This window comes from Nocardioides sp. GCM10028917, from assembly GCF_042666175.1.
GTDB lineage: Bacteria > Actinomycetota > Actinomycetes > Propionibacteriales > Nocardioidaceae > Nocardioides.
The window spans coordinates 1-223,636 of the sequence record NZ_JBHTFL010000008.1; the positions used below are offsets into that span (position 1 = coordinate 1).

Genomic DNA, 223,636 nt, shown 5'->3' on the forward strand with positions numbered 1-223,636 from the left:
AGGAGATACTGTCCCAGACCACGAACACATCCGGTGTTGCGTGACTACCTAGATTCCGCCGCACGTGTGTGTTCCCGTGGTGCACCCGACCGGCCCGCGGCTGCGACATCGACCACGTCACCGAGTACGACCACGCCGCCGAAGCCGAAGGTCGACCACAACCGGGCCCCACGCGGACCGACAACCTCGCCGCCCTGTGCCGGTTCCACCACCGCCTCAAGACCCACACCGCCTGGCGCTACCGGATGACCGAGCCCGCGGTGTTTGAGTGGACCTCTCCGCACGGCCACTGCTACCGACGCGACCGCCACGGCACCACCACGATTGACCATACGGAGCGGCCCGACCCGCCCGACATACCGCACCCACGCCGACCATGACCCAGCCCCACACCCCGCCCGAGCACTGAAGGGCGGGGCTACCGGCACGTCGCTGATGCGCCGTGACGCCCTACGACAAGGCGTACGGCGGAATCGCGCCTACGACAAGGCGTACGGCGGGATGAGCAGCCCGGCGATGACGCAGGTCCAGCCGGCGAACAGCCACGCGTAGTGCCTCCCCGTCGAGGGGCGGGGACTGCGGATCTCCTTGAGCCGGCGCCAGTAGCCGATCGCCGCGAGAGCGCTGCCGAGCAGCCCGAGAGCGACGCCGATCCAGAAGACCGCAAGGTCGCTCGTCGCGGCGAAGCTCGCGTAGAGGCCGGCCACACCCACACCCGCGGCGATCAGCGGCACCGCGCTGCGGAGCAGCTGGCGGCTCTCGGCGCGCTTGACCGCCTGATCGATCGACCGCTCGGTCATGGCCGGTCTCCTGTGCGCACGCTTGACCCTATCGGCGGGTCTCCGCCGGTCAGGCGACCGCACCGGGGCGCCGTCATGGAGCCGCACCCACTAACGCGGGAGGCTCCCTCTCAAACACGACTGAGCGCTCTGACGCTGGGATCGAGCGCAGGCTCACGAGACCGTGGGCCGCGAGCACGGGCTTGAGCAGCAACCACTCGCCGACGGCATGGTCGCGACCGCGGACGAGACGAGCGGCGAGGTCGGGCCGCTGCCGCCGCAGGTACGCCCGCGCCTTGAGCCCGTGCGCCGGCTGGGAGATGACCTTGATGGTGTCCGCTGACTCGACCAGTGGCACCACGCTGGCGATGTTCTCCCAGGTCGACCTGCTGTCCTCCTCCGCCACGACCCGGCCGGTGTAGCCGAGCTCGCGGACGTATGACTCCATCACCCGTGCCTCCGGCACCTGTGATCCGACCGGCCCGCCGCTGAGGACCAAAACCGTCTCCTTCCCAATCTCCACCGACCGGAGGGCGGCACGCACGCGCCACCGGTTGACTGCGTTCGCGCGGGCACGACGGTTGCGGTAACCCAGGACCACGATCGCCTCGGAGTGCCCGGACGACTGACCCACCAGGGCCCGGGACCACCGGTGGTGCTGCCACTCGCCCCAGGCGACCGCGACGACACAGACCCACACGGCGTGCACCGCGATGCGTCCCCGAGGGACAACCCCGGAGTGGCCTAGAGCGCCGTCCGACACAGCGCGGCGTCAGCGCTCGACGTACGCCATCGAGCGCAGGCCGCGCTCGAGGTGCCAGGCGAGGTAGGCCGAGACGAGGTTGCTGGCCTCGCGCAGGTGGCGCGGCTCGGCGGCGTGGACGACGGGCCAGTCGCCGACGAGGAGGGCCCCGAGCAGGAGGACGGTCTCCCCGGCGGGGGTCGCCGAGCCCGGCAGCTTGTCGGAGGCGCACAGGACGCCGCCGGCCGACGGGTTGAAGAAGCGGTGGGGACCCTCGACCCCGCACTGCACGCAGTGGTCGAACGACGGCGCGTAGCCCGCGACAGCGAGCGAGCGGAGCAGGTAGGAGTCGAGGACCTGCTTGGCGGGGTGCTCGGCACCGGACATGGCCCGCAGGCCGCCGACGAGCAGCAGGAACTGCTGGACCGCGGGCTCCTTCTCCTCGGTGACGAGGCGCTCGGCGGTCTCGAGCATCACGGTGCCGGCGGTGTAGCGGTCGTAGTCGAGCCCCAGCCGCGCGTGGAACGGGTCGAGCGTCTCGGCCTGCGTGATCACGTCGAGGCTGCGCCCCTCGGCGAGCTGGAGGTCGACGTGGTTGAACGGCTCGAGGCGCGAGCCCCAGCGCGACGTCGTCCGCCGCACCCCCTTGGCGACCGCGCGCACGCGCCCGTGCTGACGCGTCAGCAGGGTGATGATGCGGTCGGCCTCGCCCAGCTTGTGGGTGCGGAGCACGACGGCCTCGTCGCGGTACAGGGGCACGAGGACATTCTCCCCCACCGAGGCCGCGCACCACCGTACGGGCGGGGTGCGGCGTCAGCGTTTCCGGGCCCGGGCCTTCGTCGCAGCCCTTGTCCTGGCTTGGGGGCCGGCCTTGGTCGTGGCGGGGTGCTCCTGCCAGCACTCCAGGGCGAAGTCGGCGGCGGCGGCCGTCAGCCGCTCCGGCCGGAACCGCCACTCGAGGATCGAGGTGGCCCGCTCGAGCCGGACGTTGGGCAGCTCCGCGGCCAGCATGTCGGCGTCGACGAAGGGGTGGATCGGGTCGATCGGGTGGCCGACGAGGAAGACCGGGGCCTGGATGCGGCGACGCTGGCTGCGCGAGGGGGCTAGACGCCCGAAGATCACCCCGTGCAGCACCGAGGCGATGGACTCGGCGCGGTGGTCGACGGTGTCGAGCGCGATGCCGGCCCAGAACGGGACGATCCCGCGAGGCACGGACCGCGAGAGGCGCTGCAGGGTGTTGGCCGTGACCGGCAGGTAGCGGGCGGCGAGCATGATCGGGACGAACGCGAGGATCCCGGCGACCAGCGCGTTGTTGAGCACCGGCATCTCCACGATCAGGCCCTTGACCCGCTCCGGCGCGATGACCGCCACCTCCAGGGCGACGTTGGCGCCCAGCGACGTGCCGCCGATGACGGCCTGCTCCGCCCCGAGGTGGTCGAGCAGCGCGACGACCTGCTCGCCGAACGACGTCATCGAGTAGACCAGCGGGTCGGCCGGCTGGTCCGAGCGACCGTGCCCCAGCAGGTCCAGGGTCACCACGTGCAGCCCCTGCGCGGCCATCGCGCGGGCGAGCGGCTGCTGCATGCGGCGTGGCATCAGCAGGCCGTGCAGCAGCACGACCCAGTCGTCGCCCGAGCCGTACTCGGTGTACTCGAGCCGGTCGCGCCCACCGTCGGACTCGACGAAGAACTGTCCGATCCGCTCGCTGACCAACATGGACCGAATGTAGCGGTGCCGGCGCTCAGCCGCGGTTGACCGCGCTGATGACCGCCTTCAGCGACGCGGTGACGATGTTGGCGTCGAGCCCCACGCCCCACAGCACCTTCTCGCCGACCGCACACTCGACGTACGCCGCCGCGATGGCGTCGCCACCGGACGACAGCGCGTGCTCGTGGTAGTCGAGGACCCGGACCTCTCCGCGCGCGGCGTAGGCCGGGTTGCCCGCCGCCTGCTCGGCGTCGACGAGCTCGTTGAGCGCGTTGGTGAAGGCGTTGATCGGGCCGTTGCCGGCGCCGGTCAGCTCGCGACGTACGCCGTCGACGTAGACACCGACGGTGAGCTGGTCCTTCTCCCCCGCCGCGCTCGAGGTGTGGACCGAGTTGAGCTTGAGCGGCGTCTCCCGGTCGAGGTACTCCGCGCGGAAGACCGACCAGATCTCCTCGGGCGTGATCTCGCCGCCCTCGGTGTCGGTGCGCTGCTGGACGACACGGCTGAACTCGATCTGCGCGCGACGCGGCAGGTCCAGCTTGTGCTCGGACTTGAGGACGTAGGCCACGCCGCCCTTGCCGGACTGGCTGTTGACCCGGATGACCGCCTCGTAGGTGCGGCCGACGTCCTTCGGGTCGATCGGCAGGTACGGCGCCTCCCAGGGCAGCTCGCCGACCGGGACGCCGAGGGCCGTGGCCTTCTTCTCGAGGTCCTCCAGGCCCTTCTTGATGGCGTCCTGGTGGGAGCCGGAGAAGGCGGTGTAGACGAGGTCGCCCGCGTAGGGGTGGCGCGGGTGGACCGGCAGGTTGGTGCAGTACTCGACCGTGCGACGCACCTCGTCGATGTCGCCGAGGTCGACCTGCGGGTCGATGCCCTGGCTGAAGAGGTTCATCGCCAGGGTCACCAGGTCGACGTTGCCGGTGCGCTCGCCGTGGCCGAACAGGCAGCCCTCCACGCGGTCGGCGCCGGCCATCAACCCCAGCTCGGTGGCGGCGACCGCGGTGCCGCGGTCGTTGTGCGGGTGCAGGCTGATCGCCGAGTGCTCGCGGCGGGTCAGGCCGCGCCCGAAGTACTCGATCTGGTCGGCGTAGGTGTTGGGCGTCGACATCTCGACCGTGGCGGGCAGGTTGAGGATGATCTCGCGGCCGGGCTCGGGCTGCCACACGTCGGAGACCGCCTCGCACACGCTCAGCGCGAAGTCGGTGTCGGACTGGGTGAAGATCTCCGGGCTGTACTGGTAGCCGAAGTCCTCGCTGCCGACGAGGCGGCCGAGCCTCTCCTCGGCGTACTTCATCACCATCTCGGTGCCGCGGACCGCGATGTTGCGGCACTCGTCGGGGGTGACGTTGAAGACGACGCGCTGGAACAGCGGGGCCGTGGCGTTGTAGAGGTGCACGGTGGCGCGCGGGGCGCCCACCAGCGAGTCGACGGTGCGCTCGATCAGGTCCTCACGGGCCTGCGTCAGCACCGAGATCTGTACGTCGTCGGGGATGCGGTCCTCGTCGATGAGCTTGCGCACGAAGTCGAAGTCGGTCTGGCTGGCGCTGGGGAAGCCGACCTCGATCTCCTTGTAGCCCATGGACACCAGCAGCTCGAACATCGTGAGCTTGCGGGCCGGTGTCATCGGGTCGATGAGCGCCTGGTTGCCGTCGCGCAGGTCGGTGGACAGCCAGCGCGGCGCCTTCTCGACCTTCCTGGTCGGCCAGGTGCGGTCGGGCACGTCGACGGGCACGAACGGCGTGTAGCGGGCGAACGGCATCGGGCTCGTGCCCTGCTGGTTGGCGGTGTTGCTCAGGTTGGTCATGAGTTCCTCGGTCTGCGGAAGGGGCGACCGGCACGCGCCACACTCCGCAACGAGGGGGCCGGGTCAGGCCTCGCTGCGGCGGCGAAGGAGGAGGCTGCGCATCATGACGGGCACCAGACTAGTCCCGGACCGCGCGCCCCGTCCCGCGCCTCCCGCGGACTGAGACACCTCACGCCCGTCCGCGGCCGGCGAAGGCCGTCCCGGTCCTCTCGAAGGGCCCCTGCCCGAGCCGGGCACGGAGCGCCTCCTCGAGGGAGCCACGGACGCCCGGGTCCAGGGCCGCGATGGTCTCTCCGATGGGACCGACGCCGTGCTGGAACGGCTCCCACCACTCCTTGAAGGTCGGGTGGACGACCGTGACGGCCATCTCCACGACCTCGATGTCGGACAGGCCCGCCGCGTCGAGCACTCCTTCGAGGCCACGCGCCGAGCCCACCGGGACCCCCTCGTCGGCGTCCTGCTCCGGCACCAGCTCGGAGAGGACCTCCCCGATGACGGACATCGGCGTGCGGTGGTCGACGAGGTCCCACACGGTCGCGCCCACCCACCCGCCGGCCCGGGTCACTCGCCTCATCTCGCCGACGCCGGCGACCGGGTCGGTCATGAAGTGCACGACGAGGCACGCCCCTGCGACGTCGAACTCGTCGTCGTCGAAGGGCAGCGCCTCCGCCACGCCCTGCCGGACATCCGCTCCGGGGAACCGCTGGCGGCACGCGTCGACGAACGGCGCCGACGGGTCGACGGCGTGCACACTGTCGGCGCCGAGGCGCTCGACGAGCACGCCTGTCAACGCGCCCGGGCCGCAGCCGACGTCGATCGCCCGCTGGCCGGACGACACCTCGATCCAGTCGGCGAAGCGGGCGGCCAGGGGACCCGAGTAGCGGCCCATGAACCGGTCGTACGCCTCACCCGCCACCTCGAAGCTCACGCGCCGACCGTACGCCGCTCGCAGGCCCGTGAGTAGCCTCGGCTCCGTGCCGCGCCTGCTCATCGTCCACCACTCGCCGACGCCGTCGGTGGCCACGCTGACCGAGGCGGTCGTCGCCGGCGCGTCGGACGACGCGATCACCGACGTGGACGTGGTCGTCCGGGCAGCCCTCGAGGCCGACGCGGACGACGTGCTGGCCGCGGACGGCTACGTGCTCGGGACGCCGGCGAACTTCGGCTACATGAGCGGGGCCCTCAAGCACTTCTTCGACTCGATCTTCCTCCAGGCGGGCGGCGCCCTCACCGACGACGGCTCGGCCGCGACGGTGGAGGGCGGCCGGAAGCCGTTCGGGCTCTACGTGCACGGGCGCTACGACACGACGGGGGCCGTGCGCTCGGTGCAGTCGATCGTGGGTGCGCTCGGCTGGCGGCAGAGCGCACCGGTCCTCGAGGTGCTCGGCGACGTGGGCGAGCCGGAGCGCGAGTCGGCGTACGAGCTGGGCGGGACGCTCGCCGCGCTGGTGATGGGATGAGGCGGCTCCTCGCGGCCCTCGCCGCGGCCGTCGTGCTGTCGGGCTGCACGTCGCCCACCGACGCCCCGGCCGACGACACGAAGCCGTCGCCCTCCGCGACCTCCACCCCGACCGAGGCCCCGGCACCGGACCCTGGACCGACGCCGGAGGTGGGTGAGTGCCACGCCCTGTCGATGCGCCAGGCGGTCGCCGTGGTGGGCCGCACAGCGCCGGTAGCGTGCCGTCGCCCGCACACGGCGCAGACCTACTTCGTCGGCCGGCTCGACCTCACCACCAAGTCCGGCTTCACCCGGCGCGTGGACTCGCAGGCCGCACAGCGGCAGATGAGCCGCGCCTGCACCACCCGGCTCCCCCGGCACCTCGGACGTACGCCGCGCGAGCTGAGGCTGAGCATGGTGCGGGCCGTCTGGTTCGGCCCGAGCCAGGCGCGCGCGGAGGCCGGGGCCGACTGGTTCCGCTGCGACATCGTGGCCGTGGCGTCGCCGGGCGCGCTGCTGCGGCTCCCGCGCCGGACGAAGGGATGGGACGGTCCGTTGATGTGCGCGACCGCCGCGCCCGGCACCCGCGGGTTCCGGCGGGTGGGGTGCGGCGCGAAGCACACGTGGCGTGCGGTGGCGACCGTCGACATCCCGGGCCGCAGGCTGCCCACCCGCGGCGCGGTGGCCGCCCGGATGGACCAGGTCTGCCGCGACGTCGCGGCGGACGCCACGGACGATCTGGACCTCATGTGGTCGCAGGAGAGCCCGACGCGCGAGCAGTGGGCCGCCGGCCAGCGCTACGGGATCTGCTGGGTGCCGGCCTGATCCGTCCGGACGTCTGGCTCGCCGCGGTGGCGCGGGCCTGACACAGTGGCTCCATGTCCAAGGTTGCGATCGTCGGTGCCGGCGCCGTGGGAACGGCCATCGCCTACGCCGCCCAGATCCGCGGCGTGTGCCGCCAGATCGCGCTGTTCGACCTGAACGCCCAGAAGGTGAGGGCCGAGACGCTCGACCTCAACCACGGGATGCAGTTCACGCCGATGGCCGAGATCACCGGCAGCGACGACCTCGCCGTCTGCACGGGCGCGGACGTCGTCGTCATCACGGCCGGTGCCAAGCAGCACCCCGGCCAGAGCCGGCTCGACCTGGCCGCCGCAAACGTCGCGATGTGCCGCGAGCTCGTGCCGGCGCTCGTCGCGCTGGCTCCAGATGCGCTGCTCGTCGTCGTGACCAACCCGGTCGACGTGGTGACGATGGCCGCCCTCGAGTTCTCCGAGCTGCCTGCTCACCGCGTGTTCGGGTCCGGCACGGTCCTGGACTCCTCACGGCTGCGGTTCCTCATCGCCGAGCACACCCGTGTGGCCGTGCAGAACGTCCACGCCTACATCGCGGGCGAGCACGGCGACTCCGAGGTGCCGCTGTGGTCCACCGCCACGATCGGCGGTGTGCCGGTGGAGGACTGGGAGTCCGAGGGCGTCGGCCGTCTCGATGCCGAGGCCCGCGCCCGGATCCACGAGCGGGTGGTCACCGCGGCGTACGAGATCATCGCGGGCAAGGGCGCCACCAGCCTGGCGATCGGGCTGTCGGTGTCCCGGGTGCTCCAAGCGGTCCTCCACGACGAGCACCGCGTCCTGCCGGTCACCTCGCGCCTCGACGGGATCCACGGGCTCTCAGGGGTGTGCCTCTCGATGCCCTCGGTCGTCGGGCGGTCCGGGGTCGAGCGCGTGCTCGCCACCCCCCTCGATGCGGACGAGCGAACCCGGCTTGCGGCGTCGGCGGACGCCGTTCGCTCGACCGCCCGGAGCCTGGGCCTCTAGCCTCAGAAGCCGAGCTTGCGCAGCTGACGCGGGTCGCGCTGCCAGTCCTTGGCGATCTTGACCTGGAGGTCGAGGTAGACCGGGGTGCCGAGCAGCGCCTCGATCTGCTGGCGCGCGGCCGTGCCGACCGAGCGCAGGCGCGAGCCCTTGTGGCCGATCATGATGCCCTTCTGGGAGTCGCGCTCGACGTAGAGGTTGGCCACGATGTCGAGCAGCGGCTTGTCGTCGGGACGCCCCTCGCGCAGGCCCATCTCCTCGACCACCACGGCGATCGAGTGTGGCAGCTCGTCACGCACGCCCTCCAGGGCGGCCTCGCGGATGAGGTCGGCGGCCAGCGCCTCCTCGGGTGCGTCGGTGAGGTCGCCGTCGGGGTAGAGCGGCGGACCCTCCGGCAGCTGACCGACGAGCAGGTCGGCCAGCAGCTGCACCTGGTCGCCGGACACCGCGGACACCGGGACGATCTCGGCCCACTCGGTCGAGGTCTCCTGCCCCAGCGCCTGGATGTCGAGCAGGTGCTGGCCCAGCTGCTCCGGGGTGACGAGGTCGGTCTTGGTCGCGACCGCGATGCGGGTCGTACGCCGCACCTTGGCGAGCTCGCCGACGAGATAGCGGTCGCCGGGCCCGATCTTCTCGTTGGCGGGGAAGCACACGGCGACCACGTCGACCTCCGCCCACGTGGTGCGCACCAGGTCGTTGAGCCGCTCGCCCAGCAGGGTGCGAGGGCGGTGCAGGCCGGGGGTGTCGACCAGGATCAGCTGCGCGTCGTCGCGGTGGACGATGCCGCGCACCACGTTGCGGGTGGTCTGCGGCTTGGACGACGTGATGACGATCTTCTGGCCCACGAGCGCGTTGGTCAGCGTCGACTTCCCCGCGTTGGGCCGGCCGACGAACGACGCGAAGCCGCTGCGGTAGCCCTCCGGCGCCTGGTAGAAGGCGCCCGCCGGCGCGACCCCGGACAGGTCGAAGTCGTCGTCCAGCTCGTCGTCGTCCTCGTCCTCGTCGTCCACCTCGTCGTCCACCTGGTCGTCCACCTGGTCGTCCACCTGGTCGTCCTGGTCGTCGAGCTGGTCCTCGACCTGCGCGAGGTCCTGGTCGTCGTCGTCAGCCATCGCTGGCCTCCCTCGCCTGCTCGGTCGGTGCCGCCTCGGTCTGGGCCGCGTCGTAGTCGGCCCAGATCTGCTCGTCAGTCTTGCCTGCCGCCTTGCCCGCGCGCCAGATCGGTCCCGGGTCCACCGCCCGCGGCTGCCGCGCGGCGGTCGCGCGCCAGTAGCCCATCACGTCGTAGTGGCTGGTCGGCAGGCCGACCTCGCGCATCAGGTGCTTGCGGATCGCGCGCATCTGCGCGGACTCGCCGGCCATCCAGAAGTAGCCCTCGCCCTCGGGCCACTCGATGCCCTCGACCACCTCGGCCAGCGCGCTCTGCCCGGGTGCGGGCGGGGCCAGCCAGGTGACGTCGACGCCGGCAGGCAGGTAGCCGGACAGGTCGTCGGGCACCTCCGCGATGACGTGTGTCGGCAGGTCGGGACGGGACTCGGCGATGCGGGCCATCGCCGGCATGGCCGTCAGGTCGCCGACGAGCAGCAGCCAGGACGCCCCGGGGGGCGGGTCGAAGGACGCCTTGGGCTCGGTGATCGTCACCGTGTCGCCGATGCAGTCCCGCATGGCCCACTCGGTGACCAGGCCGACGTCGTGGACCACCACGTCGAGGGTGAGCTCACCGTCCCGGAGCGACCGCACGGTGTAGTAGCGGCTCTGGAACTGCCCGGGCACGACGAGGCCGATCCACTCGTCGGCGATCCCGGTCGAGGTGAAGCCGTCGAGGTCGTCGAGGACGAGCCGGACGAGGTGGTCCGAGAGCGGTTCGCGGCGACGGACGGTCGCCTGGAACTGGGCTGCACGGGTGCTCACCCACTGAGGTTATCGGTGGCTCACCAGTCGGGACGCATCGGGAAGTCGGAGCGGCCGTCGTCGTGGTTGCGGGTCGCGAGCACCTGGTGCAGCTCGACCTCGTCGCGCTCGAAGCCGACGCGCGAGCCGGCGATGTAGAGGCCCCAGACGCGGGCCGTCCCCTCGCCGACCTCGGCCACGCACTCGTCCCAGTGCTCGACGAGGTTGCGGTTCCAGTCGCGCAGGGTGGCGGCGTAGTGCAGGCGCAGGTTCTCGCTGTGCTGGACCTCGAGGGCCTGGTCCTGCGCAGCGCTGATGATCGTGCCCGAGCCGATCAGCTCCCCGTCGGGGAAGACGTAGCGGTCGATGAAGTGGCCCGTCTCCGTCCGGCGGTTGTGCCGCCGCGTGATCGAGTGGTTGAGCAGCCGGCCGCCGGGCCTGAGGCGGTCGCGGAGGTGGCGGAAGTAGGCGGGGTAGTTGCGCACGCCGATGTGCTCGGTGAGCCCGATCGAGCTGACGGCGTCGAAGCCGGAGTCGACCACGTCGCGGTAGTCGAGGTGGCGCACCTCGGCGAGGTCGCCGAGGCCCTCGCGGTCGATGGCGTCCTTGGCCCACTGCGCCTGCTCCAGCGACAGCGTCACGCCCAGCGCGCGTACGCCGTGCTCGCGGGCGGCGTGGCGGACCATCGTCCCCCAGCCGCAGCCGACGTCGAGCAGGCGCTGGCCGGGCTGGAGGTCGAGCTTGCGGCAGACGAGCTCGAACTTCGCCGCCTGCGCCTCCTCGAGGGTCATGTCGGGCGTCTCGTAGAGCGCGCAGGTGTAGGCCATGGACGGCCCGAGCACCAGCTCGTAGAACCGGTTGGACACGTCGTAGTGGTGGGAGATGACCTCGGCGTCGCGGGTCATCGAGTGCCGCAGCCCCTCCACCGCGCGCCGCCACCGGGGCAGGTGCTCCTGGGGCGGCGGGGCGGGCGGCCGCAGGTGCCCCAGGCCGAGGCTGCGGGCGATGCGCACCGCCTCGGACGGCGTGGGCACACGGAACTTCGTGTGGTCCTTCAGGAGCACGAGCGCGTCGTAGGGGTCGCCGGGATGGACCCCCGCGAGCTCGAGGTCACCGCTGACGTAGGCCCGCACCAGGCCGAGGTCGCCCGGCGCCGTCATCAGGTACGCGAGCCCGCGCTCGTTGCGCAGCTGCATCCCGACGTCGGCGTCCGGCGGGCCGGCGCTGCTGCCGTCGTACGCCGTGAAGTGCAGCGGCAGCCCGCCCCTCACCAGCCGGTCCATCGCGTCGCCGATGCTCGGCCGTGCCGGTGGGGGTCGCGAGCCCGGGTCCGTGTGGAAGGTCATCGTCGTTGCACCACCTTGTCGTAGAGGGACGTGAGCCGGCCGTCTGGATCGTGGGCGGCCTTGACGCGGGCCAGGTGGTCGCCGCCGTAGAGGCGGTCGAACTCCGCCCGCGCGTAGAACGCCTCGGAGTAGAGGCTCTTGTGACCCCCGAGCTCGGAGACCTTCGCCTCGATCGCCCGGTTGCGCGGGGACGTGGGCGCGTCGGGTCCGACGTTGACGATGCCCCAGAACCCGACGTTGACGTACGTCGTCGCGGCGCTGAGCGGGTAGCCGGGCCAGGGCCGGTCGCCGGAGCCGTCCGCCCCGCGACGCAGCCGCAGCGGGCACAGCCACACCGGGCGCATGCCGATCTCCCGGTCGAACCACGTCAGGAACTCGGGAAGCCGCTCGACGGGGACCTCGACGTCCTGGACGACGCGCTCCCCCTGAGGACGACCGGCGCGCCGGTCGAGCCGGTCGGCCACGCTCAGGCGGCGGTCGAGCGCGACGAGCTTCCAGTAGACGTCGGAGCGCCGCAGTCGCCGCGGCCAGACCCGCCGCACGAGCGGGTGCTGGGCGCCGAAGGCACGCGAGCACCAGAACCAGTCGGTGTCCCAGCGCCAGAGGTAGTCGTGCATCGTGAGCCGGTCGGACATCCGTCGCTGGATCGAGCGGTAGTAGACCTGCTGGCCGGCGTAGTCGCTCGTCGGCCCCGGCTCGTCGGTCCACCGGGCGAGGGTGAGGTGGAGCATCCCGGGGGCGAAGGCGACACCGTCGAGTCCGTCGACCCGCTCGCCGTCCCACGCGCCCTCCTCGACGATGCGGGTCACGGCGTCGGCCAGGGCCCGCGCGTCGGCGAACGGGACGTGCCGCAGCGCGACGTACGCCGGCACCTCCTCGAGCTCGATGCGGAGCCGGGTGGCGTAGCCGAGCGAGCCGTAGGAGTTGGGGAAGGCGTCGAAGAGCTCGTCGCCCGGCTTCGTCGTGACGACCTCGCCGGCCCCGGTGAGCACGTCCATCTCGAGGACCGACTCGTGCGGCAGGCCGCTGCGGAAGCTGGTCGACTCGATGCCCAGGCCGCTGACCGCGCCGCCGAGCGTGATCGTCCTGAGCTGCGGCACGACCAACGGGATCCGGCCGTGCGCGAGGGTCACCTCGACGAGGTGCTCGTAGGTGCACATCCCCTGCACCTCGGCCACGTCGCCGTCGACCTCGACGACACCCGTCAGCCCGGAGACGTCGAGGCCGGCCCCTGACGCCGAGCGGCCACGGAACAGGTTGCTGGTGCGCTTGGCCAGTCGCACGGGCGCACCCGCCGGCAGGGCGGCGTAGGACTCCCTGAGCCTCGCCTCCCCGGCAGCATGCTGCTCGCGACCAACAGCCGTTCGCACGCCTCCACGCTAGCGATCCGGGACCGCTGGCGCGACCAGGTTGCCGTCCAGTGGTCCCTCAGGTGGCGAGCGAGCGGGCGATCGCGCCCCGTGCGTCGCCGAGGTGCACCGGCACGCCCGCGCCGGCGAAGTCGCGTACGGCGTCGAGGGCGGGCTCGCCGTCGGCCAGCACGACAGCGGCCTCGAGGCCGGCCGAGCCGGACGACACGGCCATGGCCACGCACACGTCGAGCGCCGCCAGGTCGAGGTGCGCGAGGCGCACGCTGGCGGCGGCGTAGGTGCGGCCGTCGAGGTCACGCACGGCGGCGCCCTCGTCGGCGCGCGACCGCGCCCGGGTCGCTCGGGCGAGGGTCACCAGCTTGGCGTCCTCGGCGCTGAGGTCGACGGCGTCGTTGCTCATGCGAGAACCCTAGTGAGCGGCCCGGTCGACGTCCGTCAGCGGCCGGCGGACGTGATCGAGGCGTCGGCGGCGGCGTCGTCCGACTCCGGCGCGAGCACCGTCACCAGCACGGTCTCGATCTTGTTGCGGCGACCGGTGGCGCGCTCGGCCTCCAGCCGCAGGCCGTGGCACTCCACGACCGAGCCGGGGAGCGGGACCTTGCCGAGGTGCTTGGCCATCAGCCCGCCGACGCTGTCGACGTCGTCGTCCTCCACGTCGAAGCCGACCAGCTCGTCGAGGTCGTCGACCGGGTAGCGCGAGGACACGCGAATGGCGCCGCCCTCGAGGTGCTCCACCTCGACCTCCTCGGCGTCGTACTCGTCGGTGATCTCGCCGACGATCTCCTCCAGCACGTCCTCGATCGTGATCAGCCCGGCGGTGCCGCCGTACTCGTCGACCACCACCGCGATGTGCTGGCGCCGGGCCTGCAGCTCGGTGAGAAGGGCGTCGACGGGCTTGGAGTCGGGGACGTAGTGCACCGGCCGCATCACCTCGTCGACGCGCTGGGTGAACTCCACGTCAGGGGCCTCGAAGTCGCGGCGGACGAGGTCCTTGAGGTAGGCCATGCCGACGATGTCGTCGAGGTTCTCGTCGATGACGGGGATGCGCGAGTAGCCGCTGCGCAGGAAGAGCGACAGCGTCTGGCGGATGTTCTTGTGGCGCTCGATGTAGACGACGTCGGGGCGCGGGACCATCACCTCGCGGGTGATGGTGTCGCCGAGCTCGAAGACGGAGTGGATCATCTTGCGCTCGCCGGACTCGATGATCGCGCCGGCCTCGGCCAGGTCGACGAGCTCGCGCAGCTCGGTCTCGGTCGAGAAGGGACCCTCGCTGAAGCCCTTGCCCGGCGTGATCGCGTTGCCCAGGAGGATCAGCAGCGCCGGGATCGGGCCGAGGATCGTCGTCACGAGGGAGAGCGGGCCCGCCGACGCCAGCGCCACGCGTACGTCGTGCTGGCGGCCGATGGTGCGGGGCGCGACGCCGATGACGACGAAGGACACGACCAGCATCACGCCGATCGTGGTGAGGAACGTCGGGACGGGCGAGCCCTCGTAGGCGTCGCGCGCCCACGTCGCGACCAGCACGATCGCGCTGATCTCGCACAGCAGGCGCATCAGCAGCGCGGTGTTGAGGTAGCGGGCGGGGTCGTCGAGCAGCTTGACCAGGCGCACCGCGCCGGGACGGCCCTCGGCCTTGAGCTCCTCCGCGCGGGCGCGCGAGAAGCCGCCGAGAGCGGCGTCGGCGGCCGAGAAGAGCCCGGCGAGCACGACCAGCAGTGCGGCCGAGCCGAGCTGCCAGATGTCAGCGGTCATGTCAGGCAGGCTCGGCCGACGCGCGCCACTTCTCCAGCAGCTCGCCCTGCAACCCGAACATCACGGCGTGCTCCTCGGGCTCGGCGTGGTCGTAGCCGAGGAGGTGGAGGATGCCGTGGACGGTCAGCAGGTCGATCTCGGCCTCGCGACCGTGTCCGGCCTCCGCGCCCTGCCGCTCGGCCACCGCCGGGGCCAGGACCAGGTCGCCGAGCACGCCCTCCTCGGGCTCCTCGTTGACCTTGCCGGGGCGCAGCTCGTCCATCGGGAAGGCCAGCACGTCGGTGGGGCCCTCCTTCTCCATCCACTGGCGGTTGAGCTCGGCGATGGTGTCCTCGTCGACCGCCTTGATGCACAGCTCGGCCTGCGGGTGCACGCGCATCTGGTCCATCACGAACCGCGCCAGCCGGGAGAGGCGGCGTACGTCGAAGTCGAGGCCCGACTCGTTGAGGACCTCGATGCTCACCGCGGGCTCCGCTCGGTCTTCTTCGGCCCCGGGCGCTCGTTGTCGGCGTCGAAGACCTCGTAGGCCTCCACGATGCGACCCACGAGGCGGTGGCGCACCACGTCGGTGCCCGTGAGGCGGCAGAAGGTGATGTCGTCGACACCGTCGAGGATCCCCTCGACGACCCGGAGGCCCGACTTCGTGCCGGACGGCAGGTCCACCTGGCTGGTGTCGCCGGTGACGACGATGCGGGAGCCGAAGCCGAGACGGGTGAGGAACATCTTCATCTGCTCGGGCGTGGTGTTCTGCGCCTCGTCGAGGATGATGAACGAGTCGTTGAGCGAGCGGCCGCGCAGGAACGCCAGCGGCGCCACCTCGATGGTGCCGGCGGCGAGCAGCTTGGGGATCGTCTCGGGGTCGACCATGTCGTGCAGCGCGTCGTAGAGCGGGCGCAGGTAGGGGTCGATCTTCTCGCTCAGCGTGCCGGGCAGGAAACCGAGCCGCTCCCCCGCCTCGACGGCCGGGCGGCTGAGGATGATCCGGTTGACCTCCTTGGCCTGCAGCGCCTGCACGGCCTTCGCCATCGCGAGATAGGTCTTGCCGGTGCCGGCCGGGCCGATGCCGAAGGTGATCGTGCTCTTGTCGATGGACTCGACGTAGCGCTTCTGGTTGACCGTCTTGGGCCGGATCGTGCGACCGCGGTTGGACAGGATGTTGAGGCTCAGCACCTCGGCCGGGCGCTCCTGCGTCTCGGTGCGCAGCATCTGGATGATCCGCTCGACCGTCTCGCCGGTGACGCCCTGGCCGGTGCGGACCAGCGTCACGATCTCGTCGAGGAGCCGCTCGGCGCTGGCCACCTCGGCCGACTCGCCGGTGAGCGTGATGCGGTTGCCACGGACGTGGACGCTGGCGTCGAAGGCCCGCTCGATCAGCCGGAGGTGCTCGTCTCCCGGGCCCAGGACCGACACCATGTCGATGCTGTTGGGGACGACCACGGTGTGGGTCGGTCGCTCCTGGGAGGAGCCTGGCTGGTTCGTCGCAGTCATGGATGCCCGTGCGGGCGGCCTTCCGGGTCGGTGGTAGAGCCCCACCATGCTACCGAGACACCGGCGAGCGGCCCACCTGACGAGTGGTGGGCGGTCACGTGGGGCTGTCAGGGGCGGGTGACCTGCAGCATCCCGAGGCACATCTCGTCGGTCGTGCCCTCGCCCCACACGACGTAGCGGTCGGGCTGGCCCTCGAAGGAGGGCAGCTTGTCGCGCAGCCACTGGACGTGTCGACAGGTCACCTCGACCTGCTGGAACGGCTCGAGCCGGATCGGGTCGATCGGGCGGCTGCCCTGGTCGTCGAAGTCCCAGACGGGGATGTCCAGGATCGTCCGCGCCTGCGGGGTGCCCGGGTTGACCTCGATCTTGAGGGAGCGGCCGAGCAGGTGCATGTGACCGGCCACCCCGTGGATGGTGATCGGCTCGCCGAGGGTGCGCACGCACGACTGCACCTCGCCGGCGCGCGGCTCGCCGCCGCACAGGAGGTGGAGGAGGTCGGCGGTGTTGCCCTCCGCACCGAAGCGTTCCTTGACGTCGGCGACGGACGCGTCGCGGTCGCACAGCTCTCCGTCGGAGTGCTTCGGCCGGCACGGCAGCTCCACGGGCGCGGGCAGCAGCATCGTGCTCAGCGCCTCGTAGTCGCGCGTGCCGGGCGCGAGGCGCAGCTGGGCTGCGGAGGTGTCGGGCTGCTGGCCGGCGAGCAGGTTGTAGTGGACCTGCATCACGATCCGGCTGCCCTTGCGCAGGCGTACGCCGTAGCCGGGCTTGGTGACCGACTCCTTGCCGCCCGGGGCCCACGCGCCGATCCACGAGGACCGGTCGACGTTCTGGAAGCGATCGAGCCCGGTGCCGCCGAAGCAGGTCCAGCCCTCGTCCTCCTCCGCGGCGTCCTTCGCCTCGGCGGCGGCGACCTGCTGCGGCGGGACCTGGAACAGGATCACGTGGTGCACGACGTCGGGGTTGCCGGGCAGCACCTGCGTGCCGGTGAGCCAGGTGTCCTCGTCGAGCTCGGGGTCGAGCAGGAAGCACCGGTAGTCGTCGGTGCCGGTGCCGTAGGGCGCCGACGGCGTGTAGGCGCCCGGCATGGCGATCGTCGTGCGGGTCTCCCCCGCGCGCAGCCGTCGCGACGTCGCCGGCTCGGCGTCGTGGCCGCTGTGGCCGTTCTGCCCGGTCTGTGCGGACTGCCCGGCCTCCTCGGCGTCCGCCGTTGGCGCGCTCGTCGGGGAGTCCGCAGGCAGGGTGGCGGTCTGGTCGGCGTCACTCGCGCCGTCGCCACCGCTGCAGGCGGACAGGGCAAGGAGCCCGGTGGTGAGAACCGCTGCGAGCACGCGACGGGTGCGGGACATGGCGGCTCAGACCAACGTCTCGGACATGCGCGACGAGCCGCCGAGCACGTGGAGGTGCGTGTGGAACACCGTCTGGCCGGCGCCCGCACCGGTGTTGAAGACGAGCCGGTAGTCGGCGTTGCCGGAGCCGCGGGCGACCTCGTCGGCCAGGGCGACCAGGTGGCCGACGCTGGCCGGGTCGGCGGCCGCGGAGGCGGCGGCGTTGTCGTGGTGGTCCACCGTGATGACCAGCGCGTGGAACGGCGCCTGCGGGTTGAGGTCCTTGATCGAGACGGCGTGGTCGTTGCGGCCGAGGACGTCGGCCGGGACCTCGCCGCCGACGATCTTGCAGAAGATGCAGTCGGGGGCCGTCTCGCTCATGGCGCCAGCCTAGGCTCTGGCGGCACGGCGTGGGACCGGAAGCGGCAGCCGCGCCTCGCACTACCGTGGCGCGCATGACCTTCCCCACCACCTCTCGACCGGTCCGCGCCCGCGCCGTACGACGCTGGGCGGGCGCCGCGGCCGTCGTGGTGGCGAGCAGCCTGGCCCTCGCCGGTTGCAGCGACGACCCGACGCCCGTCTCGGACGACACGGGCACGGCCACCGAGGACCCGCAGCCCTCGGAGCCCGGGTCCGGGTCCGGGCAGGAGTCCGACCCCGCGTCCCCGACCGAGTCGGCTGCGGCGTCCGAGTCCGCGTCGGAGACCCCGTCCGACCCTGCGGCGTCCGGCACCGCGGTCCCGGTCTACTTCGCCGGCGACGGCCCCGGCGGACGCACCGTCCTGTTCCGCGAGTTCCAGCGCGTCGAGGGCGATCCGCTGACCGACGCCGCCCGCCTCGTCGCCGGGGGTGGCCAGCCCGTCGACCCGGACTACCGCACCCTCTGGCCCGGCGTGGAGATCACCTCGGTGCAGGCCACCGACGGGGTCCTCCTGGTCGAGATCCCCTCCGACGGGTTCACCGAGCGCCCCGACGGCATGTCGAGGCGCGACGCCAGGCTCGCCGTCCAGCAGCTCGTGTACACGCTCCAGGGCGTGCAGCAGGAGCGCGTGCCGGTGCAGGTGCAGCGTGAGGGCGGCGCACCGCTCTTCGGGCTGCCGACCGGGACGCCGTTCGAGGCGGCCGGGGCGCTGCGCACCCTCAACCTCGTCAACATCACCTCTCCCGCCGAGGGCGACACCGTCAGCGGCGACACCCTCGAGATCACCGGTGTCGCCAACTCGTTCGAGGCGGCGGGACCGTGCGGGATCTTCCGCGGCGAGGAGGAGCTCGTCGGCGGTGGCTACCAGTCCGAGGCGTGGATGGGCAACCGGCTCTTCCCCTTCGAGGCCTCGCTCCCGCTCGACGGGATCACCGGCGAGGTGGTCGTGCGCTGCGAGACCGACGACCCCACGGGCGGCACCGAGGGCCCCGGCCCGGCCGTCGACACCAAGACGATCACGGTGCAGTAGCCACGCCGTCAGGCCCAGCGCGACGTGCGGGCCAGCACCGCGGCGACCGCGACGACACCGGCGGTGGACGTGCGCAGCACCTCCGCACCCAGGCGTACGACGTGGGCGCCGGCGTCGCCCAGCGCCGCCAGCTCGTCGGGGCTGATGCCGCCCTCCGGTCCCACCACGAGCACGATCCGGCCTGCTTCGGGGACCTCCAGCGCGCCGAGCGGCAGGGTGGCGTCCTCGTGCAGCACCAACGCGAGGTCGGCCTCGGCGACGAGGGCCGCGAGGTCTGCGGTCGAGGCCAGCGGGGCGACCGTCGGCAGCCACGAGCGGCGCGACTGCTTGGCGGCCTCGCGGGCGGTGGCCTGCCACTTCGCGTGGGACTTCGTCGCTCGCTCGCCCTTCCACACCGCCACCGAGCGCGACGCCGCCCACGGCACGATGCGGTCGACGCCGACCTCGGTGAGGACCTCGACCGCGAGCTCGCCGCGCTCCCCCTTGGGCAGGGCCTGCACGACGGTGATGGCCGGCTCCGGGCGGGGCTCCTGCGCAACGGACTCGACCGTGACCGAGAAGACCCGCTTGCCCGTCGACGTCACCGACCCCGTGGCCGAGGTGCCGCGGCCGTCGGTGAGGACGACCTGCTCGCCCTCGCGGAGGCGTCGTACCGCGACCGCGTGGTGCGCCTCGTCGCCCGTCACCTCGATTCGCGTGCCGGGCGCCGCTCCGTCCAGGGACTCGACGAGGTGGACCGGGAGCGACACCCCGGCTCAGCCCTGGAAGGCGTCGCGGAGCCGACCGAACATCGACTTGTGCGGCGCCTCGTTCTTGCCGTCGGGCTGCTCCTCGCCACGGATCGCCGCGAGCTCGCGCAGCAGCTCCTCCTGGCGAGGGTCGAGGCGGGTGGGGGTCTCCACGGCGATGCTGACGACGAGGTCGCCGCGACCGCCGCGCAGGCTCGGCACGCCGAAGCCGCGGACCACCTGCTCGCTGCCCGACTGCGTGCCGGGGCGGATGTCGAGGTCGTACGTCGTCACCGTCTCCGAGGACTCGTCGGACGACGCGGGCAGGTCGGCCTCGAGCAGCGGCAGCGTGAGCTGGGTGCCGAGGGCGGCCGCCGACATCGGCAGCGAGATGGTGGTGTGGAGGTCGTTGCCGTGGCGGGTGAAGGTGGGGTGCGGCTCGACGTGGATCTCGACGTAGAGGTCGCCGGCCGGGCCGCCGCCGGGGCCGACCTCGCCCTGCCCGGTGAGCTGGACGCGGGTGCCGTGGTCGACACCGGCGGGGATCTTGACCGTCAGGGTGCGGCGCGAGCGCACCCGGCCGTCGCCCGAGCACTCACGGCAGGGGTCCGGGATGATCGAGCCATAGCCCCGGCAGGCCGCGCACGGGCGCAGCGTGCGGATCTCGCCGAGGAACGACCGCTGGACCACGGCGACCTCGCCCTGGCCGTGGCAGGTCTCGCAGGTGGTCGGCGAGGTGCCGGGGGCGGTGCCCTGGCCCTCGCACGCCTCGCAGCGCAGCGCGGTGTCGACCTTGAGGTCGCGGGTGACGCCGAAGGCGGCCTCGGCGAGCTCGACGTCGAGCCGGATCAGCGCGTCCTGGCCGCGCCGGGCACGCGATCGCGGGCCACGGGTCTGCGCGCCGCCGGCGGCACCGCCACCGAAGAACGCGTCCATGATGTCGGTGAAGCTGAAGCCCTGCCCGGCACCGCCGAAGCCCTGGCTGAAGGCGTCGCCGCCACGGTCGTAGGCTGCACGCTTGCCCGGGTCGCTCAGCACCTCGTAGGCACGCGAGACGTCCTTGAACCGCTCCTGCGTCTCCGGGTCGGGGTTGACGTCGGGGTGCAGCTGCCGCGCGAGCTTGCGGTAGGCCTTCTTGATGTCGTCGGCGCTCGCGTCACGCGAGACGCCGAGGATGTCGTAGGGGTCCTGTGTCACTGGTTTCCTTCATCGAGGATCCGGGAGACGTAGCGCGCGACCGCGCGCACGGCTGCCATGGATCCGGGGTAGTCCATGCGGGTGGGGCCGACGACGCCCAGGGAGCCGAGGTGGAACTCCTGCGGGCCGTAGCCGGTGGCCACGACGCTGGTGGCCGCGAGCGCGGAGTAGGGGCCTTCGTGGCCGATGCGCACCGTCAGGGCATCGGTCCCCGACTCCCCCAGCAGCTTGAGCAGCACGACGTGCTCCTCCAGCGCCTCGAGGAGAGGTCGGACGGCGGTGTCGAAGTCGCCGTAGCGGGCGAGGTTGGCGGTGCCGCCCACCGCGACCCGCTCGTCGCTGCGGTGGTCGGACATCGCCTCGGTGAGCACGCCCACGATCGCGCGGGCGGAGTCGGCCTGCTCGGGGCGTACGCCGTCGGGCAGGTCGCCGAGCGCGGCGGCGGCCTCCGCGATCTGCACGCCGCCGCTGGCCTGGTTGACCGCGACGCGCAGCTCGGCGAGGTCGCTGTCGACCACGGGCGCGTCCAGCTCGACGAGGCGCTGCTCCACCCGACCGGTGCTGAGGATGAGGATCACCATCACCCGGGTCGGCGTGAGCGACACCAGCTCGATGTGGCGGACCGTCGAGCGCGAGAGCGTCGGGTACTGCACGATCGCGACCTGGCGGGTGAGCTGGCTGAGGAGGCGGACCGAGCGCTGCACGACGTCGTCGAGGTCGACCGCCCCGTCGAGCAGCGTCGCGATCGCCCGGCGCTCCGCGGCGCTCATCGGCTTGAGCGTGGCGAGCTTGTCGACGAAGAGCCGGTAGCCCTTGTCGGTGGGGACGCGCCCCGCGCTGGTGTGGGGCTGGTGGATGTAGCCCTCGTCCTCGAGCGCGGCCATGTCGTTGCGGACCGTCGCCGGTGAGACACCCAGGCCGTGCCGCTCGACGAGCGCCTTGGAGCCGACGGGCTCCTCCGTCGCGACGTAGTCCTCCACGATCGCGCGGAGCACGTCGAGCTTGCGGTCGTCGACCATCGAGCCACTCCTCTGCGCGTCGCGTTTCTGGCACTCGTTCGCCCGGAGTGCCAAGACTACTAGCAGTCCGTAGGCTCGCGGTCATGCCCGACGACACCCCTCGGTTCACCGAGGTCGCCCCGCGCGTGTGGGTCGCGCACTACGACTGGATGCACGTCAACATCACGCTGGTCGGCGGGTCCGACGGCCTGCTGATGGTCGACACGCACGGGTCGGCCGCCGAGGCGCGGATCGTCGCCGATGACGTACGCCGCCTCGGCGCGGGTCCGCTGACCGGCCTGGTCAACACGCACGAGCACTGGGACCACCACTTCGGGAACGCGACGATGGTCGAGCAGTTCGGCGACATGCCGATCCACGCGACGGACTGGGCGGCCGAGCACATGGAGGTGTCCTCGGCGCACACGTTCGAGAAGTACGAGCAGGACACCGCCCACCCGCGGCGCGACGAGATCCTCGCGACCACGCTCCGCCTCCCCACTCGCACCTTCTCGTCCGCCGTGCAGCTCGACCTGGGCGACCGGGCGGTCGAGCTGATCCACCCCGGGCGTGGGCACACGGCCGGCGACCTCGTCGTCCGCGTGCCGGACGCCGACGTGCTGCTGGGCGGCGACCTGGTCGAGGAGTCCGACCCCCCGTTCATCGGGGACGACTCCTGGCCGCTGGAGTGGCCGTTGACCCTCGACCTGGTCCTCGGCCTGATGACCGACACGACCGTCGTCGTGCCGGGGCACGGGAAGGTGATCGACAAGGAGTTCGTGCAGGACCAGCGCACGGAGCTCGGCGTGATCGCCGAGACCATCCGCGACCTCGCCTCGCGCGGGGTGCCGCAGTCCGAGGCCCTCGCCGCCGGCGAGTGGCCGTGGGAGCGCGAGCGGCTCGGGAGCGCCGTCCGCCTGGGCTACGAGCACCTCCCCCGGAGCCAGAAGCGGCTCCCCCTCATCTAGTCGCCCGTCCGGGCCCACACCCCACGGGGGCTGGTCTCGCGGTACCCGGCCCAGTAGGACTGGTGCATGACCGAGAACAGCGAGTCCCAGACCGACAACACGGAGTCGACCGACACGCCCAAGGCGGGCAGCGGCACCAGTCCTGCTGACTCCGACCACTCCGGCGGCACGACCTCGCCCGACGGCGCCTCCCTGAGCGGCATCTCCGACGACCAGCTGCCCGAGGACCTGCAGCCCGGCGAGGACAACCCGCTGGCCGAGCCCCTCGACCCCGATGACGAGAGCACCAAGAGCCGCGAGGAGCTCGAGATGGACGCCACCCAGGAGGGCCTGGGCAACGACGACGGCGCGAGCCAGGCGCCCGACCAGTCGGGCGGCTCCGACGAGGGCGCCGACGCCAACAGCGGCGACGGTGCCGAGGGAAGCGGCATCACCGGGGGCTGAGTCCCCGGCAGCCCCCAGCAGCCCGGCGGTTCGCGGGCACGTTCGTCGTGGGTGTGATCCGGGACGCACGGCGTGCCACCGGGCCGGCGGGCCGGTCGGCGCCTAACGTGGAGCGGTGCCCCAGGATCGCTACGGAACCGACGTCCTCTCCGGCGACTGGCGTGTGCCGAGGAACGGTCGCGCCACGGAGGTGCCGACCGAGATCGGGATGGTCGTCGAGGAGGTCACCACCGACTGGTGCGGCGAGGTCGTCGCCGTCGACCGCGACATCGACACGCTCACGCTGGAGGACCGGCGCGGCAAGCGGCGGACGTTCCCGCTCGGCCCCGGCTTCCTGCTCGAGGGCAGGCCGGTGATCCTCACCCGTCCCGTGCGGACCGGTGCACCCGCCGCCCCCACGCGTACGGCGTCCGGATCGGTCGCGGTGCCCAACGCACGCGCCCGCGTCGCCCGCGCCAGCCGCATCTTCGTCGAGGGCCGGCACGACGCCGAGCTCGTCGAGAAGGTCTGGGGCGACGACCTGCGGATCGAGGGCGTGGTCGTCGAGTACCTCGGCGGCGTCGACGACCTCGCCGAGCACCTTCGCGACTTCAAGCCCGGCCCGCAGCGCCGCGTCGGCGTCCTGGTCGACCACCTGGTCGCCGGGTCGAAGGAGGCGCGCATCGCGCAGGGCATCGCCCGATCGCCCATCGGCAAGCACGTCCTGGTGGTCGGCCACCCGTTCATCGACATCTGGCAGGCGGTCAAGCCCGACCGCCTCGGCATCCCGCGCTGGCCCCACGTCCCCAAGGGCATCGACTGGAAGACCGGCACCTGCCAGCAGCTCGGCTGGCCGCACCGCGACCAGGCCGACATCGCCCGCGCCTGGAAGCACATCCTCGGCAGGGTCTCCTCCTTCGCCGACCTCGAGCCCGCGCTCCTCGGCCGGGTCGAGGAGCTCATCGACTTCACGACTGGCTGAACGGCTCGCTGCGCTCGCGTGTCCGCGTCGCTGTGAGGCGACGCCTTCGTCGTCGTTGCTACGCCCTCCCCCGCTGCGCTCCTCCGGACGCAGCCCTCCTCCTGCAGGCGCCGCCGCGACGCGGACGACACCACCCATGGATGACCTGCGGGTCAAGGCGTGCACTGGTGCCGCTGATCGGGAGCCGGTGTTTCGTCGCGGCGCGCCCGGGAGTGCAGGAGGAGGGTCGCGGCCGGAGGAGCGAAGCGGGGGAGGTCGCGACAACGACGACGAACGAGCGGGTCACGAGCGCCGCGACACGCGCCGAAGCGAAGCGGAGGCGCAAGAGAACACAGCGCTAATCCACCAGGTCGCGCACGATCGCGTCGGCGAGGAGCCGGCCGCGCTGGGTGAGCACGAGGCGCTCGGTGGCGAGCTCGACGAGTCCGTCGGCGACGAGGCGGGCGACGTGGGAGCGGCCGGTGGCCTCAAGGGCGGTGACGGGGAGCCCCTCGACGAGCCGGATCTCCAGCAGGATCCGCTCGACCCGCTGATCGTGGTAGCCCAGGACCTCGCGCGCCAGGGCGGGTGAGACGCCGGTGGCGAGCCGCTGGGCGTACGCCGCCGGGTGCTTGACGTTCCACCAGCGCACCCCGCCGACGTGGGAGTGCGCGCCGGGGCCGACGCCCCACCAGTGGCCGCCGGTCCAGTAGAGGAGGTTGTGGCGGCACCAGTGGTCGGGCGACGTCGCCCAGTTGGACACCTCGTACCAGCTCATCCCGGCGGAGGAGAGCTTCTCGTCGACGAGGTGGTACTTGTCGGCGAGGTCGTCCTCGTCGGGCATCGGCAGCTCGCCGCGCTTGACCTGCCGGCCCATCGCGGTGCCGTCCTCGACGATGAGGGAGTAGGCCGAGACGTGGTCGGGCCGGCAGCCCAGGGCGACGTCGACCGAGGTCTCCCAGTCGGCGAGCGACTCCCCCGGCGTGCCGTAGATGAGGTCGAGGCTGACGTCGTCGAAGCCGGCCTGCCGGGCCCAGTCGACGACCGCGGGCACGCGCATCGGGTCGTGGGTGCGGTCGAGCGTGCGGAGCACGTGGTCGACGGCGGACTGCATGCCGAAGCTGATCCGGTTGAACCCGGCGGTGCGCAGCTCCTCGAGGTCCCAGGCGGCGACGCTGTCGGGATTGGCCTCGGTCGTGATCTCCACGTCGTGGACGAGCCCGAACTCCGCCGCTGCGCTGGCCACGATGGCTCCGAGGTCGGCGGCCTTGAGCAGCGTCGGCGTGCCACCGCCGAAGAAGATCGTCTCGATGGGGACGTCGCGGTGGCCGAGCACCTGGCGCGCGAAGCGGATCTCCCGGATCGCCGCCTCGGCGTACGACGACCGGCTGGCGCCGACCTCGTCTCCGAGCTCCTGGGCCGTGTAGGTGTTGAAGTCGCAGTAGCCGCACCGCACCGAGCAGAACGGCACGTGCACGTAGAGGCCGAAGGGCTTGCTGCCGAACTGGGCCCACGCCTCGTCGGGGAGCAGACCGTCCTCGGGGGCGACGTCACCGTCGGGCTGGGCGGGGGACACGCCGGTATCCAACCACGTGCCCGACGTGCGAACGGGTGCCAGTGGTCCCCCACCGGCACCCGTCCGTCGGCTCAGCCCTCGGCGTACATCTTCTCGATGAGCGCCTGGTTGTTCTCCTGCACCACGTTGCGCTTGACCTTCATCGACGGCGTCAGCTCTCCCGACTCGATCGTCAGGTCGTGGTCGAGGAGCTGCCACTTCTTGATGGTCTCCCAGCGGTTGAGGTGGCTGTTGAGCTCGTCGATGTAGCCGCCGACCATCTTCTGCACCTCGTCGGACTGCACGATCTCGGTGTAGGACCTGCCGCCCATGCCGTTCTCCTCGGCCCAGCCCGCCATCGCGTCGGGGTCGAGGGTGACCAGCGCGACGCAGTAGTTGCGCTGGTCGCCGAACACCATGAACTGGCTGGCGTAGGGGCACACGGCCTTGAACTTCGACTCGATCGCCGGCGGGGCGATGTACTTGCCGCCGGAGGTCTTGAAGAGCTCCTTGATGCGGCCGGTGATGACCAGGTGGCCGTCCTCGTCGACGGCGCCCTTGTCGCCGGTGTGCAACCAGCCGTCGGAGGTCAGCGTCTTGGCCGTCTCCTCGGGCAGGTTGTGGTAGCCGTCCATCACGCCGGGACCCTTGATCATGATCTCGTCGTTGTCGCCGAGCTTGACCTCGCTGCCGGGGAAGACCGGGCCCACCGTGCCGAACTTGTTGCGGTCGGGGTGGTTGACGAAGGAGCCCGCCGAGGTCTCGGTGAGGCCGTAGCCCTCGAGGATCTTGATGCCGGCGACGCCGAACCACTCCGCGATGTCGCGGTTGAGCGCCGCGGCACCGGAGATGAAGAAGCGGACGTTGCCACCGAAGCGGTCACGGATCTTGGAGAAGACGAGCTTGTCGAACAGCCCGTGCTGCACCTTGAGGCCGATCGGCACCGACTTGCCCTCGCGCTTGCGGCGCTCGACCTCGAGGCCGACGTCGAAGGCCTTCTTGAAGATCTTCTCCTTGGCGCCGCCCTCGGCGGCCTGCATGGTGACGATGCGGCCGTGGGCCTTCTCGAAGATGCGCGGAGCGGCACCCATGAACGTCGGCTTCACGACGCCCAGGTTGTCGACGATCTTCTCGACGCGGCCGTCGATCGCCGCGGCGAACCCGCAGGCCATCTGGGTCGACATCAGCACCTTGCCGAAGGAGTGGGCCATCGGCAGCCAGCGGAACTCGAGGTCGTCGGGGCCCAGGATGCCCTGGGCGCGGATCGCCTCGCCCTCGTAGACCCACGAGGAATGGCGGAGCCGCACGCCCTTCGGTCGGCCGGTGGTGCCGGAGGTGTAGATGAGGGTGGCCAGCTGGTCGGGACGGATCGCCTGCGACGTCGTACGCACCACGTCGGGCTGCTCGGCGAGCCGCTCCGCGCCCAGCGCGGCGAGGTCCTCCAGGGAGATCACCCAGTCGCCGTCGGACGCGCCCTCGAAGGTGATGACCTTCATCACGTGGGGCAGCTCGGAGCGGTGCGCGGTGAGCTTGGCGACCTGCTCGTCGTCCTCGGCGAAGACGACGCGGCTCTCGGAGTCGCCCAGGATGTAGACGGTGTCCTCGGCGTTGGTGGTCGGGTAGACCGTGGTGGTGGCACCGGCGGCGCACATGACCGCGAGGTCCGCGAGGATCCACTCATAGCGCGTGCCGGACGCGATGCCGACGCGCTGCTCGGGCTCGACGCCCAGCGCGATCAGACCCGCAGCGAGCGCCTCGACCTTGTCGCCGGCCTGCTTCCAGGTGACGGACTCCCACGCCTCGCCGCGGGGGAAGCGGAAGGCCTCGGCGTCAGGGGTCGCCGTGACGCGGTCGAAGAACTGGACGGCGACGTTGGGCGGCATCGTGTCGAGGAAGGCCGTGTCGATGGTGGTCGGCATCTGTTACCTACTCATTCGTGGAGCGTGGCGCGAGGGCACCACACAGCGGGGCGTGCTGCTGACTTGGGCTGTAACCTAGATCACGGGGTTTACCCAGCGGTAGTAAACGCGGCGAATGTCCATGAGACGGGCGATTTCCGACCTTGGTCAGTCCTGCACGGCCTTGGTGACGGCGATGCAGCGCGTGATCCAGTCCTGCTCCTCCGAGGTCAGACGACGACCGACGCGTTGCGCGTCCTGCACCGCCCAGCCCGCGTTGAGCACCATCCGCACGACCACCCAGTCGCGGGCGCGCCCCTCGTCGAGGCCGGCCGCGTCGACCAGGGCGTGGAAGCGCCGGCGCAGGCCGTCGCGCACCGACCCGACCGCGCCCGGACCGCTGAGCTCGTCCATCCGGTTCCAGAGCATCGGCGCCGGCTCGTAGTGCGGGTCGCCGGCCATCGGCTTGGGGTCGATGGCCCGCCACTCCCCCGCGTCGTCGGCCATCACGTTGGCGTAGTGGAGGTCGCCGTGCACCACGACGGTCGCTCCGTCGTCGGCGATCAGGTCGGGGCCGAGCGACAGGGCCTGCTCGACGTAGCGGCGCGGGACCGGGAGGTCGCGGCCCAGCTCGCCGAGCTCCCGCAGCCCCCGCTCGACGTACGACGAGACCCCGACCAGCTGCGGCATCGCCGGGATGTGGAGCCGCCCGTAGAGCCCGCCGACCACCTCGCAGGCCTCGACGTCCCAGGAGTCGCCGAGGTCCGGCCCGGGCAGCCAGTCCAGCAGCAGCGCGCGTCGACGCGGGTCGGCCCGCTGGAGCCGTACGGCGCCCCTGCCGCCCCAGTGCTGCAGCGCGAGGCCTTCGTGGAGCGACTCGTCGTCGCCGTCGAAGCCGACCTTCAGCGCACCGGCCGTGCCGTCGGCGTCGACGACCGGCAGCACCAGCGAGCAGAGGCCGTGCAGGGACGTGCCGGTCGGCCGGAGCCGCCAGTCGTCGAGCAGGTCGGAGGCGAGTCGCGGCAGCCGGTCGAGCCAGCGCCCCCAGTCCTCACCGAGCACCCGCTGGGCGAGCAGCCCCGCAGGGATGGTGACCGGCATGCCCGCGAGCCTAGGCTGGCCGGCACAAGGACAGCGCGACATGTGCCTCATGCGCGCACGGAGCGAAGCGAGCACGCGCATGAGCAACCGCCAGCAGCCGTGGTCGGAGGACGACGTCCGGCACGGCCGGATCCTGGTCCTCAGCGACAACCCGATCTCGCGGTCGATCGCCGCCATCGCGTCCACGGCCGGGCGCACCGTGGTCGTCGAGCCGGCGGACGACGGCGGGCCCGGCCTCGACCCGCTCCCCGGTGACGCCGTGGTCCTGTGCGACCACGACGCTCCCGACGCGCCCGCCGTGCTGCGGGCCGCTCTCGCCTCGGACGCCTCCTACGTCGCGATGATGGCCAGCCGGGGCCGCGCGGCCGGGCTCCTCGACGACCTCGCCGCGGAGGGGGTCGACGTGTCCACGCTGCACGTGCCGGCAGGGCACGACCTGGGCGGCAAGGCACCGGGCGAGATCGCCCTGTCGGTGGTGGCCGAGATCGTCGCCGAGTCCTACGGCCGCCACGGCGGCCCGATGCGCGGCTGAGCGATGGGTCTCGGCTGGGACGACCTGGCGGCCGCGTCGCTGGCCCGGCAGTTCCCCGACGACCCGGGCACGGTGGCGGAGCGGGTGCGCGCGATCGGCGACCTGCAGACGCAGACGGCCCGGTCGGCGTTCATCGGCCTCGGCGCGCGCTTCCCCGGAGTGACCCACGCCGAGATCACGGCGGCCTACGACGCGAGCGAGATCGTCCGCGGCAGCACGATCCGCGGCACCGTCCACACCGCGACGCCCGAGGCCTACACCGTGCTCGCCGTGGCCACCCGGGTCGGACAGCACCAGCGGTGGGCCCGGACGCTCGGCATCAGTGACGCGCAGATCGCCGACCTGTGGGCCTCGGTCGAGGCGTTCGCCCGCGAGTGGCGCACCCCCGACGAGCTCCGCGCCCACGTCGACGACTGGCTCTCCCGCCATGCTCCCGCCTCCCTCGACGCCGCCGCCGCCGGTCCGGGTCGCTACCTGGGCTTCGCCCACGGCGGCCTGGTCCGCAGACCGGCCTCGGGCGACCGCTGGGAGGGGCAGGGCAAGCCGGTCTACGGCACGTTCGACCGCACCGGGCCGGCCACGCTGGCTGACGTCGTACGGCTCCACCTGCGCGCCCACGGACCCTCGTCGCGGCAGGACGTCGCGTGGTGGGCAGGGGTGCCGCTGAAGGCCGTCGACGAGGGACTCGCCGGCCTGGACGTCGTCGAGCAGGACGGACCGGACGGCAGGGCGTACGTCGACCTGCCGGACGCTCCACCCCCGCGCGACCTCCCGGGGGTGCGCCTGCTGCCGGAGTTCGACGCCCTGCTGTGCGGCTACGACTCGAAGGCCCGCGACCGGTTCGCGACGTCGGAGCACCACCGGCGGCTGTGGAACGAGTCCAACGGGATGCTGCTGCCGCCGCTGCTCGTCGACGGGCGGATCACCGGGTTCTGGCGAGCCACCGGCTCTGCGAGGCGCCGACCGCTCGAGGTCATCTGGTTCGCGCGGACGAGGCGGCCGCGCAAGGCCGAGCTAGACGAGCCCGTCGCCGCCCTCGAGTCGGCGCTCGGCATCACGGTCACCGAGGTGACGCTCAGCCGCGAGGCGACCTGACCGGCTGGTCCTTGAGGTACTCCCCCGGCGTCATGCCGGTGACCGTGCGGAAGTCGTGGGTGAAGTGGGCCTGGTCGGCATAGCCCAGGTCGGCGGCCACCTCGGCGAGGGTGCCGCGGCCCGCCTTGAGCGCCTCGACCGCGTCGTGCAGCCGGCGTCGCTGCAGGAGCCACTTCGGGCTCAGCCCGATGCGCTGCTCGACCAGCCGCTGGAGGCTGCGCTCGGACAGCCCCGCCTCGCGCGCCAGCTCGTCGACCCGGGTGACCTCCGGGTGGTCGCCCAGCCACGCGACGAGCCGGTTGACCAGCAGCCCGGGCGCGTCGACGGGCAGGTGGGTCGCCAGCCACGACTCGACGTGGCCGATCGCCGCGAGGTGGGCGGCGGGGTCGTGAGGGTCGTCGTCCATCGCAGAGCGAACGCCGGCGACGACGGCCGGGTCGGCGACGAGGTCGCCCAGCTCGACCCAGGCGTCGGTGACCTCGGCGACCGACCGTCCGAGCACCAGGCGACCGGCGGCCGGGCTGAGCATCGTGCCGACTGCCCAGCCGTCGCCCTCCAGCGTGACGCTCGAGCGGCCGCGGGTGACGCCGTAGAACCGGGCGTAGGTGTCACTGACGACCACCAGGCAGACCGGGTGCTGGAGCGTCGACTGGGTGGACGGCTCGGCCAGCGACCACACGGGGATCCAGTAGCGCTCGACCAGGTCGACGAGGTGCTCGCTGGGGCCGTAGCGGTGGATCGGCGGGGAGGGTCGGCTCACGCCCGTCAGGTGGGCCCGGTCGATCGGGTCCACCCGGTGCGGGCCGCTTGCCCCGGTCCGGCTGGTCATGTGTCGGATTATCACAAGTACCGCCGACACCGCGCGGACGAGAGTGGTCGCATGACGCAGACGACGACCTCAGGCACCGACCGCCATCTCGCCCTCTTCCAGCAGCGCGCCGACCGGTTCACCCAGGTGGTGGACGCGGTCGGTCCCTCCGGCGGCGGCTGGGACGTGCCGTCGCCGTGCGAGGACTGGACCGCCCGCGACGTCGTCGGTCACGTGGTCCAGACCCAGCGTGACTTCCTCGCCCGGCAGGACCTCGACGCAGGTCCGCCGCCGGACCTCGCCGACCCGGCGGCCGCGTGGCGGGTCCAGCGCGCGCACGTCACGTCGGTGCTGGCGGCCGACGGGGTGGCCGCGCGGGAGTACGACGGCTTCTTCGGCCGTACGACGATCGCCGCCACGGTGGCTGACTTCTACGGCTGGGACCTCGTGGTGCACGGCTCCGACGTCGCCCGCGCGACCGGTCAGGAGTGGTCGGTCAGCGACGCCGAGGCCGCCGACCTGCACGCCACGGCCGACGGCTGGGGCCCGGCCCTGCACTCGGAGGGCGTCTGCGCGGACGCCGTCGAGGTCGGCCCGGACGCCTCGGTCACCGACCGGCTGCTGGCGCGGCTCGGCCGCGACCCGGGCTGGCGTCCGCCGGTCAGCTGACGCGTTCGAGGGTGACGACCGCGACCGTGCACCGGCCGCCCACCTCGCCGGGACCCAGCACGAGGCTGCCGGTCTCGAGACCGTCGCGCGCGCCGGAGACGACGTACGCCGCCTGGTCGACGCCCAGCGGGAAGGTCGAGGAGCGGCCCAGCTCGAGCACGGTGACGTAGGGCCGGACGACGCCCGGGTCGACGACGACGTTCAGCACGCGCACGGGCCCCTCCGGTACGGACGCCACGGTGATCGCGTCACCCGGGAAGGCGAACGGACGCTGCGGCTCGACGACGTGCGCGTCACCGTCCACCTGCAGGTCGAGCACCGGTCCCTCGACGAGGGTCAGCAGCCGCTGCCGGCCGGCGAACGTCGAGAACGGGCCGTCGCGGTCGACGTCGGCCAGGCTGACCCGCCACGCACCGTCGTCGGCGACCGCGAGCTCGCGGGTCGTGCCGCCCCCGTTGGCCCACGGCCGGGGCCGCACGTCGGCGGCACGGACGACAGTCACTTCTTGCCGGACTTCTCCGCCGGCTGCGTGGTGGCGAGCGCGGCGACGAAGGCCTCCGGCGGCACCTCGACGGAGCCGATGTTTTTCATCCGCTTCTTGCCGGCCTTCTGCTTCTCGAGCAGCTTGCGCTTGCGGCTGATGTCGCCGCCGTAGCACTTGGCCAGGACGTCCTTGCGGATGGCGCGGATCGTCTCGCGGGCGATGACGCGTGCGCCGATGGCGGCCTGGATCGGCACCTCGAACTGCTGGCGCGGGATGAGGTCCTTGAGCTTGCCGGCCATCATCACGCCGTAGGAGTAGGCCGCGTCGCGGTGCACGATCGCGCTGAACGCGTCGACCGGCTCGCCCTGGAGCAGGATGTCGACCTTGACGAGGTCGGCGGCCTGCTCGCCGGAGCGCTCGTAGTCGAGCGAGGCGTAGCCCTTGGTGCGCGACTTCAGCTGGTCGAAGAAGTCGAAGACGATCTCGCCCATAGGCAGCGTGTAGCGCATCTCGACGCGGTCCTCGGAGAGGTAGTCCATCCCCTGGAGGTTGCCGCGCTTGAGCTGGCACAGCTCCATGATCGTGCCGATGTAGTCGGACGGCGCGAGGATCGTCGCCTTCACGACGGGCTCGCGGACCTCGGCGACCTTGCCGTCGGGGTACTCGCTCGGGTTGGTCACCTCGACCTCGGTGCCGTCGTCGAGGAGGACCTCGTAGACGACGTTGGGTGCGGTCGAGATCAGGTCGAGGGTGAACTCGCGCTCGAGCCGGTCACGGGTGATCTCCATGTGGAGCAGGCCGAGGAAGCCGCAGCGGAAGCCGAAGCCGAGCGCGCCGGAGGTCTCCGGCTCGTAGGTCAGCGCCGCGTCGTTGAGCTGGAGCTTCTCGAGCGCGTCGCGCAGCGTCGGGTAGTCGTCGCCGTCGATCGGGTAGAGCCCGGCGTAGACCATGGGGTTGGGGTGCTTGTAGCCGCCGAGCGACTCCGTGGCGCCGTGGTGCTGGGAGGTGACCGTGTCACCGACCCGCGACTGGCGCACGTCCTTCACGCCGGTGATCAGGTAGCCGACCTCGCCGACGCCGATCTCGCCGGCCTTGACGGGCTCGGGGCTGATCACGCCGACCTCGAGCATCTCGTGCACGGCGTTGGTCGACATCATCTTGATGCGGTCACGGTGGCTGAGCTTGCCGTCGACGACGCGGACGTAGGTCACGACGCCGCGGTAGGTGTCGTAGACGGAGTCGAAGATCAGGGCGCGGGCCGGAGCGTCCGCGTCGCCCACCGGGGGCGGGGTCTGCTTCACGATCTCGTTGAGGAGCGCCTCGACGCCCACGCCGGTCTTGGCGCTGGTGAGGAGCACCTCCTCCGGCTCGCAGCCGACCAGGCCGGCGAGCTCGGCGGCGTACTTCTCGACGTTGGCGCTCGGGAGGTCGATCTTGTTGAGCACCGGGATGATGTGGAGGTCGGCGCCCATCGCGAGGTAGAGGTTGGCGAGGGTCTGCGCCTCGATGCCTTGGGCGGCGTCGACCAGCAGGACCGCCGCCTCGCACGCCTCGAGCGAGCGGGACACCTCGTAGGTGAAGTCGACGTGGCCCGGGGTGTCGATCATGTTGAGGACGTAGGTGCCGGGCTCGGCGTCCTCGGCGTTGCCGGCCGGGACGGTCCACGGCATCCGCACGGCCTGCGACTTGATCGTGATGCCGCGCTCGCGCTCGATGTCCATCCGGTCGAGGTACTGCGCGCGCGACGCCCGCTCGTCGACGACCCCGGTGAGCTGGAGCATCCGGTCGGCCAGCGTCGACTTCCCGTGGTCGATGTGCGCGATGATGCAGAAGTTGCGGATGATCGACGGGTCGGTCGAGCCTGGCTTCGGTGCGTTGGTGAGGCTCACGGACTGCTTTCAGGGGTACGACGGCGGGATCGGGTCATTCTTCCACGCGGGTCGTGCCGCACCGAACCGGCGCCGACGCCCCGTCGCAGCGCGCGCGGCACCGACCGCCTGACCGGTGCCGGTGCCTCCATGTCCGGACGCTAGCGTGCAGCGGTGACCTCGCGGAGCGGAACGAGCCTCCCGCTCGTGCCGGCGGCGGCCTTCGTGCTGATCTGGTCGTCCGGCTACATCTCCGGGCCGGCGGCGGTCCACGCGGCGGCGCCGTTCACGGTGCTCGGCTGGCGCTTCGTCCTGGCGGCCCTCCTCGCTGGCGGCCTGGCTCTTGCGGTGCGCCGGCCGACCAGGATGGACCGCGGCACGTTGGGCCGGGTCGCGGCCGTCGGCTTCGTGATGAACGCCGTCCAGTTCGGCCTGATGTACGTCGCGTTCGACCTGGGGCTCGGCGCGACGTTGGCCTCGCTCCTTCACGCGCTGAGCCCGGTGCTGACCGCGCTGCTGGCGGCCGTGCTCCTCGGGGAGCGGGTCTCGGCACTCCAGGTCGCCGGCTTCGCCGCCGGCGTCGTGGGGGTGCTGCTGGTCCTGGGCGCCGACCTCGGCCACGCCGGCGGCCCGGTCGCCGTGCTGGTCGGCTGCCTGAGCATGCTCACGCTCAGCCTCGGCACCCTCGGCCAGCGCTGGATCGGCGCGCAGCCCGACCTGCTGTGGTCGGCGGCGGCGCAGTTCGCCGTGTCCGCTCCCCCGCTGCTCGTGCTCGGCTGGACCACCGAGGGCGCCTGGCCGGTGACGGACACCTCGCAGGCAGTCGTGTCCGTGCTCTTCCTGGCGGTCGTCAACTCGATCGTCGGCCTGGTCCTGCTGGCCCTGCTCGTCCTGCGCGGCGGCTCGGGCGCGGCGGCCAGCCTGTTCTTCCTCAGCCCGCCGGTGACGGCCGTGCTCGCGTGGCTGGTGCTCGACGAGACCCTGACGCCCACCCAGCTCGTCGGCCTCGTCGTCGCGGTGGTCGGCGTCGGTGCGGCCACCCGCACCCGGCGTACGCCAGTGCCCGCCCAAGGGCCTCAGCAGGGGCCTCCGCGTGGGCCTCAGCAGGATCCTCAGGACGTGGTCGGCACCCAGTAGCGCCGCTTCACCCCGCGCACGTCCTCCAGCACGCCGCCGGCGGCCTCGATGACGCGGACCGAGCCGACGTTGTCGTCGTCGCAGGTGACCAGGGCCGGGTCGATCCCGAGGCCGAGCGCCCACGGCAGGGCGTGCCGCAGCATCGCGGTCGCGTGGCCCTCGCGCCTCCGGGTCGGGCGCACGTCGTACCCGATGTGCCCGCCCACGTCGAGGAGGAAGTCGTTGAGCTCGTGGCGGATGGCGATGCGGCCGAGGTAGTCCTCGCCGTCGACCCACCACAGCGTCGTGCACGGCACGTGCCACTGCGGCCGCGGCGTCTCGGCGAGCGCATCGGCCCTGACCGCCTCCACGAAGGCCGCGAAGGCGTCGGGATGCTTCCAGCCGGGCGCGTTGTGCTCGATCCACGCGGCCGTCTGGCTGTGCTCTGCGCCCTCGGCGACGAACTCGTCCATCGCCTCGAGGAACGACTCGCGGACGGTGGTGGTCGGCAGGACGAGCTCGGGCATGGCGCCAGTCTTCCGGGTCACCCGCTCCTGCCTCCACCCGATATCCGGTCGTGAGCACCGGCAGCGTGGTGGAGGATGCGCCCATGGCCCGTTCCACCTCGATCGCCCCCTACCCCGCTCCGCACGACCGGACCGCCCGCCGGCTCGAGTGGGCCTTCCTCCCGCCCCACCTGCGGGCGTGGATCGAGCGCAGGTGCGGCTCCCCCGTCGTGTCGGCGATCTCCCAGACGAGTGGCTTCACCCCCGGGTTCGCCTCCGTGCTGGTCTGCGAGGACGGGTCGCGCCACTTCGTGAAGGCGGCCTCGACCAAGGCGCAGCGGATGTTCGCCGACTCCTACCGCGAGGAGGCGCGCAAGCTCGCCGCCCTGCCGGAGGGCGTGCCGGCCCCGAGACTGCTGTGGCACCTCGACGACGACTGGGTGGTGCTCGGCATCGAGTACGTCGCCGCGCGGCCGCCGCGCCGGCCGTGGCAGGCCCAGGACCTCGATGCGCTGCTCGACTCGCTCGAGGTGGTGGCCGACGTGCTGACCCCGCCCCCGCCCGGGCTGCACCTCGACACCGCGGCCGACGACTTCGCCCCGCTCCTCGAGGGCTGGCCGGCGCTCCGCGAGCGGCGTACGGACCTCGACGCCGGGCAGCTGGCCGAGGCCGAGGCGCTGGCGCGGCGCTACGCCGAGGTGGTCGGCGGCGACACCCTGGTCCACACCGACATCCGCTCCGACAACGTGCTGCTCGATCCCGAGGGCCGGGCGCTGGTGTGCGACTGGAACTGGCCGGTGCGCGGCGCCGCGTGGTTCGACTCGTTCGCCGCGCTCATCGGCCCGCGCGGCGAGGGCATCGACGTCGACGCGGTCATCGCCGAGCGCCGGCTGCTGCGCGACATCGACCCGGAGGCGTTCGACATCAACCTCGCCCTCTACGTGGGCTACTTCTTCACCCAGTGCGAGCTGCCCGTGCCGCCGACGTCGCCGCACATCCGCGACCACCAGCGCTGGCAGGGCGAGGTGTGCTGGGACTGGCTGGCGGAACGGCGGCGCTGGGCGTGACCGCCCCGCGCGCGGTCGGCGTACGGCTCACCTACGACGCCGTCCCCGCCGCGGTCCGCTCCTGGGTCGAGGACCAGCTCGGCTCCCCGGTGGTCGGGACGGCCGAGCAGGTCGGCGGGATGTCGCCGGGATGCGCAACACGGCTGAGGTGCGCCGACGGCACCCGCGGCTTCGTCAAGGCCGTGGGGGCTGAGCTCAACCCCGACACCCCCCGGCTGTTCCGCCGCGAGATCGGCGTGCTGGACCACCTCGGCCATCACGAGCTCTGGGCTCGGCTGCTGGCGTCGTACGACGACGGGTCGTGGGTCGCGCTGCTCATCGAGGACGTCGAGGGGCGTCATCCCGACTTCACGCACCCCGACGAGCTCGCAGCCGTGCTGGCCGGCACGGATCGGCTCTCCACGGTCCTGCAGGAGCGTGAGGTCCCGGCATCGGTCGACCTGGTGGACGCGGCTTCCGTGTTCGACAAGTGGGCGGACTGCCTCCACACCCTGGCGGACGCACCCGCGCGGGCGCCCGTCCCCGGCTGGCTCCGCACCGATCCCCATGGCTGGGCCGACGTGCTGCGCGAGCACGCCAAGCGGCCCATGGCGCACGTCGCGCACTGGGACATCCGCGTCGACAACCTGCTGAGGCGTCCGGGAGGCGAGGTCGTGTTCGTCGACTGGGGCACGGCAGCGCGAGGGCCCGGGTGGGCGGACCCGCTCCTCGCCAGGCTCGAACGGGTCGACGAGGAGTGGTTCGACGACTCGATCGCCGCGTCTCCCGCGTTGTGCGAGGCCGGCGACGACGCGGTCACGGCCTTCCTCGCCGGGTTCGGAGCGCACCTCGCGGTGCGGTCGGTGGTCGCGGTCGATGTCAACCTGCCCACCCTCAACGATTTCCGTGTCCGGGAGTCGAGGAGGATGCTGGAGGCGGTGGCCCGACGCAGCGGGCGCTGAGCGCTGCTCGACGTACGTCGGACGACGCTCCGTCGGCGCTGCACGCGATTTGGGCGCCCACGAGGCGTGACGGTAGTGTTTCCCACTGCATGTCCGGCACCCGACCCTCCCCGTGCCGATCTTGGGAGGGGTTGCCAGGCAGCCGACAAGCACCAGACTTCCATTCCTGACCAGTTCTAGCTCCGAGGATCCACACGTGGCGAACATCAAGTCCCAGATCAAGCGCAACAAGCAGAACGAGAAGGCGCGCCAGCGCAACCAGGCCGTGAAGTCGCGCCTGAAGACCGCCGTGCGCAAGTTCCGCGAGCTGTCCGAGGCGGGCGACAAGGACGCCGCCGTCGCCGCCGGCCGCGACGCGATGAAGGCCCTCGACAAGGCCGCCTCGAAGGGCGTCATCCACGGCAACCAGGCCGCCAACCGCAAGTCCTCGATCGCCAAGAAGGCCGCCTCGCTCTGACGCGGACCCTTCCAACACCTGCAGACACCCGCCCTCGTGGCGGGTGTCGTGCATTTCGGGGCCGGCTCAGCGCCCGTCGCGCAGGCCGGCGACGGTGAGCACGAGTCGCTCGAGGGTGTAGGACGCGTCGTGCGCCTGGCCCTTGATGTCGGCGTCGGCGTGGGCCACCGCCCGCACCGCGGCGGCGATGCCCCCGGAGCTCCACGAGCGGGACTGGTCGCGGACGGTGCGCACCTTCCACGGGGGCACGCCGAGGTCGCGGGCGAGGTCGGCGTCGCGGGCACCGCGAGGCGACCCGAGGTAGCGGGCGAGGCTGCGCGCGGAGGCGGCCATCGCCGAGGTGACGAGCACCGGCGAGGTCCCGGAGTCGAGCGCCCAGCGCAGCTCCTCCAGGGCCGCGGCACGACGACCGGCGAACGCGGCGTCGGCGACGGTGAACGACTTCGCCTCCGCGCGGCCACCGAAGTAACGCTGGACCTTGTCGATCGTGAGCTGCTCACCGTGGAAGTCGTTGGTCAGCTGGTCGGCCGCAGCGGCCAGTGACCGCAGGTCGCTGCCGACGGCCTGCACCAGGAAGGCGGCCGCGTCGGAGTCGATCCGCGCGCCGTGCGAGGCGACCTCGGACGTCACGAAGCCGGTCATCTCGCTCGGCTTGACCTCCTCCGACTTCACCTCGGTCACCGGTGGGAGCTTGCGCAGCTTGGTGAGCACGCCACTCCCCTTCTGCCCGCCGGAGTGCACGAGCACGAGCGCGACGTCGTCGGCCGGAGCCCCGCAGTAGTCGAGCAGGCCGTCGACGGACTCGTCGGGCAGGTCCTCCAGCCCGCGCACCACGACGCACCGGATGGAGGAGAAGAGCGAGGGTGCCGACATCTCGCCGAGCGAGGCCAGGGTCAGGTCGGAGGCCGGCGACTCGGCCATCTCCGCCTCCGCGTCGTGGGCCCGGACGGCGTCGCGCACCGACGCGACGGTGCGGGCGGAGAGGTATTCCTCCTTGCCCGTCACGAGGACGACGTGGCCGAGGACCTGCGCGGCGGAGGGGGTGCGAGCCATGGTGCGACCCACCCTATCCGCGGGCGACGACACCGACCTCGCCGTCCCGGACGACCACGACCACGTCGCCGGAGAGGTCGGTGCGCCACACGCTCACGCCGGCGGCGGAGAGGGCCGCCAGGAGGTCGGGGGCTGGGTGCCCGTAGTCGTTGTCCTCCCCCACCGACACGAGTGCCAGTCGCGCGCCGAGCGAGGTGAGCCAGTCGAGGTCCTGGTGGCGGCTGCCGTGGTGCGGCACCTTGAGCACGTCCACCCGCAGCCCCGCCAGGTCGCGGGCCAGCGCCGCCTGCGCCGACGGCTCCACGTCCCCGGTCAGCAGGACCCGTACCCCGCCCACCTGGGCGACGAGGACGACGCTGGCGTTGTTGGGCGCGCTCTCCGCCGAGTCGCCCGGACGGGCACCGGGACGGGGCCACACCGTCTGCAGCGTCACCTCGCCGATCCGCCGCGTGAGGCCGTACGCCACCGTGGCCGGGTCGCGGCCCACGGCGCGCGCCGCAGCGCTTGCACCCTCCGGCGGGTCGAGGAGGACCGTGCCCTCGACCTCCCCCACCTCGCGACCGTCCAGCACACCCGCCACCCCGCCGACGTGGTCGACGTGGAAGTGCGTGAGGACGAGGAGCGGCACAGCGGTGACCTCGAGACGGTCGAGGCAGGCGTCGGTCGCCGCGGGCTCGGGTCCCGCGTCGACGACCACCGCCGCCCCCTGGCCGGCGCGCAGGACGAGCGCGTCACCCTGACCGACGTCGCACATCGCCAGCACCCAGCCGCGCGGTGGCCAGCCCGGGGTCGGGGGCCGGACCAGCATCACCACCAGGAGGAGGCCGGTGCAGGCGAGGGTCGTGGCCGGACGGCCGAGCAGGCGCGGGGCGAGAGGCACCGTCAGCAGGCACAGCACCGTGAGCAGCACGAGCGGCACCGGTCCGGTGCCCCAGTCCACCGCCGCCGTCGGGACGCCCGCGCCCCAGCGGGCGACCGCGATGATCCAGCCGGCCGACCAGGCCGCCGGAGCCGCGACCGCGACGCCGAGCGGGCTCCACAGCAGGCCCAGCAACCCGCCGGATAGCCCGAGCACGGTCGCCGGGGCGACGGCCGGTGCGGCCAGCAGGTTGGCACCCACCGCGACCAGGCTGACCTGTCCGGAGATCGCCGCCACCACGGGCGTGCAGGCCACCTGGGCCGCCAGCGGCACGGACACCGCCTCGGCGACCCATCGCGGCGTCCACCGCATCAGCGCGTCGCGCCAGACCGGCGCCAGCAGGAGGATCCCGGCGGTGGCGAGCGCGGACAGCGCGAAGCCCGCCGTCACGGCGAGCCGCGGCCAGACCAGCAGCAGGCCGAGCACCGCCACGCCCAGGCCGCGCACCCCGCGCGAGCGACCGTTGCGCCCCATCCCGACCAGCGCCACGGCACCCATGGCGGCCGCACGGACGACGCTCGGCTCGGCCCGCGCGGTCAGCACGAAGCCGCAGATGCCGAGCACACCCAGCGCGTGGAGCCAGGCGCCCCGCACCCCGGCCCACCGGCCGAGCACGAGCAGGGACCCCACCACCAGGGTCAGGTTGGTCCCGCTCACCGCCAGCAGGTGGGTAAGCCCGGTGGTCCGGAAGTCGTCGGCGAGGTCGGGGTCGAGCCCGCCGTCGTCCCCGACCACCAGCGCCGGGACCAGTTCACGGGCGTCGGCGTCACGCCCGGCGACCACGGCGCGCACCGACCGTCGTACGCCCGCCGCGGCGTCCCACCACACGTCGGGCCCGGCCACGACCTCCGGCTCGCCGGTCGGGCGGACCAGCGCAGCGACGTCACCGTCACCGGGGACGAGCCGCGCCGTCGTCTCCAGCCGGGTGCCCAGCGGCAGCCGTGGCCAGTCGGCACCGGCCATCAGCACGACAGGGGCGTCGAGCGTCCACGCGCTGCCCCTCCCCTGGAGGCGGGTCACCGTGGCCCGTACGACCTGGAGGTCGCCGTACTGCCCGCTCACCACCCGCACGTCCGACGTCAGCTCGAGCTCGAGCTCCACGACCGCGCCCTCGTCGGCCAGCGCGGCGAGTGGCGACGTCGTGAGGAGGACGTGCTGCAGGGCGGCGACGCCAGCGACCGCCACGAGGGCTCCGAGCGGACCGAGCCACCCGAGGGACCACCACCCACGCACCACACCGGTCCCGACGAGGGCCACCACCAGCGCGACCGCGGCGAGGGCCGGCCACCCCGGCGCGACGAGCACCAGCAGTGCGCCCGTCCAGGCGCCCACGCCGAGGGCGACCGCGCGCAGGTCGGGCACGGTCGGTCAGAGAGTGACCAGCGGCGCGAGGTCGGCGAGGGTGGCCTCGCCGATGCCGTCGACCTCCAGCAGCTCGTCGACGGACGTGAAGCCGCCGTTGCTGTCGCGCCACGCGAGGATCGCGTCGGCCGTCACCGGCCCGACGCCGGGCAGGGTGTCGAGGGCCGCCTCGTCGGCGGTGTTGAGGTTGACGAGCGCGTCACCGCCGGGCACCGGGGAGTCGAGCGTGCCGGCCACGCCCGCGGCCGGGGCGACGCCCACGAGGATCTGCTCGCCGTCGACGACGGGGCGGGCGAGGTTGAGCGCGGTGAGGTCGACCCCTCGCCGGGCGCCGCCCGCCGCCTCCAGGGCGTCCACGACGCGCGCCCCGGCGGGCAGCACCGCGATCCCGGGACGGCGTACCTTGCCGGCGACGTCGACCACCAGCTCCTCCGCGGCGTCGGTGGTTCCGGGCCCACCGCCCGCGCTGTCCGACGACGCGACCGGCGCGAGCGGCGTCTCCGCCCCGGCGGCGTCGGACGCAGCCGGTGCAACGGGCACGACGCGAGCCTGGTCGCGCACCGCCCACCATGCCGCGAGCCCCACGGCGAGCGCCGCGACCACGGCGACGACGGCGAGGTGCACCGGGCCGAGCTGCAACCCGCCGACCCGCAACCGTCGTGACGCGTGGCGGCCCGGCACCGAGGGCACGACGGGCGCGGGAGCAGGCGCGTGGAACGCGTCCGGACGCTCGCGCACCCGGGTGTGTGCGTGGGCCGGGTCGGCCGCGTCGTCCGGCTCACCGCGCACCGCGGCGAGCTCCGCGCTCAGCGTCGCCAGCCGCCGCGACACCGCCTCGGCGTGCTCGGAGGAGGACTGGGATCGACGCATGCCGTCCACGCTAGGAACGCGGGAGCCCCCTCGACAGGGGCGATCGGCAATCTGTGGACAGGCGGGCGTCAGGGACGCGGGGACACGCAGACCGCGACCATGCCGGGCCCGACGTGGGCGCCGAGCACGGCACCGAGCTCGCCGCACATCACCTCGCGCCCCTCCAGCCCGTCGGCGAGCCGCTCGGTCAGGGCCGCGGCGAGCTCCTCGGCGCGACCGGCGTTGGCCAGGTGGGACACGCAGACGTCGACCGGCTGGTCGCCGGCCGCCTCGACGGCGAGCTCGGCGAGCCGGGCCAATGCCCGTGAGGCCGTGCGCACGCGTTCGCGCGGCGCCACGCGGCCCTCGGCGATCTCGAGCAGGGGCTTGACCGACAGCGCGCTGCCGAGGATCGCGGCGGCGGCGCCGATGCGACCGCCGCGGCGGAGGTACTCCAGCGTGTCGACGTAGAACAAGGAGGTGGCCGCCTGCCCCCGGGCGAGCGCCGCGAGCGCCGCCTCCTCGCCCGTCCCGCCGGCGTCCAGCACGTCGGCCGCGGTGAGGGCGGCGTAGCCGGTGGCGATGCCGACCTGGCCCGAGTCCACGACGTGCACCGGGAGCTCGACCTCGAGCGCCGCCAGCTGGGCGGACTCGAAGGTGCCGCTCATCTCGCCCGACAGGTGCACCGACACGATCTCCTCGACCCCGTCGGCCTCGAGCGACCGGTAGAGCTCGGTGAACAGGGCCGGCGCCGGACGCGAGGTGCTGACCGGCACGAAGTCGCGCAGCGCCTCGGCGACCACGTCGGGCGTAGCGCCGTCTGGTCCCTCGTCGAGCACCCGGGCGCCGATCACCACCTGGAGCGGCACGACCCGGATGTCACGCGCCTGGGCCAGCTCGGCGGGCAGGCTCGCGGTCGAGTCGGTGACCACCACCACGCGAGGCATAGCGCGACCCTACTTGTCAGTCGTGTCGGGACAGGACGTCACACGACGATGTTGACCAGCTTGGGAGCGCGCACGATCACCTTGTGCACGGTCGCGCCGTCGATCGCCCGCTGGACCCCGGCATCGGCCATGGCGGCGGCTTCCAGGTCGGCCTCGGAGATGTCCGGGGACACCTCCAGGCGCGCCTTGACCTTGCCCTTGACCTGCACCACCGCGGTGACCGTGTCCTCGACCAGCAGCGCCTCGTCGACGGCCGGCCATCCGGCGTGGACGACCGTGACCGCGTGGTCCGGATTGTTGCCCAGCCGCTCCCACATCTCCTCAGCCGTGTAGGGCGCGACCAGGGACAGCAGGATCGCCACCGCCTCGGTCGCCTCGCGCACCGCGGGGTCGGCGGGGCCGCAGCCGGAGTCGATGGCCTTGCGGGTCGCGTTGACCAGCTCCATCACCCGGGCGACCATCACGTTGAAGCGGAAGCTCTCGACCAGCTCGGCGGCGTCGTGCACCGCCCGCGCCGTCGTACGCCGCAGCGCCAGGTCACCGCCCGACACGTCCACCCCGGGCTCCGAGGTGACGTCGCCGGACAGGCGCCAGGCACGCTGCAGGAACCGCAGCGACCCGTCCGGAGACATGTTGGCCCAGTCGATGTCGTCCTCGGGCGGGCCCGCGAAGACCAGCGTCAGGCGCACCGCGTCCACGCCGAAGGCACCAAGTTGGTCCCCCAGGTTGACGCCGTTGCCCAGGGACTTGCTCATCTTCTTGCCCTGGTTGATCACGAAGCCCTGGTTCAGCTGCGCCGACCACGGCTCGCGGAAGTCGACCAGGCCCATGTCGTTCAGGACCTTGGTGAAGAAGCGGCCGTACAGCAGGTGCAGCACCGCGTGCTCGACGCCGCCGACGTACAGGTCGGCCGGCATCCAGGCGTTGACCTTGTCGCTGTCGAACGGCCGGTCGGTCTCGTGGGGCGAGCAGTAGCGGAACATGTACCAGGACGAGTCCACGAACGTGTCCATCGTGTCGGTGTCGCGCCGGGCCGGACCACCACACGTCGGGCAGCTGACCTCGACCCACTCGGTCGCCCCTCCCAGCGGCGAGGTGCCCTTGGGCTTCAGGTCGGCGCCCTTCAGCATCGGCAGGGTCACCGGCAGCTGGTCGTCGGGGACCGGGACCTCACCGTCCACCGGGCAGTGGATGATCGGGATCGGCGGTCCCCAGTAGCGCTGGCGGCTGATCAGCCAGTCGCGCAGGCGGAAGTTGACCGCCCCGGAGCCGCGCCCGTCGGCCTCCAGCCGCTCGATGATCGTGCGGATGCCGGATGCCTTGTCGCCCAGCCCGTCCAGGTCGCCAGAGTTGACGTACGACCCGCCGCCGGACGTCGCGACGCCGGTCTCCTCGGGGTCGTCCTCCCCGGGCACGTCGATGACGCGGCGCACCGGCAGCCCCATCGCCCGCGCGAAGTCCAGGTCGCGCTGGTCGTGCGCGGGCACGGCCATGATCGCGCCGGTGCCGTAGTCGGCCAGCACGTAGTCGCTCGCCCAGACCGGGATCTCCTCGCCCGAGACCGGGTTGGTCGCGGTGATGCCCAGGTCGACGCCGGTCTTGGGCCGGTCGGTCGACAGCCGGTCGATGTCGGAGGCCTTGCGGACCTCGACCAGGTAGTCCTCCAGCGCCTGCGCACGCTCCGGGTGCACGATCTCGGCGGCCAGCGCGGCGTCGGCCGCCACCACCATGAACGTCGCGCCGTACAGCGTGTCGGGGCGGGTCGTGTAGACCTCGACGTCGCGCTCACCGCCGGCGGTGTGCAGCGCGAAGGTGACGTGCGCGCCCTCCGAGCGGCCGATCCAGTTGCGCTGCGCGGTGACGACGCGGTCGGGCCAGGTGTCCGCCAGCTCGTCCAGGCCGTCCAGCAGCTCCTGTGCGTAGTCGGTGATCTTGAAGTACCACTGGGTCAGGTTCTTCTTGGTCACCTCGGCGCCACAGCGGTCGCAGACGCCGCCGACGACCTGCTCGTTGGCCAGCACGGTCTGGTCGTTGGGGCACCAGTTGACCGGGCTGTTCTTGCGGTAGGCCAGGCCCCGCTTGAACAGCTCCAGGAACAGCCACTGCGTCCAGCGGTAGTACTCCGGGTCGCTGGTGTTGAACGTGCGCGACCAGTCGAAGGACGCGGCGTACTTGCGGCACGACTCGATCGACTTGGCGATGTTGGCCCGGGTGTAGGTGTCGGGGTGCTCGTCGTGGCGGATCGCGGCGTTCTCCGCCGGCAGGCCGAAGGAGTCGAAGCCCATCGGGTTCAGCACCTCGTAGCCGCGCTGCCACCAGTAGCGCGCCACCACGTCGTGCAGCGCGAACACCTCGGCGTGGCCCATGTGCAGGTCGCCGCTCGGGTAGGGGAACATCGTCAGCGCGTAGCGCTTCTCACGCGGGCTGTCGTCGTCGGCCCGGAAGGGGTCGAGCTCGCCCCAGACACGCTGCCACTTCGTCTCGGTGGCGGCGATGTCGTACGTCGCGCGCTCAGCGTCGTGGGCTGCGGTGTCGGCGGTGTCCGGGCTGCTCATGGCATGTCCTCTGCAGGTGCGGGTGGTGCTGGGGTCGGGCATGAAAAAACCCCTCGCATGGAGGGGTGGCCGCGTGGTCGGTCCGCTGGGTGTGGGACGCGATCAGCGCGGCTGTCGAAGGAGGAGCTGCTTCTGCATGGAGACAGCATACTCGCTCCCATGGCCGCTGACCTGAGCAGGTACGACGACTGCCTCCGCCTCCTCACCGCTCTCCCTGAGCGGGTGCCGACGCTGCAGGTGGTCGTGGTCAACGGGTCGGCGGTGACCGGCGGCTGGGACGAGCACTCCGACCTCGACGTCGAGGCCTGGTGCAGCGGCGACGCCGCGACGACGTACGACGCCGTGCTCGCGCTCGTGCGGCAGGAGCTCGCGGTCGACCACGTGTGGGAGCTGCCCGAGGCGACGTGGCCCACGGGGCGCCAGTGCTTCGTCCACCTGCAGCCCGACGCCGCGGACCTCGGCCGCCCGACCCGGCTGCTCGACGTGGTCGTGCAGACCACGCCCGACCGCCTCACGATGGACACCCGCCGGCACGGCGTACCGCTGGTGCTCCACGACCCGGACCGCCTGCTCGTGCTGGAGGACGACGACGAGGCCGAGATGGAGGCGCAGCGCCGGCAGGCGGTGGCGCAGACCTCCGCGCGCCGTCAGACCGCGGCGTGGCTGGTCGAGCGGGCGATCGCGCGCGGTGACCGGGCCGAGGCGACGGCCCTGCACCTGCGCTTCGCGGTCGAGCCGCTGGTGCGGCTGCTCCGCATCCAGCACTGCCCGGCGCGACACGACTTCGGGCTGCGCTACCTGCGCACGGACCTGCCTGCCGGCATGGCGGAGCGGGTGGAAGCAGTGCTGCCCGGGCCGGACCTGGTGGTCCGGACCCGGGCAGCGTTCGCGTGGCAGGACGAGGTCCTGCGCGAGCTCAGGTGAGCGTCACTTGACGAACTGCGGCGTCATCGGCGGGTTCCACCACTCGCCGTTGTAGGCCTTCACCGCGCCGATGACGTGCAGGATGCCGGCCACCACCAGCGGCACGAGGAAGACCGGCAGGAAGATGACGAAGCCGATGCCCAGGGTGACGATGCCCAGGACCACGTAGAGGACCGTGGCGACGACGAGCCAGATGAACATCGAGATCTGGACGTTGATCGAGTTCGCGGCGTGCGCGCGGACGAAGGGGCCGCGGTCCTTGTGGACGACGTAGACCGCGATGGAGGCCAGGAACCCGAGGAAGCCGGCCGAGCAGATCATCGCGACCACGGCGCCGGCGTGGCTGATCGCGCCCCAGGTGCGCTCCTGCTGCGCCGACATCGTGGCCGGCGTCGCGCTGTAGGTGGGCTCCGGCTGCTGGCCGTAGCCGCCCTGCTGGGGGCCGCCCTGGCCGGTCTGGTCGTACGGGCTGGGGTACTGGTCGGACATCTCACTCACTCCTCGGCGGGCCGGGTGCCCGCTCCTTGTCGATGACAAGCCAAGCACGCCGGCGAGCCGGAATCATCCCTTCCCGGGGTCCATTCAGGGTGGGCTCAGGGTCAGGACGGGGACGACCGCCCAAGAAGTGTTTGACAGTCATCCGCCCGGCCAGCAGACTGACTCCCCAAGAACTCTTGGAGGGTGGCATGGACGAGACCGACCACGACGCGGTGGCACGCCTGCGAGCGACGGCACACCCCGTCCGGCTGCGCATCCTCTCGCTGCTGACGGCCGAAGCGATGAGCGCGGCCGAGGTGGCCCGCACGCTGGAGATCACCCACGCCAACGCCTCCTACCACCTGCGCCAGCTGCAGGACGTCGGCGCGCTCGTGGTCGAGAGCGAGGAGAAGATCCGCGGCGGCGTCGCCAAGCGCTACCGGTACGACGCCTCGCGAGACGTCGCACCCGGCAAGCCCGGCCTCGACGAGCGCATCGCCTACGCGCGCGCCATGGCGGCCGAGACGGAGCGACGCCTCCTCGACGCGGCGCCGGGCACCGCCACCTCCAGCGACCTGGAGGCCTGGGTGGACGTCGAGACCTGGCACCGGGCGCTCGACCTGCTCCACGAGGCGTCCCACCTGCTGCACGCCGCCGCCCGCCCGGCGGGCACCCCGGACACCGTCCATGTCAGCGTCACGCACAGCGCGTTCACGATGTCCGGCGGCCTCGAGGGCGACGCGGTCCACTGGGTACCGGGGCAGGAGGACCACCGATGAAGTGGTCGGAGTCGTTCGCGCCCCTGCGCAACCGCAACTTCGCCTGGTACTTCGCCTCGCGCTTCGTCAACACCTTCGGCGGGATGATGGCCAACATCGCGCTCGCCTTCGCGGTGCTCGACATCGACGACTCTCCCGCGGCGCTGGGGCAGGTCCTCGCGGCGCACACGATCCCCATGGTCGTGCTGCTCCTGTGGGGCGGTGTCATCTCCGACCGCTTCCCCCGCACGCTGGTGCTGCAGGTGTCCAACGTCGCCTCGGCCGTCACGCAGGGGCTCATCGCCTTCCTGGTGATCACGGGCACCGCGGAGATCTGGATGGTCCTCGTCCTGGCCATGGTGCACGGAGCGGTCTCGGCCATCTCGTTCCCGGCGATGGCCAGCATGGTGCCCCAGCTGGTGCCGCGCGAGCAGCTGCAGCCAGCCAATGCGCTGCTCTCGCTCACCCGCAACGGGCTCACCGTGCTGGGTCCGACCGTCGGCGCGCTGCTCGTGGTCACCATTGGGTCCGGCTGGGCCCTGGCAGTGGACGCGGCCACCTGGCTCGTCGCTGCCCTGCTGCTCGCGCCGGTCCGGATCCCGCCGAAGGAGCGCAAGGCCTCCACGAGCACCATCGCCGAGCTCCGGGACGGCTGGACGTTCTTCCGGTCGACCACGTGGCTGTGGGTCATCGTGCTGGCCTTCGGTGCGCTCAACATGATCCACGTCGGCACCATGCAGACGCTCGGGCCCACAGTCGCCGAGGACACCGACGGCGTCGGCCGGCAGGGGTGGGGCCTCGTGCTGTCCGCGGAGGGACTCGGCCTCGTGGTCATGGCGTTCGTCCTGCTCAGGTTCCGGCTCGAGAGGCCCCTCTTCTGGGGCATGGCGGCCATCAGCCTCGCCTCGGTCCCGATGATCATGCTGGGAGCCCAGCCGGTGCTGGTCGCGCTGGTGGTGGCGGCCTTCGTCGCCGGCGCCGGGATCGAGGTCTTCTCGATGGGCTGGAACCTCGCGATGCAGGAGCAGGTCGACGACGACATGTTGTCGCGGGCCTACTCCTACGACGCCCTCGGCTCCTTCGTCGCGATGCCGATCGGCCAGCTGCTGTGGGGCCCGCTCGCCATCTGGCTCGGCTCGGACCGCGTGCTGGTGGCGTCCGGCGTCGCGTACGCCGTCATCTGCGCGCTCGTGCTCTGCTCCCGGTCCGTGCGCGAGCTGCCGCGGGCACCGGCGACCCCCGTGGCGGGGGTGACGAGCGGCACGTCCTAGGGTCAGCGAGCATGAGCGTCATGGATCTCTTCCGCCTCGACGGCAAGGTCGTCATCGTCACCGGCGCCTCGAGCGGGCTGGGCGTCGCGTTCGCCCACTGCTTCGCCGAGGCCGGGGCCGACGTGGTGCTGGGCGCCCGTCGCGCGGACAAGCTCGAGCGGGTCGCCGACTCCGTACGGTCGACCGGCCGCCGGGTGCACACCGTCACGACCGACGTGGCCGACCCGGAGCAGTGCCAGCGGCTCGTGGACGAGGCGATCGCGAAGTTCGGCCGGGTCGACGTGCTGGTCAACAACGCCGGTGTCGGCACCGCCGTCCCGGCCACCCGCGAGACGCCCGAGGAGTTCCGCTCGGTCATCGACGTGAACCTCAACGGCTGCTACTGGATGGCGCAGGCGTGCGGCCGGGTCATGGAACCCGGATCGAGCATCATCAACATCTCGTCGATCCTCGGCCTCACCACCGGCGGCCTGCCGCAGGCGGCGTACTCCGCCTCGAAGGCCGGGCTCGGCGGCCTCACCCGCGACCTCGCCCAGCAGTGGATGGGCCGCAAGGGCATCCGCGTCAATGCGCTCGCGCCCGGCTTCTTCTCCTCCGAGATGACCGCCACCTACCCCGACGGCTACCTCGACCAGGTGATGACGCGAGTGCCGGCCGGGCGCAAGGGTGACCCGCGCGAGCTGGCGGCGACCGCCGTCTGGCTGGCCTCCGACGCCGCCGGCTACGTCACCGGGCAGACGATCCCGGTCGACGGCGGACTGACGATCGCCTGACCGGGTCCCGGTGGGGTTCTGCGAGAATCCCGCCATGACTGCGCCAGCCGCCGACCGGTCGCACCGGCTGCGCCGCATGACGGGCCGCGACCCGAACGAGTCCCACCGCGCTGCCACGCCGCTCGAGCTGCTCTACGACCTCACGCTGGTCGTCGCCTTCAGCGTCGCCGGCGGGCAGTTCGCCCACGCGCTGGTCGAGGACCATGTCGTCGCCGGCCTGCTCGGCTTCGGAGTGGGGATGTTCGCCATCACGCTGGCGTGGATCAACTTCTCCTGGTTCTCCTCGGCGTACGACACCGACGATGGGTTCATGCGGCTCGCGACGCTCGTGCAGATGGTCGGCGTGCTCGTCATCGCGCTGGGGCTGCACGACGTCTTCGAGGGCTTCAACCACGGGGAGTTCGACAACGCGGTCCTGGTCGCGGGCTACGTGACCATGCGGGTCTCGATGGTCGCGCTCTGGTCGCGCGCCGCCCGGCACGATCGCGAGCGGCGCTCGACCTGCTTGGCGTACGCCCGCGGAATCGCCGCCGTGCAGGTCGGCTGGATCATCACCGCCCTCGACCTACTGCCGACAGGCGCCCAGATCGCGCTCGCGCTCGTCCTCTTCGCCGTCGAGGTCGGCGGCACGGTGTGGATCGAGACCCACTTCCCGTCGACGCCGTGGAACCCGCACCACATCGCCGAGCGCTACGCCCTCCTGGCGATCATCTCGTTCGGCGAGGTCATCCTCGGCACCACGACGGCGATCGAGGCCGTGGTTGCGGAGCAGGGCTGGAGCGCCGATGCCGCAGTCATTGCGCTCGCCGGCGTCTCGCTGGCCGTCGGCCTGTGGTGGTGCTACTTCATCGTCCCCTACGGCGAGGCCCTGCGCGGCAGCAACGCGAAGAGCATGATCTTCGGCTTCGGGCACGTGCTGTTGTACGCCGCGATCGCCGCGACGGGCGCCGGCCTGCACGCGGCGGCGTACCTCCTCGAGGACCACAGCGAGCTCGACCCCGCGCAGACGGTGCTGACGATGGCCGTCCCGGTCGGCCTCTTCGCAGTGGTGCTCGTCGTGCTGTTCCACGTCATGTTCCCCGGGCGCGACCCGCTGCACTACTGGCTGCTCGCCGGCACGCTGGTCGTGCTCGTCGCCGCGTGGGTGCTGGCCGCAGGAGGTGCATCGATGTCGGTGGCGCTGGCCGTCCTCATGCTGGCGCCGTGGGTCACCGTCGTGGGTTACGAGCTGCGGGGACACCGCCACCTGGCCGAGGTCGTCGGCGCCTGATCAGAGCCAGGGCTCGCCCGCGACGACCCCGTCCGTACGCCGTCCCGCCGCGGCGTCGGCCAGCCAGCGCTCAGCGTCGGACACGCCGCTGCTCGAGCACCCGTCGAGCGTGCGACGCACCACGCGGCCACCCTCGTGAACGACGTAGACCCCGCCGTCGAGGGCCAGGATGAACGCGCTGTCCACGGTCTCGAGCAGGTCGGCCGATCCGGTGTCGCAGGCGTCGCAGCCGCAGTCGGGCTGGCTCTCCAGCACGTGAGCGGGCTGCCCCACGCCCACCTGGACGAACGCCTCGTCGGCGCTCTGCGACGGCGCCCAGGCGACGCTGACGGGTTGGGTGCCGGCACGCCCGCGCAGCACGGTCACCCGGTCGAACCGGCCGTGGATGCTCCCCACCCACGCGACCTCGTCGGGGTCCATGACCTCGGCGGACGCCGTCCCCTGCTCGGTCAGCACCTCGATCCAAGCGTCGGCGCGCGCCCCGAGGAGCCGGTAGCGCTCCGGGTCGGTCACCCGGGAGTACTCCTCCTCCGCGGGCGGACGTCCGTCGGGGTGCGGATCCGGCCAGTCGGCGAGGTCGCTGCGCAGCCGCGCGAACGCCTCGTCCACCGCGGGGAGCAGCGCTGCACCGGGGAACCGGCGTCGGTCGGGTCGTGACGAGACCTCCACCTGGTCGAGCACGACGGTGAAGGCCTCCCCACCGGCCGTCGCGAGGACGATCGATGCCGGCTGCTCGACGGCGTCGGTCGTGAGCCTCACCCAGGTCGCCTCGTCGGGGTGCTCCGGCTCCCCGAGCGGCCGGAGCGTGATCGAGACCCCGTCCCGCTCGAAGAAGACGCGGCGCGGGAAGTGGTGGTCACCGGTGAAGCCCAGCGCCAGAAGCACCTCGGCGACCAGGTCGGGGTCGGACGGTTGGAGCGAGATCCACTCCACGACCGGGCCGTCTGCGGGGCCGGGGCCCATCGGCGTCGTCCACTCGATCAGGAAGGGCAGCGAGCCGTCGTACGGCCCGGGGCCGACGTCGCAGACGCGCCACTCGAGCAGCTCACCGTCGGGGGTGCGGCGCGACCCGGGGACGGGCGGGTCGGGCTCGAACCCGGCCGCCAGCAGCGCCGCACGGGCGCCGTCGAGGTCGTCGACCGCGATGGCCCACGAGATCGGGCCGCGTGCCGAGCGGATCCGGTCGAGCCACGGGTTGGACTCCTCCGAACCGGCCGCGATCAGCTCGACGTAGGCCGGTGCGGGTCCGCGGACGAGCACGTTCTCGGTGCCGACGGGGTGCGCTCCCCCGCGCTCGGCGGGGAGGCCGGCGGCACGCCACCGCGCCGCCGCCTCGTCCAGGTCCTCGACGGCGACGACGAGGTGGTCGAAGCGCGCTCCCATGCCTGACAGGCTAGAGCCCCGTCCGGCGGGTCTCGTGGCTCAGGCGCCGGTGAGGATCTCCGTGACCGCGGTGACGAGGCCGGCGATGTCCTCGTCGCTGGCGACCAGCGGCGGGGCGAAGCGGACGGTGGAGCCGTGGGTGTCCTTGGCGAGGATGCCGCGCGCCATCAGCGCCTCCGACATCTGGCGCCCCGACATGAGGGTCGGGTCGATGTCGATGCCGGCCCAGGCGCCGCGGACACGGACGTCGGAGAGGCCCTTGCCGATGAGCCGGCCGAAGCCGGCCTCGAGCTGGGCGCCGATCTCGGCCGAGCGCGCCTGGAAGGTGCCCTCCTCGAGCATCGCGACGACCTCGGTGCCGATGGCGGCGGCGAGGGGGTTTCCGCCGAAGGTGGAGCCGTGGGAGCCGGGCGTGATGACGTCCATGACCTCGCGGTCGGCCGCGATCGCGGAGACGGGGTAGATCCCGCCGCCGAGCGCCTTGCCCATGATGTAGACGTCGGGGACGACGTCCTCGTGGTCGCAGGCGAACGTCCTGCCGGAGCGCGCCAGGCCGGACTGGATCTCGTCGGCGACCATCAGCACGTTGCGCTCGGTGCAGAGAGCGCGGAGGTCGCGCAGGAAGCCCTCGGGCGGCATGACCACGCCGCCCTCCCCCTGGATCGGCTCGAACAGGACGGCCACGGTGGTCTCGTCGATGGCGGAGGCGATCGCCTCGATGTCGCCGTACTTCACGCCGCGGAAGCCGGTGGTGAACGGGGCGTAGCCCGAGGTGGCGACCTCGTCGTCGGAGAAGCTCACGATGGTCGTGGTGCGGCCGTGGAAGTTGCCCTCCATCGTGATGATGGTGGCCTGCCCGGCCGGGACGCCCTTGACCTCGTAGCCCCACTTGCGGCTGACCTTGATGGCGGTCTCGACGGCCTCGGCGCCGGAGTTCATCGGCAGGATCATGTCCTTGCCGGTCAGGCGGCACAGGGCCTCGGCGAAGCCGCTGAGCCTGTCGTTGAAGAACGCGCGGCTGGTCAACGTCAGCGTGCCGAGCTGCTCGCGCGCGACCGCGACGAGGCGCTCGTTGGAGTGGCCGAAGTTGAGCGCCGAGTAGCCCGCGAGGCAGTCGAGGTAGCGCTTGCCGTCGACGTCGATCACCCAGGCGCCGTCGCCCTCGGCGAGCACCACGGGCAGCGGGTGGTAGTTGTGTGCGGCGTAGCGCTCGGTGGCCTCGATGTGGGCTGCGGTGCGCTCGGAGATCGGGGCGGGGGTGGTGCCCGGGGAGACGTCGGTCGCGGTCATGAGCACATGGTGCCACCGAGCCGATCCGAACGCCGATTTCGCACCAGACGACAGAAGTCCGGCGCTCTCGCGCCGGACTTCTGAGTTGGTGGAGCTGAGGGGACTCGAACCCCTGACCCTCTGCATGCCATGCAGATGCGCTACCAGCTGCGCCACAGCCCCAACATCGTCCTTCCGTGGAGCCGGAAGGACAACGCGGAGAACATTAGCCGACACCTGACCGGCAGGTGAAATCGGGGTACGGGATCAGGTCAGCCAGCGCCAGAGGAGCCAGATCCCGAGCGCCGTGACGACCAGTCCGGCCAGCACCGGGACGACCATCAGCGCAACCGCGCCGACGACGTACGCCGTGCTCGGCGGCTCGCGGAGCGGCTGGCGCTCGATCTCGCGGAGGAGCAGGCGGAGGTTCTTGCGGTTGGCCCGGTGCGCGAGGTCGAGGAGGTCGCCGACCCCCGGGACCAGCCCCAGCACCGCGTCGACGATGAGGTTGAGCCCCATCCACGCCAGCACCGCCATCGGGACCCGTGCCCGGATGGCGTCGCGGACGATGACGCTGGACAGGGCGCTGCCGACGGCGTCGCCGATGCCCGGCACCAGACCGATCACCGCGTCGAGGCCGAGACCGATGCGGGTGCCGGGCAGGGTGACGGCGTCGTCCATCACCTTCGCGAGCTGGCGGCTGAGCGCCACGTCGACCGTGCGGGCGCGCTCGCTCACACGACCCGGTTCCAGGCCGCGAGCCGCCACCGCTCCACCCCTCCGGTCCAGGTGGACGCGGCGTGCTCGAGCACCACCCAGCCGCAGTTGGCCAGCACCCCGAGGGACTCGCTGACCTCTCCGGGCCACTCGAGGAAGGCGGGGACCGCCACACGCAGGGCGGCGCCGTGGGAGACGACGACGCCGGTCTCGCCGTCGGCGAGCGCGTCGGCGTACGACGTCAGCGCGGGCAGGAGGCGCGCCACCACGTCGTCCGGCGTCTCGCGCCCCGGGATGCCCGCGGCGTCACCGGCCACGAGCGCCGCGTGCTCCTCGGGGTGGGCAGCGGCGTACTGCTCGTCGGTCAGCCCGACGCGGTGCGGGCCGACGTCGAACTCGCGCAGGCGGGGGTCGAGGACCGGCTCCAGCCCGGCCTCTGCGGCGAGCACCGCGGCCGTGCCGGCGGCGCGGGCGAGGTCGGAGGACCACACCGCCACCGGTGACAGCGCGGCGAGGACGGGAGCGACCGCCTTGGCCTGGGCGTCACCGGTCGCGTCGAGGGGTACGTCCGCGTGGCCCTGCGCGCGCCCGGTGTCGTTCCACTCCGTGCGGCCGTGCCGGAGCAGGACGAGGCGCCTCACGCGAGGGTCAGTGGGATGAGCGGGCAGTCGCTCCAGAGGCGCTCGAGGGCGTAGAAGGACCGCTCCTCCTCGTGCTGCACGTGGATCACGATCTCGCCGTAGTCGAGGAGCACCCAGCGGCCCTCCTTGTGACCCTCGCGGCGGATCGGCTTGGCGCCCGCCTCGCGGAGCTTCTCCTCCACCTCGTCGACGATCGCGCCGACGGCGCGCTCGTTGTTGGCGCTGGCCAGCACGAAGGCGTCGGTGATGGCGAGCTGGTCGCTGACGTCGAAGGCCAGGACCTGGTCGGCCTTCTTGTCGTGCGCGGCCTGGGCCGCGACGGCGACGAGCTCGAGGGCGTGGTCGGTGGCAGTCATGCGGAGTCCTTGCTGGAGCTGGAGCTGGTGCTGGTGCGGTGGGTGGTGCTGGTCGGGTGCTCGGCGGTGGCGCCGGGGCCCGTGTAGAGGTCGTGCTTCGCGATGTACTGCACGACGCCGTCGGGCACGAGGTACCAGACGGGCTCGCCGCGGCGCTTGCGCTCGCGGCAGTCGGTCGAGGAGATCGCGAGGGCCGGGATCTCGACCATCGTCACGCGGTCGGCCGGGATCCTGGCCAGGGCCGCCGGGTCCATCTCGTAGCCCGGCCGGGTGCAGCCGACGAAGTTGGCGAGCTCGAACAGCTCCTCGACGTCGCGCCAGGTGAAGATGTCGGCGAGGGCGTCGGCGCCGGTGATGAAGAACAGCTCGGCGTCGGGCATCTCGGCCTTCAGGTCCCGCAGCGTGTCGATCGTGTACGTCTTGCCCTCGCGGTCGATGTCGACCCGGGAGACGTTGAAGCGCGGGTTGGCCGCGGTCGCGACCACGGTCATCAGGTAGCGGTGCTCGGCCGTGGTGACCTGCCGGTCGCTCTTCTGCCACGGGTCGCCGGTGGGCACGAAGACGACCTCGTCGAGGTCGAACCAGGCCTGCACCTCGGACGCGGCCACGAGGTGGCCGTGGTGGATGGGGTCGAAGGTGCCGCCCATCACCCCGACGCGGCGCTGCCCCATGGGACCGGTCACCGGCTCAGCTGTGCTCGCGACCGCCACCGAAGGAGACCACGGCCAGCAGCAGGACGAGCAGCAGTGCCAGCGCGATGGCGCCCACGACGTAGGGGTGGACGGCAGGCTCGCTCTCGGCCTCGGCGGCCAGCGTGATGACGGTGCTCAGCATGGCGCTCACCCTACCGGCACCGCCGCACGGTCACCTGACGTGGCCCTCGCCGACGACGACGTACTTGCTCGACGTCATCTCCGGCAGCCCCATCGGGCCGCGCGCGTGCAGCTTCTGGGTGGAGATGCCGATCTCGGCGCCGAAGCCGAACTCACCGCCGTCGGTGAAGCGGGTGGAGGCGTTGACCATCACCGCCGCGGAGTCCACCGCGGCGACGAAGCGCCGGATGGTGGCCTGGTCGCGGGCGAGGATCGCCTCCGTGTGGCCGGACGACCAGCGGCGGATGTGCGCGATCGCGCCCTCGACGTCGGCGACGACGGCGGCGGAGATCTCCAGGCCGAGGAACTCGGCGGCGTGGTCCTCGTCGGTCACCGGCACCACGTCGTCGTACTCCGCGAACGCGCTGTCGCCGTGGATGAGCACCCCGGACGCCTGCAGCGCCTCGACCACGGTAGGGAGGAACTCGTCGGCGACGTCCTCGTGCACGAGGAGCGACTCGGCGGCGTTGCAGACGCTGGTGCGGTGGGTCTTGGAGTTGAGCACGATCGCGAGCGCCTGCTCCAGGTCGGCCGAGGCGTCGACGTAGACGTGGCAGTTGCCGACGCCGGTCTCGATGACCGGCACGGTCGACTCCTCGACCACGCTGCGGATCAGCCCCGCTCCACCGCGCGGGATCAGCACGTCGACCAGGCCTCGGGCCCGCATCAGCGCCTTGACGCTGTCGTGGGTGTCTCCCGGGACGAGCTGTACGACGTCCTCCGGGAGGCCGCTGCGCGCCACCGCGCCGCGCATCGCCTCGACGATCGCGGCGTTGCTCGACCGGGCGCTGGAGGAGCCGCGCAGCAGGACGGCGTTGCCCGACTTCAGGCAGATCCCGGCGGCGTCCGCGGTGACGTTGGGGCGGGCCTCGTAGATCATCCCGACCACGCCGAACGGCACCCGCACCTGCCGCAGCTCCAGGCCGTTGGCCAACGTGCTGCCGCGCAGCACCTCCCCCACGGGGTCGGGCAGGCCGGCCACGTCGCGCAGGCCCTGCGCCATCGCCTCGAGGCGGGACTCGTCGAGCCGGAGGCGGTCGACGATGTTGGCGGGCGTGCCGGCGGTCTCCGCCCGGCTGACGTCCTCGGCGTTGGCCGCCAGGATCTCCCCCGACGAGGCGACCAGCGCGTCGGCCATGGCCCGCAGTGCGGCGTCCTTCGTGGCCCGCGTGGCCGTGGCCAGCTCGTGGCTGGCCCGCCGGGCGCGACCGGCGACCTCGCGCACTGCCTCCTCGCTGCTCATGCTGTCCAGCGTAGGGCGGGCGGGCCCGCGGTGACGTCGTGTCTCGCACCGCGGGGGGTGATCGTCGCTCCGGCGACGGCCCGGACGCACGAACGCCCCCGGCCGGTGGGCCGGGGGCGTTCGTCGTACGACGTGCGGGTCAGCCCTTGCGGGCGGTGATCTGCTCGGTGGCGGCAGGGAGCACGGAGTGCAGGTCGCCGACCACGCCGAAGTCGACGAGCTCGAAGATCGGGGCCTCGGGGTCCTTGTTGACCGCGACGATGGTCTTCGAGGTCTGCATGCCGGCGCGGTGCTGGATCGCGCCGGAGATGCCGTTGGCCACGTAGAGCTGCGGGGAGACCGTCTTGCCGGTCTGACCGACCTGGAAGGCGTGCGGCATCCAGCCCGAGTCGACCGCGGCACGCGAGGCACCCACTGCGGCGCCGAGCGAGTCGGCGAAGCCCTCGACGGGCTCGAAGTTGCCGCCGGTGCCACGACCACCGGAGACCACGATCGCGGCCTCGGTGAGCTCGGGGCGACCCGTGGACTGGCGCGGCTGGGTGGCCACGACCTGCGCGGTCTTCGCGACGTCGCTGATGGTCGCGGCGAACGCCTCCACCGCGCCGGCGCCGTCGGCCTCCTCGGGCGCGGCCGAGTTCGGCTTCACGGTGATGATCGGCGTGCCCTGGGTGACCTTCGCCTGGACGGTGTAGTTGCCGGCGAAGACCGACTGGGTCGTCGTGCCGCCCTCGGCGACGTCGACGGCGTCGGTGATGAGGCCCGAGCCCAGCTTGATCGCCAGGCGACCGGCGACCTCCTTGTTCTCGAACGTCGACGGCAGCAGGATCGCCGCGGGCGAGCTCTTCTCGGCCAGCTGCTGCAGCGCCTCGGCCTTCGGCGCGACGAGGAAGCCCTTGATCTGGGCGTCGTCGACGACGTAGACCTTCGCGGCGCCGTACTTCTTGACCTTCTCGGCCACGGCGTCGCCCTGGTCGGGCGAGCCGAAGAACACCGCGGACGGCTCGCCGAGGCGACGCGCGATCGTGAGCAGCTCGTAGGTGGGCTTCTTGACCTCGCCGTCGGCGTGGTCGACTACAACAAGAACCTCAGACATCTCTGGCTGCTCCTCAGATGAACTTCTTGGACGCGAGGAAGTCGACCAGCGCACCGGCGCCCGAGCCGTCCTCGTCGGTGACGATCTCGCCGGCGGTGCGCGGCGGGCGGGCGGTGGTGTCCTCGACCTGGGTGTAGGCCACCGACAGGCCGACCTGGCCCGCGTCGAGGCCCAGGTCGCTCAGCGACCACGTCTCGAGCGGCTTCTTCTTCGCCGCCATGATGCCCTTGAACGAGGGGTAGCGGGCCTCGCCCGACTGGTCGGTCACGCTCAGCACGATCGGCAGGGTCGCGCCGATGACCTCGGTCGAGCCCTCGTTGTCGCGCTTGATGCGGACCTGGTCGCCCTGCGACTCCACGACCGAGGCGAGGGTCACCTGCGGCATCCCGAGACGCTCGGCCAGCATCGCCGGGACGACCGAGCCGGCGGCGTCGGTGGACGCCATCCCGCAGATCACCAGGTCAGCGCCGGCGTCGGCCTTGATCTTCTCGATCGCCTTGGCGAGGACCAGGGAGGTGCCGAGGTAGTCGGAGCCCGCGATCGCGTCGTCGACGACGTGGACACCGGAGTCGGCGCCCATCTGCAGCGACTTGCGTACCGCGTCCACGGCCTTCTCCGGACCCACGGTCAGCGCGGTGACGGTGATCTCCTCACCCTCACGCTTCTCACGGAACTGGAGCGCCTGCTCCACGGCGTACTCGTCGAGCTCGGACAGCAGGCCGTCGACGCCAACGCGGTCGACGGTGTTGTCGTCCTCGAACTTGCGGTCGGCCGTCGCGTCCGGCACGTACTTCACACAGACAACAATGTTCATGGTGGTGTGGCCTCGCGGCCCCTCCTGTGCACTCGGATGTGGCTATGAGGTTACTGGTCGGTCAGTGCCGACCGGAATGGCGTTCCGGGTGCAGTCGCTCACAGTGACACTGTCACGGTCAGCGGGCGGTCCGTCCGCGGGTCACGGCTTGATGATGCGGTAGAAGACGCGACCGGCCACGAGCCAGGCGATGGCGGCGAGACCCCAGTTGAAGAGCGCATTCTTGACCTCGGCGCCCTCCCCGCGGAACTGCTTGATCCCGTCCTGGCGCGAGAAGACGTCGAGGTCCGCCCACGAGGCGGCCGTGAGCACGGCGTCGACGAGCTCGTTGGACCTGTTGGCGTCCAGCGCGATCAGCAGCGCCCCCGCTGCCAGCACCAGCGCCGCGAGCGCGCACGCCAGCCACACCAGCTGGGCGAGCGTCGCCCGGATCTTCGTTGCCACGTGGTGGTCTTCCTCTCGGTCCGGGGCCGCTCAGCGGCCCACGAAGGTTGCCTTGCCCGGTCCGTTCTCAACGAACGAGGTGATGCCGCGGGTACGGTCCTCGGTCGCGAAGACTCCAGCGAACTGCTGGCGCTCGATCTCCAGGCCGGTGTCGAGGTCGACCTCGCTCCCCCGGTCGATGCACTCCTTGGCCGCCCGGACGGCCAGCGCGGCGGCGCCGCTGAACTGGGCGGCGTACGCCACCGACTCCTCGAGCACCTTGTCCGCCGGGACGACCCGGTCGACCATGCCGATCCGCAACGCCTCGTCGGCCTTGACGAAGCGTCCGGTGAAGATGATGTCCTTCGCCCTCGACGTGCCGACCAGCCGGGCGAGCCGCTGCGTGCCGCCGGCCCCGGGGATGATGCCGAGCAGCACCTCGGGCTGGCCGAGGACGGCGTCCTCGGCGGCGAACCGCAGGTCGGCGGCGAGGGCGAGCTCGCAGCCGCCACCCAGGGCGTAGCCGTTGACCGCGGCGACGACCGGCTTGGGGATCCGCGCGATCGCGGTGGTGGCAGAGCTCACGGAGGCGGAGACCTTGACCATGTCGGAGTAGGTCAGGTCGGCCATCTCCTTCACGTCGTTGCCCGCGGCGAAGACGCGCTCGCCGCCCCAGATCACCACCGACCGCACGTCGTCGCGCTCGGTCAGCTCGGCTGCGGCCTCGCGGAGGTCGGCCTGGACCTGGACGCTGATCGCGTTCATCTTCGGGCGGTCCAGCCGCAGGACGGCGACCCCGTCGGTCACGTCGATCGAGACGAACTCCATGGTGGCTCCTTGTCACGTGGGACGGCATGGTGGCCGGGGGTGGGATGGCGCGGTGCGTGCCGCATTGTGCCGTGCCGGGACTGTGGCACCACAATGGCTCGCGTGACACCGCCCCCCGAGACGAGCACCGTCTGGAACCACGACGGCGAGACCATGACGGTCTGGCCGGGCCGCAACCACCCCCTGGGCGCGACGTGGTCCCGGGAGTCGGCCAACTTCGCGGTCTACGCCCCCGAGGCGCGAGCGATGTGGGTGTGCCTGTTCGACGAGGACGGCGTCGAGACGCGCCACCGGCTGACCGAGCTCTCGCTGGGCGTGTGGCACGGAGCGCTGCCGGGCGTGGCCCGGGGCGCGCGCTACGGCTACCGCGCCGACGGGCCGTGGGACCCCGAGGCCGGACTTCGGTTCAACCCCGCCAAGCTGCTGCTCGACCCGTACGGCCGGGCCGTGTCAGGGGACCTCGTCGTCGACAAGGCCATCTTCGGCTACGTGAAGGACGACCCCGAGACGCGCAGCGACCTGGACTCCGCGCCCTACGTCCCCCGCAGCGTCGTCGTCCACGACGACTTCCAGTGGGGACCGGACACCTCGCCGCACCGCCGCTGGCGCGACACCGTGATCTACGAGATGCACGTCAAGGGGATGACCGCGCTGCACGACCGGGTGCCCGACGAGCTTCGCGGGACGTACGCCGGACTGGCGGCGCCGGCCGTGACCGACTACCTCAAGGACCTCGGCGTGACGGCGGTCGAGCTGCTGCCCGTGCACCAGTTCTTCTCCGAGCCGGCCCTCGCCGAGCGGGGACTGGTCAACTACTGGGGCTACAACTCGCTGTGCTACTTCGCCCCGCACAACGCGTACTCCTCCGCCGGCGACCGCGGCCAGCAGGTCACCGAGTTCAAGCAGATGGTCAAGGACTTCCACCTCGCCGGGCTCGAGGTCATCCTCGACGTGGTCTACAACCACACCGCCGAGGCGGGCCCCCGCGGGCCCACGCTCAGCTTCCGCGGCCTCGACGACCGCGGCTACTACCAACGCGTGGTGCCGCCGCCGGCGAAGCCGGGCCGCGACCCGGAGCCCGTGCGCTACTGGGACGTCACCGGCTGCGGCAACACCGTCGACGCCACCCACACGCAGAGCCTCCGGCTGATCCTCGACTCCCTGCGCTACTGGGTCACCGAGATGCACGTGGACGGCTTCCGCTTCGACCTGATGAGCGCGCTGACCCGCACCGACCAGGTGGTCGACATGGGCTCGCACCTGCTCACCGCGATCGGGCAGGACCCCGTGCTCCGTCACGTGAAGCTGATCGCCGAGCCGTGGGACGCGTCGATGGACGGCTACCGCGTCGGGCAGTTCCCGCCGCCGTGGGTCGAGTGGAACGACCAGTTCCGCGACACGGTCCGCGACTTCTGGCGCGGCCACTCCGGCGTACGGACCGTGGCCACCCGGCTGGCCGGGTCGAGCGACCTCTACGCCGACGACGGCCGCTCCCCCTACGCCTCGGTCAACTTCGTCACCGCCCATGACGGCTTCACGCTGCGCGACCTCGTCTCCTACAACGAGAAGCACAACGACGCCAACGGCGAGGACAACCGCGACGGCACCGACAACAACCGGTCGTGGAACTGCGGCGTCGAGGGCAAGACCGACGACCCGGAGATCATCGCGCTGCGGCGTCGCCAGGCGGCCAACCTGATGGCGACGCTGTGCTTCTCCAGCGGCGTCCCGATGCTCACCGCCGGTGACGAGCGCGGACGCTCGCAGGGCGGCAACAACAATGCCTACGGCCAGGACAACGAGACCTCGTGGATCGACTGGCGCCCCGACGACGCGTGGCTCGACGTCTACGAGATCACCAAGACCGCGCTGCGGCTGCGTCGCGAGCACCCGGTGCTGCGGCAGCGGCACTGGTTCGCCGGCCGACCCACGATCAAGGGCGGCATCAAGGACCTCGTGTGGGTGCACCCGAGCGGCCACGAGATGACCGTCGCCGACTGGAACGACGACAGCATCCGGACCATCGGGATGTTCCTCAACGGCGCACCCCTGCGCTCCCCCGGCCCGCGCGGCGAGCAGGTGCGGGACCGATCGTTCATGATCTGGCTCAACTCCGGCGTCGACGACGTCGAGCTGGTGCTCCCGGCCAACCAGTGGGTCCACCACGGTGAGGTCGTCCTGTCGACCAACGCCGACGTCGCCGTCGGCACCCCCGTGGTCGCAGGCGGGACGATGGAGCTGCAGGCGCGCTCCGTGCTGGTGCTGCGCGAGACCTGAAGGCAGGTCTCACGAGGCCGGTTCGAACACCTCGACAAGGTTGCCGGCCGGGTCGGTGACGAGGAACTGGCGCCCGCCCGGTCCCGCGACGACCTCACCGAGTGGATGCACCCCCACCCCCCGCAGGCGCTCGAGCTCGGCGTCCAGGTCGTCCACCACCAGGTGGATCCGGTTGCGCCCGGGGCCGGCGAGCTCCTGCGGCGTCGCACGCGCCCCGGAGGTCTGCGGTCCCGAGAGCAGCAGGCGCAGGGGTCCCCGGACGACGTCGGCGAACGGCGGTGCCGGGCGGCTGAGCACCGTGAACCCGAGGACGTCGGTGTAGAACGCGACCGCGGCATCGACGTCATCGACGAGGTAGCGGACGCTGGCGTACTGGTCGTCCGGCATGGCGGACCTCCTTGCTGACCACGCTGACCACGCTGCCACCCACACTTGCCCCGGCTCCAGCGGAGGTCAAGGGGCGCGCGGGTCAGGCCGGGGCGCCCATCCACTCCATCGGGTCGCCGGCCTCGAGGTCGGTGATGCCGTGGTTCTCGAAGGCGCCCAGCACCACGAGGCGTCGTACGGCGGCGAAGGTCAGCACGTGCGCCACCATCCCGCCGTAGGTGAAGACCCGCGGCGTCTCGCAGGTGACGTCGACGAAGGTGTCGTCGAGGCGGCCCTCATCGATCGTCGTACGCACCTGCTCGAGGAAGGCGGGGCCCTCCTCGGCGAGCTCGCGCCGCAGCGTGCTGAGCGACTTGCCGCGCTCCTGGTCCCAGTCGTAGGACCGCTGGTCGACGGCGGCGTTCCACTGGGCCAGCTGCCCGACGAGCCGGCCGAGCACGGAACGGATGGTCATGTCGCAGTCGATGGTGCCGATGGGCACCTCGATCGGGGCGTCGAGCTGCTCGTCACTGAGTCGGCTCGCCCGGTCGATCAGCTCGCCGGTCAGCCAGACGTGGTGCTCGATCATGCGTGTCATCAGGTCCATCGGGGTCACCTTTCGGGAGGTCGGCAGCCGCAGGCTGCCGGGCGGGTGGAAGTGCACGCCGCTCGGACCCTCGATCTGGGTGCGGGTGGGGTGCTGACGCCAGCGGCTCGGCGCGGTGCCGTACTCCCGCGCGAACGCTCGGGTGAACGCCTCGTGCGAGCCGTAGCCGGCCTCGAACGCGACGTCGACCACCTGCTCGTCGCCCGTCAGCAGGCGGTACGCCGCGCGCTCCAGCAGCAGCCGCCGACGCATCCGCTCCGGGGGCTCACCGCCCGCTGCCGACACGACGCGCGCGAGGTGGAAGCGCGAGAGGTGGAGCCGGCGCGCCCGTTCGTCGCCGCCCAGGTCGAGGGTCTCGGCCAGGGTGGCGAGGAACTCGGCGAAGGTGTCGGCCGCTGTCGTCATGACCACCACCCTCGCCCGTGGCGGGGCCGCGCACTTGATCGCACGTGCGCAGTCTGCACCCGCTCAGGCGGGCTGCGCCTCCGTCGCCGCCTTCGCGGCCCCGATGACCTCGGTGAGGCGGTCGCGCAGGTCCACCAGCTCGTGGAGCTCCAGCCCGAGGCGCCGAAGGATCGTGCCGGGCACCTCGAGCGCCTCCCTGCGCAGGTCGCGGCCCCGGTCCGTCAGGGCCACCGCGAGGCTGCGCTCGTCCGCGGGGTTCCGGTCCCGCCGCACGAGGCCGGCCGCCTCGAGCCGCCGGAGCAGCCGTGAGAGCGTCGCCGGGTCGAGCTCGAGCCGACGGCTGAGCTCCGTCACGGACAACGGCTCCCCGCCCCACAACGCCAGCATCACGAGGTACTGCGGGTGGGTGAGCCCCATCGGCTCGAGCACCGGCCGGTAGACGGAGATGACCGTGCGGGACGCGACCGCGAGGGCGAAGCAGACCTGTCGCTCGAGAGCGAGGGGATCGTCGATGCCGTCGAGATCGTCGATTCGGCGGGGCGCGGACATTCCGTTAGCCTAGCAATCGTTGTCACAGCAAACGATTCGTGAGAGAGGCTCGCATGGCCGGCAGCGTTCCCGCTCGACGTACGGAGAAGGGTCGCGGCCACCTGCTCGACCTCGACGCCCCGCGCCGGATCGTCCAGGACCCCGAGAAGGACGCCCGCGACCTCGCCCGCGTGCAGCGCTGGGTGATGTCGACGCTCGCCGTCACCACGATCCTGCACCTCGTCGTCGGCCTCGTCGTCGCAGCCGTGATGCTGGACGACTCCCCCACGTCGTCCAAGATCGGGCTCAACGTCATCGCCGGCATCTTCGGCGCCTTCGCGGTCGCCGTCGGCCGCGCGATCCACGGCAAGCGCATCGTCTCCCCGTGGCTGCTGCTCGCCGTCGTGCCGACGGCCATCGGGATCTGGCTCACCTTCGGCTGACCGGTCCGGTCCGGCGCTACAGTCGCTGCATGGGAGCACCTGACAGCACGCGCTTCACGACCCTCCCCGCCGACGTGCGCGCGGAGGACATGGTCGCCGGGGTCGACACCGACCACGCGCCCGAGCCGGACGACGTGCGCAACGTCGACCAGCACGCCGCTCTCCGCGACGACTGACGGTCGGACGGACCGATCGGGCCGCGTCCCGCTCAGCACGCGCTGAGGCACGCCGCCGGACGGCCGTTAAGTCCGCCTGACGGGTCCTGGCTCCACCTCGTAGACACACGGACAGAACCTGCCCGTCGTCGTCCGACCCACGCTCGGACGACGGCTTCGCCCCGGCTTTGGTCCGCGCGTCTCCGGTCAGAGCCCGAGCACCTGCACGCACACGAGGTACGCCCCGCGCACGCCGCCCGGGTCGTGGAGGGCCCGGTCGTCCTCGGCCACCGCGGCAGCGCGGGCACGTACGGCCGCGCCCGGGTCGACGGTCGTGAGGTCCGCGGCGAGGGCAGCGACCACCTGGAGCAGGTCGTGCTCGTCGAGGTGGTCCAGAGCGAGGCTGTCGTGCAGCATGCTCGCCGCCTCCCCCATCAGCTCCCGCGCGGTCTCCGCGTCCACGTCGGGTCGCGACGAGGCGGCGACGTCAGCGGCCGCGAGGAAGGGCTCGAGGATGCCGGGCGGAACGGTCGAGGGCATGGGGCGATCGTCCTCGCGACCGCCGCGCCGGGCAACGCCTTTACCGACGCGACGGCGGCGACGTAGGTAATAACCCGGATGCGGAGTGGGCACGGGAAGGCGCACGCTGTGAGGACCACTCAGCACCGGAAGGAGGTGCACCATGTGGGACACCGTCCAGACGAACCGGTCCCGCCTCAGCCACGACCTGCCGTGTCCCGAGTGCGGCCACGCCGCACACTCCTACCTCCCCTGCAGCGACCTCTGTCGCTGCCGCCGGCACAACCCGCTGGCGACGAGCGCGGCGGACTGACACAGCCGCATCGGCGCGGCGGGCGGCCGGCCGCCGGTCAGGTCGCCGGTCAGGCCGGCTCGGCCACCAGCCCGAGCTCGGCGACGGAGGCCAGCGACTCGTTGCGCGGGACCACGCGGACCGTGTAGCCGAACGGGCCCGAGACCGCGAGCGGCACCGCGGCGTCGAAGCGGTGGCGGTTGCCGTCGTACGACTCCCCCACCAGCATCGGCGTCGCCGAGGTCGCGGTGAGGACGTCGTCGGAGCCGATCCGCCCGTGCACGACCTGCACCTCGACATCGTCGGCCGACAGCGAGCCGAGCGCCACCCAGGCGCGGACGGCGAGCGTCGCGCCCACGACGGCCTGGTCGCCCACGCCCTCGGAGTCGACGTGCTCGACGCGGACGCCCGGCCACGCGGCGCGGACGTCGTGCTTCCAGCCCGCCAGGGTGCGAGCGCCGACGTAGTCGGAGTTGAGCGTGCGCGCGGTGTGCGCGGCCGGCGCGTAGAGCTCGCGGACGTAGTCGCGGACCTGACGGGTGGCGAGCACCTTGGGGCCGAGCGACTTCAGCGTGTGGCGGACCATCTCCAGCCAGCGCGGGGGCACGCCCTCGTCGTTCGTCTCGTAGAAGCGCGGCACGACCTCGCCCTCGAGCAGGTCGTAGAGCGCGTTGGCCTCGAGGTCGTCACGCCGGTCGGGATCGTCGATGCCGTCGGCCGACGGGATCGCCCAGCCGTTGTTGCCGTCGTACCACTCGTCCCACCAGCCGTCGAGGATCGAGAGGTTCAGGCCGCCGTTGAGCGCCGCCTTCATGCCGGAGGTGCCGCACGCCTCGTAGGGGCGCAGCGGGTTGTTGAGCCACACGTCGCAGCCGGGGTAGAGCGGCTGCGCCATCGCGATGTCGTAGTTGGGCAGGAACGCGATGCGGTGCCGGACCTCCGGGTCGTCGGCGAAGCGCACCATCTCCTGGATGAGCCGCTTGCCGGTCTCGTCGGCCGGGTGCGCCTTGCCGGCGATGACGAGCTGGATGGGCCGCTCGGGGTCGAGCAGCAGCTTCTTGAGGCGGGCGGGGTCGCGCAGCATCAGCGTGAGCCGCTTGTACGTCGGCACGCGCCGGGCGAACCCGATGGTCAGGACGTTCGGGTCGAGCGCGCTGTCGATCCACGTGGTCTCGGCGGCTGCGTAGCCCCGCTTGACCGCCGAGCGGCGCATCCGGTCGCGGGCGTCCTCGACGAAGCGGGTGCGAAGCGTGCGCTTGAGGTCCCAGATCTCGCGGTCGCTGATCTGGTCGACGAGCGGCCAGAGGGCGTCGGTGTCGTCGCCGTCGATGTCGCCGCCGCGGCTCGCGGCGAGCTCGATGACCTCGCGCGCGATCCAGGTCGGGCCGTGGACGCCGTTGGTGATCGACGTGATCGGCACCTCGGCCTCGTCGAAGGCCGGCCACAGACCGTTGAACATGCCGCGCGACACGTGGCCGTGCAGCTCGGAGACGCCGTTGGCGCGCTGGGCGAGGCGGAAGCCCATCACCGCCATGTTGAAGACCCCGGCGTCGCCGCCTTCGTAGGTCTCGGCGCCGAGCGCGAGGATGCGGTCGACCGGGACGCCCGGCGTCGGCGAGCTGCCGGCGAAGTACTGGGAGACGAGCTCGCGCGGGAACCGGTCGATGCCGGCGGGCACCGGCGTGTGCGTGGTGAAGACCGTGCCGGCGCGGGAGACCTCGAGCGCGGTGTCGAAGTCGAGGTGCGGCCCGGCCTCGTCGACGGTGAGCTCGCGGATGCGCTCGACGCCGAGGAACCCGGCGTGCCCCTCGTTGGCGTGGAAGACCTCCGGCGCCGGGGCGCCGGTGATGCGCGACCACACCCGCAGGGCGCGTACGCCGCCCACGCCGAGGAGCAGCTCCTGGCGCAGCCGGTGCTCGGAGTTGCCGCCGTAGAGCCGGTCGGTCACGTCGCGGTAGTGGGCGCTGTTCTCCTCGACGTCGGTGTCGAGGAGCAGCAGCGGCACGCGACCGACGTGGGCGACGAGGATCCGGGCCACCAGGTCGGGGCCGTCGGGGAGGGCGATGGAGACCGTCGCCCGGCTGCCGTCAGCCTCGCGGAGCACGGTCAGCGGCAGCTCGTCGGGGTCGAGGACGGGGTAGCTCTCCTGCTGCCAGCCGTCGCGGTCGAGCGCCTGCTTGAAGTAGCCGTGGCGGTAGAACAGGCCGACGCCCACCAGCGGGATGCCGAGGTCGGAGGACGCCTTGAGGTGGTCACCGGCCAGGATGCCGAGGCCGCCGGAGTACTGCGGCAGCACCGAGGTGATGCCGAACTCGGACGAGAAGTACGCGATGGCGCGCGGGGCGTCGTCGCCGGCCTTGCGGGCGTACCACCGGTCCTCGGTGAGGTAGCGCTGCAGGTCGGCGTGCGCGGCGCCGAGGCGCGCGCGGAAGTCGCCGTCCTCGACCAGCTCGTCGAGCCGTTCACGCCCGACGGCACCGAGGAGGCGCACCGGGTCGCACTTGACCCGGCGCCACAGCTCGGGGTCGATCGAGGAGAACACGTCCTGGGTGGGCGGGTGCCACGACCAGCGCAGGTTGCCGGCCAGGGCGGCCAGCGCCCCCAGGGGCTCGGGCAGGACGGGACGGACGGTGAATCGTCTGAACGCTCGCACGGACCAGCACGCTAGGCCATTTCTTGGAACGATCCAAGAGCGGGCCCTCCTCGGCCACGTCGGCGCCGCCCGGCCGAGGTCCGACGTAGGCGCGCGGACCTGACGGCATCGACCGCGGCCGTGACGTCCCAAGGGGTGGCCTCGGCCGCGGTCGGCTTGCGTGCGGGGTTCGGGTTCGCAAGTGTGGGGCCATGGTTGGACGGATACCCGTGATGGATGTCTCTCCCGTGGTCGACCTGGGTCGCCAGTCGGCCAAGGCCACCGTCGGGGAGCCGATGCCCGTACGCGCTTCGGTCTTCCGCGAGGGCCACGACCAGCTCGCGGCGGAGGTGGTCGCGACCGATCCGAGCGGCCGGACCCGCGACCCGGTGCGGATGCGACCCGACGGCGAGGAGCCCAACCGCTACGTCGCCCACGTCACGCCCGACATCGAGGGCGAGTGGACCTTCGAGATCCACTCCTGGTCCGACCCGGTCGCGACGTGGGAGCACGACGCGGGCATCAAGATCCCCGCCGGGGTCGATGTCGAGCTCATGTTCACCGAGGCGCGGCTCCTGCTGGAGCGCGTGGCCGCAGGGACGGGCAAGGACGCGCTCGACAAGCGGTCGGCCGCCGTCGTCTCCGGCGCGATCGCGGCCGCGACCGACACCGAACGTCCGGTCGGCGCGCGCCTCGGCGCCCTCCAGGACCCCGAGCTCGAGGCCGTGCTCCTCGCTCACCCGCTGCGCGAGCTGCTCACCGTGACGGGTCCGTTCCGGTTCCGCGCCGACCGCTCCCGCGCGCTCTTCGGCAGCTGGTACGAGTTCTTCCCCCGCTCGGAGGGCGCGACGCGAGACGAGAAGACCGGCACGATCACGAGCGGGAGCTTCCGGACGGCGGCCAAGCGCCTCGACCGGGTGGCCGAGATGGGCTTCGACGTCGTCTACCTGCCGCCGATCCACCCCATCGGCGAGGTCAACCGCAAGGGCCCCAACAACACCCTGACGCCCGGCCCCGACGACACCGGCTCGCCCTGGGCGATCGGCAGCAAGGACGGCGGCCACGACGCGATCCACCCCGAGCTGGGGACGTTCGAGGACTTCGACGCCTTCGTCGCGCGTGCCCGTGAGCTCGACCTCGAGGTGGCCCTCGACCTCGCGCTCCAGGCGGCGCCCGACCACCCCTGGGTGACCACGCACCCGCAGTTCTTCACGACGCGCGCGGACGGGACGATCGCGTACGCCGAGAACCCGCCGAAGAAGTACCAGGACATCTACCCGATGAACTTCGACAACGACCCGGCCGGCATCTGCCGCGAGGTGCTGCGGGTCGTGAAGCTCTGGATGTCGCACGGGGTGCGGATCTTCCGCGTCGACAACCCGCACACCAAGCCCCTCGCCTTCTGGGAGTGGCTGCTGGCGGAGGTACGTCGTACGGACCCCGACGTGCTCTTCCTGTCCGAGGCCTTCACCAAGCCCGCGATGATGCACGGCCTCGGCGCGGTCGGCTACCACCAGAGCTACACCTACTTCACCTGGCGCACCGCCAAGCGCGAGATCGAGGAGTACCTCGTCGAGGTCTCGCACGAGTCCGACCACCTGATGCGGCCGAACTTCTTCGTCAACACCCCCGACATCCTCCACGCCTACCTGCAGTACGGCGGACCGGCGGCGTTCAAGGTGCGTGCAGCGCTCGCCGCCACCGGTTCGCCCAGCTGGGGGGTCTACGCCGGCTACGAGCTGTTCGAGCACGTCGCGGTGAAGCCCGGGTCGGAGGAGTACCTCGACTCGGAGAAGTACCAGATCCGCATCCGCGACTGGGAGAAGCGCGACGCCGAGGGCACCACGCTCGCGCCCTACCTCACGCGGCTCAACCAGATCCGCCGCCAGCACCCGGCGCTCCAGCTGCTGCGCAACGTGACGATCCACTCCAGCGACGACGACCACGTGCTGGTCTTCTCGAAGAAGCACGGCGACGACATCGTCATCAGCGTCATCAACCTCGACCCGCACGGCACGCGGGAGACGATGGTCCACCTCGACATGCCGGCGCTCGGCCTGGAGTGGCACGACTCCTTCGTCGCCCACGACGAGATCACCGGCGAGGACTGGAGCTGGACCGCGCACAACTACGTCCGGCTCGACCCCGGCCACGAACCTGCCCACGTGATCGTCGTCAGGAGGACCCGTTGACCGAACACCCGACCTCGTCCCAGATGCCGACGGACGCGACCCGCGCGACCGCCGTGCTCAACGCGGAGCCCGACTGGTTCCGCACGGCGGTCTTCTACGAGGTGCTGGTGCGGTCGTTCCGTGACTCCAACGGTGACGGGACCGGCGACTTCAAGGGCCTGATCGAGAAGCTCGACTACCTCGAGTGGCTGGGCGTGGACTGCCTGTGGGTCCCGCCGTTCTTCACCTCGCCCCTGCGCGACGGCGGCTACGACGTCGCCGACTACAACAACATCCTCCCCGAGTGCGGCACGGTCGAGGACTTCCACGAGTTCATCGACGCCTGCCACCAGCGCGGCATCCGCGTGATCATCGACTTCGTCATGAACCACACGAGTGACGCCCACCCGTGGTTCCAGGCCAGCCGCAGCGACCCCGAGGGGCCGTACGGCGACTTCTACGTGTGGTCCGACACCGACGAGCTCTACCAGGACGCCCGCGTCATCTTCGTCGACACCGAGCCGTCCAACTGGACGTGGGACCCGGTGCGCCAGCAGTACTTCTGGCACCGGTTCTTCCACCACCAGCCCGACCTCAACTTCGACAACCCCAAGGTCCACGACGCGATGCTGGAGGCGATGGCCTTCTGGCTCGACATGGGCCTCGACGGGTTCCGGCTCGACGCGGTGCCCTACCTCTACGAGCGTCCCGGCACCAACGGCGAGAACCTGCCCGAGACGCACGACTTCCTCAAGAAGTGCCGCCGCTTCGTCGACGAGAACTACCCCGGGCGCGTGCTGCTCTGCGAGGCCAACCAGTGGCCGGCCGACGTCGTGGAGTACTTCGGTCCCGAGCAGACCGAGGACGGCCGGTGGATCGGCACCGAGTGCCACATGGCCTTCCACTTCCCCGTCATGCCGCGCATCTTCATGGCGGTGCGCCGCGAGTCGCGATTCCCGATCTCGGAGATCCTCGAGCAGACCCCGTCGATCCCCGACGGCTGCCAGTGGGGCATCTTCCTGCGCAACCACGACGAGCTCACCCTCGAGATGGTGACCGACGAGGACCGCGACTACATGTGGTCGGAGTACGCCCACGACCCGCGGATGAAGGCCAACATCGGCATCCGCCGCCGGCTGGCGCCGCTGCTCGACAACGACGTCAACCGCATGGAGCTCTTCACCGCGCTCCTGCTGTCGCTGCCCGGATCACCCGTCCTGTACTACGGCGACGAGATCGGGATGGGCGACAACATCTGGCTCGGCGACCGCGACGGAGTGCGTACGCCGATGCAGTGGACGCCCGACCGCAACGCGGGGTTCTCCGCAGCCACGCCCGGCAAGCTCCACCTGCCGGCGATCCAGGACCCGGTCTACGGCTACCAGTCGGTCAACGTCGAGGCGCAGCTGGAGAACACCTCCTCGTTGCTCCACTGGACCCGTCGCCTGGTCCACGCCAGGCGCCGCCACCCGGCCTTCGGGCTCGGCGACTTCGTCGACCTCGGCGGCTCCAACCCGAGCGTCCTGTCGTACATCCGCGAGCACCGCGGAGCCGAGGACCGCGACGTGATCCTCTGCGTCAACAACCTCTCCCGCTTCCCCCAGCCGGTCGAGCTCGACCTGCGGCAGTGGGAGGGCATGGTGCCCATCGAGCTGCTCGGCGGCGTGCCGTTCCCAGCCGTCGGTGAGCTGCCCTACCTGCTCACCCTGGGTGGCTACGGCTTCCTCTGGCTGAGGCTGACCGAACCGACGACCGCGGGGGTGGAGGGATCGTGAACGACGACCTGACCAGCTGGATCAGCGAGGCCCGCTGGTTCGGCGGCAAGGGGCGCGACTGGACGCTGACGAGCGTGCGCCGCGTCGGCGAGCTCCCCGACGCCCCCGAAGGCCTGCGGGTCGCGATCCAGCTCGCCGAGGTGACGTACGACGACGGGTCCACCGACCTCTACCAGCTGCCGCTGGCGTTCTACGCCGAGCCGCAGGAGCGGATCTCCCACGCGCTCATCGGCGAGTGGGACGACGACGAGCTCGGGCACGCGCACGTCTACGACGCGCTGCACGACCGCCAGGCGATGGCCCTGTGGCTGGCGGCGTTCGCCCGGCACGGCGTCGCGCCGGCGCCGCCGTCCGACGTGCGCGGCGACCTGATGTTCCACCGGCTGCCGGGCCACGACCTCGACATCGAGGCCCACTCGACGCTCTTCTCCGGCGAGCAGTCGAACTCGTCGGTCGCCTTCGGCGAGGACGCGCTGATGAAGGTCTTCCGCAAGGTGACCCCGGGGGTCAACCCCGACATCGCGATCCACCAGGTCCTCACCGAGGCGGAGTCGACCCACGTCGCCGCGCTCTACGGGTGGCTCGACCTCGTCGACGACGACACCAACACCACCATCCAGCTCGCGATGCTCCAGCAGTTCCTCCGCACCGCGAGCGACGGCTGGGACCTGGCGCTGGCCAGCGTGCGGAACCTGTTCGCCGAGGCCGACCTGCACGCCGACGAGGTCGGCGGTGACTTCGCCGGCGAGGCCGCGCGACTCGGCATCGCGCTGGCCGAGGTGCATGCCGACCTGGCCGCGCACTTCCCGGTCGAGCGGCGCGAGGCCGACGCCCTGGGCGAGCTGGCCCAGGCGATGGAGGACCGGCTCGTGGCCGCCCTCGACGTCGTACCGGACCTGGCGGCCCACGAGACCCGGCTGCGCGAGACGTTCGCCCGGCTGCGCGAGCTCGACGCCGTCGAGGTGCAGCAGGTCCACGGTGACCTGCACCTCGGCCAGACCCTGCGCACCGTCAAGGGCTGGAAGATCGTGGACTTCGAGGGCGAGCCGGCCAAGCCGCTCGCCGAGCGACTCAGGCCCGACTCGGCCTGGCGGGACGTGGCAGGGATGGTCCGCTCCTTCGACTACGCACCGCGCGTGGTCGCGATGACCGGTGGCGCCGACGCCGGTGGCGAGGCCGAGCAGCGTGCCTACCGGGCGTCCGAGTGGTCCGCACGCAACCGCGCCGCGTTCCTGGCCGCCTACACCGAGAAGCGCGGGGAGGAGCTCGACGGCCCCAACGGGGTACTGCTCGACGCCTACCTCGCGGACAAGGTCGTCTACGAGGCGGTCTACGAAGCACGCAATCGTCCGGGATGGCTCTCCATCCCTCTCGCAGCGTTGGAGGAGTCGTCATGACCAAGCCCACGAGCAAGCACACGAGCAAGCCCACGAGCACCCCGGAGGCCGCCGCCCCGGTCCGGACCGCTCCGGAGAGCACGGTCGGTGGTGCACCCGCGGCCGGGTCGCGGGACCCCCACGCCCCCGGCGAGCTCGACCTTCACCTGATCGGTGAGGGTCGCCACGAGCTGCTCTGGACGGTGCTCGGCGCGCAGCAAGGCACCGACGGCACGTCCTTCCGCGTGTGGGCCCCCAACGCCATGGAGGTCCAGGTCGCCGGCGAGTGGGCCGGGTGGGACGGCTCGGCACACCCCATGACACGCCTCGACGGGTCCGGCGTCTGGCACGTCCACGTCGAGGAGGCCGGCGTCGGGTCGCAGTACAAGTACCGGATCCGGGGCGCCGACGGCCAGTGGGTCGACCGCGCCGACCCCCTGGCCCAGTACGCCGAGAAGCCGCCGAGCTCCGCCTCGAAGGTGTGGCGGTCGCAGCACCAGTGGGGCGACGAAGCGTGGCTCGAGAAGCGCCGCACGAGCCAACCCGTCGACGAGGCGATGTCGACCTACGAGGTGCACCTCGCCTCGTGGCGCAAGCACTACTCGGGCGAGCTCTACACGTGGGACGAGATCGCCGACGCGCTGGTCCCCTACGTCTCCGACCTCGGCTTCACCCACGTCGAGTTCATGCCGGTGATGCAGCACCCGTTCGGCGGCTCGTGGGGCTACCACGTCACCTCCTACTTCGCCCCCGACTCGCGCTTCGGCGACCCCGACGGGCTGAAGCGCCTCATCGACCGGCTCCACCAGGCCGGCGTCGGCGTCATCCTCGACTGGGTCCCCGGGCACTTCGCCACCGACGAGTGGGCGCTGGCCCGCTTCGACGGCACCCCGCTCTACGAGGACCCCAACCCGCAGCGCGGCTGGCACAAGGAGTGGGGCTCCCACATCTTCAACTTCGGCCGCAACGAGGTGCGCAACTTCCTCTACGCCAACGCGGTCTACTGGCTCGAGGAGTACCACGCCGACGGCCTGCGCGTGGACGGCGTCGCCTCGATGATCTACCTCGACTACGCCCGCGAGCACGGCGAGTGGTCGCCGAACAAGCACGGCGGCCGGGAGAACCTCGAGGCGGTGCAGTTCCTGCAGGAGATGAATGCCACCGTCTACAAGAGGGTGCCCGGCATCGTCACGATCGCCGAGGAGTCGACCGCCTGGCCCGGCGTCACCGGGCCCACGAGCGACGGCGGCCTCGGCTTCGGGTTCAAGTGGAACATGGGCTGGATGCACGACTCGCTCAACTACGTCTCCAAGGACCCGCTCTACCGCAGCCACCACCACGGCCAGATGACGTTCTCGCTCGTCTACGCCTTCGCGGAGAACTACGTCCTGCCGATCAGCCACGACGAGGTCGTGCACGGCAAGGGCTCCCTGTTGCGCAAGATGCCCGGCGACCGCTGGCAGCAGCTCGCCAACCTGCGCGCCTACCTCGCCTACATGTGGGCCCACCCCGGCAAGCAGCTGCTCTTCATGGGCTGCGAGTTCGGCCAGGAGTCCGAGTGGGCCGAGAGCCGCGAGCTCGACTGGTGGCTCCTGGAGCACCCCGAGCACGCAGGTGTCCACGCGATGGTGCGGGACATGAACCGCGCGTACGCCGAGAGCGGCGCGCTGTGGGGGCGCGACAACGAGCCGTCGGGCTTCCAGTGGATCGACGCCAACGACGCGGGCGCCAACACCTTCTCGTTCGTCCGCCGCTCCCCCGGCGAGCCCGACCTGGTGTGCGTGGCCAACTTCGCCGGCACCCCGCACGAGGGCTATCGCCTCGGCCTGCCGTCGGCGGGAAGGTGGGCGGAGGTCCTCAACACGGACGCCGAGTCCTACTACGGATCCGGCGTGGGCAACCTCGGCGCCGTCACCGCCACCGAGGGCGAGCACCACGGCCAGCCTGCGCACGCTGACATCGTGGTGCCGCCCCTGGCGACGGTGTGGTTCCGCAAGGAGGACGGAACGACCTGATCAGCTCAGGTTGATCATCCTCAGCATCCCCATCAGGGCGTGCTCCATGCCGCCCATCTTGGGGTCGGGGAAGAAGCACATGACGACGTACTGGCCTGCGGGCAGGTCGTAGTCGACCGTCATGCTGCGGCCGGGGCTCAGCGTCCCGGTTGTCATACCGGCCGGCAAGATCCACGAGGGCTCCGGCCCGTCCCCGCTCTGCAGGGCCTCCAGCACCTGGTCGGTGGTGGTGCCCTCGGCGACCTGCTGGAGGATCACGAAGTGCGGCTCGTCCGCCTTGTTCTTGAACGCGAACCGACCCTGGTGGGGCAGCTGCGAGGCGCCTCCCCAGGACGGACCGTTCTTCCCGATGATGGAGCCGTCGGTGCGGGGGGTCTTGGACGAGCGCTTGGGACCGTCGACGACGAGTGTCTTGCCGGTCACCACGCCACGCTGGCCGAGGGAGATCGGCGTGTAGGCGCCCGGGCGCGGGAAGACGATGGTGCCGGAGCCGCCGGCCTCGAGGCCACCGATGATGGTGGACTTGCTGACCACGCGCTTCAGCGCCTTGATGTCCCTCTTGGCGCCGAACTTGTTGAAGTCGGCAGTGAAGTCCGCGATGTCGTAGCCCTTGTCGAAGGTCACGAACTCGACCGGCCCGCCCTTGACGTCGAGGTGCACACGTCCTGCGCTCAGGTTGTCGGCCCCTTTCACGATGATCGTCTTCTTGGTCAGCAGCGCGGTGAGGTGCGGCATGGCCGCTCGGGCGCTGGTGGTGGCGGCGCCGGAGGCACCAGCTGTCGTGGGTACGAGGAGGACGGGCGAGCTCGCGAGCGCCGTGGCGCACACGACCGCCACCACCCTTCGCAGTTCGGTGGGCACGTGCATGGTGGTCCTACCCTTCTGGGAAAGTGCGGTGCCGTCGGCACCACCTTCCAGTAGTGGCACCGATCCCTGGGCCCGTCATCATCGATTTTCGTGACATCCGGGCGAGGTCCAGACCACCGATTTCTGGGGATGCCGGCACCCGGTCACTGATGCACACTCGGGACGATGACGGGGATCCTGCGTCGCCGGCCGACGGCCTGGCTGGTCGGCATCGTGACGTGCGCGGTCGCGCTCGTGGCCCTCGACCCGGCGTCCGGTCCGGAGGGGCGTACGGCCTCCGCCGAGCCGGTGCGGAACGCGACCATCCTCGTCGAGGAGGGCGGCACCCGCGCAGGGTTCGCCACCCCCGAGGTGACCGTCGGTGGCGGTGGCACCGTCACCGTCGTCAACCTCGACTCCATGGACCACACCGTCACGTCGGTCGCCCGCAACGCGGACGGGACGCCCCTGTTCGACGTACGCGTCCCCGCGGGCACGTCCGCGACGGTCACCGGTGTCGAGGCGCTGTCAGCCGGTGCGTGGGCCTTCTTCTGCAAGTTCCACCCCAACATGCGCGGCGTTATCAACGTCGAGGGCGTCGCGGGCGGCGCCGAGCCCGTGGACACGCGCTTCGAGCAGCCGCTCGTGGTCCCCAGCACGCGGCGCGGTGAGGACATCAGGCTGGTCATGCGCCGCGCGGAGGTGCGGACCCTCCCGCACGGACCGCGCACGTCGATGTGGACCTACGACGGCAGCTATCCCGGTCCCACCATCAGGCGGCGGGGCGGGCGCGGCACCGAGGTGACCGTCGTCAACCGGCTCCCCCGCGGTGCCGGGTCCATGTCGACACACCTGCACGGCGACCACCACGCCTCTGCGGACGACGGGCAGCCGACGACCCACCTGATCGCGCGTGGCGGCGAGCGGACGTACGACTACCCGCTCGTGGTCGACGGGCGCCCCGAGCCCGGCTCGTTCTTCTGGTACCACGACCACCGGATGGACCGCACCGCCCGCAACAACTGGCGCGGCCTGCAGGGCATGTTCATCGTCACCGACCCGCCCACGCGCACGTTGAGCCTGCCGACCGGCCGCCGCGACGTGCCGCTGATGGTCTCCGAGCGGTCCTTCACCAGCGGCAACCAGCTGACCGACCCGTTCGCCGCCGGCCCTGAGATGGTGGGGCACCACGGCGAGATGTCGTGGACGGGGGCCCACGCGCCGCCGGACGACGCGACGGTCGGCGACACGGTCCTGGTCAACGGCCGGTACGCGCCGTACCTCGACGTGTCGGCGACCCGCTACCGCCTGCGGCTGCTGAACTCGTCGCCGTTCTCGAGCTACAACTTCACGCTGTCCGACGGCCGGCCGTTCCTGCAGATCGGCACCGGCAGCGGCCTGCTCCCGAAGGCCGTCGTGCGGTCAAGCGTGCTGCTCGGGCCGGCCCAGCGCGCCGACGTGATCGTCGACTTCAGCGGCGCCACCGGCCAGCGCCTCGTGCTCGCGTCGGTCCCGGCCGCCAGCGGGACCTCCGGGGACGACGCGCGCGAGACCCCTGTCATGGAGTTCCGGGTGGGCGCCCCGGCCAGGGACGCCTCGCGGCTACCGTCGCGACTGCCTTCGCCGAAGCTGGTCTCCCCCGTCCCGGCCAAGGTCTCGCAGACGTGGACCTTCGGGCTCGAGGAGTCCTCGCACCACGGCAGCGCCTGGACGATCAACGGCCGCGCCTTCGACCCGCGCCGGGTCGACCACCGCGCCCGCCTCGACACCGTCGAGCGGTGGCGCTTCCGCAACACCAGCGACGTCACCCACTACGTCCACATCCACGCCGAGCAGTGGCGCACCCTCCTCCGCGACGGCCGGCGTCCGCCTCCGTGGGAGCGGGGCCTGGAGGACACCTGGCGGCTGGAGCCCGGCGAGGAGGTCGAGGTCGCTGCCCGCTTCACCGACTACACCGGCCCCTTCATGATCCACTGCCACATGCTCGACCACGAGGACCACGGGATGATGGCCCGATTCGACGTGGTCCGGTAGCCCCGCCGGCGAGACACACCATGCAGGCAGTTCGCCGGACATCCGCCCGGTGTGAGCGTGGCGGCAGCCCGGCACCGCCCCAACTGCCTTCATGGTGCTTGTGGTCTCGTCGCTAGGGTGGCCGGGTGCCTGACGAACAGCCGACGCTGACTGACGGGACCGTGACGCTGCGGGCATGGCGCGACGACGACGTCGCGGAGGCCGTGGCCGGTCACGACGACGAGATGGCCCTCTGGCTCGGCTGGGACCCGGCCGACGTCACCGAGCAGACCCACTCCGCGGCGATCGCGCGCTGGCGTCAGCGCTTCCGGGCGGGTGATCAGGCGTCCTTCGTCGTCGAACACGACGGACGTCTGGTGGGGAGCGTCGACCTGACCCGTGAAGGCAGCGCCGGGGCGAGCCTGCGGTGGGCCCTGTACGCCGGCCACCGAGGGCACGGCCACGCCGCCCGGGCCGTACGCATCCTGGTGGACTGGGCCTTCTCGGATCCCGACCAGGGTGGGTGGGGCCTGCAACGGGTCGAGGCGCGTATCGATCCACGCAACGACCGCAGCCGCCGGGTCGCGACCCGGGCAGGCATGCGCCTCGAGGGCGTGCAGCGCATCGCGCCCGGCATGGGCGACCGAGCAGACGCCACGTCCTACGCCGTCTTCGCGCGCCTCGCGACGGATCCTCCCCTGTCCGACCCCGAGAGCTTCCGGTCCCTCCTCAACTCCTTCCTCCCCCGCAAGCGGGCGATCTCGCAGATGCTCGTGCGCGACCCGGAGGGACGCGTGCTGCTGTGCCAGCTGACCTACAAGCGCGACTGGGACCTCCCCGGCGGCGTGGTCGAGGTCGGCGAGTCACCGCGGCTGGCGGTGAAGCGCGAGGTCGAGGAGGAGCTCGGCCTCGAGATCGAGCCGGGCGACCTGGTGCTCACCGACTGGCTGCCCGCGTGGGGCGGCTGGGACGACGCGGTGTGCCTGGTCTTCGACGGGGGCACCCACGGACCCGAGGTGCTCGCGGACGTGGTCATGCAGGAGCGCGAGATCCGCGACGTGCGGTTCTGCACGCTGGAGGAGGTCGACGACCTGGCCGCAGACTTCACCTCCCGGAGGGTGCGGGCCGCTGTCGGGGGCGATCAGCCGTATACGGAGTCCGGTCGCTGAGGCAGGATGCCTTTCATGACCTGGGTGTACGACTTCGCAGAGGGAAGCAAGGACAAGAAGGACCTCCTGGGCGGCAAGGGCGCCAACCTCGCCGAGATGACCAACCTCGGCCTGCCGGTCCCGCCGGGCTTCACGATCTCCACCGAGACGTGCCGTGCCTACCTCGCCGAGGGCGGCGAGCCCGAGGGGCTGGCCGAGGAGGTCACCGAGCACCTCGCGGCGCTCGAGGAGGCGATGGGCAAGAAGCTCGGCGACTCCGACGACCCGCTCCTGGTGTCCGTGCGCTCCGGCGCGAAGTTCTCGATGCCGGGGATGATGGAGACGGTCCTCAACGTGGGGCTCAACGACACCTCGGTCGGCGGTCTGGCGGCCCGCAGCGAGTCCGAGCGCTTCGCGCTGGACTCCTACCGCCGGCTGCTCCAGATGTTCGGCGGCACGGTGCTGCACGTCGACTCCGAGCTGTTCTCGGACGCGCTCGACGACGTGAAGAAGGCCAAGGGCACGGACAACGACCTGGACCTCGACGCCGACGACCTGCGCGCTCTGGTCGAGACCTTCAAGGGCATCATCAAGGCCGACACCGGCCGCGACTTCCCGCAGGACCCGCGCGAGCAGATGGACCTCGCGATCCGGGCCGTCTTCGACTCGTGGAACACCGACCGCGCGCGGCTCTACCGCCGCCAGGAGCGGATCCCCGAGGACCTCGGCACCGCGGTCAACGTGCAGGCCATGGTCTTCGGCAACTTCGGCATGGACTCCGGCTCCGGCGTCGCCTTCACCCGCGACCCGGCGAGCGGCGCGCAGGGCGAGTACGGCGACTACCTCCAGAACGCCCAGGGCGAGGACGTCGTGGCCGGCATCCGCAACACCGTGTCCCTGGCCGACATGGCCGAGATCGACCGGACGTCCCACGACGACCTGATGCAGATCATGACGCGGCTCGAGCGCCACTACCGCGACATGTGCGACATCGAGTTCACCGTCGAGCGCGGCAAGCTGTGGATGCTGCAGACGCGCGTCGGCAAGCGCACGCCGGAGGCGGCGTTCCGCATCGCCGTGCACATGGTCGACGAGGGCATGATCCAGCTGGACGAGGCCGTGCTGCGCGTAACCGGCGACCAGCTGGCCCAGCTGATGTTCCCGCGCTTCGACGAGTCCGCCGACCGCACGCTCCTCGCGAAGGGCATGAACGCCTCCCCCGGCGCCGCCGTCGGCAAGGCCGTCTTCGACTCCGACACCGCCGTGGAGTGGGCCGGTCGTGGCGAGGACGTGATCCTCGTCCGCAAGGAGACCAACCCCGACGACCTCCGCGGCATGGTGGCGGCCCGCGGCATCCTCACCAGCCGCGGCGGCAAGACCTCGCACGCGGCGGTCGTGGCCCGCGGCATGGGCCGTACGTGCGTGTGCGGCGCCGAGTCGCTCGACGTCGACACCAAGGCCAGGGAGTTCCGCGTCCGCGACGGCGAGACGATCCGCGAGGGCGACGTCATCTCCATCGACGGCACGACCGGCGAGGTCTTCGCCGGCGCCGTGCCGGTCGCCGACTCGGTGGTCGTGCGCCACTTCGAGGGCGAGAAGATCGACGACGACCTCGCCCAGGCGGTGGCGCGGATCATGGCCCACGCCGACGGCGCGCGCCGGCTGCGGGTCCGCACCAACGCCGACACCCCGGACGACGCCGCCCGGGCCCGCCGCTTCGGCGCCCAGGGCATCGGGCTGTGCCGCACCGAGCACATGTTCCTCGGCGAGCGTCGCGAGCTGGTGGAGAAGCTCATCGTCGCCGAGGACGAGGCCGGGGTGGAGGCCGCGCTCGACGAGCTCCTCCCGCTGCAGCGGCAGGACTTCACCGAGATCCTCGAGGCGATGGACGGCCTGCCCGTGACGATCCGGCTGCTCGACCCACCGCTGCACGAGTTCCTGCCCGACCTCACCGAGCTCAGCGTCGAGGTCGCACTCGCCGAGGAGCGCGGCGAGGTCGACGAGCACGCCGCGCGGCTGCTCACGCACGTCCGCCGGCTCCACGAGCAGAACCCGATGCTGGGCCTCCGCGGCGTGCGCCTCGGCATCCAGATCCCCGGCCTGTTCCGCATGCAGGCGCGCTCCATCGCCGAGGCGGCCGCCGACCGGATGGACGCCCACGGCACGCCACGGCCGGAGATCATGGTGCCGCTGGTGGCGAGCGTGCGCGAGCTCGAGATCGTCCGGGGCGAGATCGACCAGCAGATCGCCGAGGTCGAGGAGGAGCGCGGGGTCAAGCTCGACATCGCCATCGGCACGATGATCGAGCTGCCACGCGCCGCCTTCCTGGCCAACCGCATCGCCAAGTCCGCCGACTTCTTCTCCTTCGGCACCAACGACCTGACCCAGATGGCGTGGGGCTTCTCCCGCGACGACGTGGAGGCGTCGTTCTTCTCGCGCTACTTCGAGCACGGGATCTTCGACGTCTCGCCGTTCGAGTCGCTCGACCAGCTCGGCGTCGGCGGCATGGTCGAGATGGGGACCAAGAAGGGTCGCAAGACCAAGCCCGACCTCAAGGTCGGCGTGTGCGGCGAGCACGGCGGCGACCCGCTGTCCGTCCACTTCTTCGACGAGGTGGGCCTCAACTACGTCTCGTGCTCGCCCTTCCGCGTGCCGGTCGCCCGGCTCGAGGCCGGACGCTCGGTGCTCGGGAAGCGGGACTCAGAAGAGCGCTGAGGCCAGGTTGCGACGACCCGCCAGGACGCGGGGATCGTCGTTGCCGACCGCCGCGAAGAGGCCGAGGAGGTGGTCGCGCGCCTTCTCCCGGTCCTTGTCGGAGGTGCGGGCGACCAGGTTGACCAGGCGGGTGAAGGCGTCCTCGACGTGCCCCCCGACCATGTCGAGGTCGGCGACCAGGGTCTGCGCGTCGACGTCGTCGGGCTGGTCCGCCGCCGCGGCCCGGGCGGCGTTGAGGTCGACGCCCTGCGTGCGCTGCATGACCTTCGCGATCGCGAGACCGCCGGCGGCCTCCGCGTCGGCCGGGTTGGCGTCCAGCAGCTTCTGGTACTCCGCGACCGCGGCGTCGATGTCCCCGGCCGCGAGCGCGTCCTCGGCCGGCGCGTAGCGCGGGTCGACGACCTCCTCCTCCCCCTCGGCCGCCGGTGCGCCGCCGGACCGGGGCTGGTGCCGGCCCGTGATGCCCTGAGCGGTGAGCTGCTGACCCAGTTGGCTGAAGAGCGTGGAGATCTCCTCGGGCGACAGCGCCCCGGGGATCGGCTGGCTGACCGGGCGTCCGTCGAGGACCACCATCGTCAGCGGGACCTGCGGGATCTGCATGGCCTGGGCGATCTCGGGGTGGGCGTCGACGTCCACCAGCGCGGCCAGCAGCCGGCCCTCCAGCCGCTCGGCCTCGGCGGCCACGTCGGCGGCGTACTGGTCGCTGCCCGGCGCCTGGGCCGCGGAGTGGAACACGATGACGACGGGCGCCGTCATCGACTCCTGCAGGACCTGCTGGAAGTTGTCCTGGGTGATCGCGACGGAGTACGCCCCTCCGGGGGACCCGGCGCCGGCGCTCGGGGCCGCCTGCTGCGGCGCCGGCGGCCGGCCGAGCCCGGAGAGGTCGATGGCACCTGGGCGGCTGAACGGCTGCTGCGTCATGACCCAATCCTAGGGACGCGGGCCTCGAACGGACGCGGGGGTCGGCAACCTTCTCGTCCCGCCGGAGCCACGGGCGCCCACGTCGCTCGCGGCTAGGCTCGCTCCATGGGATCCCGGGGAGCTGCGCTGATGTCGCGGCACCGGCGCAACGTCGGCCTCCTCGTCCGGTTCGGCGTCGTGGGCGCCTCGGGCGTGCTGGTCAACCTGCTCACCCTGGTGGTGCTGCGCCGCTTCGGCCCGCACTTCGACGACGCCGTCCTGGCGCTCGGCTCGTCCGGGTTCAACCTGCGCTGGTACCACGTCTACTCGACGATCGCCTTCCTGGTCGCCAACCTGTCGAACTTCCAGCTCAACCGCACGTGGACGTTCAAGAGCAACCTGGCCGCGCCCTGGTGGCGCGAGTACTGGCCCTTCCTCGCCGTGGGCCTGATGTGCCAGGTCCTCGGTCTTGCGCTGCTGACGCTGCTCATGCACCCCGACTCCGCCATCAGCCTGCCGCGCGACGTCTTCGACGACTCCTCCGGGCTCCGCAACCGGCTCTATTGGTCGCAGCTCATCGTGATCACGGTGGTGACCCCCCTGTCGTTCGTGCTCAACAAGCTGTGGACGTTCGCCGCCGTCCGCAGCGCCCGTCTGGGCGTGCTCGAGGAGCGCCAGCACGACGACGTACGGGTCGAGTGAGCACCCTCCGCACCTGTCGGCCGACAGCTACTGCGTGGTAGAACATGCCGGGGTCTCGAGGGGAGGGCACGTCGCATGACGACAGCGGGGTCGTACGACTTCAACGGTTACCAGGTACTGGTGGTCGGCGGCACGAGGGGCGAGGGACACCGCATCGCCACGGCGTTCGCGGCCTCCGGTGCGTCGGTGACGGTCACGGGCACGATGATGCTGCGCTCGCTCTACGACAGCGACCTCTCGGCCTTCGACTACGAGTCGGTCAACCTTGCGCGGCAGGACTCGATCGATCACCTCGTCGGCACGATCGGCCACATCGACGTGCTCGTGCTGGCTGCGTCCTGCAACCTGCCCTACGGCCTGCCGCCCGACGAGCAGGCCTTCATCACCGAGGCAGCCCGCTCCGGACTGCTCGGCCCGACGTTCCTGACGACCCGGCTCCGCCTCAAGCTCGGCCAGAGCCCGGCCCTCGGGGGCGGCTGCGTCGTCAACACCGGCGCCGTGACCAGCTGGCTGCAGCTCGCCAGCACCCCGGAGGCGGCCCAGCGCGAGCTGGCCGAGTCGACCGAGCGCGCAGGTCGCAACTGGGCCGGCCTGGGCGTGCGGGTCAACTCCGTGCTCCGGGACGCACGCGCGGTGCTCCCGCGCCAGTTCACGCCGGGCGCCGAGCCGGCCGGGGGCAGTCGGGTCGCCGGCGGCACCTTGGTCCGCAGCCAGCCCCGGGTCGGTGACGCCGTCACCGACGCCGCGCTGTTCCTCGCGAGCAGCGCCGCCGCCCGCATCACCGGGCAGACCCTCCGCATCAGCTGACGGCGGACCTGCTCGGGCCCACGCGCTGGGGAAGATCGCCGAATCGCCTCGCGACGCCGTGTGCGCGGTTACATTTCACCCACACGGAAGCCACGCGGGACCCACAGGACCCGTCGCCGTCCCAGGTCGGCCGCTCCCTCGTTCACTCGGAAGGACGCCCCCTTGACCGCAGAACTGGTCACCCCGCACCCACTTGCGCGGGGCGGCTCGTGGATCGGACGTGCCTCCCGGCGGGGCCGGGAGCCGCTCCTGGAGCAGTCGCCGGGGCCGGGGTCGCCCGTCGGAGGACTGTGGGCCTCCCTCGTCGAGGTGCTCGCGGCCATCGACGGCCCGTCGTGTGCGCTGCTCGCGACGGCGGACGGCGACGCGCTCGCGGTCCACGGCCTGGCCCGGGCGGACGTCGCCAGGGTGGCGCGCCAGAGCAGGGCGGCCTTCGCGGCCCGCACCCCGGGCGGACCGGACCCGGAGCGCGCGGTCGACACGGTCGAGCTCACCTTGGGGCTGCTCCACACCGTGATCGCCTCGGTTCCCTCGCCCGAGGGCGAGCGCCACCTGCTCACCGTGACCGCCCAGGGCGTGAGCGTGCAGGTGCTCGAGGCGTGGACCCGCCGGCTCGCCGACGACATCCACCAGGCGCTGTCGGCGACGGCCTAGCCGAACGACCGTCCGTCGGCGAGCAGCTCGTCGGCCGCGGCGTAGGGGTCCACCTCACCCGTCGCCACACGCTCGGCGAGCTCGTCGAGGTCGAGCCCGGCGTCGGCACGTCCCCACCTCTCGCGCAGCGCAGCGAGGGCGATCGCCTCCACCTCGCGCCGCGCCCGGACCGTACGACGGTGGGCGAGCTCGCCCGACTCCTGCAGCCAGGCCGCGTGCCGGTCGACCTCGGCGAGCAGCTCGCCGATGCCCTGCCCCGTGCTGGCGACCGTCTGGAGCACCGGCGGCCGCCAGGCGCCGTCGCGACGATCGGCCATGGTGAGCATGGTGCGGAGCTCACGCCGCGCGCGGTCGGCGGCCTCGCGGTCGGCCTTGTTGACGGCGTACACGTCCCCGATCTCCAGGATCCCCGCCTTCGCGGCCTGGATGCCGTCGCCCATGCCCGGCGCCAGCAGCACGAGCGTGGTGTCGGCGAGGCCCGCCACCTCGACCTCGCTCTGGCCGACCCCCACGGTCTCCACGACCACCACGTCACATCCGGCGGCGTCGAGGACGCGGACCGCTTGCGGGGTCGACCACGCCAGGCCGCCGAGGTGGCCGCGCGCACCCATCGACCGGATGTAGACGTCGCGGTCGAGGGCATGGTCGCCCATGCGCACGCGGTCGCCGAGGAGCGCCCCACCCGAGAAGGGCGAGGAGGGGTCGATGGCCAGCACGCCGACGCGCTTGCCGGCGCGCCTCATCGCGGCGACGAGGGCGTTGGTGGAGGTCGATTTTCCGACTCCCGGGGCGCCGGTGATGCCCAGGACGTGTGCCCGGCCGGCGTCGGGGCCGAGGGCCGACATCACCTCCCGCAGGAGCGGCGAGGCGTCCTCGACGAGGGTGATGAGCCGCGCCACCGCGGCCGGGTCACCCTCGCGAGCGCGCGCGACGAGGTCGGGGACCGCGTGGGCTCCCCGCCTCGTCACGCCGGACGTCACGCGCTCGTCACGCAGAGGGCACGCGGACGATCAGGGCGTCGCCCTGGCCGCCGCCGCCGCAGAGCGCGGCGGCACCGACGCCGCCACCGCGGCGCTGGAGCTCCAGGGCGAGCGTGAGCACGACGCGCGTGCCGGACATCCCGACGGGGTGGCCGAGCGCGATCGCCCCGCCGTTGACGTTGACCTTGGCGTCCTCGATGCCGAGCTCGCGGGCTGAGGCGATGCCGACGGCGGCGAACGCCTCGTTGAACTCGACCAGGTCGAGGTCCGAGGGCGAGATGCCCTCCTTCTCGCAGGCCTTCGCGGTCGCGGCAGCAGGCTGGAGCTGGAGCGTGGAGTCGGGTCCGGCCACCTGGCCGTGCGCACCGATCTCGGCGAGCCAGGTCAGGCCGAGCTCCTCGGCCTTGGCCTTGCTCATCACGACCACCGCCGCGGCGCCGTCGGAGATCTGCGAGGCCGAGCCGGCGGTGACGGTGCCTTCCTTGCTGAAGGCGGGACGGAGCTTGCCGAGGGACTCCACCGTGGTGTCACCACGGACGCCCTCGTCCTCCGTGACCACGACCGGGTCGCCCTTGCGCTGCGGGATCTCCACGGGCACCACCTCGTCGGCGAAGACGCCGTTCTTCCAGGCGACCGCGGCCTTCTGGTGCGAGTACGCCGCGAAGGTGTCCTGCTCCTCGCGCGTCAGGTTGGCGCCGGCCGCGTTGCACTCCTCGGTGAGCAGGCCCATCGCCTGGGAGGTGAACTGGTCGAAGAGGGCGTCGTAGGCCATCGAGTCGACCAGGTTCACGTCGCCGAACTTCACGCCCTCGCGCGACTTCGGCAGGAAGTGCGGGGCCTGGGTCATCGACTCCATGCCGCCGGCGACGACGATCTCGCACTCGCCGGCCCGCACCAGCTGGTCGGCGAGCGCGATGGCGTTGAGCCCGGACAGGCACACCTTATTGATCGTGATCGAGGGCACAGACATGGGTACGCCGCCCTTCACCGCGGCCGTGCGGGCAGGGTTCTGGCCGGCGCCGGCCTGGATGACCTGGCCCATGATCACGTAGTCGACCTGGTCGCCGCTGACGCCGGCCTTCTCCAGGGCGCCCTTGATCGCGACGCCGCCGAGGTCGGCGGCCGACTGGTCCTTGAGCCCGCCGAGCAGGCGGCCGATCGGGGTGCGAGCCCCGGCAACGATGACGGATCCAGACATGACGGGTGCCTCCAGCAGTCGGTCGAAGTTCGGGGGTCGTGCTCCTTCGGACACTACCCACCGCGGCACCCCCGCGGGGAGGGTGCCCCCGCAGCCCGGAGTGAGGCGCTCGTCACAGCATCGACCGGCCGCTTCCCCCCTCGCGCTGGGCTTCGTCGGCGACATCGACGCCGCGGCCGTCATCGGCCACTACGACTCCGACGCGAGCCTCGCCCCGTAGCCGGTCCCGACGAGCCGGGTCCGGCCCGGGATGGGACCGGAGTGGCGACCGTCACACCCCCTCGCCCCCGGGCCCGGCGTCGTACAGCATGAGCCCATGACTCCCGAGCTGAGCGACGTCCGGCACCTCTTCACCGCCATCGACCACGTCGGCATCGCCGTGCCTGACCTCGACGAGGCGATGGCCTTCTACCGCGAGGCCTACGGCATGGAGGTCCTCCACGAGGAGGTCAACGAGGAGCAGGGCGTCCGCGAGGCGATGGTGGGGGTGGGCGACTCCGGCTCGTGCATCCAGCTGCTGGCGCCCCTCTCCCCTGAGTCGACCATCGCCAAGTTCCTCGAGCGCAACGGCCAGGGGATCCAGCAGCTCGCCTTCCGTGTCGATGACGTGGAGCACGTCGCCGACGTGCTGCGCGGGCGCGGCCTGCGCCTGCTGTACGACGCGCCGCGGCGCGGGACCTCGGACAGCCGCGTCAACTTCATCCACCCCAAGGACGCCGGCGGCGTGCTGGTCGAGCTGGTCGAGCCGGCCGCCCGCCCGCACTGACGCCTGCGCCTCAGCGACGTACGTCACACCTCCGACCGCTCGAGGTTACTCGCCGGTATCTTGACCGCCATTCGTGCCCCCGATGCCTCACCCGATGCCTCACCAGGAGACACCCGTGCAGAACATCCTCGACGCCATCCAGTCCGGCAGCGCCACCTCGGAGGACTTCGCGAGCCTCGAGCTCCCGGAGTCCTACCGCGCCGCCTTCGTGAAGAAGGAGGAGGTGGACATGTTCGAGGGCCTCACCGCCAAGGAGAAGGACCCGCGCAAGTCCCTCCACGTGGAGGAGGTGCCGCTGCCGGAGCTCGGTCCCGGTGAGGCGTTCGTGGCGGTGATGGCGAGCGCCATCAACTACAACACCGTGTGGACCTCGATCTTCGAGCCGGTCTCGACCTTCGGCTTCCTCGAGCGCTACGGCCGCAACAGCGAGCTGACCAAGCGCCACGACCTGCCGTACCACGTGGTCGGCTCAGACCTGGCCGGCGTCGTGCTCAAGACCGGGCCCGGCGTCACGAAGTGGAAGCCCGGCGACCGCGTCGTCGCGCACTGCCTCTCGGTCGAGCTCGAGGGCCCCGACGGCCACAACGACACGATGCTCGACACCGAGCAGCGGATCTGGGGCTTCGAGACCAACTTCGGCGGCCTCGCGGACGTCGCGATGGTCAAGGCCAACCAGCTCATGCCCAAGCCCGAGCACCTGACCTGGGAGGAGGCCGCCTCCCCCGGCCTCGTCAACTGCACCGCCTACCGCCAGCTCGTCAGCAAGAACGGCGGCGACATGAAGCAGGGCGACAACGTCCTCATCTGGGGCGCCTCCGGAGGGCTCGGCGGCTTCGCCACGCAGTACGCCCTCAACGGTGGCGCGACGCCCGTGTGCGTGGTCTCCAACGAGGAGAAGGCGAGGATCGCCCGCAGCATGGGAGCGGAGCTGATCATCAACCGCTCCGAGGAGGGCTACAAGTTCTGGAACGACGAGGGCACCGAGCAGGACCCGCGCGAGTGGAAGCGCTTCGGCGCCCGCATCCGCGAGCTCACCGGTGGCGAGGACATCGACATCGTCTTCGAGCACCCCGGCCGCGAGACCTTCGGCGCCTCCGTGTTCGTCACCCGCAAGGGCGGCACCATCACGACGTGCGCCTCGACCACGGGCTACATGCACGAGTACGACAACCGCTACCTGTGGATGAACCTCAAGCGCATCATCTCCAGCCACTTCGCCAACTACCGCGAGTCGTGGGAGGCCAACCGCCTCATCGCCAAGGGCAAGATCCACCCGACGCTGTCGCGGACCTACACCCTCGACGAGGTCGGCCAGGCCTCCCTCGACGTCCACCAGAACGCCCACCAGGGCAAGGTCGGCGTGCTCTGCCTCGCCCCTGAGGAGGGGCTGGGCGTGCTCGACGAGGAGATGCGGGCCGAGCACGAGACCGCGATCAACAGGTTCCGCGGCGTCTGATCCCGCCTGAGGTCTCGGACCTGAGACGTTCCACACCCCGGTTCGCGCGACTCGCACGAAGTCGCCCGCGAGCCGGGGTGTGTCTTTCCGACGGCATCGGAGAGACTGGCACCGACGCAGTCCGTACGACGTGAGAGAGGGTGCCTCACCATGGCTTCCGACCAGGGCCTGTCCATCTTCGACGAGCCGGAGTCCGCCGACGACAAGGCCGCTCCCGGCGGCTCGACCGCGCGTGGGACCGCCGGCGAGGAGACCCAGGTGCTGCCGGTCACCCCGAAGGACGAACCTCCGGCCGCGGCGCGGGAGACCTCTGCGAAGAAGGCCCCCGTCGCGAGCGCGACGCCCGAGCCGACCCCTGCGCCGCCTGCCCAGGCACCTGCCGCCCCGTCCACCCGACCCACGCCCCAGCCCCCCGCTCCCGCCGCCGAGGCGACCCGGCGCTCGCCGGTGGTCCCCCCGGCCGCGCCGCTCCCCGCGGTGCCCGCCCAGGCGGCCGCTCCCCTCCCCGTGGTGCGCCGCGGCGGCTACGACAAGGCTGCGGTCGACCAGCGCGTCCACCAGCTCCAGAGCGAGAAGTCCGGCCTGGCGACCAGCCTCGCCAGCAGCGAGGAGCGCGTCATCGAGCTCGAGTCCGAGCTCGAGCGGCTGCGCCAGGAGGTCTCGGAGAACACCAACCCGACCTACGCCGGGCTCGGCGGTCGCGCCACCTCCATGCTCAAGATGGCGGAGGACGAGGCGGCCGACGTGCGCACCGCAGCCCGCCGCGAGGCCGACGAGATCCGCGCCCAGGCCGAGCGCGACGCCTACAGCATCCGCGCCGACGCCGCCCGCGAGGCCGACGACATGCGCATGGTGCAGCTCAAGGAGCTCGACGAGATGCGCTCGCGGCTGACGGCCGACGCCGCGACCGAGCGCAGCCTCGCCCAGGCCGAGGCCGAGGACCTGCTCGCCTCCGCGCGCCGCGAGTCCGACCAGGTCCGGCTCGCCGCGCAGCAGGAGACCAACGAGATGCGCGTGACCGCCACCCGTGAGGCCGAGCAGGCGCGCGCCGCGGCGGACCGTGAGGTCCAGGAGGCCCGGCGCACGCTCGCCGTCGAGAAGGAGCGGCTCGCCCGCGAGGCGGCCGAGCACCACAGCAACGCCACCTCCGAGACCCAGCGCCTGGTGGCCGAGGCCGAGGCACGGGCCAACGCTGCCGAGCAGCGTGCGCGCGAGGCCACCGCCCAGGCCAACGCCCACCGCCAGCAGGCGCAGTCGGAGTCGGAGGGCCTGCTCACGCGGGCCCGGCGCGAGGCCGAGCAGATCGTCGCGTCGGCCCGCACCCAGGCCGACTCGATCGGAGCGACCCGGGTCGCCGAGGCCGAGCGCGAGCTGGCCAACATCCAGGCCGAGGTCGACCGCGCCGCGAAGCGCCGTGACGCCATCACCGCCCAGCTGGGTGCCCTGCGCGACGTGGTCGCGGGCTTCGGCGAGGACGAGTCCTGAGCAGCTGGTGGAGCAGGCTCCGCGGCGGTTCGACGTCCACGGCGCGGCCCGAGCAACCGACGGAGCCTCTCGGCGAGCGCCCGGAGGACCGCCCCAAGGAGAGCCCGGCCACGCCCGAGGAGTCCGCCCGGGTCGCCCGGGAGCCCGCGCAGGAGCCGGGCGAGAAGACGGTCGGCGGCGGCGAGGTCGACAACGCCACCGCCATGGTGGTCGATGACGGGGTCGGTGAGATCCCGCCTCCCGCCCCGCCCCGGCCCCACTCCCTGATGGCCCACACGCCGTTCCACATCGGGTTCTTCGGCGCGCTGGGCGCGCTCGTCGCCGTGTTCCTGTCCGAGCAGGTGCTGCGCCTCTCGGGCATCCTGGTGCTGCTGGTGCTGGCGATGTTCCTGGCCATCGGCCTCAACCCGGCCGTCGAGGCGATCATGCGGCGCGGCCTCAGGCGCGGATGGTCACTGCTGATCGTGCTCGTCGCGGTGATCGGCGTGCTGACGCTGTTCGTCGTGGCCCTGGCACCGGTGATCAGCGAGCAGATCGCGGCCATCACCCGCAACGCGCCGGAGTGGCTCGACAACCTGCAGTCCAACAAGCGGGTCCAGGAGCTCGACGACAAGTACGACGTCATCAGCAAGGCCCGGGACTACGTCACCGACTCCGACTTCTCCGCCAGCCTCTTCGGCGGGGCCCTGGGTGTGGGGCTGCAGGTGCTCTCCGCCCTGGCGAACACGTTCATCGTGCTGGTGCTGACGCTCTACTTCCTCGCCTCCCTGCCCGGCATCAAGGCGGCGGCCTACGGCATGGCGCCCGCCTCGCGCCGGCCGCGGGTCCGCGCACTGGGCGATCGGATCATCCGCTCCACCGGCGCCTACGTGGCCGGCGCCTTCGTCGTGGCGGTGTGCGCGGGCATCTCCACGCTGATCTTCTCGTTCGTGGTGGGTCTGGGCGACTACGCCTTCGCGCTGGCCTTCGTCGTCGGGCTCCTGTCGCTGATCCCGGTCGTGGGCGCCTTCGTCTCCGCGGCCATCATGACCCTGCTGGCCCTCACCGTCTCGCCCACGGTGGCGATCATCGCGCTGGTCTACTACGTCGCCTACCAGCAGCTGGAGTCCTACCTCATCTACCCGCGCATCATGAAGCGCTCGGTCGACATCCCGGGCGCCCTGACCGTCATCGCCGCGCTCGTCGGCGGCTCGCTGCTCGGCGTCATCGGCGCGCTGCTGGCGGTGCCCGTGGCGGCGGCGCTGCTGATGCTGCACCGCGAGGTGTTCCTCAGGCGGCAGGACGCCCGCTGAGGTCACGCACCTGCTGGGCCTCCGGCAGCGGATCGACCGTGAGCGGCGCGCGCGACTCACCCAGCTTGACCACGACGACGCCGGCCAGCACCAGCAGGCCGCCCGCCAGCTGGACGGGGCGGGGCAGCTCGCCGAGCAGCAGCCACGCCCAGATGACGGCGGCGAGGACCTCGCCGAGCGCGACGAAGGACGCCAACCGGCTGCCGAGCCGACGTCCGGCCGCGATCCCCGTGACGTAGGAGAAGGCCGCGGTCACCAGGCCGAGCGCGACCACCGGGATCCACCACGCGACGGCCCGCCCGTCGTAGACGGCGTCGGCGGTCGAGGCGTGGAACGGCAGCACGCCGCTGACGCCCGCGAGGAGCAGCACCGCACCGCCGACCAGGAGGCCGCCGGCGGCGAGCGTGATGCCCGGGAGGCCGTTGTCCTCGTCGGCGGAGATGACGAAGTAGGTCGCGGCACCGACCATGGCGCCGAGGGCCCACAGCACGCCGACGACGCTGAGCTCCGCACCCGAGACGACGTCGAGCACGAGCACCAGGCCACCGGCGGCGATGGCGGCGCCCAGCAGCGTGGTGCCCGAGGGACGGTGCCCGTGGCGCAGCCACAGCCACACGACCACGGCGACCGGGGCGGTGTACTCCAGCAGCAGTGCGACGCTGACCTGCATGTAGGTGACGGCGTAGAAGTAGCAGAGCTGGGCGCCGGCGACGGCTGCGATGCCGTAGACCGTGATGAGCCCGGCGTTGCTGCGCAGCAGGTACCAGCGCCCGCGCACCGCGAGGACCCCCGGGACGACCAGCACGGCCGCCGCGATCGCGATGCGCAGCGCCACCGTGGCTCCGGCGCTCCAGCCGGTGTCGAGCAGGCCGCGGGCCAGCACGCCGGAGAGTCCGAAGGACGCGGCCGACGCGACCGCCAAGGTCAGGCCGGTCGTGGTCCGCGACCGGGCGCTGTCATGAGTCAAAGCCGTCACGGTGATGACGTTAGGCGCGTCTCCTGTAATGTGTCAACATGCTTTTCACGGATGACACGGACGCGTCGCTGCAGGCAGCCGTCGCGCTGGTCAACTCCACCGACGACCCCGGGGAACCCCTCGGGTCGGTCGACGACCTGTCGGCGTTCCTCGCCTCGTGGCCCTACACGGGTCGGCACGACGCGACACCCGGAGAGCTGGAGTCCGTACGCCGCTTGCGTCCCGCCCTGAGGTCCCTGCTGCTGGCCGACCGCGACGAGGCGGCGGGCATCGTCAACGACATGCTCGCCCGTGCCAAGGCACTCCCCCAGCTGCAGCGCCACGACCACTGGGACTGGCACCTCCACGCGGTCGACCCCGACCGGCCGCTCGACGAGCGGGTGGTGGTGGAGACGGCGATGGCGATGGTCGACGTCATCCGCGCCGACGAGATGTCGCGCCTCGACACGTGCGCGGCCGACGACTGCGACGACGTCGTGCTCGACCTGTCGCGCAACCGCTCGCGTCGCTACTGCTCCACCACGTGCGGCAACCGGGAGGCCGTCGCGGCCTACCGGGCTCGCCAGCGGACCTGAGGACGACCGCTCCTCACGGCAGGAAGCGCTTGAGCACCTCGAGGAACACGTCCGGCTGCTCGGAGTGGACCCAGTGGCCGGCTCCCTTCACGAGCACGCGCCGGTTGCGCGGGAACCGGCGGTCCATCTCGACGGCGTGGTCGTCGGAGATGTAGTCGGAGCGGGCGCCGCCCACCCACAGCACCGGGCCGTCGTACGTCGCGTCACCGAGCCGCTCGCCGGGCCAGCCGACCAGCTCGGCCATCTCCTCGCCGAGCAGGTCGAGGTTGACCTGCCAGTGCCAGCCGTCGTCGGTGCGCCTGAGGTTCTGCAGCAGGAAGCTGCGCACCACGCGGTTGGGCACCGCCTCCTCCAGGGCTGCCTCCGCCTGGCCGCGGCTCTCCAGGGAGCCGAGGTCGAGAGCCCGCATCGTCTCGATGTAGCCGACGAACTCCCGCCCGCTCTCGTACACCACGGGGGCGATGTCGACCACCGCCAGCCGCTCGACCAGCTCCGGGTGCCGCAGGGCGAGGCACATCGCGATCTTGCCGCCCATGGAGTGCCCGACGAGCGCGACCGGCTCGTCGCCGATCTCGGCGGCGACCAGGTCGGCCAGCTCGAGGAAGTCGAAGGTGTCGGTCCAGGGCGAGCGGCCGTGGTTGGGCATGTCGAGGAGCAGCACCCGGTGGTCGGCGCTGAGGGCCTTGGCGGCCTGCGTCCAGTTCTTGCCCTGGCCGAAGAGTCCGTGGCAGAAGACGACGCGGGGACCGGAGTCGCCGAGCTCGGTGCGGTGCAGGCTCACGCGGCCATCCTCCCGCAGCGCGGTCAGGTGGCGGCCACCGACCCGTCCTCGGACCGGCTCAGAAGTCGAAGCCGTCGAACCCGTCGAACATGCCGCCAATGCCGTCGCCGATGCCGCCGAACATGTCGCCCATGCCCTCACCGATCGCCCCGATGCCCTCGCCGAGACCGTCGAAGCCGCCACCGAAGAGCATGCCCATGAACATCCAGTCCATCGGCGAGAAGGCACCGAAGTAGCCCTGCGCGTAGGGCTGGTAGGCCCGGCCACCCTGCCAGTAGGGCACGCGGCGCGAGCCGACCATCACCTTGCGGATGTCGGGCTCGGCGCCGGCACGCACGCGCTCGACGTCGAGCGCGCACGCCGGGACGTCGCGCTGCGCGCCGCCCGGCGGGACCCACGGGACGTCGGCCACGGACATGCCATGGCGCGGGTCGAAGAAGCAGGGCGGGCGCCGCTGCGGCAGCGGCTCCCCGGCCACCCGCGCGCGCACGCACGCCATCGCGTAGCGGCCGTCCTCGAGGATCTCGGTGACGTGCTTGACGTCCTCGGGCCTGGTGAGCGCCGCAGCGGCGACCTTGGCCGACTCGTAGGAGTCGAGGGCGCGCTGGTAGTCGGCGTTGGCGCCGGCGTCGAGCGGGTGTCCGGCCAGCTCGATGTCGAGGTCCTGCAGCTCCACGCCGAGGGCGGTGACGTCCTCCTCGGCGAGCCTCTTCACCGGGGCGACCTCGGACTCGGCGCGCGCCAGCTCACGCCTCTTGCCCGTCTTGCCGGCCGTGACGGCGACCGCGACGAGCCCGCCGATGACGACCAGCAGGAGCACGAGTTCCATGGCCCCAGAGTACGCATCGGCGGCAAGGCAGCACGGGCGCGGGACCTGCAAGAGCAGGCCGCCCATCGACCCCCGACGATGTGCGACCTGCTCCGACAAGCGGCCGGTGGGCAGCGGGGCCATCCCCTCGCGCGGCCTCGATGCCCTCGGCGTAAGAGAAGACTCCCGCGAACCCTGGTGTCCCGGCATCCGTAGTCCTACGTAACTCAGGTGCGTAGGAGCGATAGGTTCGTGTCGTGCTGTCCCCATGTCTCGGTCGTGAGGACGTGCAGCGCGCCCTGCACGAGGCGTTGGACGAGTCGCGGTGGGTCACGGTCGTGGGCCCTCCCGGCAGCGGCAAGACGCTGCTCGTGCGCCACGTCGCCGCAGCCTCGGTCGCGGTCGCCTCGTGGGTCGACGCCCGCAACCTGCGCACGATCGACGACGTGCTCGTCGCGGCCCTCGAGAGCCTGGAGTCGGAGACGGCGCCGGGCGACTCGCTGACGGGTGCTCTCGGCCGCGCGGTCGACGGGCGTGAGTGCCTGCTCGTCCTCGACGGCCTCGACCTCGACACGACGGAGGCCGGTCCGGTCCTCCAGTCGGTGCTCGAAGCCACCAGCGACGCCCGCGTGGTGGTGACGGCGCTGACGACCGCCGGCCAGCCGGCCGAGTCCGTCGTCCGTGTCGGCCCCCTGCCGGTGCCCGCCCAGCGCGCCCCGCTGGAAGGCCCTGCCGTCGAGCTGTTCCTCCGCCGCATCCGTGCCGCCGGCGGACAGCAGGTCGACCTGGCCGAGCAGGCGCACGAGGTACGTCGCCTGCTGCGCGCCACGGGTGGCCTGCCGCTGCTGATCGAGCAGGTCGCCGTGCAGTCCGCACTCGTCGGGCTCAGCAACGCGATGTCCGCGGTCAGCCTGGACCAGGCGGTGGACTCGGCGCACGACCTCCTCGACGAGGCCAGCGCCGCCGCCCTGCGCCGCATCGGGCTGCTCGACTTCCAGGTCGGCCTCGGCGTGCTGGCGCACGTGCTGGACGCGTCCGTCCCGGAGACCGCCGAGCTCGCCGGCAACCTGGTGCGCCGCAGCCTGCTCGAGGTCGACACGCGAGGCCACTTCGACATGCTGTCGCCCATCCGCGGTCGGGCGCGCGCCCTCGCCCGCCCCGACGACGTGGCCGCGGTCCGAGCCGGGCTGCTCGCGTGGGCCGAGACCCACGCGCCGGCCCACGACAACTACGGCGCGGCCGACGCCGAGTGGCTGGGTGACCTGCCTGCGATGCGCCACGCGGTCCTGATGGCCTGCGCGGAGCCCGAGACGCGCGCGGACGGCTACTCGGTGGCCAACCGCATCTTCTCCTCGCTCTACACCTCGATGCGCGCCCGCGAGGCCGTCGAGATCCTGGAGGGCGCCCTGGCCAGCGGGGACGGTCCCCCGGGGATCGGCGCGCAGGTCGCCCGCCGGGCCGGCATCGCCGCCTCGGAGATGCGCGGGACCTACGAGGGGCTCTGGCTGCTCGACCGCGCGGACCAGCACGCGTCGTCGGCTCCGCGCCCCGAGGAGCAGCTGGCCAAGACCGCCTCGATCCGCGCCGAGATGCACCTCGACGCCGGCGACCTGGCCAGCGCGGAGGCCGAGGCCACGCGTGCGCTCAGCCTCGACCCCGACGGGTCGATCCGCCGCCAGGCCACCCGCACCCTCGCCGACCTCTACACCTCGCAGGGCCGCTTCGACGAGGCCACCCGGGCCGCGACGGATGCCATGCCTGCGCGCACCACGCGCGACGAGCGCTGGATCGACCTGTCGCTGCGCACCCTCCTCGCCCGGATCGCCCTCGAGCAGGGCCGCATCGCCGAGGCCGTCGCCGGGACCCGGGCCGTCGTCGTCGAGGCCCGCGAGCTCGCGGAGGACCGGGTGGGGCTGCTCGCCGAGACGCTCCTGCGCAACCTCGACCCGACGTGGGTGCCCACCGACGTCGTCCGCGAGACGCTGCCGTGGGCGGTCCGCCTTCCCGTGCTCGCCCAGGACGGGCGCGACCTGCTGGCCAAGGGCGACGCCAAGCGGGCAGCCGGGCTCGCCGCCGACGTGGTGGCCCTGGCCGACTCCGCCCGTCTGGGCCGCGACGGGGTCGATGCCCGCCTGCTCCTCGGCCGCGCGCTGGTCGACCTCGGCGACCTCGACCAGGCCACCACCACCTACCTGACCGCCCTCGACCACTGCCACACCATGCGCCTGCCGCTGCGTGCCGCCGACGTGCTCGACGGCCTCGCCGGGGTGGCGCGGGCACGCGACCTCCCCGAGGCGCGGTCGCTCGCCGCGGCCGCCTTCGCGCTCCGCACGCCGCGCAAGGCGGCGCGCTGGGGCTACTCCGCCGACTACGACGTGGTGCCCGCCACGCGGGCACCCGCGGAGTGGCTCGACGGCGACGACCTGTCCGCCGACGCGGTCCCGCTCATCACGGCCGTCTTCAACCGAACCGCGTCCGCACGACCGTCGGTGCTCGACGCACTCACGGCGGCTGAGCGCCAGGTCGCCGAGCGGGTGGCGCACGGGCTGACGAGCCGCCAGATCGCCGAGGAGCTCTACGTCTCCCCGCGCACCGTCGACGCGCACCTCACCCACATCTACCGCAAGCTCGACATCAACACGCGCGCCCGCCTCGCGGCACTCGTCGTCGACAACCGCTGACCGGGCACTTCGTGCCCGTCCCGCGCGTCGAGCGGGCACTTCGTGCCGGTCAGCGGGGTGTCCGCTGTCGGTGGCGCGCGGCAGGATGACCGGCATGAGCCGGACCATCCAAGTGACCTTCGACGCCCACGACCCCGAGTCGCTGTCCCGCTTCTGGGCCGACGCCATGGGCTACGTCAACCCAGCACCGCCCGGGCGCGAGCTCGCGCCGGGCCAGGATCCCTTCGACGCCTGGCACGACTTCCTCGGCGAGATCGGCGTGCCCGAGTCGGAGTGGAACTCCCGGTCCGCCGCCGAGGATCCCGACGGCGGCGGGCCCCGGTTGTTCTTCCAGAGGGTGCCCGAGGGCAAGACGGCCAAGAACCGCGTCCACCTCGACCTCAGGTCCGCGCCCGGGCTCGACGGCGACGAGCGGATGGCGGCGCTGGAGGCCGAGAGCGATCGCCTCGTCGCACTCGGCGCGACACGCGTGGAGCGGCACGAGCCCGCCCCGCCGATGAGCGGCGGTCACATCGTCATGGAGGACCCGGAAGGCAACGTCTTCTGCCTTGACTGAACTGACGCCCTGCAGCGCCCTGGTGCCGCCCTAGCGGACTGTTAGGACACGACCGCCTGGTGCCCGCAGTCCTCGCAGGTCAGGGAGTACGGGTCCACACCGTCCCCGATGCGAGGCTGCACGGACTCGCGGCGGACGGACGTGCCACCGCACGCCTCGCAGGACTGGGGCTTGGGTCTGATCGGAGCGGCCATGCGGCGACCGTACCGGTCCCTACCGACACCGAGCAGCGAATGGTGTTGCGCCTTCAGGTCCTAGGAATTGCCCCACTAGACCACCGCAGCACCGACCGGCCCGTCGGCTTACCCTGTGGCAAAGAGGCGGTTGCCATGTTTCTGTTCTGGATCCTGGTCGGGTTGCTGGTCGCCCTGTTCGCGTGGGCGGCCTGGCGTCAGAAGCGGTACGCCGGGACGTCGTCCTACGACCGCCAAGGCTTCGCAGACCCGCAGGCGGGACTGGGAATGGGCGACGACAAGGGTGGACGCCCTAGGTAACTGGTTGGCGTCCGTCCCGAACCGTCGCTGAGTGGTCATTACGGGGTCGTGAGGTCCTGCGTGGTCCACACGATCCGCTCCTGCGGCGCTGGAGGCCGAGAGCGATCGCCTCGTCGGCCTCGGCGCGACACGCGTGGAGCGGAACGAGCCCGCCCCGCCGATGAGCGCGGGCCACATCGTCATGGCCGACCCGGAGGGCAACGAGTTCTTCCTCGACTGACCCCGCGGGCGTCAGCGCGCGCTGTAGTCGCGGAAGCCGCGACCGGTCTTGCGCCCGAGGTAGCCGGCCGTGACGAGGTGCTCGAGCAGGGGGGCAGGTGCGAAGCCGGGCTCGCGGAACTCGAGGTAGAGCTCACGCTGGATCGCCAGCGAGACGTCGTTGCCGACCACGTCGAGCAGCTCGAACGGTCCCATCGGGAGCGCGCAGCCCTGCTTCATGGCGGTGTCGATGTCGTCGGCGGTCGCGTAGTGCGCCTCGAGCATCTTCACCGCGTCGTTGAGGTAGGGGAAGAGCAGCGCGTTGACGATGAAGCCGGAGCGGTCGCCGCACCGCACGGCCACCTTGCCGACCTTCTCGCACAGAGCGAGGACGGTCTCGGTCACCGCCTCGTCGGTGGCGACGGTGGACACCACCTCGACGAGCTTCATGATCGCGGCGGGATTGAAGAAGTGCATGCCGATGACGTCCTGCGGACGCTTGGTCACCCTCGCCATCGAGATGATCGGCAGCGAGGAGGTGGTGGTCGCCAGGATGGCGCCGGGCTTGCAGATCTCGTCGAGGTTCTCGAAGAGCGTGGTCTTGATGGCCAGGTCCTCGGCGATCGCCTCGACGACGAGGTCGACGTCCTTGAGGTCGTCGAGCGACGTGGTGCCGCGCACCCGACCGAGCACGTCGGTCTTCTGCTCCTCGGTGGCACGGCCTCGCTGGATCTGCTTGTCGAAGTTCTTCGTGATGGCCGCGACGACGCCGTCGACCTTGTCCTGGCCGCGACCGGTGAAGAGCACGTCGTAGCCGGCCTTCGCGAAGACCTCGACGATGCCTGAGGCCATCGTTCCGGTGCCGACGACGCCGACGAGCCGGATGTCGTGGCGAAGCTGCGGCTTGTCGTCGGAGCTCGGGGTGTGAGCGTCCTCGACCACCACCGGACTGTCGGGCGCCTCGTAGGTGTAGAAGCCGCGCCCGGACTTGCGACCGAGCAGGCCCGCGGTGACGTACTGCTTGAGGATCGGCGCCGGCGCGTGCAGCCGGTCGCGTCCCTGCTTGTACATCGTGTCGAGGATCTCGTAGGCCGTGTCGAGGCCGATCAGGTCGAGCAGCGCCAGCGGACCCATGGGATAGCCGCAGCCGAAGCGCATGGCGGCGTCGATGTCCTCGCGCGAGGCGTACTTGCCCTCGTACATCGCGACCGCGTGGTTGAGGTAGCCGAAGAGGAGCGTGTTGGCGATGAAGCCGGCCTTGTCGCCGCAGACGACCGGGTTCTTGCCCAGGTCGCGGAGCAGCGCCACCACGTCGGCGAGGACGTCCGGCTCCGTGACGACCGTGCGGATGATCTCGACGAGGTTCTGCACGGGCGCAGGGTTGAAGAAGTGGACGCCCACGACCCGGCCGGGGCTCGAGTTCGCCGTGGAGATCTCGGTGACGCTGAGCGAGGACGTGTTGGTCGCCAGGACGGCCTCCGGACGGACGATGCCGTCCAGCCTGCGGAAGATCGACTTCTTGACCTCGAGCGACTCGACGACGGCCTCCACCACGAGGTCGGCGTCGGCGAGGTCCTGCATCTCGGTCGTCAGCGTGATGCGGCCGAGGAGCTCGTCGGCGGCCTCCTGCGTCATCTTCTCGCGCTTGACCGCCCGCCCCGTGGAGTGCTCGAGGTGCTCGCGCCCGCGCTGGACCGCCGCGTCGCTGACCTCGACCCCGACGACCGAGTAGCCGTTGCGCGCGAACACCTCGGCGATGCCGGCGCCCATGGTGCCGAGGCCGATGACGCCGACGGTGGTGAACTCGCGGGTAGCCGTGTCAGTCATGGACGCATGCTCCCATGCCGCCCGCGCATCGGAGATGTGGGAAGCGTCACTCCACCGGGGCGCCCGGAGCGAGGGCCGGTGGGCGTACGACGCGCACCTCGTCGCCCGGTCGGACCGGCCCGGGGCGCACCACCTTGGCGCACAGCCCGCGCAGCCGGCGCGACTTGCCCTCGGGCCCGTTGATGAAGGCCAGCGCGTCCTTGCCGAAGCGGGCGATGAACTTGCCGCACCCGGTGTGGGGCTGGTCGGTGACCACGATGACCGCGCCGTCGGGCCCACCGATGTGGAGCTCGCTCCAGGCGGGCAGGTTGTCGTGGGAGAGGTCGAGGTCGACGAACATCTGGTCGCCGGCCAGCTGCTCGCGGTCCGGGTCCTGGGCGAGGAACTCGACGACGCGGTGGTTCATCAGGTTGAGCTGCATGTCGGGGTGGGGCGACCCGTCCGGCATGCGACGACTCCCCCGCTCGACCCACGTGTCGCCGACGAGGCCCTCGGTGACGTCGAGGTGGCCGACGTCCAGCACCTCGCGCGCACCCAGCGCCGGGCGGCGTACGACGGCGCGCAGCGTGCCCACGTCGCGCGGGGCGGTGTCGAGCTCGGGCAGGAGCGAGGACAGCTCCGTCGTCGTGCGGTGGGTGCGCAGCACGCGACGCAACAGGACGTGCCCCGGCGCCGCGGGCATCCGGGCCAGGGGGCCGGGCAGCGGTTCGTCGGCAGGGATCTCGACGAAGCCGAGCGCGGTGTAGGTCGCGGCCTCGGTCCCGGCGTACGGACGGGCCGTGAGCTGCCCGTGGCCGCGCGCGGCGAGACGCTCGCACGCCGACTCCACGAGGGCGCGAGCCGTGCTGCCGTCGAGGTCCGCGCCGACGACGAGCGCCGCGAGGTGGGCGTGGCCGTCGAGGAGGTCGACGCGCACGTGCCCGACGGGCGGATCGCCTGCGACCATCACGAAGCCCGGGGTGGCGGGCCGCTCGTCGAGGTCGAGCTGCACGAGGTCGCGCTGCCGCGCGGGGCGCACTGCGTGGTCGGTCACGGGGTCACTGTAGATTCGCCGGTCGTGAGGATCGTCGTCGCACGCTGCCAGGTGGACTACGCCGGACGTCTCTCGGCCCACCTCCCGCTCGCCACCCGCGTCCTGATGCTCAAGTCGGACGGGTCGGTGCTGATCCACTCCGACGGCGGCTCCTACAAGCCGCTCAACTGGATGTCGCCCCCGTGCACGGTCCGCGAGGGCGTCTCCGAGGACGGGCAGGCTGAGTGGCTGGTGACCGCGACCAAGTCCGACGACACGCTGCGGATCCTCATCGAGGAGGTCCTGCACGACTCCTCGCACGACCTCGGCGTCGACCCGGGCCTGCAGAAGGACGGCGTGGAGAAGCACCTGCAGGAGCTGCTCGCCGAGCACCCCGCGACCCTTGCCGACGGCCTCACCCTGGTCCGCCGGGAGTTCATGACCGCCATCGGCCCGGTCGACCTCATGTGCCGCGACGCCGAGGGCCTGTCCGTCGCGGTCGAGATCAAGCGGCGGGGCGAGATCGACGGCGTCGAGCAGCTCACGCGCTACCTCGAGCTCCTCAACCGCGACCCGATGCTCACCAGCAGGGGCCCCGTGCGGGGCATCTACGCCGCCCAGGAGATCAAGCCCCAGGCTCGCGTGCTCGCCACCGACCGCGGCATCGCCTGCGCCCTCGTGGACTACGACGCGCTCCGCGGGATGGACGACGCCGAGCACCGGCTGTTCTAGCCAGTCGCAGCCGACTGAAGCCCCGCGGGTCAGTCACGTCGCTACCCTCGCACGGTGACACCGAGTCCGCCTGAGCGCATCTTCCACATCGCCACGGCCGCGGACTGGCGGCGCACGCTGGAGAGCGGGACCTACACCACCTCGACCATCGGGCGAAGCCTCGAGGAGGAGGGGTTCATCCACGCCAGCCGGCGTGACCAGGTGCAACGCGTGTTCGACCGCTACTACCGCGGCGCCGACGAGCACCTCGTGCTGCTCAGCATCGACCCGGCGCGGCTGAGGGACGCGGAGGTGCGGGTCGAGCCCGTCGGCGACGACACGTACCCCCACGTCTACGGGCCGATCGACCGTGGGGCGGTCGTCGAGGTGACGCCGCTCGACCGCCACGGGCGCAGCGAGACGCTCATGTCGCTGTGGATGAAGGGGATGGCTGTACGCATGGGGCTGGCGCTGGCCGCGATGATCGCCCTCGCCGTCCTGCTGTGGGCCGTCGGCGTCACGCGTTGACGACGTCGCCGACCCTCGGTCAGTCGAGCGGCCGGTCGGCCCAGCAGCGGGCAACCCAGCCGTCGGCATCGGCCTCGAGCGCGACCACCCCGCAGCTGGGCAGCGGCAGGTCGCGGGTGTGGTCGGGCGCGAGGTTGCGGGCCAGCAGGGGAAGCACCAGGCACATCACCCCGCCGTGGCTCACCACCAGCACCGACTCGCCCCGGTGCGCGTCGGCGACCTCCTCGAGGACGGCCTCGTAGCGGGCCACCACCTCCAGCCCGCTCTCGCCCCCGGGGATCCGGGCGGACAGGTCGCCGCCCAGCCAGGCGGCGAACGTCGACGCGAACGGGTCGGGGTCGCCCGTCGTCCCGGCGGCGTCGCCGACGCCGAACTCGCGCAGCCCGGTGCGGACGGTGACGTCGACGCCGACCCGGGCGGCGACGATCTCCCCGCTCTGCACGGCCCGCGAGAGGTCGCTGGTCCACACCCGGGCGATCCGCTCGCCCTCGAGCCGGTCGGCCAGCTCGCGCGACTGCCGGCGGCCGAGCGGGCTCAACCAGCCGCCCGCGTCGCTGAGGAGCTCGCTCTCGTAGTCGGCCGCACCGTGACGCGCGACGAAGATCCGCGCGGCGCACTGGAGGTCACCCATCGACCAGGCCCACGACGTCGTCGGCGCAGCCCCAGCTGACCGTGACCCCGCACCCGCCGTGGCCGTAGCAGTGCACCACGTCCCCGACGCGCTCGAGCCGGACCGTCGGGCGCGCCGGCCGCAGCCCCACCTTGTGCCGGATGACCCGGGCACCGGCGATCTCCGGGACCAGCACGGTCGCGCGCTCCAGGATGGACGCGGCGGTGGCCGGCTCCACGGTCCGGCTCCACTCCCCCGCCTCGTGGGTGCCGCCCACCACGACGTCGCGGCTGCGCGGGATCACGTACGTCGGCGCGTCGCTGTCGAGCACCCATCGCTCGAGCCCGACCTGCTCGACGAGCATCACCTGGCCGCGCACCGGTCCGACGGTCGGGTCCGCGGCGAGGTGCTTGGCCCCGATGCCGCTGGCGTTGACCACCAGCGCTCCGCTCTCGGTGGGCAGGCTGGAGAGGTTCATCCGGGTGACCGTCCCGCCCAGGCCCTCCACCCGCGCGACGAGCCAACGCAGGTAGACCGGCATCTCGATGACCGGGCACGTCATCGTCCAGCCCGCGGCGAAGCTGGCCGGCAGCCGGGTCTCCCGGTCCGGGCCGACGCCCGGTGGCAGCGCCTCGTGCCACCATGGCGGCGGCGACTCCTCGCGGAAGACCTCCGTACCCTCACGCAGCGCCACGCCCGTGCCGTCGTCGGCCGCCAGCTCTGCATAGACGTCGTACGCACGGCGCGACCAGCGCAGCACGTGCGCCTGCTCCGCGACGTACGGCGACCACAGCGCGGCTGCGACCACGGACGTCGTCTCGAGCGGGAGGTCGCGGGCGACGACGTCCACGCGATGCCCCGCCTCGAGCAGGCGCACCGCGCACGTGAGTCCGACGACCCCGGCCCCGACGACGATCACACGCCCCATGGCGGCAGTCTGTCAGCCCCCGGCGCCGGCCTGACGCGGGGCGGTCGGGTCCTCCCCCTCGTCACCGTGCTCGCGGGCGACGTACTCCTCGATGTCCTCGATGTCGTCACGGTTGCGGCTCGCGACCGCAAGCAGGTCGCTCATGGTCGCGACCTCCTCGACCTGCTCCTTGATGAACCACTGCATGAACTGCTCGGAGGCGAAGTCGCCCTCCTCGCGCGCGATGCGCAGCAGGCCGTTGATCTGGTCGGTGACCGTGCGCTCCTGGGCCAGGGCCAGCTCGACCGGGGCCACCAGGTCGGCGAAGGCGGAGGTCGGCGCGGCGACGGCCGGGATGACGACCTCGGCATCGGTGTCGACGAGGTACTGGACCATCATCATCGCGTGCCCGCGCTCCTCGAGCGCCTGCCCGTAGAAGAACGCCGCCATGCGCGGCATGGTGAGCGCGTCGTAGTAGATGGCGCAGGCGAGGTACTGGTTGTGGGCGGCGAGCTCGTTGCCGATCTGGGCGTTGAGCTGCGCGGCGAAGCGGGAGGCGGGCACGTGGGCTCCTCTGTGGGGGGACGGGTCAGGCGCGGGTCAGGCTGCCTTGGCGAGCTTCTTCTTGGTGACCTTCTTGCCGTCGAGCCGCACCAGCTTGCGCTTGTGGACGGTGTAGCCGACGGGCAGGGTGCCCTCCTTGAGCATGCGCAGGGGGCAGCGCTGGCAGCGCTTCTTCGACACGCAGCACTCGGTCTTGGGGAGCTTGCGCATCGTCAGCTGGGCCGAGGTCTCGACCTTGGCCCGCGCCTTCTTGTCCTTCTTGCTCTGCTTGACCTGCTTGCCCACGCCGGGAGGGTAGCAGAGGGTTAGGGGAGCCTTACCTATCGTCGTCCAGCCCGTGGGCCGCGCGGATCACGTCCACGAAGCCGCCCATGATCTCGGTCAGGCCGAAGTCCTTGGGGGTGTACACCGCGGCCACCCCGCGCTCGATCAGTGCCCGGGCGTCCGAGCCCGGGATGATGCCGCCCACGATCACCGGGAGGTCGCCGAGGCCGGCGGCTGCGAGCCCGTCGAGCACGTCCGGCACCAGCTCCATGTGCGAGCCGGAGAGGATCGAGAGCCCGACGAGGTGCACGTCCTCGGCCACGGCCGCCGCGACGATCTGGTCGGGGGTGAGCCGGATGCCCTGGTAGATCACCTCGAAGCCCGCGTCGCGCGCACGTACGGCGACCTGCTCCGCGCCGTTGGAGTGACCGTCGAGCCCCGGCTTGCCGACCAGCACCCGCAGCCGGCCGCCCAGCTCCTCGCCGGTCGCCCTCACCCGGTCGCGGACGGCGGACAGCTCGGCGCCGGCCGAGCCCACGTCGGACACCGCGCCGACAGCGCCGCTGACGCCGGTGGGGGCCCGGAACTCGCCGAAGACCTCGCGCAGCGTGCCCGCCCACTCCCCCGTGGTCGCGCCCGCCCGGGCCGCGACGAGGGTGGGCTCCATCAGGTTGGCGTCGGTCTTCGCGGCCTCGGCCAGCGCCGCCAGCGCCTCGGCGACCTCGGTCTCGTCTCGCTGCGCCTTCCAGGCTGCGACGGAGTCGAGGGCTGCCTGCTCGGCGGCGGGGTCGGCGGCCATGATGGCTCCGTCGAGGTCGGCCGTCAGCGGCGAGGGCTCGGTCGTCTCGAAGCGGTTGACGCCGACGACGACCTCCTCGCCCGACTCGATCCGCGACCGCCGGGCGGCATGGGCCGAGACGAGGTTCTGCTTCATGTAGCCGGACTCCACCGCGGCGATCGCCCCACCCATCGCCTGCACGCGGTCGATCTCGGCCCTGGCGCCCTCGACCAGCTCGGAGACCTTCGCCTCGATGACGTGGCTGCCGGCGAAGATGTCGTCGTACTCCAGCAGGTCGGACTCGAAGGCAAGCACCTGCTGGAAGCGCAGCGACCACTGCTGGTCCCACGGCCTCGGCAGGCCGAGCGCCTCGTTCCAGGCGGGCAGCTGCACGGCCCGGGCGCGCGCGTCCTTGGACAGCGTCACGCCGAGCATCTCCAGCACGATGCGCTGGACGTTGTTCTCCGGCTGGGCCTCGGTGAGGCCAAGCGAGTTGACCTGCACGCCGTACCGGAAGCGGCGCATCTTGGGGTCCTGCACGTCGTAGCGCTCGCGGGTGATCTCGTCCCACAGCTGCACGAACGCCCGCATCTTGCAGGTCTCCTCGATGAACCGGACGCCCGCGTTGACGAAGAACGAGATCCGGCCGACGACCTTCTCGAAGTCGTCGTCGGACACCTGGCCGGAGCCCTTCACCTGGTCGAGCACGGCGATCGCGGTGCACATGGCGTACGCGAGCTCCTGCACGGGCGTCGCGCCGGCCTCCTGCAGGTGGTAGCTGCAGATGTTGATCGGGTTCCACTTCGGGATCTCGTGGACCGTGTAGGCGATCATGTCGCCGATCAGGCGCAGGGAGGCCTCGGGTCCGAAGACGTACGTCCCGCGGGAGAGGTACTCCTTGATGATGTCGTTCTGGGTGGTGCCGGCGAGCTGGTGGGCCACCTCCTCGGGCGAGAGGTCGGGGTTCTGCTCCTCCGCCACGACCTGGTACATCGCGAGCAGCCACATGGCCGTCGCGTTGATGGTCATCGAGGTGTTCATCCCGGTCAGGGGGATGTCGTGGAAGAGCTTGCGCATCTCGCCCAGGTGCGGCACCGGTACGCCGACCTTGCCGACCTCGCCGCGACTGAGCGGGCTGTCGGGGTCGTAGCCGGTCTGCGTCGGCAGGTCGAAGGCGACGCTCAGGCCGGTCTGGCCCTTGGCCAGGTTGGTCCGGTAGAGCGCGTTGGACGCCTCGGCCGTGGAGTGGCCGGCGTACGTGCGCATCACCCAGGGCCGGTCCTTCCTGTGGACCGTGGGGGTGCCCGGAGATTCCGTCATGGCGACACAGTAGGACGGCGGTTACCCACGAGTCACCGGTCCGAGGTGTGACTGATGCCTCACCTGCCAGCCGGGTGCTGGCCGACCCCGAGGGGTGGAAGTGGGTCAAATCTTCGAGAACTCTCCGCCGTTGTCAGGGGTCGCCTGACGTGGCGTTCGTGGTGGCATGTCGGCTCGGTGAGGAGCAGGGGGCTCCTCAATGGGGGAATCTCGTGGGGACTTCGTCGTGTCGCTGATCAGCCGTGCCAATTCCGTCTTCTCGTCCCGGACCCGGCGCTCAGCGCTGACGGTGCTGCTCCTGGCAGCCCTGGTCCTCACCGGCCTCGGGCCCGTGGCCGCGGCAGGCCCAGGCAACCAGCCGCCGCGGATCAAGGCGATCTCGCCGACCACCGCAGTCGTCGGTCACCAGCTGGTGCTGCGGCCACGGGTGAGCGACCCCGACGGCCCGGAGCGCGCCCTGCGCTTCGGCCTGCGCGGCAAGCCGCGGTGGGTGGCGTTCAGCAGGAAGACCGGCGTGCTGCGCGGGAAGGCCCCGCAGGCGGCCGCCGGGAAGCGCTACCGGCTGGTGCTCTCGGTGACGGACGGCCGGGCGACGCGCAGCAAGCGGTTCACGCTGCGCGTCGTCGCCAACCGCGCTCCCTCGGTCCCAGCCGTCGCCGACGTCGCCGTCGACGCGGGTGAGGCCGTCCGCGTGCAGCCTTCCGCCAACGACCCCGACGGCGGGCCTCGCGACATCGCCTGGGTGACCACCTTCGTGCCCGCCAACGGCCGTACGCCGGCCGTCCCGCCGGCCTGGCTCACCACGTCCGCCACCACCGGCGCCGTCACGGGCACCGCCCCCGGCTCCGCGGTCGGCATGGCGTGGCAGGTGACGACCCAGGCGTCCGACGGCCTCGCGGCGACGTCGGCGTCCTACCGCCTGACCGTCCGCAACCAGGCACCCACGCTTGCGCCGCCCGGCGCGCGCACGGCGACGATCGGTTCGCCCTTCTCGGTGCAGCTCCTCGGCTCCGACCCGGACGCGGCCCCGCGGCCCGTGTCCTACATCGCCGACGCCGGCACGCTGCCCGACTGGCTCCGCCTCGACCGCGCGACCGGCACCGTCTCCGGCACCCCGCCGCCCGGGTCGGCCGGCACCTACGCGGCCCGCTTCCGGGCCGACGACGGCCTCGACACCTCCCCCTGGGAGGTCCTCGCCCTGGGCGTCGTGCGCGAGCCGGCGCCGGACAACCGCGCGCCGGTGGTCGACGACAGCATCCTCGAGGTGAAGGAGGGACCGGCCGGCACCAAGGTCGGTGCCGTCACCGGCAGTGACCCCGACGGGGACACCCTCACCTGGACCCTGGTCGGCGACGGCTTCACGATCGACCCGACCACCGGTGTCGTCACCGCCACCGCCGCGCTCGACCGTGAAAGCACCGCGACCCACACGCTCGAGGTCCGTGCCAGCGACGGCCGGCTCAGCGACGACGCGACCCTCACCGTGAAGGTCACCGACGTCGATGAGTCGCCGGTGGTCGAGGAGATCGACGACGTCACCACCACGGAGGACCAGGCGCTCACGCCGATCACCGTCGAGGCCACCGACCCGGAGGGCAAGAGCGTCACGATCACCGTGACCGGGCTGCCCAGCGGCCTGACGTACGACGCCGCGACCGGCAGGATCACCGGCACCCCGACGCGGGGCGGCTCCGCCACGGTCACGGTCTCGGCCGATGACGGGACGTCAGTGCCCAGCGCCCAGGTCTTCACCATCACCACGACCCCCGTCGACGACGCGCCCATCATGCGCGCGCAGGACCTCACGGTCCTCGAAGGCGCCCCTGTCGGCACGGTCGTCGGCAGGCTCGTCGCCACCGACGAGGAGACGCCGGCCGCAGACCTCACGTTCTCCGCTGACGACGCGAACTTCGACGTCTCCCCCGAGGGGATCGTGACGGTCGCCCGCCCCGAGGCCACCGCCACCGTGAGGACGCTGAACTTCACCGCGACCGTCGACGACGGCGCGAACGAGGCCGACGCCACCGTCACCGTCGACGTGGGCGACGTGGAGCACCCGCCCGTGATCCAGGACCAGGAGCTCGACATCGCCGAGACCGCCGTGGTCGGCGCCGAGGTCGGCACCGTCGTGGCCACCGACCGCGACGACGACACGATCTCCTTCGCCATCACCGCAGGCAACGGCGCGGGCCGGTTCGCCATCGACGCGGCGACCGGCGAGCTCACGCTGGCCGCCCCTGTCGACCACGAGGACGTCGACAGCTACACACTGACCGTGCGCGCCACGTCGGGCGACCTCACCGACGAGGCCACCGTCACCGTGAAGGTGACCGACGTCGACGAGGCGCCGGTGATCACGCCGATCGCCGACGTCACCACCGCCGAGGACAAGGCCATCACCGCGATCCAGGTCGAGGCCACCGACCCCGAGGGCAAGCCCGTCACGCTGTCGGCCACCGGCCTCCCGGCGGGCCTGAGGATCGACGGCACGACGATCGTGGGCACACCGACCCTGGCCGGCACGTCCACCGTCACGGTGTCCGCCTCCGACGGCACGATGGCCTCCGCCGAGGAGCTCACCGTCACCGTCACCGCGGTCAACGACGCCCCCGTGCTCGTCGCGGTCGACGACGCCACCGCCACGGAGGGCCAGGCGATGGCCGGGATCACCGTCGTGGCCACCGACGAGGAGGACGGCACGCCGAGCACCACCGCATCGGGCCTCCCCAGCGGTGTCTCGTACGACGCGGCGAACGGCACCATCGGCGGCACGCCGACCGTCGGCGGCACCTTCTCGGTGACCGTCACGGCCACGGACGCCGCGGGCGCCAAGGCGACCGACACCTTCGTCCTCACCGTCACCGAGGTCAACGACGCCCCGGTGGCCGGGGACCCGAGCCCTGCCACGGTCGAGGTGACCGAGGGCCAGGCCGTCGAGACCACTGTGCTCGTGCCCGCGACCGACGAGGAGGGTGACGAGCTCACCCGCACCGTCACCGGACTCCCGGCCGGGATGACGGGCACCGGCACGAGCACCGGCATCCAGCTCGGCGGCACGCCGACCGCGGACGGCACCTCGACCGCGACCGTCACGGTCTCCGACGGTGACGGCGGCTCCGACACCGTCACCTTCCAGGTCCTGGTCGCGCCCGCGCCGGCCACCCCGTGCCCGAAGCGCTCGACGCTGCCCTGCAGTGACATCGCGGTCGACCTGCCCGTCTCGCTCGACTTCACCGGCGACGAGGGCGGCCTGGACGACACCGGCTTCACGATGGTCGACCCGCCGTCGCTGCGCTCGGGCGTCGACCAGTCACCGGCACCGGCCACGCCGACGTACGCCGACGCGCCCGGCCTCGAGCCCGCGCTCGTGGCCCCCGGTGGCGGCCAGCTCACCATCACCGCGACCAAGGGCATCATGTACCGCGCCCCGGGTCAGACTGGCGTGAGCGCCCCCAACGCCCAGCTCAACGCCCTCGGCGTGGGCGTGCGCGGCTCGACCACCGGCTACGACCTGACGACCACCGTGCTCGCCCCGACCTTCCCAGGCACCACCAACGGCTCGCAGCAGGGCGGCCTCTGGTTCGGCCTCGACGAGGACACCTACGTCAAGGCCGTCGTGTCCCGCGTGTCGGCGACCCAGAACAAGGTCCAGCTGCTGCGCGAGGTCGGCGGCGTGGCGACGCCGGGCACGCAGTACGAGCTCAACAGCGCCGGCTTCAACGTCGGCCAGGACGTGAAGCTGGAGCTCGAGGTCGTCGACACCGCAGGCGCCGGAGGAACGGCTCAGCTCTTCTACACCGTCGGCGCCGGCCAGCGCACCCTGCTCGTCGACACGGCCAACACCGTCGACACCGACGCCGTCCCGGTGCCGGAGTCCGTCCTGACCGGGACCACGGTCGGCACCGAGGCGCCGCAGGGCTTCGCCGGCCTCTTCGCCACCAAGCGCAACGCGCCGGTCTCCGACGTCACCACCGTGACGTTCGGCGACTTCGCCGTCCAGGCGCACGAGGTCCCCAACACCGCACCCGTCGTCGCAGCCGTCGCCGACGTCGCGGCCGTCGAGGGCACACCCCTCTCCCCGGTCACGATCACCACGACTGACGCCGAGGGCGACGACGTGACCATCAGCTCCGACCTCGCCGTCGAGGGGCTCACCCTCACCGACAACGGCGACGGCACGGCCACGCTGGCCGGCACGCCCGCCGCAGGCACCGCAGCAGCGAGCCCGTACGACGTCGTCGTGACCGCGAGCGACGGCCGGGCGTCCGGCACGCGGACGGTCCGGATCGCCGTCTCCGAAGCCGGCGCGCCGTGCCTGCCGATCACGACGGAGCCCTGCTCCACGGTGCGGGTCGACACTCCCTACGTGCTCGACTTCGACGGTTCGCAGAGCGGGCTGGCCGGCACCGGCTTCACCATGGTGGACGACCCCTCGGCCCGCAGCAACGTCGACCAGGCTCCGGCGCCGGCGACGCCCAGCACGCCCGACGTGCCGGGCTTCGAGCCCGGACTGCTCGGCCAAGCGGCCGGCAACCTGAGGATCACCGCCACCAAGGGCATCGCCTACCGTCGTCCGGCCGACAGCGCCGGCACCAACTCCCAGCTCAACATGCTGGGCGTCGGCCTCGCGGGTGGCACCGACGGCTACGAGCTCCAGACGACGGTCGTCGACCCGAGCTTCCCCGGCACCACCAACGGCAGCCAGCAGGGCGGACTCTGGTTCGGCCTCGACGAGGACAACTACGTCAAGCTCGCCGTGGTCCGGGTCTCGGCCACGACCAACAAGGTCCAGCTGGTCAAGGAGGTCGGCGGGATCGCCCAGCCCGCGACGACGTACGAGCTCAACTCCGCCTCGTTCCCGAGCGGCCAGCGGGTCCGCCTGGTGCTCCAGGTCGACGCCTCCGGCGCCCAGCCGGTGGTCCGCGGGTCGTACGCCGTGGGCGACGGCCAGCTCGGTGCGCTGATAGACCCGGCCAACACGTGGGGATCCACGCAGCTCCCCGTGCCGGCGAGCTTCCTCGACGGCACCGCTCTCCCCTCCGGGTCGGGCGGACCGGTCACCTTCGGTGGCGTCTACGCCACCAAGCGCGGCGCCCCGGCCTCCGACAACGTCGTGGTGTCCTTCGCCGACTTCTCCGCCGAGCTCATCGGTGGCGTCGTCGAGCCCTACACCCCGCTCGACGTCAAGGTGGACTTCACCTCCGAGGCCGGCACACCGGCCCCGGGCTACCTCAAGGACTACGGGCAGCCCTACGGCCAGCGCACCGGCGCCTCGCAGGGTGGCGGCGAGCACGTCTACGGCTGGGTCAAGGAGAACAGCGAGGAGGAGCTGTCGCTCGTCGGCAACGGCCGCGTGCGCGGCCGGACCGGCGTGGACACCCGGCTCGACTCGATCATCCACATGCAGTTCGCGGACGTGCCCAACGCGGCGTGCCCGCCCAACGTGTGCCAGGACGGCGACTGGCAGCTCGCGGTCGCCAACGGCACCTACGACGTGACCGTGGCGGTCGGCGACCAGCCGGGTGCCACCAGCTACGACAGCCTCCACGCGGTCAACGTCGAGAACTCGGCACTCATCGAGGGGTTCACCGGCAGCGCGTCGGCGGAGTTCGACACCGCCACCACGCGGGTCGGGGTCGTCGACGGTGAGCTGACGATCAACGCCACGGGCGGCACCAACACCAAGCTGGCCTACGTCGAGATCAGGTCGGCGAGCGCCACCGTGGCCGACCCGCTGCCGTTCGTCGTGCAGACGCGTCCGGCCAACCGGTCGCTCGGTGCTCCGCTCGGCGAGGGCGTGGCGGCCGACGTCCACCTCGTCGGCACCAGCGCCGAGCCGGGACCGGTCGACCCGGCCACCGTCACCGACGCCACCGTGCGGCTCTTCGAGGTCGTCCCGGGCAGCGCACCCGACGTCGAGGTCGCGGGCAACCGCAACACGACCGGCGGTGGTGACTCGATCAACTTCCAGCAGAGCGGCAACCTCAAGGCCACCACCACCTACCGGTTCGTGGTCGACGGCGTGAAGGACACCACGGGTCGCACCTTCGTCCCCTTCCGCTCGCTGTTCACGACCGGCAGCGGTGACGTGGAGCCGCCCAACGGCACCTTCGACCCGGTCAACGGCGTCGACTTCCAGAAGGTCGACCTGGGCAAGAACGGCAAGTACTACGCCTCCCTCGTGGTCCACGACGGCCACCTGTGGGCCACGACCATCGGGCAGGGCATGTTCCGCTACCCGATCAACGCCGACGGCACGCTCGGTGCCGAGCAGCCCATCAACGCCTTCCTCGGCCGGGCCGCGGTCGGCTTCGTGTTCGACCGCACCGACCCCGACGTGGCGTGGGTGACCCACGCGACGGCCAACATCGGCAACGAGTCGCAGGCCTTCGGCTCCAAGCTGAGCCGGGTCGACTTCTCGGGCAGCGTGGCAAACCCGGTCGTCTCCGACGTGTTCATCAACCTGCCCCGCTCGCAGAAGGACCACCTGTCCAACTCGATCTCCTACGGCCCCGGCGGCAGGCTCTACTTCCTCCAGGGCTCCAACCAGGCCGCGGGCGACCCCGACGGCGCCTGGGGCGACCGGGGCGAGACGCTGCTCACCGCGGCGATGCTGACCTTCGACCCGGCCGCCACCTGGCAGCGCGTCCAGGCCTCCGGGCCGGTCGACGTCCAGACCGTCGACAAGGGCGGCTCCTACGACCCGTTCGCCGCGTCGGCCCCGCTGAAGATCTACGCCACCGGCATCCGCAACGCGTACGACCTCGTGCACGCCTCCAACGGCAGCCTCTACGTGCCGACCAACGGCACGGCCAGCGGCGGCAACAGCCCCGGCGTCACCGCCAGCGCCGGCACGCTGACCCGCACCGGCCAGGTCCCCGGGGGCAACGTGACCTCCGAGTGCGCCACCCGCCGCATCGACGGCACGCCCTACACGGCCCCGTCAGTGCCCGCGGTGACCAACCACAACACCCAGCGCGACTTCCTCTTCGACGTCGAGGCGGGCGGCTACTACGGCCACCCGAACCCCTCGCGCTGCGAGTGGGTCCTCAACAACGGCGGCAACCCCGAGGGCGCCGGCTCGGGCGGGTCGAAGTACCCCGCCTCGGTGGCACCCGACCGCAACTACCGCGGCTGGGCCTACGACTTCGAGTTCAACAAGTCGCCCAACGGCGTCATCGAGTACCGCTCCAACACCTTCGGCGGCAAGCTCAAGGGCCGCCTGATGGTCGTCCGGTTCTCCAACTTCGACGACGTCTTCACCCTCGAGGCCGCGGCCGACGGGCAGATCGAGGGCGGCCAGGCCGGGTCGACGATCGGTGGATTCTCCGGCTTCGACGACCCGCTGGACATCGTCGAGGACCTCGACACCGGCAACCTCTACGTCAACTCCTACGACCAGAGCAGCGGCCAGCCGCGGCTCTACCTGCTCCGGGTCCCGGACGGCCAGGGCGGCGCCGACGTGTCGGTCAGCACCCGTCGCCTCGTGGGCAACCAGGTCACCAGCGCCGGCTCGCGGACGCTCGGCACCGTGACGGTGACCAACGAGGGCAACGAGGCCACCACCGTGACCGGGGCGACCATCAGCGGGACGGGCGCGGCGGCGTACACCCGCACGCCCAGCACGCCGCTGCCGGCCACGCTCGCCCCCGGCGCGTCGATGACCGTCCAGGTCTCGTTCGACCCGAGCACCGAGGGCGTGGCTCCGGCCTCGCTCGGGATGGCCCTCAGCGCCGGGAGCGCGCCGACGGTCTCGCTGCGTGGGCTGGGGACGGACGGGCTCGGTGGCTCCGCGGAGCCGTCGCTCCAGTACGTCTTCGACGCCTGGGAGCTGGGCATCGACACCGGTGACGACAACGACGCCACCAACGAGATCCACTCCAGCTCGAGCGAGCGCGTCTCGCCGACCCTGGGCGACAGCATCGACGTGGAGTCGTTCACCCGCTTCGCGGACGGCCCGGTCACCGTCGAGCCGATCTCGGTGTTCGGGCCCACCGACAGCGCGCCGGTCACCGAGGTGTCGTGGTACGACGACGCCGCACCGGCGACCCGCAACGCCCTGTTCTCGGTGTCGAACTCGCCGGCCTCCAACGGGCAGACACTGACGCCGACGACCACCGGGGCGCTGCAGCTCGACCCGGGACAGTCGACGTTCGGGTTCGTCTCGCGGTGGCCGTTCTTCGCCAACCGGCTGGTCCACAGCCAGGACTCGCTCAACACCTTCGCCGGCGCGATCGGCAACCACGTCCGGGTCTACCCGCTCGTGGAGGGCGGGCAGCCGGTGCCGCACGCGTACGTCGTCGCGACCGAGGAGCACACGTCCGGGTTCGACTTCAACGACGTGGTCTTCATCGTCCGCAACGTCGAGCCCGCCGGCGGCACCCAGCCGCCGGGACAGACCATCCGGGTGAACTTCCAGAGCGAGACGGCGCCGGTGCCCGCGGGTCACCTGCGCGACTTCGGCCAGGCCTACGGTCCGCGCACCCTCGCCGACCAGGGCGGGCTGACCTACGGCTGGCGCAACGCCACGACGCTGGCCCCCGAGGCCCGCACCACGTCGGGCCGCGAGCGGAACCTCAACAGCGACCAGCGCCTCGACACGTTCATGCACATGCAGTACCAGCAGCAGAGCGCGCCCAACTGCACGGCCAACAATTGCAACACCGGCACGTGGGAGCTCGCGATCGGCGACGGCACCTACCAGGTCACGGCGGCCGTCGGCGACCCGGCGACGAACTCCGACCCCGAGGCCCACCAGGTCCGTGTCGAGGGCGTGCCGCTGCTCGCGGCCCCCCACGTCCCGAGCGGACCGGCGGGCAGCGCCGGCCACCACGCGACCGGCACCCAGGTCGTCACGGTGTCCGACGGCGAGCTCACCGTGGACGCCGTCGGCGGCACCAACGCCAAGATCGACTACATCGAGGTCACCCCGGTCACCGGCGGGGGCGGCGAGACGGTGGCGCAGGTGAGCTTCCAGCCCGCCGCGTCGCCGACGCCGACCGGCTGGTCGGCCGACAGCGGGCAGCTGTTCACCGAGGCACGCGGCTACGGCTGGGGGCGGACCGAGGGCGGCGCGACCAAGACCGCCGACACCCGGGCCCGCACGCAGGACCCCGACCCGCTGACGAGCACGCTGATGATCGTCGACGACACCGAGGTCGCCGGCGTGGTGGACGGGGAGTGGGAGCTCGCCGTCGCCGACGGCACCTACACCGTCTCGGTCTCGGTGGGCGACGCCGGCTTCGCGGACTCCTCGCACGGCCTCGCGGCCGAGGGCGTGCCGCTCGTGTCGGGCTTCGTCCCGACCGGCCCCGGCGACTACCGCGTGGCCACCGCGTCGGTCGACGTGACCGACGGGCGGCTCACGCTCGCCTCCACCGGCAGCAACACCAAGGTGCAGTGGGTCAGCGTCGCCTCGGGCTCCGACGTGGACGTCATCCCGCCGACCGTCGACCTGTCCGTCACCGGCGTCACCGGCCCCGGCGGCTACGTCAACAGGGCCACGGTCGTCGCCGACGTCGTCGACCGCGGCGGCTCGGGGACCGAGTTCGTCGACTGGACGCTCGACGGCGCGGACGTCCCGCGTCCGCCCGACGACCGGCTGGAGGTCACCGGCCTGGGCGCGCACACGGTGACCGTCACGGCCACCGACGCGGCCGGCAACGACACGACCGCGACCCGGACGTTCACCATCGTCGACGGCAGCGTGGCGGCCATCGCCATCGCGAACCAGGACGCCCAGCGCGTCGCCGGCGCCGTGGTCCCGGGCATGGCCGAGGACTTCCTCGTCATGCACCACCTCAACAACCGGACGACGAGCACGCCCACCCATGCGGCCGCGGTCACCCACGACACGGCCACCCTCAGGATCAGCAACACCGATCCCGACGACGCACTGGTCGTGAGCGGTCTCGCGCTCTCTGCCCCTGTGGACCCGACCCCGGGCGTGCGCGCCAGCACGACGAGCTTCACCACCCCGGGCACCACCCTCCCGCTCACCGTCGCACCGGGCGGGACCTACGACCTGCGCGTGCAGTTCGGCGGAGCGGGCAGTCGGGGCGCGTACGGCGCGACGATGACCATCACCTCCAACGCCGCCAACCGACCCGAGCTGCCGGTCCAGCTGCGCGGCTACTGGCAGCCGCAGCCCGAGGGGGGTGTGGAGCCCACCATGACCGACGTCGCGCGCGTCTTCGGCTACTCCACCACCATCGGCGAACCGCTCGAGGACGCCTACGACGGTCCGCTCCAGGGTGACGAGGTGCGGTCCCTGCTGTGGAAGCGGCTCGATCCCTCCCGGCCGGTCACCGCACGCCAGCTGACGGCCCTGCACGGGTGCTGCGGTGAGACGGGCGACAACATCTCGAGCCCGATCTCCGGCTCCCACGACGGCGCCTGGGGTCAGTCCTTCTACCCGCGGGTGGCGCAGAGCGGCACCGCGCCCGCCTCGGCGCCCTTCCAGCAGGGGCAGGCCAACCCGTCGGGGACGTTCCCGTTGACGATCGCGGGATACACCACCAACAAGGCCCCGACCGCGACCGACCCCGCCAACCTCGGCATCCGCGTCTGGCCGGTGGAGATCGGTGGGCGCACCGTCCCCGGCGCCTACCTCGTCGGGCAGGACTTCGTGCAGAACGGGTGCGGTGGTGGCAGTGCCAACTGCGACTACCAGGACAACGTGTTCCTGATGACCAACATCGCCCCCGTCGCGTCTGCCGACACGACCGGCCCCGCATCGGCGCCCACGGGTGTCTCGGCGTCGGTCGAGGGCAACGACGTCCGGATCGCGTGGAACGCTGTCACCGCGGCCGACCTCGGCGGGTACGTCGTCGAGCGGCAGGCAGCGGGCTCGACCACCTGGACACGGGTGAACGGGACGCCCGTCGCGGGGTTGTCACTCATCGACACCACGGCGCCGGGCGGCACCCAGGTCACCTACCGGGTGCTCGCCGTGGACACCTCGCAGAACGCCTCTGCGCCGTCCACGACCGCGAGCGTCACCACGCCGCCGCGGCCGCAGGCGGCGATCCGCGTCAACGCCGGCGGACCGGCGGTCACCACGGGGGGCGTCGCCTGGGGCGCACAGCAGTACGGCACCGGCGGCAAGACCTACACCAACGCCGTGGCCATCGCCGGGACCACCGACGACGTGCTCTACCAGTCGGAGTACTCGACCGCGACCGGGGCGATCGACTACGACATCCCGGTGCAGAACGGCGCGTACACGGTGCGCCTGCACTTCGCCGAGATCTACTTCGGCGCTTTCGGTGGTGGTCCGGGCGGGGCCGGGCGGCGCGTCTTCGACGTCGCGCTCGAGGGACAGCTGCGGCTCGACAACTACGACATCGTCGCCGACGTCGGGTCGGCGACGGCCGTGGTGAAGTCCTACACGGTGCAGGTCACCGACGGGAAGGTCGACGTCGACCTCGACTCCGTGGTCGACCAGGCCAAGATCTCGGCGATCGAGGTGCTGCCGGCGGGCTGAGTGGCCCTGGCCGGCCGGACGGTCGCCGCGACCAGCTCAGGCGGTCGCGGCGACCCGCTCGACCTCGATGGCATGGGCGAGCCGGGTCAGGTGGGTCATCCGACGCACGGCCGGGCACGGGTTGCGGACCGTCAGGTGGTGACCGGCGAGCCAGGCGTGGCGGGTGGCGACCGCGAGCAGGCGCAGGGCGGTCGCGTCGATCGTGGAGACGTCGGTCATGTCGACGACGACGTCCTCGTCGTGCACGTCGATGCACTCGTAGATGGCGTTGCGGACCTCCCACGTGCTGCGCACGTCGAAGTCCCCGTGCAGGACGAGCACGTGCGTGTCCGCGACGATGTCCGAGACGATGTCCATCCGGTGTGCTCCTCACCGGCGTCCCCCGACGCCCGACCGTGACCGATGTCACTGTTCCTGACGCAGTTGTACCCCGTTCGGTTGCGTCGATGCCTCACCTTTTCGGCGCGTCCTCGCCACTAGGCTCGAGCCATGGTCAACCTGACGCGCATCTACACCCGCACCGGCGATGCCGGGCGCACCCGGCTCGGCGACATGAGCGAGACCTCGAAGACCGACCTGCGCCTCGAGGCGTACGCCTGCGTCGACGAGGGCAACGCCCACATCGGCGTCGCCCTCGCCCACGGAGGTCTCGAGGACGACGTCGTCACGGTGCTCACCCGCGTGCAGAACGACCTGTTCGACGTCGGCGCCGACTTCTGCACCCCGGTCGTCGCGGACCCGGAGTACCCGCCGCTGCGGATCGAGCAGGCCTACGTCGACCGGCTCGAGGCCTGGTGCGACCACTACAACGAGGCCCTGCCGGCCCTGCGGTCGTTCATCCTCAACGGTGGGACGACCGCGGCCGCCCACCTCCACGTCGCGCGCACCGTCGTACGCCGTGCCGAGCGGGCCGGGTGGGCCGCGTGGGCCGAGCACGAGGACACCATGAACGTCCTGGCGATCACCTACCTCAACCGCCTCTCTGACCTGCTCTTCATCCTGGCCCGCCACGCCAACCGCGAGAACGGCGACGTCCTGTGGGTGCCCGGCGGGGAGCGCTGACCTTTCCCTCGCATCGCCTGCGCGGACACCCCGCTGCGGCGACAATGATCCGGACCCATCCGCCGACACGTTCGAGGACAGACGTGCCCACGCAGAGCCCCGTACTCTCGCCTCCCCCGGCGCTTGCCACGATGACCAGCTTCGAGGACGCCTCCCGGTTGGTCCTCGACTACCTGCAGGCCCAGGTGCCGATGGGGTTCTGGACCGTGTCACGCGTCATCGACGGCCGGCAGGTCTACCTCGCTGTCACACCCGACAACGGCTTCGGGCTGGACGTCGGCGACGGTCCGGCCTGGGAGGACTCCCTGTGCCGCGAGATGTGGGTCAACGGGGCTCCGGGCGTGGCCCCGGACATCTCCCGGGTCCCGGCCTACGCCTCCAAGGGCGCCGCGCGCACGCTGTCGGTCGCGAGCTACGTCGGCATCCCGGTCTACAACCAGGACGAGACGCTCTTCGGCACGATCTGCGGCATCGACGCCGAGGCCCGCCCCGACTCCTTCACCGAGCTCGCCCCGCAGCTGGAGCTGCTCGGCCACCTGCTCAGCGTGGTCCGCAACCTCGACGGCCGCGCGGTGTCCCTGGCGCGTCGCCTCGAGCTCACCCTCCAGGAGTCGGAGACCGATGCGCTCACCGGGCTGCGCAACCGGCGCTCGTGGCAGCGCGCCTGCGAGACCGAGCAGACGCGCCACCACCGCCTGGGCGACCACGCGAGCATCGTGGTGATCGACCTCGACGGCCTCAAGCAGGTCAACGACCGGGACGGTCACGCCGCCGGGGACGCCATGCTCCGCCGGGCTGCCGGGGTCGTGCGGGGGTCCTCCCGCCAGACCGACGTGGTGGCGCGGCTGGGCGGCGACGAGTTCGGGGTCCTGTGCCCCCAGACCACGGCGTCGCAGGTGGCCGTCTACGCCGACCGGATCCGCTCCGAGCTGGCCGCGGCCGGGCTGTCGGCCGGCATCGGCGCCGCCACGCTGGAGCGCGCGGGCAACATCGCCGAGACCGAGGCCACCGCGGACGCCGCGATGTACGCCGACAAGCGCCGACGCCAGGCCGGTCGGGTCTAGCCGACCGGCTGTCGGGACCGGGCCCCGCGCTGCTCGCGGGCCGCCGGCACGACCAGCGCCGCGGGCATCAGGAGGACGGCGACGACCAGCAGCGCGTTGAGCGTGCCGACCTCGTCACCGACGAAGCCGAGGAGGGGCGGGCCGGCGAGGAACGCCGCGTAGCCGATGGTGGATACCACGCTGACCCTCGACGCCGCCCGGACCGGGTCGTCGGCGGCGGCGCTCATGCCGACCGGGAAGCCGAGCGAGGCGCCCACTCCCCAGAGCACGATGCCGACCACGACGAGCGCCGGCTGCTCGGCGAGGACGATCAGCAGGACGCCAGCGCCGGCGAGCGCCATCGTGCCCCACAGCACGGCGACGCGGCCGAACCGGTCGATCAGGCCGGTCCCGGCGAAGCGGCCCGCGGTCATCGCCAGCACGAAGACGGCGAACCCGGCCACGCCCACGGCGTGCGAGACGTCGTGACCGTCGACCAGCGCGACGGCCAGCCAGTCGTTGGCCGTGCCCTCGGTCATGGCCAGCGCCAGCACCATGACGCCGATCAGGAGGGTCCGTGGCTCGAGCCAGGCCCGCGCGGCCGAGGAGGCGCTCACCTCGTGCCGCTCCGCGACGGGCAGGAACGACGGGGACGCGCGCCACACCAGCACGACGGCCAGCAGGGCGATCCCCACGAGGTGGGCCAGCGCCGGCACGCCGAGCTCGATCAGCAGCACGCCGAGCAGGGCACCGACCACCGTGCCCCCGCTGAAGCCGGCGTGGAAGCGCGGCATGATCGTGCGCGCCAGGCCGCGCTCGACCTCGGCGCCCTCGACGTTCATGGCCACGTCCCAGACGCCGATGCCGAGCCCGTAGACGAAGAGCCCGGCGACCGTCAGCGGCAGCACCTCGCCGAGACCGATCGCGGCGGCCACCATCCCGAGGGTCGCCGCGCCTGCACCCAGCCGCACGATCCGCACCGTGCCCATGGCGTTGATGGCGGCGCCGGTGGTCGGCAACGCCAGCACCGAGCCCAGCGCGATGGCGAGCAGCAGGAGGCCGAGCTGCCCGTTGGTGAGGTCGAAGCTCTCGCGCACCTCGGGGATGCGGGAGACCCAGCTGGCGAAGACCAGCCCGTTGAGGAAGAACGTCAGTCCCACGGCGTTGCGCGCGGCGGTCAGGGTGGGCACGGTGCTGCTCCTCGGGTACGCGGGCGAAACGTTTCGATCGAATCGTTTCGATGCTATCGTCCGGGACGTGTCCGGTCCAACCCGAACCCCCACCATGGCGGACGTCGCCGCTGCCGCGGGCGTGTCCCTCTCCACCGCCTCGCTCGCCTTCTCCGGCAACAAGCCGGTGTCCGCGGAGACGCGTGAGCGGGTGCTGGCCGCAGCCGGATCCCTCGGCTACGCCGGCCCCAACCCACTGGCCCGCAACCTGCGCCGCGGTCGCAGCGGCGTGGTGGGCGTCGCCGTCGGTCGGCTCAGCACCGCCTTCCGCGACCCGGCGGCGCTGCCGATGCTCGACGCCGTCTCCGAGGTCCTCGACGCGGCGGGTCTCGGCCTGCTGCTCATGCCGGACGGCGACGAGCACGCGGGACTCCCCCTCGACGCGGTCATCTACGACATCTGCGGGTGCGAGACCTGGGGCCCGTACGACGACCTGGTGGCCCGCGGCGTGCCCCTGGTCGTCGTGGAGGGCCCGGCGTGGACCGGGGCGACGTACGTCGACGTCGAGCACCGTCGCGGTGCCGCCGAGGTCGCCCGGCACCTTCACGACCTGGGACACCGCCGGGTCGCGACCCTCACCCTCGACACCTCGCACCCCCAACGCGAGCGCGAGGCCGGGCTGCGGGACGTCTACCCGGACGCCGAGGTCATCGGGCCGTGCGCGAGCGACCTCGACGCCGCGCAGCGCGCGGTCGGCGCGTGGTGGGACGGCGGCGGCGCGGCGAGTGCCGTGGTGTGCCAGAGCGACGTCCAGGCCGCGGGGGTGGTCCTCGAGGCGCGACGCCGCGGGATGGCGGTCCCCCGCGACGTCAGCGTCGCCGGTTTCGACGGGGTCGCGACGCCGTGGCTCGACCTCGAGCTGACGACCGTCGTGCAGCCGCTGGCCGAGAAGGGACGGGCGACCGCGCGGGCCGTGCTCTCGCGCATCGCCGGCGAGGTCGCGGACGACGTGCTGCTGCCGGTCCGGATGCGGGTGGGCGGCTCGACCGGACCGGCGCCCGGAACGGCGTGACTAGCGGCGGTTCCAGTCGGTGCCGGGCGGGCCGGCCTCCAACCACGACTGGAAACCGGTGAGCGAGGCCTCGCTCATCGCGATCTCCAGGGGCTCGCCGTCGTAGCGGCAGGCCGCCACGACGTGACCGTCGTAGAGCGACACCTCCTCCGCGCCCGCCGGCGACCGGCGACCGGCGTACTCCAGCAGGTCACGGGCCCACACCCGCTTGGGACGCGGCGACAGCGAGAAGATCCGGAACCACTCCAGCGACTGCCCGGAGTAGCGGCCGATGCCCAGCAGCCAGCCGCGCCCCGGGTGCTCGGCTCGCGCGCGGTAGCTGAGCTCGAACGTGCCGCCGTGCCGGGCGAGGAGGCGGCGCCGGACGATGAGGGCGATGCCGTAGAGCAGGGCGAGGAGCAGGCACAGCCCGACGATGTCGAGCGCCCATTCCCAGACCGGCATCCACACCCTCCGAAACGCAGTGAGCGCACGAACCCAGCGGTTCGTGCGCTCACCCTAGCGGTCGGGTTTCGGGCCTCGTCAGGAGGCCCGCTCGACGGCACGGATCCGTGCCTCGGCGCGACGTACGGCCTCCGTGGCCACGTCGTCGTTCTCGCCGGAGGCCTGTGCCCGCTCGAGGTCCTGGCGTGCCTTCTCCAGGTCGATCTCGTGCGACATCTCGGCCCGCTCGGCGAGGATCGAGACGCGGTTGTCGGCCACCGACAGGAAGCCGGCGTCGACGGCCGCGATCCAGGTCTCGCCCTCGGCGGTCTGCACGTCCACGACACCCTCGATGATCGAGGACAGCAGCGGCGCGTGGTTGGGCAGGATGCCCACGTCGCCCTCGGTGGTGCGGGCGATGACCATGGTGGCCTGGCCCGACCAGACGAGCCGGTCGGCGGCGACCAGCTCGACCTGGAGGACCTTGTCGGTGGACTCGGCCATCAGAGGCTCTTCTGGATCTCGGCCCACTTCTGCTCGACGTCGTCCAGACCGCCGCACATGAAGAAGGCCTGCTCGGCCACGTGGTCGTACTCGCCGTCGGCGATCTTGTTGAACGCCTCGATCGTGTCGGCGACCGGCACGGTCGAGCCCTCGATGCCGGTGAACTGCTTGGCGACGTAGGTGTTCTGCGACAGGAACCGCTGGATGCGGCGCGCCCGGGAGACGATGATCTTGTCCTCCTCGGAGAGCTCGTCGACACCGAGGATCGCGATGATGTCCTGGAGCTCCTTGTTGCGCTGCAGGATCTGCTTGACCCGCACCGCGCAGCGGTAGTGGTCCTCGCCGATGTACTGCGGGTCCAGGATGCGCGACGTCGACGTCAGCGGGTCCACGGCCGGGTAGATGCCGAGCGAGGCGATCTCGCGGGAGAGCTCGGTGGTCGCGTCGAGGTGTGCGAACGTCGTGGCCGGCGCCGGGTCGGTGTAGTCGTCGGCGGGGACGTAGATCGCCTGCAGCGAGGTGATCGAGTGACCACGCGTCGAGGTGATGCGCTCCTGCAGCTGACCCATCTCGTCGGCCAGGTTGGGCTGGTAGCCCACGGCGGACGGCATGCGACCGAGCAGCGTGGAGACCTCGGACCCGGCCTGGGTGAAGCGGAAGATGTTGTCGATGAAGAGCAGCACGTCCTGCTTCTGCACGTCGCGGAAGTACTCCGCCATCGTCAGGGCCGACAGGGCGACGCGCAGGCGCGTGCCCGGCGGCTCGTCCATCTGGCCGAAGACGAGGGCGGTCTGGCCGAGGACGCCGGCCTCCTCCATCTCGACGATGAGGTCGTTGCCCTCACGGGTGCGCTCGCCGACACCGGCGAACACCGACACACCACCGTGGTCCTTGGCGACTCGCGCGATCATCTCCTGGATGAGCACGGTCTTGCCGACGCCGGCACCACCGAACAGGCCGATCTTGCCGCCCTGCACGTAGGGGGTGAGCAGGTCGATGACCTTGATGCCGGTCTCGAACATCTGGGTCTTGGACTCGAGCTGGTCGAAGGCGGGCGCCTTGCGGTGGATGCCCCAACGCTCGGCGGGCTCGAAGGTCTCGCCCTCCTCGAGGTTGAGCACGTCGCCGGTCGTGTTGAACACCTTGCCGAGCGTCGCGTCGCCCACGGGGACCGTGATCGACTCGCCGGTGTCGGTGACCTGGCCGCCTCGCACGAGCCCGTCGGTGGGCTTCATGGAGATGGCGCGGACCATGCCGTCACCGATGTGCTGGGCGACCTCGAGGATGATCGACTTGGTCTCGCCGCTCAGCTCGAACTCGCAGGTCAGGGCGTTGTAGATGGGGGGCATCGAGTCGGTCGGGAACTCGATGTCCACGACGGGGCCGATGACCCGGGCAATGCGGCCGACGGCGCCGCCCTTGCTCTCGGTGGTCGTCTCTTCAACAGTGGCAGTCATGTTCACTCACTCCCGGCTTGTGCGTCGGCAAGGGCGTTGACGCCACCGACGATCTCGCTGATCTCTTGGGTAATGCCAGCCTGGCGGGCCTGGTTGGCGATGCGCTTGTACTTCTTGATGAGCTCGTCGGCGTTGTCCGTCGCGGCCTTCATCGCCTTCTGTCGGGCGGCCAGCTCGGAAGCAGCCGCCTGCAGCAGGGCGAAGAAGATCCGGCTCTGGACGTAGCGCGGCAGCAGGGAGTCGAGCACCTCCGAGGGGGACGGCTCGAACTCGTAGAGCGGCAGCAGGTCGGCCTTGTCGGGGGCCTCGGTGCCCTCGACGACCTCCAGCGGCAGCAGGCGTACGGCGGTCGGCTCCTGGCTGAGCATCGAGCGGAACCGCGTGTAGACCACGTGGACCTCGTCGACGTCACGGACGTCGGAGTCGCTGTCCTCGGCGTCGGCCAGGAAGGTCGCGATCAGCGTGGCGCCGATCTCGGCCGCGACGTCGTAGGTCGGCTGGTCGGAGAAGCCCGTCCAGGCCTGCACGACCTCGCGCTGGCGGAACTTGAAGTAGGCCTCGCCCTTGCGACCACTGGTGTAGAGGTCGACCTCCTTGCCCTCGCCCTTGAGCTTCTCGACGAGGCGCTCGGCCTCCTTGATCACGCTGGAGGAGTAGGCGCCGGCGAGTCCGCGGTCGGAGGTGACGATGAGGACCGCAGCCTTCTTCGGGTCCTCCGGCTCGACCGTCAGCGCGTGGTCGACGTTGGAGTACGTCGCCACGGCCGACACCGCACGGGTCAGCTCGCGGGCGTAGGGCGCTGCCGCCTGGGCCCGCTGCTGCGCCTTGATGATCCGGGACGCGGCGATGAGCTCCATGGCACGCGTGATCTTCTTCATCGACTCCGTCGACTTGATCCGCGCGCGGTACTCGCGTACGGAGAGAGCCATGGCGTCAGCCCCGCTTCTGCTTGACGATCTGCTCCTGCTCGACGTCCTCGTCCTCGAGAGCGACGTGCTCTTCCTTGCCGGCCTTGATGCTCTGGCCGTCGGAAGTCTCGAACTGGTCGAGGAAGGAGTCGTAGGCCGAGGCGAGCTGGTCCTCGGTGGAGTCCTCGAACTTCAGGCTCTCGCGGATGCCGGCGAGGATGCCCTCGTGGCTGCGACGCAGGTAGTCGAGGAACTCGTTCTCGAAGCGCAGCACGTCGTCGGTCGGGACCTTGTCGAGCCGACCCGAGGTGCCGGTCCACAGCGAGACCGTCATCTCCTCGACCGGGTACGGCGAGTACTGCGGCTGCTTGAGCAGCGCCATCAGGCGCTGGCCGCGGTCCAGCTGCTGGCGCGAGGCCGCGTCGAGGTCGGAGGCGAACATCGCGAACGCCTCCATGGCGCGGAACTGCGCCAGGTCGACCTTGAGCGAACCGGTGACGGCCTTCATGGCCTTCGTCATGGCCGAGCCACCCACGCGCGAGACCGAGACACCCACGTCGATCGCCGGGCGCTGGTTGGCCGCGAACAGGTCGGACTGCAGGAAGATCTGGCCGTCGGTGATGGAGATGACGTTGGTCGGGATGAACGCCGAGACGTCGTTGGCCTTGGTCTCGATGATCGGCAGACCGGTCATGGAGCCCTTGCCCATGTCGTCCGAGAGCTTGGCGCACCGCTCGAGGAGCCGGCTGTGCAGGTAGAAGACGTCACCCGGGTAGGCCTCGCGGCCCGGCGGGCGACGCAGCAGCAGCGACACGGCGCGGTAGGCCTCGGCCTGCTTGGTCAGGTCGTCGAACACGATCAGGACGTGCTTGCCCTCGTACATCCAGTGCTGGCCGATGGCCGATCCGGTGTAGGGGGCGAGGTACTTGAAGCCGGCGGAGTCGGACGCGGGCGAGGCCACGATGGTGGTGTACTCGAGGGCGCCGGCCTCCTCGAGGGCGCCACGCACAGCGGCGATGGTCGAGCCCTTCTGACCGATCGCGACGTAGATGCAGCGCACCTGCTTGTCCGGGTCACCGGACTCCCAGTTCGCCTTCTGGTTGATGATCGTGTCGATGGCGATCGTGGTCTTGCCGGTCGAGCGGTCACCGATGATCAGCTGGCGCTGGCCGCGGCCGATGGGCGTCAGGGCGTCGATCGCCTTGATGCCGGTCGCGAGGGGCTCGTGCACCGACTTGCGCACCATGACGCCCGGAGCCTGCAGCTCCAGCGCGCGACGGCCCTCGAGCGGGGTGATCTCGCCCAGGCCGTCGATCGCGGTGCCGAGCGGGTCGACCACGCGGCCGAGGTAGCCGTCACCGACGGGGACCGAGAGGATCTCGCCCGTGCGACGCACGACCTGGCCCTCCTCGATCTTGTCGAAGTCACCCAGGACCACGACACCGACCTCGCGGGTGTCGAGGTTCAGCGCGATGCCGAGCGTGCCGTCCTCGAACTCGAGCAGCTCGTTGGCCATCACCGACGGCAGGCCGCTGACACGGGCGATGCCGTCCGCGGCCTCGGCCACGGTGCCGACCTCTTCCTTGCTGGCCGACTCGGGCTTGTAGTCCGACACGAAGCGCTGAAGAGCGTCGCGGATCTCGTCCGGACGGATGGACAGCTCCGTCATTTCATCTCACCTGTTCTCTGGGTCTGCTCGAAAAGTTCTTGGATGTCGGTCACGGGTCAGCCGGCGAGCTTGCGCCCGGCCTCGTCGAGTCGGGTGGAGACGGTGCCGTCGATGACGTCGTCGCCGATCTCGACACGGATGCCACCGATGACGTCGGGGTCCACGATGACGTTGAGGTGCACCTCGCGACCATAGGTGCGTGCGAGCGCCGCGGCCAGTCGGTCGCGCTCGGACTGGGCGAGAGGCTGCGCGACGCGCACCGTCGCGACGCCCTGCCCACGAACCTCGGCGGCGACCTTCTGGTAGCTGGCGAGGGCCACCGTGACCGTGCGGTGGCTGCCCGAGAGCGACTGCTGCACGAGCGCGATGGTCGCGGGAAGGACCTTGTCGCCCAGCAGGCCGCTGATCAGGGTCGACTTGTCGTCGCGGCTGCGAGCGGGGTCGGAGAGCGCGTCACGCAGCTCCGGGTTGGCCTGCACGAGCCGGGCCACCGCGAAGATCTCGTCCTCGAGGCGGGCGACGTCGCTGCCGGTCGACCGCACCGCTGCCACGACGCCCAGCTCCTCCAGGGCGTCGGGCAGGTCGCGCCCGGCGCTCCAGCGCTGGGACACCGCCGTGCTCACCACGTCGAGGGCCTCGGTCGAGACCTTCCCGGTGAGCACGCCGCGGAGCAGCTGCGCCTTGGCCTCGCCGGGGACCGACGCGTCCGTGGCGACGCGCCGCAGGCCCGGCTCGGAGCGGACCAGGTCCGAGACTCCGAACAGGTCCTGAGCCACCCTGCCGAGGTCGCCGGAGCCCGGGAGGGCCTCGGCGGCTGCGGCGTAGGCGTCGGCTGACGCTCCTCGCATCATCAGTTGACGCTCCCCGAGGTGGTGCCGTTCTGCGCCTCGAGCTCGGCGAGGAACCGGTCGACCACGCGGCTCTGGCGAGCCTCGTCGTCGAGGCTCTCGCCGACGATGCGGCCGGCGAGGCCGGTCGCGAGGGCGCCGACCTCGGTCCGCAGCGAGGTGACCGCCTGCTGGCGCTCCGCCTCGATCTGGGTCTTGCCGTGCTCGACGATCCGGGTGGACTCGGCCTGGGCCTGCTCCCGCATCTCGGCGATGATCGCGGCGCCCTGCTCGCGCGCCTCCTCACGGATGCGGGCGGCCTCGTGCCGGGCGTCGGCGAGCTGCTTCTCGAGCTCGGCGAGCTTGGCGTCGGCCTCGGCCTGCTTGGACTCGGCCGCGCTGAGCCCACCCTCGATCGCCTGCGTGCGCTCCGCGAAGGTCTTCTCGAAGCTCGGCACGACGAACTTGCGCATGAGCAGGAAGAGGATCGCGAAGACGATGGTGGCGAGGATGACCTCTGACCAGACCGGCAGCACCGGACTGTGGGTCTCGCCCTCCGCCGCCGCCAGGACGATGTGGTCCATGAGTCGAACTCCTACGGTCTAGAGCTGGGTGCGGCGGTCGTCAGAGAGGCAGGACGAACGCGAGCGCGACGGTGATGATGAAGAGCGCCTCGGCGAGAACGAAGCCAAGGATGGCGATCGACTGCAGACGGCTCTGGGCCTCGGGCTGGCGGGCGACACCGGAGATGAACGCGGCGAAGATCAGACCGATACCGACACCGGGACCGATGGCGGACAGGCCGAGACCGACCAGGTTGATGGAGCCTTCCACGGCTTTTCCTTTCGTCGGCGACGCGTCTCTCGCGCCGCTGTTTGGCGAAACTTGTGGGGTGGTGCGGATCAGTGCTCGTCGGCGAGGGCCTCGCCGATGTACATCGAGCTCAGGAGGGTGAAGACGTAGGCCTGGAGGAACATGACCAGCATCTCGAGGAAGCTGACGCCGATGCCGAGCCCGAAGGACAGCACGCCGACGGCGCCGTAGAGCAGGTTGCCGCTGGCCAGCAGCGCTGCACCGCCGGTGGCGAACAGGATCAGGAGCAGGTGGCCCGCGAACATGTTGCCGAACAGACGCAGCGTGAGCGTGAACGGGCGGATGATGATGTTGGAGAAGAACTCCAGCGGCACGAGGAGCAGCAGGATCGGGCCCTTGACGCCGCTCGGCATCGTGGCGTGCTTGAGGTAGCCCAGCGCGCCGTGCTTCCAGATGCCGGCGCCGATGTAGAGCAACCAGCTCGTCAGCGCGAGCGGGACGATGAAGCCGATGCGGGAGAAGCTCGGGAACTGGATGAACGGGATCACGCCGTAGTAGTTGTTCACGAGGATGAAGGTGAACAGCGTGAAGAGGTAGGGCACGAACTTCATGTAGTGCTCGCTGCCGATGTTGTCGCGAGCCATGGTGTTGCGCACGAAGCCGTAGACCATCTCGCCGGCGAACTGCAGGCGGCCCGGCACCAGCGAGGCGTTGCGGGTGGCGGCGTAGAAGAACCCGAAGACCAGCACCGCCGACAGTGCGACCAGCAGCATCGGCTTGGTGACGTCGCCGAAGATCGGCGGCAGCTCGAAGCTCCCGGGGCCGGGGGCGTGGAATTCCGAACCGCCCTCTGCCGCGACAGGCTGGCTGTAGCTCACTCCGACTCCTCGTTGCTCGTCTTGTCGCTCGTCTTGTTGCTGGCGTGCGCCTGCTCCGCGGCCGTCTGGCGCTGGAGCTGCACGATCATCATGTACGTCCCCAGTCCGCCGCCGAGCAGGACCCCCGCCGCCACCAGGAAGCGGGTGCCCAGCCACTGGTCCAGGACCCAACCGACCGCTCCGTAGAACAGCACCCCGGCCACCAGGTAGCTGGGGGGACTGCTGCGCGGCGGCTGGGAGGACGTGGCACCGGACTCGGCCATGGCGCTGCGGACATTATCAGTCGCGGCGGTCATGACTCACCCCCGGGCGGGAGGTCGAAGTAGGGGGCACGCTCCCGGGCGGTCAGCACCAGGTGCGCAGCCGTCCACACGAGCGTGGCGAGCACCATCGACGCGGCCAGCCAGCCGCGCGCCTGGTCGCTCGAGAAGACGTCGCCGCGGGTGATGGCGAGGAAGACCAGCAGCACGATCGCCAGCTGGGTCAGGTAGGTGACCAGCGCGACGAGGAGGGACGCCGTCGGCATCGCGCTCGCGACGACGTGGAGGGACAGCGTGCCGAAGGACACCACGAGGAGGACCAGGCCGGCGCCGACGGCGGCGGCAGCAGCCGCCTCGCCTCCGTGCACCACGGCGGCGACAGCCACCAGGACGGCCCCTGCGAGCGCCGTCAGGGCGGCTGCTCGGGCCACGACCCGGACGCCCGGCACGAGGCTGCTGCGGCGGGTGCTCGCGCGGGTCTCGGTCGTCATGGCGGCGGCCTGTCTGGTCTCTACGGTCGGTGCGTCCCTGCTCGTGAAAACTATCACAAAGTCGCCGGGGCGCTGAAATCAGGGGCCGGTGACGGGCTCGTCCGTGCGCTCCTCGTCGCGCCCCTCGAGGCTGGCGTTCTCGGGCAGCCCGGTGTCGCCCAGGCCGGTCTTGCGCGGGCGGTGCAGCTTCGGCAGCACGAAGGTGAGGGCCACCGTCAGCACGGTCATCGAGGCGAGGCTCCACCACACCAGCGGGTCGTCGAACAGGCTCACCAGCACCGCGCCAGTGGCGATCGTGAAGGCCCACATCCACATGATCAGCACCGCGCGCCGCTGCGAGTGGCCGATCTCCAGGAGGCGGTGGTGCAGGTGCTGCTTGTCGGCGCTCATCGGCGAGCGGCCCGCACGCGTGCGTCGTACGACGGCCAGGACCAGGTCGACGATCGGCACCATCAGCAGCGAGATCGGGAGCAGCACCGGCAGCACGGTCACGAACAGGCTGTTGCCGGTCGTCTCCGGCATGCCGACGAACTGCCCGGTCAGCGTGAGCGCGCTCGCCGACAGCACGAGCCCGATCAGCATGGACCCCGAGTCGCCCATGAAGAGGCGTGCCGGATGGAAGTTGTGGGGCAGGAAGCCCGCGCACGCCCCCGCGAGAGCGGCGCTGAGCAGGGCGCCGGTGGTGGCCAGGGTGAGGTTGGCCTGCGCGGAGGCGAAGTAGCAGTAGAGGAAGAACGCCGAGGCCCCGATCCCCACCACGCCCGCCGCCAGCCCGTCGAGGCCGTCGACGAAGTTGACGGCGTTCATCGTGCCGATGACCACCAGGAGGGTGAGCACGGCGCCCTGCACGTCGTCGAGGGAGAACTGGGTGCCGTCGGCCCCCGGGAAGTAGTAGAACCGCACACCCTGCGTGATCAGCAGGCCCGCGGCGAGCACCTGCCCGCCGAGCTTGGTGAGCGCGTCGAGGTCGAAGATGTCGTCGATCACCCCGACCGCGCAGACGAGGGCTCCTGCCAGGAGCACGGCCCCGGCGTCGGGGAAGACGAACTCCTCGCTGGTGGACAGGAACGGCAGGTGGCGGGCGACGAGGTAGGCCGCGTAGAGCCCGCCGAGCATGGCCAGCCCGCCCAGGTAGGGGATCGGCTCGGCGTGGACGTCGCGGTCGCGGACCGCGGCGACGGCTCCCGTGCGCAGCGCGATCTCACGCGCGACGACCGTCAGCAGGTAGGTCACCGACAGGGCGACCAGGAAGACGAGGAGGTACTCCCGCATCCGGCCTAGCCCTGGTCTTCGAGCACGACCCCGTGCTCCTCGATGGCCGCGTTGAGCCGCTCCAGCGACAACGCGCCGAGGCGCAGCACCCGGCCCTCGGGCACGGTGACGTCGATGATCGTGGAGGCCTCGCCGCCCGGGGACGCGCCGGCGTCGACGATGACCGAGACGGCGTCGCCGAGCATCTCCTCGGCCTGGTCGGCGTCGGTGGCAGCGGGGCGGCCGGTGAGGTTGGCCGAGCTGACCGCCAGCGGACCGGTGCGCTCGAGGACGGCGAGGGCCACCTCGTCGTCGGGCATCCGCACCGCGACCGTGCCGCGGGTCTCCCCGAGGTCCCACATGAGCGAGCCCTGCTGGCGGCAGACGAGCGTGAGCGGGCCGGGCCAGAACTCCTCGACCAGGGTGCGCGCCCACGGCGGCACGGTCTCGGCGAGCGCGTCGAGGGTGGTCGCGGCGGACACGAGCACCGGCGGCGGCATCTCGCGGCCCCGGCCCTTGGCCTCCAGGAGCCGTCGTACGGCCTCGTGGGAGAACGCGTCGGCGGCGATGCCGTAGACGGTGTCGGTGGGGATGACCACCAGGTCGCCACGTCGTACGGCGCCGGCGGCGGCCGTCACCGCCGCCTCCCGCTCCTCCTCGGTCGAGGTCGCAAGCCTGTCCACGCCGCTCATCGTGCCAGTCGCGCGGTCACGTAGCGCGGTCGACCCGCGAGGTCGAGGTGGTCGCGCACGTCGATCCAGCGCCCGGTCGCCGCGAAGACGGCCGGCGCCGAGTCGCCCTGGACGTCGGCGTGCTCGGCCCCCACCACTCCCCCGGGCCGGAGGAGCGCGGCCGCCCGGCGCTCCAGGAGCCGCATCGCGTCGAGACCGTCCTGCCCCGAGAAGAGCGCGAGGTGGGGGTCGTGGTCGCGCGCCTCGACGGCGACGGACTCCCAGGCCTCCAGCGGGATGTAGGGCGGGTTGCACACCACGACGTCGACCGAGCCGGCGAGGTCGTCGAAGGCCTCGAACGCGTCGCCGAGGCGGAGGTCGACGCCGGCAAAGGGAGCGAGATTGGCCTGGGCGTACCTGAACGCGTCGGGGCTCATCTCGACCGCGTGCACGTCGGCGTGCGGCGCCTCGTCCCTGACGGCCGCGGCGATCGCACCCGACCCGGTGCACAGGTCGACCACCACCGGCGCGCCGTCGACGGACTGAGCCTGCTCGATCGCCCACCCCGCGAGCAGCTCAGTCTCGGGGCGCGGCACGAAGACCCCGGGCCCGACCGCCAGCTCGACGTGGCGGAACGCCGCGGTGCCGGTGAGGTGCTGCAGCGGCTCGCGGGCGGCCCGGCGCGCCAGCAGCGCGTCGTACCGCTCCTGCTCCCCCACCCCGAGGTCGTCGAGGAGCGGCAGCCGGCCGAGCGGCACGTCGAGCACGTGGGCGAGGAGGAGGTCGGCGTCGCGCTCGGGCGACGCGACGCCGGCGTCACGGAGCCGGGCGGCCGCCTGCCGCCGTGCCTGGCTTGGCCGCACCTCAGCCCTCCAGGGCGGCGAGCCGGGCGGCCATGTCCGTCTCCACGCACGAGTCGAGGACCGGCTGGAGGTCTCCGTCGAGCACCTGGTCGAGGTTGTAGGACTTGAAGCCGGTGCGGTGGTCGGAGATCCGGTTCTCGGGGAAGTTGTAGGTGCGGATCCGCTCGGAGCGGTCGACGGTGCGCACCTGCGACCTGCGGGCCTCGCTGGCCTCGGCGTCGGCGGCGTCCTGCGCGACCTGGAGGAGCCGGGCACGCAGGATCCGCATCGCCTGCTCCTTGTTCTGCAGCTGGCTCTTCTCGTTCTGGCAGCTCGCCACGATGCCCGTGGGCACGTGCGTGATCCGGACGGCGGAGTCGGTGGTGTTGACGCTCTGCCCGCCGGGGCCGCTGGAGCGGAACACGTCGATGCGCAGGTCGTTGTCGTTGATCTCGACGTCCACCTGCTCGGCCTCGGGCATCACGAGCACGCCCGCAGCAGAGGTGTGGACGCGTCCCTGCGACTCGGTGACGGGCACCCGCTGGACGCGGTGCACGCCGCCCTCGAACTTCAGCAGGGCGTACGGCGCCTGGCCGGGCTCGACGGTCCCCCGGGCCTTGACGGCCGCGGTGACGGACTTGTAGCCGCCGAGGTCGGACTCGGTGGCGTCGAGCACCTCGACGCTCCAGCCGCGGGTCTCGGCGTAGCGGGAGTACATCCGCAGGAGGTCGCCGGCGAAGAGGGCGGACTCCTCACCGCCCTCCCCCGACTTGATCTCGAGCAGGGCGTCCTTGCCGTCGGTGGCGTCGCGCGGCACCAGCAGGCGACGCAACCGCTCCCCGGCGGCGTCGCGCCGCTGGGTGAGGTCGTCGGCCTCCTGCGCGAAGGCGGGGTCGTCGGAGGCCAGCTCGCGCGCCGCCTCGATGTCGCCGCCCAGGCGGAGCCACTCCTGCCAGGTCGTCACGACGGCGGTCAGCTCGGCGTAGCGCTGGTTGAGCTGCTTGGCGAGGCGCTGGTCGGCGTGGGTCTCGGGGAGCGAGAGGAGTCGCTCGAGGTCGGCGTGCTCCTCGCGCATGCCCTCGACGGCTTCGAACAACGCTGCTCCCCTGCTTTCGCGGTCAGACCCACCCGGACAGACGACGAGGCGCCGGCCACCCGCGGTGAGCGGGAGACCGGCGCCTGACGTGGACTACTTGCTGTCGGCCTTCTCGGCCGGGGCCTTCTTGGCGTAGCGAGCCTCGAAGCGGGCGACGCGGCCGCCGGTGTCGAGGATCTTCTGCTTGCCGGTGTAGAACGGGTGGCACTGCGAGCAGACGTCGGCGTGGATCGAGCCGGAGGTCGCGGTGCTGCGGGTGGTGAACGACGCGCCGCAGGTGCAGGTCACCTGGGTCTCGACGTACTCGGGGTGGGTGTCCTTCTTCATGGTGTCCTCTCGAATTGCTCCGGGTCGCCCGCGTGGATGCGTAGTGACGTGAACCGGAGCCGGCGCACAAGTGTGCCACCGGTATGAACAACGGCGCCAATCCGTGGATTCCCGCTCGGGGACCGCGGATCAGCGGGCGCCGACGACCTTCGTCACGGCCTGCGGGGAGTCCGCGGCGGCGAGCTGCTTGCGCAGGTCGCCGACGACGGCACCCTCGGCCGGGGCGAGCAGCTTCTCCTCGTGCCGGGTGCCCGAGGCAGCAACGTCGACCGCCGGGACGATGCCCTTCGCGGCGCGCTCGGCGCTGAGCGCCAGCTCGAGGTTCGCAGCGCCTGCGAGCTCCTCCAGGAAGAACTCGTCGGTGGCCGAGCCCGTGCCGACGGCCACGGTCGCCAGGATCGTCAGCGATCCGCCGTCCTCGATCGCGCGAGCGGCACCGAAGAACTCCTTCGTCGGGTGGACGGCGGAGGCGTCGACGAGGCCGGCGAGCACGCGACCGTTGGCCGGCGCGGCGAGGTTGTAGGCCCGCCCGAGGCGGGTGAGCGAGTCCAGCAGGACGACCACGTCGTGGCCGAGCTCGACGAGCCGCTTCGCGCGCTCGATGGCCAGCTCCGCGACCAGGGTGTGGTCGGCCGGCTGCCGGTCGAAGGTCGAGGCGACGACCTCGCCCTTGACGGCCCGCTGGTAGTCGGTGACCTCCTCCGGGCGGGTGTCGACCAGCACCACCATGACGTGGCACTCGGGGTTGTTGGCCGTCACCGACTGGGCGATTGACTGCAGGAGCGTCGTGGCGCCGGTGCGCGGCGGAGCGAGGACCAGTCCCCGCTGACCCTTGCCCACCGGGGCGGCGACGTCGACGACGCGGCCGATCAGGTCGGCGTCCGAGGCCAGGCGGAGCCGCTGGTGCGGGTGGACCGGCACCGCGTCGGAGAACTGCGGGCGCTCCTTGGCGCCCTCGGCCTCGGTGCCGTTGACGCTGTCGATGCGGACCATCGGGTTGAACTTCTCCCGACGCTCGCCCTCGCGCGGCTGGCGCACCTGGCCGACCACGGCGTCACCTCGGCGGAGGTGGTACTTGCGGACCATCGACAGCGACAGGTAGACGTCCTCCGGCCCGGGCAGGTAGCCCGACGTGCGCACGAACGCGCAGTTGTCGAGCACGTCGAGGATGCCGGCGGCCGGCACCAGGACGTCGTCCTCGAGGATCGTGGTGTCGGGCTCGTTGCGGCTGCCGCTCTGGCGGGGCAGCGTCCGGTCGCGCCCGCGGCGGCGACGGTTGCGACGGCTGCCGCCCTCGCCGTCCTCGTCGTCGTCGGACTGGTGCTGGGCCTGCTGGTCCTGGCGGTTCTGGTCCTGCCGGCTTTGCGCCTGCTGGTCCTGGCGGCTCTGGTCCTGGCGACTCTGGTCCTGCCGGTTCTGGTCGCGGTCCTGCTTGCCCTGCTGGTTCTGCTGGTTCTGCTTGCCCTGCTTCTGCCCTTGGTCCTGCTTCTGGCCCTGGTCCTGCTTCTGGCCCTGGTCCTGCTTCTGGCCCTGCTGCTTGTCCGACTTCTTCTGGTCCTGCTTCTCGGACCGCTCGGACCTCTGCTCGGACCTCTCCTCGGACCTCTCCTCGGACTTCTGCTCGGACTTCTGCTCGGACTTCTGCTCGGGCTTCTGCTCGGACCGGTCCTTGGGCTGCGGCTCCGCCCGGTCGGCCTGCTGCTCGGCCTGGCGCTGCTTGCGGGTGCGGGTGCGCACCGTCGTCTGGGGCGCCGGTTCGGCGGCCGCAGCGGGCTCCGCGGACTGCTCCGGCTGCTTCGGCTGCTCGGGCTGCTCGACCGGCGGCTCGGACCGGGTCGGCTGCTCAGACCGGGTCGGCTGCTCGGACGGGGTCGACTGGGCCGGGGCGCCACCGGACTGGCTCGCCCGGATGGCGTCGACGAGCTGCGCCTTCTTCATCGACCCCGCTCCGGCGATGCCGAGGCCTGCGGCCATCGACTTGAGGTCGGCCAGGAGCATGGAGCTGAGCCCACCGGACTTCTTGGCAGGCTTGGTGGCAGCGTTCTCCGCAGGAGCAGAGGGGGTCTCGGTCACGTGGGTCCTTCGCACGTTGCGTCGCCTCCCGGACCGGTCGAACGGCCGGCGAGGCGGATGGTGGGTCCCGTCCACGCGGACCTCGAGACATCGCGAGGACGGGGACGGGAAGGTACGCCGATCGGCGCGCGGTCAGGTTAGCAGGCGCCCGGCGTGCCGAGAGCCGGTCGGTGCGGAAGAGCGCGCCAGCCGCTCCACCCCGCTCGAGCGGTCAGATGAGGCGGGCGCCGTCGACGTCGATCGAGAGCTGGTGCGGGGTCCAGCCGCTGGGGCAGCGTGACAGCAGGTCGGAGGTGTCGGCGGAGCCGAAGGCCAGCACGGTGGGGCCGGCGCCGGAGACGACGGCGGGCACGCCCTCGGCGCGCAAGCGTCGTACGAGCGCGAGCGTCTCGGGCATGGCGGGCTCGCGCTGGTCCTGGTGGAGCCAGTCGCGGGTCGCGGCGAGCAGGTGCTCGGGCTGCCCGTTGAGCGCGGCGACCAGCAGGGCGGCGCGGCCGGAGTTGGCGGCCGCGTCGGCGTGGGACACGACGTCGGGGAGCAGGCCGCGCGCGACCGTGGTCTCGACCCCGGTGGGCGGGACGAACACGACGGCGGTGACCCGGGGGTCGACGCCGGCGCGGACGGCGTACCAGTGCCCGTCCTCGCGACCGGAGATCACGAACCCGCCGTGGAACGCCGGGGCGACGTTGTCGGGGTGGCCCTCGAGGTCGGCGGCGAGGTCGAGGAGCGCCTCGTCGGAGGCGAGCAGCTGGCCGCCCGCGACGAGGGCCCGCGCCAGGACGACGCCCGCGACGATGGCGGCCGACGACGAGCCGAGGCCGCGGGCGTGCGGGACGACGTTGCGGCACGCCAGGCGCAGGCCGGGCGGCTGCTCCCCCATCAGCTCGAAGGCCGCGCGCATGGAACGGACCACCAGGTGCGACTCGTCGCGCGGCACGCTCTCGGCTCCGGCGCCCTCGACGTCGACCACCAGGCCCCCTGGCAGCACCTCCGCCTCGAGCTCGTCGCGCAGCGAGAGCGCGAGGCCGAGGCTGTCGAAGCCCGGGCCGAGGTTGGCCGAGGTCGCCGGGACGGAGACCCGCACCGGCCCGTCGACGAACTGGGTCATCAGGAGAGGCCGGCTGCGGCGGCGGCCGCGTCGACGTCGGCGTCGACGACCGTGTCGACGAGGTCGCCGCAGGACTCCAGCGCGGTGGCGGTGTCCTTGAGGCCGTGGCCGGTGACGGTGATCGCCACCGTGGCGCCGGAGAACACCTGCCCGGACTCCAGCGCTGCCAGCAGGCCGGCGATGCCCGCGGCCGAGGCGGGCTCGACGAAGACGCCGTCGTTGCGGGCGAGCTCGATCTGGGCGGCGAGGATCTGGGCGTCGGAGAGCGCCGCGAAGCCGCCGTCGGACTCCTTGGCCGCCTGCTCGGCGAGGTGCCACGACGCCGGGTTGCCGACCCGGATGGCGGTCGCCTTGGTCTCCGGGTCGGGGAACGGCTCACCGGTGACCAGCGGTGCCGCACCCTCGGCCTGGAAGCCGAGCATCCGCGGGCGCTTCGTGGCGCGCCCGAGGTCGGCGTACTGCTGGTAGCCGAGCCAGTAGGCGGAGATGTTGCCGGCGTTGCCGACCGGCAGCAGGTGGACGTCGGGGGCGTCGCCGAGGAAGTCGACGATCTCGAACGACGCGGTCTTCTGCCCCTGCAGGCGGACCGGGTTGACCGAGTTGACGAGCTCGACCGCATAGCCCTTCGAGAGGCCGATGGCCATCGACAGGCAGTCGTCGAAGTTGCCCCTGACCATGATCACCTGGGCGCCGTGCACGACCGCCTGGGCGAGCTTGCCGGCGGCGATCTTGCCGTCGGGGACGAGCACCAGCGGCTTGAGGCCCGCCTTCGCGGCGTACGCCGCCATCGAGGCCGACGTGTTGCCCGTGGAGGCGCACACGACCGCCTCGGCGCCGAGGTGCCGGGCGTGGGAGATCGCGGCCGTCATGCCGCGGTCCTTGAACGAGCCGGTCGGGTTGTCGCCCTCGACCTTGAGCCACACCTGTCCCCCGGTGAGCCCGGAGAGCCACTCGGAGTGGACGAGCGGTGTCCCGCCCTCACGGAGCGTCACGGCCGCCATCCCCTCGGGGAGGTCGAGCAGGTCGCGGTACTCCTCGATCACGCCGCGCCACTGATGGGTGCCGGCGCGGCCGCCCATGCCGCCGGCGCTCACTCCTCGCCTCCCTCGACGCGCATCACCGAGGTGACCTCGCGGACGATGTCCATGCTGCGGAGCTGGTCGACCGTCGCGCTGAGCGCGGCGTCGGGAGCGGCGTGCGAGACGACGACGAGCTGGGCGTCGGCGCCGCGACCCTCCTGGCGCACGGTCTGGATCGACACGTCGTGGTCGGCGAAGGCGTTGGCCACCGCCGCGAGCACACCGGCGCGGTCGTCGACGTCGATCGCCACGTGGTAGCGGGTCCGGGTCTCCCCCATCGGCAGGACCGCGCGGTCGGCGTAGGCCGACTCACCGGCACCCCGCGTCTCGGCGAGGCGGTTGCGCGCCACCGTGACGAGGTCGCCCAGCACGGCGCTCGCCGTGGGCGCGCCGCCGGCACCGGGGCCGTAGAACATGAGCTGCCCCGCGGCCTCCGACTCGACGAAGACCGCGTTGTACGCCTCGCGGACGCTCGCCAGCGGGTGCGAACGGGGGATCATCGCCGGGTGGACCCGCGCCGCGACCTGCTCCTGGCCGTCGGGGCCGGGGCGGAGCTCGCAGATCGCGAGCAGCTTGACCACGGATCCCATGTCGCGGGCGCTGGCGACGTCGGCGGCGGTGACCTCGGAGATCCCCTCGCGGTAGACGTCGGCGGCGGTCACCCGCGAGTGGAAGGCGAGGCTGGCGAGGATCGCCGCCTTGGCCGCGGCGTCGAAGCCCTCGACGTCGGCCGTCGGGTCGGCCTCGGCGTAGCCGAGCTCCTGGGCCTCCTCGAGCGCCTCGGAGAAACCGGCACCGGAGGTGTCCATCTTGTCGAGGATGAAGTTGGTGGTGCCGTTGACGATGCCCAGCACCCGGGTGACGCGGTCGCCGGCAAGCGACTCGCGCAGCGGCCGCAGGATGGGGATCGCACCGGCGACGGCCGCCTCGTAGTAGAGGTCGCGCTCGGCCTTGGCGGCCGCCTCGAACAGGGTCGGGCCGTCCTCGGCGAGCAGCGCCTTGTTCGCCGTGACCACGCTCGCGCCGTTGTCGAGCGCGGAGAGGATGAGCGACCGGGCGGGCTCGATGCCGCCGATCACCTCGACGACGAGGTCGACGTCGTCGCGGGCGACCAGGCCGTGCGCGTCGGTCGTCAGCAGGCCGTCGGGCACGTCGACGTCGCGGGCCGCGTCGAGGCGGCGTACGGCGACTCCCACCAGCTCGACGGGCGCGCCCACCCGCGCGGCCAGGTCGTCGTGCTGCTCGCTGAGCAGCCGCACCACCTGGGACCCGACCGCACCGCAGCCGAGCACCGCAACCTTCAAGGTGCGCTTGTCACCGAAACTCATCAGAGAACACCCACATCGGTCGCCAACAGGTCCGCCACAGTCTCTCGTCGCAGGACGGTGAAAGTCTTCCCGTCCCGAACTCCGATCACCGGAGGACGCAGCGCGTGGTTGTAGTTGGACGCCATGGATCTGCAGTAGGCGCCCGTCCCGGGCACGGCGACGAGGTCGCCGGGACGCACGTCGGCGGGCAGGAACTCGTCCTTGACGACGATGTCGCCGGCCTCGCAGTGCTTGCCCACGACGCGCGACAGCGTGGGCGGCCCGCCGGAGGGGCGGGACGCGATCGTGGCGGAGTAGTCGGCGTCGTAGAGGGCGGTGCGGATGTTGTCGCTCATCCCGCCGTCGACGGAGACGTAGGTGCGGCGGGCGCCGCCGTCGAGGGCGACCTCCTTCACCGTGCCGACCTCGTAGACCGTGCACATCGACGGGCCGACGATGGCGCGACCGGGCTCGATCGACAGGCGCGGGAGGGCGATGTCGAGGGCACGGCACTCGTGCTCGACGATCTTGGTGATCTCGGTGGCCAGCTGCGCGGGGTCGGACGGGTCGTCCTGGGTCGTGTAGGCGATGCCGAAGCCGCCACCGAGGTCCATCTCAGGCATCTCGACGCCCACCTCCTCGGTCACCCGGGCGTGGAGCGCGAGCACGCGCCGGGCGGCCACCTCGAAGCCCGAGGTGTCGAAGATCTGGCTGCCAATATGGGAGTGGAGCCCGAGCAGCCGCAGGCCCTGGGCCCCGTGCACGCGTCGTACGGCCTCGAGCGCGTCGCCGCTGGCGATCGAGAAGCCGAACTTCTGGTCCTCGTGGGCGGTGGCGATGTACTCGTGCGTGTGGGCCTCGACGCCGGCGGTCACCCGCACCATCACCCCCACCGTCCGCCCGAGCTCGGCGGCGACGTCGGCCAGGCGCCCGATCTCGTGGAAGGAGTCCACGATGACGCGGCCCACCCCCAGCTCGACGGCGCGCTCGAGCTCGCCGAGGCTCTTGTTGTTGCCGTGGAAGCCCACCCGTTCCATCGGGAACCCGGCCCGCTCCGCCACGGCGAGCTCGCCGCCCGAGCAGACGTCGAGCGAGAGCCCCTCCTCCGCGAGCCACCGGGCGACGGTGGTGCAGAGGAACGCCTTGCCCGCGTAGTAGACGTCGTAGTCGGCAAAGGCGTCACGGAAGGCGCCGGCGCGGCCGCGGAAGTCGGCCTCGTCGAGGACGTACGCCGGTGAGCCGTGCTCGCGCACCAGCTCGGGCAGCGGCACGCCGCCGACGCTCAGGACGCCCTCGGACTTCGTCGCCGTCCGCGACCAGAGGAGCGGGACGAGCGCGTCGGGGTCGCTCGGCTCACGCAGCCAGTGCGGCCCGCGCAGCGCGCCGTCCGCGTGGGCCCAGCCGGACGGGTGCGCGGTGGGCACGCCCGATCACATCCTCTCGGGGGCCGAGACGCCGAGCAGGTCGAGGCCGTTGGCGAGCACCACCCGGGTGGCGTCCACGAGCATGAGGCGCGCCCGGTGCAGGTCGGAGGTCTCCTCGTCGCCGCGCGGGAGCACCCGGCAGCTGTCGTAGAAGCGGTGGTAGGTGCCGGCCAGCTCCTCGAGGTAGCGCGCCACCCGGTGGGGTTCGCGCAGCTCGGCGGCCGCCTTGACCACGCGCGGGAACTCCGCCAGCGCTCGCAGGAGCTCGCCCTCCTTCTCGTGCGTGAGCAGCTCGGGGTGCGAGGCCGCCGTCACACCGAGGTCGGCCGCGTTGCGCATCAGGCTCGACACGCGGGCGTGGGCGTACTGGACGGTGAAGACCGGGTTGTCGTTGGTGGCGCGGGACCACAGGTCGAGGTCGATGTCGATCGGGCTGTTGCTGTGGTAGCGCGCCAGTGCGTAGCGACTGGCGTCGACACCGATCGCGTCGACGAGGTCGTCGATCGTGACGACCGTGCCCGCGCGCTTCGACATCCGCATCGGCTCGCCGTCGCGGAGCAGGTTGACCATCTGGCCGATGAGGATCTCGAGGTTCTTGCCCGGCTCGTCGCCGAAGGCGCTGCACATGGCGTTCATCCGACCGACGTAGCCGTGGTGGTCGGCGCCGAGCATGATGAAGCAGCGGTCGAAGCCGCGCTCGCGCTTGTCGAGGTAGTAGCCGAGGTCGCCGGAGATGTAGGCCGGGGTGCCGTTGGACCGGATGATCACGCGGTCCTTGTCGTCGCCGTACTTCTCGGTGCGCAGCCAGAGCGCGCCGTCGTCCTCGTAGGTGTTGCCCATCTCGGTGAGCCGCTCGATGGCCCGCTCGACCGCCCCGGAGTCGTGCAGGGACTTCTCGTGGAAGTAGACGTCGAAGTCGACGCCGAAGTCGTGCAGCGACTTCTTGATCTCCTCGAACATCATGTCCACGCCGACCTCGCGGAAGACCTCCTGGGCCTGCGCGTCGTCGAGCTCCTTGACGTCGGGGCGCCTGTCGACGACGGCCGCGGCGATGTCGTGGATGTACTGACCGCCGTAGCCGTCCTCGGGAGCGGGCTCGCCCTTCGCGCTGGCCAGGAGCGAGGAGCTGAAGCGGTCGATCTGGGCGCCGTGGTCGTTGAAGTAGTACTCGCGGGTGACGTCCGCGCCGGTCTTCTCGAAGATCCGGCCGAGCGCGTCGCCGACGGCCGCCCACCGCACGCCGCCGAGGTGGAGCGGCCCGGTCGGGTTGGCGGAGACGAACTCGAGGTTGATCTTCTCCCCCGCGAAGGCGTCGGAGGAGCCGTACGCCGTCCCGGCCGCCACGATGTCGGCGGCGACCTGACCCTGCGCCCCGGCCTCGACCGTCACGTTGAGGAAGCCCGGACCGGCGACCTCGACCTCGGCGACGCCGTCGGCGGCGCGGAGCCGCTCGGCGACGAGGTCGGCGAAGGCGCGGGGGTTGGTCCCGGCCTTCTTGGCCAGCTGGAGGGCCACGTTGGTGGCGTAGTCGCCGTGACCCTGCTGCCGGGGTCGCTCCACCGTGACCTGGGCCGGCACGCCGTCGGGCAGCGCGATCGCGCCGTCGGCCACGAGGGCCTCCAGCACGTCGACGATGGTCATGGAGAGCTGATCGGGGTTCACCGGGCAAGCCTATCGGCGGGTCCCGGTGCGGGCCGAACCGGTTTCACGCCCTGGCCCACCGACGCCCCGAGGGTCCTGCCCTAGGGTTCGGGGCGTGACGACGCACCCCACCTACGACCAGCTGATCGACCTCCCGGCCTACGTCGAGCAGCCCGTGCCGATGCCGTTCGAGGACATCAACGGCCACCTCAACGTCCGCCACTACATCGGCATCGCCAGCGAGGGGCTCGACGAGTCGCTCGTCGAGGTGGGCATCCCGCAGATGTGGCCGCTGAGCCACGGGCACGCGTGCTTCACCGCCGAGCACCACGTCACCTACCTCAACGAGCTGCGCACCGGCGACACCATGTCGGCCCGGGTCCGCCTCCTCGGCCGCTCCGAGCGCGCCGCCCACGTGCTGATCTACCTGCTCGACGAGACGCACCAGCAGGTGGCGTGCGTGGTCGAGGAGATCTTCCTGCACATCGACCTCGAGACCCGGCGCACCGCGCCCTGGCCCGACGACGTCGCCGCCAAGCTGGACGCCCGCGTCGCGGAGCACGCGAGCCTGCCCTTCCCGGCCGACACGTCCGGGTCGCTCGCCCTGCGCTGAGGCGGTTTCACCACGACGCCGGGCGACCGGTAGTCTTCAGCGCGCACCGGCCCCGGAGCGATCCGGGCGGTGCGGGCCTCCGTAGCTCAGGGGATAGAGCACTGGTTTCCGGTACCAGGTGCCGCAGGTTCGAATCCTGCCGGAGGCGCCCACTGCAAGGCCCGGACCCTCGAGGGTCCGGGCCTTCGCCGTTCCCCACCCGGCACGCCACTCGGCGCCCCTCCGGTGACGGGCGTCACCAATCCGGGTCCGCGTCGTTGAGGGGACGAGGGAACTGCTGGGCGGTCACACGGGGCGCGCCAGGGCTCCCGCGGACCCTGGGAGGGGACATGACAACAATCCAGCGACGGCTCGCGGCCGCCGTCAGCCTCGGCCTGAGCGCGGCGCTCGCCCTGTCCACCGGTGCCGCACCGGCGCAGGCCGGCGGCTCGGCGGCCGCCCGTGCAGCGACGTCGGACCAGCTCACCGGCTTCGGCTACCGCGGCGACGTGTACGGCGTGAAGCTGGTGACCGACAGCGTCGAGGCGCTCAACCTCAAGGACGCCCACGCGCAGCAGCTGTGCACCCGCTCCGCCGGAAAGGTCGTCGAGCAGCAGAGCGTCGTGTCCGTGCCGGACAACCCGCTGATCCGCGTCTCGGCCAGCACGAGCCGCACCGAGACGTACGCCGAGGGCGAGACGCACGGCGTCCGCGGCACCAACACGATCGGCGACATCAGCGTCGGCGGCACCGTCGGCCCGCTGACCACGCCGCGCCTGGTCATCAAGGGCCTGCAGACGACGGCGCACGCCTTCCACACCCCGCGAGGCTACGGTCACGACGAGGGCTTCACGTTCGCCAGCATCAGCATCGAGCTGCTCGACAACACCGTGGTGCAGCAGCTCCCGCCGGAGCTCCAGCAGCTGCTCGCCCCGCTCGACCAGGTCACCGACACGGTCTTCACCGGTACCCAACAGGTCGCCCAGCAGGTCTTCCAGGTGCTCAGCGACGTCACCAAGCCGATCGTCATCCCCGGTCTCGGCACCATCGCGCTCGGCTACGAGAACGGCCGGGCCAACAGCCACAACGCCCAGTCGCAAGCCTCCGCCCTGCGGATCGAGGTCACCGCCGGCGACCGTCGCCAGCTCGTCGAGCTCGGCACCGCCCGCGTCCGGATGGGCGGCCCGGCCCCCGTCGGCGTCTTCCGCTCGGGTGGCACGGCGATGGACTACCAGGCGCTCCGGGGTGCGCTGACGTTCGGCAACGTCGAGCACAAGGCCCTCCCCTGCCAGGGCACCCGCGGCCGGACGCAGACCTACCAGGTCCCCCACGCCACCCAGCTCGTCCCGGTGCCGGTGCTGCTCGAGGGCGTGACCTACCAGGTCAACGGCGACCAGTTCCGTGCCAAGGCCGGCGCCAAGCGGGGGAAGGTCGCCAAGGGCTGGTCGCGCACCGCGATCGGGTCGGTCTCCATCCCCACCGCCCAGCTGGTCATCACCGACGTCAGCTCGCGCGCGGCGATGCGCCAGAAGGCCGGCAAGCGGGTGGGATCCAAGGTCTCGACCGGCGTCGGGTCCATCACCGTCGCCGGGCAGCCGGTGCCGGTGCCCGCACCGGGTGAGGTCGTCGAGCTGCCGGGCGGCGCCGGTGAGATCCAGCGCCAGCTCGTCGACACCGGCTACCGGGGGTCGCAGGTGATCGGCCTGCGGATCAAGCTCTACTCCGACGCCGTCGTCATCGACCTGGCCCGCACCGCGGGACGGATCTACGGGTCGTGACCCTCAGCAGCCGCGCAGGGCGGCGTCCTGCCGGGCCTCGCGCCCCAGGCGCCGCGCCTGCGCGACGTCGGGGAAGACCACGCTGGCGGCACCGACGAAGCCGATCCGGCCGCGCACCACGCACGTCGTGATCCTCCGCGGGTCCACCTGCGCGACGGCCTGGGCGATCTCGAAGAGCTCGGCGGGCGAGGCGTTGGTGTCGGTGTGGGCCATCACCGTCATCACGCCGCGCTCGATGAACCCCGGCCGGTCGGCCTGCGAGCGGATCCGGGCGTGGATGCCGCGCAGGGTGCGCTGCTGGTTGGCCGAGCGGTCGAAGTCCCCTCCGACCAGGCCCTTGCGGATCCGGGAGAAGGCCATCGCGTTGTAGCCGTCGAGGTGGATGCGCCCCTGCTTGAACCCCTCCTTCTTCAGGTACGGGTCCTGGAAGCGGCGCGGGTTGGCGACGGTGATGCCGCCGATGTCGTCGACCATGTCCTCGAAGAAGGGGAACCGGGTGACCATGACGTAGTCGGGCTCGATGCCGATCAGGTTGCGCATGGCGCCGGCCATCCCCCGCGGACCGGCGAAGTAGAGAGCGGAGTTGATCTTCTCCCGGCCGTGACCGGGGATCTCGACCCAGGAGTCGCGCGGCACGCCGATGGCGGTGGCCGACCCCGTGCGGGTGTTGATGCCGACCATCTGCAGGGCGTCGCCCCGCGACCGCGTCATCACCTGTCCCGGCCGGGCGTCGGAGCCGACCGCCAGGATCCAGATGACGTCCTCGCCACCCACGGCGACGCCCTCGGCGTGGCGGATCTTCACCAGGCTGACGTCGGTCGGCTGCACCGCCGACGTCGGTACGACGAACGCGGTGACGGCCAGCACCGCCACGAGGGCGACGCTGCGCACGAGCTTCATGGTCCGCCCCATCACCGGGCTCCCTTCGCGACGTCGTACCCGAAGATGCGCCAGGCGCCCCGCTTGCGGGTGAGGAAGAGCCGCCCCCGCACGGTGGTGGTGCCGGTCTTCTGACCGGTGGTGTCGAGCTTCAGGACGAACTGCGCGGTCACGGCCCTCGCCTGTCGGTCGGTGGCGAGGATGTCGAGCGTGACCTTGCGCTGCCGCGCGGTCACCGAGTCGAGGCGCGGGCCGGCGGTCTGGTTGGTCAGCAGGGCCTTGTCGGCCCGGGCGCGCTCCTCGGCGGCTGCGGTGAAACCGGGGAACGCGGCGGGGAAGCTGCTGCGGGGGTAGGTGCCGCCGAGGTAGGCCGCCTCCCACCACCGGTCGACGACGGCACCGACCTGCCGGCGCACGACCTTGCGCCGGGCGACCGGGAGCCGGCCGTGGACCCGGTGGATCCCGACCTTCGTGGGCGAGGGGTTCGAGGCCAGCGTCGCCTGCGCGTCGGAGCGGCTGAGGCGCTCCGGAGCGGCCGACGGCTCGGCGGAGGACTGGCAGGCGGAGGTGAGCGGGACGAGCAGGACGAGCGCGAGTCCCACGAGGCGGCGGGCCCGGTGGGCGCGGCCTGGTGAGGGGCGGGGCATGACGACTCCAGCGGTGGGTGCGACGAGGGGGTGACGAGTCGAGTGACGAGTCGGTTCACGAGGGGTGGTCGGTGTGGGCCACACCATGCCCCAAAGGACGAGCCCGCCCCTGCATTTGCGTGCGTGTGGGACTAGCCTTGTCGGCGACTTGGTCCATACCTCGCGCGAACACATCTGGAAGAGGCGAAACAAGCGTGGCGCAGTCCCCGAACGGGCAGTCCGGCAACCAGTCCTCGGTTGCACCGTCATCTGACCTGGGAGCCAACGAGTGGCTCGTGGAGGAGATGAAGGAGCAGTACGACAAGGATCCCGGGAGCGTGGGTCCGGAGTGGGCGTCCTACTTCGGCAACGGCAGCGCCGCCCCGGCCCGGGCGGCCTCGTCCGCGCAGTCCGCCCCGTCCGCGCAGAGCAGCCAGACCCAGACCCAGACCAAGACGCAGTCCAAGGCGCCGGCGACGTCCCAGGCTCCGGCCAAGGCCCCGGCGAAGGCCCCGGCGAAGGCCGCCGAGAAGGCTCCCGCCCAGGCCGAGAAGGCTCCCGCCCAGGCTGAGAAGGCCCCGGCCAAGACCGCCACGGCGACGCCCCGGCCGAAGGCCGCCGCCGACGAGCCGGCGAAGGGCTCCAGCACCCCGGTCGCCAAGGACCCCAAGCCCGCCGCGCCCTCCCCCGCCGACGACGAGCCGACCTACACCGTGCTGCGTGGCGCCCCGGCGCGCACCGCCGCCAACATGGACGCGTCGCTGTCGGTCCCGACCGCCACGTCGGTGCGCTCCGTCCCCGTCAAGCTGCTGTGGGACAACCGCACGGTCATCAACAACCACCTCGCCCGCGCGCGCGGCGGCAAGGTGTCGTTCACCCACATCATCGGCTACGCCCTCGTCAAGGCGCTGCGCTCGATGCCGGAGATGAACGTCGGCTTCGAGGTCCGTGACGGCAAGCCCACCCTGATCACGCCGGCCCACATCAACCTCGGCCTCGCGATCGACATGCAGAAGCCCGACGGCACCCGCCAGCTCCTCGTGCCCAACATCAAGGGCGCCGAGGCGATGGACTTCGCCGCCTTCTGGACGGCCTACGAGGAGATGGTGCGCAAGGCCCGCGACGGCAAGCTGACCGTCGCCGACTTCCAGGGCACCACGATGTCGCTGACCAACCCCGGCGGCATCGGCACCGTCCACTCGGTGCCGCGGCTGATGGCCGGACAGGGCGCGATCATCGGCGTCGGCGCGATGGAGTACCCGCCGGAGTGGCAGGGCGCCTCCGAGGAGGCGATCAACCGCAACGCCATCAGCAAGGCGATGACGCTGACCTCGACCTACGACCACCGCGTCATCCAGGGTGCGCAGTCGGGTGAGTTCCTCAAGCGCGTGCACGGCCTGCTGCTCGGCGAGAACGACTTCTTCGACGAGATCTTCCGCTCCCTCCGCATCCCCTACGAGCCGATCCGCTGGGCCCGCGACGTGGTCGCCACCCACGACGACGACATCGTCAAGCAGGCGCGGATCCTCGAGCTGATCCACGCCTACCGCGTCCGCGGCCACCTCATGGCCGACACGGACCCGCTGGAGTACCGCCAGCGCAGCCACCCCGACCTCGAGGTGGAGTCGCACGGCCTCACCCTGTGGGACCTCGACCGCGAGTTCGCGACCGGGTCCTTCGGCGGCGAGGGCCGGCGCTTCATGAAGCTGCGCAACATCCTCGGCATCCTGCGTGACTCCTACTGCCGCACCACCGGCATCGAGTACATGCACATCATGGATCCCGACCAGCGCAAGTGGATCCAGGAGCGCGTCGAGCAGCCGCACGTGAAGCCGCCCCGCGAGGAGCAGCTGCGGATCCTGCTCAAGCTGAACCAGGCCGAGGCGTTCGAGACCTTCCTGCAGACCAAGTTCGTCGGGCAGAAGCGCTTCAGCCTCGAGGGCGGCGAGACCACCATCCCGCTGGTCGACGAGATCTGCGAGGCGGCCGCCGAGACCGGCCTCGACGAGGTCTGCATCGGCATGGCCCACCGCGGCCGGCTCAACATGCTCGCCAACATCGTGGGCAAGAAGTACAGCCAGATCTTCCGCGAGTTCGAGGGCAACATCGACCCGCGCACGGTCCAGGGCTCCGGTGACGTGAAGTACCACCTCGGCGCCGAGGGCGAGTTCGTCGCGGGATCGGGCGACAAGATCAAGGTGTCCGTCGCGGCGAACCCCTCGCACCTCGAGGCGGTCAACCCGGTCCTCGAGGGCATCGCCCGCGCCAAGCAGGACATCCTGGACCAGGGCGAGAAGTTCCCGGTCCTCCCCCTCCTGGTGCACGGCGACGCCGCGTTCGCCGGCCAGGGCGTCGTGGCCGAGACCCTCAACCTGTCCCAGCTGCGCGGCTACCGCACCGGCGGCACCGTGCACGTCGTGATCAACAACCAGGTCGGGTTCACCACCGCGCCGGGCTCGTCGCGCTCCTCCCTCTACGCCACCGACGTGGCGCGGATGGTCCAGGCACCGATCTTCCACGTCAACGGCGACGACCCGGAGGCGTGCATCCGCGTCGCCCGGCTCGCCTTCGACTACCGCCAGGCGTTCAACAAGGACGTCGTGATCGACCTGGTCTGCTACCGCCGTCGCGGCCACAACGAGGGCGACGACCCGTCCTACACCCAGCCGCTGATGTACGACCTCATCGAGCAGAAGCGGTCGGTGCGCAAGCTCTACACCGAGTCGCTCATCGGTCGCGGCGACATCACGATCGAGGAGGCCGAGCAGGTCCTCAAGGACTACCAGCAGCAGCTTGAGCGCGTCTTCACCGAGGTGCGCGAGGCCAGCTCCGAGGCTCCCACCGAGTGGACCACCGTCCCGGACTACCCGGACAAGCCGGCCGGCGACTTCTCCACGGCCGTCACGCCCGAGGTGCTCAAGCGGATCGCCGACAGCTACGTCACCCCGCCGGAGAACTTCACCGTCCACCCGAAGGTGATGCCGCAGCTGCAGCGTCGCTCGGCCGCGATCACCGACGGTCCCATCGACTGGGGCACCGGCGAGATCCTCGCCTTCGGCTCCCTGCTGATGGACGGTCGCCCGGTGCGGCTGGCCGGCCAGGACTCGCGCCGCGGCACGTTCGTCTCGCGGTTCGCCACGATCATCGACCGGGTCAACGCGGACGAGTGGACGCCGCTGACCAACCTCACCGAGGACCAGGCGAAGTTCCACGTCTACGACTCGCTCCTGTCGGAGTACGCCGCCCTCGGCTTCGAGTACGGCTACTCCGTGGCGCGACCCGAGGCGCTCGTGCTGTGGGAGGCGCAGTTCGGCGACTTCGTCAACGGCGCGCAGATCGTCATCGACGAGTTCATCTCCGCGGGCGAGACCAAGTGGCGCCAGCAGTCCGGCGTGGTCCTCCTGCTCCCCCACGGCTACGAGGGCCAGGGTCCCGACCACTCCTCGGCCCGCATCGAGCGCTTCCTGACGATGTCGGCCGAGGACGCGATGGTCGTCGCCCAGCCCTCGACGCCCGCGTCGTACTTCCACCTGCTCCGCCGGCACTCGCTCGGCGAGGAGCACCGCCCCCTGATCGTCTTCACCCCGAAGTCGATGCTCAAGCGCAAGGAGGCGGCCTCGCAGCCCGCCGACTTCACCGGCGACACCACGTTCCGTGCGTTCATCGGCGACGGGCAGGCCGACCCCGACAAGGTGGAGACGCTCATCCTGTGCTCGGGCCGGGTGACGTGGGACCTCATGGTCGAGCGCTCCAAGCGCGACAACGGTGACGCGTTCGCCATCGGTCGCGTGGAGCGCCTCTACCCGCACCCCGTCGAGGAGATCAAGGCCGAGGTGGCGAAGTACCCCAACCTCAAGGCCGTGCGGTGGGTGCAGGACGAGCCGCGCAACATGGGCCCGTGGCCGCACTACCACCTCAACGTGTGGCCGCAGCTCGACATGACCGTCGAGCCGGTCACCCGCCCGTCGTCCGCGGCCCCGTCGGTGGGCACCGTGAAGCGCCACGTCGAGGAGCAGAAGACGCTGCTCGACGCGGCCTTCGAGTCGCCCCGCCCGGCCGGCCACGACTACTGAGCCGGAGCCTGGGGAGCAGCGGTGTACTTCACCGATCGCGGGATCGAGGAGCTCGAGAGGCGCCGGGGTGACGAGGAGGTCACCCTGGCGTGGCTCGCCGAGCAGCTGCAGGCGTTCGTCGACGCGCACCCCGACTTCGAGGTGCCGATCGAGCGGCTGGCCACCTGGCTGGCGCGGCTCGACGACCCCGAGGACTAGGCAGCCGCGTGTCCTAGGCTCGCACCCATGACGTCCGAGGCCGACTCCGACCTGGCCACCGGCCTCGGCTACTCGCACGCCACGGGCAACCCTGTGCACCGGGCAGTGCGCTGGGGCGCCGGCACCCGTGCCGGCGGCTGGGTGTTCTCCCGCGTCCTCCGACACCTCGACGACGCCGTCGGTCGGCTCACGGGGGGACGAAACAGCGCACCGGCCCTGCTCGCCGGCCTCGAGGTCCTCGACGTGACGACGACCGGGCGCAGGTCGGGTCAGCGCCGCACCAGCCACCTCATCGCGACGCCGTACGACGGCACGCTGGCGCTCCTCGGCACCAACTTCGGTCAGGCCTCGACGCCGGCGTGGGCGCTGAACCTCGAGGCCGACCCGCGGGCGACGATCACCTACCGCGGCGTCTCGCGCGAGGTGGTCGCCCAGCCCGCGACGCCCGCCGAGGCGGACGAGGTCTTCGCGCTGGCCGCCCGCTTCTACCCGGGCTACGACCGCTACCGGCAGCGCGTCGGTGAGCGCCGGCGGATCCGCGTCTTCGTCCTGCAGCCGGCCTGACCGAGGCGGGTCGGGCGCGAGGTCGGGGGCAGGTCAGGTGCCGGGGCGCGGCACGACCGGACGCACCGTCACGTCGGGGATCGTGGCGTCGGCCGGCAGGTCGACGACGTGGAGGATCGTGTCGACGACGGTCTCGGGGCTGATCCAGCGCGAGGCGTCGTAGGTGCGCCCCTCCTGCTCGTGCACCTTCTCCTGCATGGGGGTGGCAGTGCGGCTCGGGTAGACGGTGCTGACCCGCACCCCGTGCTCGACCTCCTCGGCCCGCAGCGCGTCGGCGAAGGCGCGCAGGCCGAACTTCGAGGCGGCGTACGCCGACCACTCGGCGCTGGCCGCGAGCCCGGCGGAGGAGTTGACGAAGACGAACGTGCCGCGGGCGGCGCGCACGTGCGGCAGGAGCTCGCGGGTCAGGACCGCCGGAGCCGTGAGGTTGACGGCCAGCTGCTCCTCCCACTCGGCGAGCCGCAACCGCTCCACCGGCGCCAGCTCGACCACGCCGGCGACGTGCAGGACGGAGTCGACCGGGCCGTCGACCTGCCGCCCCAGGCCGTTGAGGGTGCCCGGGTCGGCCAGGTCGGCGACCAGGAGCTGGGCATGGGGGAACGTCCCGGCGAGCTCCGTCGCGCGGGCGTCGCTGCGGGCGACCAGGACGAGTCGGTCGCCCCGATCCGCAAGTCGGTGCGCCAGCGCGAGCCCGATGCCCGAGCCGGCCCCGGTGAGGACGTGCGTGCGGCTCATCGGGTGAAGACGATCTTGCCGAAGACGTCGCCCTCCGCCATCGCGGCGAAGCCGTCGCGGGCCTCCTCCATCGGGATGGCCCGGTCGACGACGGGGCGTGCGCCGGTGGCGTGGAGGAACTTCACCAGCAGGTCGAGCTCGCGGCGGGTGCCCATCGTCGAGCCGATGACGGAGAGCTGGGTGAAGAAGATCCGGGTGAGGCCGGCGTCGTCGACGTTCGGACCCGACGTGGTGCCGCTGATGACGATGCGGCCGCCGGGGCGCAACGAGCGGATCGAGTGGTTCCACGTGGCGCGGCCGACCGTCTCCATCACCGCGTCGACCTTCACCGGCAGGCGCTCACCGGACTCGAACACCTCGTGCGCGCCGAGCTCGCGGGCCCGCGCCCGCTTGGCCTCGTCGCGGCTGGTGGCGAGGATCGTCAGGCCGGCCGCCCGCCCCAGGGTGATGAGCGCGGTGGCGACGCCGCCGCCGGCGCCCTGGACGAGCACCGTCTCGCCGGGCTTGCAGCCGCCCTGGACGAAGAGCATCCGGTAGGCCGTGAGCCACGCGGTGGGCAGGCAGGCCGCCTCCTCGAAGGACAGCGAGTCGGGCTTGGGGACGAGGTTGCGGCGTGGCACGACGACCTGGTCGGCGAAGGTGCCCTGGTGGCGCTCGGAGAGCAGCGACCGGCCCGGGTCGTCGGCCTCGTCACCCGTCCAGCGGGGGTCACCGATGACGCCGTGCACGACGACCTCGTTGCCGTCCTCGTCGACGCCCGCGGCGTCGCACCCGAGGATCATCGGCAGCGATTCCTCGCGCAGGCCCACGCCGCGCAGCGACCACAGGTCGTGGTGGTTGAGGCTGGCAGCCTTCACCGACACCGTCGCCCATCCGTCGGGGGCCTCGGGAGCCGGTCGCTCCCCCACCACCAGACCGCTCAGCGGGTCGTCGGAGGAGAAGGACTCGGCGTAGACGGCGAACATGTTCCCGACCCTAGCGAGTGGCTGCCCTTATCCGGTTGCGGGTCCTCGCGCGGACCGGTTGGGTTGTCCGGTGAGCATCGACGTACGCCCCTCGGAGGACGCCGCGAAGTACCTGGCCACCGACCAGCTCGTCTGGTTCGGCGAGGTCACCGATGCCGACGCCGACCACCTGCGGCTCGGACTCCCCGAGGACCAGCGGTTCGTCGTCGACCTGCCCGACGGTCCCGACGACCTGCACAGCGGCATCTACGGCGTGCGCCCGATGGAGATGTCGCTGCCCGGCGGCAACGTCGTACCGATCGCGGGTCTCACCTGGGTCGGCGTCCACCCCGACGCACGCCGCCGCGGCGTGCTGGCGGCGATGATGACCGACCACCTCGCCCGCACGCACGACGCCGGCACGGCCGTCTCAGCCCTCCACGCGAGCGAGGCCGCGATCTACGGACGCTTCGGCTACGGCAACGCGGTGCTGACGCACCAGGTCGTGCTCGGCCGCGGGACGACGTTCACCGCCTCGCACCTCGAGGACGAGGTCGCCGGCATCACCACGCACCTCCTCGACATGGCGGCGCCCGGCGTCACCGAGCGGATGCGGGCGTGCCAGCTGACGGCCGCGCCGGACTTCCCCGGGACGATCGTCGGCTCCCCGGACTACTTCACCCTGATGGCCCACGAGCCGCCGGAGCAGCTGTGCGACAAGGAGCGCCGCCGCGTCCTCTTCGCCCGGCGCGAGGGCCACGACGTCGGGTTCACCGGCCTGCGTCGCGAGCACAAGTGGGAGAACGCCCGCCCGTCGGGCACGGTCGTCGTCGGGACCTTCACCGGCCGGCCCGCCGCCCGGCTCGCCCTCGCCCGCCGGGTGGTCGACCTCGACCTGATGGGCGCGACGAGGCTGGAGAACGTCGGCGTCGACGACCCCGTCCTCGGCTGGATCGGTGGCCCGCGCTCCACCGGCGACCTCAAGACGTGGGACAGCACCTGGGTGCGGCTCGTCGACCTCGGGGCGGCGTGGCCGCTGCGGTCCTACGAGTCCGACTGCGACGTCGTCGTGGAGGTGCTCGACCGCCACGCACCCTGGAACGCCGGGCGCTGGCGCCTCACCGCCACCTCGGGCACGGGTGCGGCCTCGCGCACCGACTCCGCCGCGGACGTCACCCTCGACGTGGCCGCCCTCGGTGCCGGCTACCTCGGCCACGGCATCGGAGGGATGCTCCGCGCCGGTCTCGTTCAGGAGCACCGCCCCGGCGCGTACGCGGAGCTGGCCCGGGCGATGCGCACCGCCGTCGCCCCCGAGCCGTCGATCGGCTTCTAGCCCCGGCTGCCCGTCTGGTCGCCGCCGGCCGGGCCCTTGGGTCCCGGCGACCCGCCCGCCGCCGGCCCCTCGCCCGGCCCGCCGCTGCTGGGTCCTGGTCGCTGGGTGCTGCCCGGCTCTCCGAGCAGGCCGCTCGCGCCGCGCGCGCGGCGTCGTCCCCACCAGTCCCGCACCCTCGCCACCAGTCGGTTCATCGTCGCTCCGATCCCTCGCGCCTGCCCACCCCGTACCCGGCGCGCGGCCTTTCGATGAGGAGGGCGCGCCTCCGGTCACAGCCGCACGACGATCCTGGCCGCCCGCGAAGGCGCGTCCGGGTCGTCCACGTCGGTGACGGCGAACAGGACGGCCTCCGTCTCGTCGCCGTCGAGCAGCATCAGGCCCTCGACCTTGAGGACCTTGCCGTCGAGACGAGGAAGCCGGACGACCTCGTCGACGTGGTCGCCGCGGATGCGCGCGAGCGCCGTCGCCGTCACCGGTCCGTCGTCGCGGGGGTTGGGGCTGTCCTCGGCCGCCGCGCACGCGAGCAGGTCGCCGCCCGGCAGGGCGACGACGTCCGTGATCGCCAGACCTACGCCGTCGACGGCCCCGAGGTCGTAGTGCCGGGGACGCGTCACCTGCAGGTCGGCTGCCTCCGCCTCGCCGACGGCCGCGGACCACGCCGAGTCGAGGTCGAGGTCGACGCTGCCCGACATGAGACCGGCCGAGGGCAGGCCTCGGTGGAACCACCGCAGGCTGCGCCCGACGACGCAGGCGCCCTCCAGGTTCAGCACGTCGGGATCGACGTCGAGCGCGGTGGCGACGCTCGCGTAGACGTGGGTCATGTCGGCCACCACGACGTCGGGTCGACCCTCCGCAAGCCGGAGCAGGCACCACCTCATGCGCCGCGGGGACGAGCCGGAGCCCATCACCAGGACCCCGGACGCCCCGTCTCGGGACACCTCGCACGCCGTCTCGAGGTCGGGCTTGAGGTCCTTGGTCCCCGACTCCTCGTCGAACACCTCGTGCCCGTCCACCGGTGGGAGGAGCCGTACGCGCGCCGGTTGCTCGCCGCGACGGAACCAGGCCGCGTGGGTGGCGTCGTCCGAGACGACGAGGTGGCCGTCGCCGAGAGGGACGACCGCGGAGGCCGCTCGCACGGGGCTCCCGTCAGCGAAGCGCAGCCGCTCGGCCCCGAACACCTCGACCTCCATGGCCCGATGCTGCCAGACGCGGGGCGACGACCGGCAGCGTGACGCCGGTGACCCACCGTTGACGGCAGGTCCGCCGCTGGTCAGGCTGACCCGCATGACCTGGACCAACTGGGTGGGCAACCAGTCCTTCTCGCCCGCCTCCACCGCCGCTCCCCGCGACGAGGACGAGGTCGCCGGACTCGTGCGCCAGGCCGCCGAGCGCGGCCAGGGTGTCCGCGTCGCGGGCGCCGGGCACTCCTTCACGCCGGTGGTCCGGACCGACGGCCTGCTGCTCGACCTCTCAGCGCTGCGAGGCGTCGTCGGCACCGACGCCGCGGCGAAGCGCGCGACCGCGCTGCCCGGCACGCTGATCCGCGACTTCTACGAACCGCTGTGGCAGGTCGGGCTGGCGCTGCGCAACCAGGGCGACATCGACACCCAGCAGATCGCCGGCGCCGTGGCGACCGGGACGCACGGCTCCGGCACCCGCTACACCAGCCTGTCCGGCGTCGTGCGCGGCGTACGCCTCGTGACGGCGACCGGTGACGTGCGCGAGATCGGCGGGGCGGACATCGACCTGCTGCATGCGGCCCAGGTGTCCGTCGGGATGCTCGGGGTCGTGACGCAGCTCGAGCTCGAGGTCACCGACGCCTACCGGTTGCGTGAGCACGTCAGCCTCCGCGCCTGGGACGACGTGATGGAGCACTGGGACGAGCTGGTCGACGGACACCGCCACTTCGGGATGTTCTGGCTGCCGACCGAGGAGTCGGGCGCGCTCTACAACCTCGACGGCCACGGCGAGCGCCTGGCCGACCAGTGCTACGTCAAGGTCTACGACGAGGTCGGCCCGGACGTGCCGGACGACGACACCGTGGGCCGCCGCGTCGACCGGTGCTACCGGATCTTCCCGATGGTCTACGACCCGAACTTCCACGAGCTGGAGTACTTCGTCGCCCTCGACCGCGCGACCGAGGCGCTCCACGCGATGCGCGAGCTGATGCAGCGCAGCCTCCCCGACTCGGTGTACCCGCTCGAGGTGCGCACGGTCGGGGCGGACGAGGCCTTCCTCTCCCCGCAGTTCCGGACGCCCACGGTCGTCATCTCCGTCTCCGGCACGCCGGGCACCGACTACTGGGGCTACCTGCGCTCGGTCGACGCACTCCTCGCCGGGTTCGACGCCCGCGTCCACTGGGGAAAGCTGCACTTCATGACGCCCGAGCGGCTCCACGAGCTCTACCCGCGGGCCGACGACTTCATCGCCCTCCGCCGCGAGCTCGACCCGCAGGGCATGTTCCTCAACGACCACCTGCGGCCGCTGTTCGCGTAGCACGCGCGACCCCGGCGCGTCGGACGACCAGAAGTCGGTCACGACGACGATCCACGCCTGCCGTCGGCGTACGAGTCGTGGTTGTGGTAGTCCGACACGCCGTGGCAGCGGCGGTCAGCCGGGTCGAGCGATGATCCGGACGCCTTCGTCGGTTCTCTCGGTCGTCGTCCTCGCCGGGGTCACCACGACGTACTCCTGGTCGACCGTCGTCGCGGAACCGCAGACGGCGTAGCCGGCGAAGACCAGGCCGGACGTCCCCTCGTTGTTGATCTGCACGCCCCACCCGTTGTCAGGGATCGTGTCGCTGTCGGCACCGCCGCCGAGCATGTTGTCGTCGAAGGGGAACGAGCTGTGCATGCTCACGACCGTCCCCGACCCCGACGCAGCCAGCCCGCCCCCGGTCGGGGACAGGCCGTCGGGACAGAAGAGGTAGAGCGTCGTCACCCCGGGATCCGCACCCAAGGGTCCGGTCCGGTCCGGACGTAGACGAGGTCGAGGTCGCCATCTGCACCTGCTGGACCCGCGGGCCCCGGGAGTCCGGCAGGGCCTTGTGGGCCGGCAGGGCCTTGTGGGCCGGTCGGTCCCTGCGGACCTGAAGACCCCTGGGGGCCGCTGGGCAGCTCTCCGGCGCCGAAGTCACGAGCCTTGAGGCTGCCGTCAGCGACCTTGCGGGAATCCACCGCGCTCGTGGCGAGGTCGGCCCTCTTCACTCCCCCGTCCTTGATGTCCTTGCTCGTGATGAGCTGTGCCGCGTACGCCGTGCCACCGCCCAGGGCGATGGCCAGGGCCACCGTCGAGGTGATGGCCGAGTAGTGGCTCGAGCTGAGCAGTCGTCCCATGAGCATCCTCCGTTCTCTCGTACGGCCGGTGGCCGCATCGGCACCGACCCGGATGGTCGTGTCCGTCCGGTCACTGTCCGTCGGATCGAGCGTCGGGAACAGGGACGCGCGTCCCGAACGGGTCGGGAATCGGAGGAAGGTCCACGAAGGACGACCGGCCCAGGACGCCGCGCCGGGGGTCAGGGCGCGGCACGGGCACCGGCAGTGCGTACGCCGGTCAGCGCCGCGCGACCCCGTCGCGCCGAGCAGCGTCGGCGACGGCCTCCCGCACCGCACCCGGGACCCGGGGGTCGAAGGGCGACGGGATGACCAGGTCCTCGCGCAGGTCGTCACCCACGAGCTCGGCGAGGGCGGTGGCCGCCGCGACCTTCATCCCCTCCGTGATCGCGGTGGCGTGCACGTCGAAGGCCCCGCGGAAGATGCCGGGGAACGCGAGGACGTTGTTGATCTGGTTGGGGAAGTCCGAGCGGCCGGTGGCGACGACCCGGGCGTACTTGTGGGCCAGGTCTGGGTGCACCTCGGGCGTCGGGTTGGCCAGGCCGAAGATGATCGCGTCGTCGGCCATCGAGGCCACGATCGCCTCGGGCACCTGACCGCCGGAGACGCCGATGTAGACGTCGGCGCCGGCCATCACGTCGGCCAGCGTGCCGCGACGGCCGAAGTGGTCGGCGGTGTCGCGGGCCAGCGCCGCCTTGACCTCGGTCAGGTCCGACCGCGTCGAGCTGAGCACGCCCTGCCGGTCGAGGACCGCGATGTCCTTGACGCCGGCCTCGAGAAGGATGCGCGCGACCGCGACGCCGGCGGCACCGGCGCCCTGCACCACCACGCGGACGGTCGCGGCGTCGCGACCGGTGAGCCGGAGCGCGTTGGTCAGCGCAGCGAGCGCGACGACGGCGGTGCCGTGCTGGTCGTCGTGGAAGACCGGTATGTCGAGACGTTCCTTGAGCCGCGCCTCGATCTCGAAGCAGCGCGGCGCGGAGATGTCTTCGAGGTTGATCCCGCCGAAGCTCGGCGCGAGCCGGACGACGGTCTCGATGATCTCCTCGACGTCGGTCGTGTCGAGGCAGATCGGGACGGCGTCGACGCCCCCGAACTGCTTGAAGAGCACCGCCTTGCCCTCCATCACCGGCATCGCGGCGGCCGGGCCGATGTCACCGAGGCCGAGGACAGCGGTGCCGTCGGTCACGACGGCAACCGTGTTCGGCACCCACGTGTAGTGCTGGGTCAGCGACGGGTCGGCGGCGATGGCCTCGCACACCCGCGCGACACCGGGGGTGTAGGCGAGGGACAGCTCGTCGGGACCGGCCAGCGCGACCGTCGAGAAGATCTCCATCTTGCCGCCGACGTGCAGGTCGAACACCGGGTCGCCGGCGTGCGGGTGCGAAACCATGCCGGCGATAATCGCACAGCTCAGCGGTCCCGGAGCCCGCGTCCCATGCGTGGGGAAGGCCACACCCGCAGGCGTACGACGGCCAGCACGTCGGGCTCGGGGACGGGTCCGCGGTGGCGGGAGTCGACCCCCTCGTCCGGGTTGTCGCTGAGCAACCACCAGCCGGCTGCGCCGGAGCGCGTACGACGTTCCTCGACCGCGCGCTTGACGGCCACCGTGCCGTCGGCGAAGCGGGCGACGACGAGGTCGCCCGGCCGGGGCGGGGCGCCGTACCGGACGAGCAGCAGGTCACCCTCGCGAAGCGTCGGGAGCATCGATCGACCGCGGACGACGGCCGTCCCGAACGGGGGTCCGGAGCGCCCACCCCCCGGGGCGGGACCCCGCTGCCGACGCCGCTTCACGCGGAGTAGTGTCGCAGCAGACGCACCATTTCCCGATCGAGAGGAACCCGATGCTTCGCCAGCTGCTCGCCCCCACCGTCGAGGTGTCCGCCCACTGCGACCTGCCGTGTGGCGTCTACGACCCCGCCCAGGCCCGCATCGAGGCCGAGTCGATCAAGGCGATCATCGCCAAGGTCGCGGACAACGACGACCCCGACTTCCGCACGCGCGCCATCCTGATCAAGGAGCAGCGCTCGGAGCTCGTCAAGCACCACCTGTGGGTGCTGTGGACCGACTACTTCAAGCCCCCGCACTTCGAGAAGTACCCCCAGCTCCACACGCTGGTCAACGAGGCCACCAAGCTGGCTGGTGGCGGTGGCGGCACCAAGGCCGTGCTCGACGCCGAGGTCGCCGACCAGCTGCTCGCGAAGATCGACGAGATCGCGGAGATCTTCTGGGAGACGAAGAAGGCCTGAACGAAGTGAAGGCCTTCGAGTCATGAAGCGCGACCGAGCCTGCGAGGTCGCGACCGCGAAGAAGGCATGAGCTGGACGATGCCGCACCGACCTCCGGGTCGGTGCGGCGTTCGTGTGTTCCGGCCCCTCGCGCTGGCTAGGCTCCGGGCCAGCGGACGGGAGGGCCGATGATCGAGCAGGTCACGCTGCGTGACGGCACGGACGCCTTCGCCGTGCCCCTGGAGCGCACCGACCGGGCGGCGCTCGTGGCGGAGTTCGAGACGCTCTCCCCCGAGTCCCAGCGGCGGCGGTTCCTCGCGCCGGTCAGGCACCTCAGCGACGCGATGCTCGACCACCTCGTGGACGACGTCGACGGCGTCCACCACATCGCCCTCGTGCTGTGCGTCGAGACGAGCCCCGACGTCTACGACCCCGTCGCGCTGGCCCGGATGGTGCAGTACGCCGACGTCACGGATGCCGCCGATCTCGCCGTCACCGTCAAGGACGCGTGGCAGGGGCGCGGGGTGGCCACCGTGCTGCTCGAGGTGCTCATGCACCGGCGACCGGCTGGCGTGGACCGCATCGTCACCGAGGTGCTGCAGGACAACCCCGCGTCGCTGCGGATGCTCCGCCGTCTCGGCGCGGTGTCCCTCGAGGACGAGGGCAACGGGGTGTACGGCGTCGTCGTCGAGCTCGAGCCGCTTGCTGCAGCCGGCGCGCCGGTCGCCACGCAGTCGCCGGTGCCCGAGGGGCGGGGCAAGGGCAGGCCGCCGCCCCTGCTGCACGATCCGCGCCACCGCCACGAGCTGCACACACGCGACCAGCTGTGTCCGTGGTTCCGCTGATCCAGACCGTTAGTGTGTGCGGAGCATCGGCCTCGAGGACGGGACATTGACGCAGATGGCAGACAACACCGGGGCATCTCGCGCCGACGTCGAGCTCCGGCTCCCTGCCGAGGGGGCCTACGCGACGATCGTCCGCACCACCGCCGCCGGGCTGGCCGCCCGGCTCGACTTCACGATCGACGACATCGAGGACCTCCGCATCGCCATCGGCGAGGCGAGCGCCCTGGTGATCCCCGAGGCCGACCCGGGCGTCGACCTCGTGGCGAGCTTCTGGTTCGGCCGGGGCTCGATGACCGTCGAGCTGCAGGCCGAGGCGATCGACGACCCCCCGCTCGACACCGAGAGCTTCGCCTGGCAGGTGCTCGACACGATGGCGCAGGACGCGTCGGCAGGATCCGAGGACGGGCGCTTCCGCGTCCGCTTCACGGTGACGTCGGAGGTCGCTGCGGGAATGACAGGTGCCGAGCTCTGACATGAGCACAGCCACGGGGGACACGGGGGACGACAGGGCAGCCGCGGCTGCCCTCGACCGCGGGATCGACGACGACGTCGTGCCCGGCGGTCTCGAGCACGTACGAGCGCGCAGTGCAGAGCTGTTCGGCGTGCTGCGCGACGACGGGGCGAGCGGCGCCGAGCGGTCGGTGGCGCGCGACGACCTGGTGCACCTCCACCTGTCGCTGGTGGAGCACTGCGCCCGCCGCTTCCGCAACCGCGGCGAGCCGTTCGAGGACCTCGTGCAGGTCGGCACGATCGGCCTGATCAAGGCGGTCGACCGGTTCGAGACCGACCGAGGCGTGGAGTTCTCCACCTACGCGACGCCGACGGTGATCGGCGAGATCAAGCGCCACTTCCGCGACAAGGGCTGGGCGATCCGGGTGCCGCGCCGCCTGCAGGAGCTGCGGATGCAGATCGGGAGCGCCACCGGCGAGCTCACGCAGCAGCTCGGCCGCTCCCCCACGCCGCGCGAGCTCGCCGAGACCATCGGCTGCACGGTGGAGGAGATCGTGGAGGGCATCGAGTCCTCCCACGCCTACGCGACACTCTCGCTCGACGCCTCCGACGACAACGACGACGGCCCGCCGGCCATGCTCGCCACCCTCGGCGTCGAGGACGCCAACATCGAGCACGTCGAGGTCCGCGAGTCCCTCAAGCCCCTGCTCGAGGGGCTCGGTGAGCGTGAGAAGCGGATCCTGCTGCTGCGGTTCTTCAAGAACATGACGCAGTCGCAGATCGCCGAGGAGATCGGCGTCTCCCAGATGCACGTCTCGCGCCTGCTGACGCGCACGCTCGGCCAGCTGCGTACGTCGCTCGAGGCCGACTAGGTCCAGGCTAGGCCGGGTCCCGCTCCAGCACCCGCGTGGTCGCCGGGTGGAGCAGTCCGGCGATGACGACCACGCCCGCGACCGCCAGGCCGATCGCCATCAGCGTGGTCGGGGCGTCGCGGAAGTTCCACGCCAGACCGAGCTGGATCAGCTGCGCCATCACGACCGGGCCGCGGGCCCAGCGACGGGTCCTCCACAACGACCAGGCGCACCACGCCAGCCCGGCGGCGGCAGCGAGGAAGAACGCCGTCGTCGTGACGCCCATGGTGAGCCGGATCGAGCGGAGGTTGGCCAGCTCGAGCACGGCGAGCACGACGAGCACCAACGCCTCGAGCGCCACGAGGGCGGCGGCCACCTGCAGCGGGGGTGGGGCGATAGGGTCGGGGCCAGGGGGATCAGCCTTCGGCGTAACGGGCACTGCACAACAGTAGTTGTGACGGACACGACCAGCGCTGGGGGTTGTGTGAACGTTCAAAGGTTGCAAGTCTGGTCGCTGCGCTTTCCGGCGCCCGGGCCCAGCTGAACGTCCGTCAACAGCAACCCGACGTGAATGTGAAAGAGGGAATCCCCCACCCATGGATTGGCGCAGCCGCTCCGCATGCCTCGACGAGGACCCTGAGCTGTTCTTCCCGATCGGCAACACCGGTCCCGCGATCCTCCAGATCGAGGAGGCCAAGCAGGTCTGCCGTCGCTGTGAGGTACGCGAGCAGTGTCTTGCCTGGGCCCTCGAGGCCGGGCAGGACCACGGAGTCTGGGGAGGCCTCAGCGAGGACGAGCGTCGCGCGCTGAAGCGCCGCAACGCCCGCGCGCGCATCCGCACCGCCTGACGTCAGTCGACCGGCAGGTCCGCCTGCACCCGCGTGCCACGGCTCCCGGGGCCGATCTCCAGCACGCCGCCCAGCTCGGACTCGACCAGCGTGCGCACGATCGACAGGCCCAGCTGGGTCGATGAGTCGAGGTCGAAGTCGTCGGGCAGGCCTCGACCGTCGTCCTCCACCACGACGTGCAGCCGCCCCACGATGCGGCGGGCGGTCACCACCACGCGGCCCGAGTGCTCCACCGTCGCGACCTCCTGGTCGGAGTACCCGTGCTCGACGGCGTTCTGCAGCAGCTCGGTCAGCACCATCGCGAGCGGGGTGGCCGCCTCCGAGGGCAGCTTGCCGAAGGAGCCCTCCCGCACGACGCGCACCGGCAGCTCCACCCCGCTGACGTCGACGACCATCGAGCCGAGCCGGTCGGCGATCTCGTCGAAGTCGACAGTCTCCTCCACGGCGTGGCTGAGCGTCTCGTGCACGATCGCGATCGAGCCCACCCGGCGCACGGCCTCCTCGAGGGCCGCCTTGGCGTCCTCGGCACCCGTACGACGCGCCTGCAGGCGCAGCAGCGCAGCGACGGTCTGCAGGTTGTTCTTCACCCGGTGGTGGATCTCGCGGATGGTGACGTCCTTGGTGACCAGCTCGCGGTCGCGGCTGCGCAGCTCGGTGACGTCGCGCACGAGCAGCAGCGCCCCGCTGCGCTCCCCCTGCGGACGCAGCGGGATGCTGCGCACGATGAGGGTGACCTCCTCGGTGCCGACCTCGGTCGCGCGCCCGTCGCGGCCGCCCAGCACGGCGCTCAGGGTCTCCTCGTCCGGGCGCCTGCGGGCCGGCACCAGCTCACGTGTCAGGTCGGTGAGCACCAGACCGGCCAGGTCGCCCTGCAACCCGAGCCTGCGGTAGGCCGACAGCCCGTTGGGACTGGCGTAGACGACCCGGCCGGCGGGGTCGAGCCGGACGAAGCCGTCCCCCACCCGTGGTGAGTCGGCGTGGTCGCTGCGCTGGTCGCTGAGCGGGAAGTGCCCCGCGGCGATCATCTGCGTCAGGTCGGCGGCGGTCTGGAGATAGCTGAGCTCGAGCCGGCTGGGCGTGCGTACGCCGAGCAGGTTGGTGTTGCGGCCGATCGTGGCGATCACCCGGCCGGCCCGGCGCACCGGGATGACCTCCACCCGCACCGGGACGTCATCGCGCCACTCCGGGTCGCCCTCGCGCACCAAGCGCCCGGTCGTGAAGGCCTCGTCGAGCATCCGGCGGCGCCCCGTGGGGATGAAGGTCCCGAGGACGTCGTCGACCAGCGCCGTCGGGCCGGTCGTGGGGCGCATCTGGCCGCCCGCCCAGTAGCCCCTGCCCTCGCGGTCCGCGAGCCACAGCACGAGGTCGGCGAAGGACAGGTCGGCGAGGATCTGCCAGTCCGCCATGAGCAGCTGGAGCCAGGCGACGTCGTCCTCGACGAGGTCGGTGTGGGCTCGCACGAGCTCGTGGAGGGAGGGCACCCGGCCAGCCTAGGGCCAGCCCGAGGCCGGGCTGGGGCGACGTCCGAAGGGGCTGGCAGGATGGGGCGCATGTCGATCGGCTACTGGGACCAGGTGCAGAAGGCCGGGTTCGAGGTCCCCTCGGACCGGCCCCTCGACGAGCTGACGGCCGAGCTCACCGCGATGCTCGGATCCACGCGACCAGAGGTCCGTGACGGCACGGCCTTCCCCGCTCTCGCCACGTGGATCGCCAACGGCGTCTACGACGACCTGCTCGCCGGTCTCGGTGACGGCATGGTCGCCGGGCTCTCGGTCGGGATCGGCGAGGACGGCACCGACACGGTCTTCCGGCGCAGCTTCAGCGCCCTGGTCCTGGGCGCGTGCATCGAGCGCGACACCGAGCGGCACCTGCTGCCGGGCGCGAAGATCCTCGAGTGGGGCGACCGGGCAGCGACCTGGTTCCTCACCGAGCGCGACACCCGCGGGTGGGTCCCGGAGAAGGGGTGGGCCCACACGGTCGCCCACGGCGCCGACACGCTGGGCGCGCTCGGGGAGTCACCGCACCTGGCGGGGCCCGAGCACACGGTGCTCCTCGACATCCTGGCCGAGCGCCTCCTCGATCAGCCGGCCGAGGCTCCCCTGGCCGCCGGCGAGCCCGACCGCATCGCCGCGGCGGTGATGCAGATCCTGCGGCGCAACACGCTCGGCGTCGACACCCTCGAGCCGTGGGTGCACCGCATCGGTGCCGCGGCCAACCCCTTCCACGGGCCGGTCGACCACGACCCCTACGCGGCCACCGCGGCGCCGCAGGCGTTCCTCCGCGCGCTCTTCCTGCACCTCTCGCTGGGTCACGAGCCGCCCGCCGTGCGGCCCGACCTGCTCCTCGTCGTGATCGAGGCGTTGCGGATGACCAACACTCCCTACCTGCGAGTAGACACCCGCTAACCTGCGGGACATGAGCGAGCGCAGCGAGCGAATCATCAGACACAGCGTGCCATGTGCCTCGTGCGCGCACGGAGCACATCGAGTACGCGCATGAGTGAGATCACAGGCCACAGCGGCGAGCTGGCCGTCCACGTCGCCCGCGCCCACGGCGTGGAGACGATGTTCACCCTCTCCGGCGCCCACGTCTTCCCGATGTACGACGGCGCCGTGAAGGCCGAGCCGCAGATGCGGCTGCTCGACGTGCGCCACGAGCAGACCGCCGCCTTCGCCGCCGAGGCCACCGGCAAGCTGACCCGCGTCCCCGGACTCGCCGTCCTCACCGCCGGCCCGGGCGTGACCAACGGCATCAGCGCGATCGCGCAGGCCCAGTTCGCCGGCTCGCCGATGGTCGTGGTCGGCGGCCGCGCCCCTCAGAACCGCTGGGGCACCGGCTCGCTGCAGGAGCTCGACCAGCCGCCCATCATCGCGCCGGTGGCGAAGGCCGCGAGGACCATCATGACCGCGGGCGACGTCGCGGCCGGCGTCGACGAGGCCTTCACCCTGGCCCGCTCGAGCCACCGCGGCCCGGTCTTCGTCGACGTGCCGATGGACGAGTTCTTCAACTCGGCGTCCGGCACCACCGGCTCGGGCGAGGGCACCCGCATCGAGCCCGACGGCGACGCCATCGCCACCATCGCCGGCCTGCTCGCGCGGGCGCAGCGTCCGGTCCTGATCCTCGGCACCGACGTCTGGGCCGACCACGCGGAGGCGGCCGCACTGCGGTTCGTGGAGGACCTCGGCATCCCGACGCTCACCAACGGCATGGGCCGCGGCGTCATCCCCGGCGGGCACCGCTCCCTGGTCACCAAGGCCCGCGGTGCGGCCCTGTCCGGGGCGGACCTCGTGGTCGTCGTGGGCACCCCCCTCGACTTCCGGCTCGGCTACGGCGCCTTCGGCGGCCCGGACAAGAACCCGACGGGCGAGTTCGCCCGGGTCGTCCACATCGCCGACTCCCCCGGCCAGGTCTCCGGCCACGCCGAGCTCGCCGCGTCCGTCGCGGGCGACCTCACCACGGTCCTCGACGGCCTGCAGAGCGCGATCGAGGGCGGCGACAAGCCCGACTGGCAGGCGTGGGCCGACCAGCTGCGCGACCAGGTGAGGGCCGCCGCGGAGCGGGACGCGCAGCTCCTCACCGCCGAGGCCGACCCCATCCACCCCGCCCGCATCTACGGCGAGCTGGTCCCCCGCCTCGAGGACGACTCGGTCGTCATCGGCGACGGCGGCGACTTCGTCTCCTTCGCCGGCAAGTACGTCGAGCCGAAGCGGCCCGGCGGCTGGCTCGACCCCGGCCCCTACGGCTGCCTCGGTGCCGGCCTCGGCGCAGCGATCGCGGCTCGCATCGCGCGACCGAGTGCCCAGGTCACACTCCTCCTCGGCGACGGCGCGGCCGGATTCTCGCTGATGGACGTCGACACGCTCGTGCGCCACGACCTGCCGGTCGTCATGGTGATGGGCAACAACTCCGCCTGGGGCCTGGAGAAGGGCCCGATGCAGATGCTCTACGGCTACGACGTCGTCGCCGACCTCGCCCAGCGCACGCCGTACGACGACGTGGTCAAGGCGCTCGGCGGTGCGGGCGAGACCGTGACCGACCCGAAGCAGATCGGACCCGCCCTCGACCGGGCGTACGCCTCGGGCGTGCCCTACCTCGTCAACGTGATCACCGACGTCGAGGCGGCCTACCCACGCACCACCTTCGGCATCTGAGGCCCTCGGTCGTGGAGGTGCGACGGATCCGGCCCGACGAGCACGCCGCCGCCGGTGACGTGTGCGTGGCAGCGTACGACCCGCTCCTGACCGGCGCGGAGGACGACTACCGCGAGCGGCTGCACGACGTCGCGACGCGCGACGCGCAGGCCGAGGTCTGGGTGGCCACCCTCGACGACCGGGTCGTCGGCGTCGTCACCTACTGCCCGCCCGGCTCCCCCTGGCGCGAGATCGGCCGCGACGACGAGGGCGAGTTCCGGATGCTCGCGGTCGACCCGGCCGCCCAGGGCTCGGGCGCGGGCACCGCCCTCGCCCGGCTGTGCGAGGAGCGGGCCCGTGAGCACGGTGCGAGCGGCATGGCCCTGTCGTCGCTGGCGACGATGGTCGCCGCCCACACGGTCTACGGGCGCCTCGGCTACACCCGTGACCCCGGCCGCGACTGGTCGCCGGTGCCGGGTGTCGACCTGCTGGCGTTCAGCAAGACGTTCTGAGCACTCAGCAGGAGTGTGCGGTCGTCGGGTCGTCGACGTCGTCGAAGCAGACGGTGCCCACGGGAGAGCCGTCATCCCTCCGCGCACCAGCTGCCAGGTCCAGACCGTCCACGAGCCGTCCTCCTGCGCGGTCACGGTGACGACGCCGCCGTTCTGCGTCAGCCACGTCCGCACGTCACCCTCGTTGCGCAGATCGATCTCGCCGACGGCCTCCACCGCGCGAAGCTGGTCACCGTCCTGCGCCAGCACCTCGACGTACGACGGGTCGGAGGCCGAGGTGACGAAGAGCGAGGCGCCGTCGACGCCCATGGGTTGAACCGTCGCGACCCGGGGGTCGGCGACCTGGAAGTCGTCGTGGCGCAGCGACCGTCCGTCGTCCCCCTCCACCACCAGGACCGGGTCGGCGAAGGCCTCGAGACGGGCACTGAACCGGTAGCCGTCGCGGAAGTCAGCGCCCTCGCCCATCCCGAACGTCTCGGTGGCGACCGGCGTGAGGTAGGGCAGCTCCTCGACCTCGCCCTCCCCGCACGGCACGCTCGCCTCGAGCCCCGAGCGGAGGCACCCGAGGGACTCGGCTCGCAGCACGCCGTCCTCGTCGAGGCTCCACCGCCACGTGTCCACGAGGATGGTCTCGGTCCGGATGAGGCTCATGTTGCCGCTGGCGTAGGCACGCCGCGACCTGCTGGACAGCAGCTGCCCGTCCTCGAACCAGTAGTCGTGGATCCGCACCATCTCGTAGAACTCGGTCGTGCTGCCGGGCACCGGGACGTTCCCCCGCCGGAGCAGGTCGGGGTCCTCCGGCACCGCCTGCACGAGCAACCCGTCGCGCAGGTCGAAGACCAGCGGGTGGCCGCCACCACCGACCGCCGACGCGTCGTCGAAGTAGAGCACCAGCTCCTGGTCGCCGTCCCCGTCGGCGTCGATCGGGTCGAGCACGTTCGTGGCGACCGTCGTGCCGACCTCCGCGATGCCGTAGGCGTCCTCGCCCGTGCTGCTGAGCGTGGTCTCCAGCCGGTAGCGGCCGTCGAACTCCTTCGTCGGCTCGCCACGGAAGACGACCTTCTCGTCGGTGCCGTCGCCGTCGAGGTCGAGCCGCGGCTGACGGTCGAGGTCGTTGCGATCCCAGTCGCGGCCGATGTCCTGGGGCATCTGGACCTCGGGCTCGTCCGGCTGGGGCGCGACGTCGTCGGAGCGCGTGTCCCGGCCGAGGCCCTGGAGGACCACGCCGAGCACCAGCAGCACCACCGCAGCGGTGGCGAGCACCACCCACGGCGACTGCCAGCGCGGTCGCAGCCGCACGACGGGAGCCAGCGGGGCGAGGTGTTCGGGTCCCACCTGCTCGGCGCGCGCGGTGAGGGCGGCGCGCAGCCGGTCCTCCACCTCCGACATCGTGTCCGGTGTGCTCATCGCTCCCCCTCTCCCGAGCTCGTCGTGGACTTCATGGCCTTCTCCAGCGCGACGAGCGCACGGCTCGCCGTCGACTTGACCGTGCCCTGGCTGACGCCGAGGGTGTGCGCGATCTCGGCCTCAGACAGGTTCGACCAGTAGCGCAGCACCAGGACCTCCCGCTGCCGCGGGGCGAGCTGCCGCAACGCCTCGATGACCTCCCGGTGCTCCTCCGCCAGCACCGCGCTGTCCTCCGGCGAAGGCGGTGACAGGTCATGGGGTGGCGAGTACGCCCTCGCCGTACGACGCCTGCGCAGCGCCGAGCGCGCGGTGTTGACCACGGAGACCCGGAGGTAGGCCAGCGCCCTGGACGGGTCGCGGACCGCGTCCGGACGTCTGGCGAGCGCGGCGAACGCGTCCTGCACGACGTCCTCGGCCGAGGCGACGTCGTCCACCAGCAGCACGGCCAGCCTCACCAGCGAGAGCCGGTGGGCGGCGTAGAGCTCGGTGATGTCCACCGACGGCTCCATCCCGATCCCCACCCCTGCGGCCCTCGCGCTCATGTCTGGTAGACGTGTGTCAGTCCCTCAGGTTGCCCCACCGACCCGACATTTCCCGGAAGGCCTGCCCATGCCGCAGCTCGAACCCGCCACGCTGACGTACGTCGTCACGGACGACGACACCGCAGCAGCCGTCGGCAGCGGCTCGCTGCCCGTCCTCGGCACGCCGCGGCTGCTGGCATGGCTGGAGGCCGCGACCTGCGCCTGCCTCGCACCCGTGCTGCCGGACGGGTCGACCAGCGTCGGCACGCGGGTGCAGGTCGAGCACCTGGCGGCGAGCCCCGTCGGCGCCGAGGTCGAGGTCAGCGCGTCCAGCGCGTACGAGGACGGACGCCTCCACCGTCTCACCGTCAGCGCGCGCGACGCGGGCAGCGGGAAGGTCCTCGCCGCCGGCGAGATCACCCGCGTCGTCGTCGACGCCGAGCGGTTCATGTCGCGGCTCTGACCGGCCGCACCAGCACTCAGAGCTCGCGGAGCACCCGGGCCGGGGCGCCGACGGCGACGACCCCGGCCGGCAGGTCGCGGGTGACCACCGACCCCGCACCCACGACGGTGTCGGCACCGATGCTGACGCCGGGGCAGACGATCACCCCGCCACCGAGCCACACGTTGTCGCCGATCGTGATGGGTTCGGCTGCCTCCCACTTGTCACGCCTCGGCTGGGGCTCGAGCGGGTGGGTGGCGGTCAGCAGCTGGACGTTCGGGCCGATCTGGACGTCGTCGCCGATCGTGATCGCGGCGACGTCGAGGAAGGTCACGCCCCAGTTGACGAAGGTGCGTGCGCCGATCGTGGTCTGGTAGCCGTAGTCGCAGTGGAGCGGCGGGCGGACCTCGCTGTGCTCGCCGAAGCCACCCAGCAGCTCCTCGAGCAGCGCCCCCCGACCGCTGGCGTCGTTGGGGTCCATCGTGTTGATCCGGTGCGCCAGGCCCTGGGCGCGCTGTGACTCCTCGGCGAGGACCGGGTCGTCAGAGATGTAGGGCTCCCCCGCCAGCATCCGCTCCCGCATGCTCTTCTCGCTCATCGAGCCAGCGTACGAGGCACCGAGGCGCCTTCAGCCCGGATCACGCCCAGGGATCGGTGATCTGCCGTAGCAGGCGCATCGTCTCCTCGAGCCCGCGCATGCGCGTGGGACCGAGGTGCTCCCTCCACTCGGCCAGCGCGTCGGCGACTGCCGCGTCCGCGACGTCGCCCACGGCGCGCGCACGAGGGGTGAGTCGCACGAGCTTGGCCCTCCCGTCGTGGGGATCCGGGACGCGTTCGACGTAGCCGGTGCGCTCGAGCTGGTCGACCAGGGACGTCGCCGACTGCTTGGTGGTCCGCGCACGTGCGGCCAGCGTGACGACGCGCGTCCCGTGCGGGTCGATCTGTGCCATGAGCCGGGCCTGGGCAGGCGTGATGTCGGACGCTCCGGCGGCCACCACCGCGTCGTACGCACGCACCTCCAGCGCACGGGCGGCGACGTACATCAGCACGCCCACGCCGGGCTGCTGGTCACTCGTTGACGCCTCGTCCTGCACGGGTCGATACTAGTCAGAGATCCTGACCAATGGAGTCACCATGGACAGCGACACGATCTGGAGCCACATCGACGCCGAGCGCGCGGCGCTGGCCGACGTGCTGGCCGGGCTCACCGACACCGAGTGGGACACCCCGTCGCTGTGCGCCGCCTGGAGCGTCCGTGACGTGGCGGCCCACCTGGCTCTCTCGCACGCCTCGGTCCGCGACCTCGTCGGGTCGGCCCTCCGGTCCGGGTTCCGCTACCAGGCGATGGTCCGGGACAGCGCGATCCGCAGCTCGCTCGACCACGAGCAGCTCGTCGAGCGGCTGCGAGGCTTCGTCGGGTCGCGGCGCACGGTGCCGATGGTCTCCGAGCGCGAGCCGCTGCTCGACATCCTGGTCCACACCCAGGACATCTGCCTCCCCCTGCACCTCGAGCACCCGATGCCGACCGACGCCGCCGTCGTCGCACTCGAGCGGGTGCTCTGGTGGTCACGGCGGGTGCCGATCGGTCCTCGGCTGCGCGACGTCCACCTGGTCGCCGCCGACGTGGCGTGGCAGGCAGGATCGGGACGCCGGGTCGAGGGTCCGGTCCAGTGGCTCCTGCTCGCGGCTGCGGGGCGCTCAGCGGCGCACGACCACCTCAGCGGCGCCGTTGAGGCCCTCGCCCGGTCGTGACCCGGACATGCAGAAGTCCCCGCCGCGGCGGGGACTTCCACGAGATTGACGGCGCGGGTGCGCGTCAGGCGTTGGGGCGCTTGCCGTGGTTCGCGCCCTTCTTCTTGCGAGCGCGGCGCTTGCGTCCGGTCTTGCCCATGGTGGTCCTCCTGGAGTCGGTGCTCGGAGCAGTGTCTCAAATCCGCCCGAGAGCGGCGAATCGGGTCGAGCCGGGGCTCAGGCGTTGCCCTCGGTGATCTGCACCCGCACCTCGCGGAGCTGGAGGCGTACGCGGTCGCGGAGGGACTCCGGCGCGGACTCGGAGCAGGAGCGTGCGACGAGCTGCTTGACAGCCTTCTGGAGGTCGTGGCGCTCCAGGCACGGGCCGCACTCGCGCAGGTGCATCTCGACGACGGCGCAGTCGGCCTGGTCGAGCTCGTTGTCGATGAAGTAGACGATGCGCTCGATGTAGTCGACACAGTCGTCCTTGCCGTGCTCGTGGCTGCTCACGACTCGCTCCCCTCTCCCTGGCCGGGCACGGTGGACGCCGGCAGCAGGTCGTTGGCCCGCACGTAGTCGGCCAGCATGTCGCGCAGCTGGCGCCGGCCGCGGTGCAGGCGCGACATGACGGTGCCGATCGGGGTGTCCATGATCTCGGCGATCTCCTTGTAGGGGAACCCCTCGACGTCGGCGAGGTAGACCGCGAGGCGGAACTCCTCGGGCAGGCGCTGCAGCGCGTCCTTGACCTCGGAGTCGGGCAGGTGCTCGAGTGCCTCCATCTCCGCGGACCGGAGGCCGGTCGAGGAGTGCGACTCCGCGCGGGCGAGCTGCCAGTCCTCCACGTCCTCGGACATCGACTGCTGCGGCTGGCGCTGCTTCTTGCGGTAGGAGTTGATGTAGGTGTTCGTCAGGATCCGGTAGAGCCAGGCCTTGAGGTTGGTGCCGGGCCTGAACTGGTGGAAGGCGCTGTAGGCCTTCGCGAACGTCTCCTGCACGAGGTCCTCGGCGTCGGCGGGATTGCGGGTCATCCGCATCGCCGCACCGTAGAGCTGGTCGAGGAACGGAAGCGCGTCACGCTCGAAGCGCGCCTGGCGCTGGTCGGAGGTCTCGTCCTCGACGGCGATCTCTGCGGGTGGGGACGTCTCGTCCCGGAGCGATTCAGTCATCGCCTCCCACAGTACCGCCGTGGGTCGATCGAGGGTCAGTGCAGTCACACCGACCTCAACACCTCACGCCCGTCGAGGATTCCCGACGACCTCGCGCACCAGCCACTCCAGCGTCGACTCGACGACGATCCCCATCGCCTCGTCCTGGCTCACCTCGCCCCGCGCGGGCACCTTGAGCCCGTGGTCGCCGCCCGGGATCACCACCACGTCGAGGTCGTCGAGGTCGCCGGGGAGCTCCTCGGGCAGCCCCATGGGGTCCCGCTCCCCCTGCACGACCAGGGTCGGCAGACCGACCGCCTGCAGCTCCGGCAGCCGGGTCGGCTCGGTCTTCCCCGGCGCGTGGAGCGGGAAGGACAGGGCGAGACATCCCGAGGCCCCCAGCGAACGCGCCGTACGAGCCGCGGAGCGCGCGCCCGCGGACCGGCCGCCCACGACGAGGGGCGTACGCACGCGCATCACGTCGGCGGCGCACCGGAGGGCTGCGTCGAGGGTCGGCGGGGCGGTCGCGATCTTGCGGCCCGCGACCCGCCACGGCTGCTCGAAGAGGACGACCGAGACCCCCTGCGCGGGCAGGGCGTCGGCCAGTGCCCACAGGTCCCGGGCATCCACGCCCCCGCCGGCGCCGTGGCTCAGCAGCATCGTCGCCATCGGGCTCGTGGCACGGCGCGTGTGCAGCCGGCCCTCACCGTGGGGTGTGGCGACCGTCCGGACGGATGCCTTCTTCACTCGACCTCCTCCAGTGGCAGCGGCTCGACGAGCTCGGGGCCGTTGTTGCGCACGTTGCTCACCAACGTCGGGACGGCGTAGGCCTCGAGGCGGCCCGGGGCCGCGGGCACGAGCAGCGAGGTGTCACCGGGCGTGGTCGGGTCGAGCCACTCGTGCCAGCGCTCGCGCTCGACCATGAGCGGCATCCGGTCATGGATGTGGCCGAGCGAGTCCTCGGCCTCGGTCGTGAGCACCGTGCACGTCCAGCGGAACCGGGCCGGGTCGTCCTCCGCCCTCGTCGGGTCACGCCAGATCTCGTAGAGCCCGGCCATCGCGAGCACGCCGCCGTCCTTGGGGCGGATGAAGAACGGCTGCTTGACCGGCTTGCCCTTGGCGTTGGTGCGCGACGTCGGGTACCACTCGAAGTAGCCGTCGGCCGGCAGCAGCGCCCGCCGGGTGGCGAACGCCTTGCGGTAGGCGGGCTTCTCCGCGACGGTCTCCATGCGGGCATTGATCATCCGGTTGCCGATCGAGGGGTCCTTGGCCCAGGACGGGACGAGCCCCCACGTCAGGACGCGGAGCTGGCGCTGCGGGGGCTCGGTCGCGTCCTGCCCGGACTCCCGCGACGGCGGGCGCTCGACGACGGCGTAGACCTCCTTGGTCGGCGCGACGTTGTAGTCGGCCGCCAGCGGAGCAGCGACCCGGGTCTCCACGACCTCGAACTCCTCGACGAGGTCGTCCGGGCTGCGGGACGAGGCATAGCGACCACACACAGGACCCACCCTAGGGGAGCCCGGCGCCGGGTCCGCTCAGCCGCGGGCCAGCTCGTCGAGCAGCATGCCCGCCACCGCGTCCGTCGACGGGAGCCCCTCGATCCACACGCGCACGAGGCCGTGCGGCTCGGTCCCGTCGAGGAGGGTGCGCAGCACCCGGACCCGCCGCCCGAGGTGGTCGTCGCGGCGCGTCAGGATCCCCACCCGGTGCATGCCGAGGCGTGCGACCGTCTCGTCGCGGGCGAACGCCGTGCGCGCCAGCTCGCCGGAACGCGCCACGCGCATCGCGCGGGTGAAGTGGTCACCGGGCTCGTCGGACGGGTCGTCGTCCGACGGCATCGCGAAGACCACGAGCGCGTACCCGCCGATGCCCGTGTCCGTCCCGGCACCCCCGAGGCGGTAGAGCTCCGACAGCCGGCTGCGGAGATGGGCCTGGCTGGACAGTCCGGTCAGCGGGTCCTCGCAGGAGAGCTGGTTGAGGTATCCCAGCGTGGTCTCGCTCCACGCCGTGAGCAGCGCCGTGACGACGTCGTACGACGGATCGTCGCCGGTCAGCCGCAGCCACGTGGCCCGCAGCCCGCCGAGTGTCTCCTCGACGGACGCCCCGTCGCGGGCCAGCTCCTGGCCCGCGACGGAGCAGACGCCGATGACGTCCGATCCTGAGGTGAGCGCTTCTCCGACAGCCTCGAACCGGTGCGGCAACCCCGACCGCTCCACGGTGGACTCCGGCTCGCTCACCCCAGGATCGGCAGCCGCGAGTCGACGCCCCAGCGTGGCGAAGATCTTCACGGCATACCCCCCTTCGGGTCCCCCAGGACTTGTTTCTGTGGATGGGACGGGGCTCGGGGCGGCCCATGACGCGGACCAGACCGACGTTTGTCGTTTCTTCACTTTCCGGGACCCTCGACGTCTCGGCGGGGCTACAGTCGGATGGCCCGGCGACCGTCGGGTGGGGATCCCGGAAGCGTCGGACGATGAGCGTCGAACCATGAGCGTGGCCACCAGCGTCGAGGCGCCGAGCGACGCCGAGCTGATCTCGGCCGTCCGCGGCGGGGACCTCGATGCCTACGGCACGCTGTTCGAGCGCCACGTCGACGCGGCTCGCCGGCTCGCGCGCCAGGTCGCCCCCGCGGGCGACGCCGAGGACCTCGTGTCCGATGCCTTCGTCAAGGTGATGGGCGTGCTGCAGCGTGGCGGCGGCCCCGACCTCGCCTTCCGCGCCTACCTGCTGACCGCGGTGCGGCGGCTCCAGGTCGACCGCTTCCGCGCCGGGGCCCGGCTGCACACGACCGACGACATGGAGGCCTTCGACCCGGGGGTGCCGTTCCGCGACACGGCGGTCGAGGGCTTCGAGAGCGCCGCTGCGGCCCGCGCCTTCGCCAGCCTCCCCGAGCGCTGGCAGCTCGTGCTGTGGCACACCGAGGTGGAGGGCGACAAGCCCGCGGACATCGCTCCGCTGCTCGGGATGAGCGCCAACTCGGTCTCGGCGCTCGCCTACCGCGCCCGCGAAGGACTTCGCCAGGCCTTCCTGACCCAGCACGCCGCGGAGCTCGACGAGGACGCCTGCCGGTGGACCCACGGCCAGCTCGGGGCGTACGTCCGCGGCGCGTCGTCACGCCGCGACGCCACCAAGGTGGAGCACCACCTCGACGAGTGCCGCTCGTGCATGGCGATCTACCTCGAGCTGACCGAGGTCAACTCCAACCTGGGCGCCCTCCTCGCCCCGCTGCTCCTCGGCGGGGTGGCGGCCGCCTACCTCGGCAGCGCCACGGTGTCCGCTGCGGCGCCGGTCGGGATCGGGGTGCTGCTGGGCCGGGTCCGCGACCTCGTGACCGGCAATGCCGGTGTCGCGGCGGTCGCGGGGGTGGCGGTGAGCACCGTCGTCGTCGCCGGCGGGATCGCCCTCGGTGTGCGCGGCCCCGACGCACCCGACGCCGCGCCGACGCGCGCCACGTCGTCGCCCAGCTCGACGAGCTCGACGACGACGGGCGCTGGAGGCGATGCCTCCTCAAGCCGCGCCGACCGGTCGCCGAGGAGCCTGCGGCTCCGATCCGACCCACCGGCGCTCACCCTCCCGCCCGGCGACGTCGACGTCACCCCGGGCTCCGTGCCTGCCACCGACGTCACCCCGGGGTCCGACCCCACCCAGGGCACCGACCCCACGCAGGACGACCCGGGCCAGTCACCGACGTCCGACCCCACGTCCGACCCGGCCTCCGACCCGACGTCGAACCCCACCTCCGACCCGACGTCCAACCCGACGTCCAACCCGACCTCGGACCCGACCTCGGACCCGACCTCGAACCCGACGTCCAACCCGACCTCGAACCCGACCTCGAACCCGACCTCGAACCCGACGTCGAACCCGACGTCGAACCCGACGTCGAACCCGACCTCAGACCCGACCTCGAACCCGACGTCCGACCCGACCTCGGACCCGACGACCGACCCCACCCCCAGCGAGGACCCGACTCCGACGACGCCGGCCGCCGACGCCTCGGTGTCCGGGACGGTCGGCGGCGCTCGTCCGACGTACACCGTCGTGGTGCGGGTGGCCGGTCTCGGCGGCGCGACCGGCCAGCTGCGGATCACGGGCATCGACGCCGAGGTCGTGCGCACCGCCGACGGGCGGTGCACGGCCGTCCGGACGGTGGCCACCTGCCAGGTCTCCGGCGACACGTCCGTCGCTGTCGAGGTGGTGATCCCCCAGGGCGGCGCCGTCGTGGCGACGTTGGTCCCACCCGGGAGCGACGCCGACAGCGGCAACAACACCTGGCGCGCGACCCTCGACTGACCACCCGAGACCTCGGGCCCGGGCCCGCACCCCTGTGGACGGAGCGCCCTCCCCGCACATCGTGTAGACAGGGGCGCATGACGATCACCCGGTTGCTCGCACGTCCCATGCTGGCCACGATCTTCGTCGCCGGCGGCATCAACGCCCTCCGCAACACCGAGGTCCACGCGGCGAGGGCGAAGAAGGTGGCCGACAAGGTGGTGCCGGTCGCCCAGCAGGCCGTGCCGAAGGCACCGATCCCCACCGACCCGGCCACGCTGGTCCGGATCAACGCCGGCGCCCAGATCCTGGCCGCCGCAGCGCTGGCCACCGGACGCGCTCCGCGGCTCAGCGCGACCGTGCTGGCGGCGTCCCTCGTGCCGACGACCCTCGCTGGCCACGCCTTCTGGAACGAGACCGACCCCCAGGCCAAGAACGCCCAGCGCCTGCAGTTCTACAAGAACACCTCCGTCCTCGGCGGCCTGCTCCTCGCCGCGGTCGACACCGAGGGCAAGCCCGGGCTCGCCTGGCGGGCCCGCCGGGCCGCCGCCGACGTGCGCCGCGAGGCCAAGCAGGTCGCCAAGGACGCCCGCCGCGAGGCGAAGCTCGCCAAGGCCCAGCTGACCTGATCTCGGTAGGGTGCGCGGGTGAGTGAGCTCTGGCCGGCCCCGCGCCCCACCGACCCCGTCGACCGGGTCGTCTCGCTGCCCGGCAGCAAGTCGCTGACCAATCGTGCGCTCGTGCTCGCCGCGATCGCCGACGGCCCGAGCGTCGTACGACGTCCCCTGCGCTCGCGCGACACGCTGCTCATGGCCGCCGCCCTCACCTCGCTCGGCACCGGCATCGAGGACACCGACTCCGGGGACTGGGCCATCACCCCCGCCGCCTGGGACCGCGACGCCGACGTGGACTGCGGCCTCGCCGGCACGGTGATGCGCTTCGTCCCGCCGGTCGTCGGGCTGGCGGACGGCACGGTCCGCTTCGACGGCGACCCCCACATGCGGCTGCGCCCTGTCGGCCAGATGCTGACCGCGCTGGGCGCGCTCGGCGTCCGGGTCGACGACGGCGGTCGGGGAGCACTCCCCTTCGCCGTGCACGGCACGGGCTCCGTGCCCGGCGGCACGGTCACGATCGACGCCAGCGCGTCGTCGCAGTTCGTCTCGGCGCTGCTGCTCGCGGGCGCCCGCTACGACCACGGCGTCGACGTGCGCCATGTCGGCAAGCCGGTGCCGTCGCTCCCCCACATCGAGATGACGGTGCAGATGCTCCGGCAGCACGGGGTCGAGGTCGACGACGGCGACGCCAACCGCTGGTCGGTCGCCGCCGGGCCGGTCCTGGCCGTCGACCACGACATCGAGCCCGACCTGTCCAACGCGGCTCCGTTCCTCGCCCTCGCGGCCGCCACCGGCGGGCGGGTCACCGTCACCGACTGGCCGGCCGCCACCACGCAGCCCGGCGACGACCTGCGCGAGATCCTCACCCTCATGGGCTGCGAGGTGAGCCTGGGCGACGGCGACCTCACCGTGGTCGGACCGCCGCGCCTGACCGGCGTCGACCTCGACCTGCACGACGTGGGCGAGCTGACCCCGGCGGTCGCCGCCCTCTGCGCCCTGGCCGACTCCCCCTCCCACCTCCGGGGGGTCGCTCACATCCGTGGCCACGAGACCGACCGCATCACCGCCCTGGCCACCGAGCTGGGCCGGCTGGGGGCCGACGTCACCGAGCGCGAGGACGGACTCACGATCCGGCCGGCGACCCTGCACGGCGGCACGTTCCGCACCTACGCCGACCACCGCATGGCCCACGCCGGCGTGATCCTCGGCCTCGCGGTCGACGACGTGCTGGTCGAGGACGTCGCGACCACGTCGAAGACCTTCCCCGACTTCGCCGCCGCGTGGAGCCGGGCCGTCCACGGGACCCCGAGCGGTGTCGGCGCGTCGGCGAGGACGTCCCGGTGACGGGTCGCTACTCCGAGCACGACCAGGAGCACTACGAGCGTCCGCGCCGGCACACCCGCCCGCGCACCAAGGACCGGCCCACCTACGACGACGCCGTCGACGGCCGCGTCGTCACCGTCGACCGCGGGCGCTTCACGCTGCTCGTCGAGGGCCACCGCGTCATGGCGATGAAGTCACGTCCGCTGGGCCGCAAGGGCGTCGTCGTCGGCGACCGGGTGCGGGTCGTCGGTGACACCACCGGCGCCGACGGGTCGCTGGCCCGCATCGTGGAGGTGGTCGAGCGCACGACGACGCTGCGCCGCACCGCCGACGACGACGACCCCGTCGAGCGCGTCATCGTCTCCAACGCCGACCAGCTGGTGGTGGTGACGGCGCTCGCCGACCCCGAGCCGCGCCCGCGGCTGATCGACCGCGCGCTCGTGGCGGCGTACGACGCCGGGATGGCGCCGCTGCTGTGCCTCACCAAGGCCGACCTGGCCGATCCCGAGACGCTGCTCTCGACCTACCGCTCCCTCGGCGTGCCCTGGGTGGTCACCCAGCTCAGGGGCGAGGGCGCCGGCGACCTCACCGAGCTGCGCGACCGGCTGCGCGGACGCACCAGCGTGCTCGTGGGCCACAGCGGGGTCGGCAAGTCGACCCTGGTCAACGCCCTCATCCCCGACGCCGGCCGTGAGGTCGGCATCGTCAACGCCGTGACGGGCCGGGGCAGGCACACCTCGACCAGCGCCTACCTCCTCGAGCTGCCCGGCGACGACGGACGCGGCGAGGGCTGGATCATCGACACCCCCGGCATCCGGTCGTTCGGGCTCGCCCACGTGCAGCCGGAGAACCTCATCGAGGCGTTCCCCGACCTCGACGAGATGACCGAGACGTGCCCCCGTGGCTGCACCCACGGCAGCGACGAGCCCGAGTGCGGGCTCGACGAGGCGATCGAGGCGGGCGAGGCCGACCCCGACCGGGTCGAGTCCTTCCGCCGCCTGCTCGCGGCCCGCTCGGCCACCGACTGGTGATCCCGCCGGGCCGGGGTCAGCCCCAGACGGCTGCTGACCCCGAGTCCCCGGCCAGGTAGACGGTGACCAGCAGGGCTACCGCGCCGACCGCCAGCAGCACCGCGACCGGGATGCCGAGGCGCGTCTCCCGGGCACCCCTCCCGGAGGCGAGCGCCGAGGTGCCGCCCAGCGCCCAGGCCGCGAGACCGGCGACGACGACGTAGCCCAGCGCCACGTTGCGGAGCATCTCCCCCGCCTCCTGGTGGTCGGCGACGATCGGGGCGAGCTCGGGTCGCGACGCCAGCAGGTCCTCGCCTGCTGCGACGGCCAGGAGCGCGGTGACCGCGACGACCACGGCAAGCACGACGAGCGGCCACCGGAGCAACCAGCGCCACTTGGGCACCGCGGCGTACAACAGGCCGGTCAGGGCTGCCAGCGGCCCGAGGACGACGACTGCGTGCACGACGAGGGGGTGCAGCGGCACACCGTTGAGCTCCATGCGTGCAGGTTAGGGGCCGATGCTGGGAATAGCCTGTGGACATGCCCATCACCGGCTCCACCGACTACACCGACGACCTGCGGCTGGCCCACGTCCTGGCCGACGACGCGGACTCGTTGACCTTAGCCCGCTTCAAGGCGCTCGACCTGCACGTCATGAGCAAGCCCGACCTGACGCCGGTGACCGACGCCGACAAGGCCGTCGAGGAGGGCATCCGCCGCACCCTGTCACGCGTCCGGTCGCGCGACGCGGTCATCGGCGAGGAGCAGGGCACGACCGGGCACAGCCAGCGCCGGTGGATCGTCGACCCCATCGACGGCACCAAGAACTACGTGCGCGGGGTGCCGGTCTGGGCGACCCTCATCGCGCTCGCCGTCGACGACGAGGTGGTGCTGGGCGTGGTCTCCGCGCCGCAGCTGCAGCGCCGGTGGTGGGCCTCGGTGGGCAACGGCGCCTGGACCGGCCGCTCGCTGCTCAAGGCCACCAGGTGCGAGGTGAGCGACGTACGGCGCCTCGAGGACGCGTCGCTGAGCTACTCGTCCCTGTCCGGCTGGGACGAGCGTGACCGGCTCGACGACTTCATCTCGCTGTCGCGCCGCTGCTGGCGGACCCGCGCCTACGGGGACTTCTGGTCCTACATGCTGCTGGCCGAGGGCGCCGTCGACATCGCCGCCGAGCCCGAGCTCGAGGTCTACGACATGGCCGCCCTGGACGTCATCGTGCGCGAGGCCGGCGGGCGGTTCACCTCCCTCGACGGCACCGCCGGTCCGTGGGGCGGCAACGCGCTCGCCTCCAACGGCCACCTGCACGACGCAGCCCTGTCCTTCCTCGGCGCGATGGACGACGACGGCACCGACCCCGACGTGCCGCGCCGTGGGCCGGGCTCGGTCAGCACCCTGCGCGCCCGGCAGGCCCCACCGGTGCTGGACTGAGGCGGGTCGTTCGCCCCTGTCCCTCACTGTCCGGCTTGGCTACGGTGACTTCTCACCAGTTCCGCGGGACGAGAGGCGCCACCATGAAGATCAAGGACGTCATCCAGCACAAGGGCAACCAGGCGGTCGTGACCATCGGGCCGGAGGCCAGCGTGCGCGAGCTGGTCGCGCTCCTCGCCGAGCACAACGTCGGCGCGCTGGTGGTGAGCGAGGACGGCGAGCGGGTCACCGGGATCGTGAGCGAGCGCGACGTCGTACGCCGTCTGCACGAGGACGCCACGGTGCTCGACCACCAGGTCAGCTCGATCATGACCGCCGAGGTGCGGACCTGCGCGGCCGACGACGGCCTCACCGAGCTGATGCAGACCATGACCGAGCACCGCATCCGACACGTCCCGGTGGTGGCCGACGGACGGCTGACCGGCATCATCAGCATCGGTGACGTGGTCAAGAACCGGATCGGCGAGCTCGAGTTCGAGCGCGACCAGCTCGACCACTACGTGCACCAGACCTGACACACCCATCGATTGGAGACACTGTGCGCGTGCGCAGCGAGCGGACCATTCAACACAGCGCGTCATGTGCCTCATGCGCGCACGGAGCGAAGCGAGTACGTGCATGAGCGAGAAGCCCGACGTCGACCCGCACATGGGCGACGCGCCCGCCGACCTCGAGGTCACCGACCTCGTCGAGGGAGACGGTGCCGAGGCCACGTCCGGCTCCACCGTCTCGGTCCACTACGTCGGCGTCGCCCACTCCTCGGGTGAGGAGTTCGACGCGTCCTACAACCGCGGCACGCCGCTGCAGTTCCGCCTCGGCATCGGCCAGGTCATCTCCGGCTGGGACACCGGCGTGCAGGGCATGAAGGTCGGCGGCCGACGCCGGCTGGTCATCCCGCCGCACCTCGGCTACGGCGACCGGGGCGCCGGCGGCGCGATCAAGCCGGGCGAGACGCTGATCTTCGTGGTCGACCTGCTCGAGGTCCGCTGACCGCCTGAGGGATCACCTACGCCTGGGCGTCGTGGACCAGGATCGCGACCTGCACCCGGTTCTCGACGCCCAGCTTGGTGAACAGCCGACCCACGTGGGTCTTCACGGTCGGCACGCCCATGTAGAGCTCGGCCGCGATGTCGGCGTTGCTGAGGCCGCGTGCGACCGCGTCGGCCACGTCGCGCTCACGCTCGGTGAGGGCGTCGAGGGCGTCGCGGGCCGACCGCGTCCGGTCCTGCTCCTCGGTGGCGCGGTCGGTGCGGGTGACGGCGGCGATCAGCTGGGCGGTGACGCTGGGCGACAGCATCGGCTGGCCCGACGCCACGGTGCGGATCGCCTCGACGAGCCGGGCCGGCGGAGTGTCCTTCAGCAGGAAGCCCGCCGCACCGATCCGCAGGGCGCGGAGCACCATGTCGTCGGTGTCGAAGGTCGTCAGCACGATCACCTTGAGGCCCGGGTCCGCCGCCAGCAGCTGCTCCGTGGCGCTGAGCCCGTCGCGCACCGGCATCCGGATGTCCATCAGGACCACGTCGGCGTCCGCGGCCGACACGACGCGCAACGCCTCCTCGCCGTCGCTCGCCTCCGCGACGACGGCCAGGCCCGGGTCGCCGCCCAGCATCATGCGCAGGGCCGCCCGCACCATGGGGTCGTCGTCGACCACGACGAGCCGCACGACGCCCCCGCTGCTCGCTCCCGTCACGTGTCCCACGGTATCCACGCCCGCACCGCGAAGCCGCCGCCCGGGTCCGTGCCGTGGCTGATCCGGCCGCCCGCCAGGGCCGCCCGCTCGGCCAGGCCCAGGAGGCCCAGCCCGGACGCCGGAAGGGACGGCGCCGCTGCCGGGCCGACCGGCGCCGCGTTGCGCACCCCGATGACCAGGCCGTCGGCGATCGACCCGGCCACGTCCACCGTGACGGCCGTGCCCGGTGCGTGCTTGCGCACGTTGGTCAGCGCCTCCTGCACGATCCGATACGCCGTGCGCCCCGTCGCGGCGGGCGGGTCGTCCTCGACCCGGTCGGAGAGACGTACGCGCATCCCGCCGGCACGTTCCTCCGCCACCAGCGCCGCGATGTCGTCGAGCCCGGGCTGGGGTCGCTCGGGAACGACGGCGGCGGGCTGCGTCGGGTCGCGAAGGACGCCGAGCACGGCCCGGAGGTCGGAGAGGGCCCGGTGCGCGTTGTCCTCGATCGACTTCGCGGCACTCCCCCGCTCCTCCTCGCTCAGGTCGGAGCGGTAGCCGAGGGCACCGGCGTGCATCGCCACCAGCGAGATGCGGTGGGCCAGCACGTCGTGCATCTCGCGGGCGATGCGGGTGCGCTCGGCGGCCCGGGCCTGCGCCACGCGCGCCTGCTGCTCCCGCTCGGCGGTCAGCGCACGCTCCCGGTACGAGTCGACCAGCTGGCGCTGGGCGCCCATCGCGTATCCGGTGGCGGTCAGGATGCCCACGACGAGGCAGCCGAAGGCGATGGAGGCCCACAGGGGCAGGGTGTCCTCGGTGACGCCCACCCGCTCCTGCACGACCCCGGCGAGCACGTTGAGGGGCGCCACGACCGCCAGCAGCCGCCAGCGCCGGTGGGAGGCGATCGAGCCGATGATCCACGACGCAGGCCCGGCGCTCGATGCGGAGACGAAGGAGAAGGTCACCAGCAGGCCGGCGACGAGCGCCGGCTGGCGGTGCCGCCAGCGGATGAGGACGAACGAGAGCACCCCGAGGATCGGGTCGCCGACCAGCCACCACAGGACGACGGGCTCGGTCGGGCGGTCCGCGGCACCGATCAGCGGGACGCCCCACGCCACCAGGCTGATGAGCGCCGCGAGGGCGTAGCGCCAGGTCGCTGCGAGCCGACCCGTCCCCACCATGGCACCGACCCTAGGCTCGCGGCCGGCGCGGCCGCGTCCGACCAAGGTGTCGTCCCGTGGTCGGGACCGATACCGAGGTCGGACCCGGCCGAGCCCTGCGCCCGATGCCCCGGCACCGCCGGCGGCACGAGGCTGGAGCCATGATCACAGTCGAGAACCTCACCAAGCGCTACGGCGGGTTCACCGCCGTCGACGACATCTCGTTCGAGGTCCGCCCGGGGAGCGTCGTCGGCTTCCTCGGACCCAACGGTGCGGGCAAGTCGACCGCCATGCGGATGATGACCGGTCTGACGCCGCCCACCTCGGGCCGCGCGACCATCCTGGGCCAGCCCTACCGCGACCTGCACAACCCCGGCCGCCAGGTCGGCGTCATGCTGGACGCGTCCGCCCAGCACCCCGGCCGCACCGGCCGCGAGGTGCTCCGGGTCGCCGCCATCTCGGTCGGGGTCTCCAAGGCCCGCGTCGAGGAGGCGCTCGCTCTGGTCGGCCTCACCGACGAGGAGGCCGGTCGCCGCGTCCGGAACTACTCCCTCGGCATGCGCCAGCGTCTCGGCATCGCGGCGGCGCTCCTCGGCGAGCCGCAGGTCCTCGTCCTCGACGAGCCCGCCAACGGCCTCGACCCGCAGGGCATCCACTGGATGCGCGGCCTGCTGCGCCGCTTCGCCGACGGCGGTGGGACCGTGCTCCTCTCGAGCCACCTGCTGCACGAGGTGCAGATCGTCGCCGACGACCTCGTGATGATCGGTCGGGGCCGGATCGTGGCGATGGGCTCCAAGGAGGAGCTCCTCAGCCGCGGCGGCACCTCGGTGTCGTCCACCGACGACGCCCGCCTCGCCCAGCTGCTCGAAGCCGCCGACGTGCCCGTCACCCGTACCGGCTCGGGCCTGGTCGTCGAGGCCGAGCCCCGCGTGGTCGGCGAGATCGCCGCCCGCGAGTCCCTCGTCCTGCTCGAGCTGCGCTCCGGCGGCTCGGAAGGCCTCGAGGAGATGTTCCTCGGCCTCACGGCCGCCACCTCTCGTGAAGGAGACGCTGCATGAGCACCGAGACCCAGCCCGACACCGCACCCGTCGTCGGCGGCGCCACGTCCGGCACCGCCTCCGCCCTGCCGGGGCGTCCCGGAGTGCCGTTCTCGCGCACCCTGCAGGCCGAGGCGCGCAAGATGGTCGACACCCGCGCCGGTCGCTGGATGGTCATCGTGATGGCCGCGCTGACCGTCCTCATCCTGGCCGCATTCGTCCTCTGGGGCCCGGCCGAGGACGCGACCTTCGACAACCTGCTGCAGATCGCCACGCTGCCGCTGGCCCTGCTGCTGCCGGTCATCGGCATCATGGCGGCCACCGCGGAGTGGACCCAGCGCACCGGGCTGGTCACCTTCACCCTCGAGCCGCGCCGCGGCCGCGTCGTGCTCGCCAAGGCACTGGGCGCCCTCGCGCTGGGCCTGGTCGTCACGGCGGTCGCCTTCGCGGCCGCAGCCCTCGCCAACCTGGCCGGCACCGGGACGTGGGACCTCGACGCCGCGGCCGGAGCGGGTCTGGTGCTGGCCCTGCTCATCTACGTCCTGCAGGGCGTCGCGTTCGGGCTGCTGTTCCTCAACACCCCGGTGGCCATCGTCACGGTCCTGGTCCTTCCCACGGCGTGGACCATCGCCACGCAGGTCTTCAGCTCGCTCGCGGACGTGGGCCGCTGGATCGACCTGGACTCGGTCACGCGTCCGCTGTTCGACGGGGAGATGGCGGGCCAGGACTGGGCCCAGCTCGGCACCGGCGTCGGCGTGTGGGTGCTGCTGCCCCTGGCGGTCGGCACCTGGCGGGTGCTGACGCGTGAGGTGAAGTAGCCCGGGGCTCCCACCTCACCCCGTCATCACCCTCACCACCCTTTCACCACGGGACGTCGATCTCGACCTCCCCGGTGGCGACACGGGCCGCCAGCCCGCCCAGCGTGACCACGTCACCGGGGACGAGCTGGCGGCCCCGTCTCGTCTCGACCTCGTCGTTGACCTGCACCGCGCCGTCCGCGATCACCGGCTTCGCCTCAGCGCCGCTCTCGACGAGGTTGGCGAGCTTGAGGAACTGGCCGAGCCGGATCGACTCGTCACGGATCGGGACGTCGACGGGCTCGCTGGTCGGTGACATGTCTCTAGGGTAGGTGTCCGTGAGCATCCGAAGCCTCCTCCTCGCTGCGGCGTCGCTCTGCCTCGCGACGCCCCTGCTGGCCGTCACCACCCCCGGCGCCCCGGCGAGCGCACGTCCCGCCGAGACGGCGGGCAAGACGGCGGGCAAGACGGCGGGCAAGAGCGGCTGCCAGGCACAGGCCGGGGTCGAGGTGTGCTTCACCTCCCCGCCCACCGTCACGTCCGACCCGACCGTGCTCGACCGCCCGAGCCGGCTCTTCGACACGGCCGGCCCCGGCGACACGATCCGGATCGCGATGTTCCGCTGGGACATCAAGCCGCCCACCGACGCCATCCTCGCGGCCCAGCGTCGCGGCGCCACGGTGCTCCTGGTCGGTGACGACGACCTCCGCCTCAACAGGCAGGGACGCCGCCTGATCACCACCCTCGAGGAGCAGGACCCGGCGCGACGCAACGTCACGATCTGCGACGGCGCCTGCCTGCCGTGGCGCGCACCCGGCCCCTATCCCGACAGCCAGGACGTGCAGCACCTGAAGTTCTACGTCACCGACATCGGCGGCGTGCAGTCGTTCATGACGTCCTCGGCCAACCTCGAGGACCGGCAGTACCGCCAGTACAACTCGTTCATCAAGATCGACGACCCGGCTCTCTACGTCTTCGGGGTGGCGTACTTCTCCCGGATGGAGGCGCAGAGCCTCACGCTCGACGGCGAGCGGTGGGACGACCGTCGCAAGGTGTGGAAGAACGGGCCGCTGACGGCGGCCGTCTACCCCAACCGCAGCGACCTGCTGCTCTCGACGCTGAAGGACATCTCCTGCACGCGCGGCGCCCGGGACGTCTCGGCGATGGTCGCGGTGATCCAGCGCGCCGACGTACGAGCCCAGCTCGCGCGGCTCTCCGACCGGGGCTGCCGGGTGCGGATCGTCACCTCGCGCGACACGGTGGAGAACTGGGTGCAGCGCGAGCTGCCCAGCGGCGACATCCCGGACCGCCAGGTCCGCACCGTGCTGACCCACGACAAGATGCTCGTCGCGCACGCCAGGTTCCGCGGCAAGGTGACGCACCTCGTGGTGACGGGCACCTCCAACACCACGTGCGGTGGCCTGCTCTACAACGACGAGGTGATGCTCCGCGTGGTGGACGACCGCTGGCTGCACGACCAGTACCTCGCGCACTTCGACGACGCGTACGCCCGCGCGCACCAGAGCCGGTCGCGGGTCATGCCCGTGATGAAGCCCTGTCGCGCCTGACGGAAACCGGCTCGTCAGAGCACGACCAGGCTGATCGCGTGGATCAGCACACCGACGAGCCCGCCGACGATCGTGCCGTTGATCCGGATGAACTGCAGGTCGCGGCCGACGTGCAGCTCGATGCGACGCGCCGCCTCCTTGCCGTCCCAGCGCTCGATGGTGGAGGTGATCACGGTGGTCACCTCTGCGCCGTAGCGCTCGATCGCGAAGACCGTGACGTCCGCGGCCATCCGGTCGAGGCGCTCGCGCAGCGCGGCGTCGTCGCGCAGCTGCTCCGCGAACGCGCTCAGCTCGGCCAAGAGCCGCTGGCGCACGGCTCCCTCGGGGTCCCGGATCGAGCCGAGGAGCGCCGAGCGCATCGCCTTCCACAGCGAGATCGCCGTCGTCACGACCTGGGGGTGCTCCAGCAGGCGCTCCTTGAGCGCCTCGGTGCGGCGGATCGTCTCCTCGTCGTTGAGCAGGTCGTGGGCCAGCTGCCCCAGCATCGAGTCCAGCGCCTCGCGGGCGCGGTGGTGCGGGTCGTCGCGGATGTCCTCGAGCCACGCCAGGGCCTGCACGTGCAGGCGTGAGGTGACGGCGTCGTTGAGCTTGGGCGGCGCCCACCACGGCGCCCGCTCCTCCAGCACCCGGGTGAACGTCTCGGGATTCTCGACCAGCCAGCTGTGCAGCTCGTCGACCGCGAGGTCGACCAGGCCGTGGTGCAGGTCGTCGCGCAGCACCTCCATCAGCGTCGATCCCAGGAGCGGCGAGATCGGCTCCTCGCGGAAACGTGGCACGAGGGCGTGCGTGACGAGGTCGGCGACGTGGTCGTCGCGGACCTTGCCGAGCGCGATCACGGCCACCTCGGCCACCTCGTCGACCACTCGCCGGGCGTGCGCCGGCTCGGCCAGCCAGGCCCCGACCCTGGCGGAGATCGTCGCGGCGGCCACCCGCTCGCGGATGATGTCCTCCTGGAGGAAGTTCTCCCCCACGAACTCCTCGAGCCCCTTGCCAAGCTCGTCCTTGCGCTTGGGCACGAGCGCGGTGTGCGGGATGGGCAGGCCGAGCGGGTGCTTGAACAGCGCGGTCACCGCGAACCAGTCGGCGATCGCGCCGACCATCGAGGCCTCGGCCCCCGCGTTGACGAAGCCCCAGAACCCGTCGCGCCCGAGCGTGGCGGCGTACACGCAGGCCGCGAGGAGCAGCAGACCCACGGCGACCGTTCGCATCCGACGCAGCCCGCGGCGACGGGCCTCGTCCATCCCGGGATCAGGTGTGATCAGCGAGATCGGGGGCGGGCTCGGAGGGGAGCTCGACGACGAGCGAGCGGAGGAGGTGGCGGAGGTGGCGGCCATGCCAGCCATCCTCCCCGACCGTGCCAGAATGCCGCGCATGCCTCGCACCGTGATCACCTTCGGGACGTTCGACGTCTTCCACGTCGGGCACCTGCGCGTCCTCGAGCGTGCCGCCGCGCTCGGTGACCGGCTGGTCGTGGGTGTGTCCGCGGACGCCCTCAACGAGCGCAAGAAGGGCCGTGCTCCCATCTTCAGCGAGCGCGAGCGGCTCGCGATCGTCGGCGCGCTCAAGGTCGTCGACGCCGTCTTCGTCGAGGAGAGCCTCGAGCAGAAGCGCGACTACGTCCTCGAGCACGGCGCCGACGTCCTCGTGATGGGCGACGACTGGGCCGGCAAGTTCGACGAGCTCGGGGACGTCTGCGAGGTCGTCTACCTCGCCCGCACCCCGGCGATCTCCACCACCGCGATCATCGAGCACATCGCGGATCTGTGACCCGCTCCCGGCGAGGTCGCCGGGTTAGGGTCGACCCGGACATGACCGACACGAGGGGAACCATGCGCAGAATCCTGACCACCGCTGTGGCCATCGCACTGGTGGGCGGTGCGCTCGGCGCCCCGGCCGTCGCTGCCGACACCGACCGTTCCGGCACGCCCGGGTCCGTCCCTGGATCGGCCGGGGTCCTCGACCCCGCCGACCTGCTCGAGCTCACGCCCGAGCCGGCCCTGCCGGTCCTCGAGGAGCAGGTCGAGCCGACGGCCTCGGAGACGCTCGCGACCGCGCGCCGTGTCCTCGCGGGCGATGCCCGCCCGAGCGACCCGTCCGCGACGCTGGTGCTGCGCGACCTCTGGATGAAGCGGTCCAGCCTGACCGGGGCCGAGCGCCGCCAGGCGGACGCCATGCTGGCCCGTCCCACCGACGGCGTGACCGACCCGCAGGGCTTCGGCTACAGCGTCGCCGAGGCCGCGCCGCTGTGCAACACGCGCCTGTGCGTCCACTACGTGCCGACCGGCACCGACGCCCCGCCGTCGCCCGACTGGCCCGCCCAGAACCTCGCGGTGATGGACTCGGTGTGGACCACCATCGTCGACCAGATGGGCTACCGCGCGCCGGTGCGCGACCGTTCGCGGGGAGGCAGTCCCCTCTTCGACGTCTACCTCAAGGACCTCGGCGGCGACCTCTACGGCTTCTGCGCCGGTGAGGACAAGGCCAAGAAGCGCACCGCATCGGGCTACTGCGTGCTGGACAACGACTTCGCCGCCGCGCAGTTCCCCAACGGCACGCCGCTCGACAACCTGGTCGTGACCGCTGGGCACGAGTTCTTCCACGCCGTCCAGTACGCCTACGACTACGCCGAGGACCCGTGGATGATGGAGTCCACGGCCACCTGGATGGAGGAGCGGATCGCGACCGCGGTCAACGACAACCGCCAGTACCTCCCGGTCAGCCAGATCTACGCGCCCAACATCCCGCTCGACGCCTTCAGCCGCACCAACGGCTTCCAGTACGGCAACTGGGTGTTCTGGGAGTACCTCACGGCGCGCTACGGCAACGGGCTGGTGCTCAAGACCTGGAAGCAGGCCGGCAGCCTGAAGAAGGATGGCGGCAAGAACAGCCTCCCGGCGCTGCAGAAGGTGCTCAAGCGCAAGGGCGGCTTCACCAAGAACTACGCCCGGTTCGCCGCCGGCAACCTGACCCCGGCCGCCAACTTCCCCGAGGGCGCCGAGTACCCCGGCCCCAAGGTCCGCGGCGCCAAGCTGCTGAGCAAGCGCAAGCGTGCCAAGCGTTTCGGCACGAAGGTCAACCACCTGGCCTCCGCGTCCTACGTCTACGGACCCGGCAAGGGCCTGGACGGCAGGAAGTGGAAGCTGAGCCTGCAGGTCTCCGGGCCCGCCAAGCGCAGCTCGCCGGCCGCGGTGGTGGTCGTCCACCAGCTCGACGGCACGCGCAAGGTCAAGACGGTCCGCCTCAACGGCGGTGGCGACGGGCGCATCAAGGTGCCCTTCGACAACCGCAAGGTCGGCGCCGTCACGGTGACGCTGGTCAACGGCTCGACGCGCTACGACTGCGGGCGCAGGACCCTGCTCGCCTGCGCGGGCAAGCCACTCGACGACCGGCTGCGGTTCGCCGTCAAGGGGCGCGTCACCAAGTGACGGGCGACCCCGTCAGGAGCTGATCCGCAGCAGGGCGTGGAGCGCGGCGACGCACTCCTCGACCAGCCGCGACAACGGGACCGGGCGTTCGCCGGTCGGCACTGCCGACCAGGTGAGCGCCCGGTCCTCGGTGTAGGCCCACCACGCGCGTACGACGTCGCGGCGGGCCTCCGGCACGTCGAGCGCGCTCATGACCCGCTCCGTGCTGCCGTCTCGGACCGAGTCCATGACCTCGCTGACGCGCGGGTCGGCGACGCCGTGGCCGTGGACGAGCGCGAGGTAGAACCCGCGCCGGCGCTCGATCTGCTCGATCATCAACCGGGTCACCGTCTCGACCTGCTCGTCCCCCGTCGCGCCCTCGTCGGGGGCGGTGGTGCGCAGCATTCGGCGACCGGCGGCCGCGATGCAGGCGAGGTAGAAGTCGGTCTTCGTGGGGAAGTAGTGGAACAGCAGGCCGCGCGAGATGCCGGCCTCCGTGGCGATGTCGTCCATCGACAGGTCCTGGATCGGCGTCTCGACGATCTTGGCGAGCCCGATGGCGACGAGCTGGCGCCGGCGCTCGTCCGCGCTCAGCCGACGGCGTACGGCCGGGGCTCCTGGGGACACGGTCTGGTCGGCGTCGGACATGTTGTTGAGCATTGCTCAACAGTGTGCGAAGGTCAACGCCATGGACTTCTCCCTCTCCCCGCGCGCCGCCGACCTCCGCGACCGCGTGCGCGCGTTCGTCGCCGACGAGATCGAGCCGGTCGAGGCCGAGGCGCACCGGCGCATCACCCGGCTGCGCGAGTCCGGCGGCGACAGCTGGACCCCCGACCCGGTCATCGGCGAGCTGCAGGCCAAGGCACGCGCCCAGGGCCTGTGGAACCTCTTCCTCCCCGCCGCTCACGCCGGCCGCTACGCCGCCGACTTCGGCACCGACGGCGGCGAGGGCCTCACCAACGTCGACTACGCACCCGTCGCCGAGGCGATGGGGCGCTCGTTCCTCGCTCCCCTCGTCTTCAACTCCAACGCGCCCGACACCGGCAACATGGAGGTGCTGCTCAAGTACGGCACCGACGAGCAGCGCGAGCAGTGGCTCGAGCCCCTGCTGCGCGGGGAGATCCGCAGCGCCTTCTGCATGACCGAGCCTGCCGTCGCGTCCTCCGACGCGACCAACATGGCCGCCACCGCGGAGGTCCACGGCGACGAGATCGTGATCAACGGGCGCAAGTGGTGGTCCACCGGCGTCGGCAACCCCGACTGCAAGGTCCTCGTCTTCATGGGTCTCTCCGACCCCGAGGCCGATCGGCACTCGCGCCACACCATGGTGCTCGTGCCGCGCGACGCGGCGGGCGTGAAGGTCGAGCGGATGCTCACCACCATGGGCTACCACGACGAGCCGCTCGGCCACGGCGAGGTCTCCTTCGACCACGTGCGGGTGCCCGCGTCCAACGTCCTCCTCGGCCCGGGTCGCGCCTTCGAGATCGCTCAGGGACGGCTCGGCCCGGGCCGGGTCCACCACTGCATGCGCGCGATCGGCCTCGCCGAGCGTTCCCTCGAGCTGGCCTGCGCCCGCGCGGTCTCGCGCACCGCCTTCGGCAAGCCGATCGCCAACCTCGGCGGCAACCGCGAGCGCATCGCCGACGCCCGCATCGCGATCAACCGCTCCCGCCTGCTCGTCATGCACGCCGCGTGGCTGCTCGACCAGGGCATGAGCCGGGAGGCCTACTCGGCCGTCAGCGAGATCAAGGTGGAGGTGCCCACCATGGCCCTCGACGTCATCGACATGGCGATCCAGCTGCACGGCGGTGGCGGGCTCAGCGACGACTTCCCGTTGGCGTCGGCCTGGGTCGGCGCACGCTCCCTCCGCCTGGCCGACGGCCCCGACGAGGTGCACCGCAACGTGATCGCCAAGATCGAGCTCGGGAAGCACACGTCATGAGGCGCGTGCTGGTCACCGGCGCCGCCTCCGGCCTCGGCGCCGCGCTCGTGACGGCCTTCCGGGCGCGGGGTGACGAGGTGCTCGCCACCGACCGCGTCGCCGCCGTCGGCATCGACCTGGTCCTCGACATCACCTCCGACGACGACTGGGCCGCTGCCCTCGACGCCGTCCGCGAGCGCTGGGGCGGCCTCGACGTCCTGGTCAACAACGCCGGAGTCGCCGGCGGTGGACGCGTCGACCGCTGCACGCTCGAGGAGTGGCAGTGGATCACCGACATCAACCTCTTCGGCATGGTCCGCGGCACCCGGGCCTTCGTCCCGATGCTCAAGGAGCAGGGCTCCGGCCACCTCGTCAACGTCGCCTCGCTAGCCGGCCTCGTCCACCCGGGCGGGATGGGCTCCTACAACGCGACGAAGGCCGCGGTGGTGGCGTTCACCGAGACCTGCGGCCACGAGCTGGCGTCGTACGGCATCCGGGCGAGCGTGGTCTGCCCCTCCTACTTCCGCACCAACCTGATGGACTCGATGCAGGGCAGCGACGAGGCGGTGGGCCGTGTCATCGGCGCGCTGGTCGAGCGCTCGCAGGTCACGGCCGACGACATCGCCGCGGCCGTGCTGGCGGGCATGGACGCCGGCGAGGACGTGATCGTCCCCGACGAGGCGGCGCGGCAGGCCTACCTCCTCAAGTGGTCCGACCGACCGGCGTATGACGCCGTGATGCGCGACCAGGCGCGGAAGCTCGCCCTTCGAGACGCCTCGTCCCTCGGCTCCTCAGGGACCGACGCGCCTTCGGGAGGGATGTCATGACGGCGGTCCCGGGCGCTCGCGAGGTGCGCGAGGAGGACGCGTTCGACGTCGCGCGGGTCGCGGCGTGGCTCCGCGCCAACGCCGCAACCCCCGACGGGCTCGACGGCGAGCCGGAGGTCCGGCAGTTCACCGGTGGCGCCTCGAACCTCACCTACCTGCTGCGCTACCCCTCCGGCCGCGACCTCATCGTGCGACGGGCGCCGGCCGGCACGAAGGCCCGGGGTGCGCACGACATGCACCGCGAGTACGTCATCCAGTCGGCGCTCGCGCCGGTCTTCGACCACGTCGCGTCGATGGTCGCCTTCTGCGACGACGCCGACGTCATCGGCGGCGACTTCTACGCCATGGACCGCATCCCCGGCGTGATCCCCCGCAGCGAGTGGCCAGCCGAGGTCCCGCTGTCGGCCGAGCAGGCACGCGAGCTGTGCCTGCACGCGGTCGACGTGCTCGCCGAGCTGCACGGCATCGACCCGGCAGCCGCCGGGCTCGCCGACCTCGGCAAGGGGCACGGCTACGTCCGGCGCCAGGTCGACGGCTGGTCGACCCGCTACCGCAACGCCCGCACCGAGGACGTCCCCGACCTCGAGGCGGTGATGGCGTGGCTCGACGCGCACCAGCCGGACGACGTCGCCACCTGCGTGATCCACAACGACTTCAAGCTCGACAACCTCGTCCTCGCCGAGGACGACGTCACCCGGGTCGTCGGGGTGCTCGACTGGGAGATGGCGACCCTCGGTGACCCGTTGATGGACCTCGCCGGCTCGATGGCCTACTGGGTGCAGGCCGACGACACCGCGGAGTTCCAGATGATGCGGCGGGTCCCGACGCACCTGCCCGGCATGCTGACCCGCGACGAGCTCGTGGCGGCGTACGCCGAGCGCACGGGCCGGTCGGTCACGCCCGGGCAGTGGCGGTTCTACGAGGTCTTCGGGCTGTTCCGGATGGCCGTCATCGCCCAGCAGATCTACTACCGGTACTTCCACGGGCAGACGACCAACGAGATGTACGCCCTCTTCGGACCGGCCGTGCAGATCATCGGTCGCCGGCTCGACGGACTCATCGACGAGCCAGGGGCGTCATGAACACCCCACGACGTTCTTCTCCCCCGCTTCGCTCCTCCGAACAACGCCGCGGGGACCCCGAGTGAGCCGCATCCTCCTGGTGCGGCACGGACAGGCCTCGTTCGGCGCCGCCGACTACGACGACCTCTCCCCCACCGGCCACGAGCAGTCGCGGGTGCTCGGCGCCGCGCTGGCGGCTCGCGGGGTCGTGCCCGACCTCCTGGTCGTCGGTGAGATGCGACGGCACGGCCAGACCGCTGCCGGGGTCCTCGACGGCGCCGGCTGGACCGTGGACGTCGAGGTCGACGCCGGTTGGAACGAGTTCGACCACCTGCAGGTGCTCGCCGTCCACGACCAGCCCACGACGGCGGAGGGCGAGTCGGAGAAGGCCGCCTTCCAGCGGTGGTTCGAGGAGGCGACGCAGCGCTGGACGTCGGGCGCGCGCGACGAGTCGTACGACGAGTCCTTCACCGCCTTCACCGCACGCGTCGGCGCGGCGCTCTCGCGGCTCACGGAGACGCTGCCGCGCAGCGGGACCGCGGTCGTGCTCACCAGCGGCGGACCCGTGGCGTGGGCCGCCGCGTCGCTGCTGGCCGACACGGACGCTGCCCGGACCGACCTGTGGCTCCGGCTCAACCCGGTGTCGATCAACACCGGCACCTCGACGGTCGTGCGCGGCTCCCGCGGCACGACGCTGGTCACCTTCAACGCGGCCGACCACCTCTCCCCCGACCTCATCACCTACCGCTAGGACTGCCCATGTCGACGACCCTCATCACCGGCGCCAGCAGCGGGCTCGGGGCCGAGATGGCCCGTCAGCTCGCCGCCCGCGGCCACGACCTCGCCCTCTGCGCGCGTCGCACGGACCGCCTGGCCGAGCTCGCCACCGAGATCACCACGGCCCACCCGGACCGTCGCGTCGTGGTCAAGGCGCTCGACGTCACGGACCACGACGCCGTCTTCCGGGTCTTCGACGAGTTCCGTGACGAGCTCGGCGGCATCGACCGCGTCGTCGTCAACGCCGGCCTAGGCAAGGGCCAGCCGCTCGGCACCGGGCGCTTCGACGCCAACAAGCAGACCGCCGAGACCAACTTCATCGGCGCCCTCGCCCAGACCGAGGCGGCCGCCGCGATCTTCCGCGCGCAGGGCTCCGGGCACCTGGTGATGGTGTCGTCGTTCTCCGCGCTGCGCGGGATGCCGAGGAACATCACGACGTACGCCGCCACGAAGGCCGCGGTGAGCCACCTCGCCGAGGGCTTCCGTGCCGACGTGCACGGCACGCCGATCAAGGTGACTGTGCTCTACCCGGGCTACATCGTCTCGGAGATGTCCGGGACGTCTGCGAGGACGCCCCTCATGGCGTCGACCGGGAAGGGCGTGCGCGCCATGGTCGAGGCCATCGAGAAGGAGAAGAAGTCGGCCGTGGTCCCCGCCTGGCCGTGGGTGCCGCTCGGGTTCGTGGTCAAGCGGGTGCCGGTCGGGCTGCTTCGCCGGATGGCCTGACGTCAGCCGTAGAGGAAGGCCCTTCCCCTGCGGCATGATCGACCCGTGGTCGTACTGGTGCCGCGACAGATCCGGATGGCCGGGATGACCGGCAGCGTGCCCTACTACGGGGGGCGCTTCACCCCGGCGCAGGCGTACGCCGCGGCGCACCCGCCACGTCCGCAGGTCCCGCCTCCCGCCGCGCAGCCGTCGGCCCGGCCCTCCCGTGACCCCTCGCGTGACCCCTCGCGTGACCCCTCCCGTGACCCGGTCGAGGCCCTGCAGCACCTGCTCGACACCGGCGTCCTGACGCAGGACGAGTTCGACGAGCTGCGCGGGCGGGTCGAGGGGTGACCGGGCCGGTCCAGGTCCTGGTGATCGGGTTCGAGGAGCCGTCGTTCTCGGGCGAGGTGCTGGCCGAGCTCACCGCGCTCCGCGAGCGGGGTGTCGTGCGGCTGGTCGACGTGCTGCTGGTCGAGCGCGGCGAGGACGGGACCTTCGAGATCCTCGAGCCGCCGCCCGGCAGCGATCCTGACCTGGGTCGGATCGCCGCAGAGGTCCTCGGTGGAGGTGGCGAGTCCGATGGCGACGTCTCGCTCGACGACGCCTGGTCGCTGGCAGACGCGGTCCCCCCGGGCGGGGTCGCCGCCGTGGCGCTCCTCGAGCACCTGTGGGCAGAGCCTCTTGTCGCGGCGATCGGGCGCGCCGGTGGCCGTCCGCTCGGTGAGCTGTGGCTCCCGGCAGGTGAGGTGCCCGACTCGACGACCGGCTGACAGGATGCCGGGATGCGCGCCATGGTCGTCGATGCGGTCCGGGGACGTCCCGAGGTCCACGAGGTCGCCGATCCGCCGTGCCCGGTCGGCGGTGTGGTGGTCCGTGTGTTGGCCACCGGGATGTGCCGCAGCGACTGGCACGCGTGGGCGGGACACGACGAGATCGCATTCCCGCACGTGCCGGGTCACGAGCTGGCCGGGATGGTCGTGGAGGTCGGCGCCGGTGTCGTCAGGTGGGCGGTCGGCGACCGGGTGACCGTCCCCTTCGTCTGTGGGTGCGGTCGCTGCGAGTGGTGCCTGTCCGGGAACGCCCAGGTGTGCCCCGACCAGCAGCAGCCGGGCTTCACCCACTGGGGGTCCTTCGCCGAGCACGTCGCCCTGCACGCCGCGGACACCAACCTGATCGCCCTGCCCGAGTCGATCGACTTCGCGAGCGCCGCCAGCCTCGGCTGCCGGTTCGCCACGGCGTACCGCGCCCTCGTCGGACGCGCGCGCGTCACCGGAGGTGAGTGGGTGACCGTCGTCGGTGCCGGCGGCGTGGGACTCAGCACGGTGATGATCGCGCGCGCCCTGGGGTGCCGGGTGGTCGCGGTGGACCGCAACGCCGAGGCGCTCGCCCTCGCCGCCGACCTCGGCGCGGACCACGTGCTGCTCGCCGACGGTCCGGACGTCCCGACCGCCGTCGCCGACCTCACAGGGGGCGGCAGCCATGTCGCGGTGGACGCCGTCGGCAGCGAGCAGACCTGCTCCGACGCGGTCCTCAGCCTGCGACGACGCGGTCGTCACGTGCAGGTGGGACTGCTCCCGGCGATCGACGGTCACCCGCGAGTGCCGATGGATCGGGTGATCGGATGGGAGCTCGACCTGCTGGGCAGCCACGGGATGGCCGCGGTCGACTACCCGGACATGCTCGACCTCGTCGAACAAGGCCTGCTCCGGCCCGAGCAGCTGGTCCAGCGCACCATCGGGCTCGACGAGGCCGCGACGCTGCTGCCCACCTTCGACCGGACGACCGCGGTCGGCATCACCCTGATCGACCCGACGCGCTGAGCGGCGCCTCGGCCCGACCGGGCTCCACGCGCTCGTCGATCGTCGGAATCCCCGCTCGAGCGGGGATCCTGACTCCTGGAGGCCTTTGCAACCGCCTCCAGGAGTCAGCACACCCCTACAAGTAGCGGCTGCGGCAAGGGTTCACCTCCACCCAGCGCCCGTCCCGCCGCCTGCTCGTACTGGTCGAGGTCAACAGGCGGCCCGCAGGAGGCGCTGATCGCCGCAGGTCCGGAGGTTCGGTCGACGTCCCTCGTACGTGGTGCGACTGAACGTCGAGTCGGTCGCCGAGGACCAGCACCGGATCACACGGATCGGCCGCGCTGTCGTCCCGGGCCAGCGATCGGTGCGCGGCACCGTCGCGGCACTCGGTTATCGACAGGTCCGTCTACTGACGCGAGAGCGCCACGCGAAGGCGCTCCTCGGGATCGATGAAGTGGTCGTGGTCGTCCGTGCCGACGTCGAGCTGGACCCAGTGCAGCCTGCCGGTGAACCGGGAGTCGCGAGCGCTGTAGTCGGGAGTGACGGTGGTGCCGGACTCGTAGCCGATGTCGGTCGTCTCGTCCGCGGAGAAGATCATGGGCTGGGTGGCGGCGACCCGCCCCTTGCCCACTGGCTCACCGTCGCAGTACAGCGTGACGTTGCCGCCCTTGGCCAGTCCTCCGCCGTCATAGGCGAACTCCATGCGCACCTGGTGGGTCCCGTCCGGGAGCCGGGTGTCTGCCTCCGTCGCGAACTCCTGGATGCCGAGCACGTTGTAGACGAACTTGAGCCTGCCGTCCTTGGCGTAGACGGCCCATCCACCGAAGCGGCCGCCCTGGGCGATGATCACCCCGTTCGCGCCGGTCTCGGGCACGTCGATCTCGGCAGTGACCGAGAAGGACTTGTTCTTGATGCTCACCACGCTGCTCTCCGACAGCCGACCCATGCCGGCGAAGAACATCTGCGAGCTGCCGCGGATGAGGGTCGGTCGACCCGCGAGCTCCGGATTGAGCCGCTCTGCTCCACGGTCGTCGAGGGGGATCACGTTGTACTTGGTGGCCTCGATGAGCCACAGGCGCTGCAACGTGGCCAGCTTGTCCGGGTGCTCAGCGGCGAGGTCGCGGGCCTGGCTGAAGTCGCCGTTGCCGTCGTAGAGCTCCCAGACGTCGTCATCGAAGGCCGGGAGGTCGCCGCCGACCATGATCCAGGGGGTCTTGTGCTTGGTGACGGCACTCCACCCCTGGTGGTAGATGCCTCGGTTGCCGAACATCTCGAAGTACTGCAGGTCGTGACGCTCCGGGGAACCGGCCTCGTTGAAGGTGTAGAGCATCGAGGTGCCCTCCATGGGCGACTGCATCACGCCGTTGACCATGGTCGGCTCGGGCAGGCCCGCAGCCTCCAGGACAGTGGGGGCCACATCGATGACGTGCGTGAACTGCGAGCGCAGCCCACCTGCCTCCTCGATGCCCCCCGGCCAGTGCACGATCGTTCCGTTGCGGGTCCCACCCCAGTGTGACGCCACCTGCTTGGTCCACTGGAGGGGCGCGTTCATCGCCCACGCCCAGCCGACGGAGTAGTGGTTGTAGGAGTCCGGCCCGCCGAACTCGTCCATCTTGGAGATCATGAACTCCGGCGTCTCGAGCGCCGCCATCCCGTTGAAGTTCGCCATCTCGTTGAAGGCGCCGTTCATGGTGCCCTCGGCCGACGCGCCGTTGTCCCCGATGATGTAGTAGATGATCGTGTCGTCGAGGATCCCGAGATCCTCGATCGCGTCCACCAGCCGGCCCACGTGGTGGTCCGTGTGCTCCAGGAAGCCGGCGTACACCTCCATCTGCCGGGCCAGGACGGGCTTCAGGTCGTCGGGCATCTCGTCCCAGGCAGTGATCTCGTCGTGGCGCCGGGTCAGCTCGGTGTCCGCCGGGATCACGCCGAGCTCCTTCTGCCTGGCAAAGGTGCGCTCGCGCTGGGCGTCCCAGCCGTCATCGAAGTTGCCGGCGTACTTGTCGACCCACTCCTTCGGCACGTGGTGCGGCGCGTGCGTGGCTCCCGGCGCGAAGTAGACGAAGAAGGGCTTGTCCGGCATCAGCGCCTTCTGCTGGCGCACCCAGCCCACCGCGCGGTCGGTCAGGTCCTCGGTCAGGTGGTAGCCCTCCTCCGCCGTGGCGGGCGGCTCGACGGGCGTGGTGCCGTCGTACAGCGCGGGCTCGTACTGGTTGTTCTCGCCGCCGATGAAGCCATAGAACGTCTCGAACCCACCACCTCCCGACGGCCAGGCATCGAAGGGGCCCAGGGGCGAGGTCTGCCAGACCGGCACCTCGTGGCACTTGCCGAACTGTGCGGTGGAGTAGCCGTTCATCTTCAGCGTCGTCGCGAGCGGCGCCATGGTGTTCGGGCGTAGAGAGCTCTGCCCGGGCGCAGACGTCGCAGTCTCGGTGATGCTGCCCATCCCCACCGAGTGGTGGTTTCGCCCCGTGAGCAGCGCCTGGCGCGTCGGCGCGCAGAGGGCTGTCGTGTGGAACCGGTTGTACCGCAGCCCGCCAGCCGCCAGCCGCTCGGCGGTGGGCGTCCGGCACGGACCTCCGAACGCGCTCGAGGCGCCGAATCCGACATCGTCGAGAAGGATCACCACGACGTTGGGCGCCCCGCTCGGCGGCAGCAGCGGCTCGATGGGTGGGAACCGCGTGTCCGGGTCCTTCGCGTCGTACGTCGTCAGCCCGTGGGCGGGACGGTCCGGGATCGGGAGCATCGTGCGTGCCTGGTTGTCGTGGCTCATGGCTTCCTTCCACAGGGCGCGCCCGGGCCGACGCCCTCGGAACGTAGTCAGCAGCGACGTCGTGCGGCTTCCCCCGGCGCGGGTGAGCACGTGGGGCAGCGGTTCGTCGAGCATCGCGACGTGACTACGATCCACGTGAACGTCGACAACTTCGCCCGGGCCGAGACCCACCGCATGATGGCCGACCTGCAGCGCGACGCCGGTGGCACCAACCGGTTCGCGCACAACCGTGCTCCCGCGTCGGTCGACAAGCAGACCGTCATCCGGATGAACCGCGACACGCTCTACAGCTTCGCGGTCGTCGACGTCGCCGACGGCGCGACGCTCACCGTGCCGGACGCCGGGGACCGCTACCTGTCGGTCATGGCGGTCAGCGAGGACCACTACATCAACCAGGTCTGGCACGACGCCGGCACGTACGAGCTGACGGCCGAGGACCTCGGCAGCGCCCACGTGGTGCTCGCCGCTCGCACGCTGGTCGACCCGCACGACCCCGGCGACCTGGCAGCCGTGGCCTCGCTGCAGGACCAGCTCGGCCTCGACGTCGCAGCCGACCGGACCTTCACTCCACCGGACTACGACACCGCGAGCCTGGATCGCACCCGCCAGTCACTTCTGGACCTGGCCGCCGGCATGACGTCCTTCGACTCGACCTTCGGGCGGCGGCAGGACGTCGACCCGGTGCACCACGTGATCGGCTCCGCCGCCGGCTGGGGTGGGCTGCCCGACGCCGAGGCCACCTACGTCGGGGTCTCGCCCGGCCTGCCGGTCGACGAGTACGAGCTCACCGTCGGTGCCGACGTGCCGGTCGACGGGTTCTGGTCGATCTCGGTCTACAACGCCGAGGGCTACTTCGAGCCCAACGAGCGCGGCGCCTACAGCGTCAACAGCATCACCGCCGCTCGCAACGACGACGGAAGCGTCACGGTCCGCTTCGGCGGCGACGGCGACCCGGCCCGCAACTCGCTGCCGATCACCGACGGCTGGAACTACCTGGTCCGCCTGTACCGCCCACGCCCCGAGATCCTCAGCGGAGCGTGGAGCTTCCCCGCACTCGCCACGTGACGAGGAGGTGCGCCGGGCAGCACAAGCCCCGATCTCACAACCAGCGGCGCACCCGGCGGGCGTAGGCGTCGTACTCCTCGCCGAAGCGATCGCGCAGGAAGCGCTCCTCCGGGCGCACGGCGCCCCACCAGAGGAGGAACCACGACACCGGCAGCGCCACGACCGCCCAGACGCTGGGCACGAGGAGGGCGATGGCGAGGTGCAGCGCCAGCAAACCGACGTACAACGGGTTCCGGGAGAGTCGGTAGGGCCCCTCCTCGATCAGCGACATCGTCGCCCCGCCGGGCAGCAGCCCCGTCTCGTGGCGCGCGAAGAGCCACAGCGACCAGCCGTTCCAGACCACGAAGGCCGCCAGCAGCGCCCCGCCCAGCGGCACGCGCCACCCGCCGAGCTCGACCGGGTCACCCCAGCCGGCCGTGGCGAGGAGCCCGGCGAGCAGGGGTACGCCGATCGCGACCGGCGGCCAGAGCCGGAACGAGACGGTGTCGTCGCTCAGTAGTCGTCGCCCTCGTAGGGCTCGGGCTCGCGGGTGATGTGCATGGCCGCCTCCTCGGCGGAGGCACCGGCGCCGTCGATGCCGACGTCGTGGGCGAGCTCCTGCTTGTCGACGTCCGCGCCCAGCCCCTCGTCCGGGGCCACGAGGCGGCCGGTGCGCTCGTCGGCCTCGTCGAGGCCGAGCTGCTCGTCGAGGGCGTTCTCGTCCTCGTGGTCGTCGTCCCGGTCGTCCTCGGCGTAGGGGTCCACGTCGGGCTCCTCCTCGGCGAGCTTCTCGTCGAGGGACTCCCCCCGCAGGCGCTCGGCCTCGGTCGGGTAGTCGTCGTAGCCCTTGGGCGGGCGGTCCGGCGGCGAGTAGCCCCGGTCCAGGACGTCGTCGACGTCGGTGTCGTCGAGCGTGTCCCCCGACTGCAGCTGGTCCTCGTCGTCGATGGACATGTCGAGGTAGGTCTCGCGATCCTCAGTCATGCCTACTTGCGTACCGGACCAGCCCTGAGGGGGCAAGGGCCGCGGGGCGTGTCAGCCGAGCTCGCGCTCCAGCGCGTCGGTGAGCAGGGCGACCAGGGCCTCGGTCTGGATGTTGGCCGAGGACCCGACCTCCTCGTCGGAGCCGTCGAGCGCGCGGGCGGCGAGACCGGCCTTGGAGTCGATCAGCTCGGCGATCCGGGTGTCGATGGTCTGCGCGGCGATGATGCGCCACGCGGTCACCGGGTCGCTCTGACCGATGCGGTGCACGCGGTCGATCGCCTGGGTCTGCTCGGCGTCGGTCCACGACAGCTCCGAGAGCACCACGTTGGACGCGACCTGCAGGTTGACCCCGACGCCGGCGGCGGCCAGCGAGCAGACGATGACCTGGACGTCGGGGTCGTTGACGAACGACTCGATGGCGCGCTCGCGGGCGCGGGGGGTCTGGTCGCCGCGGATCGAGGTGTGCTTGAGACCGCGGCGGGTGAACGTCTCCTCCGCGATGTCCATGACGTCGACGTGGCGGGCGAAGAAGACCACCTTGCCGACGTTGCGCGCGAGCTGGGCGGCGTAGTCGGCGGAGAGGCCGGCCTTGGCGCGCCCGATCCGGCGGAACATCGAGAACACGTTCTCGCCGCCCGTGCCCTGGTCCATCTCCTCGCGCTCCCACGTCGCGACGCGGCGGACGAGCTCGTGGTCGATGCCGTCGACGACGGAGCCCGTACGACGAGCCTCCAGCGCGGCCTTGTAGCGCTGGACCAACCGCCGGGCGAGGTCTTCCTCGGCCGCCCGGATCGAGCGGGTGTCCTCGTCGTCGAGCTCCACCGGGATGTCGGCGATGCGGCGTGCGGGGATGTCCTCGGCGACGTCGACCTTGCGACGGCGCACGATGCCCATGTCGATGACGGCCTTGCGCGCCGCGGGGTAGAACGCGTGGTCCGCCGGGGTCAGGTCGGTCTCGTCCAACGACTCCATCAGCCGCGCCAGCGGCTTGGTGTCGTCGATCCAGCCGAGGAACTGCCAGATCGCGCGGAAGTCCTCGATGTCGTTGATCAGCGGGGTGCCGGTGAGCGCCATCAGCAGCGGGCGGGCGGTGCGGGCGCGGAGCTGCTCGGAGAGCTCGAGCACGTGGCGCGAGCGCTGCGACGTCTTGTTCTTGATGAAGTGGGCCTCGTCGACCACCATGCCGCGGAAGCCGAACGAGCCGAGCCAGCCGACGTGCCGGTCGAGGATCTCGTAGTTGACAATGATGACGTCGGCGAAGGCGTCGACCTGACCGCCGTCGCCGTGGATGACGGTGGCGCGGCGGCGGGGCGTCCAGCGCTCGGTCTCGCGGGCCCAGTTGGTCTTGACGACGTTGGGGCACACCACGAGCAGCGGGTAGGCGTCGGTGGCCTGCGCGGCGAGCAGCGCCTGCGCGGTCTTGCCCAGGCCGGGCTCGTCGGCCAGGAGGAAGGTGCGGTGCCCCTCGGCGGCGGCGGCGATCAGGCGCGCCTGGTGCGGCATCAGCTCGAGCTTGCCGGGGGCGTTGAGCGAGGTGGCCTCCGGCAGGTCCATGCACGAGGAGGAGCCGCCGAGCTCGAAGGAGCGGAACAGCGGGCCGAGCAGCTCCCACGACGACAGCCGGCCGTGGACGCTGCGGCGCTCGCGGCCGATCCCGAAGTCGGGGACGAGGAAGGGGTTGGCCAGCTGGTGCTGCAGGACGGACTGCGGCACGACGCGGCGCTCGCCGAGGCCCGGGCCAGCTTCGTCGTCGGGCTTCGGCTCCTCGGGCGCGACCTCGACGCCCGCCTTGCGCAGCATCTCCAGGCGCAGGTCGCGGGCGGAGTCGGTGACGACGGCCTCCTCGGAGAGCAGGCTGAAGAGGGAGGGGTCGCGGGTCGCGGTCTTGGCGAGGATCGTCGCGATGCCGTCGAGGCGCTTGAGCTCGTCGGCCTTCTGGGCGTCGGTGAGGTCGGTCGAGGCGCGTACGTCGGTGCGGTGCTCGCGCACCAGCAGCGCGACCACCTGGAAGCGCACCCGCTGTCCGGGGGCGAGCGGGCCGCGCTGGACGGCCGACTCGAGCTCCCGCACGGCCCGGGCCAGGACGGGGACGATGCCCTCGTTGTCCTTGTGGCGGGCGTGCGCAGGGGTGCGGCGGCTGCCGCGTTGACGCTGGCGCTGGGCCAAGGTGTCCTCCCGGACTTGGGGACGCGTCGTGCGACAGGCGAGCCTGTGCGGCCCAGCCTGCACGCACGGCGTGGAGGTGTGGAGCGGGCGCCAGGTGCGCGGTGTCCGGCGGATCGGGGGTGATCACAGCGGCACGGCGTCTGGAACGCTGCCTCCACTGTAGCGCCCGCCGCCGTGTTGCCGGTAATATCCCCGCCTCAGCGCGCCGCCCGGTGGTCGACGATCCGTCGCATCTTGCCGACCGAGCGCTCGATCGAGGCCACGCCGACGACGTCGACCCCGACGCTGACGCCGATGGACGCCTTGATCCGGTGCGCCAGCTCGGTCTGCGCGGCGGCGGCCTCCGCGTCGGTCGTGGCGTCGCGTCGCTCGACGCGCACCGTCAGCGTGTCGAGGTTGCCGCTGCGGTCGAGGTGGCACTGGAAGTGCGGTGACAGGGTCGGGATGCCCAGCACGATCTCCTCGATCTGCGTCGGGAAGAGGTTGACGCCGCGCAGGATGATCATGTCGTCGGTGCGACCGGTGATCTTCTCCATCCGGCGCATGCTGCGCGCAGTGCCGGGCAGCAGCCGGGTCAGGTCGCGGGTGCGGTAGCGGATCACCGGCATCGCCTGCTTGGTGAGCGTGGTGAGGACCAGCTCGCCCTCCTCGCCGTCGGGCAGCACCTCGCCGGTCACCGGGTCGATGACCTCGGGGTAGAAGTGGTCCTCCCACACGTGCAGGCCGTCCTTGGTCTCGACGCACTCGCTCGCCACGCCGGGGCCGATCACCTCGGACAGGCCGTAGATGTCGACCGCGTGCATGTCGGTGCGCTGCTCCATCTCGCGACGCATGTCGTTGGTCCACGGCTCGGCGCCGAAGATGCCGACCTTGAGCGACGTCGAGCGCGGGTCGACGCCCTGCGCCTCGAGCTCGTCGAGGATCGAGAGCATGTAGGACGGCGTCACCATGATGATGTCCGGCTCGAAGTCCCGGATCAGCTGCACCTGGCGCTGCGTCATGCCGCCCGAGACCGGCACGACCGTGCAGCCGAGGCGCTCCGCCCCGGCGTGCGCACCGAGACCGCCGGTGAAGAGCCCGTAGCCGTACGCGTTGTGCAGCACCATCCCGCGCCGGCCGCCCGCGGCCCGGATCGACCTCGCCACGACGTCGGCCCACATGTCGAGGTCGTCGCGCGTGTAGCCGACGACGGTCGGCTTGCCCGTCGTCCCGCTGGAGGCGTGCAGGCGTACGACGTCCTCACGCGGGACCGCGAACATGCCGAAGGGGTAGTTGTCACGCAGCGTGGCCTTGGTGGTGAACGGCAGCCTCGCCAGGTCCTCCAGCGACCGTACGTCGGCGGGCGCCGCGCCGGCCTCGTCGAAGGCGGCGCGGTAGTGCGCGACGTGGTCGTAGGCGTGCCGCACCGACCACTGGAGCCGGTCGAGCTGCACCGCGCGCAGCTCCTCGATCGGCGCGGTCTCGATCGGGTCGAGGTCGCCGGGCTGGGGAGTCAGGTCGATCACGGTGTGGTCCTCCGGTCGCGCGTGGTGGGTCGTGAGAACGTTCATCCATGTCAGAGCCCGTACGACGGGGCCGGCCCGGCCACGACCAGCAGACGGTCCTGCGCGTCGCGATCGAGCTCTTCAACCGGCAAGGCTACGACGCCTCGAGCATGGGCGACCTGGCTCGCGAGCTGGGTCTGACGAAGTCGGCGATCTACCACCACGTGCCGAGCAAGGAGCACCTGCTCGAGCGGGCGCTGGACGAGGCGCTCGACGAGCTCACGGCCGCGCTCGACGCCGTGCACGCCGACCGGTCCCACACTCCCGAGGAGCGGCTGCGGGCCGCCGTGCGCGGCAGCGTCGTCGTGCTGGCCGAGCACCTGCCCGCCGTCACCCTGCTGCTGCGGGTGCGCGGCAACACCCCCGCGGAGCAGAACGCGCTCGCCCGTCGCCGCGACATCGACCACCGGCTCGCCGAGATGGTGCGGGAGGCGGCCGAAACCGGCGCCATCCGCGCCGACATCGACCCGCTGCTCGCCAGCCGGCTGCTGTTCGGGATGGTCAACTCGATGACGGAGTGGCTCCGCGACGGCAGCGACGTCGACGCGCTGGCCGACACCATCACGACGCTCGCCTTCGACGGCCTGGTGCGGCACCGGGCCTGACCGACGGACTCAAGGGACGTGCCAGCCGGGGCCGTCCCGTTCGATCTGAATTGACGTCAATTCAGACGGGACGGTTGCCTCTCGATCGAGCGGTCGCGTCGTCAGGCTCGAGGAGCCAGTGACCGGCTCCTGCCCCGGAACTCCGCCACCACGGTGCCGGCGACCCGCACGGTGACGTCGTACAGGCCGCTGCGACCGCGCAGCGCCACCTCGCGTGCGTGGGCGTCGAGCACCTGGCCGAGCCGGGCGGGCTCGAGGAAGTCGACCTCGAAGCCCGCGGCGACGGTCACGGGTCCGCGGGAGTTGCAGGCGAGCGCGAACGCCGAGTCGGCGAGGCTGGCGATGAGGCCGCCGTGGCACAGCTCGTGGCCGTTGACCATGTCGGGCCGCACCGCCATCGACACCCGCGCCTCCCCCGGGCCGAGCTCGACGAGCCGCATCCCGAGCGCGGCGCTGGCGGCGTCGGCGTCCCACATCTCGCGGGCCTGCTCCAGCCTCGGGTCGGACGGTGCGGCGTCAGGCATCGAAGTCGACGGTGACCGCGTCGCTGACCGGATAGGTCTGGCAGGTCAGCACGAACTGCTGCTCGACCTCCTCGGGCTCGAGGGCGTAGTTGCGCACCATCTCGACCTCGCCGTCGACGATCCTGGCCCGGCAGGTGCCGCAGACGCCGCCCTTGCAGGCGAACGGCAGGTCGCTGCGCACCGCCTGGGCAGAGTCGAGCACGGTCGCGTCGCGCGGCATCGGCGTGGTCGTCGTACGCCCGTCGAGCACGACCGTCACGTCGCTGGTCACGCCCTCGACCACCCGGTCGGCGTGACGCAGCTCCGGCGGCGGCTCGTCGACGTAGAACAGCTCGAAGTGCACCTTCTCCTTCGGCACGCCGAGCTCGGCGAGGACGGTGCGCGCGTCCTCGATGAGGCCGTGGGGACCGCAGAGCCAGACGTGGTCGACCGAGGCGAGGTGCACCTTCAGCGGCAGCAGCCGCCGGAGCCGGTCGGCGTCGAGGCGGCCGGAGAACAGCTCGACGTCACGCGGCTCGCGGGACAGCACGTGGACGAGGTCGAACCGGGGCCCGTGGAGATTCTTGAGGTCGTTCAGCTCCTCGGCGAACATCACCGAGGTGGTCTCGCGGTTGCCGTCGAGCAGCGTGACGGTGCTGGCCGGGTTGGCCAGCACGGAGGCCGCGATCGAGACCATCGGCGTGATGCCCGAGCCCGCGGCGATGCACAGGTGGCGTCCCGGGCTCGCCGGGTCGGCCCGGAAGCTGCCGATCGGCGGGGCCACCTCGACGGGCTCCCCCGGGCCGACGTCGCGGATCAGCCACGACGAGAACATCCCGCCGGGGATCTCGCGGACGCCGATCCGCGGCGCGCCGCCGGCCGGAGCACAGATGGAGTAGGAGCGACGGTGCTCGACGCCGTCGACGACGCGGCGCAGGGTCAGCGACTCCCCCGGCTCGAAGGTGAACAGCTCGCGAAGGTCGTCGGGCACGTCGAAGGTGACGGCGGCGGAGTCGTCGGTCAGGGGCTCGACGTCGCGCACCGTCAGCCGGTGGAAGGTCGGGCTGACAGCCATGCCTCAGATCTCCTTCACGTGGTCGAAGGGCTCACGACAGGCGGTGCAGCGGTACTGCGCCTTGCAGGCCGTCGAGCCGAACTCCGAGACCAGCTCCGTGGCGGGCGAGTCGCACTGCGGGCAGCGGACCTGCCGCGCGGTCGGCTGGAGCGTCAACGGGATCGGGCCGGACGTCGAGGGAGCCGGGCCGGGCGGGGAGATGCCGGCGTCCGCGAGGGCGGCGCGGCCCCGCGGGGTGATCCAGTCGGTCGTCCAGGCGGGGTCGAGGCTCACGCGCACCTCGACGCGGTCGAAGCCCGCTCCCTGCAGCTCCCGCACCAGGTCGTCGCGCATCGCCGCCATCGCCGGGCAGCCGGAGTAGGTCGGGGTGATGTCGACGACCACGTGGGAGTCGCCAACCACGTCGACGTCACGCAGCACGCCGAGGTCGACCAGGGTGAGCATGGGCAGCTCGGGGTCGGTGACCCGCTCCGCGACGCGACGCGCGCGCTCCGTCGTACGGCTCATCAGCCTCACCCCACTCACCACTGACCCATCGGGTGCGCGCGGGCCACGGACTGCATCTCGGCGAGCATCCGCCCGAGCGCCTCGCCGTGCATCCCGTCGCGTCCGGTGCGGCCCAGCACCCCGGCGCGTCGGGGCGCGTCGGGCCGCGGCACGTCGGCCGCGTCGAGCACCTGGTCGAGCACGCCCTCGGCGGCCTCGCGGACCTCGGCCGGGTCGACGCCGACGCCGGACCCGGCGGCCGACGCCTCGAACGGGTGGGTGTCGAACAGCTCGGGCCACAGCGGCCACAGCGCGTCGAGCGCGGCCAGCAGACGGCGGCGCGACTCGTCGGTGCCCTGGGCGAGCGTGACGAACCACCGCGCCGAGTAGTCACGGTGGTAGGCCAGCTCCTTGACGCCCTTGGCGGCGACGGCCGCGAGCACGTGGTCGCGGCTGGCGCGGAGCCGCTCGAAGGTGGCGAGCCGCCAGACCGAGAACAGCAGCACCCGCACGACCGCGTCGGCGAAGTCGCCGTTGACGAGCTCGGTGAGGCGGACGTTGCGGAACTGGTGGGCCTCGCGGAAGAACGCGATCGCGTCCTCCGGCGGCACGGGCGAGCCCTCGGGAAGCGCCGGCACGACCGACTCGTCCGCCTTCGCGGCGCGCGCGAGCAGCAGTCGCGCCTGGCCGAGCAGGTCGAGCGCGATGTTGGACAGCGCGATGTCGTCCTCGAGGTCGGGCGCGTTGCTCGTCCACTCCGAGATCCGGTGCGACATCACGAGCGCGTCGTCGCCCAGCATCAGGGCGTACGCCGCCAGGGTCGGCGCGTCGACGCCCTCCGGGATCGTCGTGTCGACGCCGGCGAGCGGGTCCTCGAAGTCGGTGCCGAAGGCCCAGTGGGCGTCGTTGACGAGCAGGCCGGCGTAGGCGTTGTCGTGCTCGTCCTCGGGAGAGGTGTGGATGTGTTCGTTCATCACATATGCGGAACGTTGTCGGGGATGTCGTAGAAGGTCGGGTGGCGGTAGACCTTGTCGCCGCTCGGGGCGAACATCGGGTCCTTCTCGTCCGGGCTCGAGGCGGTGATCGCGTCGGCGCGCACCACCCAGATGCTGACGCCCTCGTTGCGACGGGTGTAGACGTCGCGTGCGTGGAGCAGGGCCATCCGGTCGTCGGCCGCGTGGAGCGACCCGACGTGGACGTGGTTGAGCCCGCGCTTGCCCCGGACGAAGACCTCGTAGAGCGGCCACTCCGGCTCGGGCGGCGTGACGCCCTGTCCCGTCGGCACGTCCTTCAGCGGTACGGCGCCGTGGCCGCCCTCGGCGCTGAGCTCGCTCATGCGGTCGCCTGCTTCCGGGCGTGGGCCGTCGCGGCCTCGCGCACCCAGGCGCCCTCCTCGTGGGCGCGGCGGCGGTGGGCCATCCGCTGGGCGTTGCAGGGGCCGTTGCCCTTCACGCCCTCCATGAACTCCTGCCAGTCGGGCTGGCCGAAGTCGTGGTGGCCGCGCTCGTCGTTCCAGCGCAGCTCAGGGTCGGGGAGGGTGACGCCGAGCGCCTCGGCCTGCGGCACGGACATGTCGACGAACTTCTGCCGCAGCTCGTCGTTGGTGTGGCGCTTGATGCCCCACGCCATCGACTGCGCGGTGTTGGGCGAGGCGTCGTCGGGCGGGCCGAACATCATCAGCGCCGGCCACCAGAACCGGTCGACCGACTCCTGGACCATCGCGCGCTGCTCCTCGGTGCCGCGCATCATCGTCGCGAGCAGCTCGTAGCCCTGGCGCTGGTGGAAGGACTCTTCCTTGCAGACGCGGATCATCGCGCGGCCGTAGGGCCCGTAGGAGGTGCGGCACAGCGGCACCTGGTTGCAGATCGCGGCGCCGTCGACGAGCCAGCCGATCGTGCCGACGTCGGCGTAGGACAGCGTCGGGTAGTTGAAGATCGAGGAGTACTTCTGCTTGCCCGCGATCAGCAGCTCGGTCAGCTCGAGGCGGGAGACGCCGAGGGTCTCGGCGGCGGAGTAGAGGTAGAGCCCGTGACCGGCCTCGTCCTGCACCTTGGCGAGCAGGATCGCCTTGCGCCGCAGGCTGGGCGCGCGGCCGATCCAGTTGCCCTCGGGCTGCATGCCGATGATCTCGCTGTGGGCGTGCTGGGCGATCTGGCGCACGAGGGTCTTGCGATAGCCCTCCGGCATCCAGTCGCGCGGCTCGATCCGCTCGTTGCGCGCGACCGTGGCCTCGAACCCGGCCTCGAGGTCACGCTCGGTGGGCGTCTCGGTGAGTGTCATCCGTCCTCCGGCACAGGGGCGACGTGGGGGTTCCGACCGTATTTACTGACCGATCGGTCTGCTATTAGTGTGTCACCAGTCACTCCGGCGCGCAAACACCGGCTGCCCTGACGAACCGCACCCCGATCCCCGAGGGAGACCCCCGTGAGCCGACTGCTCGAGAGCTATGCCGCCGGACGGTGGTACGCCGCGTCCGCGGAGGGCCACCCGCTCCTCGACGCGGCCACCGGCGAGGAGGTCGCGCGGATCTCCAGCGCAGGCCTCGACCTCGGCGCGATGGCCCACCACGCGCGCACGGTCGGCGGGCCGGCGATCCGCGAGCTGACCTTCCACGAGCGAGCGCTGCTCCTCAAGGAGCTCGCCACGCACCTGACCGGGCTCAAGGACGAGCTCTACGAGCTGTCGCTGGCCACCGGCGCGACCCGACGCGACTCGATGATCGACATCGACGGCGGCTTCGGCACCGTGTTCAGCTATTCCTCCAAGGGCCGTCGCGAGCTCCCCAACGCCCACGTGGTGTGCGACGGCGACCTCGAGCAGCTCGGCCGCACCGGCGTCTTCCTCGGCCAGCACGTCTACACCTCGCGCCCCGGCGTCGCCGTGCAGATCAACGCCTTCAACTTCCCCGTCTGGGGGATGCTCGAGAAGCTCGCGCCGGCCTTCATCGCCGGCCTGCCGACGATCGTGAAGCCCGCCAGCCAGACGGCCTACCTGACCGAGCTCGTGGTGCGCCGCATCATCGAGTCGCGGATCCTGCCCGAGGGCTCGCTCCAGCTGCTCGCCGGATCGGCCGGCGACCTGCTCGACCACCTCGGCGTCCAGGACTCGGTGGCCTTCACCGGCTCGGCGCACACCGCCGGGATCCTGCGCCAGCACCCCTCGGTGCTCCACGGCGGCGTCCAGCTCCAGGTCGAGGCCGACTCGCTCAACTGCTCGGTGCTCGGGCCCGACATCACGTCGAGCGACCCGGAGTGGGACCTCTTCGTCAAGGGCGTCGTCACCGAGATGACCGCCAAGGCGGGGCAGAAGTGCACGGCCATCCGTCGCGTCATCGTGCCGTCTGCGGTGGCCGACGAGATGACCGACGCGATCTCTGCGAAGCTCGCCACGATCACGGTCGGCGACCCCGGCGACGAGTCCGTCCGGATGGGCCCGCTCGCCTCCCTCGGCCAGCGCGACGAGGTCCGCAAGGCCGTCGAGGCCCTGCGCTCCTCGGCCGACGTCGTCCTCGGCGACCCCGCCGCCACCACGGGGTTCGCCGGCGACGGTGAGCGCGGCGCCTTCATGGCGCCCGTCCTGCTCAGGGCCCGCGCCGGCGCCGTCGAGCCCCACGACGTGGAGCCGTTCGGGCCGGTGTCGACCGTGATGTCGTACGACTCCCTCAACGAGGCGGTCACGCTGGCCGCGCGCGGCAAGGGCTCGCTCGTCGGCTCCGTCGTCACCCACGACCCGGACGTCGCCCGCACCCTGGTGCTCGGTCTTGCGCCGTGGCACGGCCGGATCCTCGTCCTCGACCGCGACGACGCCCCGGAGAGCACCGGTCACGGCTCTCCCCTGCCCATGCTCGTGCACGGCGGGCCGGGTCGCGCCGGCGGCGGCGAGGAGCTCGGCGGCGTGCGCGGCGTGCTCCACCACATGCAGCGCTCGGCCATCCAGGCCTCCCCCGACATGCTCACTGCGATCACCGGCCGCTGGACGCGCGGCTCGCGGCGCCACGAGACGCCCGAGCACCCCTTCCGCCACTCGCTCGCGACACTGCAGGTCGGCGACACGATCGCCTCCGGGTCGCGGGTGATCTCACGCGAGGACATCGACCACTTCTCCGACTTCACCGGTGACACCTTCTACGCCCACACCGACCCCGAGGCGGCGGCGCAGAACCCGCTCTTCGGCGGGATCGTCGCCCACGGCTACCTCATCGTGTCGATGGCCGCCGGGCTGTTCGTCGATCCCGCGCCCGGCCCGGTGCTCGCCAACTTCGGCGTGGACAGCCTCCGCTTCCTGACCCCGGTCAAGGCCGGCGACTCGATCCGCGTGACGCTGACCGTCAAGCAGATCACCCCGCGCTCCTCGGCCGACTACGGCGAGGTCCGCTGGGACGCGCTGGTGACCAACCAGGACGACGAGCCGGTCGCGACGTACGACGTGCTGACGCTGGTCGCCAAGGAGGCCTGAGGCTGGTCCCGTGGAGCGGTGCGTGACGCAGGTTCTGCGGCACCAGAACATGGCTTACGCACCGCTCCGGCCAGCCGCTAGGTTCTCCTCGTGAGCCGGTCAGCGCAGCGCGTCGTCGGGATCGTCGTCCTGCTCGTCCTCGGCGTGCTCAGCCTGCCGGCGGCGGCGTCCGTCCTCGAGGAGGGCACGGAGAACTGGATCGTGCCGGCGCAGCTCGTCGTGATGGCGGCCGTCGGAGCGGCGGTCACGGTCTTGCTCCCCGGTCTGGCCCGCGAGGGCGCGACCACCGGGCGCCGGGCGATGACCGGGGCGTGGTGGGGCCTGCTGGCCGCGGCCGTGGGCGTGGTCGTCTTCTGGCTGCTGATCAGCGGCATCGGTGGTGCGTGAGGAGTCTCGTGCCCTCCCGGTAGGTTGCGTCCATGGCACAGAAGAAGTCCTGGGGCGACATGACGCCCACGCAGAAGAAGATCGTCGCCGTGGCCGGGATCGTGGAGGTCGCCCTCACCGCGTGGTGCGCCAGGGACCTCAAGCAGCGCCCCGCCGAGCTCGTGCGAGGACCCAAGCTGCTGTGGGCACCGGCGCTGTCGGTGCAGCCGGTCGGCCCGCTCGCCTACCTGCTCCTGGGCCGCAAGCGCTGACCCACCCGTGACCCTCGGCCCCCACCTCCGGGACCTCGGGCCCTGACGTACGCCGATCGTGCGTCGCACGCTGGTGTCGAGGAGGCGAGCGACATGAGGCGCACGATCGTCGCGGCCGTGGTCGCGGGTGCACTGGTGGGCGCGGGAGCGAGCGCCGCGGTGACGGCGCACGACGACGACGGCTGGTCCCACCCGATGCCAGCCGGTCAACGTGGCGGGCACCTGGGCCACCGGATGAGCGGGCTCGGTGGCCACCTGGCCGGCTTCAGGACCGGGCACCACCTCTCCGCTGCGAGCGAGAAGGAGTACCTCGCCGAGATGGTGGCCCACCACCAGGAGGCGATCGAGGCGGCGCGCGAGCTGCGCCGGTCGGACCGCGCGACCATGCGCCGCTTCGGCGCGAGGATCGTCGAGGCGCAGACGGTCCAGGTCGAGCAGATGGAGTCCTGGCTGGCGGAGTGGCATCCCGATGACTCCACCGACGTGGACTACGAGCCGATGATGCGCGACCTCACCAGGCTCTCCGGCGATCGCCTCGACCAGACCTTCCTGGAGGACATGGTCGCGCACCACATGACGGCGGTGATGATGTCGCAGCACGGGCTGGCGTCGGGGCTGTTCGAGCACGACGAGGTCGCCGTCCTGGCCGCTGACATCCGCGACGACCAGCGTCTCGAGATCGTTCGGATGCGCGGGTGGTTGCACGACTGGTTCGGCACCCGCTGGATGCACTGACCGCCGCCCTCCAGAAGCCGACGTCGGCCTGAGCCCGCCGATCACCCGCTGTAGGGGACCTCGCTGCGCCAGTGGGCGTCGTCCGTCGCGACCGCGTCCCAGATCGCGTCGGCGACCCGGTCGGGGGTGAACGCACCCTCGCGCGCCAGTGCCCCGCGCACGGTGACGGAGACGGCGCGGATCCCGTCGCCGGCCAGGGTCTTGTCGATGCTGTGCACGAGGTTGCGCACGCCCGCCTTCTGCACCCCCAGCGACGCGGCGCGCTCCGACGGCTCGTCGGCCGCCATGCTGCCGGTCACGCTGATCCGCCCGCCGGCGGACATGAAGGGGCGCGCCGCTTGCACCGCGGTCAGCAGGGCGCCCACCCCGAGCGCGACGTCCTCGACCAGCTCGGCGACCGTGAGGGCGAGCGGGTCCTTCTCGCGGAAGGCGCTGGGGTTGAAGTGCAGGACGTCGATGTGCCCGGTGTGCTCGCCGAAGCGTCGTACGGCGTCGCGCGCCGCCTGCTCGTCGGTGACGTCGACGCACGCATGGCCGACGGTCGCACCCCGGGCGCCGAGATCGGTCACCAGCTGGTCGAGCACCTGCTGTTCCTGGCCGAGGAGCCCCACGTCGTAGCCCTCGTCGGCGAAGCGGCGCGCGACGGACCCGCTCACGCCCGGCCCGGCACCCACGACCACGATCACTGGTCTGCTCATGGGGTCGTTTCTACCGGAGCCGGGTGGGTCCCGCGCGCCTCAGGGCTTGTGGGGGTGCTCGCCGGTGGGGTCGTCGGGGATGGCGTCGGGTCCCTGGGCTCCCTCGTCGACCTCGCCGGGGTGCGGGTCGGGCTGCCCGGCGACCGAGTCGCCCGAGCTGATCGGCTCTCCGAACTCGGATGCCGTCTCGGAGACCTGGCCCTCGTTGCCGTCCCGGTCGGTCTTGTCCTCGTTGGGCGATGCGCTCATCGTGCTCCTCCTGGTGGGCGTGTGCCTCCACACAATCACCGGGCACCCGAGGAGGGCTCACCTGAGCGGGTGGTGGGAGGTCGGGCGTGGCTGGCTAACGTCGACGCATGACGCGCTTCGGATACACCCTGATGACCGAGCAGAGCGGCCCGCGCGAGCTGGTGTCGTACGCCGTCGCCGCCGAGAAGGCCGGCTTCGACTTCGAGGTGATGAGCGACCACTTCTCCCCGTGGCTCACCGAGCAGGGGCACGCGCCGTACGCCTGGACGACGCTCGGCGCGGTCGCGCAGGCCACCGAGCGCGTGGGGCTGATGACGTACGTGACGTGCCCGACGCTGCGCTACCACCCGGCCGTCGTCGCCCAGAAGGCCGCGACGCTGCAGATCCTCGCCGAGGGCCGCTTCACCCTCGGCCTCGGCAGCGGCGAGAACCTCAACGAGCACGTCGTGGGCGAGGGCTGGCCCGCGATCGCCGAGCGGCAGGACATGCTCGCCGAGGCGATCGAGGTCATCCGGGCCCTGCACACCGGTGAGCTCGTCGACCACCGCGGCGACTTCTTCCAGGTCGACTCCGCCCGCATCTGGGACTTGCCCGACGAGGGCGTCGACATCGGCGTCGCGGTCGCCGGCGACCGGGCGATCGCGCGGTTCGCGCCGTTGGCCGACCACCTCGTGGCCGTGGAGCCCAAGGCCGACATCGTCGAGTCCTGGAACGGCGTCGACGGCGCCCCGCGCATCGGCGAGGACGCGCGCGCAGTCGGCCAGATCCCGATCTGCTGGGACCCTGACGAGGACGCCGCGATCACGCGCGCGCACGAGCAGTTCCGCTGGTTCGGCGGCGGCTGGTCGGTCAACGCCGACCTCCCCACCCCGGCCGGCTTCTCCGCCGCGACGACGTACGTCCGGCCCGAGGACGTCGCGGAGTCCATCCCCTGCGGACCCGACCTCGACAAGGTCGTCGAGGCCGTCTCGGCCTACTGGGAAGCGGGCTTCACCGACGTCGCCCTCGTCCAGATCGGCGACGAGGGACAGGACCGGTTCATCAGCGAGGCGGCCGGCCCGCTGCTGGAGAAGCTGCGGGCGGCCGCGCCCTGAGCCCTGCCCCGGCCTGTCAGCTGATCGCGGTGAACCGGCCCCGACGATGCGTCGGTGTCTCGATCTCGTCCAGGATCGCCAGCGCGAGGTCGTCGGCCGAGATCGTCGACGCACCGTCGGCGTCGCGCAGCAGCACGTCGCCGCCCAGGACGTAGGCACCCTTCGACTCCGTGCCGAGCCACGAGCCGAAGTCCGCGGGCGGGCTGACGTAGAACCAGTCGAGCGACTCCGGGCTCTGCTGGCAGAGCGCGAAGGTGTCGAGGCCGGTCTGCACCTCGGGCTTCACCTCGTCGGGCAGCTGGTCCTTCGTGACGTCCCACAGGCGCGGTCCGCCGTCCTCGGTGAGCAGGGAGGACGCGCCGCCGACGTAGCCGAGGCGCGTCGGGGTTCCGGCCAGGCGTGCGATGAGCTCCTCGACGACACCCTCGACCTTGCCGGCCATGTCGCCACGGGGTGACAGCGCGACGAGCACCACGTCCCGCCCGGCGGTGGTGTGCTCCAGGACGTCGCTGTCGAGCACGGAGCCTTCGACGTAGTCCGCTCCGGGGACCGGTGAGGACGGCGCCGTACGACTCACTGCCGTCACGTCGTGCCCGCGCTTGCGGGCCTCCGCGACCACCGCCGCGCCTACGTATCCAGTGCCGCCGAGGACGGTGATGCGTGCCATGAGGTCAGTTCCTTTGTCGAGTGGGTGAGGGTGAGCGGTCAGCGCCAGCCGAGGTCCGGCGCCACCTCGGTGAGCACCGTCTCCAGGATGTGGGCGTTGTAGTCCACGCCGAGCTGGTTGGGCACCGTGAGGAGCAGGGTGTCGGCCGCGGCGACGGCCTCGTCCTCGGCGAGCTCCTTGACCAGGACGTCGGGCTCGGCGGCGTACGTCTTGCCGAACACCGCGCGCAGGTTGGCCTCGATCTGGCCGAACTGGTCGGAGCTGGTGCCCTCGTGCCCGAAGTACATCCGGTCGAGGTCGGTCGTGATCGGCATGATCGAGCGGCTCACGGACACGCGGGGCTCGACCTCGTGGCCGGCCTCGCGCCAGGCCTCGCGGAAGACCTCGATCTGCTTGCGCTGCTGGACGTGGAACGGCTCGCCCGACTCGTCGGCCTTGAGCGTCGAGCTCATCAGGTGCATGCCCTTCTCCGCCGCCCACCGGGCGGTGGCGTCAGAGGCGGCGCCCCACCAGATGCGCTCGCGCAGGCCCTCGGAGTGCGGCTCGACACGCAGCAGGCCCGGCGGGTTGGGGAACATCGGGCGCGGGTTGGGCTGGGCGAACCCCTCCCCCTGCAGCACCTGCAGCAGCACCTCGGTGTGCCGCCGGGCCATGTCGGCCTGGTCCTCGCCCTCGACGGGGGCGTAGCCGAAGTAGCGCCAGCCCTCGATCACCTGCTCCGGTGATCCCCGGCTGATGCCGAGCTGCAGCCGCCCACCGGCGATGAGGTCGGCGGATCCCGCGTCCTCGGCCATGTAGAGCGGGTTCTCGTAGCGCATGTCGATCACGCCGGTGCCGATCTCGATGCGGCTCGTGCGCGCCCCGACGGCGGCGAGAAGCGGGAACGGCGAGGCGAGCTGCCGGGCGAAGTGGTGCACCCGGAAGTACGCACCGTCGGCACCAAGCTCCTCGGCCGCGACCGCGAGGTCGATCGACTGCAGGAGGGTGTCGGACGCCGTCCGGACCGCCGACTGAGGACTGTCGGTCCAGTGGCCGAAGTTCAGGAACCCGATCTTCTTCATGCCTGGTTCAACGCTCAACCACCGGCGTTGTTCCCGTAGACGCGACCGACGCTGGGCGGACGCCCCGGCGCGGCGAGCGAGAGGACGGCCCGCGCGATCTCGGGACGCTCCTCGAGGTGGTCCTCGAGGCGCTGCAGCTCGTCGGCGGCCTCGCTCTCGGCGTCGTCGCCCACCAGGTCGACCGAGCCCACGAGGAAGAGCCGCTCGGGGCCGACGTACTGCAGGTGCAGCGTGCTGACCGTCTGCACCTCGGGACGCTCGCGGAGCCAGCCCAGCACCGTGTCGTAGATGCGCGGGTCGGCGACCTGGCCGACGAGGAAGGCCATGTTGCGGCGCAGGAGGTAGACCGCCACCCAGCCGAGCAGCAGGCCGACGAGGATCGACCCGATCGCGTCCCACACGGGGTCGCCGGTGGCCTGGTGGAGCGCGAGGCCGCTCACCGCGATGACGATGCCGACGAGCGCGGCGGAGTCCTCGAGGAAGACCGCGCGCAACGTCGGGTCGGAGGTCTGGTCGAGGAACCTCGCGTGGCTGACGTCGGCGGACCGGGCACCGCGGCGCACCTGGCGCCACGCCTGCGTGAAGGAGATGCCCTCGAGCACGAACGCAGCACCCATGACGACGTACGCCCAGAAGTACTCGGCCTCCTCCTCCTCGGCGCCCAGCGACTGGACGCCGTGGATGACCGACACCGCCGCGCCGACCGCGAACAGGCCGAAGGCCGCGATCATCGACCACACGTAGGCCTCGCGGCCGTGGCCGAGCGGATGGCCCTCGTCGGCCGGCTTCTCCGACCTCCGCTCCGCGACCACGAGGAACACCTCGTTGCCCGCGTCGGCCCAGGAGTGGGCCGCCTCGGCGACCATCGACGCCGAACCGGTGACGGCGGCGACGATGCTCTTCAGGACCGCCAGGACCGTGTTGGCGGCCAGCGCCACGATGACGGTGAGCACAGGCTCAGACTGCCCGGTCCGAGGTGGTCTGCGCCTGCCCCGCACGGCTGCCGACGTACGCCCGCGCCCGCAGGGCGGCCACCCCACGCGGTGCCAGGCGCCACGGCAGCGGCGAGTGGAGCACCGGGTCGAAGTCCGGTCGCGAGAGGCTGGAGCGGCGGTCCACCCGGATCGTGCCGGACTGCACCTCGCCAGCCGGTCCCACCACCCGGATGGTGAAGGTCACCGGCAGCCGGTCGAGGAGCACGTCCGGCTCCGGTGAGTCGAGGCCCGCGTCAGGCGCCTGCACGATGACC

Annotated in this window: 221 protein-coding genes, 2 tRNA genes and 1 pseudogene (1 of these 224 cut by a window edge); 92 read left to right on the top strand and 132 right to left on the bottom strand. The window is 71.9% G+C overall.

All coding sequences use genetic code 11. The annotated features are described in order from the left end of the window. Positions 1-479: 479 nt before the first annotated feature. From ACFQW6_RS16420 to ACFQW6_RS16445, 6 genes are all read right to left on the bottom strand, one after another. Positions 480-800: a hypothetical protein gene (locus tag ACFQW6_RS16420; RefSeq protein ID WP_378547659.1), complete on the bottom strand. Its 321-nt coding sequence runs from the start codon at positions 798-800 to the stop codon at positions 480-482. A gap of 73 nt (positions 801-873) precedes the next feature. Next, on the bottom strand, positions 874-1,479 hold the full coding sequence (locus ACFQW6_RS16425) for a YdcF family protein (RefSeq protein WP_378547662.1): 606 nt from the start codon (positions 1,477-1,479) through the stop codon (positions 874-876). A gap of 72 nt (positions 1,480-1,551) precedes the next feature. Continuing rightward, positions 1,552-2,280, bottom strand: a complete 729-nt coding sequence (gene recO / locus ACFQW6_RS16430) for a DNA repair protein RecO (RefSeq protein ID WP_378547665.1) — start codon at positions 2,278-2,280, stop codon at positions 1,552-1,554. A gap of 54 nt (positions 2,281-2,334) precedes the next feature. Further along, positions 2,335-3,237: an alpha/beta fold hydrolase gene (locus ACFQW6_RS16435; RefSeq protein ID WP_378547668.1), complete on the bottom strand. Its 903-nt coding sequence runs from the start codon at positions 3,235-3,237 to the stop codon at positions 2,335-2,337. Between the two features lie 25 nt (positions 3,238-3,262). Then, positions 3,263-5,032: a 2-isopropylmalate synthase gene (gene leuA, locus ACFQW6_RS16440; RefSeq protein ID WP_378547671.1), complete on the bottom strand. Its 1,770-nt coding sequence runs from the start codon at positions 5,030-5,032 to the stop codon at positions 3,263-3,265. A 169-nt stretch (positions 5,033-5,201) separates the two neighbouring features. After that, positions 5,202-5,960 (bottom strand): class I SAM-dependent methyltransferase, encoded by a 759-nt coding sequence (locus ACFQW6_RS16445; protein ID WP_378547674.1) that lies wholly within the window; start codon positions 5,958-5,960, stop codon positions 5,202-5,204. A 46-nt stretch (positions 5,961-6,006) separates the two neighbouring features. On the opposite strand from ACFQW6_RS16445, the gene ACFQW6_RS16450 reads away from it, so the two are divergent. From ACFQW6_RS16450 to ACFQW6_RS16460, 3 genes are read left to right on the top strand one after another with little or no spacing between them, the layout of a single operon-like run. Further along, positions 6,007-6,492 carry an NAD(P)H-dependent oxidoreductase gene (locus ACFQW6_RS16450; RefSeq protein WP_378547677.1) on the top strand — a complete coding sequence of 162 codons (486 nt, stop codon included), beginning with the start codon at positions 6,007-6,009 and terminating at the stop codon, positions 6,490-6,492. Next, a complete protein-coding gene (locus ACFQW6_RS16455; protein ID WP_378547680.1) occupies positions 6,489-7,295 on the top strand; it encodes a septum formation family protein in 807 nt (268 codons plus the stop codon). Before ACFQW6_RS16450 ends, ACFQW6_RS16455 begins: the two co-directional genes overlap by 4 nt. 53 nt (positions 7,296-7,348) lie before the next feature. Then, entirely contained in the window at positions 7,349-8,287 is a 939-nt protein-coding gene (locus ACFQW6_RS16460) for an L-lactate dehydrogenase (RefSeq protein WP_378547683.1), read from the top strand. Positions 8,288-8,289: 2 nt separating this feature from the next. Here the strand turns inward: ACFQW6_RS16460 and era are convergent, their stop codons facing one another. From era to ACFQW6_RS16510, 10 genes are all read right to left on the bottom strand, one after another. Beyond that, positions 8,290-9,396, bottom strand: coding sequence for a GTPase Era (gene era, locus ACFQW6_RS16465; RefSeq protein WP_378547686.1), 1,107 nt, complete (start codon positions 9,394-9,396; stop codon positions 8,290-8,292). Beyond that, the gene (locus ACFQW6_RS16470) at positions 9,389-10,195 is read right to left on the bottom strand and encodes a siderophore-interacting protein (RefSeq protein WP_378547689.1); all 807 of its coding nucleotides are present in this window, start codon (positions 10,193-10,195) and stop codon (positions 9,389-9,391) included. Before ACFQW6_RS16470 ends, era begins: the two co-directional genes overlap by 8 nt. A gap of 20 nt (positions 10,196-10,215) precedes the next feature. Beyond that, a complete protein-coding gene (locus tag ACFQW6_RS16475; RefSeq protein WP_378547692.1) occupies positions 10,216-11,520 on the bottom strand; it encodes a class I SAM-dependent methyltransferase in 1,305 nt (434 codons plus the stop codon). Continuing rightward, complete coding sequence (locus ACFQW6_RS16480) at positions 11,517-12,890, bottom strand: FAD-binding oxidoreductase (RefSeq protein WP_378547695.1); 1,374 nt, start codon at positions 12,888-12,890, stop codon at positions 11,517-11,519. The genes ACFQW6_RS16475 and ACFQW6_RS16480 overlap by 4 nt, the downstream gene beginning before the upstream one ends. Positions 12,891-12,948: 58 nt before the next feature. Beyond that, entirely contained in the window at positions 12,949-13,290 is a 342-nt protein-coding gene (locus tag ACFQW6_RS16485; protein ID WP_378547698.1) for a cytidine deaminase, read from the bottom strand. Between the two features lie 35 nt (positions 13,291-13,325). After that, on the bottom strand, positions 13,326-14,642 hold the full coding sequence (locus ACFQW6_RS16490; RefSeq protein WP_378547701.1) for a hemolysin family protein: 1,317 nt from the start codon (positions 14,640-14,642) through the stop codon (positions 13,326-13,328). Between the two features lies 1 nt (position 14,643). Continuing rightward, positions 14,644-15,105, bottom strand: a complete 462-nt coding sequence (ybeY, locus tag ACFQW6_RS16495) for an rRNA maturation RNase YbeY (protein WP_378547704.1) — start codon at positions 15,103-15,105, stop codon at positions 14,644-14,646. Further along, positions 15,102-16,130: a PhoH family protein gene (locus tag ACFQW6_RS16500; protein WP_378547707.1), complete on the bottom strand. Its 1,029-nt coding sequence runs from the start codon at positions 16,128-16,130 to the stop codon at positions 15,102-15,104. Before ACFQW6_RS16500 ends, ybeY begins: the two co-directional genes overlap by 4 nt. 107 nt (positions 16,131-16,237) lie before the next feature. Beyond that, a complete protein-coding gene (locus ACFQW6_RS16505; RefSeq protein WP_378547710.1) occupies positions 16,238-17,476 on the bottom strand; it encodes a hypothetical protein in 1,239 nt (412 codons plus the stop codon). A gap of 6 nt (positions 17,477-17,482) precedes the next feature. After that, the gene (locus ACFQW6_RS16510) at positions 17,483-17,836 is read right to left on the bottom strand and encodes an HIT domain-containing protein (protein ID WP_378547713.1); all 354 of its coding nucleotides are present in this window, start codon (positions 17,834-17,836) and stop codon (positions 17,483-17,485) included. A gap of 74 nt (positions 17,837-17,910) precedes the next feature. On the opposite strand from ACFQW6_RS16510, the gene ACFQW6_RS16515 reads away from it, so the two are divergent. Then, on the top strand, positions 17,911-18,906 hold the full coding sequence (locus ACFQW6_RS16515; protein ID WP_378547716.1) for a Gmad2 immunoglobulin-like domain-containing protein: 996 nt from the start codon (positions 17,911-17,913) through the stop codon (positions 18,904-18,906). A gap of 8 nt (positions 18,907-18,914) precedes the next feature. On the opposite strand, the gene ACFQW6_RS16520 is transcribed toward ACFQW6_RS16515, so the two are convergent. Genes ACFQW6_RS16520 through hrcA form a run of 3 tightly spaced genes read right to left on the bottom strand, consistent with a single transcriptional unit; the run spans position 18,915 to position 21,850 of the window. After that, positions 18,915-19,655, bottom strand: a complete 741-nt coding sequence (locus tag ACFQW6_RS16520; protein WP_378547719.1) for a 16S rRNA (uracil(1498)-N(3))-methyltransferase — start codon at positions 19,653-19,655, stop codon at positions 18,915-18,917. Between the two features lie 6 nt (positions 19,656-19,661). Next, complete coding sequence (gene dnaJ, locus ACFQW6_RS16525) at positions 19,662-20,831, bottom strand: molecular chaperone DnaJ (protein WP_378547722.1); 1,170 nt, start codon at positions 20,829-20,831, stop codon at positions 19,662-19,664. Continuing rightward, entirely contained in the window at positions 20,828-21,850 is a 1,023-nt protein-coding gene (hrcA, locus tag ACFQW6_RS16530) for a heat-inducible transcriptional repressor HrcA (protein WP_378547725.1), read from the bottom strand. Before hrcA ends, dnaJ begins: the two co-directional genes overlap by 4 nt. 83 nt (positions 21,851-21,933) lie before the next feature. Here hrcA and ACFQW6_RS16535 point away from each other — a divergent pair, with 83 nt between their 5' ends. From ACFQW6_RS16535 to ACFQW6_RS16545, 3 genes are all read left to right on the top strand, one after another. Next, positions 21,934-22,797, top strand: coding sequence for an MBL fold metallo-hydrolase (locus ACFQW6_RS16535; RefSeq protein ID WP_378547728.1), 864 nt, complete (start codon positions 21,934-21,936; stop codon positions 22,795-22,797). 66 nt (positions 22,798-22,863) lie between these two features. Continuing rightward, positions 22,864-23,241 carry a hypothetical protein gene (locus ACFQW6_RS16540; RefSeq protein ID WP_378547731.1) on the top strand — a complete coding sequence of 126 codons (378 nt, stop codon included), beginning with the start codon at positions 22,864-22,866 and terminating at the stop codon, positions 23,239-23,241. 115 nt (positions 23,242-23,356) lie between these two features. Then, on the top strand, positions 23,357-24,202 hold the full coding sequence (locus tag ACFQW6_RS16545) for a DUF3097 domain-containing protein (RefSeq protein WP_378547734.1): 846 nt from the start codon (positions 23,357-23,359) through the stop codon (positions 24,200-24,202). 337 nt (positions 24,203-24,539) lie between these two features. Here the strand turns inward: ACFQW6_RS16545 and hemW are convergent, their stop codons facing one another. The 3 genes from hemW to ACFQW6_RS16560 all read right to left on the bottom strand — a co-directional run bounded on the left by hemW (position 24,540) and on the right by ACFQW6_RS16560 (position 28,735). After that, complete coding sequence (gene hemW / locus ACFQW6_RS16550) at positions 24,540-25,757, bottom strand: radical SAM family heme chaperone HemW (RefSeq protein ID WP_378547737.1); 1,218 nt, start codon at positions 25,755-25,757, stop codon at positions 24,540-24,542. A 71-nt stretch (positions 25,758-25,828) separates the two neighbouring features. Continuing rightward, positions 25,829-27,655: an AMP-dependent synthetase/ligase gene (locus ACFQW6_RS16555; RefSeq protein WP_378547740.1), complete on the bottom strand. Its 1,827-nt coding sequence runs from the start codon at positions 27,653-27,655 to the stop codon at positions 25,829-25,831. Positions 27,656-27,802: 147 nt separating this feature from the next. Further along, positions 27,803-28,735, bottom strand: coding sequence for an aminoglycoside phosphotransferase family protein (locus ACFQW6_RS16560; protein ID WP_378547743.1), 933 nt, complete (start codon positions 28,733-28,735; stop codon positions 27,803-27,805). A gap of 79 nt (positions 28,736-28,814) precedes the next feature. On the opposite strand from ACFQW6_RS16560, the gene ACFQW6_RS16565 reads away from it, so the two are divergent. Both ACFQW6_RS16565 and ACFQW6_RS16570 read left to right on the top strand, forming a co-directional pair. Next, the gene (locus ACFQW6_RS16565; protein ID WP_378547746.1) at positions 28,815-29,267 is read left to right on the top strand and encodes an XdhC family protein; all 453 of its coding nucleotides are present in this window, start codon (positions 28,815-28,817) and stop codon (positions 29,265-29,267) included. Positions 29,268-29,270: 3 nt separating this feature from the next. Then, entirely contained in the window at positions 29,271-30,362 is a 1,092-nt protein-coding gene (locus tag ACFQW6_RS16570; RefSeq protein ID WP_378547749.1) for a winged helix DNA-binding domain-containing protein, read from the top strand. Here ACFQW6_RS16570 and ACFQW6_RS16575 read toward each other — a convergent pair. Further along, positions 30,343-31,191, bottom strand: a complete 849-nt coding sequence (locus tag ACFQW6_RS16575) for a helix-turn-helix domain-containing protein (protein ID WP_378547752.1) — start codon at positions 31,189-31,191, stop codon at positions 30,343-30,345. The two genes, ACFQW6_RS16570 and ACFQW6_RS16575, sit on opposite strands and share 20 nt — an antisense overlap. A gap of 51 nt (positions 31,192-31,242) precedes the next feature. Here ACFQW6_RS16575 and ACFQW6_RS16580 point away from each other — a divergent pair, with 51 nt between their 5' ends. Continuing rightward, positions 31,243-31,839: a maleylpyruvate isomerase family mycothiol-dependent enzyme gene (locus ACFQW6_RS16580; RefSeq protein ID WP_378547755.1), complete on the top strand. Its 597-nt coding sequence runs from the start codon at positions 31,243-31,245 to the stop codon at positions 31,837-31,839. Here ACFQW6_RS16580 and ACFQW6_RS16585 read toward each other — a convergent pair. Next, the gene (locus ACFQW6_RS16585; protein WP_378547758.1) at positions 31,832-32,341 is read right to left on the bottom strand and encodes a HutD family protein; all 510 of its coding nucleotides are present in this window, start codon (positions 32,339-32,341) and stop codon (positions 31,832-31,834) included. The two genes, ACFQW6_RS16580 and ACFQW6_RS16585, sit on opposite strands and share 8 nt — an antisense overlap. Further along, complete coding sequence (gene lepA / locus ACFQW6_RS16590; protein ID WP_378547761.1) at positions 32,338-34,212, bottom strand: translation elongation factor 4; 1,875 nt, start codon at positions 34,210-34,212, stop codon at positions 32,338-32,340. Before lepA ends, ACFQW6_RS16585 begins: the two co-directional genes overlap by 4 nt. Positions 34,213-34,365: 153 nt before the next feature. Here lepA and ACFQW6_RS16595 point away from each other — a divergent pair, with 153 nt between their 5' ends. After that, a complete protein-coding gene (locus tag ACFQW6_RS16595; RefSeq protein WP_378547764.1) occupies positions 34,366-35,328 on the top strand; it encodes a DMT family transporter in 963 nt (320 codons plus the stop codon). On the opposite strand, the gene ACFQW6_RS16600 is transcribed toward ACFQW6_RS16595, so the two are convergent. Continuing rightward, positions 35,304-35,834: a GNAT family N-acetyltransferase gene (locus tag ACFQW6_RS16600; RefSeq protein ID WP_378547767.1), complete on the bottom strand. Its 531-nt coding sequence runs from the start codon at positions 35,832-35,834 to the stop codon at positions 35,304-35,306. The two genes, ACFQW6_RS16595 and ACFQW6_RS16600, sit on opposite strands and share 25 nt — an antisense overlap. Positions 35,835-35,917: 83 nt before the next feature. Here ACFQW6_RS16600 and ACFQW6_RS16605 point away from each other — a divergent pair, with 83 nt between their 5' ends. The 3 genes from ACFQW6_RS16605 (at position 35,918) to rpsT (ending at position 38,278) form a co-directional block, all read left to right on the top strand. Continuing rightward, positions 35,918-36,880 carry a phosphotransferase family protein gene (locus tag ACFQW6_RS16605; RefSeq protein WP_378547770.1) on the top strand — a complete coding sequence of 321 codons (963 nt, stop codon included), beginning with the start codon at positions 35,918-35,920 and terminating at the stop codon, positions 36,878-36,880. After that, on the top strand, positions 36,877-37,821 hold the full coding sequence (locus ACFQW6_RS16610; RefSeq protein ID WP_378547773.1) for a hypothetical protein: 945 nt from the start codon (positions 36,877-36,879) through the stop codon (positions 37,819-37,821). Before ACFQW6_RS16605 ends, ACFQW6_RS16610 begins: the two co-directional genes overlap by 4 nt. Before the next feature lie 196 nt (positions 37,822-38,017). Beyond that, positions 38,018-38,278, top strand: a complete 261-nt coding sequence (gene rpsT / locus ACFQW6_RS16615; RefSeq protein ID WP_378547776.1) for a 30S ribosomal protein S20 — start codon at positions 38,018-38,020, stop codon at positions 38,276-38,278. Positions 38,279-38,344: 66 nt separating this feature from the next. Here rpsT and holA read toward each other — a convergent pair whose 3' ends face one another. The 5 genes from holA to leuS form a co-directional block, all read right to left on the bottom strand. Then, entirely contained in the window at positions 38,345-39,331 is a 987-nt protein-coding gene (gene holA / locus ACFQW6_RS16620) for a DNA polymerase III subunit delta (protein ID WP_378547779.1), read from the bottom strand. 13 nt (positions 39,332-39,344) lie between these two features. After that, positions 39,345-41,612, bottom strand: a complete 2,268-nt coding sequence (locus ACFQW6_RS16625; protein ID WP_378547782.1) for a ComEC/Rec2 family competence protein — start codon at positions 41,610-41,612, stop codon at positions 39,345-39,347. 6 nt (positions 41,613-41,618) lie between these two features. Then, on the bottom strand, positions 41,619-42,482 hold the full coding sequence (locus ACFQW6_RS16630) for a helix-hairpin-helix domain-containing protein (protein ID WP_378547785.1): 864 nt from the start codon (positions 42,480-42,482) through the stop codon (positions 41,619-41,621). 68 nt (positions 42,483-42,550) lie between these two features. Continuing rightward, positions 42,551-43,408: a DegV family protein gene (locus tag ACFQW6_RS16635; protein WP_378547788.1), complete on the bottom strand. Its 858-nt coding sequence runs from the start codon at positions 43,406-43,408 to the stop codon at positions 42,551-42,553. Positions 43,409-43,446: 38 nt separating this feature from the next. After that, complete coding sequence (gene leuS, locus ACFQW6_RS16640) at positions 43,447-45,963, bottom strand: leucine--tRNA ligase (protein WP_378547791.1); 2,517 nt, start codon at positions 45,961-45,963, stop codon at positions 43,447-43,449. 159 nt (positions 45,964-46,122) lie between these two features. Between leuS and ACFQW6_RS16645 the strand changes: the two genes are divergently transcribed. Further along, a complete protein-coding gene (locus ACFQW6_RS16645; protein WP_378547794.1) occupies positions 46,123-46,887 on the top strand; it encodes a hypothetical protein in 765 nt (254 codons plus the stop codon). A gap of 3 nt (positions 46,888-46,890) precedes the next feature. Here the strand turns inward: ACFQW6_RS16645 and ACFQW6_RS16650 are convergent, their stop codons facing one another. Continuing rightward, positions 46,891-47,376 carry a DUF4870 domain-containing protein gene (locus tag ACFQW6_RS16650; RefSeq protein WP_378547797.1) on the bottom strand — a complete coding sequence of 162 codons (486 nt, stop codon included), beginning with the start codon at positions 47,374-47,376 and terminating at the stop codon, positions 46,891-46,893. A 197-nt stretch (positions 47,377-47,573) separates the two neighbouring features. Here ACFQW6_RS16650 and ACFQW6_RS16655 point away from each other — a divergent pair, with 197 nt between their 5' ends. Genes ACFQW6_RS16655 through ACFQW6_RS16670 form a run of 4 tightly spaced genes read left to right on the top strand, consistent with a single transcriptional unit; the run spans position 47,574 to position 51,436 of the window. Further along, entirely contained in the window at positions 47,574-48,143 is a 570-nt protein-coding gene (locus tag ACFQW6_RS16655; RefSeq protein ID WP_378547800.1) for an ArsR/SmtB family transcription factor, read from the top strand. Beyond that, the gene (locus tag ACFQW6_RS16660) at positions 48,140-49,393 is read left to right on the top strand and encodes an MFS transporter (RefSeq protein ID WP_378547802.1); all 1,254 of its coding nucleotides are present in this window, start codon (positions 48,140-48,142) and stop codon (positions 49,391-49,393) included. Before ACFQW6_RS16655 ends, ACFQW6_RS16660 begins: the two co-directional genes overlap by 4 nt. An 11-nt stretch (positions 49,394-49,404) precedes the next feature. Further along, positions 49,405-50,166: an SDR family NAD(P)-dependent oxidoreductase gene (locus ACFQW6_RS16665; protein ID WP_378547805.1), complete on the top strand. Its 762-nt coding sequence runs from the start codon at positions 49,405-49,407 to the stop codon at positions 50,164-50,166. Between the two features lie 34 nt (positions 50,167-50,200). Then, the gene (locus tag ACFQW6_RS16670; protein WP_378547808.1) at positions 50,201-51,436 is read left to right on the top strand and encodes a low temperature requirement protein A; all 1,236 of its coding nucleotides are present in this window, start codon (positions 50,201-50,203) and stop codon (positions 51,434-51,436) included. Here the strand turns inward: ACFQW6_RS16670 and ACFQW6_RS16675 are convergent, their stop codons facing one another. The 13 genes from ACFQW6_RS16675 to ACFQW6_RS16735 form a co-directional block, all read right to left on the bottom strand. Continuing rightward, entirely contained in the window at positions 51,437-52,819 is a 1,383-nt protein-coding gene (locus ACFQW6_RS16675; protein WP_378547811.1) for a DUF6226 family protein, read from the bottom strand. It lies immediately after the preceding gene. A 39-nt stretch (positions 52,820-52,858) separates the two neighbouring features. Next, complete coding sequence (gene rocD, locus ACFQW6_RS16680; protein ID WP_378547814.1) at positions 52,859-54,109, bottom strand: ornithine--oxo-acid transaminase; 1,251 nt, start codon at positions 54,107-54,109, stop codon at positions 52,859-52,861. Positions 54,110-54,195: 86 nt separating this feature from the next. Next, positions 54,196-54,271: transfer RNA gene (locus ACFQW6_RS16685), tRNA-Ala, on the bottom strand. An 84-nt stretch (positions 54,272-54,355) separates the two neighbouring features. Beyond that, complete coding sequence (locus tag ACFQW6_RS16690; protein ID WP_378547817.1) at positions 54,356-54,826, bottom strand: DUF4112 domain-containing protein; 471 nt, start codon at positions 54,824-54,826, stop codon at positions 54,356-54,358. Next, entirely contained in the window at positions 54,823-55,446 is a 624-nt protein-coding gene (locus ACFQW6_RS16695; RefSeq protein WP_378547820.1) for a histidine phosphatase family protein, read from the bottom strand. The genes ACFQW6_RS16690 and ACFQW6_RS16695 overlap by 4 nt, the downstream gene beginning before the upstream one ends. After that, positions 55,443-55,802 (bottom strand): ribosome silencing factor, encoded by a 360-nt coding sequence (rsfS, locus tag ACFQW6_RS16700; protein ID WP_378547823.1) that lies wholly within the window; start codon positions 55,800-55,802, stop codon positions 55,443-55,445. Before rsfS ends, ACFQW6_RS16695 begins: the two co-directional genes overlap by 4 nt. Continuing rightward, on the bottom strand, positions 55,799-56,473 hold the full coding sequence (gene nadD, locus ACFQW6_RS16705; RefSeq protein ID WP_378549171.1) for a nicotinate-nucleotide adenylyltransferase: 675 nt from the start codon (positions 56,471-56,473) through the stop codon (positions 55,799-55,801). The genes rsfS and nadD overlap by 4 nt, the downstream gene beginning before the upstream one ends. 16 nt (positions 56,474-56,489) lie before the next feature. After that, entirely contained in the window at positions 56,490-56,636 is a 147-nt protein-coding gene (locus tag ACFQW6_RS16710) for a hypothetical protein (protein WP_172258884.1), read from the bottom strand. 30 nt (positions 56,637-56,666) lie between these two features. Next, positions 56,667-57,917 (bottom strand): glutamate-5-semialdehyde dehydrogenase, encoded by a 1,251-nt coding sequence (locus tag ACFQW6_RS16715; protein ID WP_378547827.1) that lies wholly within the window; start codon positions 57,915-57,917, stop codon positions 56,667-56,669. Positions 57,918-58,056: 139 nt separating this feature from the next. Then, the gene (locus ACFQW6_RS16720; protein WP_378547830.1) at positions 58,057-59,010 is read right to left on the bottom strand and encodes an electron transfer flavoprotein subunit alpha/FixB family protein; all 954 of its coding nucleotides are present in this window, start codon (positions 59,008-59,010) and stop codon (positions 58,057-58,059) included. 13 nt (positions 59,011-59,023) lie between these two features. Beyond that, complete coding sequence (locus ACFQW6_RS16725) at positions 59,024-59,824, bottom strand: electron transfer flavoprotein subunit beta/FixA family protein (RefSeq protein WP_378547833.1); 801 nt, start codon at positions 59,822-59,824, stop codon at positions 59,024-59,026. 141 nt (positions 59,825-59,965) lie between these two features. Beyond that, complete coding sequence (locus ACFQW6_RS16730) at positions 59,966-60,268, bottom strand: hypothetical protein (protein ID WP_378547836.1); 303 nt, start codon at positions 60,266-60,268, stop codon at positions 59,966-59,968. Between the two features lie 30 nt (positions 60,269-60,298). Next, the gene (locus tag ACFQW6_RS16735) at positions 60,299-61,075 is read right to left on the bottom strand and encodes an enoyl-CoA hydratase/isomerase family protein (RefSeq protein WP_191195187.1); all 777 of its coding nucleotides are present in this window, start codon (positions 61,073-61,075) and stop codon (positions 60,299-60,301) included. 102 nt (positions 61,076-61,177) lie between these two features. Here ACFQW6_RS16735 and glgX point away from each other — a divergent pair, with 102 nt between their 5' ends. Next, entirely contained in the window at positions 61,178-63,352 is a 2,175-nt protein-coding gene (gene glgX / locus ACFQW6_RS16740; RefSeq protein WP_378547840.1) for a glycogen debranching protein GlgX, read from the top strand. Positions 63,353-63,361: 9 nt separating this feature from the next. Here glgX and ACFQW6_RS16745 read toward each other — a convergent pair whose 3' ends face one another. From ACFQW6_RS16745 to ACFQW6_RS16755, 3 genes are all read right to left on the bottom strand, one after another. Continuing rightward, positions 63,362-63,739: a VOC family protein gene (locus ACFQW6_RS16745; protein ID WP_378547843.1), complete on the bottom strand. Its 378-nt coding sequence runs from the start codon at positions 63,737-63,739 to the stop codon at positions 63,362-63,364. An 82-nt stretch (positions 63,740-63,821) separates the two neighbouring features. Further along, on the bottom strand, positions 63,822-64,730 hold the full coding sequence (locus ACFQW6_RS16750; protein WP_378547846.1) for a helix-turn-helix domain-containing protein: 909 nt from the start codon (positions 64,728-64,730) through the stop codon (positions 63,822-63,824). 63 nt (positions 64,731-64,793) lie between these two features. Further along, the gene (locus tag ACFQW6_RS16755) at positions 64,794-65,279 is read right to left on the bottom strand and encodes a MarR family winged helix-turn-helix transcriptional regulator (RefSeq protein ID WP_378547848.1); all 486 of its coding nucleotides are present in this window, start codon (positions 65,277-65,279) and stop codon (positions 64,794-64,796) included. A gap of 53 nt (positions 65,280-65,332) precedes the next feature. Between ACFQW6_RS16755 and ACFQW6_RS16760 the strand changes: the two genes are divergently transcribed. Both ACFQW6_RS16760 and ACFQW6_RS16765 read left to right on the top strand, forming a co-directional pair. Next, entirely contained in the window at positions 65,333-65,701 is a 369-nt protein-coding gene (locus ACFQW6_RS16760) for a hypothetical protein (RefSeq protein ID WP_378547850.1), read from the top strand. A 29-nt stretch (positions 65,702-65,730) separates the two neighbouring features. Beyond that, a complete protein-coding gene (locus tag ACFQW6_RS16765) occupies positions 65,731-65,877 on the top strand; it encodes a hypothetical protein (protein ID WP_378547852.1) in 147 nt (48 codons plus the stop codon). A 186-nt stretch (positions 65,878-66,063) separates the two neighbouring features. On the opposite strand, the gene ACFQW6_RS16770 is transcribed toward ACFQW6_RS16765, so the two are convergent. Together ACFQW6_RS16770 and glgP are read right to left on the bottom strand one after the other, a co-directional pair. After that, complete coding sequence (locus ACFQW6_RS16770; RefSeq protein ID WP_378547854.1) at positions 66,064-66,396, bottom strand: hypothetical protein; 333 nt, start codon at positions 66,394-66,396, stop codon at positions 66,064-66,066. Positions 66,397-66,737: 341 nt separating this feature from the next. Then, the gene (glgP, locus tag ACFQW6_RS16775) at positions 66,738-69,320 is read right to left on the bottom strand and encodes an alpha-glucan family phosphorylase (protein ID WP_378547857.1); all 2,583 of its coding nucleotides are present in this window, start codon (positions 69,318-69,320) and stop codon (positions 66,738-66,740) included. Positions 69,321-69,511: 191 nt separating this feature from the next. Between glgP and ACFQW6_RS16780 the strand changes: the two genes are divergently transcribed. Genes ACFQW6_RS16780 through glgB form a run of 4 tightly spaced genes read left to right on the top strand, consistent with a single transcriptional unit; the run spans position 69,512 to position 76,636 of the window. Continuing rightward, complete coding sequence (locus ACFQW6_RS16780; RefSeq protein WP_378547860.1) at positions 69,512-71,491, top strand: alpha-1,4-glucan--maltose-1-phosphate maltosyltransferase; 1,980 nt, start codon at positions 69,512-69,514, stop codon at positions 71,489-71,491. Between the two features lie 23 nt (positions 71,492-71,514). After that, positions 71,515-73,245, top strand: coding sequence for a maltose alpha-D-glucosyltransferase (gene treS / locus ACFQW6_RS16785; RefSeq protein WP_378549174.1), 1,731 nt, complete (start codon positions 71,515-71,517; stop codon positions 73,243-73,245). Next, positions 73,242-74,642, top strand: coding sequence for a hypothetical protein (locus ACFQW6_RS16790; protein ID WP_378547863.1), 1,401 nt, complete (start codon positions 73,242-73,244; stop codon positions 74,640-74,642). The genes treS and ACFQW6_RS16790 overlap by 4 nt, the downstream gene beginning before the upstream one ends. After that, positions 74,639-76,636, top strand: a complete 1,998-nt coding sequence (glgB, locus tag ACFQW6_RS16795) for a 1,4-alpha-glucan branching protein GlgB (RefSeq protein WP_378547866.1) — start codon at positions 74,639-74,641, stop codon at positions 76,634-76,636. The genes ACFQW6_RS16790 and glgB overlap by 4 nt, the downstream gene beginning before the upstream one ends. Here the strand turns inward: glgB and ACFQW6_RS16800 are convergent, their stop codons facing one another. Beyond that, positions 76,637-77,497, bottom strand: coding sequence for a hypothetical protein (locus tag ACFQW6_RS16800; RefSeq protein WP_378547869.1), 861 nt, complete (start codon positions 77,495-77,497; stop codon positions 76,637-76,639). A 171-nt stretch (positions 77,498-77,668) separates the two neighbouring features. Between ACFQW6_RS16800 and ACFQW6_RS16805 the strand changes: the two genes are divergently transcribed. From ACFQW6_RS16805 to ppdK, 3 genes are all read left to right on the top strand, one after another. Further along, the gene (locus ACFQW6_RS16805; protein WP_378547872.1) at positions 77,669-79,516 is read left to right on the top strand and encodes a multicopper oxidase domain-containing protein; all 1,848 of its coding nucleotides are present in this window, start codon (positions 77,669-77,671) and stop codon (positions 79,514-79,516) included. Between the two features lie 125 nt (positions 79,517-79,641). Then, the gene (locus ACFQW6_RS16810) at positions 79,642-80,664 is read left to right on the top strand and encodes a GNAT family N-acetyltransferase (RefSeq protein WP_378547875.1); all 1,023 of its coding nucleotides are present in this window, start codon (positions 79,642-79,644) and stop codon (positions 80,662-80,664) included. 15 nt (positions 80,665-80,679) lie between these two features. Further along, on the top strand, positions 80,680-83,358 hold the full coding sequence (gene ppdK, locus ACFQW6_RS16815) for a pyruvate, phosphate dikinase (RefSeq protein ID WP_378547878.1): 2,679 nt from the start codon (positions 80,680-80,682) through the stop codon (positions 83,356-83,358). Here the strand turns inward: ppdK and ACFQW6_RS16820 are convergent. Next, positions 83,344-84,279 carry a tetratricopeptide repeat protein gene (locus ACFQW6_RS16820; RefSeq protein WP_378547881.1) on the bottom strand — a complete coding sequence of 312 codons (936 nt, stop codon included), beginning with the start codon at positions 84,277-84,279 and terminating at the stop codon, positions 83,344-83,346. The genes ppdK and ACFQW6_RS16820 overlap by 15 nt on opposite strands. Before the next feature lie 105 nt (positions 84,280-84,384). Here ACFQW6_RS16820 and ACFQW6_RS16825 point away from each other — a divergent pair, with 105 nt between their 5' ends. From ACFQW6_RS16825 to ACFQW6_RS16835, 3 genes are all read left to right on the top strand, one after another. Then, positions 84,385-84,960: a GtrA family protein gene (locus ACFQW6_RS16825; RefSeq protein ID WP_378547884.1), complete on the top strand. Its 576-nt coding sequence runs from the start codon at positions 84,385-84,387 to the stop codon at positions 84,958-84,960. A gap of 75 nt (positions 84,961-85,035) precedes the next feature. Further along, positions 85,036-85,767, top strand: coding sequence for an SDR family oxidoreductase (locus ACFQW6_RS16830; protein ID WP_378547887.1), 732 nt, complete (start codon positions 85,036-85,038; stop codon positions 85,765-85,767). 162 nt (positions 85,768-85,929) lie between these two features. Continuing rightward, on the top strand, positions 85,930-86,421 hold the full coding sequence (locus ACFQW6_RS16835) for a hypothetical protein (protein ID WP_378547889.1): 492 nt from the start codon (positions 85,930-85,932) through the stop codon (positions 86,419-86,421). On the opposite strand, the gene meaB is transcribed toward ACFQW6_RS16835, so the two are convergent. Together meaB and ACFQW6_RS16845 are read right to left on the bottom strand one after the other, a co-directional pair. Continuing rightward, positions 86,418-87,389, bottom strand: coding sequence for a methylmalonyl Co-A mutase-associated GTPase MeaB (gene meaB / locus ACFQW6_RS16840; RefSeq protein WP_378547892.1), 972 nt, complete (start codon positions 87,387-87,389; stop codon positions 86,418-86,420). The genes ACFQW6_RS16835 and meaB overlap by 4 nt on opposite strands. 19 nt (positions 87,390-87,408) lie before the next feature. Then, a complete protein-coding gene (locus ACFQW6_RS16845) occupies positions 87,409-88,599 on the bottom strand; it encodes an acetyl-CoA C-acetyltransferase (RefSeq protein WP_378547895.1) in 1,191 nt (396 codons plus the stop codon). 316 nt (positions 88,600-88,915) lie between these two features. Between ACFQW6_RS16845 and mce the strand changes: the two genes are divergently transcribed. The 4 genes from mce to ACFQW6_RS16865 all read left to right on the top strand — a co-directional run bounded on the left by mce (position 88,916) and on the right by ACFQW6_RS16865 (position 93,598). Continuing rightward, positions 88,916-89,365 (top strand): methylmalonyl-CoA epimerase, encoded by a 450-nt coding sequence (gene mce, locus ACFQW6_RS16850; protein ID WP_300051475.1) that lies wholly within the window; start codon positions 88,916-88,918, stop codon positions 89,363-89,365. Between the two features lie 115 nt (positions 89,366-89,480). After that, positions 89,481-90,821 (top strand): crotonyl-CoA carboxylase/reductase, encoded by a 1,341-nt coding sequence (gene ccrA, locus ACFQW6_RS16855; protein ID WP_378547898.1) that lies wholly within the window; start codon positions 89,481-89,483, stop codon positions 90,819-90,821. Positions 90,822-90,971: 150 nt separating this feature from the next. Then, positions 90,972-92,306, top strand: coding sequence for a hypothetical protein (locus ACFQW6_RS16860; RefSeq protein WP_378547901.1), 1,335 nt, complete (start codon positions 90,972-90,974; stop codon positions 92,304-92,306). Between the two features lie 203 nt (positions 92,307-92,509). Further along, positions 92,510-93,598, top strand: coding sequence for an AI-2E family transporter (locus ACFQW6_RS16865; protein WP_378547904.1), 1,089 nt, complete (start codon positions 92,510-92,512; stop codon positions 93,596-93,598). Here the strand turns inward: ACFQW6_RS16865 and ACFQW6_RS16870 are convergent. Continuing rightward, positions 93,576-94,574 carry a DMT family transporter gene (locus tag ACFQW6_RS16870; protein ID WP_378547907.1) on the bottom strand — a complete coding sequence of 333 codons (999 nt, stop codon included), beginning with the start codon at positions 94,572-94,574 and terminating at the stop codon, positions 93,576-93,578. The genes ACFQW6_RS16865 and ACFQW6_RS16870 overlap by 23 nt on opposite strands. A 38-nt stretch (positions 94,575-94,612) precedes the next feature. Between ACFQW6_RS16870 and ACFQW6_RS16875 the strand changes: the two genes are divergently transcribed. Next, positions 94,613-95,149, top strand: a complete 537-nt coding sequence (locus ACFQW6_RS16875) for a CGNR zinc finger domain-containing protein (protein WP_378547910.1) — start codon at positions 94,613-94,615, stop codon at positions 95,147-95,149. Between the two features lie 13 nt (positions 95,150-95,162). On the opposite strand, the gene ACFQW6_RS16880 is transcribed toward ACFQW6_RS16875, so the two are convergent. Together ACFQW6_RS16880 and ACFQW6_RS16885 are read right to left on the bottom strand one after the other, a co-directional pair. Next, positions 95,163-95,930 (bottom strand): alpha/beta fold hydrolase, encoded by a 768-nt coding sequence (locus ACFQW6_RS16880; protein WP_378547913.1) that lies wholly within the window; start codon positions 95,928-95,930, stop codon positions 95,163-95,165. A 58-nt stretch (positions 95,931-95,988) separates the two neighbouring features. Then, positions 95,989-96,759, bottom strand: a complete 771-nt coding sequence (locus ACFQW6_RS16885; protein WP_378547916.1) for a hypothetical protein — start codon at positions 96,757-96,759, stop codon at positions 95,989-95,991. A gap of 236 nt (positions 96,760-96,995) precedes the next feature. On the opposite strand from ACFQW6_RS16885, the gene ACFQW6_RS16890 reads away from it, so the two are divergent. From ACFQW6_RS16890 to ACFQW6_RS16905, 4 genes and pseudogenes are all read left to right on the top strand, one after another. Further along, complete coding sequence (locus ACFQW6_RS16890) at positions 96,996-99,419, top strand: LuxR C-terminal-related transcriptional regulator (protein WP_378547919.1); 2,424 nt, start codon at positions 96,996-96,998, stop codon at positions 99,417-99,419. Positions 99,420-99,513: 94 nt separating this feature from the next. Continuing rightward, complete coding sequence (locus tag ACFQW6_RS16895; RefSeq protein ID WP_378547921.1) at positions 99,514-99,975, top strand: VOC family protein; 462 nt, start codon at positions 99,514-99,516, stop codon at positions 99,973-99,975. 329 nt (positions 99,976-100,304) lie between these two features. Further along, complete coding sequence (locus ACFQW6_RS16900) at positions 100,305-100,469, top strand: hypothetical protein (protein WP_378547924.1); 165 nt, start codon at positions 100,305-100,307, stop codon at positions 100,467-100,469. An 82-nt stretch (positions 100,470-100,551) separates the two neighbouring features. Then, a pseudogene (locus ACFQW6_RS16905) lies at positions 100,552-100,689 on the top strand (VOC family protein); the annotation flags it as partial. 11 nt (positions 100,690-100,700) lie between these two features. On the opposite strand, the gene ACFQW6_RS16910 reads toward ACFQW6_RS16905, so the two are convergent. Then, on the bottom strand, positions 100,701-102,494 hold the full coding sequence (locus tag ACFQW6_RS16910; RefSeq protein WP_378547929.1) for a 3-hydroxyacyl-CoA dehydrogenase family protein: 1,794 nt from the start codon (positions 102,492-102,494) through the stop codon (positions 100,701-100,703). A gap of 46 nt (positions 102,495-102,540) precedes the next feature. Further along, positions 102,541-103,527, bottom strand: coding sequence for a hypothetical protein (locus ACFQW6_RS16915; RefSeq protein WP_378547932.1), 987 nt, complete (start codon positions 103,525-103,527; stop codon positions 102,541-102,543). Between the two features lie 24 nt (positions 103,528-103,551). On the opposite strand from ACFQW6_RS16915, the gene nucS reads away from it, so the two are divergent. Then, positions 103,552-104,238, top strand: a complete 687-nt coding sequence (gene nucS / locus ACFQW6_RS16920) for an endonuclease NucS (protein WP_378547935.1) — start codon at positions 103,552-103,554, stop codon at positions 104,236-104,238. 54 nt (positions 104,239-104,292) lie between these two features. After that, entirely contained in the window at positions 104,293-104,745 is a 453-nt protein-coding gene (locus tag ACFQW6_RS16925; protein WP_378547938.1) for a DUF952 domain-containing protein, read from the top strand. A 19-nt stretch (positions 104,746-104,764) separates the two neighbouring features. Here the strand turns inward: ACFQW6_RS16925 and ACFQW6_RS16930 are convergent, their stop codons facing one another. The 5 genes from ACFQW6_RS16930 to ACFQW6_RS16950 are packed head-to-tail and all read right to left on the bottom strand — an operon-like array spanning position 104,765 to position 109,188. Continuing rightward, complete coding sequence (locus ACFQW6_RS16930; protein WP_378547941.1) at positions 104,765-105,376, bottom strand: histidine phosphatase family protein; 612 nt, start codon at positions 105,374-105,376, stop codon at positions 104,765-104,767. Then, entirely contained in the window at positions 105,369-106,283 is a 915-nt protein-coding gene (locus ACFQW6_RS16935; RefSeq protein ID WP_378547944.1) for an NAD(P)/FAD-dependent oxidoreductase, read from the bottom strand. Before ACFQW6_RS16935 ends, ACFQW6_RS16930 begins: the two co-directional genes overlap by 8 nt. Before the next feature lie 12 nt (positions 106,284-106,295). Then, entirely contained in the window at positions 106,296-106,826 is a 531-nt protein-coding gene (locus tag ACFQW6_RS16940; protein ID WP_378547947.1) for a ferritin, read from the bottom strand. Between the two features lie 36 nt (positions 106,827-106,862). Beyond that, complete coding sequence (locus ACFQW6_RS16945) at positions 106,863-107,111, bottom strand: hypothetical protein (protein WP_378547950.1); 249 nt, start codon at positions 107,109-107,111, stop codon at positions 106,863-106,865. Positions 107,112-107,142: 31 nt separating this feature from the next. Further along, positions 107,143-109,188 (bottom strand): methylmalonyl-CoA mutase family protein, encoded by a 2,046-nt coding sequence (locus tag ACFQW6_RS16950; RefSeq protein ID WP_378547953.1) that lies wholly within the window; start codon positions 109,186-109,188, stop codon positions 107,143-107,145. A 199-nt stretch (positions 109,189-109,387) separates the two neighbouring features. Here ACFQW6_RS16950 and ACFQW6_RS16955 point away from each other — a divergent pair, with 199 nt between their 5' ends. Further along, positions 109,388-120,673, top strand: a complete 11,286-nt coding sequence (locus tag ACFQW6_RS16955; protein WP_378547956.1) for a putative Ig domain-containing protein — start codon at positions 109,388-109,390, stop codon at positions 120,671-120,673. Between the two features lie 36 nt (positions 120,674-120,709). Here the strand turns inward: ACFQW6_RS16955 and ACFQW6_RS16960 are convergent, their stop codons facing one another. Then, positions 120,710-121,030, bottom strand: a complete 321-nt coding sequence (locus tag ACFQW6_RS16960) for an STAS domain-containing protein (protein WP_378547959.1) — start codon at positions 121,028-121,030, stop codon at positions 120,710-120,712. Positions 121,031-121,162: 132 nt separating this feature from the next. Here ACFQW6_RS16960 and ACFQW6_RS16965 point away from each other — a divergent pair, with 132 nt between their 5' ends. After that, the gene (locus ACFQW6_RS16965) at positions 121,163-121,735 is read left to right on the top strand and encodes a cob(I)yrinic acid a,c-diamide adenosyltransferase (protein WP_378547962.1); all 573 of its coding nucleotides are present in this window, start codon (positions 121,163-121,165) and stop codon (positions 121,733-121,735) included. A 131-nt stretch (positions 121,736-121,866) separates the two neighbouring features. Continuing rightward, complete coding sequence (locus tag ACFQW6_RS16970; protein WP_378547965.1) at positions 121,867-122,799, top strand: GGDEF domain-containing protein; 933 nt, start codon at positions 121,867-121,869, stop codon at positions 122,797-122,799. Here ACFQW6_RS16970 and ACFQW6_RS16975 read toward each other — a convergent pair. Beyond that, positions 122,796-123,968, bottom strand: coding sequence for an MFS transporter (locus tag ACFQW6_RS16975; RefSeq protein ID WP_378547968.1), 1,173 nt, complete (start codon positions 123,966-123,968; stop codon positions 122,796-122,798). The genes ACFQW6_RS16970 and ACFQW6_RS16975 overlap by 4 nt on opposite strands. Positions 123,969-124,035: 67 nt before the next feature. Between ACFQW6_RS16975 and ACFQW6_RS16980 the strand changes: the two genes are divergently transcribed. Beyond that, positions 124,036-125,019, top strand: coding sequence for a LacI family DNA-binding transcriptional regulator (locus ACFQW6_RS16980; RefSeq protein WP_378547971.1), 984 nt, complete (start codon positions 124,036-124,038; stop codon positions 125,017-125,019). Here ACFQW6_RS16980 and ACFQW6_RS16985 read toward each other — a convergent pair whose 3' ends face one another. The 22 genes from ACFQW6_RS16985 to argS all read right to left on the bottom strand — a co-directional run bounded on the left by ACFQW6_RS16985 (position 125,020) and on the right by argS (position 146,089). Beyond that, positions 125,020-125,463, bottom strand: coding sequence for a DUF2550 domain-containing protein (locus tag ACFQW6_RS16985; RefSeq protein WP_378547974.1), 444 nt, complete (start codon positions 125,461-125,463; stop codon positions 125,020-125,022). It abuts the gene before it with no gap. Positions 125,464-125,541: 78 nt separating this feature from the next. After that, the gene (locus tag ACFQW6_RS16990) at positions 125,542-125,946 is read right to left on the bottom strand and encodes a F0F1 ATP synthase subunit epsilon (protein WP_378547977.1); all 405 of its coding nucleotides are present in this window, start codon (positions 125,944-125,946) and stop codon (positions 125,542-125,544) included. Further along, positions 125,946-127,403 carry a F0F1 ATP synthase subunit beta gene (gene atpD, locus ACFQW6_RS16995; protein WP_191195140.1) on the bottom strand — a complete coding sequence of 486 codons (1,458 nt, stop codon included), beginning with the start codon at positions 127,401-127,403 and terminating at the stop codon, positions 125,946-125,948. The genes ACFQW6_RS16990 and atpD overlap by 1 nt, the downstream gene beginning before the upstream one ends. 2 nt (positions 127,404-127,405) lie before the next feature. Then, positions 127,406-128,332 carry a F0F1 ATP synthase subunit gamma gene (locus tag ACFQW6_RS17000; RefSeq protein ID WP_378547980.1) on the bottom strand — a complete coding sequence of 309 codons (927 nt, stop codon included), beginning with the start codon at positions 128,330-128,332 and terminating at the stop codon, positions 127,406-127,408. Positions 128,333-128,336: 4 nt separating this feature from the next. Then, entirely contained in the window at positions 128,337-129,980 is a 1,644-nt protein-coding gene (gene atpA, locus ACFQW6_RS17005) for a F0F1 ATP synthase subunit alpha (protein ID WP_378547983.1), read from the bottom strand. Between the two features lie 56 nt (positions 129,981-130,036). Beyond that, a complete protein-coding gene (locus ACFQW6_RS17010; RefSeq protein ID WP_378547986.1) occupies positions 130,037-130,831 on the bottom strand; it encodes a F0F1 ATP synthase subunit delta in 795 nt (264 codons plus the stop codon). After that, positions 130,831-131,391, bottom strand: coding sequence for a F0F1 ATP synthase subunit B (locus ACFQW6_RS17015; RefSeq protein ID WP_378547989.1), 561 nt, complete (start codon positions 131,389-131,391; stop codon positions 130,831-130,833). The genes ACFQW6_RS17010 and ACFQW6_RS17015 overlap by 1 nt, the downstream gene beginning before the upstream one ends. A 40-nt stretch (positions 131,392-131,431) precedes the next feature. After that, positions 131,432-131,641, bottom strand: coding sequence for an ATP synthase F0 subunit C (atpE, locus tag ACFQW6_RS17020; RefSeq protein ID WP_030482691.1), 210 nt, complete (start codon positions 131,639-131,641; stop codon positions 131,432-131,434). Between the two features lie 68 nt (positions 131,642-131,709). Continuing rightward, on the bottom strand, positions 131,710-132,498 hold the full coding sequence (gene atpB / locus ACFQW6_RS17025) for a F0F1 ATP synthase subunit A (RefSeq protein ID WP_378547992.1): 789 nt from the start codon (positions 132,496-132,498) through the stop codon (positions 131,710-131,712). Then, positions 132,495-132,794, bottom strand: a complete 300-nt coding sequence (locus ACFQW6_RS17030) for a hypothetical protein (RefSeq protein WP_378547995.1) — start codon at positions 132,792-132,794, stop codon at positions 132,495-132,497. The genes atpB and ACFQW6_RS17030 overlap by 4 nt, the downstream gene beginning before the upstream one ends. Beyond that, positions 132,791-133,249, bottom strand: coding sequence for a hypothetical protein (locus tag ACFQW6_RS17035; protein ID WP_378547998.1), 459 nt, complete (start codon positions 133,247-133,249; stop codon positions 132,791-132,793). Before ACFQW6_RS17035 ends, ACFQW6_RS17030 begins: the two co-directional genes overlap by 4 nt. Before the next feature lie 78 nt (positions 133,250-133,327). Next, positions 133,328-134,521, bottom strand: a complete 1,194-nt coding sequence (locus ACFQW6_RS17040) for an MraY family glycosyltransferase (RefSeq protein WP_378548001.1) — start codon at positions 134,519-134,521, stop codon at positions 133,328-133,330. Between the two features lie 5 nt (positions 134,522-134,526). Beyond that, complete coding sequence (locus ACFQW6_RS17045; protein WP_378548004.1) at positions 134,527-135,183, bottom strand: L-threonylcarbamoyladenylate synthase; 657 nt, start codon at positions 135,181-135,183, stop codon at positions 134,527-134,529. Positions 135,184-135,188: 5 nt separating this feature from the next. Beyond that, on the bottom strand, positions 135,189-136,034 hold the full coding sequence (prmC, locus tag ACFQW6_RS17050) for a peptide chain release factor N(5)-glutamine methyltransferase (RefSeq protein ID WP_378548007.1): 846 nt from the start codon (positions 136,032-136,034) through the stop codon (positions 135,189-135,191). A gap of 1 nt (position 136,035) precedes the next feature. Then, on the bottom strand, positions 136,036-137,109 hold the full coding sequence (prfA, locus tag ACFQW6_RS17055) for a peptide chain release factor 1 (RefSeq protein WP_378548010.1): 1,074 nt from the start codon (positions 137,107-137,109) through the stop codon (positions 136,036-136,038). Positions 137,110-137,202: 93 nt separating this feature from the next. Next, the gene (rpmE, locus tag ACFQW6_RS17060) at positions 137,203-137,436 is read right to left on the bottom strand and encodes a 50S ribosomal protein L31 (protein ID WP_378548013.1); all 234 of its coding nucleotides are present in this window, start codon (positions 137,434-137,436) and stop codon (positions 137,203-137,205) included. 129 nt (positions 137,437-137,565) lie between these two features. Next, a complete protein-coding gene (gene rho, locus ACFQW6_RS17065) occupies positions 137,566-139,509 on the bottom strand; it encodes a transcription termination factor Rho (RefSeq protein ID WP_378548016.1) in 1,944 nt (647 codons plus the stop codon). Positions 139,510-139,720: 211 nt separating this feature from the next. Then, positions 139,721-140,617, bottom strand: a complete 897-nt coding sequence (gene thrB, locus ACFQW6_RS17070) for a homoserine kinase (RefSeq protein ID WP_378548019.1) — start codon at positions 140,615-140,617, stop codon at positions 139,721-139,723. Beyond that, positions 140,617-141,696: a threonine synthase gene (gene thrC / locus ACFQW6_RS17075; protein WP_378549177.1), complete on the bottom strand. Its 1,080-nt coding sequence runs from the start codon at positions 141,694-141,696 to the stop codon at positions 140,617-140,619. Before thrC ends, thrB begins: the two co-directional genes overlap by 1 nt. Positions 141,697-141,707: 11 nt before the next feature. Next, positions 141,708-143,024, bottom strand: a complete 1,317-nt coding sequence (locus ACFQW6_RS17080) for a homoserine dehydrogenase (RefSeq protein WP_378548022.1) — start codon at positions 143,022-143,024, stop codon at positions 141,708-141,710. Then, positions 143,024-144,427, bottom strand: a complete 1,404-nt coding sequence (lysA, locus tag ACFQW6_RS17085) for a diaminopimelate decarboxylase (RefSeq protein ID WP_378548025.1) — start codon at positions 144,425-144,427, stop codon at positions 143,024-143,026. The genes ACFQW6_RS17080 and lysA overlap by 1 nt, the downstream gene beginning before the upstream one ends. A gap of 6 nt (positions 144,428-144,433) precedes the next feature. Next, positions 144,434-146,089, bottom strand: a complete 1,656-nt coding sequence (gene argS / locus ACFQW6_RS17090; protein ID WP_378548028.1) for an arginine--tRNA ligase — start codon at positions 146,087-146,089, stop codon at positions 144,434-144,436. A 94-nt stretch (positions 146,090-146,183) separates the two neighbouring features. Between argS and ACFQW6_RS17095 the strand changes: the two genes are divergently transcribed. The 3 genes from ACFQW6_RS17095 (at position 146,184) to ACFQW6_RS17105 (ending at position 148,438) form a co-directional block, all read left to right on the top strand. Then, positions 146,184-146,681 carry a thioesterase family protein gene (locus tag ACFQW6_RS17095; protein WP_378548031.1) on the top strand — a complete coding sequence of 166 codons (498 nt, stop codon included), beginning with the start codon at positions 146,184-146,186 and terminating at the stop codon, positions 146,679-146,681. 75 nt (positions 146,682-146,756) lie between these two features. Continuing rightward, positions 146,757-146,829: transfer RNA gene (locus tag ACFQW6_RS17100), tRNA-Arg, on the top strand. A 181-nt stretch (positions 146,830-147,010) separates the two neighbouring features. Further along, complete coding sequence (locus tag ACFQW6_RS17105; protein ID WP_378548034.1) at positions 147,011-148,438, top strand: choice-of-anchor P family protein; 1,428 nt, start codon at positions 147,011-147,013, stop codon at positions 148,436-148,438. A 3-nt stretch (positions 148,439-148,441) separates the two neighbouring features. On the opposite strand, the gene ACFQW6_RS17110 is transcribed toward ACFQW6_RS17105, so the two are convergent. Beyond that, positions 148,442-149,338, bottom strand: a complete 897-nt coding sequence (locus ACFQW6_RS17110; protein WP_378548037.1) for an LCP family protein — start codon at positions 149,336-149,338, stop codon at positions 148,442-148,444. A gap of 11 nt (positions 149,339-149,349) precedes the next feature. Then, complete coding sequence (locus tag ACFQW6_RS17115) at positions 149,350-149,964, bottom strand: hypothetical protein (protein ID WP_378548039.1); 615 nt, start codon at positions 149,962-149,964, stop codon at positions 149,350-149,352. Between the two features lie 194 nt (positions 149,965-150,158). Here ACFQW6_RS17115 and ACFQW6_RS17120 point away from each other — a divergent pair, with 194 nt between their 5' ends. Genes ACFQW6_RS17120 through ACFQW6_RS17130 form a run of 3 tightly spaced genes read left to right on the top strand, consistent with a single transcriptional unit; the run spans position 150,159 to position 154,778 of the window. Continuing rightward, positions 150,159-154,016 (top strand): multifunctional oxoglutarate decarboxylase/oxoglutarate dehydrogenase thiamine pyrophosphate-binding subunit/dihydrolipoyllysine-residue succinyltransferase subunit, encoded by a 3,858-nt coding sequence (locus tag ACFQW6_RS17120; protein ID WP_378548042.1) that lies wholly within the window; start codon positions 150,159-150,161, stop codon positions 154,014-154,016. A 21-nt stretch (positions 154,017-154,037) separates the two neighbouring features. Continuing rightward, a complete protein-coding gene (locus ACFQW6_RS17125) occupies positions 154,038-154,214 on the top strand; it encodes a DUF6104 family protein (protein ID WP_168218509.1) in 177 nt (58 codons plus the stop codon). 27 nt (positions 154,215-154,241) lie between these two features. Beyond that, a complete protein-coding gene (locus tag ACFQW6_RS17130) occupies positions 154,242-154,778 on the top strand; it encodes a nitroreductase family deazaflavin-dependent oxidoreductase (protein WP_378548047.1) in 537 nt (178 codons plus the stop codon). A 33-nt stretch (positions 154,779-154,811) separates the two neighbouring features. Here the strand turns inward: ACFQW6_RS17130 and ACFQW6_RS17135 are convergent, their stop codons facing one another. Then, on the bottom strand, positions 154,812-155,513 hold the full coding sequence (locus tag ACFQW6_RS17135) for an SDR family oxidoreductase (protein WP_378548049.1): 702 nt from the start codon (positions 155,511-155,513) through the stop codon (positions 154,812-154,814). Continuing rightward, complete coding sequence (locus ACFQW6_RS17140; RefSeq protein ID WP_378548051.1) at positions 155,510-156,478, bottom strand: zinc-binding dehydrogenase; 969 nt, start codon at positions 156,476-156,478, stop codon at positions 155,510-155,512. Before ACFQW6_RS17140 ends, ACFQW6_RS17135 begins: the two co-directional genes overlap by 4 nt. 70 nt (positions 156,479-156,548) lie before the next feature. Between ACFQW6_RS17140 and ACFQW6_RS17145 the strand changes: the two genes are divergently transcribed. Beyond that, positions 156,549-157,790, top strand: a complete 1,242-nt coding sequence (locus tag ACFQW6_RS17145) for a GNAT family N-acetyltransferase (RefSeq protein ID WP_378548054.1) — start codon at positions 156,549-156,551, stop codon at positions 157,788-157,790. Here ACFQW6_RS17145 and ACFQW6_RS17150 read toward each other — a convergent pair. Both ACFQW6_RS17150 and ACFQW6_RS17155 read right to left on the bottom strand, forming a co-directional pair. Further along, entirely contained in the window at positions 157,787-157,984 is a 198-nt protein-coding gene (locus tag ACFQW6_RS17150; protein WP_378548056.1) for a hypothetical protein, read from the bottom strand. The two genes, ACFQW6_RS17145 and ACFQW6_RS17150, sit on opposite strands and share 4 nt — an antisense overlap. Before the next feature lie 75 nt (positions 157,985-158,059). Continuing rightward, positions 158,060-158,980, bottom strand: a complete 921-nt coding sequence (locus tag ACFQW6_RS17155; RefSeq protein WP_378548059.1) for a DUF6910 family protein — start codon at positions 158,978-158,980, stop codon at positions 158,060-158,062. A gap of 94 nt (positions 158,981-159,074) precedes the next feature. On the opposite strand from ACFQW6_RS17155, the gene ACFQW6_RS17160 reads away from it, so the two are divergent. Further along, positions 159,075-160,286 carry a D-arabinono-1,4-lactone oxidase gene (locus tag ACFQW6_RS17160; RefSeq protein WP_378548062.1) on the top strand — a complete coding sequence of 404 codons (1,212 nt, stop codon included), beginning with the start codon at positions 159,075-159,077 and terminating at the stop codon, positions 160,284-160,286. A gap of 114 nt (positions 160,287-160,400) precedes the next feature. Here the strand turns inward: ACFQW6_RS17160 and ACFQW6_RS17165 are convergent, their stop codons facing one another. The 4 genes from ACFQW6_RS17165 to ACFQW6_RS17180 form a co-directional block, all read right to left on the bottom strand. After that, positions 160,401-160,730, bottom strand: coding sequence for a hypothetical protein (locus ACFQW6_RS17165; RefSeq protein ID WP_378548065.1), 330 nt, complete (start codon positions 160,728-160,730; stop codon positions 160,401-160,403). Further along, on the bottom strand, positions 160,727-161,125 hold the full coding sequence (locus tag ACFQW6_RS17170; RefSeq protein WP_378548068.1) for a hypothetical protein: 399 nt from the start codon (positions 161,123-161,125) through the stop codon (positions 160,727-160,729). The genes ACFQW6_RS17165 and ACFQW6_RS17170 overlap by 4 nt, the downstream gene beginning before the upstream one ends. A gap of 217 nt (positions 161,126-161,342) precedes the next feature. Beyond that, positions 161,343-162,515 (bottom strand): NADP-dependent malic enzyme, encoded by a 1,173-nt coding sequence (locus ACFQW6_RS17175; RefSeq protein ID WP_378548071.1) that lies wholly within the window; start codon positions 162,513-162,515, stop codon positions 161,343-161,345. A gap of 20 nt (positions 162,516-162,535) precedes the next feature. After that, positions 162,536-162,916 carry a S24/S26 family peptidase gene (locus ACFQW6_RS17180; protein WP_378548074.1) on the bottom strand — a complete coding sequence of 127 codons (381 nt, stop codon included), beginning with the start codon at positions 162,914-162,916 and terminating at the stop codon, positions 162,536-162,538. Between the two features lie 50 nt (positions 162,917-162,966). Between ACFQW6_RS17180 and sodN the strand changes: the two genes are divergently transcribed. The 4 genes from sodN (at position 162,967) to ACFQW6_RS17200 (ending at position 165,517) form a co-directional block, all read left to right on the top strand. Next, a complete protein-coding gene (gene sodN, locus ACFQW6_RS17185; RefSeq protein ID WP_378548077.1) occupies positions 162,967-163,371 on the top strand; it encodes a superoxide dismutase, Ni in 405 nt (134 codons plus the stop codon). 167 nt (positions 163,372-163,538) lie between these two features. After that, complete coding sequence (locus tag ACFQW6_RS17190; RefSeq protein WP_378548080.1) at positions 163,539-164,195, top strand: GNAT family N-acetyltransferase; 657 nt, start codon at positions 163,539-163,541, stop codon at positions 164,193-164,195. A 55-nt stretch (positions 164,196-164,250) separates the two neighbouring features. Further along, complete coding sequence (locus ACFQW6_RS17195) at positions 164,251-164,667, top strand: anti-sigma factor (protein ID WP_378548083.1); 417 nt, start codon at positions 164,251-164,253, stop codon at positions 164,665-164,667. A 1-nt stretch (position 164,668) separates the two neighbouring features. Next, positions 164,669-165,517, top strand: coding sequence for an RNA polymerase sigma factor SigF (locus tag ACFQW6_RS17200; RefSeq protein ID WP_378548086.1), 849 nt, complete (start codon positions 164,669-164,671; stop codon positions 165,515-165,517). A gap of 7 nt (positions 165,518-165,524) precedes the next feature. Here ACFQW6_RS17200 and ACFQW6_RS17205 read toward each other — a convergent pair whose 3' ends face one another. Continuing rightward, entirely contained in the window at positions 165,525-165,872 is a 348-nt protein-coding gene (locus tag ACFQW6_RS17205; RefSeq protein ID WP_378548089.1) for a hypothetical protein, read from the bottom strand. Positions 165,873-166,092: 220 nt separating this feature from the next. Here ACFQW6_RS17205 and ACFQW6_RS17210 point away from each other — a divergent pair, with 220 nt between their 5' ends. Next, positions 166,093-166,344, top strand: coding sequence for a WhiB family transcriptional regulator (locus tag ACFQW6_RS17210; RefSeq protein WP_056601527.1), 252 nt, complete (start codon positions 166,093-166,095; stop codon positions 166,342-166,344). Between the two features lie 2 nt (positions 166,345-166,346). On the opposite strand, the gene ACFQW6_RS17215 is transcribed toward ACFQW6_RS17210, so the two are convergent. Next, positions 166,347-167,825: a sensor histidine kinase gene (locus ACFQW6_RS17215; protein ID WP_378548092.1), complete on the bottom strand. Its 1,479-nt coding sequence runs from the start codon at positions 167,823-167,825 to the stop codon at positions 166,347-166,349. A 69-nt stretch (positions 167,826-167,894) separates the two neighbouring features. Between ACFQW6_RS17215 and ACFQW6_RS17220 the strand changes: the two genes are divergently transcribed. From ACFQW6_RS17220 to ACFQW6_RS17230, 3 genes are all read left to right on the top strand, one after another. Next, positions 167,895-168,749, top strand: a complete 855-nt coding sequence (locus ACFQW6_RS17220; protein WP_378548095.1) for a DUF2785 domain-containing protein — start codon at positions 167,895-167,897, stop codon at positions 168,747-168,749. 90 nt (positions 168,750-168,839) lie between these two features. Further along, positions 168,840-170,495, top strand: a complete 1,656-nt coding sequence (locus ACFQW6_RS17225) for an acetolactate synthase (protein ID WP_378548098.1) — start codon at positions 168,840-168,842, stop codon at positions 170,493-170,495. A 161-nt stretch (positions 170,496-170,656) separates the two neighbouring features. Continuing rightward, complete coding sequence (locus ACFQW6_RS17230) at positions 170,657-170,986, top strand: GNAT family N-acetyltransferase (RefSeq protein ID WP_378549180.1); 330 nt, start codon at positions 170,657-170,659, stop codon at positions 170,984-170,986. Positions 170,987-172,389: 1,403 nt separating this feature from the next. Here ACFQW6_RS17230 and ACFQW6_RS17235 read toward each other — a convergent pair. Then, complete coding sequence (locus ACFQW6_RS17235) at positions 172,390-172,890, bottom strand: SigE family RNA polymerase sigma factor (RefSeq protein WP_378548101.1); 501 nt, start codon at positions 172,888-172,890, stop codon at positions 172,390-172,392. A 112-nt stretch (positions 172,891-173,002) separates the two neighbouring features. Between ACFQW6_RS17235 and ACFQW6_RS17240 the strand changes: the two genes are divergently transcribed. Beyond that, positions 173,003-173,377: a thioesterase family protein gene (locus tag ACFQW6_RS17240; protein ID WP_378548104.1), complete on the top strand. Its 375-nt coding sequence runs from the start codon at positions 173,003-173,005 to the stop codon at positions 173,375-173,377. A gap of 16 nt (positions 173,378-173,393) precedes the next feature. Here ACFQW6_RS17240 and ACFQW6_RS17245 read toward each other — a convergent pair whose 3' ends face one another. Both ACFQW6_RS17245 and ACFQW6_RS17250 read right to left on the bottom strand, forming a co-directional pair. Then, a complete protein-coding gene (locus ACFQW6_RS17245) occupies positions 173,394-173,954 on the bottom strand; it encodes a sugar O-acetyltransferase (protein WP_378548108.1) in 561 nt (186 codons plus the stop codon). Between the two features lie 40 nt (positions 173,955-173,994). Beyond that, entirely contained in the window at positions 173,995-174,450 is a 456-nt protein-coding gene (locus ACFQW6_RS17250; protein WP_378548111.1) for a MarR family winged helix-turn-helix transcriptional regulator, read from the bottom strand. Between the two features lie 40 nt (positions 174,451-174,490). On the opposite strand from ACFQW6_RS17250, the gene ACFQW6_RS17255 reads away from it, so the two are divergent. Next, the gene (locus ACFQW6_RS17255) at positions 174,491-175,108 is read left to right on the top strand and encodes a maleylpyruvate isomerase family mycothiol-dependent enzyme (protein WP_378548114.1); all 618 of its coding nucleotides are present in this window, start codon (positions 174,491-174,493) and stop codon (positions 175,106-175,108) included. A 64-nt stretch (positions 175,109-175,172) separates the two neighbouring features. Here the strand turns inward: ACFQW6_RS17255 and ACFQW6_RS17260 are convergent, their stop codons facing one another. The 6 genes from ACFQW6_RS17260 to ACFQW6_RS17285 form a co-directional block, all read right to left on the bottom strand. Further along, positions 175,173-175,247, bottom strand: coding sequence for a 50S ribosomal protein bL37 (locus ACFQW6_RS17260; RefSeq protein ID WP_369759046.1), 75 nt, complete (start codon positions 175,245-175,247; stop codon positions 175,173-175,175). 77 nt (positions 175,248-175,324) lie between these two features. Further along, positions 175,325-175,597, bottom strand: a complete 273-nt coding sequence (gene rsrA, locus ACFQW6_RS17265; RefSeq protein WP_378548117.1) for a mycothiol system anti-sigma-R factor — start codon at positions 175,595-175,597, stop codon at positions 175,325-175,327. Then, complete coding sequence (locus ACFQW6_RS17270; protein WP_378548120.1) at positions 175,594-176,253, bottom strand: sigma-70 family RNA polymerase sigma factor; 660 nt, start codon at positions 176,251-176,253, stop codon at positions 175,594-175,596. The genes rsrA and ACFQW6_RS17270 overlap by 4 nt, the downstream gene beginning before the upstream one ends. A gap of 63 nt (positions 176,254-176,316) precedes the next feature. After that, a complete protein-coding gene (locus ACFQW6_RS17275; protein ID WP_378548123.1) occupies positions 176,317-176,979 on the bottom strand; it encodes an alpha/beta family hydrolase in 663 nt (220 codons plus the stop codon). Next, positions 176,976-177,731 carry an SOS response-associated peptidase gene (locus ACFQW6_RS17280; RefSeq protein ID WP_378548126.1) on the bottom strand — a complete coding sequence of 252 codons (756 nt, stop codon included), beginning with the start codon at positions 177,729-177,731 and terminating at the stop codon, positions 176,976-176,978. The genes ACFQW6_RS17275 and ACFQW6_RS17280 overlap by 4 nt, the downstream gene beginning before the upstream one ends. 36 nt (positions 177,732-177,767) lie before the next feature. Beyond that, positions 177,768-178,520: a hypothetical protein gene (locus ACFQW6_RS17285; protein ID WP_378548129.1), complete on the bottom strand. Its 753-nt coding sequence runs from the start codon at positions 178,518-178,520 to the stop codon at positions 177,768-177,770. 199 nt (positions 178,521-178,719) lie between these two features. Here ACFQW6_RS17285 and ACFQW6_RS17290 point away from each other — a divergent pair, with 199 nt between their 5' ends. From ACFQW6_RS17290 to rsgA, 4 genes are all read left to right on the top strand, one after another. Beyond that, a complete protein-coding gene (locus ACFQW6_RS17290; RefSeq protein ID WP_378548132.1) occupies positions 178,720-180,525 on the top strand; it encodes a sigma-70 family RNA polymerase sigma factor in 1,806 nt (601 codons plus the stop codon). Between the two features lie 77 nt (positions 180,526-180,602). Then, complete coding sequence (locus ACFQW6_RS17295) at positions 180,603-181,133, top strand: DoxX family membrane protein (RefSeq protein ID WP_378548135.1); 531 nt, start codon at positions 180,603-180,605, stop codon at positions 181,131-181,133. 18 nt (positions 181,134-181,151) lie between these two features. Beyond that, positions 181,152-182,462: a 3-phosphoshikimate 1-carboxyvinyltransferase gene (gene aroA / locus ACFQW6_RS17300; protein ID WP_378548138.1), complete on the top strand. Its 1,311-nt coding sequence runs from the start codon at positions 181,152-181,154 to the stop codon at positions 182,460-182,462. Beyond that, positions 182,459-183,472 (top strand): ribosome small subunit-dependent GTPase A, encoded by a 1,014-nt coding sequence (gene rsgA, locus ACFQW6_RS17305; protein WP_378548141.1) that lies wholly within the window; start codon positions 182,459-182,461, stop codon positions 183,470-183,472. Before aroA ends, rsgA begins: the two co-directional genes overlap by 4 nt. 16 nt (positions 183,473-183,488) lie before the next feature. On the opposite strand, the gene ACFQW6_RS17310 is transcribed toward rsgA, so the two are convergent. Next, a complete protein-coding gene (locus ACFQW6_RS17310; RefSeq protein ID WP_378548144.1) occupies positions 183,489-183,950 on the bottom strand; it encodes a DUF2231 domain-containing protein in 462 nt (153 codons plus the stop codon). Between the two features lie 41 nt (positions 183,951-183,991). On the opposite strand from ACFQW6_RS17310, the gene ACFQW6_RS17315 reads away from it, so the two are divergent. The 3 genes from ACFQW6_RS17315 (at position 183,992) to ACFQW6_RS17325 (ending at position 185,872) form a co-directional block, all read left to right on the top strand. Further along, the gene (locus ACFQW6_RS17315; RefSeq protein ID WP_378548147.1) at positions 183,992-184,882 is read left to right on the top strand and encodes an inositol monophosphatase family protein; all 891 of its coding nucleotides are present in this window, start codon (positions 183,992-183,994) and stop codon (positions 184,880-184,882) included. An 83-nt stretch (positions 184,883-184,965) separates the two neighbouring features. Beyond that, positions 184,966-185,397 carry a CBS domain-containing protein gene (locus ACFQW6_RS17320; protein WP_378548150.1) on the top strand — a complete coding sequence of 144 codons (432 nt, stop codon included), beginning with the start codon at positions 184,966-184,968 and terminating at the stop codon, positions 185,395-185,397. A 103-nt stretch (positions 185,398-185,500) separates the two neighbouring features. Continuing rightward, positions 185,501-185,872, top strand: a complete 372-nt coding sequence (locus ACFQW6_RS17325) for an FKBP-type peptidyl-prolyl cis-trans isomerase (protein ID WP_378548153.1) — start codon at positions 185,501-185,503, stop codon at positions 185,870-185,872. Positions 185,873-185,888: 16 nt separating this feature from the next. Here the strand turns inward: ACFQW6_RS17325 and ACFQW6_RS17330 are convergent, their stop codons facing one another. Together ACFQW6_RS17330 and ACFQW6_RS17335 are read right to left on the bottom strand one after the other, a co-directional pair. Beyond that, entirely contained in the window at positions 185,889-186,572 is a 684-nt protein-coding gene (locus ACFQW6_RS17330) for a response regulator (RefSeq protein ID WP_378548155.1), read from the bottom strand. Next, positions 186,569-187,732 (bottom strand): sensor histidine kinase, encoded by a 1,164-nt coding sequence (locus tag ACFQW6_RS17335; protein WP_378548158.1) that lies wholly within the window; start codon positions 187,730-187,732, stop codon positions 186,569-186,571. The genes ACFQW6_RS17330 and ACFQW6_RS17335 overlap by 4 nt, the downstream gene beginning before the upstream one ends. Before the next feature lie 140 nt (positions 187,733-187,872). Here ACFQW6_RS17335 and ACFQW6_RS17340 point away from each other — a divergent pair, with 140 nt between their 5' ends. Both ACFQW6_RS17340 and ACFQW6_RS17345 read left to right on the top strand, forming a co-directional pair. After that, entirely contained in the window at positions 187,873-188,769 is an 897-nt protein-coding gene (locus ACFQW6_RS17340) for an ABC transporter ATP-binding protein (protein WP_378548161.1), read from the top strand. Beyond that, positions 188,766-189,566 carry a hypothetical protein gene (locus ACFQW6_RS17345; protein ID WP_378548164.1) on the top strand — a complete coding sequence of 267 codons (801 nt, stop codon included), beginning with the start codon at positions 188,766-188,768 and terminating at the stop codon, positions 189,564-189,566. Before ACFQW6_RS17340 ends, ACFQW6_RS17345 begins: the two co-directional genes overlap by 4 nt. Positions 189,567-189,609: 43 nt before the next feature. On the opposite strand, the gene ACFQW6_RS17350 is transcribed toward ACFQW6_RS17345, so the two are convergent. Next, the gene (locus ACFQW6_RS17350) at positions 189,610-189,864 is read right to left on the bottom strand and encodes an RNA-binding S4 domain-containing protein (RefSeq protein WP_191195078.1); all 255 of its coding nucleotides are present in this window, start codon (positions 189,862-189,864) and stop codon (positions 189,610-189,612) included. Positions 189,865-189,883: 19 nt separating this feature from the next. Between ACFQW6_RS17350 and ACFQW6_RS17355 the strand changes: the two genes are divergently transcribed. Beyond that, positions 189,884-191,113, top strand: coding sequence for a phospholipase D-like domain-containing protein (locus tag ACFQW6_RS17355; protein WP_378548167.1), 1,230 nt, complete (start codon positions 189,884-189,886; stop codon positions 191,111-191,113). A 14-nt stretch (positions 191,114-191,127) separates the two neighbouring features. Here the strand turns inward: ACFQW6_RS17355 and ACFQW6_RS17360 are convergent, their stop codons facing one another. Further along, on the bottom strand, positions 191,128-192,447 hold the full coding sequence (locus ACFQW6_RS17360; RefSeq protein WP_378548170.1) for a DUF445 domain-containing protein: 1,320 nt from the start codon (positions 192,445-192,447) through the stop codon (positions 191,128-191,130). A 37-nt stretch (positions 192,448-192,484) separates the two neighbouring features. Between ACFQW6_RS17360 and ACFQW6_RS17365 the strand changes: the two genes are divergently transcribed. Together ACFQW6_RS17365 and ACFQW6_RS17370 are read left to right on the top strand one after the other, a co-directional pair. After that, entirely contained in the window at positions 192,485-192,880 is a 396-nt protein-coding gene (locus ACFQW6_RS17365; RefSeq protein WP_378548173.1) for an adenylyltransferase/cytidyltransferase family protein, read from the top strand. Positions 192,881-192,942: 62 nt separating this feature from the next. Beyond that, a complete protein-coding gene (locus tag ACFQW6_RS17370; RefSeq protein ID WP_378548176.1) occupies positions 192,943-194,538 on the top strand; it encodes an MXAN_6640 family putative metalloprotease in 1,596 nt (531 codons plus the stop codon). 12 nt (positions 194,539-194,550) lie between these two features. On the opposite strand, the gene ACFQW6_RS17375 is transcribed toward ACFQW6_RS17370, so the two are convergent. Beyond that, positions 194,551-195,177: a TetR/AcrR family transcriptional regulator gene (locus ACFQW6_RS17375; protein WP_378548179.1), complete on the bottom strand. Its 627-nt coding sequence runs from the start codon at positions 195,175-195,177 to the stop codon at positions 194,551-194,553. 28 nt (positions 195,178-195,205) lie between these two features. Here ACFQW6_RS17375 and ACFQW6_RS17380 point away from each other — a divergent pair, with 28 nt between their 5' ends. The 8 genes from ACFQW6_RS17380 (at position 195,206) to ACFQW6_RS17415 (ending at position 201,631) form a co-directional block, all read left to right on the top strand. Continuing rightward, on the top strand, positions 195,206-196,459 hold the full coding sequence (locus ACFQW6_RS17380; protein WP_378548181.1) for an acyl-CoA dehydrogenase family protein: 1,254 nt from the start codon (positions 195,206-195,208) through the stop codon (positions 196,457-196,459). Beyond that, on the top strand, positions 196,456-197,265 hold the full coding sequence (locus ACFQW6_RS17385) for an SDR family NAD(P)-dependent oxidoreductase (RefSeq protein WP_378548183.1): 810 nt from the start codon (positions 196,456-196,458) through the stop codon (positions 197,263-197,265). Before ACFQW6_RS17380 ends, ACFQW6_RS17385 begins: the two co-directional genes overlap by 4 nt. After that, positions 197,262-198,347, top strand: a complete 1,086-nt coding sequence (locus tag ACFQW6_RS17390; protein ID WP_378548186.1) for a phosphotransferase family protein — start codon at positions 197,262-197,264, stop codon at positions 198,345-198,347. The genes ACFQW6_RS17385 and ACFQW6_RS17390 overlap by 4 nt, the downstream gene beginning before the upstream one ends. Positions 198,348-198,408: 61 nt before the next feature. Further along, the gene (locus ACFQW6_RS17395) at positions 198,409-199,077 is read left to right on the top strand and encodes a histidine phosphatase family protein (RefSeq protein ID WP_378548189.1); all 669 of its coding nucleotides are present in this window, start codon (positions 198,409-198,411) and stop codon (positions 199,075-199,077) included. A gap of 8 nt (positions 199,078-199,085) precedes the next feature. Further along, a complete protein-coding gene (locus ACFQW6_RS17400; protein ID WP_378548192.1) occupies positions 199,086-199,829 on the top strand; it encodes an SDR family oxidoreductase in 744 nt (247 codons plus the stop codon). Positions 199,830-199,874: 45 nt separating this feature from the next. Continuing rightward, complete coding sequence (locus ACFQW6_RS17405; protein WP_378548195.1) at positions 199,875-200,162, top strand: hypothetical protein; 288 nt, start codon at positions 199,875-199,877, stop codon at positions 200,160-200,162. After that, entirely contained in the window at positions 200,159-200,581 is a 423-nt protein-coding gene (locus tag ACFQW6_RS17410) for a hypothetical protein (RefSeq protein ID WP_378548197.1), read from the top strand. Before ACFQW6_RS17405 ends, ACFQW6_RS17410 begins: the two co-directional genes overlap by 4 nt. Positions 200,582-200,593: 12 nt before the next feature. Beyond that, positions 200,594-201,631, top strand: a complete 1,038-nt coding sequence (locus ACFQW6_RS17415; RefSeq protein WP_378548200.1) for a zinc-binding dehydrogenase — start codon at positions 200,594-200,596, stop codon at positions 201,629-201,631. A gap of 385 nt (positions 201,632-202,016) precedes the next feature. Here the strand turns inward: ACFQW6_RS17415 and ACFQW6_RS17420 are convergent, their stop codons facing one another. Beyond that, positions 202,017-204,383: a sulfatase-like hydrolase/transferase gene (locus ACFQW6_RS17420; RefSeq protein WP_378548203.1), complete on the bottom strand. Its 2,367-nt coding sequence runs from the start codon at positions 204,381-204,383 to the stop codon at positions 202,017-202,019. A 120-nt stretch (positions 204,384-204,503) separates the two neighbouring features. Here ACFQW6_RS17420 and ACFQW6_RS17425 point away from each other — a divergent pair, with 120 nt between their 5' ends. Beyond that, on the top strand, positions 204,504-205,448 hold the full coding sequence (locus ACFQW6_RS17425; protein ID WP_378548206.1) for a DUF1214 domain-containing protein: 945 nt from the start codon (positions 204,504-204,506) through the stop codon (positions 205,446-205,448). Between the two features lie 34 nt (positions 205,449-205,482). Here ACFQW6_RS17425 and ACFQW6_RS17430 read toward each other — a convergent pair whose 3' ends face one another. The 4 genes from ACFQW6_RS17430 to paaK form a co-directional block, all read right to left on the bottom strand. After that, the gene (locus ACFQW6_RS17430; RefSeq protein WP_378548209.1) at positions 205,483-205,824 is read right to left on the bottom strand and encodes a methyltransferase family protein; all 342 of its coding nucleotides are present in this window, start codon (positions 205,822-205,824) and stop codon (positions 205,483-205,485) included. A 116-nt stretch (positions 205,825-205,940) separates the two neighbouring features. After that, on the bottom strand, positions 205,941-206,411 hold the full coding sequence (locus ACFQW6_RS17435; RefSeq protein ID WP_378548212.1) for a DUF5709 domain-containing protein: 471 nt from the start codon (positions 206,409-206,411) through the stop codon (positions 205,941-205,943). A 51-nt stretch (positions 206,412-206,462) separates the two neighbouring features. Then, complete coding sequence (locus ACFQW6_RS17440; protein ID WP_378548215.1) at positions 206,463-208,577, bottom strand: DEAD/DEAH box helicase; 2,115 nt, start codon at positions 208,575-208,577, stop codon at positions 206,463-206,465. Between the two features lie 197 nt (positions 208,578-208,774). Further along, the gene (paaK, locus tag ACFQW6_RS17445) at positions 208,775-210,082 is read right to left on the bottom strand and encodes a phenylacetate--CoA ligase PaaK (RefSeq protein ID WP_378548218.1); all 1,308 of its coding nucleotides are present in this window, start codon (positions 210,080-210,082) and stop codon (positions 208,775-208,777) included. 47 nt (positions 210,083-210,129) lie between these two features. Between paaK and ACFQW6_RS17450 the strand changes: the two genes are divergently transcribed. After that, entirely contained in the window at positions 210,130-210,726 is a 597-nt protein-coding gene (locus ACFQW6_RS17450) for a TetR/AcrR family transcriptional regulator (protein WP_378548222.1), read from the top strand. A gap of 101 nt (positions 210,727-210,827) precedes the next feature. Here the strand turns inward: ACFQW6_RS17450 and paaI are convergent, their stop codons facing one another. From paaI to paaA, 6 genes are read right to left on the bottom strand one after another with little or no spacing between them, the layout of a single operon-like run. Beyond that, positions 210,828-211,250 carry a hydroxyphenylacetyl-CoA thioesterase PaaI gene (paaI, locus tag ACFQW6_RS17455; RefSeq protein WP_378548225.1) on the bottom strand — a complete coding sequence of 141 codons (423 nt, stop codon included), beginning with the start codon at positions 211,248-211,250 and terminating at the stop codon, positions 210,828-210,830. Then, positions 211,243-212,304: a 1,2-phenylacetyl-CoA epoxidase subunit PaaE gene (gene paaE / locus ACFQW6_RS17460; protein WP_378548228.1), complete on the bottom strand. Its 1,062-nt coding sequence runs from the start codon at positions 212,302-212,304 to the stop codon at positions 211,243-211,245. Before paaE ends, paaI begins: the two co-directional genes overlap by 8 nt. 3 nt (positions 212,305-212,307) lie before the next feature. Then, the gene (gene paaD, locus ACFQW6_RS17465; RefSeq protein WP_378548231.1) at positions 212,308-212,811 is read right to left on the bottom strand and encodes a 1,2-phenylacetyl-CoA epoxidase subunit PaaD; all 504 of its coding nucleotides are present in this window, start codon (positions 212,809-212,811) and stop codon (positions 212,308-212,310) included. A 14-nt stretch (positions 212,812-212,825) separates the two neighbouring features. After that, positions 212,826-213,764 (bottom strand): 1,2-phenylacetyl-CoA epoxidase subunit PaaC, encoded by a 939-nt coding sequence (paaC, locus tag ACFQW6_RS17470; RefSeq protein WP_378549183.1) that lies wholly within the window; start codon positions 213,762-213,764, stop codon positions 212,826-212,828. Beyond that, positions 213,764-214,075: a 1,2-phenylacetyl-CoA epoxidase subunit PaaB gene (gene paaB / locus ACFQW6_RS17475; protein WP_204811601.1), complete on the bottom strand. Its 312-nt coding sequence runs from the start codon at positions 214,073-214,075 to the stop codon at positions 213,764-213,766. Before paaB ends, paaC begins: the two co-directional genes overlap by 1 nt. A gap of 47 nt (positions 214,076-214,122) precedes the next feature. Continuing rightward, the gene (paaA, locus tag ACFQW6_RS17480; RefSeq protein WP_378548234.1) at positions 214,123-215,070 is read right to left on the bottom strand and encodes a 1,2-phenylacetyl-CoA epoxidase subunit PaaA; all 948 of its coding nucleotides are present in this window, start codon (positions 215,068-215,070) and stop codon (positions 214,123-214,125) included. Between the two features lie 144 nt (positions 215,071-215,214). Here paaA and paaZ point away from each other — a divergent pair, with 144 nt between their 5' ends. From paaZ to ACFQW6_RS17500, 4 genes are all read left to right on the top strand, one after another. Next, a complete protein-coding gene (gene paaZ, locus ACFQW6_RS17485; RefSeq protein WP_378548237.1) occupies positions 215,215-217,245 on the top strand; it encodes a phenylacetic acid degradation bifunctional protein PaaZ in 2,031 nt (676 codons plus the stop codon). 90 nt (positions 217,246-217,335) lie between these two features. Then, positions 217,336-217,632 (top strand): hypothetical protein, encoded by a 297-nt coding sequence (locus ACFQW6_RS17490; RefSeq protein WP_378548240.1) that lies wholly within the window; start codon positions 217,336-217,338, stop codon positions 217,630-217,632. 32 nt (positions 217,633-217,664) lie between these two features. Then, complete coding sequence (locus ACFQW6_RS17495) at positions 217,665-217,883, top strand: PLD nuclease N-terminal domain-containing protein (protein ID WP_378548243.1); 219 nt, start codon at positions 217,665-217,667, stop codon at positions 217,881-217,883. Between the two features lie 93 nt (positions 217,884-217,976). Beyond that, entirely contained in the window at positions 217,977-218,618 is a 642-nt protein-coding gene (locus ACFQW6_RS17500) for a DUF305 domain-containing protein (RefSeq protein ID WP_378548246.1), read from the top strand. A gap of 41 nt (positions 218,619-218,659) precedes the next feature. Here ACFQW6_RS17500 and ACFQW6_RS17505 read toward each other — a convergent pair whose 3' ends face one another. Continuing rightward, positions 218,660-219,316 (bottom strand): SDR family oxidoreductase, encoded by a 657-nt coding sequence (locus tag ACFQW6_RS17505; RefSeq protein ID WP_378548249.1) that lies wholly within the window; start codon positions 219,314-219,316, stop codon positions 218,660-218,662. Positions 219,317-219,355: 39 nt separating this feature from the next. After that, on the bottom strand, positions 219,356-219,565 hold the full coding sequence (locus ACFQW6_RS17510) for a hypothetical protein (protein WP_378548252.1): 210 nt from the start codon (positions 219,563-219,565) through the stop codon (positions 219,356-219,358). 107 nt (positions 219,566-219,672) lie between these two features. On the opposite strand from ACFQW6_RS17510, the gene ACFQW6_RS17515 reads away from it, so the two are divergent. Beyond that, positions 219,673-220,659 (top strand): LLM class F420-dependent oxidoreductase, encoded by a 987-nt coding sequence (locus ACFQW6_RS17515; RefSeq protein ID WP_378548255.1) that lies wholly within the window; start codon positions 219,673-219,675, stop codon positions 220,657-220,659. A gap of 16 nt (positions 220,660-220,675) precedes the next feature. On the opposite strand, the gene ACFQW6_RS17520 is transcribed toward ACFQW6_RS17515, so the two are convergent. The 4 genes in view from ACFQW6_RS17520 to ACFQW6_RS17535 are tightly spaced (at most 38 nt apart) and all read right to left on the bottom strand, a layout consistent with a single transcriptional unit that may run on beyond the window. Then, complete coding sequence (locus ACFQW6_RS17520; RefSeq protein WP_378548258.1) at positions 220,676-221,326, bottom strand: NAD(P)-dependent oxidoreductase; 651 nt, start codon at positions 221,324-221,326, stop codon at positions 220,676-220,678. Between the two features lie 38 nt (positions 221,327-221,364). Beyond that, positions 221,365-222,387, bottom strand: coding sequence for an LLM class flavin-dependent oxidoreductase (locus tag ACFQW6_RS17525; protein ID WP_378548261.1), 1,023 nt, complete (start codon positions 222,385-222,387; stop codon positions 221,365-221,367). 14 nt (positions 222,388-222,401) lie between these two features. Next, positions 222,402-223,340 (bottom strand): cation diffusion facilitator family transporter, encoded by a 939-nt coding sequence (locus ACFQW6_RS17530; RefSeq protein ID WP_378548264.1) that lies wholly within the window; start codon positions 223,338-223,340, stop codon positions 222,402-222,404. 4 nt (positions 223,341-223,344) lie between these two features. Beyond that, on the bottom strand, positions 223,345-223,636 hold the 3' portion of the coding sequence (locus tag ACFQW6_RS17535; protein WP_378548267.1) for a hypothetical protein. 362 nt of this gene lie beyond the right edge of the window; the window shows 292 of its 654 coding nt (coding positions 363-654); its start codon lies off the right edge, out of view — the gene reads right to left on this strand; the stop codon is at positions 223,345-223,347.

Excerpts from the sequence above, each read along its gene's own strand:
- atpD (WP_191195140.1), bottom strand. The coding sequence starts at position 127,403 with ATGACTGCCACTGTTGAAGAGACGACCACCGAGAGCAAGGGCGGCGCC.
- ACFQW6_RS17495 (WP_378548243.1), top strand. The coding sequence starts at position 217,665 with ATGGCACAGAAGAAGTCCTGGGGCGACATGACGCCCACGCAGAAGAAG.
- ACFQW6_RS16935 (WP_378547944.1), bottom strand. The coding sequence starts at position 106,283 with ATGGGGCGTGTGATCGTCGTCGGGGCCGGGGTCGTCGGACTCACGTGC.
- ACFQW6_RS16555 (WP_378547740.1), bottom strand. The coding sequence starts at position 27,655 with ATGCCGACCACCATCGACACGGCCTTCCTCGACACGATGCCGCCCAAC.
- glgB (WP_378547866.1), top strand. The coding sequence starts at position 74,639 with ATGACCAAGCCCACGAGCAAGCACACGAGCAAGCCCACGAGCACCCCG.
- ACFQW6_RS16605 (WP_378547770.1), top strand. The coding sequence starts at position 35,918 with ATGGCCCGTTCCACCTCGATCGCCCCCTACCCCGCTCCGCACGACCGG.
- mce (WP_300051475.1), top strand. The coding sequence starts at position 88,916 with ATGACTCCCGAGCTGAGCGACGTCCGGCACCTCTTCACCGCCATCGAC.
- ACFQW6_RS17320 (WP_378548150.1), top strand. The coding sequence starts at position 184,966 with ATGAAGATCAAGGACGTCATCCAGCACAAGGGCAACCAGGCGGTCGTG.
- ACFQW6_RS16965 (WP_378547962.1), top strand. The coding sequence starts at position 121,163 with ATGGTCAACCTGACGCGCATCTACACCCGCACCGGCGATGCCGGGCGC.
- ACFQW6_RS16650 (WP_378547797.1), bottom strand. The coding sequence starts at position 47,376 with ATGTCCGACCAGTACCCCAGCCCGTACGACCAGACCGGCCAGGGCGGC.
- ACFQW6_RS16990 (WP_378547977.1), bottom strand. The coding sequence starts at position 125,946 with ATGGCCGAGTCCACCGACAAGGTCCTCCAGGTCGAGCTGGTCGCCGCC.
- ACFQW6_RS16820 (WP_378547881.1), bottom strand. The coding sequence starts at position 84,279 with ATGACGCAGCAGCCGTTCAGCCGCCCAGGTGCCATCGACCTCTCCGGG.
- ACFQW6_RS17135 (WP_378548049.1), bottom strand. The coding sequence starts at position 155,513 with ATGAGCCGCACGCACGTCCTCACCGGGGCCGGCTCGGGCATCGGGCTC.
- ACFQW6_RS16960 (WP_378547959.1), bottom strand. The coding sequence starts at position 121,030 with ATGGACATCGTCTCGGACATCGTCGCGGACACGCACGTGCTCGTCCTG.
- paaA (WP_378548234.1), bottom strand. The coding sequence starts at position 215,070 with ATGACACTCACCGAGACGCCCACCGAGCGTGACCTCGAGGCCGGGTTC.
- ACFQW6_RS17350 (WP_191195078.1), bottom strand. The coding sequence starts at position 189,864 with ATGTCACCGACCAGCGAGCCCGTCGACGTCCCGATCCGTGACGAGTCG.
- ACFQW6_RS17380 (WP_378548181.1), top strand. The coding sequence starts at position 195,206 with ATGGACTTCTCCCTCTCCCCGCGCGCCGCCGACCTCCGCGACCGCGTG.
- ACFQW6_RS17415 (WP_378548200.1), top strand. The coding sequence starts at position 200,594 with ATGCGCGCCATGGTCGTCGATGCGGTCCGGGGACGTCCCGAGGTCCAC.
- sodN (WP_378548077.1), top strand. The coding sequence starts at position 162,967 with ATGCTTCGCCAGCTGCTCGCCCCCACCGTCGAGGTGTCCGCCCACTGC.
- ACFQW6_RS16560 (WP_378547743.1), bottom strand. The coding sequence starts at position 28,735 with ATGCCGGTCACCATCCCTGCGGGGCTGCTCGCCCAGCGGGTGCTCGGT.
- ACFQW6_RS16720 (WP_378547830.1), bottom strand. The coding sequence starts at position 59,010 with ATGTCTGAGGTTCTTGTTGTAGTCGACCACGCCGACGGCGAGGTCAAG.
- ACFQW6_RS17270 (WP_378548120.1), bottom strand. The coding sequence starts at position 176,253 with ATGACTGAATCGCTCCGGGACGAGACGTCCCCACCCGCAGAGATCGCC.
- ACFQW6_RS17520 (WP_378548258.1), bottom strand. The coding sequence starts at position 221,326 with ATGGCACGCATCACCGTCCTCGGCGGCACTGGATACGTAGGCGCGGCG.
- ACFQW6_RS16665 (WP_378547805.1), top strand. The coding sequence starts at position 49,405 with ATGAGCGTCATGGATCTCTTCCGCCTCGACGGCAAGGTCGTCATCGTC.
- ACFQW6_RS17385 (WP_378548183.1), top strand. The coding sequence starts at position 196,456 with ATGAGGCGCGTGCTGGTCACCGGCGCCGCCTCCGGCCTCGGCGCCGCG.
- ACFQW6_RS16715 (WP_378547827.1), bottom strand. The coding sequence starts at position 57,917 with ATGAGCAGCGAGGAGGCAGTGCGCGAGGTCGCCGGTCGCGCCCGGCGG.
- ACFQW6_RS17375 (WP_378548179.1), bottom strand. The coding sequence starts at position 195,177 with ATGCTCAACAACATGTCCGACGCCGACCAGACCGTGTCCCCAGGAGCC.
- paaE (WP_378548228.1), bottom strand. The coding sequence starts at position 212,304 with ATGGCTGTCAGCCCGACCTTCCACCGGCTGACGGTGCGCGACGTCGAG.
- ACFQW6_RS16755 (WP_378547848.1), bottom strand. The coding sequence starts at position 65,279 with ATGTCCGCGCCCCGCCGAATCGACGATCTCGACGGCATCGACGATCCC.
- ACFQW6_RS16540 (WP_378547731.1), top strand. The coding sequence starts at position 22,864 with ATGACCGAGAACAGCGAGTCCCAGACCGACAACACGGAGTCGACCGAC.
- ACFQW6_RS17000 (WP_378547980.1), bottom strand. The coding sequence starts at position 128,332 with ATGGCTCTCTCCGTACGCGAGTACCGCGCGCGGATCAAGTCGACGGAG.
- ACFQW6_RS16460 (WP_378547683.1), top strand. The coding sequence starts at position 7,349 with ATGTCCAAGGTTGCGATCGTCGGTGCCGGCGCCGTGGGAACGGCCATC.
- ACFQW6_RS16860 (WP_378547901.1), top strand. The coding sequence starts at position 90,972 with ATGGCTTCCGACCAGGGCCTGTCCATCTTCGACGAGCCGGAGTCCGCC.
- ACFQW6_RS16500 (WP_378547707.1), bottom strand. The coding sequence starts at position 16,130 with ATGACTGCGACGAACCAGCCAGGCTCCTCCCAGGAGCGACCGACCCAC.
- ACFQW6_RS17420 (WP_378548203.1), bottom strand. The coding sequence starts at position 204,383 with ATGAGCCACGACAACCAGGCACGCACGATGCTCCCGATCCCGGACCGT.
- ACFQW6_RS16955 (WP_378547956.1), top strand. The coding sequence starts at position 109,388 with ATGGGGGAATCTCGTGGGGACTTCGTCGTGTCGCTGATCAGCCGTGCC.
- ACFQW6_RS16535 (WP_378547728.1), top strand. The coding sequence starts at position 21,934 with ATGCCCGACGACACCCCTCGGTTCACCGAGGTCGCCCCGCGCGTGTGG.
- hrcA (WP_378547725.1), bottom strand. The coding sequence starts at position 21,850 with ATGGTCGACGACCGCAAGCTCGACGTGCTCCGCGCGATCGTGGAGGAC.
- ACFQW6_RS16630 (WP_378547785.1), bottom strand. The coding sequence starts at position 42,482 with ATGCGTCGATCCCAGTCCTCCTCCGAGCACGCCGAGGCGGTGTCGCGG.
- ACFQW6_RS16950 (WP_378547953.1), bottom strand. The coding sequence starts at position 109,188 with ATGACGGAATCTCCGGGCACCCCCACGGTCCACAGGAAGGACCGGCCC.
- ACFQW6_RS16515 (WP_378547716.1), top strand. The coding sequence starts at position 17,911 with ATGACCTTCCCCACCACCTCTCGACCGGTCCGCGCCCGCGCCGTACGA.
- ACFQW6_RS17240 (WP_378548104.1), top strand. The coding sequence starts at position 173,003 with ATGCCGCAGCTCGAACCCGCCACGCTGACGTACGTCGTCACGGACGAC.
- ACFQW6_RS17450 (WP_378548222.1), top strand. The coding sequence starts at position 210,130 with ATGTCAGAGCCCGTACGACGGGGCCGGCCCGGCCACGACCAGCAGACG.
- ACFQW6_RS16635 (WP_378547788.1), bottom strand. The coding sequence starts at position 43,408 with ATGCCTCGCGTGGTGGTGGTCACCGACTCGACCGCGAGCCTGCCCGCC.
- ACFQW6_RS16565 (WP_378547746.1), top strand. The coding sequence starts at position 28,815 with ATGAGCAACCGCCAGCAGCCGTGGTCGGAGGACGACGTCCGGCACGGC.
- ACFQW6_RS17500 (WP_378548246.1), top strand. The coding sequence starts at position 217,977 with ATGAGGCGCACGATCGTCGCGGCCGTGGTCGCGGGTGCACTGGTGGGC.
- ACFQW6_RS17310 (WP_378548144.1), bottom strand. The coding sequence starts at position 183,950 with ATGGAGCTCAACGGTGTGCCGCTGCACCCCCTCGTCGTGCACGCAGTC.
- ACFQW6_RS17140 (WP_378548051.1), bottom strand. The coding sequence starts at position 156,478 with ATGTTCGCCGTCTACGCCGAGTCCTTCTCCTCCGACGACCCGCTGAGC.
- rsfS (WP_378547823.1), bottom strand. The coding sequence starts at position 55,802 with ATGACTGCCACCGACCACGCCCTCGAGCTCGTCGCCGTCGCGGCCCAG.
- ACFQW6_RS16780 (WP_378547860.1), top strand. The coding sequence starts at position 69,512 with ATGGTTGGACGGATACCCGTGATGGATGTCTCTCCCGTGGTCGACCTG.
- ACFQW6_RS17360 (WP_378548170.1), bottom strand. The coding sequence starts at position 192,447 with ATGGCCGCCACCTCCGCCACCTCCTCCGCTCGCTCGTCGTCGAGCTCC.
- ACFQW6_RS16575 (WP_378547752.1), bottom strand. The coding sequence starts at position 31,191 with ATGACCAGCCGGACCGGGGCAAGCGGCCCGCACCGGGTGGACCCGATC.
- ACFQW6_RS16885 (WP_378547916.1), bottom strand. The coding sequence starts at position 96,759 with ATGGAACTCGTGCTCCTGCTGGTCGTCATCGGCGGGCTCGTCGCGGTC.
- ACFQW6_RS17015 (WP_378547989.1), bottom strand. The coding sequence starts at position 131,391 with ATGGACCACATCGTCCTGGCGGCGGCGGAGGGCGAGACCCACAGTCCG.
- ACFQW6_RS16825 (WP_378547884.1), top strand. The coding sequence starts at position 84,385 with ATGGGATCCCGGGGAGCTGCGCTGATGTCGCGGCACCGGCGCAACGTC.
- rocD (WP_378547814.1), bottom strand. The coding sequence starts at position 54,109 with ATGACCGCGACCGACGTCTCCCCGGGCACCACCCCCGCCCCGATCTCC.
- ACFQW6_RS16455 (WP_378547680.1), top strand. The coding sequence starts at position 6,489 with ATGAGGCGGCTCCTCGCGGCCCTCGCCGCGGCCGTCGTGCTGTCGGGC.
- ACFQW6_RS17130 (WP_378548047.1), top strand. The coding sequence starts at position 154,242 with ATGACGTCCGAGGCCGACTCCGACCTGGCCACCGGCCTCGGCTACTCG.
- atpA (WP_378547983.1), bottom strand. The coding sequence starts at position 129,980 with ATGACGGAGCTGTCCATCCGTCCGGACGAGATCCGCGACGCTCTTCAG.
- ACFQW6_RS16760 (WP_378547850.1), top strand. The coding sequence starts at position 65,333 with ATGGCCGGCAGCGTTCCCGCTCGACGTACGGAGAAGGGTCGCGGCCAC.
- ACFQW6_RS17370 (WP_378548176.1), top strand. The coding sequence starts at position 192,943 with ATGCGCAGAATCCTGACCACCGCTGTGGCCATCGCACTGGTGGGCGGT.
- ACFQW6_RS16875 (WP_378547910.1), top strand. The coding sequence starts at position 94,613 with ATGCTTTTCACGGATGACACGGACGCGTCGCTGCAGGCAGCCGTCGCG.
- ACFQW6_RS16435 (WP_378547668.1), bottom strand. The coding sequence starts at position 3,237 with ATGTTGGTCAGCGAGCGGATCGGACAGTTCTTCGTCGAGTCCGACGGT.
- thrC (WP_378549177.1), bottom strand. The coding sequence starts at position 141,696 with ATGGGCGGCCGCGCCGGCACCCATCAGTGGCGCGGCGTGATCGAGGAG.
- ppdK (WP_378547878.1), top strand. The coding sequence starts at position 80,680 with ATGACCTGGGTGTACGACTTCGCAGAGGGAAGCAAGGACAAGAAGGAC.
- ACFQW6_RS16660 (WP_378547802.1), top strand. The coding sequence starts at position 48,140 with ATGAAGTGGTCGGAGTCGTTCGCGCCCCTGCGCAACCGCAACTTCGCC.
- ACFQW6_RS16710 (WP_172258884.1), bottom strand. The coding sequence starts at position 56,636 with ATGCTGAGCACCGTCATCACGCTGGCCGCCGAGGCCGAGAGCGAGCCT.
- ACFQW6_RS16765 (WP_378547852.1), top strand. The coding sequence starts at position 65,731 with ATGGGAGCACCTGACAGCACGCGCTTCACGACCCTCCCCGCCGACGTG.
- ACFQW6_RS17390 (WP_378548186.1), top strand. The coding sequence starts at position 197,262 with ATGACGGCGGTCCCGGGCGCTCGCGAGGTGCGCGAGGAGGACGCGTTC.
- leuS (WP_378547791.1), bottom strand. The coding sequence starts at position 45,963 with ATGAGCAGCCCGGACACCGCCGACACCGCAGCCCACGACGCTGAGCGC.
- ACFQW6_RS17155 (WP_378548059.1), bottom strand. The coding sequence starts at position 158,980 with ATGGAGGTCGAGGTGTTCGGGGCCGAGCGGCTGCGCTTCGCTGACGGG.
- ACFQW6_RS17400 (WP_378548192.1), top strand. The coding sequence starts at position 199,086 with ATGTCGACGACCCTCATCACCGGCGCCAGCAGCGGGCTCGGGGCCGAG.
- ACFQW6_RS17105 (WP_378548034.1), top strand. The coding sequence starts at position 147,011 with ATGACAACAATCCAGCGACGGCTCGCGGCCGCCGTCAGCCTCGGCCTG.
- ACFQW6_RS17225 (WP_378548098.1), top strand. The coding sequence starts at position 168,840 with ATGAGTGAGATCACAGGCCACAGCGGCGAGCTGGCCGTCCACGTCGCC.
- ACFQW6_RS17030 (WP_378547995.1), bottom strand. The coding sequence starts at position 132,794 with ATGACCGCCGCGACTGATAATGTCCGCAGCGCCATGGCCGAGTCCGGT.
- ACFQW6_RS17110 (WP_378548037.1), bottom strand. The coding sequence starts at position 149,338 with ATGAAGCTCGTGCGCAGCGTCGCCCTCGTGGCGGTGCTGGCCGTCACC.
- ACFQW6_RS17255 (WP_378548114.1), top strand. The coding sequence starts at position 174,491 with ATGGACAGCGACACGATCTGGAGCCACATCGACGCCGAGCGCGCGGCG.
- ACFQW6_RS16475 (WP_378547692.1), bottom strand. The coding sequence starts at position 11,520 with ATGACCTTCCACACGGACCCGGGCTCGCGACCCCCACCGGCACGGCCG.
- ACFQW6_RS16510 (WP_378547713.1), bottom strand. The coding sequence starts at position 17,836 with ATGAGCGAGACGGCCCCCGACTGCATCTTCTGCAAGATCGTCGGCGGC.
- ACFQW6_RS16725 (WP_378547833.1), bottom strand. The coding sequence starts at position 59,824 with ATGAACATTGTTGTCTGTGTGAAGTACGTGCCGGACGCGACGGCCGAC.
- ACFQW6_RS17170 (WP_378548068.1), bottom strand. The coding sequence starts at position 161,125 with ATGGGACGACTGCTCAGCTCGAGCCACTACTCGGCCATCACCTCGACG.
- ACFQW6_RS16865 (WP_378547904.1), top strand. The coding sequence starts at position 92,510 with ATGGTGGTCGATGACGGGGTCGGTGAGATCCCGCCTCCCGCCCCGCCC.
- ACFQW6_RS16900 (WP_378547924.1), top strand. The coding sequence starts at position 100,305 with ATGTTTCTGTTCTGGATCCTGGTCGGGTTGCTGGTCGCCCTGTTCGCG.
- ACFQW6_RS16745 (WP_378547843.1), bottom strand. The coding sequence starts at position 63,739 with ATGCCGGACGACCAGTACGCCAGCGTCCGCTACCTCGTCGATGACGTC.
- ACFQW6_RS16490 (WP_378547701.1), bottom strand. The coding sequence starts at position 14,642 with ATGACCGCTGACATCTGGCAGCTCGGCTCGGCCGCACTGCTGGTCGTG.
- ACFQW6_RS17515 (WP_378548255.1), top strand. The coding sequence starts at position 219,673 with ATGACGCGCTTCGGATACACCCTGATGACCGAGCAGAGCGGCCCGCGC.
- ACFQW6_RS17115 (WP_378548039.1), bottom strand. The coding sequence starts at position 149,964 with ATGCCCCGCCCCTCACCAGGCCGCGCCCACCGGGCCCGCCGCCTCGTG.
- ACFQW6_RS16645 (WP_378547794.1), top strand. The coding sequence starts at position 46,123 with ATGGCCGCTGACCTGAGCAGGTACGACGACTGCCTCCGCCTCCTCACC.
- nadD (WP_378549171.1), bottom strand. The coding sequence starts at position 56,473 with ATGGGGCAGCGCCGCGTCGGGGTGATGGGCGGCACCTTCGACCCCATC.
- ACFQW6_RS16485 (WP_378547698.1), bottom strand. The coding sequence starts at position 13,290 with ATGAGCAACGACGCCGTCGACCTCAGCGCCGAGGACGCCAAGCTGGTG.
- ACFQW6_RS16805 (WP_378547872.1), top strand. The coding sequence starts at position 77,669 with ATGACGGGGATCCTGCGTCGCCGGCCGACGGCCTGGCTGGTCGGCATC.
- ACFQW6_RS17210 (WP_056601527.1), top strand. The coding sequence starts at position 166,093 with ATGGATTGGCGCAGCCGCTCCGCATGCCTCGACGAGGACCCTGAGCTG.
- ACFQW6_RS17505 (WP_378548249.1), bottom strand. The coding sequence starts at position 219,316 with ATGAGCAGACCAGTGATCGTGGTCGTGGGTGCCGGGCCGGGCGTGAGC.
- ACFQW6_RS16600 (WP_378547767.1), bottom strand. The coding sequence starts at position 35,834 with ATGCCCGAGCTCGTCCTGCCGACCACCACCGTCCGCGAGTCGTTCCTC.
- treS (WP_378549174.1), top strand. The coding sequence starts at position 71,515 with ATGCCGACGGACGCGACCCGCGCGACCGCCGTGCTCAACGCGGAGCCC.
- ACFQW6_RS17190 (WP_378548080.1), top strand. The coding sequence starts at position 163,539 with ATGATCGAGCAGGTCACGCTGCGTGACGGCACGGACGCCTTCGCCGTG.
- ACFQW6_RS17080 (WP_378548022.1), bottom strand. The coding sequence starts at position 143,024 with ATGAGTTTCGGTGACAAGCGCACCTTGAAGGTTGCGGTGCTCGGCTGC.
- ACFQW6_RS17525 (WP_378548261.1), bottom strand. The coding sequence starts at position 222,387 with ATGAAGAAGATCGGGTTCCTGAACTTCGGCCACTGGACCGACAGTCCT.
- ACFQW6_RS17510 (WP_378548252.1), bottom strand. The coding sequence starts at position 219,565 with ATGAGCGCATCGCCCAACGAGGACAAGACCGACCGGGACGGCAACGAG.
- ACFQW6_RS17325 (WP_378548153.1), top strand. The coding sequence starts at position 185,501 with ATGAGCGAGAAGCCCGACGTCGACCCGCACATGGGCGACGCGCCCGCC.
- ACFQW6_RS16770 (WP_378547854.1), bottom strand. The coding sequence starts at position 66,396 with ATGCCCTCGACCGTTCCGCCCGGCATCCTCGAGCCCTTCCTCGCGGCC.
- ACFQW6_RS16655 (WP_378547800.1), top strand. The coding sequence starts at position 47,574 with ATGGACGAGACCGACCACGACGCGGTGGCACGCCTGCGAGCGACGGCA.
- ACFQW6_RS17365 (WP_378548173.1), top strand. The coding sequence starts at position 192,485 with ATGCCTCGCACCGTGATCACCTTCGGGACGTTCGACGTCTTCCACGTC.
- ACFQW6_RS16505 (WP_378547710.1), bottom strand. The coding sequence starts at position 17,476 with ATGTCCCGCACCCGTCGCGTGCTCGCAGCGGTTCTCACCACCGGGCTC.
- ACFQW6_RS17035 (WP_378547998.1), bottom strand. The coding sequence starts at position 133,249 with ATGACGACCGAGACCCGCGCGAGCACCCGCCGCAGCAGCCTCGTGCCG.
- ACFQW6_RS16670 (WP_378547808.1), top strand. The coding sequence starts at position 50,201 with ATGACTGCGCCAGCCGCCGACCGGTCGCACCGGCTGCGCCGCATGACG.
- paaI (WP_378548225.1), bottom strand. The coding sequence starts at position 211,250 with ATGCCTGACGCCGCACCGTCCGACCCGAGGCTGGAGCAGGCCCGCGAG.
- ACFQW6_RS17220 (WP_378548095.1), top strand. The coding sequence starts at position 167,895 with ATGTCGATCGGCTACTGGGACCAGGTGCAGAAGGCCGGGTTCGAGGTC.
- ACFQW6_RS16970 (WP_378547965.1), top strand. The coding sequence starts at position 121,867 with ATGACCAGCTTCGAGGACGCCTCCCGGTTGGTCCTCGACTACCTGCAG.
- ACFQW6_RS17340 (WP_378548161.1), top strand. The coding sequence starts at position 187,873 with ATGATCACAGTCGAGAACCTCACCAAGCGCTACGGCGGGTTCACCGCC.
- holA (WP_378547779.1), bottom strand. The coding sequence starts at position 39,331 with ATGGCTCGCACCCCCTCCGCCGCGCAGGTCCTCGGCCACGTCGTCCTC.
- ACFQW6_RS17435 (WP_378548212.1), bottom strand. The coding sequence starts at position 206,411 with ATGACTGAGGATCGCGAGACCTACCTCGACATGTCCATCGACGACGAG.
- leuA (WP_378547671.1), bottom strand. The coding sequence starts at position 5,032 with ATGACCAACCTGAGCAACACCGCCAACCAGCAGGGCACGAGCCCGATG.
- rpmE (WP_378548013.1), bottom strand. The coding sequence starts at position 137,436 with ATGAAGAAGGACACCCACCCCGAGTACGTCGAGACCCAGGTGACCTGC.
- ACFQW6_RS17335 (WP_378548158.1), bottom strand. The coding sequence starts at position 187,732 with ATGGTGGGGACGGGTCGGCTCGCAGCGACCTGGCGCTACGCCCTCGCG.
- ACFQW6_RS16910 (WP_378547929.1), bottom strand. The coding sequence starts at position 102,494 with ATGACTGACACGGCTACCCGCGAGTTCACCACCGTCGGCGTCATCGGC.
- ACFQW6_RS16675 (WP_378547811.1), bottom strand. The coding sequence starts at position 52,819 with ATGGGAGCGCGCTTCGACCACCTCGTCGTCGCCGTCGAGGACCTGGAC.
- ACFQW6_RS16985 (WP_378547974.1), bottom strand. The coding sequence starts at position 125,463 with ATGCCGGTCTGGGAATGGGCGCTCGACATCGTCGGGCTGTGCCTGCTC.
- ACFQW6_RS16580 (WP_378547755.1), top strand. The coding sequence starts at position 31,243 with ATGACGCAGACGACGACCTCAGGCACCGACCGCCATCTCGCCCTCTTC.
- ACFQW6_RS17295 (WP_378548135.1), top strand. The coding sequence starts at position 180,603 with ATGACGATCACCCGGTTGCTCGCACGTCCCATGCTGGCCACGATCTTC.
- ACFQW6_RS17160 (WP_378548062.1), top strand. The coding sequence starts at position 159,075 with ATGACCTGGACCAACTGGGTGGGCAACCAGTCCTTCTCGCCCGCCTCC.
- ACFQW6_RS17200 (WP_378548086.1), top strand. The coding sequence starts at position 164,669 with ATGAGCACAGCCACGGGGGACACGGGGGACGACAGGGCAGCCGCGGCT.
- paaC (WP_378549183.1), bottom strand. The coding sequence starts at position 213,764 with ATGAACGAACACATCCACACCTCTCCCGAGGACGAGCACGACAACGCC.
- ACFQW6_RS16930 (WP_378547941.1), bottom strand. The coding sequence starts at position 105,376 with ATGGGTGACCTCCAGTGCGCCGCGCGGATCTTCGTCGCGCGTCACGGT.
- ACFQW6_RS16420 (WP_378547659.1), bottom strand. The coding sequence starts at position 800 with ATGACCGAGCGGTCGATCGATCAGGCGGTCAAGCGCGCCGAGAGCCGC.
- ACFQW6_RS17315 (WP_378548147.1), top strand. The coding sequence starts at position 183,992 with ATGCCCATCACCGGCTCCACCGACTACACCGACGACCTGCGGCTGGCC.
- ACFQW6_RS16830 (WP_378547887.1), top strand. The coding sequence starts at position 85,036 with ATGACGACAGCGGGGTCGTACGACTTCAACGGTTACCAGGTACTGGTG.
- ACFQW6_RS17245 (WP_378548108.1), bottom strand. The coding sequence starts at position 173,954 with ATGAGCGAGAAGAGCATGCGGGAGCGGATGCTGGCGGGGGAGCCCTAC.
- ACFQW6_RS16895 (WP_378547921.1), top strand. The coding sequence starts at position 99,514 with ATGAGCCGGACCATCCAAGTGACCTTCGACGCCCACGACCCCGAGTCG.
- ACFQW6_RS16845 (WP_378547895.1), bottom strand. The coding sequence starts at position 88,599 with ATGTCTGGATCCGTCATCGTTGCCGGGGCTCGCACCCCGATCGGCCGC.
- ACFQW6_RS16735 (WP_191195187.1), bottom strand. The coding sequence starts at position 61,075 with ATGGAGTTCGTCTCGATCGACGTGACCGACGGGGTCGCCGTCCTGCGG.
- ACFQW6_RS16570 (WP_378547749.1), top strand. The coding sequence starts at position 29,271 with ATGGGTCTCGGCTGGGACGACCTGGCGGCCGCGTCGCTGGCCCGGCAG.
- ACFQW6_RS17175 (WP_378548071.1), bottom strand. The coding sequence starts at position 162,515 with ATGGTTTCGCACCCGCACGCCGGCGACCCGGTGTTCGACCTGCACGTC.
- ACFQW6_RS17290 (WP_378548132.1), top strand. The coding sequence starts at position 178,720 with ATGAGCGTGGCCACCAGCGTCGAGGCGCCGAGCGACGCCGAGCTGATC.
- thrB (WP_378548019.1), bottom strand. The coding sequence starts at position 140,617 with ATGACCCAGTTCGTCGACGGGCCGGTGCGGGTCTCCGTCCCGGCGACC.
- ACFQW6_RS17195 (WP_378548083.1), top strand. The coding sequence starts at position 164,251 with ATGGCAGACAACACCGGGGCATCTCGCGCCGACGTCGAGCTCCGGCTC.
- ACFQW6_RS17040 (WP_378548001.1), bottom strand. The coding sequence starts at position 134,521 with ATGCGGGAGTACCTCCTCGTCTTCCTGGTCGCCCTGTCGGTGACCTAC.
- ACFQW6_RS17010 (WP_378547986.1), bottom strand. The coding sequence starts at position 130,831 with ATGATGCGAGGAGCGTCAGCCGACGCCTACGCCGCAGCCGCCGAGGCC.
- era (WP_378547686.1), bottom strand. The coding sequence starts at position 9,396 with ATGGCTGACGACGACGACCAGGACCTCGCGCAGGTCGAGGACCAGCTC.
- ACFQW6_RS16750 (WP_378547846.1), bottom strand. The coding sequence starts at position 64,730 with ATGACGACAGCGGCCGACACCTTCGCCGAGTTCCTCGCCACCCTGGCC.
- ACFQW6_RS17150 (WP_378548056.1), bottom strand. The coding sequence starts at position 157,984 with ATGAACCGACTGGTGGCGAGGGTGCGGGACTGGTGGGGACGACGCCGC.
- paaD (WP_378548231.1), bottom strand. The coding sequence starts at position 212,811 with ATGAGCCGTACGACGGAGCGCGCGCGTCGCGTCGCGGAGCGGGTCACC.
- ACFQW6_RS17345 (WP_378548164.1), top strand. The coding sequence starts at position 188,766 with ATGAGCACCGAGACCCAGCCCGACACCGCACCCGTCGTCGGCGGCGCC.